Here is a 230,686-nt window from a genome sequence, read left to right as displayed (position 1 = left end):
CACCACCTCAAGCACCCTCGTCAAAGCAAAGGATTTACATGAAACGCCTGCGCGCACTGCGACGCTCAAAGACGTTCCTCTGACCATCAACCTGTACGCCGAGGAGTGGACGAGCGATGAGATACTTTACGCCCTGTTCTTCGGGCTGGTGTGCGGCATTGCGGCAGGGTCGCTTAACTTCTACATCCTCACGACGCGTCTCAATCCGGGCAAAGAAATTCTGAGCGCCATTAAGCGCGGCCAGTTCTACGTGGTTTATCAACCCGTTGTCGATGCCAAATCGCTCAGGATGACCGGGCTTGAAGTTCTGATGCGCTGGAAACACCCGACCATGGGTGAAATCCCGCCGGACGCCTTTATCAATTTTGCCGAAGCGCAGAAGTTGATTGTCCCGCTGACGCTACATCTGTTTGATCTGATTATTCACGATGCGCCAGTGTTACAGACCGTACTGCCGCCGGGGGCGAAAGTGGGCATCAATATCGCGCCGGGGCATTTGCATGCGGAAAGTTTTAAAGACGATATGCGCACCTTCAAGGCTCTGCTTCCGCCCGATTATTTCCAGATCGTACTGGAAATTACCGAGCGCGACATGCTTAATCATCGGGAAGCCAACAGCCTCTTCGAATGGCTGCACAACGAGGGGTTTGAAATTGCCATCGACGATTTCGGCACCGGCCACAGCGCGCTGATCTATCTTGAACATTTCACCATGGACTACCTGAAAATCGACCGTGGTTTTGTCAACGCAATCGGTACAGAAACCGTGACCTCCCCGGTGCTGGATGCCGTACTGACGCTGGCAAGAAGGCTGAATATGTCGACCGTTGCGGAAGGGGTGGAAACGCCGGAACAGGCAACCTGGCTGCGCGAACATGGGGTTAATTTCCTGCAGGGATACTGGATTAGCCGCCCGATGCCGCTGGAGCAGTTCCGCGCGTGGCAAAATACGCTGTCGCCTGACGGTGAATAATTTCACATTGCCCGTGGCGTCACTTATTATTCAGCTTAACTGAGCCGGTCTGTAAAAGAGGGAGCCGCCGCGAGATGTTAATGCGCTTTATGTTGCTTTGGTTGGCAGTCGTGAGCCTGTCCAGCCAGGCGCAAACCATCAAGGAGAACATCGCGTTCGCCGTGATTGGCGAGCCCAAATATGCGGTCAACTTCACGCACTTTGATTACGTCAATCCTGCCGCGCCGAAAGGCGGAAAGGTCACGCTCTCCGCGACGGGAACGTTCGACAACTTTAACCGCTTCGCCCTGCGCGGCGTGGCTGCGGCACGAACGGAATCACTTTACGATACGCTTTTTGTCACGTCGGATGATGAACCTGGCAGCTACTATCCGCTGATTGCCGACAACGTGCGCTACGCGGATAATTTTTCCTGGGCCGAAATCACGCTTAACCCTCGGGCCCGATTTCATGACGGCACACCGGTCAAGGCCAGCGACGTGGCCTTTACGTTTCACAAATTCATGACCGAAGGCGTACCTCAGTTCCGTATTGTGTATAAAGGCACGACGGTACGCGCCATTGCGCCCCTCACCGTACGCATTGAACTGAGCGAACCGAACAAAGAGAATATGCTCAGCCTGTTCTCGCTGCCGGTTATGCCTGAATCGTTCTGGAAGAACCATAAGTTAAGCGACCCGCTCTCCACGCCGCCGCTGGCCGGTGGCCCTTACCGCATTACCGACTGGCGCATGGGGCAGTATGTGGTCTATTCCCGCGTGAAAGACTATTGGGCGGCAAACCTGCCGGTCAACCGCGGGCGCTGGAATTTCGACACCCTTCGCTATGACTACTACCTTGACGATAACGTGGCGTTTGAAGCGTTCAAAGCTGGCGCCTTTGATTTGCGCGTGGAGAACAGCGCCAAAAACTGGGCGACCCGCTATATCGGTAAAAATTTCGCTAAAGGCTACATCGTTAAAGACGAGCACAAAAACGAATCCGCCCAGGACACGCGCTGGCTGGCGTTTAACATTCAGCGTCCGGTATTTACCGACCGCCGCGTTCGGGAAGCAATTTCCCTCGCTTTTGATTTTGAATGGATGAACAAAGCGCTGTTTTACGGGGCGTACAGCCGCGCGAACAGCTATTTTCAGAACACCGAATATGCCGCGCGCGATTACCCGAAAGCCGACGAACTGATCCTGCTGGCGCCGCTGAAAGCGGAAGTGCCGCCAGAAGTGTTTACCACGGTGTTTCAACCTCCTGCCTCAAAGGGTGACGGCTACGACCGGGACAACCTGCTGAAGGCCAGCAAGCTGCTGGATGAGGCGGGCTGGCAGCTGAAAAATCAAAAGCGTGTGGATGCCAAAACGGGCAAGCCTCTCAGTTTTGAACTGCTGCTCTCCTCCGGCGGCAACGATCAGTGGGTGCTCCCGTTTAAGCACAACCTTGCGCGGCTGGGGATCACCATGAACATTCGTCAGGTCGATAACGCGCAGATCACCAACCGCATGCGCAGCCGCGATTACGACATGATGCAGCGCCTGTGGCCCGCGCAGCCGTGGCCCAGTTCGGACCTGCAAATCTCCTGGGCCTCCAGCTACATCGACTCTTCGTACAATGCGCCAGGCGTAAAAAGCCCGGCGATTGATACGTTGATTGCGAAAATTGTGGCGGCGCAGGGCGATAAAGAAAAACTCCTGCCGCTCGGTCGCGCTCTCGACAGGGTGTTAACCTGGAACTACTACATGCTGCCCATGTGGTATATGGGCGAAGACCGCCTTGCTCGCTGGGATAAATTCTCCGTGCCAACGGTGCGCCCTGTCTATTCGCTGGGCTTTGACACCTGGTGGTATGACGTTAATAAAGCCGCCAGACTTCCCGCTGAGCGGCGATAAGGAATTATCATGGGTGCCTATCTGATCCGCCGGCTCCTGCTGGTCATCCCCACGCTGTGGGCCATTATCACCATTAACTTTTTTATCGTGCAAATTGCCCCCGGCGGTCCGGTCGATCAGGCGATTGCCGCCATCGAGTTTGGCAACAGCGGCGGCATGCCCGGCGGCGGCGGAGAAGGCATGGGCGCGAGCCACGCGCGCACCGGCGTGGGGAATATCAGTGAAAGCCATTACCGCGGCGGGCGCGGGCTGGATCCGGAGGTGATCGCCGAGATCACCCACCGCTACGGTTTTGATAAGCCGATACACGAGCGCTATTTCAAAATGCTCTGGGATTACATTCGCTTTGATTTTGGCGATAGCCTGTTTCGCAGTGCGTCAGTATTAACGTTGATCAAGCAAAGCCTGCCGGTTTCGGTCACGCTGGGGCTGTGGGGGACGCTGATTATCTATCTGGTCTCTATTCCGCTCGGGATCCGCAAGGCGGTTTATAACGGCAGCCGCTTCGATATGTGGAGCAGCACCTTCATCATCATCGGCTATGCTATTCCGGCGTTCCTGTTTGCCGTTCTGCTGATCGTCTTCTTTGCCGGAGGCAGTTATTTCGACCTCTTCCCGCTGCGGGGGCTGGTCTCCGCCGATTTCAGCACGCTGCCGTGGTACCAGAAAATCACCGACTATCTCTGGCATATCACGCTGCCGGTTCTGGCAACGGTGATCGGCGGGTTCGCCGCCCTGACCATGTTGACCAAAAACGCCTTTCTCGATGAAATCCGCAAGCAGTATGTCGTCACCGCCCGCGCCAAAGGGGTCAGCGAAAAGCAAATCATGTGGAAACACGTTTTCCGCAACGCCATGCTGCTGGTGATTGCCGGATTTCCGGCCACGTTCATCAGTATGTTTTTTACCGGCTCGCTGCTGATTGAGGTGATGTTCTCGCTCAACGGTCTGGGCCTGCTGGGCTACGAAGCCACCGTGTCGCGCGATTATCCGGTGATGTTTGGCACGCTCTATATTTTCACCCTGATTGGCCTGCTGCTGAATATCATCAGCGATATCAGCTATACGCTGGTCGATCCCCGAATTGATTTTGAGGGCCGCTGATGCCGCGTTTAAGCCCCGTTAACCAGGCCCGCTGGGCCCGTTTTCGTCACAACCGCCGCGGTTACTGGTCGCTGTGGATTTTTGCCGTTCTGTTTGTCCTGAGCATGTGTTCGGAGCTGATCGCCAACGACAAACCGTTGCTGGTGCACTTTAACGACCGCTGGTACGTGCCGGTGCTGGCTAACTACAGTGAAAGCGACTTCGGCGGCCCGTTTGCCACACCGGCGGAGTATCAGGATCCGTGGCTGCGCCAGCAGATCGAACAGCACGGCTGGGCCCTCTGGGCACCGGTGCGCTTTGGCGCAAACAGCATTAATTTCGCCACCACAACCCCCTTCCCTTCCCCGCCCTCTGCGCAAAACTGGCTGGGGACGGATGCCAACGGCGGCGACGTGCTGGCGCGCATCCTTTACGGCACACGAATTTCGATTCTTTTTGGGCTGATGCTGACCCTCTTTTCCAGCGTGATGGGCGTGGTGGCTGGCGCCGTTCAGGGCTACTACGGCGGAAAAATTGACCTGTGGGGGCAGCGTATCATCGAAGTCTGGTCCGGTATGCCAACGCTGTTTCTGATCATTTTGCTTTCCAGCGTGGTGCAGCCGGGCTTCTGGTGGCTGCTGGGCATCACCGTTCTGTTCGGCTGGATGGCGCTGGTGGGCGTGGTGCGCGCGGAGTTTCTGCGCACCCGTAATTTCGACTACATACGCGCCGCACAGGCGCTTGGGGTGAGCGACCGGGGGATCATCTTCCGCCATATGCTGCCAAACGCCGTGGTAGCGACCCTCACCTTCCTGCCGTTTATTCTGTGCAGCTCCATCACCACCCTCACCTCGCTGGACTTTCTGGGCTTCGGCCTGCCGCTGGGCTCACCCTCGCTCGGCGAACTGCTGCTACAGGGCAAGAATAACCTGCAGGTGCCGTGGCTGGGTATCACCGCCTTCCTTTCCGTGGCGGTGCTGCTTTCGCTGCTGATTTTTATTGGCGAAGCCGTGCGCGATGCCTTCGATCCCAACAAGGCGGTATAAGATGACGCAGCCTCTTCTCAGTATTGATAACCTGTCGATTACCTTCTCGAAGCAGGGTGAGTCGCGGACCGTAGTCACCGACCTGTCGCTGCAGATCCAGCGCGGTGAAACGCTGGCGCTGGTGGGAGAATCCGGCTCAGGCAAGAGCGTCTCGGCGCTCTCCATCCTGCGTCTGCTGCCCTCTCCGCCCGTGAGTTATCCGCAAGGGGATATTCTGTTCCACGGTCGTTCGCTGCTACACGCTGACGAACATACCCTGCGCGGTATTCGCGGCAATAAGATTGCTATGATCTTCCAGGAGCCCATGGTTTCCCTTAACCCGCTTCATACCCTGGAAAAGCAGCTTTATGAAGTGCTCTCTCTGCACCGCGGTATGCGCAAAGAGGCCGCGCGGGGCGAAATTCTGGATTGTCTGGAACGAACAGGCATACGCAACGCGGCCAAACGGCTGAACGATTTTCCGCATCAGCTTTCCGGCGGTGAACGTCAGCGGGTGATGATTGCCATGGTCCTGCTCACGCGCCCCGAACTGTTAATTGCCGACGAACCGACGACGGCGCTGGACGTGACGGTGCAGGCGCAAATTCTGACGCTATTGCGTGAGCTGCGTGACGAGCTGAACATGAGCCTGCTGTTTATCACGCACAACCTGAGCATCGTGAAAAAGCTGGCCGACAGCGTCGCGGTCATGCAAAACGGACGGTGCGTTGAACAGAACACCGCCTCCACGCTGCTGAACGCGCCGCAGCATCCCTATACGCAGCGCCTGCTCGACAGCGAACCTTCCGGCGACCCGGTGCCCCTCACGGCAGACAGCACACCTCTACTGCGCGTCGATGACTTATCCGTCTCGTTCCCGATCCGCAAAGGCATTCTGCGGCGCGTCGTTGACCAGAACCCGGTCCTGAAAAACATCCGCTTCTCGCTGCGCCCGGGTGAATCCCTGGGGCTGGTGGGCGAATCCGGTTCGGGGAAAAGCACCACCGGTCTGGCGCTGCTGCGCTTAATTGCCTCTCAGGGCGAGATCCTGTTTGACGATATGCCGCTGCACCGCTGGAACCGCCGCCAGATGCTGCCCGTCCGCCCGCGCATGCAGGTGGTGTTTCAGGATCCCAACTCCTCGCTTAACCCGCGCCTCAGCGTGTTGCAGATTATCGAAGAGGGTCTGCGCGTTCACCAGTCTGAGCTGAGCGCGCAACAGCGGGAACAGGAGGTGATGCGGGTGATGGCGGAAGTAGGCTTAGATCCCGAGACCCGCCACCGCTACCCTGCGGAATTTTCCGGCGGCCAGCGCCAGCGTATCGCCATCGCCCGCGCGCTGATCCTGAAGCCGGAGCTGATTATTCTGGATGAACCGACCTCGTCGCTGGACAGAACCGTCCAGGCGCAGATCCTGGCGCTGCTGAAAGGGCTACAGGAAAAGCACCGGCTGGCCTATATCTTTATCAGCCACGATCTTCAGGTGGTTCGGGCGCTATGCCATCAGGTGATTGTGTTGCGGCAGGGTGAGGTTGTCGAACAGGGTGATTGCCAGCGCGTCTTTACTGCGCCAACGCAGAACTATACGCGCCAGCTGCTGGCAGCAGACTAGCGCTTAAAACGGGTACTGGCCGGAGAAAGGCTCAGCAATCGCAACGCCGAAGTTTTTCAGGCGGCAGGTTGCGGCAAACTCGTCCTGGCTTTTGACAAACAGGCACGGCTCCCCTTCACACTCCAGTACGGAGCTGTCCACTTCGATATCCGTCAGGGCCTGGCTGAGACGCTCCATCACCCGCCACGCATTTTCGTCGCTCGGGCTCAATAGCTTAAGCGCCACCAGGCAATTCTCGCAGCCCGCGACGCTTTGCGGAATCGGTTCAACTTTCGAACCTGCAAAACCCGCCGACCAGCGATAGCTCTGGGGCAAGCGATGGACAATGGAGAGTTGTAATGTATTCACGTTCGTTCCCCGGAAGCAAAATTTACTTCACAATTTATTTACATTTATAGTAACACATCATCGCCAGCCTGCACTATTCAGCGCTTTTTTATCGGTATTCAGGCTCGCGTCGGCGCTATATGTACCCGTTTCTGCGATCTAACTCAACCTTTTTGAATACAATGATGTGACTTTTTACATAAATAGATTTTACATAAAATAAACAAACACGGGGTAAACGAACGGGGTTTGGTTGATATGCGTCAACAAAAAAGGCCCTGCCGGGCCTTCTCTGCGTTTTAGTGGGCCGCTTTTCGCGGTCGACTGGCGTAAAGACAGAAGAGTACAGAGCTGGTTGCGCAAAAAGCCATCGCCCACAGCATAGGCCAGGCCGTGCTGAAGGTCGCCATAGAGAGCAACGCCCCGACGATGGCACCAATCCCGAAGCGGAAGGTTCCCGCCAGTGACGAAGCGGTCCCCGCCATGTGCGGGAACTCATCGAGGATCACCGCCATCGCATTGGATGAGATCATCGACACGCAGCCGACAAAAGCCGCCACGCCGATCACCAGCGCCCAGAAACCCACGTCCAGAAACGCGCTCACCACCAGCCAGACCGCCATCACAAACTGGATCCACAGCCCGGCGCGGAACATGTTCAGCGCCCCCACCCGCCGGACAAAGCGGCTGTTAATGATGGTCAGCACAAACAGGAAGACAATATTGAGCGCAAAGTAATAGCCAAAGTGCTGCGGCGAAACGTGGTTCAGTTCGATATAGACAAACGGCCCGGCGCTCAGGAAAGAGAACATTCCGGCGAAGCTGAACCCGCTCGCCAGCATGTAGCTCAACACCCGCTTGTGGCGAAACAGCGAGGCGAAGTTGCCTATCGTGGTTCGAATATGAAATTTCTGGCGGCGCTCGACGGGCAGGGTTTCATCAATAAAGAAGAAAATCATTGCCGAGGCCAGCAGCGCTGCCAGCGCCAGGATCCAGAAAATCGCGTGCCAGCTAAACCACACCAGCACCGCACCACCGGCCATCGGTGCCACCAGCGGCGCAATTGTCGTCACCAGCATGACGAACGACATCATGCGGGAGAACTCTTCTTTCGGGTAGATATCACGCATCAGCGCGTTGATCACCACGCTCGCGGCAGCGGCGGCCAGCCCGTGCAAGAAACGCATGGCGATCAGCTGATCGATACTCTGCGCCAGCGCACAGGCGACTGCTGCAGCCGCAAAGACCAGCGTCCCGCCCAGAATCACCGGTTTGCGCCCCAGGCTGTCGGCCATTGGGCCATACAGCAGCTGTCCGAGGGCGAAACCGAGAATATAGGTGCTGAGCGTCATCTGCGCGCTGCCTGCCGGTACGCCGAACTGCGCGGAAATCACCGGCAGCGCAGGCAGATACATGTCAATAGACAGCGGCATCAACATCGCCAGCAGGCCAAGAATAAAGACGATTTTGAACGACGAGTGTGGCCTGGTGGTCACTGGGTTCTCCTGAAACTAGTGCGAAGGCAGACCGACGCTGGCGATCTCTTCTTCCGTCAGCGGGCGATATTCGCCGGGCGCCAGGTCGGGATCGAGGGCGATTGCGCCGATGCGTTCACGGTGCAGGCCCACAACGTGGTTCCCCACGGCGGCAAACATCCGTTTGACCTGGTGGTAACGCCCTTCGCTGATGGTCAGACGGACCTCCGTCGGCGCGATCACTTCAAGCACCGCCGGTTTGGTTAGATCTTTCTCATTATGCAGCTGAACGCCTTTGGCGAATTGCTCTGCCGTGTCATCCGCAACCGGTGACTCCAGCGTGACCAGATAGGTTTTCTCGCAGTGGTGACGCGGGGAAGTGATGCGATGAGACCACTGTCCGTCGTCGGTCATCAGCACCAGCCCGGTGGTGTCGATATCGAGGCGCCCCGCAGCGTGCAGCTTGTGCGCCACCGGCTCGTCGAGAAAATAGAGTACCGTCGGGTGATCCGGATCGTCCGTTGAGCAGACATAGCCTTCCGGCTTATTAAGCATGAAGTAGCGCGGACCGTGCTGCTGGGTCAGCGGATTACCGTCGTACTCAACCTGATGATCAGGCAGGAGTTTGAACGCGCTGTCTCTCACAATCTCGCCGTCCACGGTAACGCGGTTGGCGCGAATTTCACGCCCGGCAATAGCGCGGCTTACGCCGAGTTGCTGAGCGATAAACTTATCAAGTCGCATGAAATCTTTTTAGCCTTAATGGTGCTGGAAGTCGGACCGTGTGTCCGAAAAAAGAAGCAGTCAGGAACGGTTCAGTATAATGGTCTGGTTGCGCCACTCAAGGGAAAAAGTTTCGTGGCATACTATACGCGGAATAACGAAACCGAGACCCCATGACTTTTACACTTCGTCCCTATCAGCAGGAAGCCGTCGACGCCACCCTCGCCTGGTTCCGTAAACACCGGGAACCAGCGGCGATTGTGCTGCCGACCGGTGCAGGCAAAAGCCTGGTCATCGCCGAGCTGGCCCGCCTGGCGCGCGGTCGCGTGCTGGTGCTGGCCCACGTTAAAGAGCTGGTGGCGCAAAACCATGCCAAATATTGCGCGCTTGGGCTCGAGGCTGACATTTTCGCCGCCGGGCTAAAGCGTAAAGAGAGCCACGGCAAAGTGGTCTTCGGCAGCGTGCAGTCGGTCGCGCGTAATCTGGACCTGTTTCGCAGCGAGTTTTCGCTGCTAATTGTCGATGAGTGCCACCGCATCAGCGATGACGATGACAGCCAGTATCAGCAAATCCTCACTCACCTGAAAGAGGTGAACCCTCACTTACGCCTGCTCGGCCTGACGGCCACCCCGTTTCGTCTGGGTAAAGGCTGGATCTACCGCTTTCATTATCACGGCATGGTGCGCGGCGATGAGAAGGCGCTGTTCAGCGACTGTATCTATGAACTTCCGCTGCGCTACATGATTAAGCACGGCTACCTGACCCCGCCGGAGCGGCTGGATATGCCGGTCGTGCAGTACGACTTCAGCCGCTTACAGGCGCAGAGCAACGGATTATTCAGCGAGGCCGATCTTAATCAGGAGCTGAAAAAACAAAAGCGTATTACCCCGCATATCATCAGCCAGATTGAGGAATTCGCGCAGACGCGCAAAGGGGTGATGATCTTTGCGGCCACGGTTGAACACGCGCGCGAAATCACCGGATTGCTACCCGCTGACGACGCGGCGCTGATCACCGGCGAAACGCCCGGCCCGGAACGCGATAGCCTGATTGAAGAGTTCAAAGCGCAGCAGTTTCGCTATCTGGTCAACGTCTCGGTCTTAACCACCGGCTTTGACGCCCCGCATGTCGACCTGATTGCGATTTTGCGCCCGACGGAATCCGTCAGCCTGTATCAGCAGATTGTCGGACGTGGGCTGCGCCTGGCGCCGGGCAAAACCGACTGCCTGATACTGGATTACGCCGGTAACCCGCACGATCTCTACTCCCCGGAAGTGGGCGCGCCAAAAGGCAAAAGTGACAACGTGCCGGTGCAGGTTTTCTGCCCGGCCTGCGGGTTTGCCAACACCTTCTGGGGAAAAACCACCGCCGACGGCACGCTGATTGAACACTTTGGCCGCCGCTGCCAGGGCTGGTTTGAAGATGATGAGGGGCATCGCGAGCAGTGCGATTTCCGCTTCCGCTTCAAAAACTGTCCGCAGTGCAACGCCGAAAACGACATTGCCGCCCGCCGTTGCCGTGAGTGCGACACGGTGCTGGTCGACCCGGACGACATGCTGAAAGCGGCGCTGAAGCTGAAGGATGCGCTGGTGCTGCGCTGTTCCGGCATGACGCTGCAGCCCGGTGCGGATGAAAAAGGCGAGTGGCTGAAAATTACCTATTACGACGAAGATGGCGCTGACGTCAGCGAACGGTTCCGGATCCAGACGCCTGCCCAGCGCACGGCTTTTGAACAGCTGTTTATCCGCCCGCATACCCGCACGCCGGGCGTACCACTGCGCTGGATAACCGTCGCGGATATCGTGCATCAGCAGGCGCTCCTGCGCCATCCGGATTTTGTTGTCGCCCGCAAAAAAGGCCAGTTCTGGCAGGTTCGCGAGAAGGTCTTTGACTATGAAGGACGCTTCCGCCGGGCAAATGAATTGCGCGGTTAGCGGACTTTTCATTGATGTGAGGGGCATTTGAGTATAAAATGCCGCCCGCTTCACATCCGTGAGGCAGAACACTCACCTGCTGCTGGGTCGCCTGTAGTAGGGTTTTAAATACAGAGAGAAATCAATGTTCACTATCGAAGCAGAAGTACGTAACGTGCAGGGTAAGGGTGCGAGCCGCCGCCTGCGTAACGCTAACAAGTTCCCGGCTATCGTTTACGGTGGCGAAGCTGCTCCAGTTTCTATCGAACTGGATCACGACAAAGTGTGGAACCTGCAGACCAAAGCTGAATTCTACAGCGAAGTTCTGACCATCGTTGTTGGCGGTAAAGAAGAAAAAGTGAAGGTTCAGGCTGTTCAGCGTCACGCGTTCAAGCCAAAACTGACTCACATCGACTTCGTTCGCGCGTAATCGCAAACCTGTCGAGAAAAACCCCGCTTCGGCGGGGTTTTTTTATGGCTGCTATTTACCGCCAGACGTGCGACGCTGAAGCTGATCGCGCAGGTTCGGCGGCGTGCCTTTGATGGTTAGCGTATCGGTAGCCGGATCCCAGAAGATGCGTTCCCCCAGCAGCATGGCGTCGAAGTTGATGGTTAACCCACCGCCGCTACCGGCAAACTTAGTGAGCTGGCGCAGCGTACTGCGATCCGCCGGGAAGCTCTCCTCAAGCTCATAGCCCTTCTCCGCGGTGAATTCCTGGAAGCTGACCTCGCTGACGCCCGCCAGCTCTTTTGACAGCGACTCCAGCTCAATCTCTTCACCCGCCTGCAGCTGCTCGTTACAGTAGCTGTAAACCTGCTGACGCACGGTCTGACGCTCGGATTTATCGAGCTGCGCTTCCGCCGTGAAGTCATCAACGGCCTGCAGCAGCCCTTTGTTCTGCGCTTTGGCGTTCAGGCCTTCGCTGGCACCGAGGAAGTCCATAAAGAAATCCGCCACTTTACGGCCCACGCGCCCCTTCAGGAAAGTCAGGTAGCGGGTCGACTCCGGGTTGGTTTCCCACTCGGTTAAATCAATACGTGCCACGATATCCGCATGGTTGATATCCAGATAGTGCGTTGAGCTGATGTCCAGCTGCTCGTTCACGCGCATGCTGCTTAAGTTATTCAGCACGGTAACCAGCAGGTACTCGACCGCCAGGTAGCGATAGTGGCAGAACAGGACGATACCGCCGTCGGCGAACGGATATTTCGCCAGCTCGTCGCGCAGACGCCCGGTTGCCGCGCGGCTAAACGCCAGGAAATCCTCTTCGCCCTGACGCTGCAGGCGCAGGCTATCGGCCAGCTCACTCTCTTCGCTGAACAGACCATAGGCTTTGTTTTTGGCGCTGTAGACGCGATGCAGCTCTGCCATCATTTCCACAACGGTTGCCGTGGGTTCCAGTAACGAATCGCGTAGCACCACTTCAAGGGTTTGCTCATCACGCTTGATAAGCTGGTGCAAGGCAATCTGGTTGATTTCCAGACTCATGATAAACTCTCCTTTTAGACCGGGCGGTATTCAACCACCACCAGGACATGTGTGCAACAACAGATAAAAAAGGGGAAAAAAAGCTGTTGCTACGGTAATATGTTGCCCTTTCATCAACAAACTGATTTTGATTTATGCCACAACATTCCCGCTACAGTGATGAACACGTTGAACAACTGCTCAGTGAGCTGGTCAACGTACTGGAAAAACATAAAACGCCGACCGATCTCTCCCTGATGGTTTTGGGAAATATGGTCACCAACCTTATCAATACCAGCGTTGCTCCGGCTCAGCGTCAGGCGATCGCAAAATCTTTCGCCCAGGCCTTACAGTCATCCGTCAGCAACGACCAGGCCCATTAAGGGAAACGAACAACAGTTTATGGTGACGAATCGTCAGCGCTACCGTGAAAAAGTCTCCCAGATGGTCAGCTGGGGACACTGGTTTGCCCTGTTTAACATTCTGTTAGCGACGGTGATTGGCTGTCGTTATCTGTTTGTCGCAGACTGGCCAACAACGCTAACCGGGCGTATCTACTCCTGGATGAGCGTTGTGGGTCACTTTAGCTTTTTGGTATTCGCCACCTATTTGCTGATCCTTTTCCCTCTGACGTTTATCGTCATGTCGCAGCGTCTGATGCGGTTCCTTTCCGCTATTCTTGCGACGACAGGGATGACGCTGCTGCTTATCGACAGTGAAGTGTTCACCCGCTTCCACCTGCACCTTAATCCCATCGTCTGGGAACTGGTGATTAACCCGGACCAGAACGAAACGGCCCGCGACTGGCAGCTCATGTTCATCAGCGTCCCGGTGATCCTGTTGATTGAGATGCTGTTTGCCACCTGGAGCTGGCAAAAGCTCCGCAGCCTGACCCGGCGCCGCCATTACGCGAAGCCCGTCGCCGCGCTCTTTTTTGTCTCTTTTATCAGTTCGCACATCATGTATATCTGGGCGGATGCGAACTTCTATCGCCCAATCACCATGCAGCGCGCGAACCTGCCGCTCTCTTACCCGATGACGGCCCGTCGTTTCCTGGAGAAACACGGTCTGCTTGATGCGCAGGAGTTTCAGCGCCGTCTGGTGGAACAGGGGAATCCGGAAGCGGTCAGCGTTCAGTATCCGCTGAGCGATCTGCGCTATCGCGATATGGGTCGCGGACAAAACGTCCTGCTAATCACCGTTGATGGCCTCAACTATTCTCGTTATGAGAAGCAGATGCCTGCGCTGGCTGATTTCGCCAGCAAGAACGTGTCGTTTACCCAGCATATGAGTTCCGGTAACTCAACGGATGCAGGTATCTTTGGCCTGTTCTATGGAATTTCTGCCGGTTACATGGATGGCGTACTGTCAGCCCGTATTCCTGCGGCGCTGATCACCGGGCTTAATCAGCAGGGCTACCAGTTAGGGCTGTTCTCATCGGACGGTTTCAACAGTTCACTGTACCGCCAGGCGCTGCTCTCTGATTTCTCACTGCCTGCCGCGCAGAGCCAGTCTGATACCCAGACCGCAAACCAGTGGATTAACTGGCTGCAGCGCTACGCGCAGGAAGATAACCGCTGGTTCTCGTGGGTGGCCTTTAACGGCACAACGCTCAGCGACAGCAACCAGGCTGGCTTTACGCGCCGCTACAGCCGCGCGGCCGGTGATGTCGACGCGCAGATTGGCCGCGTGCTTGATGCACTACGCGAATCAGGCAAGCTTGATAACACCGTCGTGATTGTGACCGCGGGCCATGGCGTGCCGCTAGGCGACGAGACGAAGAGCATGAGCTGGTCACGTCCGAACCTGCACGTTCCGCTGGTGATCCACTGGCCGGGCACCCCAGCGCAGCGCGTTAACATGCTTACCGAGCATAAAGACGTGATGACGACCCTGATGCAACGCCTGCTGCATGTCAGCACGCCAGCAAACGAGTATTCGCAGGGGCAGGATCTCTTCAGCGCCACGCGCCGCCACAACTGGGTAACGGCAGCGGGCGGTAACACGCTGGTGGTGACCACGCCGAAGCTGACGCTGGTGCTGAACAGCAACGGGAACTATCAGACCTATAATCTGCAGGGTGAGCGGTTGAAAGACCAGAAACCACAGCTGAGCCTGCTGCTGCAGGTCCTGACGGATGAGAAGCGTTTTATCGCTAACTGATTAATTATAAACCAGTTAGCGACAGATTCCCTTGCATTCAAAACGGAATCGAGTAGTATTCTTTTTATGCGTCGGCACGTAGCGCAGCCTGGTAGCGCACCGTCATGGGGTGTCGGGGGTCGGAGGTTCAAATCCTCTCGTGCCGACCAAAATCACATTGAAAACCAGCCTCTTATGGCTGGTTTTTTTATAATCGCTACCCTTTGGACATCATCTTCCCTGCGCTTTCCCCCTTCATCCTTATGACCAATATGTAAACACCAGCGCACCAGTATCGATATACATTGGATAGAGGCCGCCGGCACCTTACAACTTTCCTCTGCATTCGTTCGCTGAAATATTTCATTACATATTTATCATCCCCCTTCGCTTTACATTGACACTAGTGTCAATCTTGTAGATTACGACTACAGCGAGGAGAAGAGTATGCGACCATCCGATCTGGCAAAACTCACCGGAGTAAGCAACAGAGTTCTGCGTCATTATGAATCGAAAGGGCTCATCCGTTCACGGCGACTAGATAATGGATATCGTGATTATGATCCGAAGGAAGCAGAAAAAGTGAAGTGGGTAATCTCATTAATTAAATGTGGATTCAGTACCAGGCAGATAGCTGAGCTGGAAAAGTTCTCGCAGATCAGCGATATGGATGATGACCGTTTTATTATGTGCCTGGAACAGCACCGGAATAAGCTACAAGCACTAGATACGCTGATTGAGTTACTCAATGAACGTCGAAACGCACTCGCTGCACGGATACATTCTTACGAATAATGAATATTTTTATCAGAAAGAGATGAAATATGAAACGTTTAGAAAATAAGGTTGCCTTAATTACCGGAGGCAGCAGCGGCATTGGGCTGGCAACAGCAAAAATTTTTATCGATGAAGGTGCCAAAGTCATCATCACCGGAAGAGATGAAAATACGCTGAATCAGGCCATGCGTGAACTGGGGGATAAGAATGCTATTGCAATACAATCAGATATTAGTGATTTAAATAATCAAGAGGCCGTTTTTTCAACCATTGAAAAACGCTTCGGTAAACTGGATATTGTCTTTGCCAATGCAGGGATTATTTTACTTTCTGATTTTCAGGATTCCACCGAAAGTGACTTTGATCGCCAGTTTAATATTAATGTGAAAGGTACATTTTTTACCGTACAAAGGGCTCTACCGCTGATGCCACAAGGCGGGTCGATTATATTGACCTCATCCATTGCTCACTACAAGGGCCTTGACGGACACAATATCTATGCTGCGACAAAAGCTGCGTTACGTTCTTTCGCTCGAAGCTGGACAACGGATCTTAAAAACCGAAGTATCCGTGTTAACTGCATAAGCCCTGGCCCCATCGCCACGCCAATCATCAGCAAAATGGGCATTTCTGAGGCAGACCGTGAATTGTTTGATACGAACGTAGCGAGCCATATTCCTGCCGGGCGATTTGGCAAACCAGAAGAAGTTGCCGCCGCTGCGCTTTTCCTGGCCTCAGATGAAAGCCGTTTTATATCGGGTATTGACCTCAGTGTGGATGGCGGGATGGGGCAGATTTAACCTGGATCAAAAATAATATCAAATTTGATTAAAAGACATCAATTTTGATGAAGTTCTTTTTGCTGAATATCTCTATATTTGTTGCCATGAAGGGCCCATCACTATCCAGTGTTTATTAAAGGTATTTATATGAAAAAACGTATTATTATTGCCGGTGCAGGTTTTGCAGGTATGTGGGCGGCCATCTCTGCGGCCAGACTTATACATTTAAACAACGCTGACAATCAGGTCGATATATTTCTTGTTTCGCCTGAACCAAAATTAACCATACGCCCACGGCTTTATGAGGCCGTTCTTGAAAAGATGGATCCATCGATTCTTGAGGTGCTTGAGGCGGCAAATGTGAAATATATTCGTGGCCGGGTTATTGATATTGATACACAAAATAAAGCGATTACCGTCCAAAAGCCGGATGAAGAAACCCGGGTTAATTTTGATAGTTTTGTGCTGGCTGCGGGAAGTCAGGTCTTCCATCCAGAATTGAAAGGGTTGAAGGAATATAGTTTTGATGTCAACTCGCTGGAAAAAGCCCGCGAACTTGATGCGCATTTACAGTCGCTGGCAGCAGAACCTGATTCGCAGGCACGGAATACCGTCGTGGTTGCAGGAGGAGGATTAACGGGTCTGGAAACCGTAACAGAGATGCCGGAACGTTTGAACACACTGTTTGGCGTGGAAAGCCAGCCACAGGTCATCATCGTTGATAATGCGCCCAAAATTGGACAGGCAATGGGAGAGGAAGCCTGTGAGATTATCAATCAGGCACTGGTCAGCAGCGGAATTGCGGTACGCACAGGCGTAAGGGTTTCATCCATCGAGGCGAATGGCGTCACGCTATCGGACGGTGAGTTTATTCCCAGTAAAACGGTCATCTGGACCGCCGGAATGCGTGCCAATCCATTAACCCGCTTTATCCCCGGAGAACACGATCCGCAGGGACGCGTAATCGGCGATTCCTTTTTACGCGCCCCCGAAGCCAACGGTATCTTTGTTACCGGAGACACGGTGAAGGTGCCTACTGATAATGATGGCAATTACAATGTAATGTCCTGTCAACATGCCATGAGCCTGGGGCGCGTGGCTGGACACAACGCGGCGGCTGAACTGCTGGCGTTGCCATTGCACCCCTACAGCCAGCCTAAATACGTTACCTGCCTCGATCTTGGCAAATGGGGAGCCGTTTATACCGAAGGCTGGGATCATCAGGTGATGTATCAGGGCGAGGAAGCTAAAAAAATTAAGCAGGAAATTAATACCCTGTGGATTTATCCCCCTGAGCCCGATCGGGAGAAAATGTTCTCTGTCGCGAATCCCGATTATATTATTGTGCCGTAAACTACAACGTCCTCGCTGCACTGCATCGAGGTTATTTTTCTAAACCTCATTTTGCAGCATGGCTCTTTTTACGCCACTGACTGGGAGTTAATCCCGTCATTTTTCTGAATGCACTGGTAAATGCATTTTGCGAATTGTAGCCGCTTTCCAGTGCAATTTCAGAAACCTGCTTGTTGGTGGATTGTAATTGTAAAAAAGCACGTTCCATTACGCGCTGTTTGAGCCAGCCATAAGGCGTAAGACCGGTACTGTTTTTAAACGCCCGACAAAAATGTGCGGATGACATGCCCTGCTCTGCCGCCAGAGCCTGAATAGTCACCTCCCCTATCGGGCTGCTATCCAGGATTTCAAGCGAATTTTTAAGAACACGTGGGGACAGAAAATAGTTGGCCTGTTGGACATGTGCCTTAACAGGGGAATGGTTCTGTATCAGTTGAAGTACCAGCGCCAGCATTAAATGTTCGCAAAGGAGATGAGTGATTCGATTGTTATCTGAAAGGGTATCATGAATAGCTGAAATTATTTTTGCGGTTGTATCATCAAAATAAGCAGTACGGAACAGGAGCTCCGTTAGCGGGGCATCAACCTGTAATAACAGATCGTTGAACGTTTGATCGGGAATATAAAAATGAATCACATCAACGGTGCCAGACATATCCCAGCGTGACGAACTGCCACGGGGAATAGTCGTAATGGTGCCTTCTCTGATGGTATCTCTAACTACCTGATGTCCGGTTCTTCGCTCAACGGTTTGCATATTGCCGAAGTGCGCGATGATAACGTGTTGATCCATGGGCGCAATAGTTTCGTGCAACGGCCCGTGTGGCCATCGATAACAGTTTACAGATAAGGGATTGCTGCTGGTAATGCTTAATTCTGGCTGGTTTTTTAATACTCGGGTCATCTCCTTGACGGTATCTTTAAGTATAACCTCATGATTATTCATCATAATGCTCGCAACGCCAGTGTAAATAGTCTCAAGAGTATAGGTGAAGGTTAAAACGTTAACTCAATTGCCATAAATCCGTCCGCGTTATCACCACGATAGCCGGGAGTTTACATCTGTTGTCAGGAGGTATTATGCAATTATCTAAAAATGCGGCAGAGTCAATGCCTGCAAATGATCGCCTGTCCGTCTCTCAATCTGAACCAGAATTAGTCCCATCGCGTTACCCGCTAAAGATCGGCGATATTGAAGTGCTTGTAATCAGTGATGGTGTTCTGTCCTTACCAGGCCCAATGCTGGGCCATAATGCCGATCCCTTCGTAAGATCAGCCTGGTTTAAAGAGATGTTTTTACCCTACGACGAACTCGACTGGGCTCTTAATGTCGTCGTGGTAAAAAGCGGTGACAGAACCATCCTCATCGATGCAGGTATGGGTGCCGCCTTTCCTGACCTGCCACGAGCCGGACGGACAGTCCAGCGGCTGGAATCTGCCGGTATTAATCTCGGCTCCATCACTGACGTGGCGATTACCCATCTGCATATGGACCATATAGGGGGGCTGCTTATCGAAGGAGTAAAAGAGCGTTTGCGTCCTGACCTGCGTATTCATGTGGCAGAAGCTGAAGTTAACTTCTGGGAATCGCCCGATTTTTCCCAGGTATCCATGCCCACAGGTTTCCCGGAAGCACTCAGGAAAACGGCAACACGGTTCTTACAGGAATACAGGGGCCAGTTGAAAACTTTCGAGAACCAGAGTGAGGTAGCCCCTGGCGTTCTCATTATGCGTATTGGTGGTCATACGCCTGGTCATAGCGTCGTCCGTCTGGCATCACATGGTGAACGCTTAACGTTTGCTGGCGATGCGGTATTCCCGGTCGGCTTCCAGCATCCTGACTGGTTCAATGGCTTCGATCATTATCCCGAAGAAGCTGCTCGCGTGCGGATTCAACTCTTGCGGGAACTCGCTGCCAACCGGGAGTCTCTTGTGGCAACACACCTCTCCTTCCCGTCTGTGTGCCATGTCGCCATTGATGGAGATACCTTCCGTTGTGTGCCGGGACACTGGAGGTACTGAAAACCTGACGATTGCAGAGCATACGGTCGTATAGAGTGCAATCAAAAGAGGTTTGAGAAAAAAATAGGCGCCTCCCCCGGCTGAGCTATTGAAAACCAGCCTTTTACGGCTGGTTTTTTTATTTCACCTCATCCGGCGTTTTGCTCAGATACACCAGTGTCGCCAGACAAATCACCGCCCCGGCATAAAACGTATACTGCGCCCCCCACGTTTCCCAGATGGCACCGGCCCCGAGACTGGCGACTAATAACCCCACGCCGCTGACCAGGCTAAAAATACCGTAGGCGGTACCGCGCAGATCCGCAGGAGCCGTTTTAGCAATCATTGCCGCCAGCAACCCTTGCGTCATCCCCATATGAATTCCCCAAAGCGCAACGCCTAAAATAATGCCGGCCCAGTGGGTGCTCAGCGCCAGAACTATGTCCGCACCAATCAGCACCACCAGCCCCCACTGCAGCAGCCGGGTGTGATTCATCGTGTCGGATAGCTTGCCAAACGGATAGGCTGAAAGGAAATAGAGCAGGTTCATGGCAACCATCACCAGCGGGATCAGCGCCAGCGGCACCCCCGACTGCTGCGCGCGAAGGACAAGAAAAGCTTCACTGAAGCGTGCGAGCGTGAAGACGGCGCCGAGGCCAATGACCCACCAGCAGCCTTTCCCGAGGCGCCTGAGGTTCTCTTTTTTGATGGGATTCGTGCGTTTATGTTCGACGGGGGTTTTCGGCTCATGCAGGCCAAAGAAAAGCAGCGCCACGGCGAGCACGCCGGGTATCACCGCGATCCAGAAAATAGTGCGAAAATCATCGTTCCACAGAAGCATTAAGCCTACGGCCAGCAGCGGCCCGAGAAATGCGCCGATGGTGTCCATCGACTGACGCAGACCAAAAGCCGCGCCGCGAAGTTCCGGCGGCGTAACGTCAGCGACCAGCGCATCGCGCGGCGCACCACGGATCCCCTTCCCTACCCGGTCGATTAAGCGTGCCCCCAGAATCATGCCCGACGAAGAGGCGATAGCGAACAGCGGCTTACTCAGCGCGCCAAGACCGTAGCCCAGCACCGCCAGTCCTTTACGTTTGCCCAGGTAGTCACTGATTGCCCCAGAAAAAACTTTGATAAACAGCGCGGTGGCCTCAGCCAGGCCTTCAATCAAGCCAATGAAAATCACGCTGGCTCCCAGCGTCGTGACCATAAACAGCGGCAGCAGGCTGTGAATGATCTCCGAGGAGATATCCATCAGCATACTGACTCCACCTACAACCCAGACGCCTTTCGGGATCCGGCTGAGCGTTGCAAACCGGGAAAACATTGAACATCTCCTGCTTTATGTCGACCAACCTCGTTCGACACAGAATATCCTGGAAATGCGAATAAATATCATCAAACATAAAAAAAGCCAGCCCGCAGGCTGGCTTTTATAGCAGGTGAATGCTTAGTGTTTTTCACGTCCGCCCAGGAAGAAAATGCCCAACGGGATAGCAAGCAGCACGGTGAAAACAAGGCTGTAAACGAAGATCATCGCCGATTGCAGCACATACATGCTGGTGGTCCAGGCGGAGAGAGGAATGTTGTACTGTTCGATGACGCCAACGATGGTGGCCCGCCCGACGCACGCGGCAGCAATCATAAACACGACCAGTAGCGCCAGGAGGAACTTGCGGCCTTCAGGCGTTTTCAGTTTTGCACGAACCATCTCTCTTCCCTTTTACAGATGAATAACATTATATGAGGTCTAAAATAACACGAACGCCCGCCAGACTCCACCTCAGTACAAAAAACCAATAAAACCATCAAAAACAAGTTTATTGTTCTGTATATAATGAAAATGTAAGTAAATACCACCATCCATTCATATGCGTTATGTTAATCTGTGCAGGACCGTTTTGACATAAAGGAATGACAATGAAAAACGCCCCTAAATTTGCCATCGCCCTCATCGCCGCCGCGTGCGTCAGCACCAGCGCTTTCGCCAATGATGCCCAAAAAGCACAACCGCTGGAAAAAGTCGCTCCGTATCCGCAAGCGGAAAAAGGTATGAAGCGTCAGGTGATCCAGCTGCCGGTTCAGCAGGACGAAGCGAATTACAAAGTGGAACTGTTAATTGGCAAAACGCTGGAAGTGGACTGTAACCAGCACCGTCTGGGCGGTCAGCTGGAAAGCAAAACGCTGGAAGGCTGGGGTTACGACTATTACGTCTTTGATAAAGTAACCTCTCCGGTCTCTACCATGATGGCCTGCCCGGACGGCAAGAAAGAAAAGAAATTTGTGACGGCGTATCTCGGCGACAACAGTCTGCTGCGCTACAACAGCAAGTTGCCGATCGTGGTCTATACGCCGGAAAACGTGGAAGTGAAGTATCGCGTATGGAAGGCGGACGAGAACGTCGGACAAGCGGTAGTACGTTAAAAATAAGTCGGGTGGCGGCTTCGCCTTACCCGACCCGGACAGGGTGCGCTCTGGTGCCCTCCCCCCCCTCTCCCACGGGGAGAGGGAGAAAACACTAAAAACGGTAACAGATGTTACCGTTTTGCTTTTACCTTACAGCGCGATATCCGCAACCGGTTTGTTTTCCGGCTGAGGCTTCAGCTCCGCTTTTGGCGCAGCATCCGCAGCCTGCGGCTTCACATACTGCAGTTGCAGTACGCGGCTGGTATATTCCAGCTCTTGTTCCGTCGCATCCACGTTACCGTTCAGCTTTGTGCCGTAGGATGGAATAATGGTTTTCAGCTTCGCCTGCCATTCAGGGCTGGCGACTTTGTCTTTAAACACTTTTTCCATCAGGTGCAGCATGATTGGCGCAGCGGTAGATGCACCCGGTGACGCACCCAGCAGCGCGGCAATCGTGCCATCTTTATCGCTCACCACTTCGGTACCCAGACGCAGCACACCACCCTCTTTCGGATCGCGCTTGATGATCTGCACGCGCTGACCCGCCTGCCACAGACGCCAGTCTTCTTTCTTCGCCTGCGGATAGTACTCTTTCAGCGCCTCGAAGCGTTCTTCATCAGAAAGCATCACCTGGCTAATCAGGTATTTCACCAGATCGAAGTTATCCAGACCCACGTCCATCATCGGTTTGACGTTAGAGGTAGTAGTCGCGCTCAGCAGATCCCACAGGGAGCCGTTTTTCAGGAACTTGGTTGAGAAGGTCGCGAACGGTCCGAACAGCACCACGCGTTTACCGTCAAGCATACGGGTGTCGATGTGCGGAACGGACATCGGTGGCGCGCCCACGGAAGCCTGACCGTACACTTTCGCCAGATGGCGATTCACCACTTCCGGGTTCTCGGACACCAGGAACTGGCCGCCGACCGGGAAGCCCGCGTAGTCGTCAGCTTCAGGAATACCGGACTCCTGCAGCAGCTTCAGCGCCGCGCCGCCCGCACCGATAAAGACAAACTTCGCCTTGATGACGTGCTCAGCTTCGTTGTTTTTCAGATCGGCAACGGTCACGCTCCAGCTGTTATCCGCGTTGCGCTTAAAGCCGCGCACTTCGGTGCTGAGCTGCAGATTGAAGTTCTCTTTCTTCTTCAGGGATGCAACCAACTGACGGGTGATTTCGCCGTAGTTCACGTCGGTACCAATTTCGGTACGGGTCGCCGCCACTTTCTGGTTCGGGTCACGACCTTCCATGACCAGCGGTGCCCACTCTTTGATCTGCGCGTGGTCTTCGGAATATTTCATGCCGCGGAACAGCGTGCTCTGCTGCAATGCAGCGTAACGCGCGCGCAGGAAGTTAACGTTCTGCTCACCCCACACAAAGCTCATGTGTGGCACGGTGTTAATAAAGGAGTGCGGATCGTGCATCACGCCGCTGTTAACCTGGTGAGACCAGAACTGGCGAGAAATCTGGAACGCTTCGTTGATCTCTACCGCCTTCTCGATACTAATGGAACCGTCCTTTTTCTGCGGCGTATAGTTCAGTTCCATGAGTGCCGAATGTCCGGTACCGGCGTTGTTCCAGCCGTTCGAACTCTCCTGCGCCACGCCATCGAGGCGCTCGACCATGGTCATGGACCAGTCCGGCTGCAGTTCTTGCAGATAGGTTCCCAGCGTGGCGCTCATGATGCCGCCACCAATTAAAAGGACGTCCGTTTCCTGCTCTTTTGGTGCGTCTGCTTTCGCTGCCATTGAGACGGCGTTGAGCCCGACGGCCAGAGAAAAGAGCATGGCAGTCATTTTTTTCATAATTTATGCCTTAGTGTAAAAGTGCTTGATGCGTGGAAAGTGCAGGTGAAACAAGCTGCGTGGGCACGGTAACAACTTTTAAATATTGTTTAAAGGTTACGAAATTATTGTAATTGTGAAATTTAATGATGGATTGTTTGTAGGGGATTGCGGCGCGCAACTGGCAATACGGGGAATTTATGGCTACTATGCTGCACTTTGTGATCGCGCGCACGGAAGCTTGCCCTAACCAGCGAACTGTTATGTCATTATCCCATTCTGCTGTTTCCCCTGAAGACCGTGTAGCCAGCGTATTGCGTTCCCCTAAACAACTGACGCGTGAAACGCTGGCGGGGGTGATTACCGCTCTGGCGCTGATCCCCGAAGTCATCTCATTTTCCGTGGTGGCGGGCGTTGACCCGAAGGTCAGCCTGATCGCCTCCGTGGTGCTGTGCCTGGCTCTGTCCGTGCTGGGCGGTCGTCCGGCGATGGTCACGGCAGCGGCCGGTTCCGTGGCGCTGGTGATTGGCCCGATGGTGCATCAGCACGGGGTACAGTACATTCTTCCCGCCGTACTAATGGCTGGCGTGATTCAGATTCTGTTTGGCGTGCTGGGCATGGCAAGACTGATGCGCTTTATTCCCCAGTCGGTGATGACCGGATTTGTTAACGCCCTGGGCATTTTGATCTTCTTCGCTCAGGTGCCGCATTTCTGGAGCCGAAGCCCGCTGATTGTCGGTCTGTTCGTGCTGACGCTGCTGATCGTGCTGTGGGTACCGCGCTATATCAAAAGCATCCCTTCCCCACTGATTGCGATTGTTGTGCTTACCTTGTTTACCGTTTCAACCGGTCAAATCCTGCCGACCGTGGGTGATGAAGGCTCCATGAGCGGTGGTTTGCCGGGGCTTACCGAGCTGCTGGTGCCGCTTAACTTGCAAACGCTGAGCATTATCTGGCCGTGCGCTTTGAGTATCGCCTTCGTCGGCCTGCTGGAGTCCCTGCTGACGGCAAAGCTGGTGGATGAGTTGACCGTAACGCCATCGAGCAAACGCCGTGAGAGCATCGGGCTGGGCGTCGGCAATATTCTGGCCGGTTTTTATGGCGGTATTGCGGGCTGCGCGATGATCGGACAAACCATCGTCAACGTGGAGATGGGGAAAGGACGAAGCCGCGTTTCAACCCTTGCGGCGGGCATTGTGCTGCTGATCCTGGTGACGGCGCTCAGCGAAGTGATGGCAAAAATTCCAATGGCGGTGCTGGCGGGGATTATGGCGATTGTCGCCATCAAAACCTTCAGCTGGCACAGTCTTCAGCCCGCCACGATAAAAAAAGCCCCGATTGCCGAAACGGTGGTGATGCTGGTGACGGTAGCCGCCACGGTATCAACCGGCAACCTGGCCATTGGCGTGCTGGGCGGGATTATCGTCATGGCCCTGCTTCCCGCCCGCATTAAGCGTCGGCTTAAAGCAGAAAAATCGTTGCCAGCCCAAGAAAAATAAAGAAACCGCCGGTATCGGTGATGGCGGTAATCATCACGCTCGACCCCACAGCGGGGTCGCGCCCCAGTTTGGTCATCGTCAGCGGGATAATGACGCCCATCATTGATGCCACCAGTAAATTCAGCACCATCGCCAGCATCATCACGCCGCCTAAAGCCATATCGTCATACAGCCACCAGGTGATGCCGCCCATAATGCCGCCCCATACCAGGCCGTTGATCAGCGCCACCCCCATTTCCCTGAAGATCAGAAAGGCGAAATTACCGGGCTGAATGTTTTCCAGCGCCAGCGCGCGAACGATCATGGTGATGGTCTGGTTTCCGGTGTTACCGCCAATTCCGGCCACAATCGGCATCAGCGAGGCCAGCGCCACCAGCTGCGAAATGGTGTGTTCGAAACCGTCAATCACGCGGGAGGCAATAAAGGCGGTACACAGGTTGATAGCCAGCCAGGCCCAGCGCGTTTTCACCGCCTTGCCCACAGACGCGTGGACATCATCTTCCGCGCTAATCCCGCCGAGTGCGCGCAGGTCGTTATCGGTCTCTTCATAGACCACGTCGACGATCTCATCGATGGTCAGACGGCCCATCAGCTTGCCGACGGAATCAACGACCGCCGCGCTCACCAGGTCATCACGCTCGAAGGTACGCGCCGCTTTTTCCGCATCGTCTTCCGGGGAGAAGACCATCGGCTCGTTTTCCATCACCTCGCTCACCTTCCGCTGGGTGCTGTTGAGCAGGATGGTTTTCAACTCCAGCTCGCCGAGCAGGGTTTTGTCCCGCGAGGTGACAAACAGTTTATCGGTGTTATCCGGCATTCTGCCCAGGCGGCGCAGGTAGCGCTGCACGGTGCCGAGCGTGACGTCAGGACGTACCGTGATAACGCCGAACTCCATGATCGCGCCGACGCTATTTTTCTCGTAGTGCATCACCTGACGCACGCGCGCGCGTTCATCGGCAGGCAGTGACGCCAGCAGGCGACCGGTCAGGTTTCGCGGCAGATGCTGAACCAGATAAATCTGCTCGTCGATATCCAGGGTTTGCACCGCGTCGAGAATATCCCGGTCGCTCATCTCGTCGATCAGGTCATCCCAGACGTTTTCCGACGCCTCAAGCAGGACCTGGCCACGCTCGTGATCCTGCACCAGGCGCCACAGGGCGTGACGCTCTTCCGAGGGAAGTGCTTCCAGGGTATCCGCCAGATCCGGCGGGGGTAAATGAGCAACCAGCGCACCTACCTCAGCAATATCGTCGGCTAAGGTGCCGACATCATATTGCTCAGCCAGGGTCAGTTTGCCTAATAGCGTAGAGGTGACCGCTTTATCAGTCGTGAGAAGCCAGATGAGTCGCGCACGCTCCTGGTCACGCTGCCTGGCGCTGTTTTTCTTTAATACCGACATTAATCATAAATCCATGAAATAAGTTGGCATTAAGCATAGCGCGGGGATATGTAAATAAGAATAAACAACGGGCCGAGGTGGAGAAAAAAACGTCATTACAGCCACGATCTATCCCCTCTCCCTGTGGGAGAGGGTTAGGGTGAGGGCATCAGGCCGTACGCGCCACCGCATCACGCGATGCCGCATCGCGCTCTTCGCCGGTCAGCTCGCTCAGCCTGCCGTCGCGCATCTCCAGCAGGCGGTCAGCATGTATGAAGTAATGATCGTCGTGGCTGATGGCGAAAATGGTTTTGCCCATCTCCTGCATCAGCGGCAGCAGCACCTGATAAAACTCGCGGCGGAAATGCGGATCCTGGTCGGCCGCCCACTCATCCAGCAGGATGATGTCACGCTCTTCCGCCAGCGCCAGCAGCAGCGCCACGCGCTTCTTCTGGCCTTTGGAGAGCCTGAGGTTCAGGATTTTGCCGTCCTGAAGCTCCAGCTTGTGCGCCATCTGCAGCTGCGCAAGCCATTTTTCCACCAGCGCCGGATTGGCCTGCTGCCCTTCCGGCCCCAACAGCTGGTCAAACAGCCAGACATCGGTAAATACCGCAGAGAAAAGCTTGCGATAATCCTCGGGTTTCTCCGCGCTCAGCGCCTTGCCGTCCAGCAGGATCTCGCCCGACTGCGGCTGATAGAGTCCGGTGAGCAACATCGCCAGTGTAGATTTACCGCTGCCGTTGCCGCCGATGAGGAACAGCAGTTCTCCCCGGTGAATGGTCAGATTGACCGGCCCCACGGAGAAGGCGTTGTCCTGATAGCGGAACGTTACGTCGCGCAGCTCCAGCGTCTGCCAGTTGGGGAACGCCTGCGGGCGCGGGAATTCAGCCTTAAATGGTGCCAGGTCGAACTTCTTAAGCTTGTTAAACGCTACCTGCGCGCTGAGTAACGTAGGCAATGCGCCGACGGCCGAGAGCAGCGGCGTACGCAGGAACAGCAGCGTCAGCGAGTAGGTCGCCGCCACGTTAGTGTCGGCCCAGCCCAGGCTGTTCGCCATCCAGAACACCAGGCCAATGGCGCCCAGCATCATAATGTTGGACCAGTTCACCGCGCTCAGGTGGAAGGTATCGGCGCGAATAATGTGGTGCCGGTAGTCGCGCGCGTCCGGGATATAGAGGTTATTGAAGATATGCTCGGCACGCTCGCGGTTGAGGGTCAGCTCTTTGCGCCCTTCCAGCACCGTCTGGTAATCGTTATAGAGCTTATCTTCTGTTTCGCGCAGAACCGCCATGTGTTTATAGACGCGCGACACCAGCACGAAACCGCCCCAGATGGTGATGGCAATCCACACCGCGGTCACCGCCAGCATTTTTGTCGAAAGCCAGGCGAGATAGGCCGCCGAGCCAAAGGTCAGGATGATCCCCTGCACCAGCTCCGGCAGGCGGACAAACGCGATAGTAATCGCACGCACGTCGCTGGTCAGCCCCGCCAGCAGGGAAGCGCTGCCGAGCTGCTCCACGCGCTCAACCTGCGTGTCGAGGATCCGCTTAATGAATTCGCTGCGCAGGCGAAAAACGAAATGGTGGCCGAGCGCGGTCAGCGCCAGCTGGGAACCCAGCGTGACCGCCATCAGCAGCAGCAGCAGGCCGAGAAACTCCGGCAGAACCGAGAGTGAGGTGTCGACCATTTCAATCAGCCGCACGTTAATAAATGCGATCAGACCAATACCCAGCGCGGCGCTGGCGAGGCTTAACGCCATCACGGCGATGAAGGGCCAGCGGTACTGACGCCAGACAAGAAGAAGTAGTTGCATGCAGGCAATCCGGACAATAAAAATCAGCCAGCAGTGTAAACTGCCCTGCGCGGACATCAAGAATAATTCTTATTTTTGTTTGCTCAACCCCGCCTGACGGAAAGTCAGATTAAAACGGTACTCGCCCGTGAGGGGATGCACACCGGGCTTGAGGGGCTGAATTCCGTGATAAAACAGCCGTGATTCCCTGCCCCACACCACCACGTCGCCATGCTCCAGCATAATGCGCCTGAGCGGATCGTTGCGGCGTAAACCGCCAAACTGGAAGACGGCGGGCAGACCCAACGATACCGAGACGATGGGCGCGCGCAGATCGGGTTCATCTTTGTCCTGATGCAGCGAGAGCTTCGCGCCGACGGCGTAGCGGTTAATCAGACAGGCATCCGGCCGGAAGTCAGGGTAATCTGCTGCAACGGCAGCCTCGTGGCAGAGAGCCTGGAAAACCGCAGGCATCGGTGGCCACGGCTGGCCAGTGGAGGGATCGACCGGGGCATAGAGATAGCCCCGCTCGTTCGTGGCCCAACCTAACTCCCCGCAGTTAGCCATGGCAACAGACATGGTGTAGCCGCCCGGCATCACCATATGGCGAAACGGTGAAACGGCCGTCACCTCGTCGATACCGGCAATCAGCGCCGCCGCGCGGGAGAGTGCAAAGCGGCGCAGGATCACCGCTCCCGGCGCAAGCGGCTCCTGCCAGGGTTCGGCATCCGCAAAAAGATCGAGCATTATTCCTCCCGGCGTTTCGCCTCACGTTTCAGTAATTGCGCTTTTCGCGCCGCCCCCCATCGGTAACCCGACAGCGCGCCGTCGTTGCGAACCACGCGATGACAGGGGATTACAATCGCCAGCCTGTTTGCCGCGCAGGCACCGGCGACGGCACGCACCGCGTTGGGCTGGCCAATCGCCTGCGCCACCTGCTGATAGCTGGCCGTTTCCCCGCAGGGGATGTCACGAAGAGCCTGCCAGACCCGCTCCTGGAACGCGGTGCCGCGTATATCCAGCGGCAGCGCCAGCGGCACCGCGTGGTTATCAATACTGGCAATGACCTGACGGATACGCTGCGCAAAGGCATCTTCCCGTGGAGCACATTCCGCGTTTGGAAACAGCGTCGCCAGCTCTTCGGCTAATTCTGCATCGTTGTCACCCAGCAGTATCGCGCAAATCCCCCGCTCGCTTTCAGCGACCAGACAGCGTCCTAACGAACAGTCGTCAATGGCGTACTGCACCGATACCTCACCTTTGCGGTACTGTTTCGCCGTCATCCCCAGCGCGTCGTTGGCCTTGCGGTAATAGGTGCTGCTGTCGGGAAAACCTGCCGCCAGCACGGCATCGGTAATTTTGTTCCCCTGCGCAAGCGCCGTACGCAGACGCTGCCCCCGCGCCGCCTGCTGCCAGGCTTTTGGCGTCATCCCGGTGACGGACTTAAACAGCCGGTGGAAATGGAAAGGACTCATGGCGACCTGCTGCGCCAGACCTTCCAGCGTGAGCGTGGGATCCTGCTCCAGAAGGCGACAGGCGTGCTCCACTTTCGCCAGCTTCTGCTGCTGCGGATCGCGTTGGTCCGGCATACAGCGCTTGCACGGGCGAAATCCGGCCTGAATGGCATGCTGGACATTAGGATAAAAGCAGACATTTTTACGCAGGGCGTGACGGGCACGGCAGGACGGGCGACACACGATCCCCGTCGTCTGCACGGCAAAGACAAACCGGTCGTCAGCGCGCGGATCGCGGGCCAGCACGGCCTGCCAGCGATCCTCATCGGTCATGAAGGTTGGATTTTTCATCATCAGCTCCTCTTACAAGCATACCTTTAGCCTGCCTGAGCGCCAGCGATAAAAAACCCGCAACCTTGCTTTTTAATTTTTGTCGCTTACCAGGAAGCTGTTGAACTGCGGCGAGCTCCAGGTTTTAAACCCGTCGCCCTCTTTGGTGATCATATAAACCGCCAGCCCTTCCTGACGAACCACCTCTTTGGCTTTTTCCGGGCCGAGCACCATTAATCCGGTATCCCAGGCATCCGCTTCCAGCGCGGTGGGGGCTATCACCGTCACCGAGACCAGATTATGCGTGATGGGACGCCCGGTCTGAGGGTCAATCACGTGCGAAACGCGTTTCCCGTCGAGTTCGTAATAGTTACGGTAGCTGCCGGACGTACTGATGCCGTGCCCGTTGATATCCACGATGGCCTGAACGGCATTTTGCCGATCGGTCGGTTTTTGAATCGCTACGCGCCACGGTTTGCCAGTGGCGTTCATGCCCCGGCTGACTAACGCGCCGCCCACGGAGACCAGGTAGCGCGATATCCCTTCCTGCGTCATCAGCGCCGCAAGGTGATCCGCTGCGTAACCTTCGCCTACCGTTGACAGATCGACAAACAGATCGGGGATGTCTTTCTGCAGATACTGCTGGCCGTACTGGTTGATCACCGTCAGATGCTTTAATCCTGTCCGGGCGCGGGCATCATCAATGGCCGCCTGATCGGGGGTGGTATCCGGCTGTTTGTTCGGGCCAAATCCCCACAGGTTCACCAGCGGTCCGACGGTCACGTCCATCGCGCCGTTGGTTTTATATCCCACGCGCATTGACTCGGTAACAATATCAGCCATCGCTTCGCTCACCGGCCACAGGGAGGTACTGGTGGAGAGATTAAAGCGCATCAGCGCCGAGTCATTTTTATAGGTTGAGAGCAGCTGGTCGTCGGCATCCAGCTGAGCCTGGATTTTGCCGCGAAGCTCTTCGGCGCGGGTTTTATCCAGGTTCATCACGCTGACGCGCCAGAAGGTGCCCATCGTTTTGCCTTCGAGCACCGTCGCGGCGGGTGCATCGGTTTTCACCACGGGCGCGGAATCATCACACGCGGTCAGGAAAAACAGCATAGCCAGAAAGCTGGCGCGTAAAAAAGTCATGTCCATTCATTATTATCCTCATGCCAGGGCGGCAAGAGTACACCAAAACGGTGGCATTGTGAGAACCAGAAAGACACAAAAATGGGGCCATCAGGCCCCTTAAGTCACACGATGACGCGATTAGAACTGGTAAACCAGGCCCAGCGCGACGATATCATCAGTACCGATACCGGCCTGACGGGTGAACTCATTTTCATCAACCAGGTTGATTTTGTAATCCACGTAGGTGGACATGTTTTTGTTGAAGTAGTAAGTCGCGCCTACATCAACATATTTCAGCAGATCCTGATCGCCGTAACCTTCGATGTCTTTCCCTTTGGACTGCAGGTAAGCCACGGATGGACGCAGGCCGAAGTCGAACTGGTACTGAGCAACCACTTCGAAGTTCTGCGCTTTGTTAGCAAAACCGTAAGCGGTAGTCGGGCTGTCGCCGTTAGAGGTACCGAAGCGGGTTGCGTTGTAGGTCTGAGAGTACTGCGCTGCCAGGTAGATGTTGTTGGCGTCGTATTTCAGGCCGCCAGAATAGACTTCTGCGTGATCGCCGTTACCGTAAACGCCCGGTGCGTTCTGGTCAGCGGTACGTTTGGAGGAGGACATCGCACCACCCACGCTGAAACCTTCGCCCAGGTTATAGGTTACGGATGCACCGTAGCCGTCGCCGTTCTGTTTCAGCAGGCTACGTCCACCGACGTTCTCGCCGCTTACGCTGCCGTTTTTACCCTGATACTGCAGAGCAAAGTTCAGGCCATCCACCAGACCAAAGAAGTCCTGGTTACGGTAGGTCGCCACGCCGTTAGCACGAGACTGCAGGAAGTTATCTGAACCATAGGTATCACCGCCAAATTCTGGCAGAACGTCAGTCCAGGAGGTTACGTCGTAGATCACACCGTAGTTACGACCGTAATCGAAAGAGCCTGCTTCAGCGAATTTCAGACCGGCAAACGCCACACGCGTCCAGGACTGGTTGTCGCTTTCAGTCGTATTACCCTGAATCTGGTATTCCCACTGGCCGTAACCGGTCAGCTGATCGTTAACCTGAGTTTCGCCTTTGAAGCCAAGACGCATGTAAGTCTGGTCGCCGTCGGCACTCTTGTCGTCAGAGAAATAGTGCAGACCATCTACTTTGCCGTACAGATCTAATTTGTTGCCATCTTTGTTGTAAATTTCAGCCGCATTTGCTGCGCCTGCTACCAGGAGTGCTGGTACCAGGAGGGACAGAACTTTAACTTTCATTTTATTAACCCTCTGTTATATGCCTTATAATTGCCACTGCTTACTGGTTAACCCTCATTAACCAGTCGGCAATTTCATTCTCCGCAAAATTGCAGAATAATCCAATGCGAATATGATACGAAAACTTTGAAGATGTTTCATTTACCCACCAACATGTTTCAAATTGTAAATATCAAGGAACTTTTACAAAGCACAAATAGCTTAGAAATTTAGCACTTATAATCAAAAAGAAAAATTACCGCATACATATCAATAAGTTAAAATAAAAACCTTTACCGCACTGAATGACAAAACAAGATCGCGCCCAATCTCTAAAATAACTCTCGCTATCATCATTAACTTTATTTATTACCGTCATTCAGCTTTGAATGTCTGTTTATCCCTAATTCAACCGGATGCATCGCATTCGGTTTTTTTTTACCCTTCTTTACGTAACTTTTCTTTTTTTTGTGCTACCACCACGTAATTGTAACGACTATTAACTAAATTCGCCGCCACGCCTCGTCATTATGACGAAATTCACTCAAAACTTAATTTCTTGTTAATTCGTGCTATTTACTGACAGGAAGCCCTGATTATTTGTACACGCATCGTGGATTTGTACACCTTTAGCGCGTTCCGCCTCTCTCGTACGGCTTATCGAAAAAGTCGCTTCTTTCCAGGACAGAGGCGCTGGAAATTCAGTTATTACCCTTTATACTGCCCTATCGCCACAGAGCACGACCATAACGGGTTAAAGATATCAATGAGTCAGACTGAAACTACCGCCCCGAGCAAATTCTCCCTCCTCCCCGGGAGCATCACCCGTTTCTTTCTTCTGTTGATCGTTGTGCTGTTAGTCACAATGGGCGTGATGGTACAGAGCGCGGTTAACGCCTGGCTGAAGGATAAGAGCTATCAGGTGGTGGATATAACCCACGCCGTCCACAAGCGCATTGATACCTGGCGCTACGCCACCTGGCAGATTTACGACAACATTGCGGCTGCGCCTGCAAGCTCATCCGGAGATGGGCTTCAGGAGACGCGGCTTAAGCAGGATGTTTACTATCTTGAAAAACCGCAGCGTAAAACTGAGGCGCTAATCTTTGGCTCCCACGACAGCGCGACCCTCGAGATGACGCAGCGTATTTCGACTTATCTGGATACCCTCTGGGGCGCCGAAACGGTGCCGTGGTCGATGTACTATCTGAACGGTCAGGACAACAGCATGATCCTGATCTCAACGCTGCCGTTGAAAGATCTCTCTTCCGGATTTAAAGAGACCACCGTGGGCAGCATTGTCGACTCCCGCCGGGCAGAGATGTTGCAGCAGGCCAACGCCCTTGATGAACGTGAAAGCTTCTCATCGCTGCGCCGGCTGGCCTGGCAAAATGGTCACTATTTTACCCTGCGTACCACCTTTAACCAGCCGGGACATCTGGCGACGGTCGTGGCCTTCGATCTACCCATTAATGATTTGATCCCGCCGGATATGCCGCTCGACAGCTTCCGCCTGGAGCCGGACAGCAGCACCCAGAACATGCGTGCGGCGTCTGATAAAGAGGCCGCAGAGAGCGTCACAATCTCCTTTAACGGCTCAAAAATTGAAATTGCCTCGTCGCTGAACTCAACCGGCATGCGTCTGGTGTGGCAGGTTCCGTTTGGTACGCTGCTGCTCGACACCCTGCAAAATATTCTGCTGCCTCTGCTGCTGAATATTGGCCTGCTGGCGCTGGCGCTGTTTGGCTACAGCACCTTCCGTTTCCAGCCTGGGCGCCAGAGCGATGCCTCTGCGGTCTCCGCGGGCAACACCAATGAGTTGCGCGTATTACGCGCGCTCAATGAAGAGATTGTTTCCGTGCTGCCGCTTGGGGTGTTAGTTCACGATCAGGAAGCAAATCGGACGGTGATGAGCAATAAAATTGCTGACCACCTGCTGCCGCACCTTAACCTACAGAACATCACCACCATGGCGGATCAGCACCAGGGGGTTATTCAGGCCACCATTAACAATGAACTGTACGAGATCCGTCAGTTCCGCAGCCAGGTAGCGCCACGCACGCAAATCTTCATTATCCGCGATCAGGATCGCGAGGTGCTGGTCAATAAGAAGCTCAAGCAGGCGCAAAGGCTGTATGAGAAGAACCAGCAGGGGCGCGCGGCATTCATGCAGAATATCGGCGATGCTTTCAAGCAGCCGTTAAAAACGCTGGCGACCCAGGCGGCGGCGTTAAACACCTCTGAAAGCCACCAGCTTGCCTGCCAGGCCGACTCGCTGGTCCGCATGGTGGATGAGATCCAGCTGGCAAACATGCTGGAGAATGATTTCTGGAAAGGTACCCCTTCTCTCTTCTCCATTCAGGATCTGATCGATGAAGTGGTTCCGGAAGTCCTGCCGGTGATAAAGCGTAAAGGGCTGCAGCTGCTGATCAACAACCATTTACCGGCCAATGACGAACGCCACGGTGATCGCGAGGCGCTGCGCCGCATTTTGCTGATGATTATTCAGTACGCCGTAACCACCACGCAGATCGGCAAGATCACCCTTGAAGTGAGCACCGACGAGTCGGCGGAAGATCGCCTGACGTTCCGCATTCTGGACACCGGGGAAGGCGTGACGACAAGTGAAATTGATAACCTCCACTTCCCGTTCCTGAACGACACGCAGAGCGATCATTACGGCAAGGCCAATGCTCTGACCTTCTGGCTGTGCGATCAGCTGGCGCGCAAGCTCGGCGGCCATCTGAATATTAAGGCCCGTGAATCGCTCGGCACCCGTTACTCTCTGCACGTGAAAATGGCCGCCAATCCGCAGGAAGAAGATGAAGAACGCCTGCTGGATGATGTCGTGGTGATGGTGGATGTGACCTCAAACGAGATCCGCAATATTGTGGTTCGTCAGCTCGAAAACTGGGGCGCGGCCTGCATCACGCCGGATGAAAGGCTGGCAAGTCAAGAATTTGATCTGTTTTTAACTGATAATCCGTCTAATCTTACTGCCTCCGGCTTGCTTTTAAGCGATGATGAGTCAGGCGTGCGGAAAATCGGCCCTGGCCAGCTGCGCGTCAACTTTAATATAAGCAATGCGATGCAGGAAGCTGTACTACAACTAATAGAAGAGCAGCTGGCGCAGGAAGAGATAACGGAATCCCCGTTAGGCGGCAATGAAAATGCCGAGCTTCACGCCAGCGGATACTATTCACTCTTTGTTGATACAGTACCAGATGATGTTAAGCGGTTGTATACTGAGTCCGCTGCGAATGATTTTGCAGCGCTGGCGCAGACAGCACACCGGCTTAAAGGGGTGTTTGCCATGCTTAATCTGGTTCCCGGCAAGCAGTTATGTGAAACGCTGGAACATCTAATTCGTGAGAAAGATGCCTCTGGCATTGAAAAATACATCAGCGACATTGACGCCTACGTCAAAAGCTTGCTGTAGCAAGGTAGCCTTATACATGAACAATATGAACGTAATTATTGCCGATGACCATCCGATTGTACTGTTCGGTATTCGCAAATCGCTTGAACAGATCGAGTGGGTGAATGTAGTCGGTGAATTTGAAGACTCTACAGCACTGATCAATAACCTCCCAAAGCTTGATGCACACGTGCTCATTACCGATCTCTCCATGCCTGGGGACAAATACGGTGATGGGATTACGCTCATCAAATATATTAAACGTCACTTCCCTGACATTTCGATCATTGTTCTGACCATGAACAACAACCCGGCAATTCTGAGCGCCGTGCTGGATCTGGACATCGAAGGGATTGTGCTGAAACAGGGCGCACCGACCGACCTGCCAAAAGCGCTCGCTGCGCTGCAGAAAGGCAAAAAGTTCACGCCTGAGAGCGTCTCTCGCCTGCTGGAAAAAATCAGCGCGGGTGGCTACGGTGACAAACGCCTGTCCCCGAAAGAGAGTGAAGTTCTGCGCCTGTTCGCCGAAGGTTTCCTGGTGACCGAGATTGCCAAGAAACTGAACCGCAGTATTAAAACCATCAGCAGCCAGAAGAAATCAGCAATGATGAAGCTGGGCGTGGACAACGATATTGCTCTGCTGAACTATCTCTCCTCCGTAACGCTGAGCGCAACGGATAAGGATTGATCCCGAACGGGTGTGCGGCCTGATGCCCTCACCCCGCCCCTCTCCCCGTGGGAGAGGGTGAAAAACGTAAAAGGCCCTCGCGGGCCTTTTTTATATTCTGGTTTTTCTCACGCGGTCCGCATAAACCGACAACGTCTGTTTCAGTACGTCCAGCGTCACCGGTTTCGACAGGCAACTGTCCATTCCCGACTCCAGACAGCGCTGTTTCTCTTCCGCCAGCGCGTTCGCCGTTACGCCCACCACCGGCAGCGTCAGGCCAAGCTGTCGGATGCGCTGCGTCAGACGGTAGCCATCCATATTTGGCATGTTGACGTCGCTCAGCACGATATCAATATGATTTTTACTCAGCACGTTCAGCGCATCCACACCGTCATTGGCCGTTTTGCACTGGTAGCCCAGCGAGCCAAGCTGGTCAGCCAGCAGGCGGCGGTTAATCGGATGGTCATCCACCACCAGAATCATCATATCGTCATTCACTGACGCCAGACCTTCCGGTGACGGCAGCGCGCCTGCACCGTCGCTCTCTTCCAGCTCGACTTTGTAGATACGGGCCAGCAGGCTCAACAGCTCATGCGGCGTTGCCACGCTATGCACCCACTCTCCTGGCGCGCGCTCAGCCGGGATGCCGATATGGCGGCGGCAGAAGAGTACCGTCCCTCTTCCCTGCCACGGCTGCTCCGGCATCTCGTCAGCAATCAGCACATCGTCCATGTCCGGCGTCTGGCCTTCATAGCGGCACACCCTGACGCCGCTGTACGTGAGCAGCGCCGTCAGATAATCATTCAGCGAGGCATTGTGGACTGCCAGCCAGCAGCGCTTATCGCTCAGCCCGTCAACCGTCGCTTTTGCCGGATACTGCGCCGAATAGAGCGGAATACGGATGGTGAACTGGCTGCCCATGCCGGGCTCGGTATCCACCGAGATATCACCGTCCATCATGCTGACGAGCTTCTCACAGATCGCCAGCCCCAGGCCTGTGCCCTGGAAGTTACGCTGGACGCCGGTTCCGACCTGGAAGAACGGGTCGAACAGACGAACCACTTCTTTCGCCGGAATGCCCACCCCCGTATCGCGCACGCGAATGCTGAGGTAATCTCCCGCCCGGCAGACGTGCAACACAATACAGCCGATATCGGTGAATTTAATGGCGTTGCTGAGCAGGTTTGAGATGACCTGCTGCAGGCGCATCGGATCGCCGTGCAGCGTCAGCGGCACGTCCGGTTCAATAAAGCAGTAGAGCCCCAGCTGTTTACGCACCACCAGCGGCAGATAGTTGGCGCTGATGTGGTTCATCACCTCACGCGGCGAAAACTCGCGCGGCTCGATTTTCAGCTGCTCAGACTCAATTTTGGAGAAGTCGAGAATATCGCTGATGATCTTCAGCAGCAGACTGGAGGAGTTGTTCATCGCCGTCACCAGCCTGTCGACCCCTTTCGGCAACTCTTTCGTCTGCAGCAGATCGAGGTTACCAATGATGCCGTAAAGCGGCGTACGCAGCTCGTGGCTGACGGTAGCAAGGAACATGGATTTCGACTGGCTGGCCTGCTCCGCGGCCTGCGCCATCTCCTGCAGCGACTCTTCCATCTTCACGCGTGCGGAGACATCCACCAGCACGCAAATCGCCACGTTTTCATTGCGATAGCGGGAATGGACAAAGCTGATCTGCAGGTTGGTGTGTGTGCTGGTGAGCACGTCGACAAAGTTCACCTGCTGGCCACAGATGATTTGCGTCAGCCTTTGCCGATCCTCGTGCGTCAGCATGTTCAGGTAGTTGTGCGCCAGCTCGTTACTCAGGATGTTGGTCCCGTCCTGAGTACGCAGAATGCAGATCCCTACCGGTGCCGAGGCGACAATCTTACGGTTAAACTGCTCGTGCTCCTCCAGACGCTGGGCGTCGTTTTCGGCAGGAATAAAGATTTTCCGCTCATACATGCGCGCCAGCGTAAACAGCGCGCCCCCCACCAGCAGGTTCAGCAGAATCGCATTCATAATAAGGATGCGGATCCGCTCAAGCACCATATCCACCGGCAGCGAGTAGACGATACTCAGCGACGAAGGCGGCAGGCTTTTTTTCAGCACCAGCTCGCGGAAGCCGGAGGTATAGCCAAACCATGAGCGCTCCTGCATCCAGTGCGGCTCAACGTTCAGGCGGTTATCCGGCCCGGCGAGTGAGATCAGCTGATGCCCGTTTTCATCCAGAATGGTCACGCCCATCGGCAGGCTGCCCGGCGTGAAGAAGTTTTCCATACGGATAGTCTGCTCAATCCCCAGCAGCGCCTGCAGGCGATTGCCCAGATAAACAGGAGTGAGAGCGTAGAAATAGCCCACGCCCATGCGCGGCCCCTGGCTTATCCAGAAAATGTTGTTCCCGCGCTCATCCTGCGGCGCATTGCGATATTTCACAATGCGCTCGTGCAGGCTTTTCAGCGCATCATCGCGCTCGACGGGTACATCGCGCAGGCCAAAGTCAGCCATGCAGAGATTTTCGCTGCCGATCAGGAACACGCGGTTGAGATCGTAGGCGGCGGAGAAATTGTCGCGCCAGTAGCGCATAAACCAGGCGAGGGATTCCAGCGACCCGCGCCAGGTGTTGCTCATGGTGGAGCAATCGGAGTCCGGGAACAGCGGCTGGAAGTCCGGCACTTCGGTTTTGTCATTACGCCCGCGCAGGGCAAGGATACCGTTTTCCGCCGTGAGCCGATTTTCGGCGATGTACTTCAGCTCCTTCATCACGTCAGACGTTCGCTGAATGTAGCGCTGGGCCTGATCGGAGCTTAAATTAAACTCCTGACGGATCTCCGCTTCTTTCTGGTGCAGCGCATTGACGATGTAAAACACCGACAGCAAGGCCACCAGCAGCCAAAGCAGGAGCGCCAGCGCCCGGAACAGATAGCGAGAAACTTTCAGCGTAGTACGAAAGGAGACGAGGTATTTCAAAGGGGCGAGGCTCCGCCGTCGGGGTCAAAAGAATGTGGTTAAGGTAGCGGTAAACGCGGCTTGTCGCAACGTTCACGTATCTGCATCTGCAAAAGAAAAGGGCCGGAATCCGGCCCTTTTTTGCATCAGGAGACATTACTCGTCAGCGTCATCCGCTGCGTCGTCGTCGCTCTCCGCTTCCGGTGCGATTTCATCATCACCTTCCGCGACGCTGCCGTCGATAGAGTCGAGCTCTTCATCATCTACCGGCTCAGCAACGCGCTGCAGACCCACCACGTTTTCATCTTCCGCAGTACGGATGAGGATAACGCCCTGGGTGTTACGGCCTACCACGCTGATCTCAGACACGCGGGTACGCACAAGCGTACCGGCATCGGTGATCATCATGATCTGGTCAGCATCGTCCACCTGCACCGCGCCCACAACGGACCCGTTGCGCTCGGTCACTTTGATGGAGATAACGCCCTGGGTGCCACGTGACTTGGTCGGGTATTCGCTTTCCGCCGTACGTTTACCGTAGCCGTTCTGGGTGACGGTCAGGATTGCGCCTTCGCCACGCGGAACGATCAGGGAAACTACAGAGTCTTCACCCGCCAGCTTGATACCGCGTACGCCGGTCGCCGTACGACCCATTGCGCGCACGGCGTTCTCTTTAAAGCGCACCACTTTACCGGCCGCAGAGAACAGCATCACTTCATCCGAACCGGAGGTCAGATCCACACCGATCAGCTCGTCGCCTTCGTTCAGGTTCACTGCAATAATACCGGCGGAACGTGGGCGGCTGAATTCGGTCAGCGCGGTTTTCTTCACGGTACCGCTCGCGGTCGCCATAAAGACGTTCACGCCCTCTTCGTACTCGCGTACCGGCAGGATGGCGGTGATACGTTCGTTCGCTTCCAGCGGCAGCAGGTTGACGATAGGACGACCACGCGCGCCACGGCTCGCTTCCGGCAGCTGATAGACCTTCATCCAGTACAGGCGGCCACGGCTGGAGAAGCAGAGGATCGTGTCATGGGTGTTGGCCACCAGCAGGCGGTCAATAAAGTCTTCTTCTTTAATACGTGCCGCAGATTTGCCCTTACCGCCACGACGCTGTGCTTCGTAGTCGGTCAGCGGCTGATACTTCACATAGCCCTGGTGAGACAGGGTGACCACCACGTCTTCGCGGTTGATCAGATCTTCAATGTTGATATCAGAGCTGTTCGCGGTGATTTCGGTGCGACGCTCGTCGCCGAACTGATCGCGGACCAGCTCCAGCTCTTCGCGGATCACTTCCATCAGGCGCTCGGCGCTACCCAGGATATGCAGCAGCTCAGCAATCTGCTCCAGCAGCTCTTTGTACTCGTCGAGCAGTTTTTCATGCTCAAGGCCGGTCAGCTTCTGCAGGCGCAGATCCAGAATCGCCTGGGCCTGCTGTTCAGTCAGGTAGTACTGACCGTCACGCACGCCGAATTCAGGCTCGAGCCACTCAGGACGCGCGGCGTCATCGCCCGCACGTTCCAGCATCGCCGCCACGTTGCCCAGATCCCACGGACGCGCAACCAGCGACGCTTTCGCTTCAGCCGGGGTTGGTGCACGACGGATCAGCTCAATGATCGGGTCGATGTTGGCCAGCGCAACCGCCAGTGCTTCAAGAATGTGCGCACGGTCGCGCGCTTTGCGCAGTTCGAAGATGGTACGACGGGTCACCACTTCGCGGCGGTGACGCACGAACGCGCTCAGGATCTCTTTCAGGTTCATGATCTTCGGCTGGCCATGGTGCAGCGCAACCATGTTGATACCGAAGGAGACCTGAAGCTGAGTCTGGGAGTACAGATTGTTCAGCACAACCTCACCCACCGCGTCGCGCTTGATTTCAATCACGATGCGCATACCGTCTTTGTCAGACTCGTCGCGCAGCGCGCTGATGCCTTCAACGCGTTTTTCTTTTACCAGCTCGGCGATTTTTTCAATCAGGCGCGCTTTGTTCACCTGATACGGGATCTCGTGAACAATGATGGTTTCACGGCCGGTTTTAGCGTCCGCTTCCACTTCGGCGCGGGCACGGATGTAAATCTTGCCGCGACCGGTACGGTACGCTTCTTCAATACCGCGACGACCGTTGATGATCGCCGCCGTCGGGAAGTCCGGGCCCGGGATGTGCTCCATCAGCCCTTCAATGCTGATGTCTTCATCGTCGATATAGGCCAGGCAGCCGTTGATCACTTCCGTGATGTTGTGTGGCGGAATGTTGGTTGCCATACCGACGGCGATACCGGACGAGCCGTTCACCAGCAGGTTAGGGATCTTCGTTGGCATAACGTCAGGAATTTTTTCCGTGCCGTCGTAGTTATCAACGAAATCAACCGTCTCTTTTTCCAGGTCGGCCATCAGCTCATGGGCAATCTTCGCCAGACGGATTTCCGTATAACGCATTGCCGCGGCGGAGTCGCCGTCGATAGAACCAAAGTTACCCTGACCATCTACCAGCATGTAACGCAGCGAGAATGGCTGCGCCATACGGACGATAGTGTCGTACACCGCGGAATCACCATGGGGATGGTATTTACCGATTACGTCACCAACGACACGGGCAGATTTTTTGTAGGCTTTATTCCAGTCATTGCCCAATACGTTCATGGCGTATAGTACGCGACGGTGTACCGGCTTCAGGCCATCGCGGACGTCCGGCAGCGCACGGCCAACAATGACCGACATCGCATAGTCCAGATAGGAGCTCTTCAGCTCTTCCTCGATGTTAACCGGTGTAATTTCTCTCGCAAGGTCGCTCATCTAACCGCTATCCCTCTACTGTATCCCGGATTCAAAGGTCGCAAATTATAACACAGCCGAGGTGATTGAGGTAAACCTATACGCTTTATTCACAGGGATTGCCTGATATACTCATTCGTCTTGCTAAATAAGGAGTAAAAGCGCCCATGAATGCCGAAAAATCCCCGGTGGCTCACAACGTTGACCACGAAGAGATTGCCAAATTTGAAGCGGTGGCGTCCCGCTGGTGGGATCTCGAAGGTGAGTTCAAACCGCTGCATCGCATTAACCCGCTGCGTCTGGGCTATATCGCGGAGCGTTCCGGCGGTCTGTTCGGTAAGAAGGTTCTCGACGTCGGTTGCGGCGGCGGCATCCTGGCGGAGAGCATGGCGCGCGAAGGAGCCACCGTCACCGGCCTGGACATGGGCTTTGAACCGCTGCAGGTTGCCCGTCTTCATGCGCTGGAGTCAGGTATACAGGTGGAATACGTGCAGGAAACCGTGGAAGAGCATGCGGCAAAACATGCCCACCAGTACGATGTGGTGACCTGCATGGAGATGCTGGAGCATGTTCCCGATCCGCAGTCCGTGGTAAACGCCTGTGCAAAACTGGTGAAGCCGGGCGGCCAGGTTTTCTTCTCGACCATCAACCGCAACGGCAAAGCCTGGCTGATGGCCGTGGTCGGGGCGGAGTATGTGCTGCGCATGGTGCCGAAAGGCACGCACGACGTGAAGAAATTCATCAAGCCAGCCGAGCTGTTAAGCTGGGTTGACCAGACGTGGCTGAAAGAGCAGCACATCACCGGCCTGCACTACAATCCGCTGACAGATAAATTCAAACTCGCACCGGGCGTGGATGTTAACTATATGTTGCACACCACCGCCAAAAACGACTAACGTCATTCGTTATTCTTATAAAGATTGCGCGACATCATGTTGCGCAATTCTGACCTCCCGTTGAAGAAATCAGCACTCGATCAAATTTTGAATTTTTTTTCTAAATTATTGACATCTCTTCCAGGCCTTACGCTACGAGGACTTACGCTTTTTTACCCTTTCACAACCTCAATTTAACGTCAAAATCAACCCTTGTGCTGAAAAGATTCGATACTAGAATACTCACCATATAGCGTTTTTCTTATCGCAAACCCCCTATATGTAGTATTTATCCACAGAGTTAGTCACAAGATGGATCTGTGGATAAGCGGGGGATATTTTTTATTTCACGGACAGGTAAAACCCACATGAATCAGAGTCTGCTGGTGACAAAGCGCGACGGTACAACCGAGCGTATCAATCTGGACAAAATCCATCGAGTTCTCGACTGGGCAGCAGAAGGACTGAACAACGTATCTATATCCCAGGTTGAACTGCGTTCTCATATTCAGTTCTACGACGGCATCAAAACGTCTGATATCCACGAAACGATCATTAAAGCAGCGGCAGACCTCATCTCCCGCGACGCACCGGATTATCAGTACCTCGCTGCGCGTCTGGCGATTTTCCACCTGCGTAAGAAAGCCTACGGCCAGTTTGAGCCGCCGAAGCTGTACGATCACGTAGTGAAAATGGTCGAGCTGGGCAAATACGACACGCATCTGCTGGAAGACTATACGGAAGAAGAGTTCGAGCAGATGAACGGGTTTATCGATCACTGGCGCGACATGAACTTCTCCTACGCGGCGGTGAAGCAGCTCGAAGGCAAATACCTGGTTCAGAACCGTGTAACCGGTGAGATCTACGAAAGCGCCCAGTTCCTCTATATTCTGGTGGCCGCCTGCCTGTTCTCTAACTACCCGCGTGAGACCCGTCTGGACTACGTGAAGCGTTTCTACGATGCGGTATCGACGTTCAAAATTTCTCTGCCAACGCCAATCATGTCTGGCGTGCGCACCCCTACCCGTCAGTTCAGCTCCTGCGTACTGATCGAGTGCGGTGACAGCCTGGATTCCATCAACGCCACCTCCAGCGCCATCGTGAAATACGTCTCCCAGCGTGCCGGTATCGGCATCAACGCCGGTCGCATCCGTGCGCTGGGCAGCCCGATTCGCGGCGGTGAAGCGTTCCACACCGGCTGTATCCCGTTCTACAAGCACTTCCAGACGGCGGTAAAATCCTGCTCTCAGGGCGGCGTGCGCGGCGGTGCTGCGACTCTGTTCTACCCGATGTGGCACCTGGAAGTGGAAAGCCTGCTGGTCCTGAAAAACAACCGCGGCGTGGAAGGCAACCGCGTGCGTCACATGGACTACGGCGTGCAGATCAACAAGCTGATGTACACCCGTCTGCTGAAAGGGGAAGACATCACCCTGTTCAGTCCGTCCGACGTTCCGGGCCTGTACGACGCGTTCTTCGCCGATCAGGACGAATTTGAGCGCCTGTACACCAAATACGAAAAAGACGACAGCATCCGCAAGCAGCGCGTGAAGGCGGTAGACCTGTTCTCCCTGATGATGCAGGAACGTGCCTCTACCGGCCGTATCTACATCCAGAACGTTGACCACTGCAACACCCACAGCCCGTTTGATCCGGTGGTTGCGCCAGTGCGCCAGTCTAACCTGTGCCTGGAGATCGCCCTGCCGACCAAACCGCTGGAAGACGTGAACGACGAAAACGGTGAAATTGCGCTGTGTACGCTGTCCGCGTTCAACCTGGGTGCGATTAAGAGCCTGGACGAACTGGAAGAGCTGGCCGTGCTGGCGGTTCGCGCGCTGGATGCCCTGCTGGACTACCAGGATTACCCAATCCCGGCGGCAAAACGCGGTGCAATGGGCCGTCGCACTTTAGGTATCGGCGTGATCAACTTCGCTTACTGGCTGGCGAAAAACGGCAAGCGTTACTCTGACGGCAGCGCCAACAACCTGACCCACCAGACGTTCGAAGCGATTCAGTACTACCTGATGAAAGCCTCCAACGAGCTGGCGAAAGAGCAAGGCGCGTGCCCGTGGTTCAACGAAACTACCTATGCAAAAGGCATTCTGCCGATCGACACCTATAAGAAAGACCTGGATGCGATCGTCAGCGAGCCGCTGCACCTGGACTGGGAAGGCCTGCGCGAGTCCATCAAAACGCACGGTCTGCGTAACTCCACGCTCTCTGCCCTGATGCCGTCCGAGACCTCTTCGCAGATCTCCAACGCCACCAACGGTATTGAGCCACCGCGCGGCCACGTCAGCATCAAAGCGTCGAAAGACGGCGTGCTGCGTCAGGTGGTGCCGGATTACGAAACGCTGGGCAACAACTACGAGCTGCTGTGGGAAATGCCAAACAACGACGGCTACCTGCAGCTGGTGGGCATCATGCAGAAGTTTATCGACCAGTCGATCTCTGCCAACACCAACTACGACCCGACGCGCTTCCCGTCCGGCAAGGTGCCGATGCAGCAGCTGCTGAAAGACCTGCTGACCGCCTACAAATTTGGCGTGAAAACCCTGTACTATCACAACACCCGTGACGGTGCAGAAGACGCCCAGGACGACATGGTACCGTCAATTCAGGACGATGGCTGCGAAAGCGGCGCATGTAAGATCTAATGAAGGGCGGGGATATCCCCGCCTTTATTTCGTAAGACAGGACACACTCATGGCATATACCACCTTTTCACAGACGAAAAACGACCAGCTCAAAGAGCCAATGTTCTTCGGCCAGCCGGTCAACGTGGCACGCTACGATCAGCAAAAATATGACATCTTCGAAAAGCTGATTGAAAAGCAACTCTCCTTCTTCTGGCGTCCGGAAGAAGTGGACGTCTCCCGCGACCGTATTGATTACCAGTCGCTGCCGGATCACGAAAAGCATATCTTCATCAGCAACCTGAAGTACCAGACGCTGCTGGATTCCATTCAGGGCCGTAGCCCGAACGTGGCGCTGCTGCCGCTGATCTCCATTCCGGAGCTGGAAACCTGGGTGGAAACCTGGGCGTTCTCCGAGACGATCCACTCCCGTTCTTACACCCACATCATCCGCAACATCGTGAACGATCCGGCGGTGGTGTTTGACGATATCGTTACCAACGAGCAGATCCAGAAGCGCGCGGAAGGCATTGCGCACTACTACGACGAGCTGATCGAGATGACCAGCTACTGGCATCTGCTGGGCGAAGGCACCCACAACGTGAACGGCAAAACCGTTACCGTGAACCTGCGCGCGCTGAAAAAGCAGCTGTACCTGTGCCTGATGAGCGTTAACGCGCTGGAAGCGATCCGCTTCTACGTGAGCTTCGCCTGCTCCTTCGCCTTTGCCGAGCGCAAGCTGATGGAAGGTAACGCCAAAATCATTCGCCTGATAGCCCGTGACGAAGCCCTGCACCTGACCGGCACCCAGCACATGCTGAACCTGCTGCGCAGCGGTACGGACGATCCGGAGATGGCGGAAATCGCCGAAGAGTGCAAGCAGGAGTGCTACGACCTGTTCGTGCTGGCGGCCCAGCAGGAGAAAGAGTGGGCAGACTACCTGTTCCGCGACGGCTCCATGATTGGCCTGAACAAAGACATCCTGTGCCAGTACGTTGAGTACATCACCAACATCCGCATGCAGGCGGTTGGTCTGGACCTGCCGTTCCAGACGCGCTCTAACCCGATTCCGTGGATCAACACCTGGCTGGTATCCGATAACGTGCAGGTCGCGCCGCAGGAAGTGGAAGTAAGCTCATACCTGGTCGGTCAGATTGATTCTGAAGTCAACACCGACGACCTGAGCGACTTCCAGCTCTGATGAGCCGCGTAACGCTGAGCCTTTCTGGCACGGAAGTGCTGTGCCAGGAAGAGCACCCTTCCCTGCTGGTGGCGCTTGAGGCGCATCAGGTGGAGGTAGAGTACCAGTGTCGTGAAGGCTATTGCGGCTCCTGCCGCTGCCGTCTGGTCGCAGGCCAGGTGGACTGGCTGACCGAACCGCTGGCCTTTATCAGTGAAGGGGAAATTTTGCCCTGCTGCTGCCGGGCAAAAGGCGATATTGAGATTGAGATGTAAAAAAGGGCCTTACGGCCCTTTTTCTATTTTAAGAACGTCACTGCTTTATCGGGGAAATCCGTAAACAGCCCATCCACGTCCGCCTGCTTATACAACACCTCGTAAAGCTGATTCACGTCTGTGGCGTACGGCGGCAACTGGTCTGCACGCACCGTATAAGGATGCACCTGCATCTTGCTGGCGTGCGCCTCTTTCACCATCGCCGTCAGCTTCACGTGGCCAGGCGTTGAGCCTTCCGCCACCAGCATGTGGTAATCCGGCCCGATGCCGTCGGCGTACTGCGCAATCTGCTTCATCGCGCCCGGCTTAAACATCCAGTCGTAGTTGTAGTTCACCCACTTCCCGTCCGGCTGCTTCTCCTGGGTTTCGTTCCAGTCGGTATAGGCAATCAGCTGTACCAGATTGAGATCCATCCCCATCTTCGGCTCCAGCTCGGTTTTAATACGCTTCAGCTCGGCGGCATCAAAACACTGCAGGTAAACTTTGTCCTTCTTGCTGGTGTAGCCGTACTGTTTCAGCACCTCCAGCGTCTTCGCGGCAATGTCCTTCCCTTCCTGATGGTGGAACCACGGCGCTTTGATCTCCGGGTAGATGCCGATATTTTTCCCGGTCGAGTGGTTCAGCCCCTGAACGAACTCAATCTCCTCCTGGAAGGTATGGATCCGGAAGTCAGATTTGCCCATCGGGAAGCGGCCCGGATAGACCTGCACCTTCTTGCCGTTTTCAATCTCGAAGCCTTCGGTAAACTTCAGGGAGCGGATTTCATCCAGGGTAAAGTCGATGGCGTAGTAACGGCCATCTTTGCGCGCGCGGTCCGGGAAGCGCTCCGCCACGTCCGTCACGCGGTCAAGATAGTGGTCATGCAGGACGACCAGCTGGTCGTCCTTGGTCATCACCAGATCCTGCTCCAGATAATCCGCGCCCTGCGCATAGGCCATCGCTTTCGCCGGCAGCGTATGTTCCGGCAGATAACCGCTCGCGCCGCGGTGGGCGATAACGATTTTATCCGCCGCCAGCGCGGCGCCTGACATCAGGCCTGCCAGCAGCATACCGGTTGCTAATTGAGTTAACTTCATCGCATTGCTCCTTATTGACGACGCGCCAGCACTTCCGCGTGGTGACGTTTCTCGCCGATCATCACAACCACCAGCAGCAGAACCGCCAGCACGCTGCCGCCAATCATCACCATAAAGCCGCCGTCCCAGCCGAAGAAGTCAACGGTGTAGCCCACGATGGCGCTCGCCGCGACCGAACCGCCCAGGTAGCCGAACAGACCGGTAAAGCCTGCTGCCGTGCCCGCCGCTTTTTTCGGCGCCAGCTCCAGCGCGTGCAGACCGATCAGCATCACCGGACCGTAAATCAGGAAGCCGATAACGATCATACAAGCCATATCTACGGACGGGTTGCCCGGCGGGTTGAGCCAGTAAACGACAGTGGCAATGGTCACCAGGGTCATAAAGAACACGCCCGTCGCGCCGCGGTTGCCCTTGAACACTTTGTCCGACATCCAGCCGCAGATCAGCGTGCCCGGGATCCCAGCGTATTCATACAGGAAATAGGCCCAGGAGGATTTATCCAGCGCGAAGTGCTTCACCTCTTTCAGATAGGTCGGGGACCAGTCGAGGATGCCATAGCGCAGCAGGTAAACGAACACGTTCGCCACCGCGATGTACCACAGCAGCTTGTTCGGCAGCACGTACTTCATGAAGATCTGTTTCGCGGTCAGCTCTTCTTCGTGCTTCTCGCTGTAATCATCCGGATAGTCGTTTTTGTACTCTTCAATTGGCGGCAGGCCGCAGGACTGCGGCGTATCGCGCATCAGCGCAAAAGCAATAATCGCCACCAGAATAGCGCCAAAGGCAGGCATGTAGAGTGCCGCGTGCCAGTCGTTGAACCAGGCCATCCCCAACAGGAACAGCAGAGGCGGAAGCCCGCCCCCGACGTTATGCGCGCAGTTCCACACCGACACAATGCCGCCGCGCTCTTTCTGCGACCACCAGTGCACCATGGTACGTCCGCACGGCGGCCACCCCATCCCCTGGAACCAGCCACAGAGGAACAGCAGCACGAACATAATCGCAATACTGGACGTCGCCCACGGCACAAAGCCCATGAACAGCATCACCGCCGCGGCCAGAATCAGACCGGCGGGCAGGAACACGCGCGGATTCGAACGGTCCGACACAGAGCCCATGATGAATTTCGAAAAACCGTAGGCGATAGAGATCCCCGACAGCGCGAACCCCAGATCGCCGCGGGAGAAGCCCTGCTCCACCAGATACGGCATGGCAAGCGCAAAGTTTTTACGTACAAGGTAGTACGCCGCGTACCCGAAGAAGATCCCCAGGAAAATTTGCCAACGCAGACGACGGTATAGCGGATCAATTTCTGCCTCTGGCAGACGCGCCCGATGCGGCGCAGGTTTGAAGATACTGAGCATTACAGCCTCCGTGGCCTTGAATTAAATGGGCAGGTGGCTCGCACCTGAATTCCAGAGGCGGGGATGTTAAGAAATCACGGTGATTGTTACTGTGAATCAACGCACAGATTGTTACAGAAATATGACAGAATGCGCAAAAAAGCGCATGAAATCACGTTTCACTTTCGAATTTCGCGCGTTTATGTTCGAAATCAAACAAACCACACTATTGATATGGCTAAATGATAAAAAAACGAACATAGAGGGTAAACAATGACCATTCACGATCCTCGCTACAGCGATGTGATAATCATTGGCGGTGGCGCAACCGGCGCCGGCATCGCGCGCGACTGCGCCCTTCGCGGCTTAAGCGTCACGCTGCTGGAGCGCCACGATATTGCAACAGGCGCAACCGGACGAAACCACGGCCTGCTGCATAGCGGCGCGCGGTATGCGGTTACAGACGGTGAATCCGCGCGCGAATGTATTGCTGAAAACCAGATCCTCAAGCGTATCGCCCGTCACTGCATAGAGCCGACCGACGGCCTCTTTATTACCCTTCCTGAAGATGACCTCGCCTTTCAGAAGACCTTTATTACCGCCTGTACCGCAGCGGGCATTCAGGCGGAGGCCATGGATCCGGCGCTGGCGCGGCGGCTGGAGCCGTCGGTGAACCCGGCGCTTATTGGCGCGGTGAAAGTCCCCGACGGCACCGTTGACCCCTTCCGCCTGACCGCCGCCAATATGCTCGACGCTCGCGAACATGGCGCGCGCATTCTGACCGGGCATGAAGTGACCGGACTTATTCGCGAAGGGCATCGCATTTGCGGCGTGCGGGTGTTTGATACGCAGTATAACGAGCACGGCGAGCTGCACGCCGCCGTGGTGGTCAACGCGGCGGGGAGCTGGGGGCAGCGTATTGCGGAATACGCCGACCTGTCGGTGCGCATGTTCCCGGCAAAAGGCTCGCTGCTGATCCTCGACCACCGCATTAATAACCACGTCATCAACCGCTGCCGCAAGCCGTCTGACGCCGATATCCTCGTGCCGGGCGACACCATTTCGTTAATCGGCACGACCTCAACCCACGTGGACTACGGCGAGATTGACTACAACCGCGTGACCGCCGAAGAGGTCGACATTCTGCTGCGCGAAGGGGAAAAACTGGCGCCGGTAATGGCGCAGACGCGTATTCTGCGCGCCTACGCGGGCGTGCGTCCCCTTGTCGCCAGCGATAACGATCCGAGCGGACGTAACGTCAGCCGGGGCATCGTGCTGCTCGATCACGCCGAGCGCGACGGCATGGACGGGTTTATTACCATCACCGGCGGTAAGCTGATGACCTACCGCCTGATGGCCGAGTGGGCGACCGATGCCGTCTGCCGCAAGCTGGGGAATACCGAACCGTGCGTCACCGCAGAGCAACCGCTGCCGGGATCGCGCCAGTCTACCGAGAAAACGCTACAGAAAATCATCTCCCTTCCCGCGCCGCTGCGCGGGTCCGCGATTTACCGCCACGGCGACAGAACACCGCAGTGGCTCGGTGAAGGAAGATTGAGCCGCAGCCTGGTCTGCGAGTGCGAAGCCGTTACCGCGGGCGAAGTGCAGTACGCGGTAGAGAACCTGACGGTTAACAGCCTGCTGGATCTCCGCCGCCGCACCCGCGTCGGAATGGGAACCTGCCAGGGCGAGCTGTGCGCCTGTCGTGCTGCCGGGCTGCTGCAGCGTTTTCACACCACCACCGCCACCCAGTCGCTCGATCAGCTCAGCGCGTTTTTAAACGAGCGCTGGAAAGGCATTCAGCCTGTCGCCTGGGGGGATGCCCTGCGCGAAAGCGAATTTACCCGCTGGGTCTATCAGGGGCTTTGCGGTCTGGAGAAGGAGCAACACGATGAAATTTGATACCGTCATCGTCGGCGGCGGGCTGGCAGGCCTGCTCTGCGGCATCAAACTCACGAAGCAGGGACTGCGATGCGTCATTATCACCCGCGGCCAGAGCGCCCTGCATTTTTCGTCAGGCTCGCTGGATCTGGTGGACGAAGCGTACCGCGATACGCTGCCGCCGGAGCACCCCTATCACCTGATTGGCGCGCACAACGTTGACCGCTTTGCGCTGGAAACCGAAGCGCTGCTGGCGGACAGCGGCGCGCGTATGAAGGGGAGCGCCAGGCAAAATCATCAGCGCATTACGCCGCTCGGCACCCTGCGTTCCGCGTGGCTTAGCCCGGAGGAGGTGCCCGTTGCCCCCTTAACTGCCGCGCGCGTGCGGGTGGTGGGCATCAGCGGCTTTCTGGATTTTCAGCCCCATCTCGCGGCAGCCTCGCTCTGTCACCAGGGGGTTAACGCCGACACGGCGGAAATAGAGCTGCCTGAGCTTGATGTCCTGCGCGATAACCCGAGCGAGTTTCGCGCGGTGAATATCGCCCGTTTTCTGGATAATGAGGACAAATGGCCGCTGCTGTATGACGCGCTCAGGCCGATCAGCGACAACTGTGACGCCCTGCTGATGCCCGCCTGCTTTGGTTTAAACGACAACCGGCTCTGGCGCTGGCTCTCGGATCGTCTGCCCTGCTCGCTCGGCCTGCTGCCCACGCTGCCCCCTTCCGTACCCGGCATTCGCCTGCACACCCAGCTCCAGCGTCTGTTTGTGGCGCAGGGCGGCGTGTGGATGGCGGGTGACGAGGTGAAAAAAATCACCCTGACCGACGGCGCGGTGAGCGAAATCTGGACGCGCAACCACGATGATATTCCGCTTCGCGCCCGCTATACGGTGCTGGCAAGCGGGAGCTTCTTCAGCAACGGGCTGCTGAGCAGCCGGGAAGGCATTCGGGAAGCCATTATGGGGCTGGATGTTCGGCAGAGTGCCTCCCGCGCGGACTGGTATCAGAGTGATTTCTTCTCGCCGCAACCCTGGCAACAGTTTGGCGTAATTGTCGATAGCCAGCTACACCCGCAACTTTCCGGTAAACCCGTCGGTAATCTTTTTGCCATTGGCTCGCTGCTGGGCGGTTACGATCCGATCGCTCAGGGGTGCGGCGGTGGGGTTTGCGCCGTCACGGCGCTGTATGTGGCAGAGCAGATTAGCCAGCGCACGGAGGCTGAATAATGAACGACACCCGTTTTGAAAGCTGCATTAAATGCACCGTCTGTACCACCGTCTGCCCGGTCAGCGGCGTGAACCCGCGCTACCCTGGGCCAAAGCAGGCCGGGCCGGACGGCGAGCGCCTGCGTCTGAAGGACGGCAAGCTGTACGACGAGGCGCTGAAATACTGCATCAACTGTAAACGCTGCGAAGTCGCCTGCCCGTCGGATGTGAAAATCGGCGACATCATCCAGCGCGCCCGTGCGCGCTACAGCACGCAAAAGCCGACGCTGCGCGATGCTATCCTGAGCCATACTGACTTGATGGGCAGCGTCTCAACGCCGTTTGCCCCGCTGGTGAATGCCGCGACCTCACTCAAACCGGTGCGTCAGCTGCTGGATGCGACGCTGAAGATAGACCATCACCGCAGCCTGCCGAAATATTCCCACGGCACCTTCCGTCGCTGGTATAAATCCGTCGCGGCGGAGCAGGCGCAGTATGACGATCAGGTCGCCTTTTTCCACGGCTGCTATGTGAATTACAACCATCCGCAGCTGGGAAAAGACCTGCTGAAGGTGCTGAACGCCATGGGAACGGGCGTACAGCTGCTCAGCAAGGAGAAGTGTTGCGGCGTGCCGCTGATTGCCAACGGGTTTACCGATAAAGCGCGCAAGCAGGCTAAAAGCAACGTCACGTCACTGCGCGAAGCGATTGTCGATAAAGGCATGCCGGTGCTGGCGACGTCGTCCACCTGTACCTTCACCCTGCGCGATGAGTATCCGCATCTGCTGGACGTGGATAACACCGGCCTGCGCGAGCACATCGAGCTGGCGACACGCTTCCTGTGGCGCAAGCTCGACAGCGGGCAGACGCTGCCGCTGGGAATATTGCCGCTGAAAGTGGTGTATCACACCCCGTGTCATATGGAGAAAATGGGCTGGTCGCTCTATACGCTGGAACTGCTGCGGTTAATTCCGGGGCTGGAGCTGACGGTGCTGGATTCGCGCTGCTGCGGCATCGCAGGCACCTACGGCTTTAAGCGTGAAAACTACGAAACCTCGCAGGCGATTGGCGCCCCGCTGTTCCGCCAGATTGAAGAGAGCGGCGCGGATATCGTGGTGACGGACTGCGAAACCTGTAAATGGCAGATTGAGATGTCCACCAGCAAGCGCTGCGAACATCCGATCAGCCTGCTGGCGAAAGCGCTGGGGTAAGCATTGCCGGGGCGAGAGACCCCGGCAAACGCATCATTCAATGAACAGCGAGTCCACGACGTTAATCCACCCGTGCTCGCTGGCAACCTCTTTACCGTTCAGCCAGCGGCGCAGCATGTTCAGCGCCATCATTGCACACACCTCCTGACGTACCGCCAGGCTGTGTCGCGTGATGCTCATTTTCACCCGCAGCGCATGCGTGCCCTCCGGCGTTGCCAGCGCAAAATTAAGATGTTCCTCATCCAGCCCGCCGACAAACAGCGCCAGGCCGGCAAAGTGTTTCACCCTTCTCTCGGAAGCCCAGCGCGCGGTCTGCGCCAGCGTCTCCTGCTGGAACGGCACCACCTCACTGGCAAGCAGCGGCGCGTTGACGCGCGACAGCTGCAGCGCCAGCAGGCCGCCGGTAAACTGCTCGCTTAAGGTCACGCTGAGCTGGCGAGTCTGCAGATGCTTTGCAATCTGCGCGGGTAACCCTTCCGTTCCTTCAAAGATCAGGCTTTCGCCCGCCACGCGCTGCACCTCAGGCCACAGAGCCAGCATCGCCTCTTTTTGCGTAGCCGGTCCTGTTAATTTGAGCTCAATGATCGGCATTGAGGAGCGATAGCCCATGGACACACCCGGCGGCAGCGCAAGGTGGTCAAGGCTCTGAGCGAGATCGCTTTCCGAGCGGCCAAAGGTGGTCAGACGCAGGCACAGCGGAGGTTCAGGCAGAGTAAAACGCTGGCGAAGGCGCGGCAGGATCTGCTGCTCGACCATCACTTTAAATTCAGATGGCACGCCCGGCGTGAAGAACATCAGGCAGCGGTTCAGCTGCATGGCAAACCCGCAGGCGGTACCGACCGGGTTATCGACCAGCTCAGCGCTGGCGGGGATCTCAGCCTGTTTGCGGTTGCTGGGAGCCATAACGCGGCCACGTTCGGAGAAAAAGCGCTCCATCTGCGAAAGCCACGCCTCGTGCAGCACCAGCCCTTCGCCTTTTGCGGTCGCGGCGGCCAGCGCACTGAGATCGTCACTGGTGGGGCCGAGCCCGCCGTTCACAATCAGCACGTCGCACTGTTCACTGCGCTCACGCAGGATGCTGACCAGTGACTCAAGATTGTCGCCGACCGTATTGCGGCGCGTTAACGGTAATCCTTGCTCAAAGAAAAGATCGGCAAGCCAGGCTGCATTGGTATCGATAATCTGTCCGTGCAGCACTTCGTCGCCGGTGGATAACATCTCCACGTTAATCATTGTGTTCTCCCGCTTATTTGGTCAAAACACTATAGCGCAAACGCGGGGTGGAGATGAGAGAAACTGGCGCGACGGAACGCCGCGCCGGAACGATTAGAAACCTGCGCTGACGCCCACGTACGGGCCGTCAGCCAGCGCGTTATCGCGGTTGCCGTCTTTGCCGGCCAGGTTCAGGTAACGATAACCCGCTTCGATGGTAATCGGACGCATGATGGTCCAGCGCGCGCCGGCGTTGGCTTCTTCATAGCTGTCGATACCGCTGGAGAGGGAATCAGGCGAGTAGTAGTACTCGCCGAACAGGCCGAAGCTGTCGCCAATTTTCCACTGCAGGCCGCCACCTACTGCCGCCGCGTAACCTTCATCACCGTCGTTCGGGTTGGTATAGATGCCTTTACCGCCGACCGTTGCCAGGAACGGCCCCAGAGGAAGGTTGAGACCGAGGCCGAGGCTTGCCGCGTCGCCGTCGTCATCATTGTGCGTCCAGCCGCCGGTCATCGCCAGGCCGGAGGTCTCCGTACCCATGCCAAAACCGAGGTGGGTATAGTCTTCACCCGCCGAGCCATTAATGCTAATGGCGTTAGCCGCCGCAGATACAACCATCAGGCCGAGGCCCAGTAATGCCACTTTTTTCATTGTCGCGATCCCGCATAATTATAGAGAAGTCCCCAAAACCGCGAGATTTTAACCTGAGTCTCCGGGGGATCAAGCACTCTGCGTGCGACAGACAGGAAGATTGTAACGATTTGAAACCCGCGGCTTTTTTACGTAAGTAGCAGAAAGCGCATTTTGACGCACAGGCCACCCAGCGTTTCGCTGCGGGTCAGCTGCAAATGGCTGCGGTGCAGCCGGGCGATGTCCCCCGCCAGCGCCAGCCCAATCCCGGAACCGGCGGCCTCCCCGACGTTGTCCAGACGGTGGAAAGGCTGCATCGCCTGATGGATCTGATCCTCTTCAATGCCTGGGCCGCTGTCTTCAACGCTCAGCTCAACGGCGCCGCCGTCCACGCGCAGGAAAACGGTCACGGTCCCGCCCGCAGGGGTATATTTAATCGCGTTTTCCAGCAGGTTGGCACACAGCTCGCCCAACAGGACGTCATCGCCTTCGATCGTGACCGGCTGCTGTATACCGTCATACCCCAGATCGATTGCTTTGCTCCGCGCCTGCGCCAGCCGTGAGAAGCAGCAGTTCTGCACCACCTGAACCAGATCCACGGGCGCAAACTGACGATCCCCCTGCTCTTTGCCCTTCACTGTCGAAAGCTGCAACAGCCGTTCGGTGAGCACGATAGTGTCGTCCAGGGTGGCATTCATTGCCCGCAGGCTCTCCTGCCACAGGGCGGGATCCTGACGAGCGAGGGCGACGGAGACCTGGGTTTTAAGCACCGCCAGCGGAGTTTTGAGCTGGTGCGACGCATCCGCGTTAAAGCGTTCCTGACGCGACAGCACGCCGCGCAGCCGGTCAATATAGCGGTTAAAGGCGACAATCAGCAGCCGGGTCTCCGACCAGGGCAGCAGCTCCGGCAGCGGTGCGAGCAGGCCCGGCTCGCGCCGCACCATCAGAGACGAAAGCTGGCGCATCGGGCGCAGCACGCGGCGCAGCAGCCACGCGGTCAGCACCAGCGTCAACAGCACCAGCAGCCCCTGCGAGACCCAGGATGAAAAGAGCAGCTGGCTGGCGAGATAGCGGCGGGACTGGAGCGTCTCCGCGACGTAAATCTCCGCCATGCCGAAAATATTGGCTTCATTAACCGGCTGCAGCAGGCGCGCGACCCGAATGGCCTGGCCGCGATATTCAGTGTGGTAAAACCACGCCAGCGCCGGATAGAGCGTGGTGCGCGACGTCGCAGGCGGCATCTTCGGCAGATCGTCATAGCCGGAGATCACCCGCCCGTCTGGGTCGACCACCTTATAGTAGAGCCGGTCATTCATGTTGAGCTCGAAGCTGTCGAGCACCACCCACGGTACGTCCACCGCCAGCCTGCCGTTGCGCACCTCCAGCCGCTCGGAGATGGTGCGGGCAGAGGATAACAGCGTGCGGTCGTAAGCCTGCGTGGCCGCCTGCAGCGCGCTGACGTAGCTGTTAAAAGCTGACAATCCCCACAGCAGCAGCAGCGGCAGGCCAAGGAAAAGCAGCAGTTGCAGGTAGAGCGACTGCGGCTTAACCCACCTCATCGCCGCACTCCAGCACGTACCCAAGCCCCCGCAGGGTGGTGATCCGCACGCCGCTGCCGGTCAGTTTCTTACGCAGGCGATGAATATAGAGATCGATGCTTTCAGGGCTGACGTCGTCGTTCAGGCTGAACACCTGGTCGAAAAGCTGCTGACGTGAAACCGGACGGGTCCGGCGGTGCATCAGCACTTTCAGCAGGGAGAGCTCGCGCGGTGTCAGGGAAAGCGGCTCGTCGCGCAGCAGGAAAAAGCCCTCGTCGTCATACTCCAGCTCACCAAGACGCTGGCGCTCCTGCGTCCGCCCCTCACTTCGGCGCAACAGGGCGCGCAGACGTGCGTCGAGCTCCTCCAGCTCAAACGGTTTTGGCAGATAGTCGTCAGCCCCGGCGTTCAGTCCCTTCACCCGATCCGCCACGTTGCTGCGGGCGGTGAGGAACAGGACGGGCAGCGTCTGCCCCCGTTTTCTGAGGCGGTGGACCACTTCCAGGCCGTCAAAACCGGGCATGCCGATGTCCAGAATAGCGACCGCGTAGTTTTCCCCCTGCAGCAGATGGTCGGCGGCACGTCCGTCGGAGACGCAGTCCACGGCAAAGCCTTCCTGCACCAGCGCTTTCTCCAGCCAGTGAGCCAAGTCACGATTATCTTCTGCGAGTAAGAGACGCATGTCACATCCTGTAAAGTTGGTGTCCCGTTGAAAGGGAAATGAAAGGTTATTGTTTTAACAATCACGCAACGGAACCGCTACACGGTGGTTCACATAATCAGAAAAAAGACCCATACCCGTACCCCGGCGTGAGGATAAACGATGAAAAAACAATTACTTTCTACCCTTGCTGCAAGCGTATTGCTGTTGAGTACCTCTGTCGTTCAGGCCCAGGACGCTCCGTCCCGTACCGAATGTATCGCCCCGGCCAAACCGGGCGGTGGTTTCGATCTCACCTGTAAACTCATTCAGGTCAGCATGCTGGAGACGAAGGCCATTGAGAAACCGATGCGTGTCACCTACATGCCCGGCGGCGTGGGCGCGGTGGCCTATAACGCCATCGTCGCCCAACGTCCGGCGGAAGCGGGAACGGTGGTGGCCTTCTCCGGCGGCTCGCTGCTGAACCTGTCTCAGGGCAAGTTTGGCCGTTACGGCGTGGACGACGTGCGCTGGCTGGCGACCGTCGGCACCGACTACGGAATGATCGCCGTGCGTGCCGATTCCCCATGGAAATCCCTGAAAGACCTGCTCACCGCCATGGAAAAAGATCCGAACAGCGTGGTGATTGGCGCAGGGGCGTCTATCGGCAGCCAGGACTGGATGAAAGCGGCCCTTCTCGCCCAGCAGGCGAAGGTTGACCCGCACAAGATGCGCTACGTGGCCTTTGAGGGCGGCGGCGAACCGGTCACCGCGCTGATGGGCAACCACGTTCAGGCCGTTTCCGGCGATCTCAGCGAGATGGTGCCGTACCTGAGCGGGGATAAAATCCGCGTGCTGGCGGTCTTCTCCGAAAACCGTCTGCCGGGCCAGCTGGCGAACGTTCCAACCGCCAAAGAGCAGGGCTATGACCTGGTCTGGCCGATCATCCGCGGGTTCTTCGTCGGACCAAAAGTCACCGATGCCGAGTACCAGTGGTGGGTCGATGCGTTCAACAAACTCCAGCAAACCGAGGAATTTAAAAAACAGCGCGATCTGCGCGGGCTGTTTGAGTTCAACCTGACCGGTAAGCCGCTGGATGAGTACGTCAAGAAACAGGTGAATGACTACCGCGAACAGGCGAAAGCCTTTGGCCTGGCGAAATAACCGGAGGCGCTATGAGCGATCGTATTTTTGCCGGGATATGGCTGCTGCTCTGCATTGGCGGGATGTTTGTCGCCTGGCAGATCCACAGCGAATACAGCTATGAACCCGTGGGACCCCGCCCCTTCCCGATGGGCATCGTCGGCCTGATGCTGCTCTGCTCGGTGGCGCTGCTGCTTCGCCACCCGGACACCGTCGAGTGGCCGCCGCGTCGCATTCTGCAGCGTCTGCTGGTGATGGTGATTGTCCTGCTGATGTATGCCTGGGGCTTTGAATGGCTCGGCTTCCCGGTGGCGACCGCCATTCTGACGATGGTCATCGGCATGCTGTTTAACGCCACCCTCCCCGCGGCGGGGATCTCAGGCGTGGTGATGGGGATTTTACTGTGGTACGCCTTTGACCGCCTGCTGGACGTGACGTTACCGCTCGGCGCCTGGCTTAATTAACGGAGCACGCTATGGATACCTGGATTTACCTCTCGCAGGGGTTCGCCGTGGCGATGACCCCGGAAAACCTGGTGATCGCCCTGATCGGCTGTTTCGTGGGCACGATTGTCGGCCTGCTGCCGGGCCTTGGGCCGATCAACGGCGTGGCGATATTACTCCCGCTGGCGTTTGCCCTGCATCTGCCCGCGGAATCAGCGCTGATCCTGCTGGCCACGGTCTATATCGGCTGTGAATACGGCGGGCGCATCTCGTCGATCCTGCTTAACGTACCGGGGGATGCGGCGGCGATCATGACCGCCCTGGACGGCTACCCGATGGCGCGGCAGGGACGCGGCGGCGTGGCGCTCTCCATCTCTGCGGTCAGTTCATTCTTTGGCTCGCTGATTGCCATTGGCGGCATCATTCTGTTTGCCCCTGCGCTGGCCCAGTGGTCTCTGGCGTTTGGTCCGGCAGAATATTTTGCCCTGATGGTGTTCGCCATTGCCTGCCTCGGCAGCATGATGGCGCAGAATCCGCTGAAGTCGTTTTTGTCCGCGCTGATTGGCTTAGGGTTAGCCACCGTCGGCGTGGATGCCAACACCGGGGTCTATCGCTTTACCTTCGACAGCGTTCACCTGTCCGACGGCGTGCAGTTCATTGTCGTCGTGATCGGCCTGTTCTCTGTCTCGGAAATCTTACTGATGCTGGAGCATACCAGCAGCGGGCAGACGCTGGTGCGCAAAACCGGCCGGATGCTCTTTAACGCCAAAGAGGGCGCGCAGTGCATCGGCACCACGCTGCGCTCGTCGGTAATTGGCTTCTTCGTCGGCATTCTGCCGGGTGCCGGGGCGACCATCGCCAGCGCCATCACTTATATGACCGAGAAAAAGCTCAGCGGCAACAGCGACAGCTTTGGTAAAGGCGATATTCGCGGCGTCGCGGCGCCCGAGGCGGCCAATAACGCCTCGGCCTGCGGCTCGTTTATCCCGATGCTGACGCTGGGCGTGCCGGGATCCGGCACCACGGCGGTGATGATGGGCGCGCTGACGCTCTATAACATCACGCCCGGCCCGGCGATGTTCACCGAGCAGCCCGATATTGTCTGGGGGCTGATTGCCGCGCTGCTGATCGCCAACGTCATGCTGTTGGTGATGAATATCCCGCTGATTGGGCTGTTCACCCGGATGCTGACCATTCCGCTGTGGTTCCTGGTGCCCGCCATTGCCGCCGTCTCTGCGGTGGGAGTGTACGCGGTGCACAGCACCACGTTTGACCTGGTGCTGATGGTGGTTCTGGGCGTGTTCGGTTACATCTTACGAAAAATGCACTTCCCGATGTCACCGCTGATTCTGGGCTTTGTGCTGGGTGAGATGCTGGAACAGAACCTGCGCCGCGCCCTCTCCATCAGCAACGGCAATATGTCGATACTGTGGGACAGCAGCGTCGCGAAGGTTCTGTTAGCGCTGGCGGTCATGGTGATTGTGGTGCCGCCGGTATTACGCCTGCTGCGTCGCCGTCAGCGCAAACCGGAGCCGGATATCGGCTAATTATATGGACAGCTGGGCATTGACCCACTGCTTTAACGCCTGGCGGGAGATCTTAATCCCGCCATTTTTTAGCTCAGCCGGCAGCACAAGCCAGTGAACAGGCTGCTCAAAGCGCGCCAGTTTGCCTTGAACCCATTCCGGGAAACGGGTGATATCCGTTCCCGGCTCACACTCCACCACCGCCACCGGACGTTGTCCAAACTCGGCGTCGTCCAGCGGGACGATAAACACCTGGTTAATCTGCGGGTGCGCGGCAATAACGCGCTCCAGCGATTCCGGCTGGACCCCCTCTCCTCCGCTGAAAAAGAGATTGTCCATGCGGCCTAAAATCGTCAGACGGTCCCCATGCCATTCCCCGCGATCGCGGGTGGCAAACCAGCCCTGCGCGTTGGTCAGCGGAATTAGCGCGCCGTCCCGCCAGTAGCCGGAAGCCATGCTCTGCGCTTTGATCCAGACTTCACCGTTAACGACCTGCACCTCTCTGCCCGGCAGCACACGGCCTACATCTGGATCGCCGTCAGCCTCTTTTGCACAGACGGTCGAGGCAAACTCGGTCAGGCCGTAGCCGCAGTACGTCCGAATCCCCTGCTCACGGGCCTTTTGCGTCAGCGTCACGGGAATGGCCGCCCCGCCAAGCAGCACCGCTTTCAGTGCGATGTGGCTTTCGTTATTCAGAAGACGCCAGAGCTGGGTCGGCACCAGCGAGGCGTGAGTGCAGCCGCGCAGCGCCTGCTCCAGCGGCTGCTTTTCGCGCACGGTTAAGCGCGCACCGGCCTGCAGCCAGCGCCATAAAATTCCCTGGCCGGAAACATGAAACAGCGGCAACGAAAGCAGCCAGTCGTCGTTATCCCCGTAGGGCATCAGCGACAGCACGCCGCGGGCGCTGGCAAGATGGGCGGCGCAGGTATGCACCGCCGCTTTCGGCAGCCCGGTGGAGCCGGAGGTGAGCGTCATGGAGGCCAGCCGCGCCGGCTGCCACGCAGCGTAGTACGCATCCTCTGGCTCGCGCAGGCTCAATGCAGTAAGGCCGTCGTAGCGGCCGTCCAGCACCAGCGCAAAGCGCAGCGTCATCTGCGGGAGTAATACGTCCAGCAGCGGACGCGGCAGCTGCGGATTAACGGGAAGAATACGTGCGCCGCACTGAAGCAGCGCCAGCCATGCCAGCAGCGTTTGCGGATGGTTATAGGCCAGCAGCAGTACGCCGTCGCCCTCCTCCACGCCCTGCTGGTGAAACCCTGCCGCAAGGCGGTCGACGCGCGCGCACAGCTGCTGCCAGCTAAGCACCTCGTCGTTCAGCCTGAGGGCCGGTTTTTCAGCATACTGCGCGCACCAGTGCCGCCAGGGCCAGTCGGTAAAACTCATCGCAGCGGCTCCAGCGTCTCTGCGTCGAGACACAGCAGCGCGCTGCCCGGCCACGGGCGAAGAAGCTGCGCCTGCATCAGGTTCAGCGTGTCGAGGCCGGGAACCGTGTCCGGCGTTAGCCAGGCGGCAATGCGCGCCAGCTGGGTCAGCCCCAGGCTGGACTCAATCGACGAACTGATCACCGCCGTCAACCCCAGCGCGTGTGCTGCCGCGACCTGCTCGCGCACTTTCGCCAGGCTGCCGGTCAGCGTCGGCTTAATCACCACCGCGCTGACGCCGGGCTCGGCAACAAATTCAAAATCGTCCTCGCGCAGGCTTTCATCCCAGGCGATGGCAATCCCCGTTTCGCGGGCAAACGCGCGCGAGTCATCGCGGATTTTGCACGGCTCTTCGAGGAAGGCAATGCGGCTGCGGTACGCCGGATTAACGTACTTCGCGAACTGCTGCGCCTTAAGCGGCGTCCATGCGCGGTTGGCATCCAGACGCAGGTGCAGGTCGGGGATCGCTTCCAGCAGCAGGTTAGCGACCATTCCGTCACGCACCGCTTCGTAGAGACCGACTTTAATTTTCGCCACTTTCTCGCCAGGCATGGCGGAGAGCTGTGCGAACAGCTCGTCAGGATCGCCCGTGCAGAGCGGTGCCGCGCGGTAGTCAGCCTCTTCCGGCAGGCTACCGTCGAGCTCCGCCAGCGCGCAGCTGATACCGAAAGCGGCGGAAGGCACGTCCGGTAATGCCGGGTTTGCGCCCTCATGCCACTGTTCTGTCCACGCCAACAGCGCCGCCTGAGCTTCATCCAGCGATTCCAGGCTAAAGCCCGGCAGAGGCGAAACCTCGCCCCAGCCTTCCCTCCCGTCCTGCTGCAGATGCACGAAGAAGCCGTCACGGGTTTTTAACCGCCGTTCACGCAGCACCACGCCCGCGTCCATCGGTATCTGCCAGCGGTAAACCTGCGCGCGACGCATTACGGATTCCGTTTGTATTTGCTGAAGTCCGGCTGGCGTTTTTCGTTAAACGCGTTGCGTCCTTCCTGACCCTCTTCGGTCATGTAGAACAGCATGGTGGCGTTACCCGCCAGCTCCTGCAGACCCGCCTGACCGTCGCAGTCGGCGTTGAGGGCCGCTTTCAGGCAGCGCAGCGCCATCGGGCTGTTTTGCAGCATTTCACGGCACCAGCGAACGGTCTCTTTTTCAAGATCGGCAATCGGCACCACGGTGTTCACCAGGCCCATATCCAGCGCTTCCTGCGCGTTGTACTGACGGCACAGGAACCAGATTTCACGGGCTTTTTTCTGCCCGACGATGCGCGCCATATAGGAGGCACCCCAGCCGCCGTCGAAAGATCCCACTTTCGGGCCAGTCTGGCCGAAGATGGCATTTTCAGCGGCAATGGTCAGATCGCACATCATGTGCAGCACGTGGCCGCCGCCGATGGAGTAGCCCGCCACCATCGCGACAACCGGTTTCGGGCAGGTGCGGATCTGGCGCTGGAAATCGAGGACGTTCAGGTGGTGCGTACCCGCATCGTCCTGGTATCCGCCGTAGTCGCCGCGCACTTTCTGATCGCCGCCGGAGCAGAACGCTTTGTCCCCTTCCCCAGTCAGGACAATTACGCCAATGTTGTCGTCATAGCGCGCATCCGCCAGGGCCTGAATCATCTCTTTGACGGTCAGCGGACGGAAGGCGTTACGTACCTGCGGACGGTTGATGGTGATTTTGGCAATGCCGTCAGCGGATTTATGGTAACGAATGTCGGTGTAACCTTCGGAGCAGTCCTGCCATTCAACCGGGGCGTAAAGCATGTGTTCATCAGGATAGATCATAGAGTGTCCTTTATTCGAAGACGCAGTATCTGAGCCAGACTCGCCGCGACCGCAGCGGGATTTTCCCGGTGGGCGTTGTGTCCGGCGTTGGGAATGACATGGCGAACGGCGTTGAGCTCTGCGGCAAGGGCCGCAAATTTCTCATCACGTTCACCGTAGAGATAATCAAAGGAGAAATTGCGTGCGCAGAGCGCGGCGCGCAAATCGGGCTGCACGGCCAGCGACGTTGCCTCAAGCATCATCGCCAGCGTTGTGCCGTTGTTCTGGCTGCGCAGGGCAACAAGCGCATTACGCTGGGCATCGGTGAGGGAGGCAAACACGGGCTGTTGATACCAGTCGGTAAAGACGTTATTCAGCGGTTCGGTACGAAAACGCGTCGCCCAGCGGTGGTCGGATGCCCACCGCGCGTGACGCTCATCGTCATCCTGCAGGCCCGGATGTCCACCTTCAACAATCACCCCCAGCAGCCCCTTCGGCTGCTGGCTGGCATGAAACATCGCAATGCGGCCGCCGAGGGAGTACCCCACCAGCCAGAATTTCAGTATGTTGTAACTAAGCAGAGTTCGGGTGAGCAATTTGCTCATCTCGTCGAACCCTGTCACGGCAATATCCCCGGACTCACCGTGGCCCGGCAGGTCAAGATAGAGCCGGGAATACTCGCTCAGATCCTTCCCGACGGCCTGCCACTCGCGGCAGTCGCCGGAAAAACCGTGCAAAAAGACCAGCCAGGGATAACCCGGTTTTCCAGCCTGCTGCACGCCTGAGAGGATCACAGCTGGCTCACCTGCGCCAGCAGGCTTTGCAGGGTCTGCGCGCCGTCGGCATCATTCACCACCAGCTCAATCAGCGTCGCGCCCGGCTGCTTCCAGGCGGTGCTTAACGCCGCATCCAGCTGTTCCCAGCTTTCCGGGCGATGGTATTTCAGGCTGAACATCGCCGCGGCGTGTTCGAACTGCACGTTCTGCGGCATCAGATAAAAGCGTTCGCGCTCGCTCTGGGGCGTTGGCAACAGGGAGAAAATCTGCCCGCCGTTGTTGTTCACGACGATCAGCACAAACGGTGCGGACGCCTGACGCAGGAGCGCCAGCGCGTTGAGATCGTAGAGCGCGGAGAGATCGCCCACGATCGCCAGCGTTGATTTCGCGCTGGCGCGCTGCACTCCTGCCGCCGTGGAGAGCAGCCCGTCGATGCCGCTGGCACCGCGATTGCTGTACACCGGATAGCCCGCTGGCAGCTTCGAAAAGGCGTCAATCAGCCGCACAACCAGGCTGTTACCGACAAACAGCTGCCCCTGTTCCGGCAGATACTGGTGAATGCGGTGCGCCAGCCCGGCCTCGCTGAATGCCTCACAGCGCGCTTTGGCGATTTCCCACGCCTGACGCGACAGTTCCGGGATCGCCACCGCCCAGGGCTTGCGCTTTTCCGCCGGATGAAGCGTCAGCCAGGCATCGATACTGCTGACCAGACGACGACCGCGGTGATGCGCCGGGTCAAGTCGCCCTTCCAGCGCATCCACCAGCCAGTACTCTTCCGGGGTGCAGGTTGCCTGCCACTGCAGCAGACGTTTTCCGGTGAGGCTTGCGCCGATCTGGACCACAATCTGCGCCTGCGAAAGCTCAGTAACCGCTTTCGCATTACCCAGCCAGAGGTCTGCACACGGCAGCGGCTGGCCGGTCTGGGAAAGCACGTCGCCAATCAGCGGCCAGCCGAGGGTTTGCGCCCATTCGGCGACCAGCCTGCCTTCGGCGGCGCTCATGCGCCCGGCGATGACCACACCGCGCTTTTGTCGCCAGAAAAACCAGTCGCGCTGTTTCGCGCTCTCAAGATGCGTCAGCTCGCGCAGCCACGGTTTTTCGCTCTGCCACCAGTCGCCAAGCGACTGCTGCCAGTTAAGGCCGGTATCGTCCAGTTCGCCGTACAGCGGTTCGGCAAACGGACAGTTGATATGCAGCGCCCCGCTACGCAATGTCGCCATGGCGTGATCGACGGTGGAGACCAGCCAGCTTGCCGGGATATCCTGGGTGGGACGCGGTAGCGAAACCGTCTGCGAAGGGTGCGAAGAAAAGAGTCCCGGCTGGCGAATGGCCTGATTGGCGCCGCAGTCGATTAGCTCAGGCGGACGGTCGGCCGTGAGCAGGATCAGCTTTTCACCGGTTAACCCGGCTTCAATCAGGGCCGGATAGAGATTCGCCACGGCGGTACCGGAAGTGACAATCACCGCCACGGGTTCTTTGCTGACCTTCGCCAGCCCGAGCGCGAGATGCCCCAGGCCGCGCTCATCAAAGTGGGTGTGGTGAACAAATGCCTGGTTTTCAGCCGCCGCCAGCGTCAGCGGCGTTGAACGAGAACCCGGTGCAATACACACATGCCTGACGCCATGGCGCGTCAGGGCTTCAAGGATCACCGCCGCCCAGCGTCGGTTAAAAGAACTTACTGACATGAGATTGTCCGGTATCAAGAATGCGACACAGTATAAATAATAGAAAAAATTGGAATTTTGATATGAATCGGGATTGCGCGAATCAGTATTAATCCCTTAGGAGCAGAGAACGCAATCCAGCGGCCTTATTTTCTATCTCCTGCCACTCCTGTTCCGGGTCTGACCCGCTGACAATGCCCGCCCCGGCGTAAAGCCGCAGGGCGTCATCCTGTACGCGCGCCGAGCGCAACGCCACGCAGAATTCGCTTTGTTCGGGGGATAAATACCCGGCCGATCCGGCGTACCATTCGCGGTTAAAGGGTTCAACGTGCTGAATAAACTCGCGCGCAGGCTGTCGCGGTAGCCCGGCTACGGCTGCCGTCGGCTGCAGCACGTGCAGGCACAGTTCATCGTCGGCCTGTTTGAGTTCGGTCCAGATACAGCGGCGTAAATGTTGCACTTTACGCAGGCGGACGACCTGAGCGGGCAACACCTCCAGCGCCTGCGTGTGGTGCTGAAGACGCTGGCAGATATCTTCCACAACCAACATATTTTCGCGCTGGTTTTTATCATCATTCAGCAACCAGTCGCCCAGTCGCTGCGCCTGTTTATCGTCAGTATGGCTGGCGACGGTGCCCGCCAGCGCTTCGGTGCGCAGCAGCGTGCCGCGCCGCCGCCAGAGACGCTCGGGCGTGGAGCCGAGAAAGGCATTGCTGGCGTCGAAAATCATGCAGAAATGATAGCAGTTTAAATTCAGGGCGCGGCTGGCGGCCATCAGCGCGACGGGGTTAACGCGCTGCCTGCACTGCAAATCGGTCGCCCTCGCAAGAACCACCTTTTCGAAATCACCATGCGCGATGGTCTCTGTCGCCTTACGGATAAGGCTCAGCCATTGCGGTTTTTCCGGGTAATGGGTTTCACGCTTAACCTGCACGGAGAGCGGGCGGATCGGTCTGGCGGGAAGCAAATACTGTAAGAACGCCCGCGCGGTGTCGGCATCGTCCTCAAGCGAGCTGTCGCTCCACAGCTGCAGGCGCAACGTGGCGTGGCCAGCGGTACGTCGCCACAGCAGGCGCGGTAAAAAGAGGTTGCCCTGCTCAGGGTTAAAGGCGTTCAGGCCGCAGATACGGGTATCATCAGGCGCGTGTTGCGCGCTTAAAAACTGTGAGGCTAACGCCAGAGAGGAGAATTGGGTGACCGCACCCAGCGCGGCCAGCTCTTCATCGCCGTTACGCTGCTGCCAGTAAAACTGTGGATAGCACTGCTGCTCGCCCAGCCAGGCGAGGGGATCGAAGGCATCGTTTAACGGGAAAGAGACGTCGAAATGACGCAGGCCGGATGTCGCAGGCAACGCTTGCGAAAGCTGGGTACGCAGTTGCTCCAGCGCGAGGAAAATCGAATTCACGCGAACCTCTCCCTGTTAAAACCTCATATTATACGGGGTACTGGCGATAAATAGCAGTACCCACGTATAGGGAGTGGTTAAGCGCATTAACGACGAGCTAACAGCAGCCCCAGCACCAGGCCTACGGCAGCACCCACCCCAATGCCCTGCCAGGGTTTTTCATGGACGTAATCATCGGCACGATAAACCGCTTTTTTGGCGCGGTAGTAGTACGTATCAGACGCATGGCTGACGCGGTTTTTAACGTCGTGCAGCGCCTGTTCGGCACGGGCTTTCAGCTCAATATATTTCTGATCGGCAGAGTCACCCGAGGAACGTAACACCTCTTCCAGCGTTTCGCTCAGTAAGGTCAGGTCGTCGTCGATACGGGTATCCCAGGATTGAAATGACATATTTTTCTCCATGTTAGTACACCAGTTCGCTAACTATAGACAACGACGCGCCATTACGCCTGTTTCGCTTCCCGCGCCATGCCGATATGCGGAATACCGTCTTCGTCGTAGATGTCAGTCACCGGCGTAAAACCAAAATGGCCGTAGAAGGATTGCAAATGCGCCTGTGCGCCCAGGTATAACGCCTTGTCCGGCCACTGTTTTTGGCACGCTTCCAGCGTTTTTTCCATCAGCTGGTAGCCCAGCTTTTCGCCGCGCGCCTTACCGCTGATGATGACGCGGCCTATCACAACGGGCTCAAAATCGTCTTCGCTTTTCAGAATCCTCGCATACGCCACCAGCTCGTCATCCTTCCAGCCGAGAATATGGCGGTTCTCGCCAATGAGGTCATCGCCATCGATATCCTGATACGGGCAGGTCTGTTCAACCACAAACACTTCACAGCGCAGTTTAAGCAGCGCGTAAAGGGAATGAACGGTAAGCTCGCTGTGGTGTAAATCTTGCCATTGGATCATGTCAGTCTCCTTCCTGGGGTTCATCACGTTATACTAAACCCCTTCCCGTACGGCAAAGGGCTAATTGCGTTATGGAACTGATTTTTCTGGGTACGTCCGCCGGCGTGCCAACCCGCTCACGAAACGTGACGGCAATTCTGCTGGATCTTAAGCACCCAACCCGCGGCGGGCTGTGGCTGTTTGACTGCGGGGAAGGGACGCAGCATCAGCTGCTGCACACCGCGTATCATCCCGGCAAGCTGGACAAAATTTTTATCACTCACCTGCACGGCGACCATCTGTTTGGCCTTCCCGGCCTGCTGTGCAGCCGCTCGATGGCCGGTAACGCCAACCCGCTGACGATTTACGGGCCTGCGGGAATTCGTGAATTTGTTGAAACCACGCTGCGCCTGAGCGGATCGTGGACCGATTATCCGCTGGAGGTGGTTGAGATCGCCGAAGGTCTGGTATTCGATGACGGGGATTATCAGGTGCGTGCTTACCCGCTTAACCATCCGGTGGAGTGCTACGGCTATCGCGTGGAAGAGCATGATAAACCCGGCGCGCTGAATGCCGGCGCGCTTGTTGCCGACGGCGTAAAGCCAGGGCCGCTGTTCCAGCGACTCAAACAGGGCGAGAGCGTTACGCTGGAGGACGGTCGCACCATCAACGGCCAGGATTATCTCGCCGCCCCCGAGCCGGGCAAGAAGCTGGCGATCTTTGGCGATACAGCGCCGTGCCCTGCCGCCCTGCAGCTTGCCCAGGGCGTGGACGTGATGGTGCACGAAGCCACGCTGGAAACGGCGATGGAAGAGAAAGCCAACGGCCGGGGCCATAGCTCCACGCGTCAGGCGGCGCAGCTTGCCCGCGACGCGGTCGTCGGGAGGCTGATCGTCACTCACGTCAGCTCTCGCTACGACGCACGGGGATGTGAAAGCCTGCTGGCAGAGTGTCTGGCGGTGTTCCCGGCGTGTGAGCTGGCCGAAGATTTCGCTAAGGTCAGCGTTTAGCCCTTCATTTTTCTCTCAGAATGCCGATAACGATTAAAAGGTCAGCATTTCTCTCGAGGGTAGAATGGATAATTTCCAGAAAGATATTGATGACAGGGCGAATCTCACCCTGTCGAACCGTTTTGAACTGTTGCTGTTCCGTCTTGGCACCTCTCTGAACGAAAATAAATCCGAGCTGTTTGGCATTAACGTTTTTAAGCTGCGTGAAATTGTGCCGATGCCGGAATTCACGAAACCCGCCGGGATGAAGTCTCCGCTGATGGGGATGGTAAATATTCGCGATCAGGTCATTCCTGTGATTGACCTGGCCGCCGTGGCAGGCTGTAAGCCCACCACCGGGCTGAACATCCTGCTGATCACCGAATATGCCCGCAGCGTACAGGCCTTTGCCGTGGAATCGGTTGAGAACATCATGCGTCTGGACTGGAAGCAGGTGCACGCGGCGGAAACCGCCGTCAGCGGTCGCTACATCACCAGTATTGCCTGCCTGGATGAGAAAACGGATACCAACGATCTGGCGATGGTACTGGACGTTGAGCAGATCCTGTATGACATCACCCCGGCCAACCACGATCTGCACGCCACCAATCTGAAAACCACCAAGTTCAACATCAAGCCGGGGTCTGTGGCGATTGTGGCGGAAGATTCTAAAGTGGCGCGTTCGATGCTGGAAAAAGGTCTGCAGGCGATGGAGATCCCGGCGCAGCTGCACATCACCGGCAAAGACGCGTGGGAGAAAATTGGCGTGCTGGCCGCACAGGCGCAGGCCGAGGGTGTGCCGATCACCGATAAGATCGCTCTGGTGCTGACCGACCTCGAAATGCCGGAGATGGACGGTTTTACGCTGACGCGCAAAATCAAAACCGACCCGGTTCTGAAGGATATTCCGGTGGTGATCCACTCCTCCCTTTCCGGCAACGCCAACGAAGATCATATTCGCAAAGTGAAGGCGGACGGGTATGTGGCGAAGTTTGAGCTGAACGAGCTGTCGTCGGTGATTGAAGAGGTGCTGGATCGCTCGATGAAGAAGATTGATGGGCCGCTTATAAGCAGGAAGCAGCTGGCTTAGGTCCTGTGCGGGCTGGTGCCCTCACCCCATCCCTCTCCCACAGGGAGAGGGCGCAAACCATAAAAAAACCCGCCGAGGCGGGTTTTTTGTTTTTACATCAGCGGCATCGCTCGCTGCACGATATCAATCAGCGGCTGCGGATAGATACCGAAGATCAGCACCAGCAGCGCAGAGATCAGCACTACGATACCACCGGCGCTGTACTGCCAGTTGGATGGCGCATCGCGGTTGAGCTGCTGAGGCGCGCTCAGGTACAGGCTCACGGCCACACGCAGGTAGTAGTAGAGACCAATCGCGGAGCCAATTACCACGCCCGCAGTCAGCCACCACAGGTGCGCCTGCACACCGACGGCCAGCACGTAGAACTTACCGATAAAGCCCAGCGTCATCGGGATACCCGCAAGAGAGAGCATCATCACGGTCATTACCGCGGACAGGATCGGACGATGCCAGAACAGACCACGGTAGGAGAACAGTGAATCGGCATCCGGACCACGGTACGGGCTGGACATCAGGCTCACCACGCCAAACGCGCCGAGGCTGCTGAACAGGTAACCGGCCAGATACACGCCTACGGCTTCCATCGACATCTCACCGCTCTGCAGCGCAATCAGCGCCACCAGCAGGTAGCCCAGATGAGAGATAGACGAGTAGCCCAGCAGACGCTTGATGTTGGTCTGGCTCAGCGCCATCAGGTTACCGAAGATGATGGAGACGAACGCGATGATGCCCAGCACCACGCGAACCGCTTCGCTGTCACCTACCGGCGCGTACAGGAACAGACGCATGACCACACCGAAGATAGCGATTTTGCTCGCCGTCGCCAGGAAGGTCGACACCGGAGCCGGAGCGCCCTGGTATACGTCTGGCGTCCACAGGTGGAACGGCACCAGAGAGAGTTTGAAGCCAAGGCCAACAATCATCATGCCCAGACCCGCCAGCAGCAGCGGCTCATGCAGCATGCCGTCGCCGAGGCTCTTGCCGAGCGCCATGAAGGAGAGGTTACCGGACTGTGCGTACAGCAGCGCAATACCAAACAGCAGGAACGAGGACGCAGCAGCAGACAGAATGGTGTACTTGATGCTCGCTTCCAGAGAGCGCTTCTGACGGAAGGCGTAACCAATCAGGCCGAACAGCGGCAGAGAGATCAACTCAATACCGAGGAACAGCGCGGCCAGGTGGTTCGCATTCGCCAGCAGAATGCCGCCCAGCGCGGCAATCAGTACCAGCAGGTAAAACTCTTCTTTGTTGTCGTTGTAGCCTTCGAGCCACGGGTACGCAAAGGTACAGGTTGCCAGGCTCGCCAGCAGCACCAGACCGGTGTAAAGCATGGCGTAACCGTCAACGCGCATCAGCGGGGTGACGTCCATCGCCCCGCCCTGGCCAACAAACCAGAGAGAGACTAACGCGGCGTTCAGGCCGATGACCGACAGCGTGGCATTCAGGAAGTGATTGCGTCGCCACGCAATGGAGAGCATCACAACCACCACCGTCAATCCGACGATCAGCAGCGGTAGCAGCGCGATCAGTTGTTGTGGAGTTATTGTCATGGCGAATTACGGCCTTGTAGTAGAAGCAGAATTAACAAACCACTGCTGGATGTTACCCATCGCACTGTGCGAGGTATCCAGAATCGGCTGCGGGAAGAAGCCCAGCAGCACCAGCAGTACGACCAGCAGCAGGATGATGAACAGCTCACGCAGCGACATCCCCGGCAGTTCTTGTGCAGCAATTTCGCTCTTCGCTTTACCGAAGTAAGCGCGGTGCAGCATCGCCAGCGAGTAGACGGAAGCGAACACCAGACCAAAGGTGGAGATCACGGTAATCACCGGTACCACTTTGAAGCTGCCGAACAGAATCATAAATTCGCCGACGAAGTTACCAGTGCCCGGCATCCCCAGGGTAGCCACCGCGAAGAACATGGACAGCGCTGGCAGCCATTTTATTTTGCTCCACAGGCCGCCCATCATACGCATGTCGCGGGTATGCAGACGTTCGTACAGCTGACCACACAGAATGAAGAGACCGGCTGCGGACAGACCGTGCGCAATCATCTGGATCACCGCGCCCTGGTACGCCAGCTGGCTGCCGGTGTAGATAGCAATCAGCACGAAGCCCATGTGGGAAACGGAGGTGTAAGCAATCAGACGCTTGATGTCGTACTGCGTGAAGGCCATCCAGGCGCCGTAGAAGATACCGATCACACCCAGCCACATGGCAATCGGAGCGAACTCTGCGGAGGCGTTCGGGAACAGCGGCAGCGCGAAACGCAGCAGACCGTAGGCCGCCGTTTTCAGCAAGATGCCCGCCAGGTCAACGGAACCCGCCGTTGGTGCCTGAGAGTGCGCGTCTGGCAGCCAGCCGTGCAGCGGAACGACCGGCATTTTCACCGCGAACGCGATGAAGAAGCCCAGCATCAGCAGGTATTCGACGCCGTGCGACATTGGCGTCTTCAGCAGATCTTCGTAGTTGAAGGTCCAGGTGCCGGTTGCGTTGTGGTGAACGAACACCAGCGCCAGTATGGCAATCAACATCACCAGACCGCTCGCCTGGGTATAGATGAAGAACTTGGTTGCCGCCGTGATACGCGTTTTACCGTCGGACGCCTTGTGGCCCCACAGCGCGATCAGGAAGTACATCGGCACCAGCATCATCTCCCAGAAGAAGAAGAACAGGAACATGTCGATGGCAAGGAACACGCCGATCACGCCGCCCAGGATCCACATCAGGTTCAGGTGGAAGAAGCCCTGGTATTTTTCGATTTCTCGCCAGGAGCAGAGTACCGCCAGAACGCCGAGCAGGCCGGTCAGCACCACCATCAGCAGCGACAGACCGTCAATCGCCAGGTGGATCGTAATGCCGAAACGCGGGATCCACGGCAGGATGAACTCAGACTGCCACTGCGGAATGCCCGCAGACTGGGTCAGTGAGTAACCGCCCTGCAACCACAGTTGCAGGCCAAGCGCGAGCGTCAATCCCATGGTGATCAGCGCGATCCAGCGCGGCATCTTCACGCCAAAGCGTTCGGTCTGCCAGCACAGGAAGCCGCCGATGAAGGGAATTAATATTAGCCAGGGTAGTAACATGGCGATTTACATTCCTTTTTAAGGCCCCCAGCAGGGGCCTGATTTTCAACGAATTCGAATAAAATTCACTTAACGATCAACGCAACACCATCAGCAGCGCCAGCACGACAACCGCACCGATGCTCATGGACGCCACATACCAGCGCAGGTAACCGTTCTCGCTGTACAGCAGGCCTTTACCTGCAAAGCGGGAGAGGATCGCCGGGATGTTCATCAGGCTGTTCAGCGGGTCGCGCTTCAGCAGCCACGCGATGCCCAGGAACGGCTTAACGAAGATCATGTCGTACAGCCAGTCGAAGCCCCACGCGTTGTACCACCAGGTGCCCAGCAGACGGCCCGGCGCACTGTTGGCAACGGCAGTCACCAGCGTACGTTTGCCCAGCCACAGCCATGCTGCGATCAGGATGCCCGCGATAGCGACCACACCAGAGGTGATTTCAAGCGTCAGAACGCGACCGTGCTCAAGCTCGGTGGTGTCTGGCAGTACGCCCTGCAGCGGTGGCACAATCATCGCGCCAACGAAGGTGGAGAGTACCAGCAGCACAATCAGCGGCAGGTGGTGGGTAATCCCCTTCCCTGCGTGAGCGTGAATTTGTTCTTTACCGTGGAATACGATGAAAATCATACGGAAGGTATACAGGGAGGTCATGAACGCACCGACCAGACCCGCAACCATCAGATTGATATGACCATTCGCCATGGCACCCGCAAGGATTTCGTCCTTACTGAAGAAGCCCGCGGTGATCAGCGGCAGTGCCGCCAGCGCCGCGCCGCCCACCAGGAAGCAGACATACACCAGCGGGATGGACTTACGCAGTCCGCCCATCTTGAAGATGTTCTGCTCGTGATGGCAGGCCAGGATAACCGAACCGGATGAGAGGAACAGCAGCGCTTTAAAGAACGCGTGCGTCATCAGGTGGAAAATGGCTGCGTCCCATGCCTGAACGCCCAGCGCCAGGAACATGTAGCCAATCTGGCTCATGGTGGAGTACGCGAGAACGCGTTTAATGTCGGTCTGCACCAGCGCGGCAAAGCCTGCCAGCACCAGCGTGACCGCACCGACGATACCCACCAGATGCAGAATTTCCGGGGTCATCAGGAACAGGCCATGAGTACGCGCAATCAGGTAGACACCGGCGGTGACCATGGTCGCGGCGTGGATCAGCGCGGAGACAGGGGTTGGACCCGCCATCGCGTCGGCCAGCCATGTCTGCAGCGGCAGCTGCGCGGATTTACCCACGGCACCACCCAGCAGCATCAGCGTTGCCCACCACAGCATGTTGTTGCCTGCTGCGAAGTGCGCTGGCGCCAGTTCCACCATTTCGCGGAAGTTAAGCGTGCCCAGTTCGTTGTATAGAATGAACAGCGCGAACGCGAGGAAGACGTCACCCACGCGGGTCACGACGAACGCTTTCATGGCCGCTGCGCCATTCTTCGGATCGGTGTAGTAGAAACCGATCAGCAGGTAAGAACACAGACCAACGCCTTCCCAGCCCAGATACATCAGCAGCAGGTTATCGGCCAGCACCAGAACGACCATGCTGGCGATAAACAGGTTGGTGTAGGCGAAGAAGCGGGAGTAACCCTCTTCACCGCGCATATACCAGGAGGCGAACATGTGGATCAGGAAGCCGACGCCGGTGACCACGGAAAGCATGGTCAGCGAGAGGCCGTCCAGCACCAGGTTGAAGCCGATGTTGAAGTCACCGACCGACATCCAGGTCCACAGCGGTACGCTGAAAGGCTGACGCCCGTTGTTAAAGAAGTCGATACCCGCATACGCTGTGACCAGCGCAGCCAGACCGACAGAGCCCATGCCAACGGTGGCAGACAGATTCTCAGACCAGCGGCCGCGAGAAAACGCCAGCAGCACGAAGCCAATCAGCGGAAAAATAATGGTTAAGGCAAGCATGTTCATCCACGCAACTCACTTACTGAATCGATGTTCAGATTCTGGCGGCGACGATGGAGCTGCAGCAACAGCGCCAGGCCAATACTCGCTTCGGCAGCCGCGAGGCTGATGGCGAGAATGTACATCACCTGACCATCGGTCTGGCCCCAGTAGCTTCCGGCGACCACGAAGGCCAGCGCGGAGGCGTTAATCATGATTTCCAGACCGATCAGCATAAACAGCAGATTACGGCGGATAACCAGACCGGTCAGACCCAGAACGAATAAAATCGCAGCGAGGATCAGTCCATGTGTTAAGGGGATCATGCGCGCTCCTCCGTTTTTCTTTTCGCGCGGTCGTCAGTGCGGTTGCTCAGCACCTCGCCAGCACGCTCTTCGCGGCCAACGTGGAAAGCCACAACCAGGCCTGCCAGCAGCAGCATAGAGGCCAGTTCCACCGCCAGAACGTATGGGCCAAAGAGTGTGATACCCACCTCTTTAGCGCCGATTGGCGTGCCGTCGATGCCCTGATCGTTCACGCCCAGAATGGCGTAAACGATCACCACCAGCATGATGGCCGACAAAATTGCCGGGCCAATCCACACCTGCGGTTTTAACCACTGACGTTCCTGCTCAATTTCAGAGCCGCCCAGGTTCAGCATCATCACCACGAACACGAACAGCACCATGATGGCCCCGGCGTAGACGATGATTTCCAGCGCACCGGCAAAGTGCGCGCCCAGTGCGAAGAACACCCCGGAAATGGCCAGCAGCGAGATGATTAAGTACAGCAGCGCATGCACCGGATTGGTGTGCGTGATCACTCGCAGCGTAGCCAGGATGGCGATAAGGCCACAGATATAAAAAGCGAATTCCATTGCCCTCTCCTTACGGTAACAGGCTCTTGACGTCGATAGGCTTGGCTTCGTTCTCTGCTTCGCCCTTATCTTTGCCGTCGATTGCCATACCCGCCATCCGGTAGAAGTTATATTCCGGGTATTTGCCCGGACCGGAAATCAGCAGATCCTCTTTCTCGTACACCAGGTCCTGACGCTTGTACTCACCCAGCTCGAAGTCTGGAGTCAGCTGAATCGCCGTGGTTGGGCACGCTTCTTCACACAGACCGCAGAAGATGCAGCGTGAGAAGTTGATGCGGAAGAACTCAGGGTACCAGCGGCCGTCTACCGTTTCTGCTTTCTGCAGAGAGATACAGCCTACCGGACACGCTACCGCACACAGGTTACAGGCAACGCAGCGCTCGGAGCCGTCCGGGTCGCGCGTCAGCACGATACGGCCACGGTAGCGCGGCGGCAGATATACCGGCTCTTCCGGGTACATCCGGGTTTCGCGTTTGGCAAACGCGTGCAGGCCGATCATCCAGATACTGCGTACCTGGGTACCGAAGCCTACCAGTAATTCTTTTAAGGTCATGGTCTATAGCCCCTTATGGCTGCTGCCAGAGAATGACAGCTGCCGTTACCAACAAGTTGACGAGCGTCAGCGGCAGGCACACTTTCCAGCCGAAGGACATTACCTGGTCATAACGCGGACGCGGTAACGCTGCGCGAATCAAAATGAACATCATCATGAAGAACGCGGTTTTCAGCGCGAACCAGATGAACGGCGGTAAGAACGGGCCATGCCAGCCACCAAAGAACAGCGTTACCATCAACGCGGAAATGGTGACGATACCGATGTACTCGCCCACGAAGAACAGACCGAATTTCATACCGGAATATTCAATGTGGTAACCGTCGGCCAGTTCCTGTTCGGCTTCTGGCTGGTCAAACGGGTGACGGTGACACACGGCCACGCCCGCGATAGCAAAGGTAATAAACCCAAAGAACTGCGGGATAACGTTCCAGATGTCGGCCTGGTTGTTGACGATGTCGGTCATGTTGAATGAACCGGCCTGCGCCACCACGCCCATCAGGGAGAGACCCAGGAACACTTCGTAGCTCAGCGTCTGCGCGGAAGCACGCATCGCACCCAGCAGGGAGTATTTGTTGTTACTGGACCAGCCTGCGAACAGCACCGCGTAAACCGCGAGGCCTGCCATCATCAGGAAGAACAGAATGCCGATGTTCAGGTCAGCAACCACCCAGGTCGGGCTGACCGGAACGATAGCAAACGCCAGCAGCAGCGAGGTGAAGGCGATCATCGGTGCCAGAGTAAAGATCACGCGGTCAGAGAAGCGCGGGATCCAGTCCTCTTTAAAGAACATCTTGATCATGTCCGCGACCAGCTGGAGTGAACCACCCCAGCCCACGCGGTTCGGTCCGTAACGGTTCTGGAACAGACCGAGCAGACGACGTTCACCAAAGCTCATGAACGCGCCGCAGGTGACCACCACCAGCAGGATAACAATCGCTTTCAGAATGCTCAGCAGGATGTCGATAAGATCCGGCGTTAACCAACTCATGCTTTTGCCTCCTGCAGATTATCAAGACGCGCACCCGCCAGAACCGGCGCGATGCCAGGCATACCCATCGGCAGACCCACCTGCCCTGCTGTCAGACTTTCAGAGATAATCAGCGGCAGGCTGATTGTCTGACCGTCATAGCTAAAGGCAATGTTTGCGCCCGCGTTAACGCCAAGCTTCGCGGCATCCGCCGGGTTGAGCTTGATGTACGGCTGCGGCATACGGGTCTGGAAGACCGGTGAACGCTGGGACAGCTCGTCGCTACCGAACAGATGGTAGTACGGCGCGATACGCCAGTTGCCATCCTGCGCCTGGAAGCTCGCCGGTACGGTGGTGAAGAAGTCCAGACCGGTTTCGGAGGCTTCAATCAGACGCACGCCCGGATCGCCGTGGCGCAGGGAGCCACCCACTTCAGCCTGGAACTTGTTCCATGCCTGCGGGGAGTTCCAGCCTGGCGCCCATGCGAATGGGATTTGCGAACGCGGCGCAGACGGCTGGTTGTTCCCTTCCATGGAGAAGGCGAACATGGTGTCTTTATCCTGCGGCTGGCGCGGTTCGTGCACGCTGATATTGGCGCGCATTGCGGTACGGCCGCTGTAGCGGTGCGGTTCACGCGCCAGTTTCTGGCCGCGAATGCGGAAGCTTGCTTCAGGTGCGGCATCTTTAATGCCTGCCAGCTGAGGCAGTTTTTCGACTACCGCGTCGATAACGTGGTCGAGCTGCGTCCAGTCCACTTCACGGCTCTGTACGGTGCTGTGCAGGGAGTGCAGCCAGCGCCAGCTTTCCAGCATCACGGTGTTGCTGTCGTAGTACGCCGGGTCATAAACCTGGAAGAAACGCTGTGCGCGGCCTTCGTTGTTGATAACCGTACCGTCGCTTTCTGCGAAGCTTGCCGCAGAGAGCACCAGGTGCGCTTTGTCCATGATCGCGGTGCGCTGATGGTCAATCACCATCACCAGCGGCGCTTTGGAGAGCGCGGCGTCAACGCGAGCGGCAGACGCGTGGCGATGCAGATCGTTTTCCAGCACCACAACGGCGTCAGCGGAACCGGATTCCAGTTCACTTAACGCTTCTTCCAGCGAGCCGCCGCCGATCATGCCCAGACCAATGCTGTTCACCGCACGGGCAATCATGGTCACACCCACATCAGCACCGCGGCCTTTCAGGGCTTTGGCAACGTTGGCTGCCGCCTGAATGATCTCCGCGCTGCCGGCGTTGGTACCAGAAATAATCAGCGGTTTCTTCGCACCCGCCAGGGCCTGAACAATCACGTCGACCTTGTTTTGCAGGTCGCGATCCAGTTCGACGGCTGGCGAGTTGCTGTCCAGCGCGTGGGCAATCGCAAAGCCAAGACGCGCCTGATCTTCAACCGGCGCGCAGTAGGTCCACGCAGCGATATCGTCCAGACGGGTATTGTCAACGTTGGTCACAAACAGAGGATGCTTCGCGCGCTGGCCGATGTTGAGGATCGCCGCAATCTGCCAGTCGGCCACTTTCTGCGCCGCTGCCATTTCACGTGCTTTACCCTTCACCGCCTGACGAACCGCCAGAGCCGCGCGTGCGCCGGTTTGCGTCAGGTCTTCACCCAGCACCAGAACCGCATCATAAGATTCAATTTCGCGCAGCGCAGGGGTATGAACACCGCCTTCACGCAGCACTTTCAGTACCAGCTGCAGACGTTCCTGCTCGCCCTGGGCGATACCGGTATAGAAGTTTTCCGCACCCACCAGCTCGCGCAGCGCGAAGTTGCTTTCGATGCTGGCGCGCGGGGAGCCGATACCGATCACTTTCTTCGACTGGCGCAGAATATCTGCCGCGCCCTGCATCGCCTGCTCGGCGTTCAGGGTAATGAAATCGTCGCCACGGCGCTGAACCGGCTGACGCGGACGGTCTTTCAGGTTCACATAGCCATAGCCGAAACGACCGCGGTCGCACAGGAAGTAGTGGTTAACGGTACCGTTGTAGCGGTTTTCGATACGACGCAGTTCGCCGTAGCGTTCACCCGGGCTGGTATTACAGCCGAGGGAGCACTGCTGGCAGATGCTTGGTGCAAACTGCATATCCCATTTACGGTTGTAGCGCTCGGAGTGCGTTTTATCCGTGAATACGCCGGTCGGGCAGATTTCTACCAGGTTACCGGAGAATTCGCTCTCCAGAGTTCCGTCTTCCGGACGACCGAAGTAGACGTTATCGTGTGCGCCATATACGCCCAGATCCTGACCGTCCGCGTAGTCTTTGTAGTAACGCACGCAGCGGTAGCAGGCGATGCAGCGGTTCATTTCGTGAGAGATGAACGGCCCCAGGTCCTGGTTACGGTGGGTACGCTTGGTAAAGCGATAGCGACGGAAGCTGTGGCCGGTCATCACGGTCATATCCTGAAGGTGGCAGTTACCGCCCTCTTCACAAACCGGACAGTCGTGCGGGTGGTTGGTCATCAACCATTCCACCACGCTTTCACGGAACTGTTTGGCTTCTTCGTCATCAATCGAAATAAAGGTGCCTTCGGTGGCTGGCGTCATACAGGACATCACCAGGCGACCACGCGTGTCTTCCGCGTTTTGATATTGCTTCACCGCACACTGGCGGCAAGCACCGACGCTGCCCAGCGCCGGATGCCAGCAAAAGTACGGAATATCGAGGCCAAGAGACAGACAAGCTTCCAGCAGGTTGTCCGCCCCGTTGACTTCGTATTCTTTGCCGTCTACATGAATCGTAGCCATTAGCATGCTTCCAGTTGGCTCGGTCGAGACCGAGCGTTAATCAAAATTCTTGTCGTTACCAGCGCGCTTTAAGCAGGTTCGGCTGAATACCATTGATTGAATGGGTATTGCTGAACGGCTGCTTGATGCCTGCTTCGAACTCGTCGCGGAAATATTTGATCGCGCTCTGCAGAGGTTCGACGGCACCCGGTGCGTGGGCACAGAAGGTTTTACCCGGGCCTAAGAATCGACACAGTTGCTCAAGCGTCTCGATATCCCCAGGCTGGCCTTCGCCACGTTCGATAGCACGCAGGATCTTCACGCTCCACGGCAGACCATCACGGCACGGCGTACACCAGCCGCAGGACTCGCGGGCGAAGAACTCTTCCAGGTTACGCACCAGCGACACCATGCCGATCTCGTGGTCGACGGCCATCGCCAGCGCCGTACCCAGACGGCTGCCTGCTTTACCAATGCTTTCGAATTCCATTGGCAGATCAAGGTGGGCTTCGGTCAGGAAGTCTGTCCCTGCCCCACCCGGCTGCCAGGCTTTAAATTTCAGGCCATCGCGCATGCCGCCGGCGTAGTCTTCAAGAATTTCGCGTGCGGTGGTACCGAACGGCAGTTCCCAGACGCCAGGATTTTTAACGCGGCCGGAGAAGCCCATCAGCTTGGTACCGGCATCTTTACTTGAGGAGATGCCCTGATACCACTCCACGCCGTTGGCGAGGATAGCCGGAACGTTGCACAGGGTTTCGACGTTGTTTACGCAGGTCGGTTTACCCCATACGCCGGAGCTTGCCGGGAACGGTGGCTTGGAACGCGGGTTCGCACGGCGACCTTCCAGGGAGTTAATCAGCGCGGTTTCTTCACCGCAGATATAACGCCCGGCACCGGTGTGAACGAACAGTTCGAAGTCAAAGCCGGTACCCAGGATGTTTTTACCCAGCAGGCCCGCTTCGGTCGCTTCGGCAATCGCGCGACGCAGGTTTTCCGCCGCTTCGATGTACTCACCGCGCAGGAAGATGTAGCCACGGTACGCTTTCAGCGCAAACGCGGAGATCAGCATGCCTTCCACCAGCAGATGCGGCAGTTGCTCCATCAGCAGGCGGTCTTTATAGGTGCCCGGCTCCATTTCATCGGCGTTACACAGCAGGTAACGGATGTTCATGGATTCGTCTTTCGGCATCAGGCTCCACTTCAGGCCGGTGGAGAAGCCCGCGCCGCCGCGCCCTTTCAGGCCCGAATCTTTTACCGCGTTAACGATGTCGTCCGGCGCCATGCCGCCAAGGGCTTTACGCGCACCGGCATAGCCGTTTTTGCTCTGGTATTCGTCGAGCCATACCGGCTGTTTGTCATCGCGCAGACGCCAGGTCAGCGGATGCGTCTCAGCAGTACGAATTACAGTTTTCATTTGTACTGCTCCAGCAGGTCAGGAATCGCTTCCGGCGTCAGATGGCTGTGAGTGTCCTCATCAATCATCATGGTCGGCCCCTTGTCGCAGTTACCCAGGCAGCAGGTTGGCAGCAGAGTAAAGCGTCCATCGAACGTGGTCTGGCCCGGCTTGATATTGAGTTTCTTCTCAATCGCAGCCTGAATGCCCTGATAGCCGGTAATGTGGCAGACAACGCTGTCACAGTAGCGGATCACATGGCGGCCAACCGGCTGACGGAAGATCTGGCTGTAGAACGTGGCTACGCCTTCTACGTCACTTGCCGGAATACCCAGCACTTTTGCGATCGCATAGATCGCCCCATCCGGCACCCAACCACGCTGTTTCTGTACGATTTTCAGCGCTTCAATGGACGCCGCACGCGGGTCTTCGTAGTGGTGCATCTCGTGCTCAATGGCGGCACGCTCTGCTTCACTCAGCTCAAAAGCCTCGGTTTGTGGTTGTTGATTCTCGTGCATAATTAGCGGTCCACATCTGACATAACAAAATCGATACTACCCAGATACACAATCAGGTCGGAGACCAGACTGCCGCGGATGGCGGACGGGATCTGCTGCAGGTGCGCAAAGCTCGGCGTACGCACGCGGGTACGGTAGCTCATGGTGCTGCCGTCGCTGGTCAGGTAGTAACTGTTAATACCCTTGGTCGCTTCAATCATCTGGAAGGATTCTTGCGCCGGCATGACCGGACCCCAGGAAACCTGCAGGAAGTGGGTGATCAGGGTTTCGATATGCTGCAGCGTGCGCTCTTTCGGTGGCGGCGTCGTCAGCGGGTGATCCGCCTTGAACGGGCCTTCCGGCATGTTGTTGAGGCACTGCTCAAGGATGCGCAGACTCTGGCGCAGCTCTTCCACTTTCAGCATCACGCGGGTGTAGCAGTCGGAAACGCCGCCGCCCACCGGGACTTCAAAGTCGAAGTTCTCGTAGCCAGAGTAAGGACGGGCTTTACGCACGTCGAAATCAATACCGGTTGCACGCAGACCAGCACCTGTGGTTCCCCACTCCAGCGCTTCTTTCGCGCCGTAGGCAGCAACGCCCTGGGAACGGCCTTTCAGGATGGTGTTGCGCAGCGCGGCTTTCTCGTAGGAGGCCAGACGTTTTGGCATCCAGTCGAGGAATTCACGCAGCAGACGGTCCCAGCCGCGCGGCAGATCGTGCGCCACGCCGCCGATACGGAACCAGGCCGGGTGCATACGGAAACCGGTAATCGCTTCCACCAGATCGTAGATTTTCTGACGGTCGGTAAAGGCGAAGAAGACCGGGGTCATCGCGCCGACGTCCTGAATGAACGTGGAGATGTACAGCAGGTGGCTGTTGATGCGGAACAGTTCTGACAGCATAACGCGAATCACGTTAACGCGATCCGGTACGGTGATGCCTGCCAGTTTCTCAACGGCCAGCACGTATGGCATTTCGTTTACGCAGCCGCCGAGGTACTCGATACGGTCAGTATACGGAATGTAGCTGTGCCAGGACTGACGCTCGCCCATCTTCTCAGCACCACGGTGGTGGTAACCGATGTCAGGGACGCAGTCGACAATCTCTTCGCCATCAAGCTGAAGAATAATACGGAATGCACCGTGCGCAGACGGGTGGTTTGGACCGAGGTTGAGGAACATGAAGTCCTCGTTTTCGGTGCCGCGCTTCATGCCCCAGTCTTCCGGCTTGAAGGTCAGCGCTTCCATTTCCAGATCCTGCTTGGCTTTGGTCAGCTCAAACGGATCGAATTCGGTCGCACGTGCCGGATAGTCTTTACGCAGCGGGTGGCCGGTCCAGGTCTGCGGCATCATGATGCGCGTCAGGTGCGGGTGGCCGTCGAAGGTCATGCCGAACATTTCCCAGGTTTCACGCTCATACCAGTTGGCGTTCGGGAAAAGTTTGGTGATCGTCGGCAGATGCATGTCGTTTTCAGACAATGCCACCTTGAGCATGATATCCGTGTTGCGGTCTATTGAGATCAGATGGTAGAAAACGGAAAAATCCGCAGCAGGGAGACCCTGGCGGTGCGTTCTCAGACGTTCGTCCATGCCGTGTAAGTCAAACAGCATGACGTAAGGTTTTGGCAATTTCTTGAGGAAATCGACAACTTCCAGCAATTGCTCACGCTTCACCCAAACAACGGGTACCCCGGTGCGGGTCGCCTGAACGGTAAAGGCATCCGGCCCAAAACGGTTGCGCAGTTCGCCAATGACCGGGTCATCGAGATGATCCCGGGTCTGCCATGCGGCTTCTTGCGCGGTTAAGTCGGTCATATTGTTCACCATTGCAAATGGTCCGTGGTGACTGTTGAGCCTGGCTTCGCGCTATTTGAGTAGTGATATGCGAAGGTGTTCTCCAGGCCTACAGGCGCAAATTAAATTTCGTCAGGCGTACGCAGGTTGGTGACGGCAATACGTTCACCACGTTTACGCTCGCGCTCAGACTGCATGTTCGCGCGATAAACACCCTGATCGCCAACAACCCATGAGAGTGGGCGGCGTTCTTTACCGATAGATTCCTGCAGCAGCATCAGCGCCTGCATATAGGCCTCTGGACGCGGCGGGCAGCCCGGGATGTAAACATCCACCGGAATGAACTTATCAACGCCCTGCACAACGGAATAAATGTCGTACATACCGCCAGAGTTTGCACATGCGCCCATGGAAATAACCCATTTTGGCTCCAGCATCTGGTCATACAGGCGCTGAATAACAGGTGCCATCTTGGTAAAGCAGGTACCAGCCACCACCATCAGATCAGCCTGACGTGGGGAAGCACGCAGTACCTCTGCCCCAAAACGCGCAACGTCATGCACCGCAGTGAATGACGTCACCATTTCAACGTAGCAGCAAGAAAGGCCAAAGTTGTATGGCCAGATGGAGTTCTTACGACCCCAGTTGACCATATCGTGCATGGCATGTTCGAGTTTGCCCATGTACACGCTTTTATTGACTTCTTGCTCCAGGGGGTCGGTTACGATCTCCTGTTTTTGCAGGGGGTAACGGTCATTCTCACCGTTAGGATCTATGCGGGTGAGCGTATAATCCATCTTATTGCCTCGCTGTTACTGCTGACGATTAGAGATACTGTTTTCCGGGTTGATGTGTTCACGACGTGAACGCGCAGGCGTCCAGTCAAGCGCGCCAATACGCACCAGATAAACCAGACCGGCCAGTAACACTAAAATGAAAATTGCGGCCTCGACAAAGCCCACCCAACCACTTTCGCGGATGGAGGTCGACCATGCGAACAGGTAAAGCGCTTCCACGTCGAAGATGACGAAGAACATCGCTACCAGATAGAACTTGGCAGACAGGCGTAAGCGAGCGGAACCTACTGAATCAATACCTGATTCGAAAGGTGTGTTTTTGTGCCTTGCACGGGCGCGACCGCCCAGGAACCAGCCGCCGACTAACATCAGGCAGCACAGGCCAATGGCTACAATAAGAAAGATTGCGAATGCCCAGTGATGAGCGATGACTTCTGTGGATGTTGACATACTCATTGCTTACTCATCAAAAGTGATACCGATGACACTGCTCTTGCTGGCAGATAGGCATCACATCGATTCATGGGGAGGAACAAATAACCTTACACTAACTGTCAGAAATGAGACGTAGACAGCAAAATGATGGGGTTTTTTACTCCTTTCTATAACCTATTGTCAACTTTAACAAAGGTTTCTTCACATTAAATTACATCGAGCGATTCTCATTAACATTTGGTGCCCTTTAACCCTGGTGGGTACATGACTTTCCGTCAAATGCATGTTGTTGAATCGTGTCCGTTTTGGAAGTAAAAAAAATAACCCTCCTATTTTGACAGGATTTGCCAACGATTCCTCCCCCCAAATAGGAGTATTTTCTTGATCTGAGACACGCTTTTGTTAATTCAACCAAAAAAACGGCAACATATTTGCTGTTTTTTTAACATTGATGGGTTATGGATGAACTTAGAACGGAAAGCGAACAACATTTAAGCAAAAGCATTTATAGCATTGATAAATAGCATGTATTTGTTAATCCCCTTCGCCTCAAGGGGATATCATTGCTAAAAAAAAGCCACTGCGTGCGAAAACGACACGAGTGGCTTTTTTTTACACTTACAATTTGTTACCAGAATTTTGAGCGATTGATCACTCAAAGTCACCTTCAACGATCAGGGAATCATCCCCCCCTTCGGAGGTAACATGCTCGAACTGCCACGGGTTATGGTAGTTTTGCATCGCCTCGAACACCACTTTCGCCAGCTCGTTATGACTGGACGCGTTATGGCAAAGCAGGTACTCGGTATCCGGCAGCGCAGGAAGCCCGTCTGATTTACCGAGAACACGTAGATCCGGGCTCATCATTTCCACCGGACGGGCCGTCACGCCAAGACCGGCTTTCACGGCGGCACGCACCGCTGGCAACGTGGACGCCACATATGCCAGACGCCACGGAATGTTGGCTTCATTTAACGCCGTCAACACCATGTCGCGGAACGGGCTCGGATCGTCCAGTAATACCAGCGGAACGGGTTCCCCTTTTTGCAGCACATATTCAGCCGCGCAATACCAGTGCGTTGGCGATGTGCGCAAGGTCAGACAATCAAATTGTCCGGGACGATGCGTGGTGACCACCAGGTCAACCTTATTCTCATTTAACATCTCAACCATAAAGGCATTGCGTTTAACGCTAACATCCAGCGCAAGCTTCGGATAAACCGAACTAATTCGATTGAGAAGAAACGGCAATATAGTATCCGCTGACTCATCAGATGCCCCTAAAGTTAACACCCCCTGAAGGTTGCTAAACATTAATGACATACATGCTTCATCATTAAAGCGAAGAATTTTCCTGGCATAACCCAGAAGCTGAATACCGTGTTCCGTTAAGAGCTTATTACGCCCATGTCGGGCAAAAAGCTCTTTACCAACCAGTTGCTCCAGCCGCTGCATTTGCTGGCTCACGGCGGACTGAGTTCGGCAGACGGCGGCAGCAGCAGCTGCAAAAGTGTTGAGATCGGCGACCGCAACAAACGTTCTCAGCAGATCGAGGTCGAGATTCATTATCGGACGATTTGCATTTATCATATCTATTCACTTTCAGGTTGCTCGTGCGGAGCTGCCCGGGTTGAAGCTGTGTGTAACAGTTAAGCAATTCCCTCTGAAGATTTTCCCTCGCATCCCGGCCCGGCAGACTGCCTGACAGATAGTTATTGTGCTGCTTTATATCAACAGTCAGAAAGCACGTTTCATGACGTTATTTTTATTCTCTTAAACGTTCAGGATATTTAGATGTTCGCAGGTGTATGTAAATTACATTAAAGGCGTAACACCTTTTCTGCCATCTTTATCGCAGCGTTGTCAACGTAGCAGGAGATGTTTGACACATTCCGGCCAGAGATAACTCCAACAATAACAATCAATTAAATCGGAAAATCAGTTTCAGATATACAAACCCAGTACATCTTTCATCAGCTTTCCCTAAAGACATCTTAACCCAAATCCACTTTATTTATAAGTCTTATTGCAATATTAAGGATTAAAGGGCTTTGTTAAGCTTCTAAACTAATTTTATTAAAATTAACTAAAGTTGCATTTTGTTCGTTAATAATAAATAAATTTTAATTTAGATTAAGGTCATTCATTAATAACACTTAACATTAATTTCACATGAGTAACTTTTAGCCTCCTCAGGCTATTACTGCAAGATCCCGGCAACACTCAGGTTTTACGAAGTGTCACGCAACGTGATTTTTGTTGCCGATCTGCATGTCATTCATTTTACATCAGGACAATATATAACATTCATAGAAATGAACAGCATAATCAACCTAAATATGTGATTTTCGCATTGCGTTAACACACTAAAATAGCGCACAGGCAGCGTAAAAGATTCGCCATAATTTCGCGACATGCACAAAATCTTCTCCTGCACACCCTTCAAAACGAAGCGTGGGGGGAGTACATTATTCCGTGCTGACTTCCACGGCAGGGAGTGGCGATAATAGCGAAAAGGTTAAAGGTTCATGTCCCCTATCGAAAAATCCAGCAAGCTTGATAACGTCTGTTATGACATCCGTGGCCCGGTTCTGAAAGAGGCAAAACGCCTTGAAGAAGAAGGCAATAAGGTTCTTAAACTCAACATTGGTAACCCCGCGCCATTTGGTTTTGAAGCGCCGGATGAGATTCTGGTTGATGTGATCCGCAACCTGCCTACTGCACAAGGCTATTGCGACTCAAAGGGACTTTACTCCGCCCGTAAAGCCATTATGCAGTACTATCAGGCGCGCGGTATGCGTGATGTCACCGTTGAAGATATCTATATCGGCAACGGCGTGTCCGAACTGATCGTTCAGGCCATGCAGGCTCTGTTAAACAGCGGTGATGAAATGCTGGTTCCCGCGCCGGATTATCCGCTGTGGACCGCTGCCGTATCGCTCTCCAGCGGTAAAGCGGTGCACTACCTGTGCGACGAATCCTCTGACTGGTTCCCGGATCTGGACGACATTCGCGCGAAAATCACGCCTCGCACGCGCGGCATCGTGATTATCAACCCGAACAACCCGACGGGCGCGGTCTACTCAAAAGAGCTGCTGATGGAGATCGTAGAGATCGCCCGCCAGAACAACCTGATCATCTTTGCTGACGAAATCTACGACAAGATCCTGTATGACGCGGCGCAGCACCACTCTATTGCCGCGCTGGCGCCGGATCTGCTGACCGTCACCTTCAACGGCCTGTCTAAAACCTACCGCGTGGCCGGTTTCCGTCAGGGCTGGATGGTGCTGAACGGCCCGAAAAAGCACGCGAAAGGCTATATTGAAGGGCTTGAGATGCTGGCATCGATGCGCCTTTGTGCCAACGTACCGGCGCAGCACGCGATCCAGACGGCGCTCGGTGGCTATCAGAGCATTAGCGAGTTTATCGTTCCCGGTGGTCGCCTGTACGAACAGCGCAACCGCGCGTGGGAACTGATCAACGATATCCCGGGCGTCTCCTGCGTTAAGCCGAACGGCGCGCTGTATATGTTCCCGAAAATTGACGCGAAGCGTTTCAATATCCACGACGACCAGAAAATGGTGCTCGATTTCCTGTTACAGGAAAAAGTGCTGCTGGTTCAGGGGACGGCGTTTAACTGGCCGTGGCCGGATCACGTGCGTATCGTGACGCTGCCGCGCGAAGACGATCTCGAAATGGCCATCAGCCGCTTTGGGCGATTCCTCTCTGGATATCATCAGTAATCTTAAAATCAGGCTACTTCGGTAGCCTGATTTGCATCTTCCCTCCCCTCCCCGCACAATGAACGCCTGTCGCAGTGAAGACAAAAGGTAACCTATGAGTCAGAGTCATTTCTTTGCCCACCTCTCCCGCCTGAAACTGATCAACCGCTGGCCGCTGATGCGCAACGTGCGCACCGAGAACGTGTCTGAGCACAGCCTACAGGTTGCCATGGTCGCTCATGCGCTGGCCGCCATTAAGAATCGCAAATTTAACGGGCAGGTGAATGCCGAGCGCATCGCTCTGCTGGCGATGTATCACGATGCCTCGGAAGTACTGACCGGCGATCTGCCTACGCCGGTGAAATATTTCAATTCGCAGATTGCGCAGGAATATAAGGCTATCGAGAAGATTGCCCAGCAAAAGCTTATCGACATGGTGCCCGAAGAGCTGCGCGATATCTTTGAGCCGCTCATCGACGAGCATCAGTATACGGAAGAGGAAAAGTCGCTGGTCAAGCAGGCCGACGCGCTGTGTGCCTATCTGAAGTGTCTGGAAGAGCTGTCTGCGGGCAATAATGAGTTTTTACTGGCGAAAACGCGTCTGGAAAAAACGCTGGAATCCCGCCGCAGCGAAGAGATGGACTATTTCATGCAGGTATTTGTGCCGAGCTTTCATCTGTCGCTGGATGAAATCAGCCAGGATTCACCGTTGTGATTTTTAGCCGGGTGGCGGCTTCGCCTTACCCGGCCTACGTTTCTGCGCTCACGCTAAAACGGGAATAAAACCGGAATTAACACCACGCACACCACCATCACCAGCACGGTGAACGGCACGCCCAGCTTCACGAAATCGCTGAATTTGTAATTCCCCGGCCCCAGCACCAGCGTATTCACCGGCGAAGAAACCGGCGTCATAAACGCCGCGGACGCCGCCATCGCGACCATCATCGCAAACGGATAAGGTGAGACGCCCATGGATTTCGCCATCGCCAGCGCGATAGGCGCCATCAGCACCGCCGTCGCGGTATTGGAGATAAACAACCCAATTGAAGCGCACATGATAAACAGACAGACCATCATCATGTACGGCCCATACCCGCCGCCAACGTCCATTAAGCCTTTGACAATTAAATCCACCCCGCCGGTTTTTTGCAGCGCCAGGGCGAAGGGCATCATTCCGACGATAAGAATAATGCTCGGCCAGTGAATGGCTTTATAGGCGCTTTCAGCATCGATGCAGCGGAATTTCCCCATCAGCAGGCAGGCGATAATGGCCGCAACAGGATTGGGAATTTCATCGGTCAGCATGAGCGCGACCATCAGCACCAGACAAAAAATCGCATGCGGCGCCTGGCTGTGCGCCGGAGAAGCATCACTCTCTTCAACCGGCATGTTGAGCACCACAAAATCGCGCCCCTTTTGCCCGAGCTGGCTAATCAGCTTCCAGTTACCGACAACGAGGAAGATATCGCCCAGCAGGATCGGCTCATCCACTACCGCCCCTTCCATCGCCACGCCATCGCGTTTCAGCCCAACGACGTTCAGGCCATAGCGGGTACGGAACCCCATTTCACGCACGGTTTTACCCAGCAGTTCCGATTCCGGGATCAGAGACACCTCGGCCATGCCAACATCCAGCGCCTGATCGGAAAAATACTCCCCGCGCAGCACCATCGGCTCCAGCAGTTGTTCACTGCAAAACTCACGCAGATCCACTTCGGCGGTAGACATGTCAATCAGCAGGACGTCTCGCGCGCGGAATTCAGACACCCCGTTAACGTTGACGATTACCCGACGGAAACGACGCCAGCGCTCCACCCCGATCACGTTCGCGCCGTAGCGTTCACGCAGTCTGAGATCGTCCAGCCGCTGGCCGACCATCGGCGAACCGGGGCGAATGGCCAGGCGGCGCGCCCGCCCGGTGAGACGGTACTCTTTAATCAGATCGCGGAAGGTGCGTCGTTTCCACCCTTCTTTGCTCTTATCCTGTTTGTCGCCTTTCAGCGCAAAACGGGTCAGCAGCATGTAGACCACGCCCATTGCCAGAATCACCAGCCCAAGCGGGGTAACGCTGAAAAAACTGAAGCCCTGGAATCCTTCCCGGATCAGCTCACTGTTGACGACCAGGTTCGGCGGCGTCGCCACCAGAGTCATCATCCCGCTGATCAAACCGGCAAAGCTCAGGGGCATCATCAGGCGCGACGGCGAGCTCTGCATCCGCATGGAGACGCTCAGCACCACCGGGATAAAGATGGCGACCACGCCCGTTGAGCTCATAAACGCCCCCAGCCCTGCGACCGTCAGCATCAGGTAGATCAACATTTTGGTTTCGCTGTTGCCGGCCACCTTGACCAGCCACGCGCCCATGATGGTCGCCACGCCAGTACGGACAAGACCATCGCCGATGATAAACAGAGCGGCAATCAGGATAACGTTGGGGTCGCTGAACCCGGAGAAAGCTTCCGGAAGCGTGAGCGTGCCGCTCAGCACAAACGCGACGATGACAAACAGGGCGACGGCATCCATGCGCACCTTGCCCGTTGCAAAGAGAATAATGGCGATTAACAGCAGGCTCAGGACCCAGATCAGTTCACCGTTCACAACCTATCCTTGTCAGTGGAAGATGATGAATTTTGCCATAAAAAAGCCCCAGCAACGTGGGGCTATATCATGGGATTACATTTTTAGCGAGACGGTTACAACTCCGTCTGGCGCTTTCGACACCGCCAGCGCCGTCAGGGAATCAATCACAAAATCCGCCTCATCCAGCCGGTGCGATCCCGCCGGAACGTTAACGGCAATGACGTGGCTCCCTGCGTTCAGCCCTGCCAATACGCCAGCCGCCGCGTCTTCCACCACCACACAATCTGCGGGTGCAAAACCCAGCTGTTCAGCGCCGAGCAGGAACGCATCGGGCTCGGGTTTCCCGCGCTTAACGCGCTCCGCCGTGATAAACACTTCCGGCGTCGGTAAACCGGCCGCCTTATGGCGCGCATGGGCTACAGGGATCGAACCGGACGTGACGATAGCCCACGGGATCTGGGCTTCGTTCAGATGCTCAAGCAGTTCGCGCGCGCCGGGCAGCGCGGCGATGCCATCGGTATCGGTGGCTTCAATTTGCTCAAGATATTTGAACTCTGCCTGAATCTCTTCCTCAGAACGCCCCGCTAAGAAGTGCCGCAATGAGGTAATGGCCTGTTTGCCATGGATGAAATTCAATACGTCCTGATGGTCGATGCCGTGCCGGTCGGCCCAATGGCACCACGAGCGCTCAACAACCGGCAGCGAATCCACCAGCGTACCGTCCAGATCAAACAGAAAACCTTTACACTGCACACGCACCTCCGTCAGGCATTAATGATTTGTTGAATTTCGTTGCTGCTTAAATGGTACTGGCGCGGGCAGGCGTGCCACGCGCTCAGCATGCGCTGGTATTTATCCCACATTGGGGTCTGCGCGTTGAAGCCGTGGGTGCCCGCATCAAAGTGGGTATAACGCCCTTCGGTGTTCACCATAAAGCGAACGTAGCTCAGATAGCGCGCTTCCGTCGCAGCATCAAAGCCTAAGAAGGTCACACGACGCTCGTCAATGGTCTGCTGGTCTTTGAGATTAGTCCAGGACACATGCAGGGCGTGGTACATCTCCATAATGTCGATCACGATGCGGCAGGTTTCTTCTTTCAGCTCGCCAAACTCGCGGTCCAGTTCGCGCATTTGCAAACCAAACCCACGTTCGACGATGGTCTGCAGGCGGCTGTAGCGCGCAGCGTTGTCGGGATCAAGCATTGTCATCATCTTGTACTGGTTAGACAAAATCAGACGTTGAGCATGGGTCATTTCCATCTTTCGACTCCTGTAGCGCATTGCACTGTAAAAAAAAGACACGGTAACGGTTTGTTACTGTGCCTTCTTTTGTTAGTCGTTTCGATGATCAATCACAAGTCATCGAGGAATGTTTTATCCAGCTGCTTAAAAGCGCGCTTTAACGTGTCGGCCAGCGCCTGGTAATCCGGCTTGCCTTCAACGGGTGCCAGCGCCTGTCCGGCCTCCTCCAGTTTTCCTCGCACTTCATAAAACCAGTGTAAAATAGAAGGCGGAAGCGGCGTGATGGAACGTTTACCTAACCACCACAATCCCTGCATCGGCAGGCTTAACGCAAACAGCGCCGTGGCAACGGCGGGACCAAGCTGTCCACCCAGGGCGATTTGCCAGCACAGGGTAAAGATAGCGACAGGGGGCATAAAGCGAATCGCATAGCGCGTGGCGCGGATCGTGCGATTCTCAATAAACATCGGCGCGAGGCGCTTTTCCAGTGGCCACGTCTTTGAATAATGCTGCCCCCGGCGAAACAGACTGAAGAAGTTCACGGATGGGATTTCAGGTGTCGACATGGCTGTACCTCAACTTCACATATAAAAATTAAAATTTTCGTGCAAAACCACAACAGGCTATGACAACGTTCAAAATATTTTGTCATCGCTACCCCGTATCGGGTATTCTGTGCCAGCCTGATAGGGCCGTAGACGAGAAGCGGTAACTCGTCAAATTATCGCATATTATGCCATTGTCTGAAAAATGTTCAAAATGGCTTAAAATCATAGGTATTTCTTCCATCCTGCCAGAATGTTCGTTTGGCATGATGTTAATCATAAATGTCTGGGTCAGCATGCGTTACGCTTTTAGACTCACTGACGTTTTTTTAGCCACGTATCAATTATAGGTACTTCCATGTCGAGTAAGTTAGTACTGGTTCTGAACTGCGGTAGCTCTTCACTGAAATTCGCCATCATCGATGCGCTTAACGGTGACGAGTACCTCTCTGGTTTGGCCGAATGTTTCCATCTGCCTGAAGCACGTATCAAGTGGAAGATGGACGGCAGCAAACAAGAAGCGGCTTTAGGTGCAGGCGCCGCTCACAGTGAAGCGCTGAACTTTATCGTTAACACTATTCTGGCACAAAAACCAGAACTGTCTGCTCAGCTGACTGCGATTGGTCACCGTATCGTCCACGGCGGCGAAAAATACACCAGCTCCGTGGTGATCGACGAATCAGTGATTCAGGGCATTAAAGACTCTGCATCCTTCGCACCGCTGCACAACCCGGCTCACCTGATCGGTATCGCTGAAGCACTGAAGTCCTTCCCGAATCTGAAAGAGAAAAACGTGGCTGTGTTCGACACTGCGTTCCATCAGACCATGCCGGAAGAGTCTTACCTGTATGCCCTGCCGTACAGCCTGTATAAAGAGCACGGCGTTCGTCGTTACGGCGCACACGGCACCAGCCACTTCTATGTGACTCAGGAAGCCGCAAAAGTGCTGAACAAGCCGGTTGAAGAAGTGAACATCATCACCTGCCATCTGGGCAACGGTGGTTCTGTTTCCGCTATCCGCAACGGTAAATGTGTTGATACTTCCATGGGTCTGACCCCGCTGGAAGGTCTGGTGATGGGTACGCGTTCCGGTGACATCGACCCGGCGATTATCTTCCACCTGCACGACACCCTGGGCATGAGCGTTGACGACATCAACAAAATGCTGACTAAAGAGTCTGGCCTGCTGGGTCTGACCGAAGTCACCAGCGACTGCCGCTATGTTGAAGACAACTACGCCGAGAAAGCAGACGCTAAACGTGCAATGGACGTTTACTGCCACCGTCTGGCGAAGTACATCGGTTCCTACACTGCACTGATGGACGGTCGTCTGGACGCGGTTATCTTCACCGGTGGTATCGGTGAGAACGCGGCAATGGTTCGTGAACTGTCCCTGGGCAAACTGGGCGTTCTGGGCTTCGAGGTTGATCACGAGCGTAACCTGGCTGCCCGTTTCGGCAAGTCTGGCTTCATCAACAAAGAAGGCACCCGCCCTGCTATCGTTATCCCAACTAACGAAGAGCTGGTCATCGCGCAAGACGCGCACCGCCTGACTGCCTGATTCCACACCGCCAGCAATGCTGGCGGTGCTGTTTTGTAACCCGCCCAATCGCGGCGGTAACGAAAGAGGATAAACCGTGTCCCGTACTATTATGCTGATCCCTACCGGAACCAGCGTCGGCCTGACCAGCGTCAGCCTTGGCGTGATCCGTGCTATGGAACGCAAAGGCGTTCGTCTGAGCGTCTTTAAGCCAATCGCCCAGCCACGTGCCGGTGGCGATGCGCCAGACCAGACCACCACCATCGTTCGTAAGAACTCCAATCTGCCAGCGGCTGAACCGCTGAAGATGAGCCACGTTGAGTCTCTGCTCTCCAGCAACCAGAAAGACGTGCTGATGGAAGAGATCATCGCCAACTACCACGCTAACGCGCAGGACGCGGAAGTGGTGCTGGTTGAAGGTCTGGTCCCAACCCGCAAACACCAGTTTGCCCAGTCTCTGAACTTTGAAATCGCGAAAACCCTGAACGCAGAGATCGTTTTCGTGATGTCTCAGGGCACTGACACCCCGGAACAGCTGAACGAGCGTATCGAACTGACACGCAGCAGCTTCGGCGGGGCGAAAAACACCAGCATCACCGGCGTGATCGTGAACAAACTGAACGCACCGGTTGATGAGCAGGGCCGTACTCGCCCTGACCTGTCCGAAATCTTCGACGACTCTTCCAAAGCGAAAGTCATCAAAGTTGACCCGGCTAAACTGCAGGAATCCAGCCCGCTGCCTGTACTCGGCGCGGTACCATGGAGCTTCGATCTGATTGCCACCCGTGCAATCGATATGGCGCGTCACCTGAACGCTACCATCGTTAACGAAGGCGACATCAACACCCGCCGCGTGAAGTCCGTAACCTTCTGTGCGCGCAGCATTCCGCACATGCTGGAACACTTCCGCGCAGGCTCCCTGCTGGTGACCTCCGCAGACCGTCCGGACGTGCTGGTTGCAGCCTGCCTGGCGGCGATGAACGGCGTGGAAATCGGTGCAATCCTGCTGACCGGTGCCTACGAAATGGACCCACGCGTCAGCAAGCTGTGCGAACGCGCGTTCGCCACCGGCCTGCCGGTGTTCATGGTGAACACCAACACCTGGCAAACCTCCCTGAGCCTGCAGAGTTTCAACCTGGAAGTGCCGGTTGATGACCACGAGCGTATCGAGAAAGTTCAGGAATACGTTGCGGGCTACATCAACGCAGACTGGATCGAATCCCTGACCGCGACCTCCGAGCGCAGCCGTCGTCTCTCTCCTCCAGCCTTCCGTTACCAGCTGACCGAGCTGGCGCGTAAAGCGGGCAAACGCGTTGTTCTGCCAGAAGGCGACGAACCGCGTACCGTTAAAGCGGCTGCTATCTGCGCAGAGCGCGGCATCGCAACCTGCGTGCTGCTGGGTAACCCGGATGAGATCACCCGCGTTGCGGCGTCTCAGGGCGTTGAGCTGGGCGCTGGCATCGAAATCGTTGACCCGGAAGTGGTTCGCGAAAGCTACGTTGCCCGTCTGGTCGAGCTGCGTAAGAGCAAGGGCATGACCGAAGCCGTTGCGCGCGAACAGCTGGAAGACAACGTGGTGCTGGGTACGCTGATGCTGGAGCAGGACGAAGTTGACGGTCTGGTTTCCGGTGCGGTTCACACCACGGCGAACACCATCCGTCCACCGCTGCAGCTGATCAAAACCGCCCCAGGCAGCTCTCTGGTTTCTTCCGTGTTCTTCATGCTGCTGCCTGAACAGGTTTACGTTTACGGCGACTGCGCGATCAACCCGGATCCAACCGCAGAACAGCTGGCTGAAATCGCTATCCAGTCCGCGGACTCCGCGATTGCCTTCGGTATCGAACCGCGCGTGGCAATGCTCTCCTACTCCACCGGTACCTCTGGTGCAGGTAGCGACGTAGAGAAAGTCCGTGAAGCGACCCGTCTGGCGCAGGAAAAACGTCCTGACCTGATGATCGACGGCCCGCTGCAGTACGACGCCGCTGTGATGGCCGACGTTGCGAAATCCAAAGCGCCGAACTCTCCGGTTGCCGGTCGCGCTACCGTGTTCATCTTCCCGGATCTGAACACCGGTAACACCACCTATAAGGCGGTACAGCGTTCTGCAGACCTGATCTCCATCGGGCCAATGCTGCAGGGCATGCGCAAACCTGTGAACGACCTGTCCCGTGGCGCGCTGGTTGACGATATCGTCTACACCATCGCTCTGACGGCGATTCAGTCTTCGCAGCAGCAGTAATTAGGACCGTAGGCCCGGTAAGCGCGAGCGCCACCGGGCAACAAAAAAGGCGACCACCAAGGGTCGCCTTTTTTATTTACAGCAGCTCTCTCGCCGCCGACACAATGTCATGCGCCGTCAGGCCATACTCCTTCTGCAGGAACTCCTGCGTCCCCACCTGGCCGTAGCGCTCCTTCACGCCCACTCGCCGCATCGGCACCGGGCAGGTTTCCACCAGCACTTCCGCCACCGCCGACCCGAGGCCGTTGTGGATGCTGTGGTTTTCGCAGGTGACGATACGCCCGGTTTTCTCGGCGTAGTTTTTTACCAGCATCCGGTCGATGGGCTTCAGGGTAAACATGTCGATGACCGCCGCGCTTACCCCCTCCTGCTCAAGCTGGCGCGCCGCTTCCAGCGCTTCCGCCACCATGATGCCGTTGGCAATCAGCGTGATATCGTTTCCTTCGCGTAGCACGTTGCCTTTGCCAATGGTGAAGGTTGAGCCCGGCGCATAGACGCTCGGCGCCTGCTTGCGGATGGTACGTACCCAGTAGAAGCCTTCGAGATTGATAAGCTGGCGCAGCACGTCCTCGAACATTACCGCGTCGGTCACCTCCAGCACCACCGAGTGCGCCAGACCGCGAACAATGCCCATATCCTCGAACGACATGTGCGTCCCGCCGTTGTGGCAGGCCGTCACGCCCGCGTCTGAGGCAATCACCTTCACGTTGTTGCGCTGGTAGTCCAGGGACATAAACAGCTGGTCGAAGCAGCGGCGGCTGGCAAACGCGGTGAAGGTGTGCACGAACGGCTTACGGCCGGTGAGCGACAGCCCCGCCGCGGTGCCAATGACGTTGGCCTCCATAATGCCGCAGTTAATTACGTGCTGCGGATAATCGCGCGCCACGCCGTCCATCGCCATTGAGCTCATCAGGTCTGCTTCCAGAGCGATAATCTCGCTGCCGGCCTCAATCTGCTTTGCCACAAAGCCCGCGTAGACCTTACGCATCTCAACAGCATCTTTCTGTCCTGCCGGTGCAACCTTAATCATGTGAAGCCTCCAGTTGGCGAATCGTCTCGTTGAGGGCCGCTTTGCTCTCCGCGGTCAATCGCAGGTGGTGCGAATTGCTGAGCTGTTCCAGATACGGCACCCCCTGCCCTTTGATGCTGTCGAGGATGACGACTAACGGACGCGCATCAGCAGCCGGGATCCGTGACGTCACCGCCAGCAGTGCCGGAACGTCATCCCCCTTCACCGTCACCACGTCAAAGCCAAAGGCGCGGAATTTACCTTCCAGATCGAACGCGCTGATAATCTCGTCCAGCTCGCCATCGAGCTGCTGTTTGTTCCAGTCCACGAACACCGCCAGGTTGTTCAGGCGATGGTGGGCGATAAACTGGAACGCTTCCCAGCACTGGCCTTCGTTCAGTTCGCCATCACCGACGATGCAGAAGACCCGATTCGGTCGCCCCGCCAGCTTGTGCGACAGCGCCATGCCGCCCGCAATGGAGATCCCCTGCCCCAGCGAGCCGGTGGTGGCATCCACACCGCGCGTTTTCAGGCGGTCCGGGTGGCTTGGCAGACGCGTACCGTTCTGGTTCAGGGTGCTCAGCTCTTCCATCGGGAAGTAGCCTTTAATCGCCAGGGTGCTGTAGAGCGCCGGGCCTGCATGACCTTTTGACAGCACAAAGTAATCGCGCTCAGGCCAGTCCGGATCCGCCGGGTCGATCTTCATCACTGCACCGTACAGCACCGCCAGGGTTTCGACCACTGACATGCTGCCACCGTAGTGTCCAAAGCCCAGCTGCGTTAGCGATTTCAGCGTCTCAAGGCGGATCTGACGCGCCAGTTCAGTTATCTCGTTCTCATTCATGATTTGGCTCCGGTGTTTTCCTGCGCGTTACCGCCCGCAGGCTTGTTTTTCGCGAATACGTTGTAGGCCACCAGCAGCGCGAACAGCGCCACAACCAGCCCGGTAATGGCAAGCGGTGACAGGAAGCGCGCCAGATTGCCCAGCACAATCCCGACCGCGCCGAAGTCGGCGTCTGAGAAAGTGGTGTTAGCAAAGCCAATTGCGCCCAGCACCGGCAACAGCAGGACTGGCAGGAAGGTGATCAGCAGGCCGTTGGCGAAGGCGCCAATCATCGCCCCGCGGCGTCCGCCGGTGGCGTTACCAAACACGCCTGCCGTTGCGCCAGTGAAGAAGTGCGGCACCACGCCCGGCAGGATCAGCACCCAGTTGAACTGTCCGCAGATGACCAATCCCACAATTCCCCCGAGGAAGCTGAACAGGAAGCCAATCAGCACCGCGTTTGGCGCATACGGGTAGACCACCGGGCAGTCCAGCGCAGGACGCGCGTTCGGCACCAGTTTTTCCGAGAAGCCGGTAAAGGCCGGGACGATTTCCGCCAGAATCAGGCGCACGCCCTGCAGGATGATGAATACGCCCGCCGCGAAGGTGATCGCCATGATGATGGCATAGACGAGGTAGTTCTGACCGCCGCTGAAGGTCGCCTCGACGTACTCGCGTCCGGCGCTCACCGCCATGATCAGATAGATAATCATCATGGTCAGAGAGATGGAGATCGAGCTGTCGCGCAGGAAGCTCAGGTTCTTCGGCAGGTTCATCTCTTCGGTTGAGCGGGAGCCTTTGCCGACCTTGCTGCCAATCCAGCCGGACAGCACGTAGCCCAGCGTGCCGAAGTGGCCGAAGGCAATTTCATCGTTGCCGGTGATGCGCTTCATGTAGCGCTGCGCAATTGCCGGGAAGAAGGCCATGATCAGGCCGAGGATTAGCGAGCCGGTAAACACCAGCCCTACCCCTTCAAAGCCCGCCACCGTCAGGATCACGCCAATCATGCACGCCATGTAGAAGGTGTGGTGCCCGGTCAGGAAGATGTACTTCAGGCGGGTAAAGCGCGCGACGATAATGTTCGCCACCATCCCGAAGGCCATAATAAGCGCGGTCGCTGCACCGTATTTTTCCAGCGCAATTGACACAATCGCTTCATTGTTTGGAATAATGCCCTGGATAGTAAAGGCGTGCTCAAACATACCGCCTAACGGATTTAACGACCCCACCAGCACCGTGGCACCACCGCCCAGCACAATAAAACCGAGAACCGTTTTAATTGTGCCTTTTACGACGTCAGAAAACGCTTTTTTCTGCGCGACCAGACCAATTAACGCAATTAACCCCACCAGAACCGACGGGACTTTTAAAATATCGACAACGAAATTCAGCGTTTCAAGGATAAACATATCCACCTCGCCTTATCAGGGTTATTGTCTGTCGAACCAGGCGCGCAGCTGCGCTTCGAGTTCGTTGATATCAATGATGTTGTTGATCACCACCAGCTGGCTTTCCGGCACGCTGGCGCTGGCCGCAATGTCTTTCGCCATCACGAACAGGTCAGCCGCACCCGGCGTGGCAGAGGAGAGATCGGAGTGTTCAACCTCGGCGTTAATGTCCAGCTTTTTGAGCACCTTTTTAATGTTCATTTCGACCATAAAACTGCTGCCCAGGCCGGAACCGCAAATAGCCATGATTTTCATTGTTGTCCCCTTATTTTGAGTAGAGTACGCCCCATCACGCTGGCGCGTAATGTTGTGAATAACCGGATTAAAAAATTAAATCAGAAGCGGTCAATAATGTCTTTAATGTCCTCCAGGGTATTCGCCTGATGTAATTTCTCCATATCTTCGTCGCTGGAAAATAATTCAGCGAGCGCGGATATCATTTCGATATGGTTATGTTTATCCGGTGCCGCAAGCATAATAATCACATCGACAGGGTCAAACTCTCCGGCACCAAAAGAGACGCCCTGTTTTAGTTTTAATAATGACAATCCCAGTCCTTTGGCTCCCTCCTCCGGCCGCGCATGCGGCATCGCCAGCCCTGGTGCCAGCACATAATAGGGTCCTAACGTATGGTGCTGCTGGATGATGGCCGTGATGTATTCAGGTTCAATCACCTGCAAATCAAGCAGCGGCTTCGCGCACAGCTCCAGCGCCTGTGGCCAGTTTTCCACGCTATCCTGCAGCGTGATGGTTGTATCATATATCCACTTTTTGAGCATTTTTTACTCCCGCGACACGACCAAGATGGGCAAACTTTATTCAACCCATCAATCATTGACTGCGATCGCGATCACAAAGATAGCGCTACCAACGACCAACATGCAGAAGTGTGATAGCGCTATCAAATTATCATCATCGTGTGAAATCACAGCAAAAAAAGGGATTTAAGGCGTATACTGCGTGTCACGTGAAACGAAGGAAAAACGCGTCTGGTCAGCAGGAAGGTGTATGTCTTTAACCCGTAAACGGCGCAGTACCGGAAAAGTAACGCTCGCTGATGTCGCACAGCTTGCCGGCGTAGGCACGATGACCGTCTCCCGTGCCCTTCGCACGCCCGAACAGGTCTCCGATAAGCTGCGTGAAAAAATTGAAGCCGCGGTGCAGGAGCTGGGTTATATGCCCAATCTCGCCGCCAGCGCACTGGCATCCGCGTCCTCATGGACGATTGCGATGGTTGTTCCCAACCTTTCCGAAGCCGGTTGCTCTGAAATGTTTGCTGGCTTACAGCAGGTGCTGCAGCCTGCCGGATACCAGATCATGCTGGCTGAATCCCAGCATCGGCTTGAGCAGGAAGAGAAGCTGCTTGAGACCCTGCTGGCGTCAAATATCGCCGCCGCGATTTTGCTCAGCGTTGAGCACACCGACACCGTTCGCCACTGGCTGAAAAATGCCTCGATTCCGGTGATGGAGATGGGGGCGATGCGCGCCGATCCGATTGATATGAATATCGGCATCGATAACGTCGCCGCCATGTTTGAGCTGACGGAAATGGTGATTAAGCGTGGCTATCAGAATATCGGCCTGCTGTGCGCCAACCAGGAGCAGTGGATTTTCCAGCAGCATCTGCAGGGCTGGTACAAGGCGATGCTGCGCCATCATCTGTCGCCGAACCGGGTTATCAACGCCGCCATGCCGCCGAGCTTCTCGACCGGCGCGGCACAGTTGCCAGAATTCCTGCTGGCGTGGCCGGAGCTGGATGCGCTGGTGTGCGTATCAGACGAGCTGGCCTGCGGCGCGCTGTATGAATGCCAGCGTCGGCGTATTAAAGTCCCGGACGATTTAGCAGTCGTGGGCTTTGGCGACAGTGACGTGAGCCGCGTTTGCCAGCCGCCGCTGACGACGATGGCGGTACCGCATCGCAGAATTGGGATTGAGGCAGGAAAAGCGCTACTGGAACGTCTGAATGATGGAGACTGGCGCGACCATAAACCCATCGCGTCCAGCCTCTGTCTGCGGGAAAGCTGTTAAGACTTACTCAGCCTCTTCCTCTTTTTCCGCTTTGCTTTCCGGCTTAGCGGACTCGTTTTTGGCGTTGCGGGTCATCCACAGCGCCAGCGCTTTTAACGAATCCGGGGTGAATTCGTCGCAACGCGCGGTAATCTCTTCCGGCGTCATCCAGCAAACTTCGCTCACTTCCTCTTCCTGCAGGGCGAAAGGCCCGTGGGATACGCAGCTAAACAGTCCGCCCCAGACGCGGCAGTTTTCGTCTTCGAAATAGAACTGGCCGTGCTCGGCAAACGGCACGCCCGCAATACCTAACTCTTCTTCCGCTTCACGACGCGCGGAATCCAGCAGCACTTCATCGGCCTGCACGACGCCGCCCGCAGTGGCATCCAGCATGCCGGGAAGAAAATCTTTGGTGTCCGTGCGGCGCTGGACCAGAATCTTGCCCATACCGTCATGCACAACGATGTACGTTGCACGGTGGCGCAGACGCTCTGCACGCATTTGTTCGCGGCTCGCCTGCGCGATCACTTCATTTTCTTCGCTGACAATGTCAACCCATTCAGTACTTGCCAAATGATTCTGCTCCACCATCGGGAAACCTTCTCGTCTAAGCGCTCTTTCGGCGCGTTTGCAGTTGTGGTGTAACTTACGGATTAATCGCTACCTGCGCAATAACTTGCTGATCATTAAGTGCGATAACGCTCAGGGTATTTCCATCCAGCAGGCCGTAGCTCGCAGGATATCCGCCTTTCGGGATGCTGACCGACCCCGGGTTAAAGTGATAGATCTCACCGCGATTTTCCGCCACCGGAATATGAGTATGGCCGTAAACCAGGACATCGCCAGCCGCGAGCGCCGGGAGATTATCCGGGCCGAAAAGGTGTCCGTGGGTCAGAAACAGGCGGCTGTTTTCCAGCAGCACCTGTTGCCACGGCGCGGTAAGGGGAAAATGCAGCAGCATCTGGTCGACTTCGCTGTCGCAATTACCGCGAACGGCGATAATGCGCGAGGCAAACGGGTTAAGCTTTTCCGCCACCTGCGCCGGGGCATAGCCTTCCGGCAGCGCATTGCGCGGACCATGATTCAATACATCACCCAGAATAATCAGCCACTGCGCGCCGCTTTGCGCGAAAATGGAGAGAACACGCTCGGTAGCGGGCAGCGATCCATGGATATCCGACGCAAACATCAGTTTCATCAGTCACTCCTCGGGAAAACAGACTGCCCCTATCATACCTGAAGCGTCAGGGCTTATCAGCCCGCGCGCTTAGCGGAGAGTGCCACATAGCGCTGTACGGAGGCCCGCTGCCACTGGAACGCCGCATAATCCACCAGCAGCTGCGGAACGTCGTCGCCGTTGAGGATCAACCGATTTAACATCAGAGCCAGATCGGTATCGGCAATACACCACTCGCCAAACAGATTCGGGTTGCCGTGAGCGAGCAGCGCGGTAGCGGTCTCAATCAGCTTTTGGGCGCTGTCGGCACCTTCTGCGCTGAGCGCGGGCTTTTTCACTCCGGCAAACACGACATCCGTGGAGCGCTCGACGCGAATCGGCACAAGGTCGCTACGCAGCCATGCCTGGATCTGCCGTGCGCGGGCGCGCTTTTGCAGATCGTGAGGATAGATGCGCTCCCACTCAGGCGGCGCAAAACGATCTTCCAGATATTCATCGATCGCCGACGATTCGCTCAGCGCAAAGCCATCGATCTCCAGCACCGGCACGCGACGGGTCAGGTCGTAACCCTGCCACTGGGGTTTGAGGTGTTCACCACCGTCGAGGTCGACGGTCTTCAGGCTAAAAGAGAGCCCCTTTTCGGCCAGCGCAACGTAAACGCTCATAACATAGGGAGAAAAGAAATTCGCATCGGACCACAGTGTGATAACGGGCTGGTTCATAACATCCTCATCGGCTGATCGGTTTTTACTCAACATATAATCTCTTTGCGTCGCTGTCACTTGATGAAAACTCACGATTTACAACAAGCACCTATACTCATTTGTCATGGCACCACTATTCGCATGGACAGGAGTTGAGAATGATTGACCTTTATTACGCCCCTACCCCAAATGGCCATAAGATCACCCTCTTTCTCGAAGAAGCCGAACTGGATTACAGAATCATTCGCGTGGATATCAGTAAAGGCGAACAGTTCAACCCCGTGTTTCTGGCTATCTCGCCGAACAATAAAATTCCGGCCATTATTGATAACCAGCCAGCGGACGGAGGCAGGCCGTTGAGCCTGTTTGAATCCGGTGAAATTTTGCTTTATCTGGCGGAGAAAACCGGCAAGCTGCTGAGCGGTGAATTGCGTGAGCGTAACCACACCCTGCAGTGGCTCTTCTGGCAGGCAAGTGGCCTGGGGCCGATGCTGGGGCAGAACCACCACTTTACCGCCTTTGCGCCGCAGACCATTCCTTACGCCATCGAACGCTATCAGGTTGAAACCCAGCGTCTTTACGGCGTTCTGAACCAGCGGCTGGAGAAAACGCCGTGGCTCGGGGGCGATCATTACAGCATTGCCGATATCGCCTGCTGGCCGTGGGTGAATACGCATGAAAAACATCGGATTGACTTAGCCTCTTACCCGGCGGTGAATAACTGGTTTGAGCGTATCCGGACCCGCCCGGCCACCGAACGCGCGATGCAAAAAATCCAGCAAATTTAACCCTGTAGGAGGCTGGGTGCCTGTGAGGCTCTCATGTATTATGGGCGGGAAATACTGACACGGAGAAGACCTGCAATGTCACAGCCCGACGCTATTATTCGTATAAAAAATTTACGCTTGCGCACGTTCATTGGTATCAAAGAGGAAGAGATTGCCAACCGTCAGGATATTGTCATTAATGTGGTGATTCACTACCCGGCAGACAAAGCGCGGGCCAGCGAAGACATCAATGACGCGCTGAACTATCGCACGATCACTAAAAACATCATTCAGTACGTGGAAAACAACCGCTTCTCTCTGCTGGAGAAATTAACTCAGGATGTGCTCGATATCGCACGCGATCATCACTGGGTCACTTATGCTGAAGTAGAGATCGATAAACTTCACGCCCTGCGCTATGCCGACTCCGTCTCCATGACGTTAAGCTGGCGACGCCAGGCGTAAACCTGGAGGTTGTATGAAGATTCTGCTGACCGGCGGTACAGGCCTGATTGGGCGCCATCTCATTGCGCGTTTGCAGGCGCTGCATCACGACATTACCGTAGTGACCCGCAGCCCGGAGAAAGCGCGCCAGGTGCTGGGCGCTGGGGTCGATATCTGGAAAGGGCTGGCCGATCGGCAGAATCTGGACGGCTTCGACGCCGTCATCAACCTTGCGGGCGAACCCATCGCCGACAAGCGCTGGACCGAAGAGCAGAAACAGCGGTTGTGCAGCAGTCGCTGGAACATCACCGAGAAGCTGGTTGAGCTGATTCGCAACAGCCAGACCCCGCCGTCGGTGCTGATTTCAGGCTCTGCGACGGGCTATTACGGCGATCTTGGCGAGGTGGTGGTCACCGAAGAGGAACCGCCGCACAACGAATTTACCCATAAACTCTGCGCCCAGTGGGAGCGTATCGCCTGCGCGGCGCAGAGCGATCGTACCCGCGTCTGCCTCCTGCGTACCGGCGTGGTGCTTGCGCCGAAAGGCGGCATTCTGGGTAAAATGCTTCCTCCCTTTAAGCTGGGGCTCGGCGGGCCGATCGGCAACGGGCGTCAGTATCTGGCCTGGATCCATATCGACGATATGGTGAACGGCATTATCTGGCTGCTGGATAACGATCTGCGCGGGCCGTTTAACATGGTTGCGCCGTATCCGGTGCGTAATGAACAGTTTGCCCATGCGCTGGGGCATGCCCTGCATCGCCCGGCCATTTTACGCGTGCCTGCGACGGCGATTCGCCTGATGATGGGCGAGGCGTCCGTGCTGGTACTGGGCGGTCAGCGCGCGCTGCCAAAACGGCTGGAAGCGGCCGGGTTTGCGTTTCGCTGGTATGACTTAGAAGAGGCGCTGGGGGATGTGGTGGGCTGAATATGTTACAGTGATACGCCATGTTCCGATGAAATGGCGTAACAATGGCAACCATCACCACTCCCCGGCTTTACCTCACCCCTTTCGAACCCTCTGACTGGGCGTTCTTCCGCTCGCTGCGCGAAAACCGCGACATCATGCGCTACATGGCCGCAATTGCGCCTGAAAAAGAGACCCGACGCGTGTTTGCCGCACGCCTGATGGCGGAGCATGTCTTCGTTATCCGCTTTCGGGATGACGATACGCCGCTGGGCGATATCGGTCTGCAAATCAGCCCTGAGAATCGTGAAGAGGCGGATATCGGCTATACGGTTGTGCCTGCCGCACAGGGGAAAGGCATCGCCAGCGAGGCGCTGCGCGCAGTGTGTGATTACGCGTTTAACCAGACCGGCGTGAGAGCGATAAACGCGTACGTGCTGGCGGACAACGGCGGGTCTGTGCGGGTGCTGGAGAAAGCCGGGTTTGTGCGCACGCAGGTGCTGGAAAAGGCGTATGAGATTGACGGCGTGCGTTATGACGACTGGGTGTATCGCCTGGAGTGTGGTGCGGCCTGAGGCCCTCTCCCAAGGGGAGAGGGAGAAAGGCGAAAGATTACTTCAACGATCCCTTGAGGAACTGCTGCAAACGCGGGCTTTGCGGGTTTGCTAACACCTCGTCAGGGTGCCCCTGCTCTTCAATTTTCCCCTGATGCAGGAAAATCACGTGGTTCGAGACGTTACGGGCGAAGCCCATCTCGTGCGTCACCACGACCATGGTTTTGCCCTCTTCCGCCAGCTTCTGCATGATGCGCAGCACTTCGCCAACGAGTTCCGGGTCCAACGCGGAGGTCGGTTCGTCGAACAGCAGCACCTCGGGCTCCATTGCCAGCGCGCGCGCGATGGAGACGCGCTGCTGCTGGCCGCCGGAGAGATGCACCGGGTACTTCATCTGCTGGAGCTCGTCGATCCCCACTTTCGCCAGATATTTCACCGCACGTTCGCGGGCATCCTGCTTGCTCAGTCCCAGAACCTGAACCGGCGCTTCCATCACGTTCTCCAGCACCGTCATGTGGCTCCAGAGGTTGAAGTGCTGGAACACCATCGTCAGGCGCGTACGCAGCAGGCGCAGCTGATTTTTATCCGCCACCTTCAGCTGGCCGTCTTTATCACGCACCAGATCGATGTTCTGCCCGCTCACCACAATCGAGCCTTCGCTCGGCTTTTCGAGGAAGTTAATGCAGCGCAGGAAGGTACTTTTACCCGAGCCGGATGAGCCGATGATACTGATCACGTCGCCCGCATTCGCCTGCAGCGACACCCCTTTCAGCACTTCATGTTCGCCGTAGCGTTTGTGCAAATCAATAACGTTTAATTTGTTCTCAGCCATCATCTTTCTCAGTGCGTCGAAGAAGGTTTTATATGCTGCAACCAGCGTTTTTCAGCCTTACGGAACAGGCTAATCAGAACATAAGAGATAATTAAATAGAGCACCGCCGCAATGCCAAACGCGGTAAACGGCTGATAGGTCGCGGAGTTGATATCGCGCGCGATTTTGAGCAGGTCCGGCACCGTCGCGGTAAAGGCGAGCGCGGTGGAGTGCAGCATCAAAATCACTTCGTTGCTGTACGCCGGTAGCGCAATGCGCAGCGCCGACGGCAGAATAATGCAGCGGTAAAGCTTCACGGAGGAGAAGCCGTAGGCGCGCGCCGCCTCGATCTCACCGTGCGGCACGGAACGAATGGCCCCGGCGAAAATCTCGGTGGTATAGGCGCAAGTGTTGAGCGTTAGCGCCAGCACCGTACAGTTCAGGCCGCTGCGGAAGAACGCATTCAGCATTTCCGTGCCTTTTACGATCTCAAGCGTATACATCCCCGAATAGAACACCAGCAGCTGCACGTACAGCGGCGTGCCGCGAAACACATAGGTAAACAGCCAGATCGGGAACTGAATAAATTTATTGTTCGACACGCGGCCGATGGCGAGAAACACCGCCAGAATGCCGCCCATCACCACGGAAGAAATCAGCAGCCAGAGCGTAATCGCCACGCCGGTAAAGCGATAGCCATCCGTCCACAGCAGGGATTTCCAGTATTCCTGAATAATCTCAATCACAGGTCAGCCCTCTTCACACCCACGGAGTAGCGACGTTCGAGCAGAAGCAGCACACCATTGGAGACGGTCGTAAAGACCAGATAGATCGCGCCGCAGACCACCGCAAAGTAGAAGGGCTCCCAGGTACTCTTGCCCGCCAGTTGAGTCGCTTTCACGACATCTTCCAGACCGAGCAGCGAGACCAGCGCCGTCGCTTTGAGGATAACCTGCCAGTTGTTACCAATGCCCGGCAGCGCGTAGCGCATCATGGCCGGGAACATGATCCGGCGAAACGTTTGTGAAGAGGTAAACCCGAACGCGGTTGCCGCTTCAATGTGTCCTCTGGGGACCGCCATATAAGCGCCACGGAAGGTTTCCGTGAAGTAGGCACCGTAGATAAAACCGAGGGTGATAATACCGGCCACCATCGGGTCGATATCAATTTGTCCCATGCCCATCGCGTCCGTTACGGCGTTCAGCGCAATCTGCAGACCGTAAAAGATAAGCAGCATCAGCACCAGATCGGGTACGCCGCGAATGAGCGTGGTATAGCCTTCGAAAATGAGCGCCAGCGGTTTGTTAGCCGAAAGCTTCGCCCCTGCGCCCGCCAGACCTATCAACACCGCCAGTACCACGGAGCTGATAGCCAGCTCAAGGGTGACAAGCGCGCCCTGAAAAATAACGCCAGAAAATCCGTACAGCATACCGCGAGCCCTGTCGTATCGTGAGTGGTAAACCGTGTCTTATCCCCTCCCGCAGCGGGAGGGGCCGCACGTTATTTGACGGAGCGATTAGCCGCCGTACACATTAAAATCGAAGTACTTTTTCGCCAGCTTGTCGTAGGTGCCATCAGCGCGCATTTCAGCAAACGCTTTGTTCAGCGCCTCACGCAGTTCGTTGTCTTCTTTACGCAGGCCCATACCGGTGCCCACGCCAAAGAGCTTCTCGTCCTTAATGGACGGACCGCCGAACTTGTAATCTTTGCCTACCGGCTGCTTCAGGAAACCTTCGCTTGCCGCAACTTCATCCTGGAATGCCGCATCAATACGGCCTGCCGTCAGGTCTGCGTAAATATTTTCCTGACCCTGATAGGAGACGATTTCAATCCCCTTCGGTGCCCAGTGTTCGTTACCGTAGGTTTCCTGCGTGGTGCCCTGCAGCACGCCCACGCGTTTCCCTTTCAGCGACTCAAGCGTTGGCTGAATATCAGAAGATTTAGCCACCACCAGACGGGAATCGGCCGCATAGAGTTTGTCGGTGAAGGCAATCTCCTGCTGGCGTTTCTCGGTGATGGAAAGCGAGGACATAATCACGTCGATTTTTTTGGCTTTCAGGGATGGGATCAGCGCATCCAGCGGGTTTTCGACGTAGGTGCACTGCGCTTTGATGCGTTTGCACAGCTCGTTAGCCAGATCGATGTCAAAACCCACCAGTTCACCCTTTGAATTCTTCGATTCAAACGGGGCATAGGTTGGATCGGTACCAATACGGATTTTCTGCGGAATAGCTGCGAATGCCGCGGTGGCGCTGGAAAAGGCCAGTACCAGAGATAGTGACAACACGAGTTTTTTCATATTTGTCCTCAACAAACTGTCTTCATACGGTTTTTACGACGACGGGGTGGCGTTAATGTGCCATTAATCCCCGCTGTCAGGCAAAGAATAATGCCTTCCAGACGGGAATTTTTGCATTATAAATGCTTAAGTATGCACGTGGCGACCCAATATGGTGCACACGTTGCACTATACTGAATCATCCACACCCGCGACGCACCACGTCGGTGCGTTAGTCACCGTAGACGTTGAAGTCGAAGTATTTCTTCGCCAGTTTGTCGTAAGTACCGTCTTTGCGCAGCTCCGTGAACGCTTTGTCAAAGGCGGCTTTCAGCTCTTTATCGTCCTTACGCAAGCCGATACCGGTGCCGTCACCAAAGTATTTTTTGTCTTTCACGGACGGTCCCGCAAAGGCGTAGTCTTTACCCGCAGGCTGCTTCAGGAAGCCTTCGCTCGCGGCGACTTCATCCTGGAACGCGGCATCCAGACGGCCTGCCGCCAGGTCAGAGTAGATCAGATCCTGGTTCTGGTAAGCCACCACGTCGACGCCCTTCTCGCGCCAGTTCGCATTCGCGTAACCTTCCTGGGTCGAACCCTGGAGCACGCCCACATGCTTGCCTTTCAGCGAGTCGATGGTCGGTTGAATCGGGGAGCCCTTGGCGGCAATCAGACGAGAATCCGCAGCGTAGAGCTTGTCAGAGAAGGCAATCTCCTGCTGACGCTTTTCTGTGATGGAGAGAGAAGAGATAATGGCGTCGATTTTCTTGGCTTTCAGCGACGGGATTAACGCGTCGAAGTCGCTGCCCACCCATGTGCATTTCACTTCCATACGTTTGCACATTTCATTTCCCAGATCGATATCAAACCCCACGAAATCGCCTTTCGCATCCTTGGAAGAGAATGGCGCGTAGGTTGCGTCTGTACCGATACGAACCGTCTGTGGAAGCGCTGCGTAGCTACCTGCTGCCGCACTTAACCCCACCAGCAAAGACAGAGCCAGAACCGTCTTCTTCATACATTTACCCTCAAGTACCGTGATTTTATTATGTATTGTGTTGTGTGTTGTGTTGCAGGCTTCTCTTGCAGGTCTTATGCCACATTGCCGTCTGATCAAAACTTCGACGTTAAATATGTTAATAAAACGTTGCGATATTGCCTTAATGGTGAAAGATAGCAGGTCTGCCGAACGAACCGGAGAGAGAAAAAGGGAAAAAACGAATTAAATGTCGAGGATATGATCGCCGTTGCATAATTGCCCTGAAACAGGGCAACGTCTCTTTTCATGCACAGCATTTGTGCACAGTATCAGGCACCCTGCCAGCGGGTGAAGAGATCTTCCGGCAGGTCGATGTCAAACTGATCCAGCACGCGGTTAACGGTCTGGTTAATGACATCGTCCAGCGACTGCGGGCGATGATAGAACGCCGGAACCGGCGGCATGATCACCGCGCCCAGCTCGGCGGCCTGGGTCATCAGGCGCAAATGGCCCAGATGCAGCGGCGTTTCCCGCACGCAGAGCACCAGCGGGCGGCGTTCTTTTAACACCACATCCGCCGCGCGCGTCACCAGGGTGTCGGTATAGCTGTTCACAATACCGGAGAGCGTTTTAATGGAACAGGGCAGGATAACCATACCAGCCGTTTTGAACGAGCCTGAGGAGATGCTGGCGGCGATATCACGCGCATCGTGAACCACGTCCGCCAGTGCCTGAACATCACGCAGGGAGAGATCCGTTTCAAGGGAGAGGGTCTGCCGCGCCGCCTGGCTCATCACCAGATGCGTTTCCACTTCTGCCACGTTACGCAAAACCTGTAGCAGACGTACGCCGTAAATCGCGCCGCTGGCACCGCTGATGCCTATAATGAGTCGTTTCATGATTTCGCCCTTGCTGAATTCTGGGCTGACTGTGCAGGATTTTGCGGGGAGTTGCAAGTGAGGGCGAGCGCCCTCACCTGCAGAGAGATTAACCTTCGTTGTGCATCTCCAGGCTTTCGAGATCGTTTTGCAGCTGAACGGCTTTCGCATCGTCATTGCGCAGCGAATCAAGGTAGTCGAGGTACTGCTGGTCAACGTCTTTCGTCACGTAGACGCCGTTAAACACGGAGCATTCGAACTGCTGAATTTCCGGGTTCTCGGCGCGCACCGCGTCGATGAGATCGTTCAGATCCTGGAAAATCAGGCCGTCGGCACCGATGATCTGGCGAATTTCATCCACTTCACGACCGTGAGCGATCAGCTCGTTGGCGGTTGGCATATCAATGCCGTACACGTTCGGGAAGCGAATCTCCGGTGCGGCAGACGCCAGGTAGACTTTCTTCGCCCCTGCTTCGCGCGCCATCTCAATAATTTGCTCAGAGGTGGTGCCGCGAACAATGGAGTCATCCACCAGCAGAACGTTCTTATCGCGGAATTCCGCGCGGTTGGCGTTCAGCTTACGGCGCACGGACTTACGACGCAGGTGCTGGCCCGGCATGATAAAGGTGCGGCCAACGTAGCGGTTCTTCACGAAGCCCTGACGGTACGGCTTGTCCAGAATACGGGCGATTTCCAGCGCGATATCGCAGGAGGTTTCCGGGATAGGAATAACCACGTCGATGTCGAGATCGTCCCACTCGCGGGCAATCTTCTCGCCAAGCTTCGTGCCCATATTCACGCGCGCGCTGTAGACGGAAATCTTATCGATGAAAGAGTCCGGGCGGGCAAAGTAAACGTATTCGAACAGGCACGGGTTGCTGACCGGGTTATCTGCACACTGGCGGGTAAACAGCTGGCCCTTCTCGGTGATATACACCGCTTCGCCCGGCGCAACGTCGCGCAGGAACTCGAAGCCCAGGGTATCCAGCGCCACGCTCTCAGAGGCAACCATATATTCGGTACGGCCATCGCCGAGGTCGCGCTTGCCCAGCACCAGCGGGCGAATGCCGTTTGGATCGCGGAAAGCGACCATGCCGTGACCGATGATCATCGCCACGCAGGCGTACGCACCGCGGATCTGGCGGTTGGTCGCGGCAATGGCAGCGAAGATATTGTCTGCTTCCAGCGGGTAGTGACGGAAGTTATCCAGCTCGCTGGCGAACACATTGAGCAGGATTTCAGAATCAGAGGTGGTGTTAATGTGGCGACGTTTCTCTTCGAACAGCTTCTTACGCAGCTCATGGGCGTTGGTCAGGTTGCCGTTATGGGCAAGCGTGATGCCATACGGTGAGTTGACGTAGAAAGGCTGTGCCTCAGAGGCGCTGGAACTGCCAGCAGTAGGATAACGAACGTGACCGATCCCCATATTACCTTGCAGACGCTGCATATGGCGGGCTTCAAACACATCGTTTACCAGGCCATTCGCCTTACGTAAACGGAAGCAGTTGTTTGCATCAATGGTGATGATACCCGCAGCATCCTGCCCACGGTGCTGAAGCACCGTTAACGCGTCATAAATCGACTGGTTTACCGGCATGAAACCGGCGATACCGACAATACCGCACATTCGTCTTTTCCTCGTTAAGCCACATCTCAGGGTTTATGCCCTGGGCAAAAAACTCGACGAGCTTTGCAGATAGTCAAAGAACCATCTGATGATGAAGCTGAACTCCGGAATGAGCTGCGATTTCTGCCAGTCTTCACTTTTGGAGAACCCGGTGAAGGTATCCAGGAAGAACAGGATCGCGGCCACAATCAGCACGCCTCGCAACGCCCCGAAACAGATGCCGAGCACCCTGTCCGTTCCTGACAGACCGGTTTTCTCGACCAGCTGACCTATCACGTAATTGACGATAGCGCCGACAATCAGCGTCGCGATAAACAGCACCGCGATGGCGATTCCATTTCGGACCAGTTCATCTTCAAAGCCCGTGAACCAGACAGACAGGTAAGTGTAGTAATGACTGGCAACAAAGAAAGCACAACCCCAGGTTACCAGCGATAACGCTTCACGAACAAAGCCACGGATCAGGCTAACCAGACAGGAAAAACCAATCACCGCAATGATGGCGTAATCAATCCAGACCATATGTGTCCCACGATTAAACGCCCTGTCATCCAGTTCGGGGCGAATTCTAACAGAAAAAGAAAACGTTTGCGTAGGGATTTCCTTCCCGCGCGTAAATAAAAAAGGCGCTGAAAAAATGTTCAACGCCCCTCACCCTAACCCTCTCCCCAAAGGGGAGAGGGGACTGTACGATGCAGTATGATACAAACGCGCTCGATGCGATTTTCACCCTCTCCCCTTTGGGGTGAGGGGGAAATCTTATCAGTTCGCGCTGTAGCTCATCACCACACCGCTCAACCCGGAGATCTGCTTCAGCTCACCCAGCGACCCTTTCAGTTTGTCTTTAGACGCTTCTGGCCCCACGAGGATACGGGTAATTTTACCCTGCACCGGCGTGGAAGGTGAAGTGTAAACACGGTATCCCGCACTGCGCAGTTTACCCACCACCTCATTCACCTTGTCCGCATTTTTCAGCGCACCGAGCTGCACCACGTAGGCTTTGCCCGTTGGGGCAGCAGCGTCCTGCTGCGTCGGTTTTGCTGGCGGAGGCGTCTCTGACGCTGCGGCGAGCTGTTCTGCCGCTTTATCACGCTGCGGTTTCGGCTGCGGTTTCTCTACCGGCTGCGGTTTCTCTACCGGCTTCGGTTTTTCAACAGGCTTAGGCTTCTCTACCGGCACCGGATCAATTTCGATGTTGTTATTCGCCGCCAGACGTGACGGATCGAGCGACGGTGCAGCGGCATCGCCCGCGCGAACTTCTTCCGCCGCCCCTTCAGGCGGCTGAGCAGGCAGCGCCTGCGTCGCCGCAGGCAGCATATCCGGCTCATCGCGGTCGCCCGGCTTCGGTACCAGCGGAATGGCTGCAAACTCGTCCTGATAATGCTTTTTCTGCCCGTCGAGCAGCCCGGGAAGAATAATCACCCCGAGCGCGACCAGCACAATGGTTCCTGTTAAACGGTTCTGAAACTTACTCGCCACCGGTTCTCCCCGCGTCCATCACTTCCATGACATGTGCCACCGTGTGGAAAGAGCCACACACCAGCACGGTATCTTCTGGTTTAGCCTCCGCCATCGCGGCCTGCCAGGCCTGCGCCACGCTACTGTAGATTGCGCCTTTGCCGAGATGTTCCATCAACTGCTCAGCCGTCGCGCCGCGCGGCCCCTCCAGAGGAGCACAATACCAGCTATCGACCACACTCTCCATGCAGGCCAGCGTTCCACCGATATCTTTATCATGAAGCATACCGATAACCGCCAGCACGCGCCCGGTTTTTGGTAATGATTTGAGACGTCCTGCGAGATACGCCGCCGCATGCGGGTTGTGCGCCACGTCGAGAATCAGACGCGGTGACTCGCTGACAATCTGGAAACGACCCGGCAGCAGCGCATTCTGAATGCCGTCGCGGATCGCCTGCTCGCTTATCGTTAATCCGCTGGCGCGCAGTGCCGCGAGCGCGGTTGCCGCATTCGGCTGCGGTACCTGCGGCAGCGGCAGGTTGTCCAGCGCGCCCTGCGCATCGCTGAAGCGCCAGCCGTTGTTCTGCACCTCATACTGCCAGTCAACGCCGCGGCGCAGCAACTGAGCGCCCTTCTCGTTTGCTACATCAGCGATGGTGTGCGGCATGTCTGGCTCGCCGACCACGGCGGGCTTATTCGCGCGGAAAATGCCGGCCTTCTCGCGGCCAATGCTTTCACGATCCGGACCCAGCCAGTCGGTATGATCCAGCGCGATGCTGGTGACCACCGCCACGTCCGCATCCACCATATTGGTGGCATCAAGACGTCCGCCGAGGCCAACCTCAAGAATCACCACGTCCAGCTGCGCCTGTTTGAACAGCCACAACGCCGACAGGGTGCCGTATTCAAAATAGGTTAATGAGGTTTCCCCGCGCGCAGCTTCGATAGCCGCGAACGACGCCGTATGGGCAGATTCCGCCAGCTCGGTGTTCTGCACGCGAACCCGCTCGGTATAGCGGACCAGGTGGGGAGAGCTGTACACGCCAACTTTGTACCCCGCGGCCATCAGGACAGATTCCAGCGTGCGGCAGGTCGTACCTTTACCGTTGGTGCCCGCGACGGTAAACACGAAAGGCGCCGGTTTGAGCACGTCAAGACGCGCGGCGACCTGGCTTACGCGCTCAAGCCCCATATCGATGGTTTTACTGTGCAGGTTTTCCAGATAAGAAAGCCACGCGGCCAGGGGCGACGTGGCTTGGGGAATGCTTTTATTTTCCATAATGCCCGGTTGTCATTAACAGATTAGAAAGCAAAAGGGCAGCGCCAATCGGCCCTGCCCTTTTCAGTTATCAGGCCTCGGGTTCCTGATCCGGTACCACCACGCCTTCGCGCGGCTCATCCGGGTTCGGCGCAGGCAGATTCATCAGCTTCGCCAGAATGCTGGCCAGTTTCAGGCGCATTTCCGGGCGGCGGACGATCATATCGATAGCGCCTTTCTCAATGAGGAACTCACTGCGCTGGAAGCCCGGCGGCAGTTTTTCACGTACGGTCTGCTCGATAACGCGAGGACCGGCAAAGCCGATCAGCGCTTTTGGCTCGGCAATGTTCAGGTCGCCCAGCATCGCGAAGCTTGCAGATACGCCACCCATGGTTGGGTCGGTCAGCACGGAGATATACGGCAGACCGCGCTCCTGCATTTTCGCCAGCGCAGCGGAGGTTTTCGCCATCTGCATCAGGGACATCAGCGCTTCCTGCATACGCGCACCACCGGAGGCGGAGAAGCAGATCAGCGGGCAGTTGTCTTCCAGCGCCTGCTCAACGGCACGCACGAAACGCGCGCCGACCACGGAGCCCATTGAGCCGCCCATAAAGGAGAACTCAAACGCAGCGGCAACCACCGGCATTTCATGCAGGGTGCCCTTCATGACGATCAGCGCGTCTTTCTCGCCGGTCTCTTTCTGTGCAGAGGCCAGACGATCTTTGTATTTTTTGGAGTCGCGGAACTTCAGCACGTCTTTTGGCTCAAGCTCGCTGCCCAGTTCTACCAGAGAACCTTCGTCCAGCAGGCTATGCAGGCGGTTGCGCGCCGACATACGCATATGGTGGTCACACTTCGGACACACCTCAAGATTGCGTTCCAGCTCTGCGCGATACAGAACCTGGCCGCAGCTATCACACTTCGTCCATACCCCTTCAGGAATGCTCGCTTTGCGCGTTGGGGTAATGTTGCTTTTAATTCGTTCAATCCAGCTCATTGATAACCTTTCTGCCTGAACCTGGTCGTATGCCAGTTTTGCTGTAAGAGGCGAATAATGCCATTTTTGCCTCCAACAGACCATGAATGTTGCACATTAAAACATAACAGCCCGAAACTTTGGATAAAAAAGTGGTCGAACCGCCAGGGTGCATTTACTTCGCTTGCTTTGCCGCCGCGCGTTTGTGACGGATGATTTCGATGACGCCAGGCAGTACGGAAAGCACAATAATCGCTACAATCAGTAACTTAAGGTTTTCCTGAACCACCGGCAAATCGCCAAACAGGTAGCCTGCATAGGTGAACAGCAGCACCCACAGCAGTGCGCCTACCACGTTATACATCGCAAAATGACGATAGGACATATGGCCCATACCCGCCACAAACGGTGCAAATGTGCGCACAATAGGCACAAAACGCGCAAGGATAATGGTTTTTCCGCCATGACGTTCATAGAAGGCATGAGTCTTGTCTAAGTAGCTGCGACGGAAAATTTTGGAATCAGGATTACTGAATAATCGTTCTCCAAAAACGCGGCCGATCGTGTAGTTAACCGCGTCACCCACAATCGCCGCCACAATCATCAGCACGACCATCAGATGGACATTCAGGTCATTGGTTGGCAGGGCCGATAGCGCGCCGGCCACGAACAGCAGCGAGTCTCCCGGCAGGAACGGGGTAACGACCAGACCGGTTTCACAGAACAAAATGAGGAACAGAATGGCGTAAACCCAGACGCCGTACTGCGCGACCAGCTCCGCCAGGTGAACATCAATATGCAGAATGAAATCAATCAGAAAACGTATTACATCCATATTGTCTAAGCCTTAATTGCACCTTTGTTTAGTCCGCTAAAAATAGCGGCCCCATTGGCGGCTTTGGCAGGTCAAACCGATCCGGATAGTCTACCGAAACCAGATACAGCCCTTCAGCTTTCGCCGTGGCTGCCGCAAGCGTTCTGTCCTTCGCTGCCAGCAGGTCTGCAATCCAGCTCTCCGGCTGGTGTCCGGCACCCACTTCCATCAGGCTGCCTACAATATTCCGCACCATATGATGTACAAAGGCATTGGCTTTGATATCCACCACCACATACGCGCCAAAACGACTGACGTTAATGTGCATGACGTTACGCCACGGCGTGCGGGACTGACACTGCACCGCACGAAACGACGTGAAGTCATTTTCACCAATCAGACACTGCGCCGCGCGATGCATACGTTCAGCATCGAGCGGTTCATAAAAATGCGTCACACCCTGGCTTAACACCGCCGGACGCAGACGCTGGTTGTAGATGACATAGCGATAGCGACGCGCGGTGGCGCTGAAGCGCGCGTGAAAATCATCCGGCACAGCTTTCACCCAACGCACCGCGATGTCACCAGGCAAATTCGCATTTACACCCAGCGTCCAGGCTGCATCCTTACGCACGGCGGTGGTTTCAAAGTGCACCACCTGCCCCGTGCCGTGAACACCCGCGTCCGTGCGCCCTGCACACAGGACGTTAATCGGCTCGTTTGCCACCTGAGAGAGCGCTTTCTCCAGTTTCTCCTGGACGCTGCGCACCTCATTCTGACGCTGCCAGCCATAGTATTTACTGCCATCGTATTCAATACCGAGGGCAATTTTATGAACCGGCTTTTGTTCCACTTCGGACATCAGTACAGATACTCCTGCACCAGCTTCTCAGCGATCTTGACCGCCATCAGCGCGCCGCCAAAGCGAACGTTGTCCGCAACGGACCAGAACTGAACCTGCTCCGGCATACCGTAGTCGTTACGCACGCAGCCAACGGAGAGATGCGCGCTGCCGGTAGCGTCGCCCACCTGGGTCGGGAATTCGCTCTCTTCGGAAAGGACAATGTCCTCACCGCGGCCAAACGCGTCGCGCGCTTCTTCAGCCGCCAGCGGACGCAGGGCTTCAAAGCCGACCATCTGCGCGTGGCCGTAGAAGACCGGGGACTGCACGACGCTGGCGGAGATCATCAGACCTTCATCCTGCAAAATTTTGCGGGCTTCATCGACGAGACGACGCTCTTCGCGCACGGAACCTTCACGATCCGGCAGCAGCGGCAGCATGTTGAACGCCAGCTGGCGGCCAAAGAAATCATCTTCGTCGATCGGGATGCCGTTCAGCAGCTTCGCACTCTGCCCTGCCAGCGCATCGACCGCTTTTTTACCGTTCGCCGACGCGGACAGCAGGCTGGTCACGGTAATGCGCGACAGGCCGCCGTCGTCGATCAGCGGCTTCAGCGCGGTCAGCAACTGGCTGGTCAGGCTGTTCGGTACCGCAATGACGTTACGGTTGCGGTAGTCAGCCAGCACAAACGGGTTGACGTCCGGGACCACCAGCGGCACGTCCGGCTCAAGGGAGAACAGACCACTCAGGTCGATCACCAGACAGCCTGAATTGGTCGCTTCTTCAATATAAGACGCCGTTGCCTCTGCACCCGCGGCAAAAAACGCCAGCTGCGCCTGGGTCCAGTCAAACGCGGCAGCATCCTGAACCATCACGGATTTACCGCCAAAACGCAGATGTTCGCCCGCACTGTCGGTGCGCGCCAGGGCATAAATTTCTCCCACCGGGAACTGACGCTCGGCAAGGGTTTCGAGCAGGGCTTCACCCACAGCACCCGTGGCACCTAAAATGGCAATGTTCCAGCCTTCAGACATGGTGGTTTACTCCAGAAATAAAAAAGCGTCCCTGCCGGAGTATCCGACAGGGAGCATTAAGAAGACATTAATGCGCCGGGTGATGGACGGCGTTAAAACCCAGTTTTTTCAGCAATGTCGCAGCCGCTGCGTCATCGCACATCACATACAGGGAAGACCATTCGCGACGCTCAACGTAATTCTTACGCAGCTTGTCAAACTCACCCGGGATCCCCGCCACCTTACGCAGCAGTGCATCATCGCGGCGCACATCATACACCAAATGCACCAGCCTTTTCAGCGTTGCCTGATCGAGCGGGCCGTGCAGAGTGATGCGACCAAATTCAGGTGCGGGGAGTAAGGTATCCAGTGCCACCTGCTGCGGATGACCGATAAAGGCGCTGTAAGCTTCAAACACCTGCGTCGTGCCACGCGCTTTGCCTTCAAGCGTGTAACCGGCGATATGCGCGGTGGCTACATCCACCTTGTTCAGCAGCTCAACGTTGAGATCCGGCTCCGGCTCCCAGACATCCAGCACTACGCTGAGATCTTGCCCTTCATTCAGACATTTCAGCAGCGCGGCATTATCCACCACCGGGCCACGGCAGGCATTTATCAGAATAGTGCCAGCCTTCAAACGGCGAATTAGCGTCTCATCGGCCAGATGCAGAGACTTATACGGCCCCTCTTTAAACAGCGGCGTGTGGAACGTCAGCACATCGCACTGCTCAACCAGCTCATCCAGCGCGCGGAAATCCCCTTCCTCACCGTTGTCTTTGCGCGGCGGGTCACAGAGCAGCGTGCGGATCCCCAACGCTTCAAGGCGCTTTTGCAGGCGCCCGCCGACGTTACCCACGCCGACAATCCCCACGGTGCGGTCTTTCAGCGCAAAACCGTCGCGCTCGGCCAGCATCAGCAGGGAAGAGAAGACATATTCCACGACGGCAATGGCGTTACAGCCCGGCGCGGCGGAAAACCCGATCCCCGCCTGCTTCAGCCATGTATCATCCACATGATCGGTCCCTGCCGTTGCGGTTCCGACAAACTTGATCGCTTTACCGGCAAGCAACGCCTCATTTACTTTGGTCACCGAGCGCACCATCAGCGCGTCTGCGTCATCCAGTTCGTTGACCGGGATTGGGCGACCAGGGACAGCCTTAACGTTACCCAGGCGGCTAAACAGCTCACGGGCATAAGGCATATTTTCATCAACGAGGATTTTCACGTCTGAGTACCTGTTTGAGAGGAAGAAAACCTGCCAAGTGTGCCATAATCTGGCCGCCAGGCATATACGTATGCCGGGTTTACGCTGAGTTTTGACTTTAAGGATTTTTGACGATGCAGCCTATTTCAGGTACGCCGCCACGCCCTCCGGGTGAAGGCCCTGTCACGCCAAACGTTGCCGGTGAACAACCGCTATCCACGCAACAGCGCACCGTGCTGGAGCGACTGATCACGCGCCTGATTGCGCTGACTTCACAGCAAAACGCGGAAGTCTGGGCCGGGGTGAAGCATGATTTAGGCGTGAGAAACGATGCACCGCTGCAGTCGCGCCATTTCCCTGCCGCCGAGCAAAACCTGAACCAGCGTATTACTACCGCGCAGCAGAACCACACCACGCGCCAGATTGTCGCACAGCTGACCGAGCTACTGGGCCAGGGAAATAACCGCCAGGCAGTCAGTGATTTTATCCGCCAGCAGTACGGCCAGACCGCCCTGGGCCAGCTGACGCCAGACCAGCTGAAAACCGTGCTGACGCTACTGCAAAACAATCAGCTGACCATCCCGCAGCCGCAGCAGCGTCCGTCAACCGAGCGCCCGCTGCTGCCTGCCGAACACAACACGCTGAATCAGATGGTGACGAAACTGGCTGCCGCTACCGGCGAGTCGACGAAGCTTATCTGGCAATCCATGCTGGAACTCTCGGGCGTGAAGGACGGTGAGCTGATCCCGGCGAAGCAGTTTACCCATCTGGCGACCTGGCTCCAGGCGCGCCAGACGCTCAGCACTCAGAGCGCCCCTACCCTGCATAGCCTCCAGGCGGCGCTGAAACAGCCGCTGGAACCGCACGAGTTCGATATGATTCGGGATTACGCCCAACAGAACTGGCAGGCTACGCCGCAAACGGTGCTGACCACCGCGCAGGTGCAGGATGTGCTCAATCAGATCTTCGTTCGCCGCGCCGAGCGGGAAGGCGGCGCGCCGGAGGTAAGAAACATTCAGCCGATCTACAGTCCGCTGTTTGCGCCCGTTGTGGAGACATTCAGAACGCTCTCTGCCCGTCCGGGGCTGATATTGATTGCGCTACTGATTGCGCTGGCGATTTTCTGGCTGGTTGCCTAAAACTGCCGGGTGGCGGCTACGCCTTACCCGGCCTACGGTTCGTGCGGTTGTAGGCCCGGTAAGCGGAGCGCCACCGGGCATAAAACTACGACCTGCGAAACGCCACCAGCGTCACCACAATCCCCACCACGGCAGAAACCGCACCGGCCAGGAAGACAGACGGGTAGCCAAACGAGGTGGCTAACACCCCGGCCAGCGGCCCGGTAATTCCGTATGAGATATCCTGAAACGCCGCATAGCCGCCCAGCGCCGTACCGCGCACCTGCGGGGCCACGCGTTTCACTACCTCCACGCCCAGCGCCGGGAAGATCAGCGAACAGCCGCAACCGGTAAGCGCCGCACCCAGCAGCGCAACGGAGGCGACCGGTGCCTGCCAGAGCAGCACCAGCCCAATGGTTTCAATCACCAGTGACGCTACCGCCACCTTCACACCGCCAAAGCGATCCGGCATCCAGCCGAACAGGACGCGCATAAGCACAAACGCGCCGCCAAACGCGGTAAGCGTAAAGCCCGCCATCGCCCAGCCGCGGCTCATAAAATAGAGCGAGACGAAGGTGCCAATCACCGCGAAGCCTACGCCCTGCAGCGCCAGCCCGAGTCCCGGCTGCCAGATCTGTCCAACTACACTCCAGAGGGATGGACGCTCGCCTTTGTGAGCGGGCACCTTACGTACCGAACCGTTAAACGCCCACGCCAGCAGCGGCAATACCATCGTCGTTGCGGCCAGCGCCGCAAATCCAAACTGGCTATTGATGAGCAGCCCAAGCGGTGCGCCCGCGGCCAGCGCGCCGTAGATAGCCATGCCGTTCCAGGACATCACTTTGCCGGAACGCGCGGGTCCTACCAGCCCCATCCCCCAGGTCAGGGTGCCGGTCAGAAGCTGGCTTTCACCAAAGCCAAGGATTAAACGCCCCAGCACCAGCAACGCAAATTTATACACGGCATCGACCGGCAGGAGAGCGGCCAGCAGCCACGCGCCGCCCGCCAGCCCGCAGGCAAACATGCCCTGCAACGCCGAGCGTTTTGCACCGTGCTGATCCGCCAGCCGACCAGCGTACCCGCGGGTTAACACCGTGGCTAAAAACTGAATGCCCACCGCAATGCCGACCAGGGTGTTGCCATAGCCCAGCTCCTGATGAACGAACAGCGGGATCACCGGCAGCGGCAGGCCGACGGTCATGTAGGTCAGGAATACCGCAAAGGCGATGCGGAAAAGAGAGAGGTTCCCGGAAGGAGTGCCCTTCTCGGGGGTAACAGCCTTCATGCATAACTCCGTGTTCAGGCATAAAAAAAGGGAGCCTTCCGGCTCCCTTCTATTATACATTCAAACGCTTATGCTTTCAGCTTGCGCATAACCAGCGTGGCGTTAGTGCCGCCGAAGCCGAAGCTGTTGGACATAACGGTGGTCAGCGTCGCGTCCATTGGTTTGGTCACGATGTTCAGGCCAGCCGCCTGCTCGTCCATCTCTTCGATGTTGATGCTTGGGGCGATAAAGCCGTTTTCCAGCATCAGCAGAGAGTAGATCGCTTCCTGCACGCCAGCCGCACCCAGAGAGTGGCCAGTCATCGCTTTGGTTGCGGAGATAGCCGGGCTGTTGTCGCCGAACACTTCACGGATAGCGCCCAGCTCTTTCACGTCGCCTACCGGCGTAGAGGTGCCGTGGGAGTTCAGGTAGTCGATTGGGGTATCAACGCCGTGCATCGCCATCTTCATGCAGCGCACCGCGCCTTCACCGGACGGTGCAACCATGTCGGCGCCGTCGGACGTCGCGCCGTAGCCCACGATCTCAGCGTAGATGTGCGCGCCGCGCGCCAGCGCGTGCTCCAGTTCTTCAACCACAACCATACCGCCGCCGCCCGCGATGACGAAACCGTCACGGTGCGCGTCATAGGTACGGGAGGCTTTGTCTGGGGTTTCGTTGTACTTGGTGGACAGTGCGCCCATCGCGTCAAACTCACAGGCCATTTCCCAGCCCAGCTCTTCGCCGCCGCCAGCAAACACGATGTCCTGTTTACCCAGTTGGATCTGCTCAACCGCATTACCGATGCAGTGTGCGGAAGTTGCACACGCGGAGCTGATGGAGTAGTTCACACCGTGGATTTTGAACGGGGTCGCCAGGCACGCGGAAACCGCAGAACCCATGGCTTTAGTGACCACGTACGGACCTACTGCTTTCAGACCACGCGGGCTACGCATGGCGTCAGCGCCGAATACCTGCGCTTTTGATGAGCCGCCGGAACCGGCAATCAGGCCCACGCGCGGGTTGTTCTGATAAACCTCTTCACTCAGGCCAGAATCTTTGATCGCTTCCTGCATGGAGAGATAAGCATAAATAGAGGCATCGTTCATGAAACGAACCACTTTACGGTCAATCAAACCGGTGGTGTCCAGTTTGACGTTACCCCATACGTGGCTACGCATACCAGAATCTTTAAACTCTTCAGAGAAAGTGATCCCGGAGCGTCCTTCACGCAGAGATGCCAGGACTTCCTGCTGGTTATTACCGATGCTGGAAACGATGCCCAGGCCAGTAATCACTGCACGTTTCATTCAATACCTCTGTAAGTCGCACTATAAAAAGTTTCGAGTCGCACAATAGCGTACACTTGTACGCCGAACAAGTCCGATCAGACATTTTCTGCGGAAATTTGCACCGATGGACTCACATCGTTAAGATCGTGCCACTGCCTGTCAGACGAGTAACTTACGTGAAACAAAACGCTATACAACCCGCCAACCTCGAATTCAACGCTGAGGGTACACCTGTTTCCCGAGATTTTGATGACGTCTATTTTTCTAATGATAACGGACTCGAAGAAACCCGCTATGTTTTCCTCGACGGAAACCAGCTCAGCGCCCGCTTCCCTGCGCACCCGCGCAGCCTGTTCGTTGTCGCGGAAAGCGGATTCGGCACCGGGCTCAATTTTCTGACCCTCTGGCAGGCATTTGATCAGTTCCACGCTGCCCATCCTGAGGCTACGCTCCAAAGATTACATTTCATCAGTTTTGAAAAATTTCCGCTTACCGCACACGATCTGCGGCTCGCCCATCAGCGCTGGCCGGAACTTGCCGCCTGGGCCGAACAGCTTCAGGCGCAATGGCCGCCGCATATCGGCGGCTGCCACCGTCTGATTCTGGACGGCGGACGGGTGACGCTGGATTTATGGCTGGGCGACATCAACGACCTCACCGATAAACTCGACGATTCGATGAACCAGACGGTGGACGCGTGGTTCCTGGACGGCTTTGCCCCCGCCAAAAATCCGGATATGTGGAGCCAGCATCTGTTCAGCGCGATGGCGCGTCTGGCGCGTCCTGGCGCAACGCTCGCCACCTTTACCTCTGCAGGCTTTGTTCGCCGCGGCCTGCAGGACGCGGGTTTTACCATGCAGAAGACCAAAGGCTTTGGCCGCAAGCGCGACATGCTGGTCGGCAGAATGGATCAGACGCTGGATATTCCCGCTCAGGCCCCCTGGTTTGCGCGCAGCGCGAGCACATCTCGCGAAGTGGCAATCATTGGCGGAGGGATCGCCAGCGCCCTGCTCGCGCTCGCGCTTGTGCATCGTGGCTGGGAGGTTACGCTCTATTGTGCTGACGAGATGCCCGCCAGCGGGGCCTCCGGCAACCGTCAGGGCGCGCTTTATCCGCTTTTAAGCGCGCACGACCCGGCACTGTTCCAGTTTTTCCCTGCGGCCTTTACCTTCGCCCGTCGCCTGTACGACGGGCTGCCAGTGGCATTCGACCATGACTGGTGCGGCGTGACGCAGCTCGGCTGGGATGAGAAGAGCCAACAAAAAATCGCGCAGATGCTATCGCTGGGTCTGCCGGAGGAGATTGCCCGCGCGGTAAGCGCGCAGGAAGTGGCAGACACCGCGGGCGTGGACACCGGCTGTGGCGGCATTCAGTATCCGCTCGGCGGCTGGCTGTGCCCGGCTGAACTGACCGCGGCGGCGATTAGCCTGGCGCAGTCACGCGGCCTGACGGTGCACTATGCCCACAAGGTTGAATCGCTCAGCCGAAGAGAGCACTGGAATCTGCGTTTTGCTGATGGCAAAGCGGCACAGCATGCCAGCGTTGTGCTGGCAAACGGACATAACATCAGCCAGTTTATCCAGACAGAGACGTTGCCGGTTTATCCGGTTGGCGGCCAGGTAAGTCATATTCCTTCCGCGCCCGAACTGAGCAAACTGCGTCAGGTGCTGTGCTATGACGGCTATCTGACGCCGCAAAATCCGTCTAACGGCCATCACTGCATCGGCGCCAGCTATCATCGCGGCGAGACGGATATGCGCTACAGCGAAGCGGATCAGGCGCAGAACCGCCAGCGCCTGATTGACTGTTTCCCGAACGCGGCGTGGGCGAAGGAGGTTGACGTCAGCGCGGGGGAAGCGCGCTGCGGCGTGCGCTGTGCCACCCGCGATCATCTGCCGATGGCGGGAAATGTGCCGGACTATGAGGCAACGCTTGAGGCCTATCAGGATCTGGCAGAAAACAGGGATGCGGCGGTGAGTGCCCCGGTTTATCCGGAACTGTTCATGCTGGGCGGATTAGGATCGCGAGGATTGTGTTCCGCACCGCTGCTGGCTGAAACGTTAGCCGCGCAAATGAGTAATGAGCCTGTTCCGCTGGACAGAACCACGCTTGCGGGGCTGAACCCGAATCGTTTGTGGGTACGGAAACTGCTGAAGGGGAAAATGGTTAAGTAGGGTGCGGTCAAATCCCCTCACCCTGGCCCTCTCCCCAAAGGGGAGAGGGAAGAGAAGGCGGCGGCTTAGCGTTTAGCCTGCTGGAACAAATTGTCCCACATGCCCAGTACCAGTGACTGGTCGCGCGGAGAGAGTTCCCCGGCCAGAATGGCTTTTTCCAGGCTGCGAGTGACTTCAGCGTGAACGGCGTCGGCAGAGTGATCGTCACCTGCTTCCAGCTCAGCTACTGCCAGCGTCAGGTGACCACGCAGATAACCGCTGGCGAACAGCTCATCATCACTGGCGTGTTCCACCATGTCATCAATTAACGCCAGAATGCGTGATTCAAATTCTGCGATCATCTTCTTTCCTCTGTTAAAGATCTTCCGGCCAAGGGAAGCATTCCGCCGTGATCTCCGGCGTGTGGTAATAATTCTGTAAAGCCTCGATCAGGCGCGCCGGACGTTCCGGGATGCCTTTCTCAAGATATTCCATCACCTGCGCATGCACGCGGCGCTGGAAGACGATACGGTCTGGCTCGAAGTCGCCTTCGAGGTTGTCACAGCTTACGTTGAACGGGAAACCCGCCGCGACGCAGAATAGCCACTCCAGCGCCTGCGGCTTGACTTCCACATCCTCAAACTGCCCCTGGGTGGCGGCGTCACGCCCGTCCGGGCAGTACCAGTAGCCGAAGTCCACCAGCTCGCGCCGGGCTTTCCCCGCGATGCACCAGTGCGAAATCTCGTGCAAACCACTGGCATAAAAGCCGTGGGCAAAAACGATGCGGTTATACGGAACCTCGGCATCAGCAGGAAGATAGATCGGTTCGTCGTCGCCTTTAATCAGACGGGTATTAAAATCATCAGCAAAACAGCCGTCAAAGATCTCGATCAGCTGTTCGTATTTATACGTACTGTTCATTAGTTCATCCCCAACCAGGTGAGGATCTCCTGTCCATGGCTGTCATAAAGAAGTTTGGCGCTCATCACCGCCGAGACGATAACAATCATCGGGCGGATCAGCTTTTGCCCTTTGCTTAATACCAGACGCGAGCCCGCACGCGCGCCCAAAAACTGCCCTGCCATCATCACAAAGCCGGTTGCCCAGATGACCTTGCCGCCAATGATAAACAGCAGCATGCCGCCGACGTTTGAGGTCGCGTTCAGTACTTTGGCATGGGCGGTGGATTTGGCGAGGTTAAACCCGGCCAGCGTCACGAACGCCAGCGCGTAAAACGAGCCTGCGCCCGGGCCGAAGAAACCGTCGTAAAAACCCACACAGCCCCCGGCAATCAGCGCAAACGGCAGGCCGTGCAGACGACGCTGGCGGTCTTCCTCACCGAGCTTCGGCATCAGTAAAAAATACAGGCCGATGCAGATAACCAGAATCGGCAGGATCTGGCGCAAAATGTCCGACTGCACATGCTGCACCAGCAAGGCGCCCCCCGTCGAGCCAATAAACGTCATCAGGATATTGAGCTTCTGGTCGGCGAGATTCACCACCTTGCGGCGAACAAAATAGAGCGAAGAAGAAAGCGAGCCGCCGCACGCCTGCAGTTTGTTGGTAGCAAGCGCCTGCGCCGGACTCATGCCTGCCGCCAGCAGCGCGGGCACGGTTAACAACCCTCCGCCGCCCGCGAGCGCATCGATAAAACCGGCCAGCATGGCCACGAAGAACAGCACCACCAGCAGCAGCGGTGACACCATAAACAGATCGACGAAATTATCCATTAAAGTACATGCTCATCCAGTAGCGCCTGGCAGGAAGGCGGCAACGGAGGCGGTGTCTTCTTCTCAGGCTTAGAGGTTCCAGGTTTTGCTGGCTCAAACCAGCTTTGCAGTTCGTAACCACAGCCATCGCCTGGCGGAGGTAACGGCTGATCTTCACATTCCAGGCTGTTCGCCGGGCAGCGCAGACGAACGTGCATATGCGCACGATGCTGGAACCACGGGCGTACTTTGCGCAGCCAGTCGCGGTCGGTTCCCGCATCCAGACAGAGCTGCTGCTTAATGGCCGGGTTAACGAAAATCCGCGTGACGTCGTTATCTTCTGCCGCCAGCTTGATCATGCTGGAGACCTCCCGCGTCCAGAGCGAGGGCACCACGCTTTTGCCATCACGCGCCACCAGATCCAGCGCCTGCGGTTTCAGCAGTTGCGCAGACGTCCAGCGCGTTTTCGGCAGCTGCAGGAAGATATCGACATCCAGTCCGGTCTGGTGGCTGGCGTGCCCGCCGTTAAAGCGGCCTCCGGCAGGCATCCCCATATCGCCAATCAGCATCGTCCCCAGCCCCAGGTTATGCACCTGATTTCCCAGTCGCTGGATGAACAGCACCAGATCCCGGTGGCCGAAGTAACGACGCTGGTCGGTACGCATCACCTGGTAAGTGTTCGATTGCAGCGGCAGCTCCTGCGCCCCGACGATACAGCCGTTAGAGAAGGCGCCGATAGATTGCGCACTCCCCGCCACCGGATGGGTGATTTTTTGCCACGGCGTGGCGGCCAGACTGGCTCCACTGGCAAGTAGCGCCAGCAGAGCAATTGCGGTTTTTTTCATGTTTACCAGCGTGGAATGGTGGTCGTCACATCCGCATTCTGCGCGCGCTGGCGCAGGAAGTGATCCATCAGCACGATCGCCAGCATCGCTTCTGCGATCGGCACCGCGCGGATCCCCACGCACGGATCGTGACGTCCTTTGGTGATCATCTCAACTTCTTCACCAGAGCGGTTAATCGTGTGGCCCGGCACGGTAATGCTGGAAGTCGGCTTCAGTGCGATGTTGGCAACAATTTGCTGCCCGCTGCTGATACCGCCGAGGATGCCGCCCGCATGGTTGCTCTGGAAGCCCGCCTTCGTTATTTCATCGCGGTTCTGGCTGCCGCGAAGCGCCACCACGTCGAAACCGTCACCAATTTCGACGCCCTTCACCGCGTTGATGCTCATCAGCGCGTGAGCGATATCAGCGTCAAGACGGTCAAATACCGGCTCGCCCCAGCCCGCCGGAACGCCGTCGGCCACCACGGTGACTTTCGCCCCAATGGAGTCGCCCTCTTTTTTCAGGCCGCGCATCAGTTCGTCCAGCGCGTCAAGCTTGTCGGCATCGGCGCAGAAGAACGGATTTTGCTCGACCTGGTCCCAGTCCTTGATCGCCAGCGGGATGTCGCCCATCTGGGTCAGGCAGCCGCGAATGACGATGCCAAATTTCTGTTGCAGGTATTTCTTAGCAATCGCCCCTGCCGCCACGCGCATCGCGGTTTCACGCGCGGAAGAGCGTCCGCCGCCGCGATAGTCGCGGAAGCCGTACTTTTGCTCGTAAGTGTAATCGGCGTGGCCCGGACGGAAGACGTCTTTAATCGCACCGTAGTCCTGAGAACGCTGATCGGTGTTCTCGATCAGCAGACCAATGCTGGTCCCGGTGGTGCGGCCTTCAAAGACGCCAGAGAGAATTTTAACCTGGTCCGGCTCGCGACGCTGCGTGGTGTAGCGAGAGGTGCCCGGGCGACGACGGTCGAGGTCGTGCTGTAAATCGGCTTCGGTCAGTTCGATGCCTGGCGGTACGCCATCAACGATACAGCCCAGCGCCAGTCCGTGCGACTCGCCAAAGGTGGTCACGCGGAATAACTGTCCAATACTGTTTCCTGCCATCACGGCTCCGATGTTGTTGTTTGTGTTTGAGCGTTGTGAAACGGGCCGAAGCCCGCTGGATTAATCTTTATAGATGCTGAAGTGTTCGCGCGCGTCGAGCAGCTGCGCTTTGGTCAGCATAAAGACGCCGTCACCGCCGTTGTCGAACTCAAGCCAGGTGAACGGCACATCCGGGTACTGCTCTATCAGATGTACCATGCTGTTGCCCACTTCACAAATCAGAACGCCGTCATCGGTCAGGTAATCCGGCGCGCAGGCCAGAATGCGGCGGGTCAGCTTCAGGCCGTCTGAGCCTGACGCCAGACCCAGCTCCGGCTCATGACGGTATTCGTTCGGCAGATCGGACATGTCTTCCGCATCGACATACGGCGGGTTAGTGACGATCAGATCGTACTGCAGCGTCGGCAGGTCGCGGAACAGGTCAGAGCGGATAGGCGTGACGTGATGAATCAGACCGTGCTCTTCAATGTTGTGTTCGGTCACGGCCAGCGCGTCGGTGGAGATGTCGACCGCGTCCACTTCCGCTTCCGGGAAGGCGTACGCGCAGGCAATTGCGATGCAGCCGCTGCCGGTGCACATATCGAGAATATGCTGCGGCTGATGGTTAATCAGACCTTCAAAGTGGTTGTTAATCAGTTCACCAATCGGCGAGCGCGGTACCAGCACGCGTTCATCGACGTAAAACTCGTGGCCGCAGAACCAGGCTTTGTTGGTCAGATAGGCGACCGGAATGCGCTCGTTCACGCGGCGGATCACGCGCTCAACGATGCGGTGTTTTTCGCTGGAGGTCAGGCGCGCGGTACGCATGTCTTCCGGGATATCCAGCGGCAGGTAAAGAGACGGCAGCACCAGCTGAACGGCCTCATCCCACGAGTTATCGGTACCGTGGCCGTACCAGATATTGGCGGCGCTGAAGCGGCTAACCGACCAGCGCAACATGTCCTGTATGGTATGCAGCTCGTTTACTGCTTCATCGACAAATATTTTATCCACTCTTTCCTCCAGGGCATGCTCGCATAATTTTCGGCGGCTAGTTTGCCATGAAGACGGCGATAAATCAGCAATGACGCGTACCGCTTGAGGTTAAAAAATGCGTTTAGTCGGGTACACTATCGGAAATACGAGATGAGAATGACGAATGAAAAAGAAAACATCGCTCAGCGAGGAGGATCAGGCTCTCTTCCGACAGCTAATGACCGGGACGCGTAAAATTACGCAGGACACGATTGTTCACCGTCCGCAGCGTAAAAAAATCAGCGAGGTCCCGGTTAAACGACTGCTCCAGGAGCAGGCCGATAACAGCCACTATTTTTCAGATGAATTTCAGCCACTGCTCAATACGCAGGGAGCTGTGAAGTACGTGCGCGAAGACGTCAGCCATTTCGAGCTGAAAAAGTTACGCCGCGGGGATTATTCGCCGGAGCTGTTTCTCGATCTGCACGGTTTAACGCAGATGCAGGCGAAACAGGAGCTGGGGGCGTTGATTGCCGCCTGTCGCCGCGAACACGTTTTTTGCGCCTGCGTGATGCATGGCCACGGTAAACATATTCTTAAGCAACAGACGCCGCTGTGGCTGGCTCAGCATCCGCACGTGATGGCGTTTCATCAGGCACCGAAAGAGTACGGCGGCGATGCCGCGTTGCTGGTGTTGATTGAAGTTGAGGAGTGGCAGCCGCCAGAGTTGCCCTGACAGAACGGCGGGAAGCACATTGCGCCCCGCCATATCGCACGTCACATCAGATGGCTTTTGCCATCTTCAGGTTGCACGGACTCATTTGCCAGTTAAAGACACCTTTGCCGGTTTCGTCGAGGGTGACGTTGGCAATGGCAGAAGTGGTGAACATAGGCGGCGTTTCGCCCGGGCACAGTTCAGATACCAGATAGCCGACCAGCGGCAGGTGGGAAATGACCAGTGCGGAAGCGACACCTTCATTGCACAGCGCCTGAAGATAAGCACTCACAAGACCAACATCGCCGCATGGCGTCAGTTCAGGGAGAACATCCACACTGGATGGCAGGTTCATACACTCCCCTACCACGTCCAGCGTCTGTTCTGCACGCAGGAACGGACTCACCAGAACGCGTTCAATGTCCACTTTTTGACCTTTAAGCCACGTCGCCATTTGACGGGATTCGTCACAGCCACAGACGGTTAAAGGACGTACTGAGTCACTGGCGGCATCGAGTGCCGCGTCGCCGTGACGCATGATAAAAACTTGCATATTGCACCGCTTTTGTTAACCAGAATCACCGGCGTTAACTACCCGCGATTAATGCTCTGAGGTAGAAAACCCGATGGCCGGGCATTGTGCCTGATCCATTCGGTGAATGAAACGCTGTTTTTTACCTCAATGGCGTAAGTATAGTCAATCTCTGTTTACAAAATCGCCAGAACAGGTTCATTCACCTCAGGATTTACCCTTCTTTGACCTCAGCTTACGAGGACAGTTTCCCTTGCAGGCCAAAATGTCTGGCCCCGCTCCGCCATCTGCAATAATTCGTCACACGGTGTAAACCGCGGACCGTACTGCGAAGCAAGACGTTGCAAAATGGCAACCACTTCACCCGCGCCGAGTGTATCCATGTAACGGAACGGGCCGCCAAGGAACGGCGGGAAACCAATACCAAATACCGCGCCGATGTCGCCATCGCGTGCGCTCTTGATCACCTGTTCACCAAAGCAGCGCGCCGCTTCATTGAGCATCATCATGACGCAGCGTTCAGCGCACTGAACGGCAGACAGTTTCCCCTGGCCGGTAGCCGAAATAAGCCCATAAACCGAAGGGTCGACCTGTTTCTTGCTTTTACGCCCTTTCGCGCCGTAAAGATAGAAACCGCGTTCATTTTTTCTGCCTTTGCGATCGTCCTTCAAAATTGCGGAAACAATATTTGCAGGCGGGGAAAAACGTTCGCCATAAGCCGCTTCCAGCACAGGTATAATTTTAGTGCCGGTGTCGATTCCCACCTCATCCAAAAGTTGGATTGGCCCGACGGGGAAGCCAAACTTCACTAAAGCCTCATCGACGTGCTCAATTTTCTCCCCTTCCGTCAGCAGCCGCATGGCTTCGTTGATATACGGTGCCAGAATACGGTTGACGTAGAAGCCAGCCTTGTCCGCTACCACAATCGGGGTTTTGCCCTGTTTTTTCGCCAGCTTCACCACGGTGGCGATGGTTCGCGGGCTGGTGGTCGCGTGTGGAATAACTTCCACCAGCGGCATTTTTTCGACCGGGCTAAAGAAGTGCAGCCCTATTACCTGCTCCGGTCGCGCGGCTTTCGCCGCAATATCGCCAATCGGTAACGACGAGGTGTTTGAGGCGAAAATGGTGTGCGGTGCGCAGTGTTGCTCCACGTCAGCCACCATCTGCTGCTTAAGCGCCAGATCTTCAAATACGGCTTCAATCACCAGGTCCCGGTGTGCAAAACCGCTGTAATCCGTCGTGCCGGAGATCGTCGCCAGGGTTTTATCACGCTCGCTTGCCTTGATATGGCGGCGTTTGACCTTCTGATCAAGGTTCTGCCAGCTGTACTGCAGCGCGTGATTGATGCCCTTTGCGTTGATATCTTTGATACGCACGGGCAATTTGCCTTTGCTGGCGGTAACAAATGCAATGCCGCCGCCCATCAGCCCCCCGCCCAGTACGCCAACGGCGCGCAGCGGCGCAGGATCTGCGTCGCTGCCGGGATCTTTTTTCACGTCCGTACTTGCGAAGAAGATGCTGCGAAGTGCCTGAGACTGCGGCGTCATCGCCAGTTCACCAAAGGCTTTGGCTTCAGCGGCATAGCCGCTGCTGCTTCCCTGAGACAACCCGGTTTCAATCACTTCCAGAATGCGCTTTGCCGCCGGGTAGTTGCCTTTGGTTTTTTGCTCGGTTTTTTTGCCCACCATGTTGAACAAAAGCGCCCGCCCCAGCGGCCCGGCGAGCACGCGCTCGCGTACAGGGAGAGGACGTTTTGTCTGACGTCCTTTTAGCGCCAGCTCAACGGCAGCGTCCAGTAAAATAGTGTGCGGAACAACGCCGTCAACCAGACCCACTTTCAGCGCCTGACGGGCGCGCAGCTGCTTGCCGGTTAAGATCATCTCCAGCGCGGTGCTGACCCCCACCAGGCGAGGCAAACGCTGTGTTCCACCCGACCCCGGCAGCAGGCCTAATTGCACTTCCGGCAGGCCCAGCACGGTTTTAGCATCATCGGTGCAGATACGGCTGTGACAGGCCAGCGCCAGCTCCAGCCCGCCGCCCAGACAGGCACCGTGGATCGCGGCAATAACCGGGATCGGCAGGGCGTTGATCTCGGCCATCACCTGCTGTCCCTGACGCGCCAGATCTTCAGCTTCCTGCGCGCTTTGCGCACGTGCAATCATGTTGATATCGGCCCCGGCAATAAAGTTATCCGGCTTGGCCGAGATAAAGACCAGGCCGCGGATCGCTTTATTTTCGCGGATCTGCTTGAGCATAGCGCGAACCTGAGTGCCGAATTCAGCCTTCAGGGTATTCATCTTTTCATCAGGCACATCAATAGTGATAACCGCGACGTTATCGAGGCGAACCGTCAGATTAAATGCAGATGGCATATCCATTATTCAGCCTCCAGAACCATTGCTGCGCCAAGGCCCCCCGCCGCACACGCGGTGACAAGGCCAAACCCGCCGCCACGGCGACGGAGTTCGTGTAAAGTTTGGGTGATCATTCGCGCGCCCGTGGCTGCAAACGGATGGCCGTAGGCGATCGAGCCACCCAGCACGTTGAATTTGCTTTGATCCACTTCGCCGGTGGCATGGGCGCGGCCCAGCACGTCGCGCGCAAAACGCTCGCTTGCCAGCAGCTGGACGTTTGCCAGGGTTTGCGCGGCAAAGGCTTCGTGCATATCAATCAGGGTTAAATCGGCCAGCGTCAGCCCCGCGCGATCCAGCGCCAGCGGCGTGGACCACGCCGGACCTAACAGCATGTCCTGCCAGACATCAATAGCGGTAAAGGCATAGCTGCGCAAATAGCCCAGCGGCGTGATGCCCAGCTCTTTTGCACGCGACTCCGTCATCAGGATCACCGCAGCAGCGCCATCGGTCAGCGGTGTGCTGTTGGCCGCCGTCACGGTGCCGTGCTTGCGGTCAAAAGCCGGACGCAGTTTGGCGTAATCCGCCAGCGTCGAGGTACCACGAATATTGTTGTCTTCAGTAAGAGGCTCACGATAGGGAGGCGTGTAGGCGGTCATCACCTCTTCGGTCAGTTTGCCCTCCGACCAGGCTTTCGCTGCCAGCTGATGCGAGCGATGCGCCAGCGCATCCTGCTGTTCGCGGGTAATACCGTAGGTTTTCGCCATCTGCTCTGCGGTATCGCCCATGCGCAGGCCGGTGGAGTATTCCGCTACGGCAGGTGGCACGGGCATGAGGTCACGCAGGCGTAAACGCGAGAAGAGTTTGAGCTTCGCACCAGTGGTGCGGGCTTTATTGGCATCCACCAGAATGCGGGCCAGCTTTTTACTGACGCCAATCGGTAGTACGGAGGAAGAATCCGCGCCACCCGCAATCCCGGCGCGAATGGTGCCCGCCATCAGACTTTCCGCCACGTTTGCGACCGCCTGGAAGCTGGTCGCGCACGCGCGGCTGACGCTGTAGGCATCGGTATGAACGTTCATGCCGGTACCGAGAACAATTTCCCGCGCAATGTTAGGAGCTTCAGGCATCTGTACGACCTGGCCGAAGACCAGCTGTTCGATGACCTCAGGCGGAATTTCGCTGCGAGCCAGCATCTCCCCCACTACCATTTTCCCCAGTTCGACAGCCGGTATACCGTGAAACGCCGTCGCCTGACGCGCAAACGGCGTACGCAGACCGCTGACAATGGCAATGCGGTCACCTTGTCGGGTGATTAGCGGTAATGCCTGACTCATAACCTTCCCCTGTGAAAAATTTTACATGACTATAAAGTGGTCTGACCTGATAACAGTCTTAACCATTTTTTTACATTCAGCCAATCAGGGAAGCATAAAAATGCGAGGTAAAACACAGAGAAGAAAAAGAAAATGCCCAGGGTAAAAGCAAAACGGTAACCCGTAGGTTACCGTTTTTAGTGTTTGCGCCCTCTCCCGTGGGAGAGGGTTGGGATGAGGGTACCAGACCGCAGGAGTTAACGCAGACCCAGCTGGAAAATCAGCGTTTCAGCTTCGCAGGCAAACACAAAATCGATATCCAGCTTCACACCACCGTCCACTTCCGTGAAGGTGGATTTGATTTCACACGGATCGGACTCCACATCACGCGCGCGCTTGCTCAGCGCGGCCAGCGTCTCTTCGGCTTCTGCACGGTTGGTGAATACACGGCTGTAAGACGCGGTGCAATCGGTGTTGTCCATGATGGTGCCAACATCCATACAGCAGCAAACCGGGGTTTCATCAGCACTGCATTTACTCATAGCTCAATTTCCTCTGTATTCGCGCTATGCGCGAGATAAACACGATGCTGCTATTTTACGCCCCGGCGCTGGCTCTCTCCAGCCGTTAATGGCGCAAAATCGGATAAGTGACCGATATCACACTAAAAAATGATCTAAAACAAAAACCACCCTTTTGAGTGAGCCGCGATGGTCACAATTTTGCCAACCAGATCTCGTTTCAAGAAACATGTTTGAAAATATTAATAAACAAACTTGCAACATTCCGGCTGGTCGGACCTATACTCTGGCCACTGGTCTGATTTGTCTGTCATACCTCAGACCCTACACTTCGCGCTCCTGTTACGGTATGTAACAATTATTGAATAAAAATAACTCAATGAGGTTATGGTCATGAGCCAGAAAACCCTGTTCAACAAGACTGCGCTGGCAGTCGCAGTGGCAATCGTCTCTACTTCCGCCTGGTCAGCGGGCTTTCAGCTAAACGAATTTTCTTCCTCTGGCCTTGGCCGTGCGTATTCAGGGGAAGGTGCAATCGCTGATGATGCTGGTAACGCAAGCCGTAACCCTGCATTGATCATGATGTTCGATCGCCCGACCTTCTCTGCTGGTGCGGTGTATATCGATCCTGATGTCAATATTTCCGGCACGTCACCTTCTGGTGCGAGCCTGAAAGCAGATAACATTGCGCCAACAGCGTGGGTACCTAACCTGCACTTCGTTGCACCAATCAATGAACAATTTGGCTGGGGCGCATCCGTCACGTCTAACTATGGCCTTGCTACCGAGTTCAATAACAACTACCCGGCAGGCGAATACGGCGGTAAAACAGACCTGACAACGCTGAACCTGAACCTGAGCGGTGCTTATCGTCTGAACGATAACTGGAGCTTCGGTCTGGGCTTTGATGCCGTCTACGCTGATGCAAAAATTGAGCGTTACTCCGGCGAACAAACGGCTCGCCTGCCGAAAAACAGCAACAAAATTGCCAGCCTGAAGGGCGATGAGTGGGGCTATGGCTGGAACGCCGGTATTCTTTACGAGCTGGACAAAAACAACCGCTGGGGCCTGACCTACCGTTCCGAAGTGAAAATTGACTTCGACGGCGATTACAAGAGCGGCATCCTGACGCCGGTCAACAGCCTGGTCCCTGGTGCGGGCACCACCATCCCGTGGGGAACTTCCGGTCAAACTGTCCCTGGCTCACTGTCACTGCATCTGCCAGAAATGTGGGAAGTCTCCGGTTACAACCGCGTTGCGCCACAGTGGGCTATTCACTATAGCCTGGCCTATACCAGCTGGAGCCAGTTCCAGGAGCTGAAAGCAACCGGCAATAATGGTCAAACGCTGTTCTATAAAGATGAGAGCTTCCACGACGCCTACCGCATTGCGTTGGGTACCACCTATTATATGGATGACAACTGGACATTCCGTACCGGTGTTGCATTCGATGACAGCCCGGTACCGGCTGATAAGCGCTCTATCTCCATTCCGGATCAGGACCGCTTCTGGGTGAGTGCTGGCGCCACCTACGCGTTCAACGAGAATGCGTCTGTCGATGCGGGCGTTTCTTATATGCATGGCCAGAAGGTGACCTTCAAGGAAGGCCCGTACGAATTTACCTCTGAAGGTAAGGCGTGGCTGTTCGGTACTAACTTTAACTACGCGTTCTAATCGCGCAGGGATCAAAAAAGGTGAGCGTTGCTCACCTTTTTTATTTATTCCGAATCAATATCTTTAAGTTCGTTTTCAATAGCCTTCGCGTTTGGATTATCTTCCGGCTTCAGCTTGCCACCGTTGGCAATAAAGTCATGATTCTGGAAGTACGCTTCACGCACCATAATGTACGGATCGGACGACTGGCGCAGCAGGCCATCTGAATCAAGCAGTTGCGCGCGCGTTTCAATCCCTTCCACCGTCCATTTGCCAACCGACAGCGGCCAGGTGAGCCACGACAGGACCGGATACAGCGTATCGACCATATCGCCACCCTCATCACGCACGGTGAAGCTGCCATAGAACGGCAGATGAACGTAAGGCCCGTAACCGACGCCATAATGCCCCAGCGTACTGCCGAAACGGTGCGGCTGTTCACGCTGCAGTTTCGGGTTAGCCATGCCCGCGACATCGATAAAGCCCCCCATCCCCAGAAGGGAGTTCAGGAAGAAGCGCGTAAAGTGCACCATCCCCTGATACGGATCGCCCTGCAGGAAATAGTTGACCATCACCGCAGGCTCTTCCAGGTTACTGGTGAAATTGCTTAATCCGTTACGTGCAGGTTGCGGAACATAATCGCGCCATGCCACAGCCACCGGGCGAACCACATACGGGTCCAGCACGTTGTAGTTGAAGCTGTACATCGAGCGGTTAAATCCTTCGAGAGGATCGGAGCGTCCCGTTTGCTCCCCGGAGCTGGCGCAGCCCACAAGCATCGTCGCGCCCAGCGCAAGCGCCGACAGCCGAAGTTTCATAAATATCTCCCTGTTCAGTATGGCTATCGTTGATTGCCATCCGTAACGGAGCAGGTGGCGCTCCGTCTGAAAACGTGCAAGTGATTGTAACAGCACGCTTCACGATGTCTATGAGTACAATTACGGGCAGTAATCACCGTGACTCTGATCTCAGCATAGCCTGACTTTTAGAATTCGTTTCGCTGGCAATTTTATAATGTCTTTGAACGAGATGTATCACCTTTGTTGTCATTCCCGCCAAATTAAGAGCATCCCCACAGGCATCCCGATAAAAGCCGCTACGCTTAAAAGAAAGATTATCCTGTGGGAGCCGTTATGAAAGATGTGGGTGAAGAAAAAATTGGCGAGAGTAATGAGGAACATGAAATCGAAAGCGAGGAGAAAGCACGCGGCGAGAAGATAGAGATTGATGAAGATCGTCTTCCCTCCCGCGCGATGGCGATCCATGAACATATTCGCCAGGATGGTGAAAAAGAGATGGAGCGCGATGCCATGGCCCTCTTCTGGTCAGCTATCGCGGCTGGACTGTCAATGGGCGCCTCGCTGCTCGCGAAAGGGATATTTCATGTGCAGTTGGAGGGCGTGCCCGGCGGATTTTTACTGGAGAACCTCGGCTACACCTTCGGCTTTATTATCGTCATCATGGCCCGTCAGCAGCTGTTTACTGAGAACACGGTGACCGCCGTACTGCCAGTGATGCAAAACCCTACCCTCGGCAATTTCGGTTTACTGATGAGGCTCTGGAGCGTGGTTCTGCTGGGCAATATCATCGGTACGGGCATTGCGGCCTGGGCGTTCGAATATATGCCGATATTTGATGAGCCCACCCGGGACGCGTTTGTGAAGATCGGTATGGATGTGATGAAAAACACGCCGGTCGAAATGTTCTCTAATGCCATCATCTCCGGCTGGATTATCGCCACAATGGTGTGGATGTTCCCTTCTGCCGGTAGCGCTAAAATCGTGGTGATCATCCTGATGACCTGGCTGATTGCGCTGGCGGATACCACGCATATCGTAGTCGGCACCGTTGAAATACTTTATCTGGTCTTTAACGGCACGCTTCACTGGAGTGATTTCTTCTGGCCGTTCGCCCTTCCGACGCTGGCGGGGAATATCTGCGGCGGAACGTTTATCTTTGCGCTGTTAAGCCATGCCCAAATCCGTAACGACATGTCTAATAAACGCAAAGCCGAGCTTAAGGCGCAGGCAGATAAAGATAAAGCAGCAAAAAAATCAACCTGAATGGTGACTCTTTGAGCAGTCAGGCGGCAATGCGCTTAACGCAAAGTGTAAATAACGCTATACTCGTGCCGCCTCGTCCCCTTAGTTAAATGGATATAACGAGCCCCTCCTAAGGGCTAGTTGCAGGTTCGATTCCTGCAGGGGACACTTTGATCTTCCTTTTATTAGCCTGACAATCATCTGAACTCATTGCGCAGACATATTCTGTTTAATTTGAGCATATCGCGTTGCCAGTTGTTTAAGATGAAGCTCCAGTTGAGTCTTTTCAGCTTCAGGAAGCGCATATCCGGCAGGATATTGCGACAGGCGTCTGAGCTGTTCCTCAGCCGGTATCGTACGGTTAAATGACTGAATTGTCGAAAAAACCACGGATTTAAGCTCACTCACCGTTATATATTTTCCTTTTTGCTCATCCAGACTACTCAGGCGATTACTCAGTTGCTGAAGCTTCATCATTCCCTGATACCAGCTGTTCATGGCGTCTACAGGCAACGCCGTCGCGTTAAACTTTTTTTGCCACTGTATTATCAGCGCCTTAGACTCTTCTGGCCGTAATGTCTCGAGCTGTTCTAACAGCTGAAGACTATAAACAATACTCCAGTCAGGAGGCAGCTTATCCAGTCGTGCAAGCTGCTGCTGCGTATCTGAGATAAACGTACCGCTTCGGTGAGGATGCCGCCCTGGCCGTAGCCAACGTAACCTGGGGGTGAGCCTTTCAGCTGGGAAACAGTGTGAGGTTCCTGGTACTCGGATAGCTACTGTGCGCGTGTCGACATCCACCTGAATCAGCGCATTACCTTGCTGTTCACTTTCCAGTTGCTGCCGAAGCTTCAGGATTTCTGCCTGCTTGCTGACACCCTGACGGCTGGCCATCAGTTGCATAGCAATGGCTTTTTCAGCATCAAAGCGGCATTCTTGCTGCAGAAGGGTGGCTTCAAGCGCATTTTGCTGCTGTTCAATAATGCTCAGACGGTCTTCGTGGTGGCAGCTGCCAGCAGCAATATCCTCCAGCAAAGCCTGCTCTTCGAGTTCAAGAGCCGTCAGTTGTGCTTTCAGACGGACAATGGCTTCCGGTACGGTGTCGAGGCTCATACGCACGCGGGCGGCCGCGGTATCAAGCAGGTCAACCGCTTTGTCCGGCAACTGGCGTCCCGTCAGGTAACGGCGAGACAGGGTGACTGCGGCTTTGATCGCGTCGTCAGTTATCTGCACATTATGATGTTCGGCGTTATCCGTATGACCCGCGACCACAATCAGCCAACCCGGTTTGGCCTTAATGCCAACCAGCGAATTGACCAGCATTTTGGTCGAGTCGGTTTTCAGCACCGCTTTGCCGGAGTCAAACAGTGACATACTGTCGAGACGGACAATTTTCGGTACTGGCTTTGGCTTCGGTTTTGGCAGTGGCGGCGGAGGCACATAGGTATCAATGGCCTGCTGTACCGCCAGCCACAGGCGGTTGCCCGGATACAGCCCGAGCCCGTAGCGATGGGGCTCTCCCTGACGCTGCCAGCGCTCCAGCAGCAATGCATCCTGCTGCAGGGCGTGCAGAGCCTGCGCTTTCGGGTAATAGTGGTTCATCGGGATAGCCTGCCAGCGCTGAAGATCTGCGCTGACCTTGCGGATAAACGACTGGTTATGCCGCACGGACAGGGCAATAGCACCCAGGACGCATAACAGCAAAACCATCACCACCCGACGCCCGGTTTTGCCACCCTGCAACGGGGTGGTGTAGGGGGCCAGCAGCGGTAGTACCGCATCGGCAAAATGCCAGCGTGGTTCATAGGTCGTGATACGACCGGCAGGGGCAATGCGGGTCTGACGGAACAATAACTTTGGCCACAGCGCTGCTGCCGAGGTGGATATCGATCCGAGACGCAGGGTGACAGCAAACGGTCGTATGATCGGACACAGCCTGTGCGCTTTGCCCAGTTCGTCCAATATCACAGAATGAAGCAACGATGTCGCCTGTGTCAGGTACGGCTGAATAAAGGCCGTTTGCGGGCACTGCTGCCATTCGCTAAGGATGACAGCAGGTTCATCTTCAGGACACACCAGGGTCGTATTGTCCCGCACCACTATCCAGGGCGTGTCCGGGCCGCTAAATTCGGTGTTCAGAACCACCGGCACGCTATAGCCGGTCAGGTCACGTAACTGCTTCATCTGCTGACGCAGCGCTGTCAGGGAGGCGCGCAACAACGCCTCATCTTCATGCTGGTCCGGCAGACAGCGGTACATCACAGTTAGCTGGCCTGCCATCGTCGGCGTACGGGCCAGAAGACGCTCTGCAAAAGGCGTAAGTCCGGTAAGTTCCGCTACCCGTAGATACCAGCCCTCCGCCGTGCCCCGGCACGGCCCCCCCGCGAACATGGCATCATCCACATCACCGCATACCAGCACCACCGGTCCGGTATGATTTTCCGGTAGAAAGTGACCAGCGTCATCCGTCTGCTGTGCCGGCCGTTTTTGTCGGTAACGCCGATGGATAAGGACAGTGGAAAGCAGCAGTGCGAGCAGCGTCAGGACCGATTTACCTGCAACCGGCCATGCGAGAAACCCCCAGACCAGCCACAACACCGCGACAATACACGGCAATACCGGCAAGGCAGCCCGAGCAAGTGTTCGTCCACGCATTAGGGCTGCTCCGGCAGTTGCTGGTGCAGCAGATCCTGCAACCACAGATGACCACTCAACCACACAGCACCAGTCAGGATCGCCGCCAGTACGGTCCAGAACCATACGGACCTCAGCAGGTTATAGTGACGACGCCCGGTCTTCTGAACCACCAGCGAGGAGCCGGTTTCAAGCGGTGGCACGCGCTCATTCAGTACTGCAATAACTTCATCACGACGGGCCTGCCCCACGCCGGACAACCGGTACTGCCCCTGAAAACCGAGTGCAAGCACCCGCTGGTAACAGGTCAGTACGGCAGGCTCGGGTGCGGGGTGTCGCAATATCTCCGCGATGCGGTCATACAGCGCTTCACCGGCACGCAGTGAGCCAAAGTACACCGCCTGCAGCGGGGCTGAACGCCAGGCTCTCTGCCCCGCGTCCAGCATGGTCATGTTCAGTGCGTCACGGAACGTATCATCAGTGGAATGATTCTCTGTGGCGTCTGTTCCGTTGATATCCGCTACTGCGGCTTTCGGTTCCTGCCTGCGGTTTAGAACGGTTTCATCAAGTAGGGCGCACTGTGCGTAGGTAATGTGATCGATACTTTCTGCATCAAATCCGACCCTGTCCAGCGCCTCACGCACGCTCTCCACCTGCGCTTTACACGCGGCATACAGTGCCGGGCCATCCGTTATCTGGCCGCCGTGACGCAATTGCGCCACTGTGAGCCAGGTTTCTGCCAACAGGGCATCAATGTCGAAGTCCTTTATCATGAGCGCAGCACCGCAAACAGTTCCAGCTCAAGCTCGCCGAGCACGGACGGAACATAAAAGACGCAGACGCCTTGATCCAGCATTTCGCGGGCCGCATTACTCTCCATATCTAGCACAAAGTACTGGTTCTCCAGACGCACCGGTAGCGCAGCAGGCACGCGACTCAGGGCAATAAGTCCAATACCTTCAACAGCCAGACCGGACACTTCGCCAACATTAGCCGGAGCACCAGCAATACAGACTTCGGCAAAGCGTTCTGCAGTCTGCCAGGCAGGCTGATTTGCCCGAACGGAGAGATAGAAATCGGCTTCATCGCGCAGACGAATATCGTGCAGCACCGCTTTCCAGGTTTCGGGATCCAGGCGATCCATTCGGACAGCCACCACGCGTGACGGCAGGCTGGCTTCCAGCAGTTCGCTGATAAGGTCAAAGAGTGGCGGGAAGGTTTTCTCCGGCGTGAGGTGGTCGTAACCCGGAATAGCATCCAGATCGTGCTCAAGCGAGAAAGTCAGCATACTGCCGGCAAGACTAGCCAGTTCGCGCCAGACTTGCTCAGGATGCCTGTAAGGGAAACGCTCATACTCCGAGAGCACCCGGGCATGCGAATTCAAGGCATTCAGCAGCCAGAAAAGTGAAACATCGGCGACCGCAAAATCAGCCATCCTGTCGTTGCTCTCACGACGCATGGACATCAGCCGCTGACGGCGGGAGCGCAACTGACGATTCAGTAGTGCCAGGCGCTCACACAGATTACGACTTGCCGAAAATAGTGCCATAGGAGGGATAAAGTCCGGATCCTGACGCCACCCCCCTTGCCCGTCCGGCAACAGACGGGCAATGGCACATCTATCCCAGGCGCCGTTATCTTCATGTCCGAAACGGAATGCCAGATTAAAGCGTGCCACCGCCATCGACTCTTCTTCTTGCCCGAAACGATCAGCGATCGTCTCCCAGGCTTCTCGATAGCGCAGAGGGCGCTCTGCAGGTACTGTATCCGTCTGAACGTTGACGATCCCGGCCTGCATTACTGGTAACGCCACAAACACCGTCACAGGGGCATTATTGGCAGGAGCCGGTGCCTCGATTTCACGCGGCTCCGGTGGCATGTCGCAGAACCGTGTATCGATCAACGTGTCATCCGGGAGCCAGAGACGCAGTGATTGCGCCTGGACCCGGCCGAAGGCCAGCATCGCTTCATCCAGCTCAACTAGACCAACGCCCCATGGAAAGGCATTTCCACGGGCGGCGATGCCGGCCCGGGAAAATGCTTCCCATTCGGACTGCTGCTGAAACTGTTGAGGGGCTAAAAGCGCCCCTTCATTCCATAACGGACGATGAATTTTCATCCCTGATTTCCTCTCGCCTTACGATTTCGCTTTCGGCATCTGGGAAACCAGCGACAAATTGACGTCCATGCCTTCCACCTGGAAGTGCGGGATAGCGTACAATTTCACGCGGAAGAAGCCCGGATTATCCTCAATATCTTCCACCACCACTTTCGCATCACGCAGTGGATGAGACGCCTGCAGCTCGTCGCCCGGGTCGGTCATTTCGGTCACAAGGCTACGCACCCAGGTATTCAGCTCCAGCTCCAGCAGTCGGCGATCCTTGGTGGTACCGATGTTTTCGCGCTGAATCAGCTTCAGATAGTGGGCAATGCGCGACAACAGGAAGATGTACGGCAGACGCGCATTGATGCGGCTGTTCGCCGTTGCATCTGCGGTGTCATACAGCGCTGGTTTCTGCGTGGAGTTAGCCGAGAAGAAGCAGGCGTAGTCGCGGTTTTTGTAGTAGGACAAAGGAATGAAGCCCAGATTCGCGAATTCGAATTCACGGGTTTCCGGGATCATCACTTCGCTCGGGATTTTCACCTGGTTGCCGGTACCAAGATCGTACAGATGGATCGGCAGATCCTGGACCGCACCGCCAGCCTGCGGGCCGCGGATTTGTACACACCAGCCATTATTGATAAAGCTGCGCACCATGTTGGACGCGAAGGCAAACGATGCGTTGGTCCACAGGTATTTGTCGTGATCCGGACCTTTGACTTCTTCGACATAATTGAAGCTGCGAACCGGAACGGTATCCGGGCCATACGGCAAACGACCCAATACGCGCGGCATCACCAGGCCAATGTAGCGGGCATCGTCAGTATCGCGGAACGATTTCCACTTGATGTACTCTGCGCGGTCAAAATAGTTACCAATATCTTTAATCGCCGCGACGTCTTCCATTGACTCTTTGAGGAAGAATTTCGGGCCTGCCGAGCCGATAAACGGCATGTGTGCGGCAGCAGAGACTTTGGAGATATTGCGCAGCAGAGCGACATCCTGCGCTGAAGCGTCGAACTCGTAAGCGGAAATCAGCGCCGCAATCGGCTCGCCGCCTGGGGTGTCATATTCATCAATGTAGGTGTGTTTATAAAGACCACTCTGAATGACTTCTGGACAGTCTTCAAAGTCCTGACGCAGGTCTTCTTTAGACATGCTCAGCAACTCAATTTTCACGTTCTGGCGAAAATCGGTTTTATCCACCAACGACTTCACGCCGCGCCACAGGCTCTCAACCGCCTGAAACTCTTCATGGTGCATCACGGCGTCAAGCTGACGGCTGATCTGATAATCAAGCTCAGCGATATGGTGATCAATCAGGCTTTTATCCAGTTTTTCGACTTTTGAGCCTGCTTTGGTCAGACATTCCAGAAAGACCTGCATACCGGCTGTCAGACGTTCATCGGCGGTGGCATCCGACATCGCCTGCGCATCTTGCCAGATATCCAGGGCGCTCAGCTCAGAGACAGGGCTCAGATTGATTTTCTCAAACAGGGAGGCGTAAACACCACCCGCAGCCGGGCGTTCCAGCACCACGCTTTCACCGCCAGAAATATTATTTTGTACAGACATGAGCATTCCTTGATTAATCCGTTAAAACAGCCTGATGGTTACGATTTTTTTGACGCCAGTGCGGATAATTCATTTCGCAACTCAGCGCTAAGCGACTGGTCAAGAACGATTTTTTCCAGCTCTTTTCGGAAAGTCTGGTTATCCAAAAGGTTGGCTTTCAAATCACGGAGCAAGTTGCGCATCGCCAGCATTGCCTTCAGCTGCGGTATCTGGGCCGCCACCTGCTCAGGCGTGAAATCTTTCATGCTCTGGAAAGTCAGCTGAATAGCGTCCTCTCCCCCATCATCAGACAGCATATTTTTAACGGTCAGATTAACTTTTGGGGAATATTCGGAAAGGACACTATCAAAATTATTTTTAGTGATGTTAACTTTTTCACGCTCAGATATTGGCGCAGAATCCTGACCATTGCAGAAATCGCCTGTAACCAGCAATTTCAGCGGTAATTCCATTTTTTTGCTTGCTCCACCTGTATGCAGGTCAAGCTTCAGGTTAATACGTGCCTTCGGCACCTCATTCTGAAAACTGTCAGCCATTTAATCATCCCTCTTTGTTTTGCTAAGCAAACTTCACGGTGTCGTTCTTGATGCGCAATAATAGAATAATGATCGGCACAAAATCAAATGTGCAGATCATTTATCCGTCATGAGAAATTTCTTAAGAATTTTACACTGAAACATTATTATGGAAAGATTGTTCAACCCAGAAAAACACACTGCTCTTTACACATAAATCGAAGATTTATCTCGAATAAACAATCAAAGTCAGCTAAACGCTAACAAAAACATCGCGTATTGATTTGCATCATAACATTAAGCCCAAAAGCAAAGAAAGGAGCCCTTGACGTTATTTCACGCTGATTAAAATGAGATATTAAGAAATAATGAAATCTCTCATTTTTATTGATTGCATGAATAATAAATAAGAAATATCACAGAGAATTTTCTTATTCCTTCACCTGGAACGGTAAATAATTTTCTTAGATAAGTGACCAGGCACAAATTATCTCGCCGCCCGTTTTTACCAACTCCCCTGCTGATCAAATGTTGTTTCCATCACCACCGCATGCAAACTGATGTGCTGTTAGCAAGCGAATATAAAAACTGTGAAATCAAACACCTCCCCGATTGCCGCTTTTTTAATCAAAAACGAGTAATAGCACATAACATATAACGGTGCTACATTACGCCGACCACCCAAATCAGCAGTGATCAGGCAACGCCGTAAAGTTCGGTAAAGCCTGCAACCATCACCTTGAAGAACGGTCTTATTGGCACGTCGTATCGCACTCGCTGCGCTACCTTTACAGGCTCCACATAGGTTTCACTATTTTGTCTCAATCCAAATTTGAACGTGCGTTTTTACACCCGCGTTACTGGTTTACATGGTTTGGTCTTGGCGTTCTCTGGCTACTGGTTCAACTCCCCTATCCTGTGCTGCGTTTGCTAGGGTCGAAACTGGGCAGCGCATCCCGCTATTTCCTGAAACGTCGCGAATCCATCGCGCGCAAAAACATCGAGCTTTGCTTTCCTCAGTACAATGCTGAAGAACGTGAGAAACTCATCTCCGAAAACTTTAAATCTATCGGCATGGCGCTGTTTGAAACGGGCATGGCCTGGTTCTGGCCGGATGAACGCGTCCGCAAGTGGTTTGATGTAGAAGGGCTGGATAACCTTAAACGCGCACAGCTGCAAAAACGCGGCGTGATGGTTGTTGGCGTGCACTTTATGTCACTGGAGCTGGGCGGGCGCGTGATGGGGCTTTGTCAGCCAATGATGGCAACCTACAGACCGCACAACAGTGCGCTGATGGAGTGGGTTCAGACGCGAGGCCGCATGCGATCCAATAAAGCGATGATCAGCCGTAATAATCTGCGCGGTATGGTTGGCGCCCTGAAGAAAGGCGAGGCAGTCTGGTTTGCTCCCGATCAGGATTATGGACGCAAAGGCAGTAGCTTTGCTCCCTTCTTTGCCGTAAAAGACGTTGCGACGACCAACGGTACCTTCGTCATTTCGCGTTTGTCGGGTGCCTCCATGCTGACCGTGACGATGGTGAGAAAAGCGGATAAGTCAGGCTACCGTCTGCACATCTCTCCGGAAATGGCTAACTATCCGGAAAACGAGTGTGAAGCAGCAGTGTTTATCAATAAGGTCATTGAAACTGAAATCATGCGCGCACCGGAGCAATATCTCTGGATGCATCGCCGTTTCAAAACGCGCCCTCTTGGCGAAGCTTCCCTCTATATTTAATCCCTGCATGAAGGTTAGTTTCGCTAAGAAACTAGCCTTTTCAATCACCTGTCAACTCACTGCTAAACCGTCCTTGTTAGCGTCGCCCAAAGTGAATTTATTGCGTTGTGAAATCAAACTGTCGCCGTTCCACGACACTCGTAAGTAGCGGAAATTATTTAAAAAAATCCCTCTTGTCACTCCTCATTTTTAAGCGTACATTAGCGCCGTCTGGCACCAGGAAAGCACAGAATTCTGAGCGGGAGTCATCGGCGTAACGGGAAAATTCTCATTTCTGTTTAGCCGGGATTTCAGTTCTCTATAATCAGTTGGACTCTGTTTTTAAATGCGTACCACAAGATACGCGGAGCGATGAAACGTGAAATATTTCTTTATGGGCATTTCGGTGATCGTTTTAGTCTGGGCCGGAACCTTTGCCCTGATGATCTAGTGAGAACATGCAGTCAAAAAAACAGGAGCCATTTGGCTCCTGTTTTTTTATGTCATGAGGACACGGGGTTTTCAGCAACGCTCTTTGCTGAGAGCAGGCCATCGGCCCGGAACATACTCTTGATGCCCCTCACCGCCTGACGAATACGATCGCTGTTTTCGATTAAAGCAAAGCGCACATGGGTGTCACCATAATCACCAAAGCCGATGCCCGGGGACACACAGACCTTCGCGTCCTGCAGCAGCTTTTTAGCAAACTCCAGCGACCCCATCGCTGCGTACGGCTCCGGGATTTTCGCCCAAACGTACATGGACGCTTTCGGCATCTCTACCATCCAGCCGGCCTCATGTAACCCTTTCACCAGCACGTCGCGGCGACGTTTATACTGAGCAGCAATGTCGTGAACGCACTGCTGATCGCCCTCCAGAGCGGCAATAGCGGCAACCTGCAGCGGGGTGAAGGTACCGTAATCGTGGTAACTCTTGATACGCGCCAGTGCACTTACCAGCGTTTTGTTACCCACCATAAAGCCAATACGCCAGCCCGCCATGTTGTAACTTTTCGACAGGGTGAAGAACTCCACCGCCACGTCACGCGCGCCCGGAACCTGCATTATCGACGGGGCTTTCCAGCCGTCATAGACAATATCGGCGTAGGCTAAATCATGAACCACCAGCACGTCATAACGTTTGGCCAGAGCGACAACCTTCTCGAAGAAATCAAGCTCCACGCACTGCGCCGTTGGGTTCGACGGGAAACCGAGGATCATCATCTTCGGTTTCGGGTAGCTTTCGCGAATAGCACGTTCCAGTTCGTTAAAGAAATCGACACCTTCCACCAGCGGCACAGAGCGCACCTGCGCCCCGGCAATCACCGCGCCGTAGATATGGATTGGGTAACTTGGATTGGGTACCAGCACCGTATCACCGTGATCCAGCGTGGCCAGCATCAGGTGTGCCAGCCCCTCTTTCGAGCCGATGGTGACAATCGCTTCACTTTCCGGATCGATATCAACCTGATAGCGATCCTGATACCAGCGCGAGATCGCGCGACGTAACCTGGGAATACCGCGAGAGGTTGAGTAGCCGTGCGTATCCGGGCGCTGGGCAACCGTGCAGAGCTTTTCGACGATATGCGGTGGCGTTGGGCCGTCAGGGTTACCCATGCTGAAATCAATGATATCTTCGCCGCGCCGACGCGCAGCCATTTTCAGTTCAGCAGTGATATTGAAAACATAAGGGGGGAGACGATCGATACGCGTGAAACGGCGTTCAGGACTGAATTCAGCCATAGATTCCTCAGATTAACGTTAGCGCCCGGACCGTCCGAGCGACGCTGCCACCGATGTGGCGTGCTTAGAAAATAACCTGAAAAAAAACACGCTGTCGAGAGGGAAATGAAAAAAAAGCGCACGCGCGAAAACCGGAACACGGCCCTGACTGATAGCGGAAGCATGGGTTCTGATAACGCCATTCCGTTAGCCGTTATTTAACACAATGATATCAAAACAGTTACCTGGCGAACTAACGCTGAGAAAAAATCAGGGCACATCAATCCTCGGTATATAATCCCCTTTGTAAATTATGGTTTTTCCTCATTTGATAAACCTGACGGATAGCTGGTCAATGCGCCTCAGGTTTTTTATGATGGTTCTTTCCCGTTTTCCCAGGTCTGCTCGTGCACGAAATATTCACTATGCTGCTGGCGGTATTTGACCGTGCGGCATTAATGCTGATTTGCCTGTTCTTCCTCATTCGCATTCGCCTGTTTCGCGAACTGTTGCACAAATCCGCACACTCGCCGAAAGAGCTGCTGGCCGTAACCGCCATCTTTTCGCTGTTCGCCCTGTTCAGTACCTGGTCCGGGGTGCCGGTAGAGGGTTCGCTGGTTAACGTACGTATTATCGCCGTCATGTCCGGCGGGATTTTGTTTGGCCCGTGGGTGGGTATCATCACCGGCGTAATTGCCGGAACGCACCGCTACCTGATTGATATCGGTGGCGTTACGGCGGTGCCGTGCTTTATCACCAGCATTATTGCCGGGGTGCTTTCCGGCTGGATCAGCCGCAAGATCCCGAAAAAGCAGCGCTGGCGCGCCGGGATCGTCGCAGGCATGGTGTGCGAAACGCTGACCATGATCCTGGTCGTCGTCTGGGCTCCCACCACCGCGCTGGGGCTGGATATCGTCTCGAAAATTGGTATTCCAATGATCCTCGGCAGCGTCTGCATCGGTTTTATCGTGCTGCTGGTACAGAGCGTTGAAGGGGAAAAAGAGGCCAGCGCCGCCCGTCAGGCCAAGCTGGCGCTGGATATCGCCAACAAAACGCTGCCGCTTTTCCGCCACGTTAACGCGGAGTCGCTGCGTCAGGTCTGCGAGATCATTCGCCACGACATCCACGCTGACGCCGTTGCCATCACCAATATCGACCACGTTCTGGCCTACGTTGGCGTCGGGGAGCATAACTATCGCGATAATGATGACACCATTAGCCCAACCACCCGACAGGCGATTAACTACGGTAAAATCATTATTAAAAACAACGATGAAGCCCACCGGACGCCGGAAATACACTCGATGCTGGTGATCCCGCTATGGGAAAAAGGCGTGGTGACGGGCACGCTGAAAATTTATTACTGTCACGCGCATCAGATCACCTCTACGCTACAGGAGATGGCCATTGGCCTGTCGCAGATTATCTCCACCCAGCTTGAGGTCTCCCGTGCCGAGCAGCTGCGCGAGATGGCAAATAAGGCAGAGCTGCGCGCGCTGCAGAGCAAAATCAATCCCCATTTCCTGTTTAACGCGCTGAATGCCATCTCTTCCTCCATTCGTCTTAATCCGGACACCGCGCGCCAGCTGATTTTTAACCTGTCGCGCTATCTGCGCTACAACATTGAGCTGAAAGATGACGAGCAGATCGACATCAAAAAAGAGCTGTATCAGATCAAAGACTACATCGCGATCGAGCAGGCGCGCTTTGGCGACAAGCTCACGGTGATTTACGATATTGATGAAGAGGTCAACTGCGTGATACCGAGCCTGCTGATCCAGCCGCTGGTCGAAAACGCGATTGTTCATGGTATTCAGCCCTGCAAAGGCAAAGGGGTGGTCACCATCAGCATCACCGAAAGCGGCAACCGGGTGCGAATTGCCGTGCGCGATACCGGCCACGGGATTAATCCAAAAGTTATTGAACGGGTGGAATCTAACGAGATGCCGGGAAATAAAATCGGGCTGCTGAACGTGCACCATCGGGTCAAGCTTCTCTATGGCGACGGGCTGCATATTCACCGTCTTGAACCAGGCACTGAAATCGCTTTTTACGTCCCGAATGAACGCTCCCCTGTTCATACGACGACATCACTGTTACCTCAGGGTGAGTAATATGAAAGTCATCATCGTAGAAGATGAATTCCTGGCTCAACAGGAGCTCAGCTGGCTTATCAAAACCTACAGCCAGATGGAGATTGTGGGTACCTTTGATGATGGTCTGGATGTACTGAAGTTTTTGCAGCATAACCGGGTCGACGCGATTTTCCTGGATATCAATATTCCCTCCCTGGACGGCGTATTACTGGCGCAAAACATCAATCAGTTTGCCCATAAGCCGTTTATTGTGTTCGTTACCGCCTGGAAAGAGCACGCCGTTGAGGCCTTCGAGCTGGAGGCATTTGACTATATTCTGAAGCCTTACCAGGAGTCGCGAATTGTCAGCATGCTGCAAAAGCTGGAGGCCGCATGGCAGCAGCAGAGCGCTCCCGCTAGCGCCACTCCAACGGTACGCGAAAACGACACCATTAATCTCGTCAAAGACGAGCGCATCATCGTGACGCCGGTCAATGATATTTACTATGCCGAAGCCCATGAAAAGATGACGTTTGTCTATACGCGGCGGGAATCGTACGTGATGGCGATGAACATCACCGAGTTTTGCAGCAAGCTGCCGGCGGCACACTTTTTCCGCTGCCACCGTTCGTTTTGCGTCAATTTAAACAAGATCCGCGAGATCGAACCCTGGTTTAACAACACCTACATTTTGCGTCTGAAGGATCTGGATTTTCAGGTACCGGTAAGCCGCAGCAAGGTGAAAGAGTTCCGCCAGCTGATGCACCTGTAAAGAAAGCACCCTCTCCCGCGGGAGAGGGTTGTGATGCGTCAGAGGATTTGACCGAGAACCTGACGCAGATGGGCACCCGAACCCAGCAGGCCAGGGTTATCGTGCACGATGAGATAAACAGGAATATCCTGCACGTAGCTTCTGAAACGCCCTTTATCTTCAAACCCGCCGCGGAAGCCCGAGGCTTTAAAGAACTCGAGGAAGCGCGGTACGATCCCGCCCGCAATATAGACTCCACCAAAGGTGCCCAGCGTTAGCGCCAGGTTGCCGCCGAAACGCCCCATGATCACACAGAACAGCGACAAAGCACGACGGCAGTCGATGCAGCTGTCCGCCAGCGCGCGTTCAGTGACGTCTTTCGGCTGCAGGTTTTCCGGCAGACGACCGTCCGATTTCACAATCGCGCGGTACAGGTTCACAAGCCCCGGCCCTGACAGGACGCGCTCAGCGGAAACGTGGCCGATCTCCGCGCGTAACTCTTCGAGGATAATGCCCTCCTCTTCACTGTTTGGCGCAAAATCCACGTGGCCGCCTTCACCCGGCAGGCTCACCCAGCGCTGAGCAACATGCACCAGGTGCGAAACGCCCAGACCGGTACCGGCACCGTAGACCGCAATCGGCTTGCCTTCGACCGGCTCCGCGCCGCCAAACTGAATCAGGTGCTCCGGCTTGAGCATCGGGATCGCCATGGACACCGCGGTGAAGTCATTGATAATTTCCAGATGCGCGAACCCGAGGTTCTTTTTCATCTCTGCGATGGAGAATGCCCAGGTATGGTTGGTCATTGCTACCCAGTCGCCGGTGATCGGGCAGGCAATGGCGATGCAGCCGTCTTCGACGCTCACCTGATGCTCGTCCAGATAGACGCGGACAACGGCCTCGAGGCTAGGATAATCCAGCCCGGAGTAGGTTTTCGCCCGGGAAATTTCACCGCTACTTACATCGCATAATGCGAGGCGCGCGTTCGTGCCGCCCACATCGCCTACCAAAGCATACTTTGTCATTCTTCTACTGCTCCGCTAAAGTCAGAATAAATCTTTGGGACACTGTAAATTCAAGGCGTGATAACAACAACGACCGGAAGGTGAATGCCCGTGGATTATCGATCTTCGTCACAGAATAACTTTACCGTTTCAGCACCTTTTGCACTATTGCCATAAAGCTTAATGTGCAAAGTAACGTCATTGCGTTTTGTACAAGGAAATCATCATGCTCCACCCGCGAGCCAGAACCATGCTGTTGCTGGCAATTCCGGCGCTACTCATTGGCGTGGCCTCAAGCCTGGTCCTTATTATCGTGATGAAAGTCGCGTCGGTGCTGCAAAGTCTGTTATGGACGGCGCTACCGGCAAAACTGGGGGTAACCGCGGATTCGTCTGCGTGGATCATCCTGATGCTGACGTTAACCGGTATTGCGGTGGGCCTGGTGATCCGTTTCAGTCCCGGCCACGCCGGACCGGACCCGGCGCTGGAACCCCTGATTGGCGCCCCGGTTCCCCCCTCAGCGCTGCCGGGGCTGATCGTCGCGCTGATCGTGGGCCTGGCGGGTGGCGTCAGTCTGGGCCCCGAGCATCCAATTATGGCGGTGAATATTGGTCTGGCGGTTTACCTTGGCTCACGCATTCTGCCTCGCGTCGGCGCGCTGGACTGGACCATCCTCGCCTCCGCTGGCACCATCGGGGCGCTTTTCGGCACGCCCGTTGCTGCTGCCCTGATCTTTTCTCAGACGCTGACCAGTGATAACGACGTTCCGCTCTGGGATAAGCTGTTTGCTCCGCTGATGGCAGCGGCTGCCGGCGCGCTGACGACAAGCCTGTTTTTCCATCCCCATTTCTCCCTCTCCCTGCCGCACTACGGAGAGATGCAGATTGCAGATATATTCAGCGGCGCCATCGTCGTCGCGATCGCTATCGCGCTGGGAATGGTGGCGGTATGGTGTCTTCCGCGCCTGCACCGACTGGTGCATAAACTCAAACATCCGGTATTGATTCTGGGAACGGGGGGGTTAATCCTCGGTGTTTTAGGGACGATTGGCGGAACGGTGACCATGTTCAAAGGTCTGGACGAGATGCAGCAGCTGGCCTTCAGCCAGGTGTTTAGCGTCTCTGACTATCTGCTGTTTGCCGTCATCAAACTGGCGGCGCTGGTCGTCGCTGCCGCGTGCGGTTTCCGCGGCGGGCGCATCTTCCCGGCGGTGTTTGTCGGCGTGGCGCTGGGGCTGATGCTGCACGAGCACGTCGACGCGGTGCCGGCGGCGATTACCGTTTCCTGCTCAATTCTGGGGCTGGTACTGGTGGTGACGCGGGATGCATGGCTGAGCCTGTTTATGGCGGCGGTGGTAGTGCCGGATTCGACGCTGTTCCCGCTGCTCTGCATCGTGATGTTGCCCGCCTGGCTCCTGCTGGCGGGCAAACCGATGATGATGGCCTGGCGAAACGATAAGTAATCAGACGCTATTGCGCGCTTCCAGCGCTTTGGTAATGGCTCCCAGCAGCGGTGGGATATCGGCTTTTGGCAGCATCACCTCAATCAGCGAGAGCCGCTCGTGGTGCGCCACTTTTTCAAGCACATCCGCCAGCTGCTCCGCTTCACTGACCCGCCAGCACTGGGCCTGAGGATCAAGGCTCAGGGCCTGCGGGATTTGCGTCCAGTTCCATAGCGCAATGTCGTTGTAACGCTGTTCCGGCCCGTGGATCGCCCTTTCCACCGTGTACCCCTCGTTGTTGAGCACCAGAATGACGGGGTGCTGTTTATCACGCAGCATCGAGCCAAGCTCCTGAATGGTCAACTGCGCCGCGCCGTCCCCCGTCAGCACAATCACGCGCCGGTTCGGGCAAGCCGTTTGCGCACCGAACGCCGCGGCCAGGGTGTAGCCAATCGAGCCCCACAGCGGCTGGACGATAAAATTCACGTCGGCAGGCAAACGCAGGTCAATCGCGCCGAAAGCCGAGGTGCCCTGATCGGCCAGGATGATGTCTCCCGGGCGAATAAACGTTTGCAGCGTTTGCCAGAAATTCTCCTGGGTAAGCGAGCCGTCCGGCTGCGGGAAATTCATCGCGCTTTGCGATGCCGGAACAGGCTTATCATGCACATGCTGTTTACATAGCTCCAGCAGCGTTTCAATGGCCTGCACCATCGGGATGCCGGTAAACCAGATATCGCCGACGCGGGCGGCATGAGGCTGGACTTCTATCGTCTGCGCCAGCGTTAACTGATGGGTAAACCCAGCCGTCAGGGTATCGGTAAAACGGGTGCCGATACACAGCACCGTGTCCGCCCCCTCTATCGCCTCTTTTACCGGGCCGGCACTGGCCGAACCGCTGTAGGTACCGTAAAAACCGGCGTTACGTTCGTCGAATATGCCTTTGCCCATCAGCATGGTGGCATGCGCCATCGGCACGTCCTTCACCCACTTCTGCAGCGCGTGCTTCAGCCCGTGGCGCAGGACAAGGAAATCCGCTAACAGCGCGGTACGCTTACTGACTGCCAGCTGACGCTCCGCAGCGTCCCTGAACGCTTTCAGGCAGGCGCTGTCAGCATGCGCATGCCGAAGTGTGAGAGCGTTTACAGGCGGTGTGGCCGCTTTTTTTGCCACATCGGCAGGCAACATCAGGTAGCCAGGACGGCGCTCCCGGAGCATGGTGGTCAGTACCCTGTCGATTTCATAACAGGCGTTTTGTTCGGTCAGGATCGCCTGCGCGACGGTGATCGGCTCGCTCATATGGTAGAAATGACGGAACTCCCCATCGCCCAGCGTATGGTGCAGCAGTTCCCCTCTTTGCTGTGACGCCATCCCCGGCGCGCCAACAATATGCAGCACCGGAACGTGCTCAGCATAGCTGCCCGCAATGCCGTTCATGGCACTTAACTCTCCGACGCCGAATGTTGTCAGCAGCGCGGCGAAGCCCTTGCATCGGGCGTATCCGTCAGCGGCATAAGAGGCGTTTAACTCGTTGGCACAGCCCACCCAGCAGATATCCGGGCTGTCTATCACGTGGTCGAGAAACTGCAGGTTATAGTCGCCCGGCACGCCAAACAGATGATCGGCTCCACAATCTGTAAGACGGTCCAGCAGGTAATCGGCGACGCAGTATGGGGTACGCATAAACAGGTATCCTTCTAATGTTGACCTCACCTTGAGTATTAAATAAGCGTGATGACTGTCCAGAATTGGCGACAAGAAGAGTATGGAAAGAATGCTTTACAAAAAATGCTGGGCTATGCTGCTTTTTTTCACGTTAATGTAAACGCATACACTGTTTTTTATCTTCAGTACGAGAGGTCCTACGAATGGGTTATCAGCCGGACAAAAAGCGTTATCAGACAATGCAGTATCGCCGCTGCGGGCGAAGCGGACTCAGGTTGCCCGCGGTCTCGCTGGGGCTGTGGCATAATTTTGGTGACGCCACGCTTATCGAAAACAGCCGTCAACTTTTACAGCGCGCGTTCGATCTGGGTATTACACATTTCGACCTTGCCAATAACTATGGTCCCCCGCCGGGGTCGGCCGAACGTAATTTCGGCCGTATTTTGCAGGAGGATTTTCTGCCCTGGCGCGACGAGCTGATCGTCTCCACGAAGGCGGGATATACCATGTGGGATGGCCCTTACGGCGACTGGGGCTCACGTAAATACCTGCTGGCGAGCCTCGATCAAAGCCTGAAACGCACGGGTCTGGAGTATGTCGATATCTTCTATCACCACCGTCCTGACCCGGAGACGCCGCTGCAGGAAACCATGAAAGCGCTTGACCATCTGGTGCGTCAGGGAAAAGCCCTGTATGTCGGTTTATCCAACTATCCTGCCGAGCTGGCGCGAAAAGCGATTGATATCCTGAACGATCTGGGCACGCCCTGCCTGATCCACCAGCCGAAATACTCGATGTTCGAACGTGCGCCGGAAGAGGGTTTGCTGGATGTTCTGCAGGAAAAGGGGGTCGGCTGCATACCCTTCTCGCCGCTGGCAGGCGGGCAATTAACCAACCGCTATCTGAACGGTATTCCCGCAGACTCTCGCGCAGCAAGCGGCAGTCAGTTCCTTAACCCGGATCAGATCACCGAGGAGAAACTGGAGAAGGTACGTAAGCTAAACGCCCTGGCGGAAAGTCGTGGTCAGAAGCTGTCGCAGATGGCGCTCGCCTGGGTGTTACGCCATGAGGAAGTCACGTCGGTGCTGATCGGGGCCAGCAAAACGGCTCAGATTGATGATGCCGTGGGTATGCTGGAAAACCGCCAGTTTACCGCGGAAGAACTTTCTCTAATCGATCAGATCCTGAGCAGTTCAAAATAAATCCACTTTTAGCAAAAAGTGCTCTCATTCAGGAATTCGGAGTTGAGGCGATGAAACGAGCCTTTACCAACTCGTAATATTGCGTTAACAGGCCCCACAAAGGCCCCGATCGTGAAGGAGAAAGAGTATGTTCAGGTCACTGATTCTTGCAGCGGTATTACTGGCTTCGGCCCCGCTCGTCGCCACTGCGGGCGAAATCACCCTGTTGCCATCAGTAAAATTACAAATTGGCGATCGTGACGACTACGGCAGATACTGGGACGGTGGCTACTGGCGCGACCGTGACTACTGGAACCGTCATTATGAATGGCGTGGTGACCGCTGGCGCAGGCACGATAACGGCCTGCATCGTGGCTGGTATAAAAACAACGCCTATGAACGCGGCTATCGCGAAGGCTGGAACGATCGTGACGACCGCCGCGGCGGCTGGGGTCACGGCGGAAAAGGACGAGGTGGCCACGGTCACGGCCACGGTCATCATTAATGCAAAAAGGAGCCACCCGGCTCCTTTTTCTTTTATAACCCCAGCGCTGTGCCAATCAACAACCACAGGTTTAGCGCTACGACCACCACCACGATGGCCCACCCGGCCCGTTTTACCAGCGTCGTGTTAACCAGATCGCCCATCAGGTTTTTGTTGCTGGTAAAAATCAGCAGCGGTACCAGCGCCAGCGCGATGCCAAAGCTTAGCAGCACCTGGCTCATCACCAGAATTCGTGTTGGATCGAGCCCCATCAGAATCACGATAAACGACGGAAGCATGGTGACAGAACGACGCACCCACAATGGAATATGGAAGCGAACAAATCCCTGCATCACCACCTGCCCTGCCAGCGTCCCCACCACCGTGGAGGAGAGACCGGCGGCAACCAGGCTCAGACCAAATATCGTGGCGGCAGCATGGCTCAGTAACGGCTCCAGTGTGAGGTAAGCCTGGTCGAGATCGGCGACGCCAGTATGGCCGTTAAAGTGGAAAGCGGCAGCTGCGGTGGCCATCATCGCCAGATTCACGAAACCCGCAATGGTCATGGCGATAGCCACATCCCATTTGGTTGCCGAGTAGCGTTCTTTACGCGTACCGCCGTGAAGGTGCTGGGTCAGTGAAGAGTGGAGATAAATAACATGCGGCATGATGGTCGCCCCAAGCACCCCGGCTGCGAGGAATACCGCTTCCGACGTTGGCAGGCTGGGGATGACCATCCCTTTCCCAAGCTGCGCCAGGTTCGGCTGCGAGAAAACGAGCTCGACAATATAGGCCGCAGCAACAAACAGCAGCAGACCGCCAATAACCTTCTCCAGCGGTTTTTGCCCCCGACGCTGTAACATCAGGATCAGGAATGTGGCAATCCCGGTCAGCACCGCCCCCTGTAACAGCGACACGCCCAGAATCAGCTTAAAGCCGATCGCCGCCCCGATAAATTCAGCGAGATCGGTTGCCATGGCGATGATTTCCGCCTGAACCCAGTAGAGCCACACCGCCGGACGGGGATAATGGTCGCGAATTTGCTCCGCCAGGTTTTTACCCGTGGCAATTCCCAGTTTTGCAGAGAGCATCTGGATCAGCATCGCCATCAGGTTTGCCCAGACGACCACCCACAGCAGCTTATAGCCGAAGCTGGCCCCGGCCTGGATATTGGTCGCAAAATTACCCGGATCGATATAGCCGATGGCAGCAATGAACGCAGGTCCCATTAACGCGAACCGCAACTTGCGCGCTGCTCTGCCACTGCTACCCTCTACGCGACTGTTTGTCATCATCTGCCTCTGGAAATATAGCCTTTGCTATGTTTAATGCTATCAAAATGAGAATGATTATCAAGATCATTTAGAAAGTTTAAAATGATTTCTCTGATAGCTAAGAACAATAGATGGGCAGGTGGCGCGACATCACAGAATGTGAAAATGCGCGGTCATTTGTGAAGCGTAGCACACAAACTTAACTTTTCACTCATTTACCTAACATAACAAAAATGTATTGTGGATCACTAATTTTGAGACTCGTCACAGGATGTAACTATAGTGTGTCCTTGATCTCGTTTTCTTTTCGCTTGTTACATAGAATGTGCACGAAAATTAAACCTGCCTCATATTTGGAGCAAATATGGACCGCGTCCTTCATTTTGTCCTGGCACTTGTTGTCGTTACTGCACTTGCATTGCTGGTCAGCACAGACCGCAAAAAAATTCGTATTCGTTATGTTATCCAGCTGCTGGTCATTGAAGTTTTACTTGCGTGGTTCTTCCTGAACTCCAACGTAGGCCTCGGCTTCGTGAAAGGCTTCTCCGAAATGTTCGAAAAACTGCTCGGATTCGCCAACGAAGGGACCAACTTTGTCTTCGGTAAAATGAACGACGAAGGTCTGGCATTCTTCTTCCTGAAGGTGTTGTGCCCAATCGTCTTCATCTCCGCGCTGATCGGTATTCTGCAGCACATCCGCGTTCTGCCGTTCGTCATTCGTGGCATTGGTTTCCTGTTATCCAAAGTGAACGGCATGGGCAAGCTGGAATCTTTCAACGCCGTAAGCTCCCTGATCCTCGGTCAGTCTGAGAACTTCATCGCGTATAAAGATATTCTCGGCAAAATGTCCCGTAACCGCATGTACACCATGGCGGCAACCGCAATGTCTACCGTATCCATGTCTATCGTGGGCGCGTATATGACCATGCTGGAGCCAAAATATGTCGTTGCTGCGCTGGTTCTGAACATGTTCAGCACCTTTATCGTTCTGTCGCTGATCAACCCGTACCGCGTTGACGCCAGCGAAGAGAATATTCAGATGTCAAACCTGCATGAAGGCCAGAGCTTCTTCGAAATGCTGGGCGAGTACATTCTGGCAGGTTTCAAAGTGGCGATTATTGTTGCCGCGATGCTGATCGGCTTTATCGCCCTGATCTCCGCACTGAACGCCCTGTTCGCCGCTGTGCTGGGCATCTCCTTCCAGGGCATCCTGGGCTACATCTTCTACCCTGTCGCATGGGTGATGGGTGTTCCGGCTCATGAAGCACTGCAGGTAGGCAGTATCATGGCGACCAAACTGGTTTCTAACGAATTCGTTGCGATGATGGATCTGCAGAAAATCGCCAGCACGCTCTCTCCACGTGCGGAAGGCATTCTGTCCGTATTCCTGGTCTCCTTCGCGAACTTCTCGTCCATCGGTATTATCGCCGGTGCGATTAAAGGCCTGAACGAAGAACAGGGTAACGTGGTTTCTCGCTTTGGCCTGAAACTGGTTTACGGCTCCACCCTGGTGAGCGTCCTGTCTGCTTCTATCGCTGCGCTGGTTCTGTAACGTTTACCGTAAAAAAAAACCGGGAGTCTTACTCCCGGTTTTTTTATGCCCGTAATTCTTCCAGCGGTTTGGGTTTGCCTATCAGGTATCCCTGCAGGTAGTCCACGCCGAAGCGTAGCAGCATCTCCCGCTGCGCTGGCGTCTCAACATATTCTGCCACCACACACAGTGATTTCGTCTTCGCCAGATTACATATCGACTGGACGATCATTGCGTCCATATCATCAGTACAAATATCTTTCACGAAACAGCCGTCAATTTTAATGATGTCTGCCTGCAGGCGTCTCAGACGCTCATAGTTGGCGTAGCCGGTTCCAAAATCATCGATGGCAATACGGAAACCGTAATCCCGCAGTTGCTGAATATTGTGGATGCTGCAGCCGGAATTGGAAAAGGCCTGCTCTTCGGTGATCTCAATCACCACAGCCTGAGGCGCAACGCCGTACCGTTCAAAGAGAGAGCAAATCTCGGTCGCCACCTCTTTTTGCATCAGCGTAAGCGGCATCAGATTGACAGAGAAACGGGCGCCAGCCTGCGTCGCTGGGTGATCGCGCAGCCACAACAGCAATTTTTCCATGATGCACATATCAAACCGATGGCTGAGGTTGAACTGGGCAATCAGCGGAATAAAGCGGTCAGGGGTGATGATCTCGCCCTCGCTCTCCATACGCGCCAGAATTTCGTAGTACCCGCTACCGTCAGCTTTCTGGATCGGCTGCGTGTATAAATGGAACTGATCCGCCTCCAGGGCGTGCTTAATCCGCGCCAGCATCAGGACACGCTCCGTTGTTTGTCCTGATGCAGCTTCCAGGCTATTCGTCAGCGCAAGAACGTTGTGCGCTCCGCAGGATTGCTCGGCCAGCCAGCTCAGCTGCCCCAGCGTGTGGTGCAGTCTCTCACCGTTTTCGACCATTCCCCAGGACGCGCCAAATTCGATATCCAGCCCGGTATTGTTCCAGAAAATCTTACGGCTGTTCAGCCGATCAACCATATGCTGGAGGCGCTCAGCCGTTCCCTGCCCAAGTAATACCAGCACCAGCTCGCTTCCCGGCAGCTGGAAAAGCGTCTCATCTTTCTGCAACAGCGGCTGGAGGGAGGTCGTGACCATCCGTTTGCAGTGCACCCGCATGAGAATGCCGTAATGGCGGCTCAAAAACTCCAGATTATCCATGCGAAGGCAACACACTTTGGCATCCGGATGGTCGAGGAGAAAATCTTCCAGCGCACGAATGTTGGGTAATCCGGTCAAAGGATCGGTGAGCGCCCTGTCCTGCCAGCCCTGCTTCAACCATTCGCTACGCTGATAGATCCGCGACATATAAAGCAGGCAGATAGCAAAAGAGATCAGCACCGACAGGATAAAGGAGAGCGAATGGCCCGACTCCACACCGTTAAGAAAGTTGTAGTTGTAGGTCAACAGCAGAAGCGCGGAGGTGGCCCACAGCAGAGAGATAAGCGCGTAGCTCAGACGGCTAATCGCTAATGTAAAGAGAATGAAAATAACCGGCATCAAATAGCCTGCAATAACAGGCGACTCAAAAGGCGCACATAAAATTGCAATAATGGCGATTAACAGCATCAGCCAGACGAATATATATAATGATTTCTTGTGTAAAAACACGGGCTTCACACTTCGCCGCCAGAATTTGACGGCATAACGAGGATTAATAATCATTCTTAACGGATAATAGAACATCATGGTAAAAATCATCGCCGCGCATATCAGACTTTGAATATCAACGACATTATAAATTACCGTTCCTTCGCCAAAGAAAGTGGAGATTGTGACCGGGAAATCAAAGAAATAGCCAGCCAGATACATCGACATTTTAACGCCTATCGGCACCATAAAGCCGAGCCAAAATATGCGTAAACCGATGTATTTGTTGGGCATGCAGTAGCGCCAGCGTCGGCCCAGAAGGAGGCGAAGGACGCCGCAGGCAGCGAATACGGAGAACGTCTGACAGAACAGTAATACTGAATATTGTAGCGGTGCTAAATTAACGTTAAATATATTAGCAACCATAAAACTTATAAGAATAGGCAGAATACCGCGGCGCCCCAATAACAGCATAACCGCCAGCATAACGCTTAACGGGAGCCACGCTAAATAAACGTCATGTTCATTAACAATTGCACGAGGGGAGAGATAACGGGAAACGGGAACCGCAATCAGGCAGATCGCCAGAGCAATTATAAATATCTTTACATTATTATACGTTTTTCTATTCATTAAGCTGGAGAGATTATTATCCGTTCATATCATTGACCGCATGGATAATAGGTTTATTAATTACACGAATCAAGTTGAAGTCTATTTATAGACTGATTTATTGATTTCAGTTGAGGTGAGATATGGGAAAACACCATTTTGGCAACAAAATATGTTTAGGGGTGTTACAAACACATAAAAAAAACCCTCGTCTTTTGACGAGGGTTTAAAATTTTGGTGGAGCTAAGCGGGATCGAACCGCTGACCTCTTGCATGCCATGCAAGCGCTCTCCCAGCTGAGCTATAGCCCCACATTTGACTTTACTGACCGCACTCTGTTGGGTTCAGAGTTTGGTGGAGCTAAGCGGGATCGAACCGCTGACCTCCTGCATGCCATGCAGGCGCTCTCCCAGCTGAGCTATAGCCCCATCGTAAAGCTGTCACGTTGACGGGCGGCATAATATGAATTCCGCTGGGGAGTGTCAACGGCAAAATCAATGACTGCAGTTCAATCGCCGAAAAATCATGCAAATGAATCACTTTGCGAGCCTGCTCGCAGTCATGAGTTAAGCCTGTCACGTTTTCACGTAAAACGGTGCTATAAAATGAGCCGTTAATTACCCACACGAATATTCAGGAAATTGCATGATCAAGGAACGAATGACGCCAGAAGAGTTAGCCCTGCTCACTGGCTATAGCCGACAGACCATCAATAAATGGGTACGTAAAGAGGGTTGGATAACATCACCAAAACCAGGAGTCCAGGGCGGGAAAGCGCGCCTGGTGCATGTGAACGATAAGGTGCGTGAGTTTATCCGCAGCGCACGCCGGGCAACGGAAACATCCGCTATGCCTGACGGCATCAGCCATGATGGTTCGCTTCATACCCTACTCCTGACGCTGGCAAATGAAATGACGCCGGAAGAGCAGAAGCAGATGACATCGCTGTTAATGCGGGAAGGGATTACCGGTTTGCTGCAACGTTTAGGGATTCGCGACCAGAACTAATATGAAAAGATTACGTAGCAAAATGACCACGGAAGAGCTGGCGGAAAGTTTGGGCGTTGCCAGACAAACGGTGAATCGCTGGATACGCCAGCAGGGGTGGAAAACCGAAGGGCTCAACGGCGTGAAAGGTGGTCGGGCGCGGCTTATCCACGTTGATGCACGGGTGAAGGAACACATCATGAGTCTGCCCGCTATCCGTAACCGTCAGGCGGTTTATCATCTGGCTGAAGTGACCTCATCCTACAATGAACAGCCTTCACACCTGCGTCCGGGCATTATTGAAACGCTGGAGAGTATGACCGAGCTTGAACAGCAGCGCCTGGATACCTTACTAAAACGTGAAGGCATACGCGGTTTTCTTACTCGTCTGGATATTGCTGAATAAAAAAAACGGCAGGGTAACCTGCCGTTTTCTTGTATAAGGCGTTGTTACTGCTGATTTTCACGTTCAGCAATAAAGTCCAGCGCCTTGTTAATGCGCGCCACGCTGCGTGACTTACCGATGGCATGAACGGTGACATCCAGAGCCGGAGACTGACCCGCACCGGTCACCGCAACGCGCAGCGGCATGCCGACTTTACCCATACCCACTTCCAGCTCGTCTGCCGTCGCCTGAATGGCGTGATGCACATTCTCAGCGCTCCAGTCGGTGAGCGCAGCCAGCTTGTCGCGCACCACTTCCAGCGGCTGACGCGCAACCGGGCGGAGGTGCTTCTTCGCGGCGTCAGCGTCGAACTCATCAAACTCTTCATAGAAGTAGCGGCAGCTTTCGGCAATTTCTTTCAGCGTTTTGCAGCGCTCGCCGAGCAGTTTCACCAGGTCCGCCAGCTCAGGGCCAGTGCGGGTATCAATGTTTGCCTGCTCAATGTGCCACTGCAGGTAAGTCGCCACATATTCCGGCGGCATGGTATTGATGTAGTGATGGTTCAGCCACAGCAGCTTGTCGGTGTTAAATGCGCTGGCAGATTTGCTCACAGAGCTCAGAGAGAAGAGTTCGATCATCTCTTCGCGGCTGAAGATCTCCTGGTCGCCGTGAGCCCAGCCCAGACGCACAAGATAGTTCAGCAGCGCTTCCGGCAAATAGCCGTCGTCACGATACTGCATAACGCTGACCGCACCGTGACGTTTAGACAGCTTTTTACCGTCGTCGCCATTAATCATGGAGACGTGCGCATAGACCGGAACGGGCGCATTCAGCGCTTTCAGGATGTTGATCTGACGTGGCGTGTTATTGATATGGTCTTCACCACGAACAACGTGGGTAATTTCCATATCCCAGTCGTCAACCACAACGCAGAAGTTGTAAGTTGGGGAACCGTCGGTACGGCGAATGATCAGATCGTCCAGCTCCTGGTTGCTGAATTCAATTGGGCCACGGATCTGATCGTCAAAGATCACCGAACCATCCTGCGGGTTAGCAAAACGCACCACACACGGTTCATCAGCGGCATGCTCGCTGTGGTCGTGGCGGCAGCGGCCGTCATAGCGCGGTTTCTCACCGTTCGCCATCTGCTCTTCACGCAGCGCATCCAGACGCTCTTTGGAGCAGTAGCATTTATAGGCCGTGCCCGCCACCAGCATCTCATCGATGACGGCGTTATAGCGGTCAAAGCGTTTGGTCTGGAAGTAAGGGCCTTCATCCCACTCCAGGTTCAGCCAGTTCATACCATCCATGATGGCTTCAATTGCTTCCGGCGTGGAGCGCTCAAGATCGGTATCTTCTATACGCAGCACGAACTCACCTTTGTTGTGGCGTGCAAAAAGCCAGGAATAGAGAGCAGTACGAGCACCACCGACGTGCAGATAGCCTGTCGGGCTCGGCGCGAAGCGAGTTTTGATTTTCATGAAATGGCCTTACGTTATAAAGATGCCGGCAATCGGCAAATCCCGGGGAAAAAACAATGGGCAATATTCTATCACTGTGGGGGGATTCCTCAATGTCGATCCCTTTATCGGGGTGGAGTTTGCTGTTTTTGTTTAGAAATCATGCGCCACCGCCCGTTTTGCGATCGTTTTGTTTAATTTTACGACGAACGAATAAAAACTTTAGAAAATGCGTTGACTCATTTTCAACTCTCCCTATAATGCGACTCCACACAGCGGGGGTGATTAGCTCAGTTGGTAGAGCATCTCCTTTACACGGAGGGGGTCGGCGGTTCGAGCCCGTCATCACCCACCATCTACTTCGGTAGACTCGCAGTGTAGATAAGAATTGAGATTGGGCGATTAGCTCAGTTGGTAGAGCATCTCCTTTACACGGAGGGGGTCGGCGGTTCGAGCCCGTCATCGCCCACCATTCTCACCTTATCGCAGCAGTTCCGAAATGGGCGATTAGCTCAGTTGGTAGAGCATCTCCTTTACACGGAGGGGGTCGGCGGTTCGAGCCCGTCATCGCCCACCATTTCGGGTCGTTAGCTCAGTTGGTAGAGCAGTTGACTTTTAATCAATTGGTCGCAGGTTCGAATCCTGCACGACCCACCAATGTAAAAAAGCGCCCTAAAGGCGCTTTTTTGCTATCTGCGCTTTACATCTTCAACGTCGCAATCAACGTCTTTACTGCCGGCGTCGCCTGTTTCTCGTCATACACCACATACAAATCAGCCGGTATACGCTCCCGTAACGGACGAAACACCACGCCCGGCCACTGCATTTGCGCGTAGCTGTCGGCAGCAAGCGTAATCCCCATCCCCATGCTGATCATCGCCAGTACCGTTTGCGGTTCAACGGCTTCACGCACAATCATCGGCGAAAAACCGGCCTGCTGGCAGACGCGGTGCAGAAATGCCCAGTCAGAATGGGCTGAAGGCATCGTGACAAAATACTCATCCTGCAGTTCTGCAAGCGCGATGGTAGGCTCCCTGACCAGACGGTGATCTTCCGGCATCGCCACCAGAAAAGCCGCTTCACGCAACCGCAGGCTGGTAAACCCCGCGGCAGGTTCCGTTGCCATTCGCCAGATCCCGACATCCAGCTCCCGGCGCTCAAGCAGCGCCATCTGCATTACCGGCGATTTTTCGCGAAAAACAACATCAACATTCGGATGCTCTTTCAGGAAAGCACGCATCACCGTGCGCACCTCGCTCCACATGGCCGTGCCGACAATGCCCAGCTCAATGCGCCCTGCTTCCCCCCGGCCAATTTGCTCGACGCGAGCCAGCGCCTGGTTTGCACTGGCGAGCAAACGACGTGACTCTTCCATCAGCACTTTACCGGCGTGCGTCAGGGCGACACTCCGCGAGTGGCGAATAAAAAGTAAGGTGCCCAACTGGCTTTCCAGCTCTTTAATATGCAGGCTTAACGGTGGCTGAGACATATTGAGACGGGCCGAAGCCCGTCCAAAATGCAGTTCCTCAGCCACGGCCAGAAAATAGCGCAACAGCTTGAGATCGGTTCGGTAGACACGTTCCATCAAAACATATCCTGGCGATAACACTTATGCGCCTACCTTAAAGCCTTTCAGCGTTCGGAGGGGAAATTTAGTGCGCGACTGTGCGCATCTCGCTGTTTTTACTGGTGTGGCGGTAGTTAAAGCTGAAATAAAACACCACGGCAAGCGCCAGCGCATAGGCCGCAAACACCAGCCAGATCGTCTGCCAGTCTTTCACCCCGTCAACCGAGAAATAATCGACCGCCGCACCGCTCAACACCGATCCGAAATACGCCCCAATACCGTTAACGGTCGTCATAAACAACCCTTGCGCGCTGGCGCGGATATCGGCGCTGACCTCCTGTTCAACAAATACCGAGCCGGAAATGTTGAAGAAGTCGAACGCGCAGCCGTAAACAATCATTGAGAGCATGAGCAGCGCAAAGCCCGTCGCGGACGGGTCGCCAAAGGCAAACAGACCAAACCGCAGCATCCAGGCCACCATGCTCATCAGCATGACGGCTTTAATGCCAAAGCGCCCGAGAAAGTAAGGAATGGTCAGAATGAAGAACACCTCAGACATTTGCGAGACGGAGAGCAAAATGGATGGGTATTTGACGATAAAGCTGTCGGCATACGCCGGATTTCGCGCAAAATCATGCAGGAACGGACTACCGAAGGTATTGGTTATCTGCAGCACGGCGCCGAGCAGCATGGCGAATAAGAAGAACACCGCCATACGGGGCTGCTTAAACAGGATAAACGCATTGAGGCCCAGCTTGCTTGCCAGAGACGGAGACGTTTTCGACTTCATAACCGGAATGGCCGGCAGCGTCAGAGAGTAGAGCGCCAGCAGCAGAGACGCGCCAGCCGCAATGTAGAGCTGCACATTACTTAGCTCCGCTCCCATCAGGCTTATGGCCCACATTGCCGCAATAAAGCCCACGGTGCCGTACACCCGCACGCGCGGAAAATGGCTTACCGTATCAAGTCCAGCCCGTTCAAGACAGGAGTAGGAAATGGTGTTAGACAACGCAATCGTGGGCATAAAGGCCATTGCATTGACCAGCATGACCCAGAACATCAGCCCCGGCTCATTGACCTGTGCGGCATAGCAGAGCGCGACGGCGCAGACGAGGTGGCAAATAACGTAGGCGCGGTCGGCCCGCAGCCACTTGTCGGCAATAATCCCCACCAGCGAAGGCATAACGATCGCGGCAAGGCCTTTGGAGCTATAGACCATGCCCACGTCGGAGCCGGTAAAGTGTAGGGTGTTGATCATGTAAGCGCCGAGGGTAACCAGCCAGCTCCCCCAGATAAAATATTGCATAAAGGACATCAGCTTTAAGCGAGTCGTGATGTTCATAACCCATTCCTTATCGCAGTGTGGCCCTGGCGGGCCACTTTATTGTTTTACTCAGGCAATATGGCGAAGGAAACCACAGATAAGATTGATAAAGTTCTGGCGGGAAAGCTCGGCGGCGGCAAGGGTTTGTTCATGCGAGAGTTTGACCTCTCCCAGACCTTCAGCGAGATTGGTAATTGCTGAAACAGCCACGACCTTCAGGCCGCAGTGGCGCGCGGAAATCACTTCCGGCACCACGGACATGCCCACCACGTCGCCGCCGATAATTTGCATCATGCGGATCTCCGCCGCCGTCTCGAAGTTCGGACCGGGATAAGAGACAAACACCCCTTCATGCAGCGGGAAGCCTTCTTTCGTTGCCACGGTTTGCAGAACGGCGCGGTAATCCGCGTCGTAAGCATTGGCCAGTGAGAAGAAACGCTCGCCGAAGCGCTCATCGTTGAGCCCCACCATCGGCGTGCCCGGCATGGTGTTGATATGGTCGCTCAGGGCAACCAGGCTTCCAGGCTGAACCTCCGGGCGCAGTGAGCCCGCCGCGTTGGTGCTAAACAGCAGCTCGCATCCCAGCAGCGTAAAGGTGCGGATCGCGTCAGTCATGATGGTCATCCCGCGACCTTCATAGAAATGCCCCCGCCCCTTCATGCAGGCAACAGGCACGCCGGCCAGATGTCCCAGCACCAGCTCGCCAGCATGTCCATGCACGGTGCTCACCGGGAAGCCCGGCAGCTTTTCATAGCTCAGGGAAACGGCGTCCTCTATCTGGTCGGCAAGCGCGCCAAGGCCGGAGCCGAGAATAAACGCCACGCGAGGGGTGAAGTTTGGTTTAGCCGCACGGATGATATCGGCACAGTACCACGGGTTATTTGAGAGGGTCATAGAGGCTCCTTGAGAATGAAGGTTGCGATATCACGGATCGCATGACCTTAGTCTTATATCCAAAGCCTGTGCTCTACCTCCAATACACTTTCCTTGCACCACCGATACTGATTGTATATCAATGCAACTCCCTGCCAGATATGGCAGTTTTTCTCAAGCTAATCCCGTTGGTGCCGATACCTCTGTTTTATAGCGCGAGGAAAAAGTATGACGACCATTCAGGCTTCAACCCAACCCATTCAAACCAGCAGCGGCGGAAGCGGCGCTTCCGGCAGTAACGATATCGCTGCGCAAATCAGCCGCATTCTCGACAAGATCAAAAAGCTGACTCAGCAGTTAAAAGAGCTGGCGAACAGCCCCGGCAGTGCTGATGAGAAGAAAAAGCAGCAGGAACTGATTCAGACCCAGATCAAAGTGCTGCAGGCGCAGCTCGCCGCACTGCAGCGCCAGCAGGCGGAAGAGGCCCAGAAGAAGCAGGACCAAAAAATGGGCAACGTGGAGGGGGTAAACACCCCGTCAGAGAATCATCAGATTGATATCTACATTTAATCTTCTGATGCGTTAAACAGTGGGTCGCGTATGCGGGCCTCGGTTAATCGTTGCGCCTGAATACGCACCACTTCCCAGATGGCCTGTGCCGCCCCCGAGAGGGAGCGATTTTTTCGCCGCACCAGCATCAGCTTTCTTTCGACAACGGGCGTTAATCGCTTCACCGCCAGTCGACTCCCCTGCGGCAGGGGAAGCGCCAGGGCGGGCAACACGCTGATGCCAATTCCGGCTTCCACCATCGGAAACAGCGTGGCCGGATGACCAATTTCCTGCACGATCGTTGCCTTAACGCCCTGATTCACCAGCGCGGAATCAATCAGCGGGCGGCTACCTGAGGCATAATCCTGTAAAACCAGGTTAGCGCCCTGCAGAGACTGCCAGCAGACATCCGGCAACGCTGCCAACGGATCGTCATCCCGGCAGAGCAGTAAAAACGGCTCAGACAGGACGCTTTCACACTCCAGATCGCTCACCAGGCCGGGGTCGATCACAATACCAAAATCCACATCCCCCTGGCGGATACTTTCCAGCACCCACTGCTGCGGCCTGTCATGCAGGACAAAATCAATATCAGGGTAGCGTTGGTTTCCCTCGGCGATACACTGCGGGATAAGGTGGGCGGATATCGTCTGGCTGGCCGCAACCCGTACGGTTCCTGAAAGCTGTTGTCCCAGCCGCCCCACATCCCGGAGCGTGCTGTTAAGCTCATCCAGCAGGCGTTCGAGGCGCAGGGCCAGCTGCTGCCCCGCTTCGGTCAGGACCACTTCGCGCGTGGTGCGGTCAAGCAACCGGACGCCGGTCTGATTCTCCAGCTCTTTCACGCTGTGGCTGACCGCCGACTGGCTCAGGCCAATCATCTCCCCTGCCCGACTGAAGCTGCGGGCATGGGCGACGGTGACGAAAATGCGAAGCTGGCGTAGGGAGTAATTCATCTGTTTAATTCATAAATGGATGCAATAAATCAATTTTATTTCTCAAATGGAAAAAAGCACAATAGCGACATCTGTTTTCAGGAGTCATTATGAAACTATTTCGTATTCTTGATCCGTTTACACTCACCCTGGTAGCTACCGTTTTACTGGCCTCGTTCTTCCCCGCCCGCGGCGGTTTCGTCCCGTTTTTTGAGGGTCTGACGACGGCCGCCATCGCGCTGCTGTTCTTTATGCACGGTGCAAAACTCTCCCGTGAAGCGATTATTGCTGGCGGTAGCCACTGGCGACTGCATCTTTGGGTGATGTGCAGTACCTTCATCCTGTTCCCGATCCTCGGGGTGCTGTTTGCCTGGTGGGCGCCGGTTAACGTCGATCCTGCGCTCTACACTGGTTTCCTGTACCTCTGCATTCTGCCAGCCACCGTGCAGTCCGCCATTGCCTTTACCTCTCTGGCGGGCGGGAACGTTGCGGCCGCGGTCTGTTCGGCGTCGGCATCCAGCCTGTTAGGGATTTTCGTCTCCCCGCTGCTGGTGGGCCTGCTGATGAACATGCACGGCGCGGAAGGTAACCTTGAGCAGGTTGGCAAAATCTGCCTGCAGCTGCTACTGCCGTTTGTCCTGGGCCATCTCTCGCGCCCGTGGACCGGGGCGTTCGTGGCGAAGCACAAGAAATGGATCTCCAAAACCGACCAGTCGTCGATTCTGCTGGTGGTCTATTCCGCCTTCAGCGAAGCGGTTGTGAATGGGCTCTGGCACAAGGTGGGGGCAGGATCGCTGCTGTTTATCGTGGTGGTCAGCATCGTCCTGCTGGCGATTGTCATTGCGGTAAACGTCTTCGTGGCGCGCAAGTGCGGCTTCAGCAAAGCCGATGAAATCACCATTGTCTTCTGCGGCTCCAAAAAGAGCCTGGCGAACGGTATCCCAATGGCGAACATTTTGTTCCCCACCTCGGTGATTGGGATGATGGTGCTGCCGCTGATGATTTTCCATCAGATCCAGCTGATGGTCTGCGCGGTGCTGGCGCGTCGCTACAAGCGCCAGACGGAAAAGCTGGCGCAGGAAGAGACCCGCGCCGCGAAGGCTTAAGGACGTTTCAGGGGCTGCACCAGTTGGGTCAGCCCCTCGGTTTTAATCAGTAACGTGATAGCCATCAGCTCGCCCAGTCGCCCGGCAGGAAATTCGTCCTTGCGCGCGAACCACAGCAGGTACTCCTCCGGCAAATCGATCAGCCTGCGGCCCTTATATTTACCGAACGGCATCTCCGTATTAGCGATCTCAACGAGCTGCTCTTTCTCCACGTTACTCTCCTAACAGACGCATCATTTCCGCTTCGTCGATAACCTCAATGCCGAGTTCCTGAGCTTTCGCCAGCTTAGAACCCGCCGCTTCCCCGGCAATCACCAGGTCGGTTTTCTTCGACACGCTGCCCGCCACTTTGGCCCCCAGCGCCACCAGGCGCGCTTTTGCATCATCGCGTGAAAGCTGACTGAGGCTACCAGTTAGCACCACGGTTTTACCGGCAAATGGACTGTCGATCTCTTCGGCGTTGACCACCACCGGCGCGGGCCATTTAATGCCCTCTTCCAGCAGCTTGCCGATGACCTCGCGGTTGCTCTCTTCGGCAAAGAAGTTAAAGACGTGCGTGGCGACGACGATGCCGACGTCCGGCACTTTCTGCAGCTCGTCGATGCTTGCCTCTTCCAGCGCCTCCAGCGTGCCAAAGTACGCGGCTAAACCTGCCGCCGTCGCTTCGCCCACTTCACGAATGCCCAGCGCGTACAGGAAGCGGGCGAAGGTCGTCTCTTTCGCCGCCTCCAGCGCATTAACCACGTTCTGGGCTGACTTCGGACCCATGCGATCCAGGCCGGTCAGTTTACCTGCCGTCAGCCTGAAGAGATCTGCTGGCGTATGGACATACTCTTTCTCAACCAGCTGATCGATAATCTTGTCGCCCATGCCATCGACGTCCATCGCCCGACGGGAGACAAAGTGCTTCAGGGACTCTTTACGCTGCGCGCCGCAGATCAGGCCGCCCGTACAGCGGGCCACCGCTTCGCCTTCCACACGCTCAACGTCAGAGCCGCACACCGGGCAGTGGGTCGGGAAAACAACCTCGCGCGTATCATCAGGACGTTCTGACTCTACGACGTTGACCACCTGCGGGATAACATCGCCCGCGCGGCGAATCACCACTTTGTCGCCAATGCGCAGGCCAAGACGTTCGATTTCATCGGCGTTATGCAGCGTAGCGTTGCTCACCAGCACGCCCGCGACCTGCACCGGCTCCAGACGTGCGACCGGCGTAATGGCCCCCGTACGTCCTACCTGGAACTCCACGTCGCGAACAAAAGTCATCTGCTCCTGAGCAGGGAACTTAAACGCCACCGCCCAGCGCGGCGCGCGCGCCACAAAGCCAAGCTGCTCCTGCAGCGCCAGCGAATTGACCTTGATGACAACGCCATCAATATCAAAGCCGAGCGTCGGGCGGTCCTCTTCCACTTTGTGGTAGAACGCCAGCACCGCTTCCGGCGAGTCGCAGAGCTGAACGCGGTTGCTCACCGGCAGGCCCCAGGCTTTAAACTGCAGCAGACGCCCGAGGTGCGTATCCGGCAGATCGCCACCCTCCAGAATACCGACACCGTAGCAGAAGAAAGTAAGCGGTCGCTTCGCGGTGATACGCGGGTCAAGCTGGCGCAGAGAGCCTGCCGCCGCGTTACGCGGGTTAGCAAACACTTTCCCACCGGTGCGACGCGCTTCTTCATTGATTTTTTCGAAGCCCGCCTGCGGGAGAAACACCTCGCCGCGCACTTCCAGACGCGCAGGAATGTTGTCACCCTGCAGCTTCAGCGGGATAGCACGGATGGTTCGCACGTTGGTGGTGATATCTTCCCCCGTCGTACCGTCGCCACGCGTGGCGGCCCGTACCAGCACGCCGTTTTCGTAAAGAAGGCTGACCGCCAGGCCGTCGAGCTTCAGCTCGCAGCACCAGGTGAGGGAGTCGCTGCTCTTCAGACGGTCCTGCACGCGCTTGTTAAACGCGAGGAAGCTCTCTTCATCAAAGACGTTGTCCAGCGACAGCATTGGCACTTCGTGGCGCACCTGGCTGAATGCCCCCAGCGGCTCAGCACCGACGCGCTGGGTGGGAGAATCAGGTGTGATAAGCTCCGGGTGCTGCGCTTCTAATTCGCGCAGCTCACGCATCAGGCGGTCATACTCCGCATCCGGCACTTCCGGCGCGTCCATAACATGATAGAGATATTCATGATGGCGAAGCGTGGTTCGCAGTTCAGTGAGTTGTTGTTCGATTGAGTCCATATCGCACCATCAATGAGAAAAAACCCCCGACAGGCGGGGGTTGAGGAGGAGTTGAAGTAAACGCGACGATTACGCGTTGGCTTCCTTAACTTCGCGGATGCGGTCCTGATACTCGCGCAGCTTTTGCGGCGTCATCATACGACGCTGATCGTCAAGCACGACGCCGCCCACTTCGTCAGCGATATGCTGAGCGGACTGCAGCATCAGCTTGAAGTTTTGCAGCTCGTCGCCGTAGGACGGCACCTGCATAAAGATAGTGACACCCGGCGTCACGAAATCACCGGTCATTTCCGGGTCAAAGGTACCCGGGTTGACCATATTGGCCAGGCTGAACAGCGCCGGGCCGCTACCGTCAGGGCTCAGGTGGCGATGGAAAATATTCATGTCGCCAAATTTAAACCCTGCCTGTTGAATACTGTTAAGCAGCACGTCACCGTTGAGATGGCTGCCATGATGCGCGGCCACGTTCATGATGATCACCGCTTCTTTACGCTGCGGTTTTTCAACAACCGGTTCAGGCTCGACGACCGGCTCTGGCTCAACGTGCGGAGCCGGAGCGGGCTGTGGCGCAGGCTGTACATGCACAGGTTGCTGTGGCTGTTGTACAGGCTGCGCAGGCTGCTGTTGCACGGGCTGCTGCACAGGTTGCTGTTGCACAGGCTGTTGCGGCGGCTGACGCACCGGTTCTTCCGCCGGCTGCGGCGCTGGCTGGCGCGGCTGGGCAGAGGCATACGGCGGTTGATACTGGTGCTGCGGAGCGCGGGGGGCTTCATGCTCCCCATGAGCCGCGCCGGGCGCAGTATTGACCCGATGAACACGAACTTCACCCACGCCGTCGTCGTCACGATCTACGATGTCATCTTCACTGTCATCGTCATCACGACTGGACTTCATGCGCTTCAGTGGGCGATCGCGAAACATCGAGGAACGCTCTTTACGGCTGGTCCAGAAACCATGTACCAGTAAAGCGATTATGGCGATCGCGCCAACAATGATTAATATCAGACGCAAATCCTGCATCATTATATTCTCTGTTGTTCTAACACCTTGCCACCACGGCAAACATTTACTCACTAAGAGTATTTGCCGTTTACGTCAAGTGCAAGTGTGTGCAGAGCATTCACAGCATAAAGATGAAGTAAATTGTGCTTTTTGCTGGTTTTTCGAACATTTCCGAACTGGTCATTGGTCCGCAAGTGGATAATATAGGCGGGCAATTCCACTGGTTGTGAAAAAAGGAGTACAGCCTGGTTATGGTTTCAACATCATCTTCTCCCCCATGCAGCGGCGTCTGGTATTTTTCTCAGGGCTGGAAACTGGTCTCACTGCCGGGTATTCGACGCTTCGTCATTCTTCCGCTGGTAATCAATATTATTCTGATGGGCGGCGCGTTCTGGTGGCTGTTCACAAAGCTCGAAAGCTGGATCCCATCGCTGATGAGCTACGTGCCGGACTGGCTGCAGTGGCTTAACTACCTGCTCTGGCCGGTGGCGGTGATCTCCGTGCTGCTGGTCTTTGGGTACTTCTTTTCGACGATTGCGAACTGGATAGCCGCACCGTTTAACGGACTGCTGGCGGAACAGCTTGAAGCGCGGCTTACTGGTGCAACACCGCCGGATACGGGCGTACTGGGGATCATGAAAGATCTCCCGCGCATCATGAAGCGCGAATGGCAGAAGTTTGCCTGGTACCTTCCCCGTGCGGTTGTGCTGCTTGCTCTCTACTTTGTACCCGGCATCGGGCAGACGGTCGCACCGGTGCTATGGTTCCTGTTCAGCGCCTGGATGCTGGCCATTCAGTACTGCGACTACCCGTTCGATAACCACAAGGTGCCGTTTAAAGCGATGCGTACCGCCCTGCGCACACGTAAGGTTGCCAATATGCAGTTTGGCGCGCTGACCAGCCTGTTCACCATGATTCCCTTCCTGAACCTGTTCATTATGCCCGTCGCGGTCTGCGGTGCGACGGCGATGTGGGTCGACTGCTACCGTGCTAAGCACGCGTTATGGAAGTAATGCAAAAATGTGTAAAACAGGGGTGGCTTATGCCGCCCCTTATTCCATACTGATACCCATTATTTCCTTGCAGTATATAGATATGCGAATTCCTTACTTCCCCCTACCTGCTTAGCAGGTATGCTGGGTCGGTATCCCAATTTCATACAGTTAAGGACAGGCCATGAGTAAGATTTATGAAGACAACTCGCTGACTATCGGTCATACGCCCCTGGTTCGACTGAACCGTATCGGTAATGGACGCATTCTGGCGAAGGTCGAATCACGTAACCCGAGCTTCAGCGTAAAATGCCGTATCGGTGCAAACATGATTTGGGATGCGGAAAAACGTGGCGTTCTGAAGCCTGGCGTTGAGCTGGTGGAACCGACCAGCGGCAACACCGGTATCGCACTGGCCTATGTGGCTGCCGCACGCGGCTACAAACTGACGCTGACCATGCCTGAAACCATGAGCATTGAACGACGCAAACTGCTCAAAGCGCTGGGCGCGAACCTGGTGCTAACCGAAGGCGCGAAAGGCATGAAAGGTGCCATTCAGAAAGCTGAAGAAATTGTCGCCAGCGATCCGGCAAAATATCTGCTGCTTCAGCAGTTCAGCAACCCGGCTAACCCGGAAATTCACGAGAAGACCACCGGCCCGGAAATCTGGGAAGATACTGACGGCCAGGTTGACGTATTTATCTCCGGCGTAGGTACCGGCGGTACGCTGACAGGCGTGTCTCGCTATATTAAAGGCACAAAAGGTAAAAAAGAGTTGATTACCGTTGCCGTTGAACCTACCGACTCACCGGTTATCGCTCAGGCGCTGGCGGGGGAAGAGCTTAAACCTGGCCCGCATAAAATTCAGGGCATCGGCGCAGGCTTCATTCCGGGTAACCTGGATCTGAAGCTGATCGATAAAGTCGTTGCCATCACTAACGAAGAAGCCATCTCTACCGCGCGTCGTCTGATGGATGAAGAAGGTATCCTGGCGGGAATCTCTTCCGGTGCGGCCGTTGCGGCAGCGCTCAAACTTCAGGAAGATGAAGCCTTTACCAATAAGAATATTGTGGTTATCCTTCCTTCCTCGGGTGAGCGTTACTTGAGCACCGCACTGTTTGCCGATCTGTTCACTGAAAAAGAGCTGCAACAGTAGTGCCAGTATGTTAATAACGCGTAAAAAAGCACCTTTTCAGGTGCTTTTTTGTGGCCTGCTTCAAATTTTTGCCCCTCCTGGCATTGCTTCACCCCGTTGTGTCTGGTATTTAAACCAGCAATTATTTTGAAGCGTGAAATTAATCAGTGAACGAAATAGCCTTGCTGAATCGATTTTATGATTTGGTTCAAGTCTTCCTTTCGCTGCATAATGTTTAATGGCGAATGAAACGTCAGCGCTAACAATACAGGCTAAAGTTAAGCCGCCAGGCTAGACTTTAGTTCCACAACACTAAACCTATAAGTTGGGGAAATACAATGTTCCAGCAAGAAGTTACCATTACCGCTCCGAACGGTCTGCACACCCGCCCTGCTGCTCAGTTTGTTAAAGAAGCGAAAGGCTTCACTTCTGAAATCACTGTAACTTCCAACGGCAAAAGCGCTAGCGCAAAAAGCCTGTTCAAACTGCAGACTCTCGGCCTGACTCAGGGCACCGTTGTTACCATCTCTGCTGAAGGTGAAGACGAGCAGAAAGCAGTTGAGCATCTGGTAAAACTGATGGCTGAGCTCGAGTAAGTTTCCGGGTTCTTTTAAATATCAGTCACAAGTAAGGTAGGGTTATGATTTCAGGCATTTTAGCATCCCCGGGTATCGCTTTCGGCAAAGCACTGCTGCTGAAAGAAGACGAGATCGTCATCGACCGGAAAAAAATTTCTGCCGACAAGGTTGATCAGGAAGTTGAACGTTTTCTGAGCGGTCGTGCCAAGGCATCTGCGCAACTGGAAGCGATCAAAACTAAAGCTGGCGAAACTTTCGGTGAAGAAAAAGAAGCCATCTTCGAAGGGCACATCATGCTGCTCGAAGATGAGGAGCTGGAGCAGGAAATCATAGCCCTGATTAAAGATAAAGGCATGACGGCCGACGCGGCTGCGCATGAAGTTATCGAAGGTCAGGCAACTGCCCTGGAAGAACTGGATGATGAATACCTGAAAGAGCGTGCGGCTGACGTGCGTGACATCGGTAAGCGCCTGCTGCGCAACATCCTGGGCCTGGCCATTATCGACCTGAGCGCGATTCAGGATGAAGTTATCCTGGTTGCCGCTGACCTGACCCCGTCAGAAACCGCACAGCTGAACCTGAAAAAGGTCCTCGGTTTCATCACCGACGCGGGCGGCCGTACCTCCCACACCTCAATCATGGCGCGTTCTCTGGAACTGCCTGCCATCGTGGGTACCGGTAGCGTCACCTCTCAGGTGAAAAACGGCGACTATCTGATTCTGGATGCCGTAAACAATCTGGTTTACGTCAACCCAACTAACGAAGAGATCGAAAAACTGCGCGCGGTTCAGGAGCAGGTTGCGACTGAAAAAGCGGAACTCGCTAAGCTGAAAGACCTGCCAGCCATCACGCTGGACGGCCATCAGGTAGAAGTGTGCGCAAACATCGGTACCGTACGCGACGTTGATGGCGCTGAGCGCAACGGTGCGGAAGGTGTTGGTCTCTATCGTACAGAATTCCTGTTCATGGACCGCGACGCGCTGCCAACTGAAGAAGAGCAGTTTGCTGCGTACAAAGCCGTCGCAGAAGCGTGTGGCTCACAGGCGGTTATCGTCCGTACTATGGACATCGGTGGCGACAAAGAGCTGCCGTACATGAACTTCCCGAAAGAAGAGAACCCGTTCCTGGGCTGGCGTGCCGTGCGTATCGCAATGGATCGTAAAGAGATCCTGCGTGATCAGGTTCGCGCTATCCTGCGTGCCTCCGCTTTCGGTAAGCTGCGCATCATGTTCCCGATGATCATCTCTGTTGAAGAAGTGCGTGCACTGAAGAAAGAGATCGAAATCTACAAACAGGAACTGCGCGACGAAGGTAAAGCATTTGACGAGTCAATCGAGATCGGCGTGATGGTGGAAACACCAGCAGCGGCGACCATTGCGCGTCATTTAGCCAAAGAAGTTGATTTCTTTAGTATCGGCACCAATGATTTAACGCAGTACACCCTGGCAGTTGACCGTGGTAATGATATGATTTCACATCTCTACCAGCCAATGTCACCGTCCGTACTGAACTTGATCAAGCAAGTTATTGATGCTTCTCATGCAGAAGGTAAATGGACTGGCATGTGTGGTGAGCTTGCAGGCGACGAACGTGCTACACTTCTGTTGCTGGGTATGGGTCTGGACGAATTCTCTATGAGCGCCATTTCCATCCCGCGCATTAAGAAGATTATCCGTAACACGAACTTCGAAGATGCGAAGGTGTTAGCAGAGCAGGCTCTTGCTCAACCGACAACGGACGAGTTAATGACGCTGGTTAACAAGTTCATTGAAGAAAAAACAATCTGCTAATCCACGAGATGCGGCCCAAATTACTGCTTAGGAGAAGATCATGGGTTTGTTCGATAAACTGAAATCTCTGGTTTCTGATGATAAGAAAGACTCCGGAACTATTGAGATTGTTGCTCCGCTCTCCGGCGAGATCGTCAACATCGAAGACGTGCCGGATGTAGTGTTTGCTGAGAAAATCGTTGGTGATGGCATTGCTATCAAACCAACTGGCAACAAAATGGTTGCTCCAGTTGACGGCACCATCGGTAAAATTTTTGAAACCAACCATGCGTTCTCTATCGAATCTGATAGCGGTATCGAACTGTTCGTTCACTTCGGTATCGACACCGTTGAACTGAAAGGCGAAGGCTTCAAACGTATCGCGGAAGAAGGCCAGCGTGTTAAAGTTGGCGACCCGGTGATTGAATTCGATCTGCCACTGCTGGAAGAAAAAGCCAAGTCTACCCTGACGCCGGTTGTTATCTCCAACATGGACGAAATCAAAGAACTGATCAAACTGTCTGGCAGCGTCACCGTGGGCGAAACCCCGGTTATCCGCATCAAGAAGTAATTCTTGCCGCACAGAAAAATGGCGCCTTCGGGCGCCATTTTTGTTTATGCGGGGAGGATAAGCTCGTCGTAGCCTTTCGACTGGGTATAAAGCATCACGTCAGTCACCCGATCGCCGGCCATGCGAATGGCATCAGCAACGGTTTTCCCCTCAACAATTCCGCTCACCAGTTCTGAACAGAACAGGTCGCCCGTCCCTTTCAGATCGGTTTCTACGCGCGGATGCGCGCTGACGGTCACGCCCTCACGCGTCACCAGTACCACGTGGATGTTTTCCGGGTCATCGGCCACCGGCGCGCTGGTGATGGCCACCCATTTCAGGCTGTCAGAGAGCAACCCCTGCGCCGCCGCGATGGCGCTTTCCGGCGTACGGCACGGTTTGCCGCTCAATACTTCCAGCTCATAGACGTTTGGCGTAATCCCCTGCGCCAGCGGCAGCAGGTGCTCCCGATACGCTTCCGGGATATCCGGCTTCACGTACATTCCGCTGTCAATATCGCCGATAACCGGGTCGACCAGCACCAGCAGGTCAGGATGCTGGGCTTTGACCGCCCTCAGCCACTGTGCCAGTAGCGCGATCTGGCTGGCGCTGCCCATGTAACCGGTAGTGACCGCTTTAAGCTCGCGCAGGATCTCACGCTCTTCCAGCGCCTTAAGGTAGCCGCTGAACCACTCGTCGGGGATCACCCCGCCGTAGAAGGTGTCGTAGTGCGGCGTGTTGCTGAACAGCACCGTCGGCACGGCGGTGACGTTCAGCCGGTGGGTACGAATGTTCGGCACCGCAATGCTGTTCCCCACGCTGCCGTACACCACCTGCGACTGCACCGCGACAACGTCGGTTTGCTGCGCCCGGGTGTTATCCCGGAATAGAATCATCTCCATGACGCTTAAATCCCCGCCCCCTGCGAATAACTCTCTTCACCAAAGACGCCGGTAGACAGATAGCGATCGCCGCGATCGCAAATAATCGCCACCACCACCGCCCCCGGGTTTGCCTTCGCCACCCGAATCGCGCCCGCTACCGCGCCGCCCGAGCTGACGCCGCAGAAGATACCTTCACGCACGGCCAGCTCACGCATGGTATTTTCCGCCTCGCGCTGATGAATATCCAGCACCTGGTCCACAAGCTGCGCATTAAAAATGCCCGGCATATACTCCGCCGGCCAGCGGCGAATGCCCGGAATGCTACTCCCCTCTTCCGGCTGCAGGCCAACGATGGTGACAGCTTTCTCCTGCTCGCGCAGAAACCGCGACACGCCGGTAATGGTGCCGGTAGTCCCCATGCTGGAGACAAAATGGGTGATGCGCCCGCCGGTCTGCTGCCAGATCTCCGGCCCGGTGGTGGTGTAGTGTGCGTACGGGTTGTCCGGGTTGTTGAACTGATCGAGCAGCTTACCTTCGCCGCGCTCGGCCATCGCTAACGCTAAGTCGCGTGCCCCTTCCATCCCCTGCTCTTTGGTGACCAGAATCAACTCGGCCCCGTAGGCGCGCATCGCGGCGCGGCGCTCCTGGCTCATGTTGTCCGGCATCAGCAGCTTCATGCGGTAGCCTTTCAGCGCGGCGATCATCGCCAGCGCAATACCGGTGTTGCCGCTGGTGGCCTCAATCAGCACGTCGCCTGGCTTAATTTCGCCGCGTTTTTCGGCCTGGACAATCATCGACAGCGCCGCACGGTCTTTCACCGACCCCGCCGGGTTATTGCCTTCGAGTTTGACCCAGATTTCGCTGCCGTTGTTCGGCCCCATGCGCTGAAGCTTGACCAGAGGAGTGTTGCCGATGGTGTGTTCGAGTGTATTCACGATTTTTACTCAATAAAAAGCCCGGTAAGCATCACGCCACCGGGCGAAAAACATACTCAATAACCTATCAGGCTGACTCAGCCAGAGCAATATCCTCGCGCGCCTCAATCCGCTCGTTACCGTGATAAATACGGGCATGCTGCAGCCCGACAAACAGGCGCTCACCCCGGTGCGGCGGGACGTCGTCGCGCATGACCACGGTCAGCGGCTCGGTATACCATCCCAGCGGCTGTACCACCAATTGGGTGTAGTGCCCTTTAGGGCTAGCTTCCAGTACCTGTACTGGCAGCGGAGAGTCCAGGCTGGTGCGGCGGCTGACGTCCACCTCCCACGGGCGCAGGAACAGATCGACCGGCCCCTGGTGCGCAGAAGTGTAGCCCAGCGGCCAGCGGTGCGCACCGACGTGGAACTGCCCACCGCGAATGGTGCCCTGCAGACGGTTCACCTCGCCCATAAACTCCAGCACGAAGCGGGTCGCCGGCTCGCGCCAGAGCTGCTCCGGCTCGTCAACCTGCTCAATGTTGCCCTGGCTCATGACCACTACGCGGTCCGCGACCTCCATGGCCTCTTCCTGGTCGTGAGTCACGAAGACGCTGGTGAATTTCAGCTCTTCATGCAGCTGACGCAGCCAGCGGCGCAGCTCTTTGCGCACCTGCGCGTCCAGCGCGCCGAAGGGTTCATCCAGCAGCAAAATTTGTGGCTCAACGGCCAGCGCGCGCGCCAGCGCCACGCGCTGCTTCTGCCCGCCGGAAAGCTGGGCCGGGAAGCGGTCCGCCAGGTGAGCCAGCTGTACCATCTCCAGCAGTTTGGTCACTTTCGCCTTAATGGTTGCCGCATCCGGGCGTTCACGACGCGGCAGCACGGTCAGGCCAAAGGCGATATTGTCGAAAACGGTCATGTGGCGGAACAGCGCGTAATGCTGGAATACAAAACCCACTTTACGATCGCGGGCGTGCAGGCGGCTTACATCGGTGCCGTGGAAGCGGATGTGCCCGCTGGTCTGATGCTCAAGCCCGGCGATAATCCGCAGCAGCGTGGTTTTGCCCGAGCCAGACGGCCCCAGCAGCGCTACCATTTGTCCGGAAGGGATATCCAGTGAGATATCATTCAGCACCTGGGTGCGACCAAAAGACTTCTTAATATTGGCAATCTCAATGCTCATGATTTCCCTCCTGATGCTGACGTTTTTCCTGATTCTCTAAACGCCACTGCACCACACTCTTCAAAAACAGGGTCAAAATGGCCATCAGCGTCAGCAACGCTGCGGCAGTAAAGGAACCGACGGTGTTGTAGTCCTGTTCCAGTAACTCAATCTGTAACGGCAGCGACAGCGTTTCACCACGAATCGAGCCGGAAACCACCGACACCGCACCAAACTCACCGATGGCGCGGGCGTTGGTCAGCACCACGCCGTAAAGCAGCGCCCAGCGAATGTTCGGCAACGTCACGCGGCGGAACATCTGCCAGCCGGATGCGCCCAGCAGCACAGCCGCTTCGTCCTCGTTGCTGCCCTGGCTTAACATCACCGGCACCAGTTCGCGTACCACAAACGGACAGGTCACGAAGATGGTCACCAGCACCATGCCCGGCCAGGCGAACATGATCTGCAGGTTATGTTCATCCAGCCAGCCGCCCAGCGGGCCGTTGGAGCCGTAAAAGAGCAGGTAAACCAGACCGGCAACAACAGGCGACACGGCAAACGGGATATCCAGCAGGGTCAGCAGCAGCTGACGTCCCGGGAAGTTAAAGCGCGTCACCAGCCAGGCCAGCAGCGTACCGAAGACCAGGTTCACCGGTACGGTGATTAACGCAATCAGCACCGTCAGCCAGATGGCGTGCAGCATGTCCGGGTTCGCCAGGTTTTCCAGCGCGGGCATCAGCCCCTTGCTGAACGCCTGGACGAAGATATAAATCGTCGGTACGACGAGGATGAGGGCGGAAACCAGCACGCCCACGCCAATCAGAAACCATTTACCCCAGTTGATGCGGGGCGCATCGTATCGCTTCAATTGCGTAACTTCCGCCATCAGTGACCTACCACACGTCGACCAAAGCGACTTTGCAGAGTGTTAATCGAGTACAGCAGCAGCAGCGAGGCCGCCAGGATCACCGAGGCAATCGCGCTCGCCGCCGGATAATCAAACTCCTGCAGACGGATAAAAATCATCAGCGAGGTAACTTCCGTTTTCCAGGCGATGTTCCCGGCGATGAAAATCACCGCGCCGAACTCACCGAGGCTGCGGGTAAACGACAGCGCAACACCCGCCATCAGCGCCGGAGAGAGCTCCGGCAGAACCACCTTGCGGAAGCTCTGCCAGCGGGTGGCGCCCAGCGTTTCCGCCGCTTCTTCGTATTCCGGGCCCAACTCTTCCAGCACCGGCTGCACGGTACGGACCACAAACGGGATGCTGGTGAAGGCCATCGCCACCGCGATCCCAAGCCAGGTATAGGTCACTTTGATATCAAGCTTTGCCAGCCACTCGCCGTACAGCCCGTTCACGGAGAAGAGCGACGCGAGGGTCAAGCCCGCAACCGCCGTCGGCAGCGCAAACGGCAGATCCATCAGTGCATCAAGCAGCGTACGGCCCGGGAAGCGATAGCGGGTTAAGATCCACGCCATCAGCAGGCCAAACACGCCGTTAAAAATCGAGGCGACAAACGCCGACAGCAGCGTCACCTTGTAGGCCGCTACCACCTGCGGGTTGGTGACCACATCCCAGTACTGCGCCCAGCTCATCTGAGCAAGCTGCATCACCAGCGCGCTGAGCGGCAACAGCAGGATCAGGCAGACGAACAGCAGGCTGGTCCCGAGACTTAAGGTAAAGCCCGGCAGCACGCGTTTTGTCGAAACTGCAAACATTACTTACGCCCCGCCGCCAGCAATTTGTCTAACTCACCGCCGCTGGCAAAATGCGTCTTCATCACCTCAGGCCAGGAGCCGAAATGATCTTCCACGCGGAACAGCGCGGTCTGCGGGAATTTGTCTTTCAGTTTGTTCATGACGTCCGGGTTGTTCACGCGGTAGTAATAATCGGTGATGATGGTCTGCGCCTGCGGGCTGTACAGGTAGTTGAGATAAGCTTTTGCCGCTTTCTCGGTCCCGTTTGCCTGCACGTTTTTATCCACCCACGCCACCGGGAACTCGGCCAGGATGTTGGTTTTCGGGATAACCACTTCGAAGCCCTGCGCTTCGTACTGTTTACGAATGTTATTCACTTCGGATTCAAAGCTGATCAGCACGTCGCCCAGCCCACGCTCGGCGAAGGTCGTGGTCGCCCCACGTCCGCCGGTATCAAACACTTCGACGTTTTTCAGGAACTGGGTCATGAACTGCTCGGTTTTGGCTTTGTCGTTGCCGTCAGCCTTGTCCGCCGCGCCCCACGCGGCTAAATAGGTGTAGCGCGCGTTACCGGAGGTTTTTGGGTTCGGGAAAATCAGCTTCACGTCAGAACGCACCAGGTCGCTCCAGTCGTGGATATTCTTCGGATTACCCTTGCGCACCAGGAAGCCCATGGTGGAATAGAACGGCGAGCTGTTGTTCGGTAGACGGCTCTGCCAGTCCGCCGGGATCAGCTTGCCCTTGTCGTGCAGGATCTGCACGTCAGTCACCTGGTTGTAGGTCACCACGTCCGCTTTCAGCCCCTGCAGGATCGCCAGCGCCTGTTTGGATGAACCGGCGTGAGACTGCTTGATGGTCAGCTTATCGCCGTTATTGTCTTTCGCCCACTGCTGTTCAAACGGCGGGTTAAGGGCGGCAAACAGCTCGCGGGAGACGTCATACGAACTGTTTAACAGTTCAGTCGCCTGCGCCTGGGCCACCAGCAGTAAACCTGCCAGCGCCAGAGTTCCTTTTTTCAGTACAGTAACGGCCATTGCGCACCCTTATAAATGTGATGACTATCTTATAGTCATAATATTTATAACGAGGTCGAAAGGAGTAACGGTTTTATATACCGTTTGGTGATTTAGAAGCAGAAAAGGGAATAAGGCACTTTTCCCCTCTCCCCTGTTGGGAGAGGGAAGGGTGAGGGGTGTTACAGCGCCAGCAGGCGCTCAACGGACGGCGCAAAGTAGTAGCCGCCGGTCACCGGTTTGGTGAAGCGCAGCATGGCGTCGCGCTTGCCGTCGGTGTCACCGAACATGCTCAGCAGCTGCTGCTCAATGTTGTACAGGCGCGCGCAGTAGGCGCAGAAGTAGAGGCCGTGCGTGCCGCTTGCCGTGCCGTACGGCAGGCTCTGACGAACAATCTTCAGCCCTTTACCGTTCTCTTTGAGGTCAACGCGGGACAGGTGAGAGGTCACCGGACGCTCATCGCCGTCAATCTCTTCGTTGGCTTCTTTGGTGCGGCCAATCATCATCTCTTGGTCATGCACGCTCATGCGGTTAAGCTGCTTGAGGTTGTGCTCCCAGCGCTGGACGAACACGTAGCTGCCGCCCGCGTCCACACCGCCTTTGATCACCGCCACGTCGCGACGAATCTCCTCACCCGCCGGGTTTTCGGTGCCGTCAACGAAGCCGCTCAGATCGCGTTCTTCCACCCAGCGGAAGCCGTGAACCTCTTCCTGCACGTCGATGCTGTCGCCAAAAGCCTCTACCGCCGCCTGTGCAACGGAAAAGTTCACGTCGTGGCGCAGGGAGAGGATGTGGATAAGTACGTCGTACTGGGTGGCCGGCGCCAGGCCTTTGCCGTAAGGGATGAAGTCTTTCAGCTCTTCCGCCCCTTCGCCGCCGCTCAGCTGACGCCAGACGTTATTGCCGAAGGCAACAACGGCACCCAGATGGGCTTCCGGGAATTTGGCCTGGAAGGTGGCCAGTTTATCAACGAAAACTTTGCTGGCCGCGCGCAGGGCATCCACGTCCCCTTTGACATTGGCTTCAATCCAAATCGCCGCGCGGCAATGTTCTGGCAAAATGCCACTCTGAACCTGAGACATCGCTCCTCCTGAAATAAAGATGCCACGTCAGCGTGGCATTGATGGCGGCTATTATACCCGGATTTCAGCGAGGCGGTTTGTTCAGGCGCAAATTACTGCTTCCAGACTATTTTGCTCACTTTCCAGCTCTTCAGCGTGTCGTCAGAGGGCATCAATCCTTCCGGGCCGCTCCAGGTTCCGGTGAAGATATAGCTGATGTGCTGGCTGCCTTCCGCCTTACATTCCACCGCTACCTTGTCGTCTGATGGTACGCTGGTGCAGTTGCCAAAGGCCTGCTTATAAAGTTCGCTAAAAGGCGTACCCACTTTCACACCGCTCGCCGTCGGAATATCGTCATCCATCACGGCAATTCGGTTTACCGTGCCTTTGTCACCGTTGATCACCAGCGCCAGCTTGTCGCCCTTCAGCGCTTCAAAGTAACGCACAATGTTGCCATTCTCGGTTTTCATGCCGCTGCGCAGGCGATAGTCACTGCTCAGGGCATCCTGAATGGCGTCCTGCTCCAGCGCCGTTGACGCGGTAATTTTTCCTACGCCCTGCTCGGTAACTTCGGTGGACGAACCAAACCAGTTCCACGGATAGGCCGCAGACCAGTTAATGGAGGAGAGCGTCGAACAGCCGGTCAACGCCAGCGGGAGAGCGCATAAAAGTAAACGCAGCGATTTCATTGAAACGTCCTTTCTAATTAAATCAACGCTTGTTGGAGTGCGACTTCGGCAAAAAGTGCCGCATTAATCATCCTGATGCCTAAAACAGGCGCGAAGACGCGGGTTGGTCAGCAGCCACAGCAGCGCCACGATATCCGCCACCACCAGCGCAATGCCAATACCCGTCAGCGGTTCACCGTACCACCAGAGCACCGGCTGCCAGAAGAGCAGCGCAATCTGGGCGAGGATCAGCAGCCAGCGAAGCCCGCCCCACAAGCGTGGCATCAGGTGCCGCCGCCCGCTGACCAAAAACGCCAGCACGGCAGGAATGCCCGGCAGTAATCCGATCCAGAAGGCATCGTGATCGGGATAGAAGAGATTCAGCAGCGTATCGCCCTGCCCGCGCGACGCGCCGGCCATCACAAACAGCACCCAGGTGCGGGCCTGGAGGAGCAAAACGCACCAGAATAAGAAAGGCAGCCTGACGCGGCCCTGCGCGTCATAGTCAGCCGGGTGGATCTCAGTACTCTTCATCTTCAATCAAACGCTTACCTAGCGTCAGCACGTCGGCGTGCTCGTAGCCCAGACGCTCATACATGCCCAACACCACGTCGTTATCTTCCCGCACCATGATCTGGATTTTCGGGCAGCCTCGGGCGATGAGTTTCTTTTCCAGACGATTAAGCAGCGCATTGGCGATGCCGCGCGCCCGGTATTCCGGGTGCACGCCCAGATAATAGGCCGAGCCTCGGTGGCCATCGTAGCCGCCCATGACGGTGCCGACGACCTCGCCGTTCACTTCCGCGACCAGAAACAGGCTGACGTCGTGGTTTACCTTACGCTCGATGTCCATTTCCGGGTCGTTCCACGGACGCAGCAAATCGCAGCGCTCCCAAAGGGTGATCACCTCTTCGAAATCTTCCTGGCGAAAAACGCGTATCTCCATGGTATTAACTGCCTTTTCGGGTTTAAAAACAGTGATTATGGCGTGAACGGGACGTTTAGCCAATAACCGGGGAAAATCTCGCCAAAATTTGGCATAATGTCACTTTGTCACGTATTGAAATGAAAAGTAAAACAATTCTCAATAAGGACTGTCGTAACGGGAAACACGATACGATATAACACCAGGACCCCATTTTTTAGTATTCAGGCCGCATGAGCACATTCAAACCATTAAAAGCACTCACATCGCGTCGTCAGGTTCTCAAAGCGGGGCTGGCGGCCTTAACGTTAACGGGCATCGCTAAGCAGGCTCAGGCAAAAGACGAGAGCACGCTCAAAACCAGTAACGGACACAGCAAGCCGAAAACCAAAAAGCCGGGCGCAAAGCGTCTGGTGATGCTCGACCCGGGCCACGGCGGGATTGATACCGGCGCCATTGGCAAAAACGGGTCGAAAGAAAAACACGTCGTGCTGGCGATTGCAAAAAATGTGCGATCGATTTTACGCAGCAACGGCATTGACGCCCGCCTGACGCGCTCCGGCGACACGTTTATTCCGCTGTATGACCGCGTTGAGATCGCCCACCAGCACGGTGCGGATCTGTTTATGTCGATCCACGCGGACGGCTTTACCAACCCGTCAGCCGCAGGCGCTTCGGTGTTTGCTCTCTCCAACCGCGGCGCCAGTAGCGCCATGGCGAAGTACCTCTCCGACCGAGAAAACCGGGCGGATGAAGTGGCCGGGAAGAAAGCCACCGATAAAGATCATCTCTTACAGCAGGTGCTGTTTGACCTCGTGCAGACGGACACCATTAAAAACAGCCTGACGCTCGGCTCGCATATTCTCAAACGGATTAAGCCGGTGCATCGTCTGCACAGTAAAAGCACCGAACAGGCGGCGTTTGTGGTGCTGAAGTCACCGTCCATCCCGTCCGTGCTGGTGGAAACGTCCTTTATTACCAACCCGGAAGAAGAGCGCCTGCTCGGCACTGCGGCGTTTCGCCAGAAGATCGCCAACGCCATCGCCTCCGGCATTATCAGTTACTTCAACTGGTTCGATAATCAGAAAGCACACTCCAGGAAACGCTGATGAAACCCAATGCACAGCTGGTCAAAACGTTCCTGCTGCAGCTGCAGGATGAGATTTGCCGGAAACTGGCCGCCGCAGACGGCGGTGAATTTCAGGAAGATAGCTGGCAGCGCGAAGCGGGCGGCGGCGGGCGAAGCCGGGTGCTGCGTAACGGCGGCATCTTCGAACAGGCGGGCGTGAATTTCTCCCACGTTCACGGCGATGCCATGCCCGCGTCTGCGACGGCGCATCGCCCTGAGCTGGCGGGCCGCAGCTTCGAAGCGATGGGCGTCTCGCTGGTGATCCACCCGCATAACCCGTTCGTGCCGACCAGCCACGCCAACGTGCGCTTTTTCATTGCAGAAAAACCGGGGGCCGAACCGGTCTGGTGGTTTGGCGGCGGTTTCGACCTCACGCCCTACTACGGCTTTGAAGAGGATGCCGTGCACTGGCACACCACCGCGCGCGACCTCTGCCAGCCGTTTGGCGAAGACGTCTACCCGAAATTTAAAAAGTGGTGCGACGACTACTTTTACCTGAAGCACCGCGACGAGCAGCGCGGCATCGGCGGATTGTTCTTTGACGATCTCAACACGCCGGATTTTGACACCGCGTTCAGCTTTATGCGCGCGGTGGGCGAAGGCTTTACCGACGCGTACCTGCCGATTGTGGAACGCCGTAAAAACACCGACTACGGCGTGCGCGAGCGCGAGTTCCAGCTTTATCGTCGCGGGCGCTACGTGGAGTTCAACCTGGTGTGGGATCGCGGGACGCTGTTCGGCCTGCAGACCGGCGGACGCACGGAATCGATTTTAATGTCGATGCCGCCGCTGGTGCGCTGGGAGTACTGCTACGAACCAAAAGAAGGCAGCCCGGAGGCTGCCTTGAGTGAGTTTCTTAAAGTACGCGACTGGATTTAACTGCCGGATGGCGCTGCGCTTATCCGGCCTACTCAATCCGTAGGTCGGGTAAGCGAACGCGCCACCCGACAAAACGCCCTTACAGCGGCTGCGTCTGCGCCTCAACTACCGCCAGCGCCACCATGTTCACGATGCGGCGCACGGAGGCAATCGGCGTTAATACATGCACGGGTTTCGCCACGCCCATCAGCACCGGCCCCACGGTCACCCCTTCAGAGCTGGAGACACGCAGCAGGTTATAGCTGATACGCGCCGCTTCCACGTTCGGCATAATCAGTATGTTCGCCGATCCCTTCAGCGGGCTGTCCGGCATGCGTTCGTTACGGATGCTCTCCACCAGCGCGGCATCGCCGTGCATTTCCCCGTCAATCATCAGCTCTGGCGCACGCTCGCGCACCAACTCCAGGGTCTGGCGCATTTTGCACGCCGCCGCGGATTTAGACGAACCAAAGTTAGAGTGCGACAGCAGCGCCACCTTCGGCTCGATACCAAAGCGACGCACGGTCTCGGCGGCCATTACGGTGATCTCCGCCAGCTCGTCCGGAGTCGGATCGTCATTCACGTAGGTATCCGCAATAAAGGTGTTGCCGCTCGGCAGCAGCAGCGCGTTCATCGCCCCGGCGGTGTGAACGCCGTCGCGATAGCCGAAGATCTCCTGCACCACGCTGAAGTGCTCGTGGTAATCGCCGATGGTGCCGCAGATCAGCGCATCCGCTTCGCCGCGATGCACCATAATCGCGCCGATCACCGTGGTATTGCTGATCACCGCCCGCTGCGCCTGCTCCTGGGTGATCCCGCGACGCTTCATGATCGCGTAGTATTCGTTCCAGTACTCCTTAAAGCGCGGATCGGATTCGTTGTTAACGATCTCGAAGTCGACGCCCGGCTTAATCTGCAGGCCCAGCTTTTGAATACGCATCTCGATCACGCTCGGACGACCAATCAGGATCGGCTTCGCCAGCCCTAAGGTGATCAGCTCCTGCGTGGCGTGCAGCACGCGCGCCTCTTCCCCTTCCGCCAGCACCACGCGCTTCGCGTCTGCGCGAGCCTGAGAGAAGATCGGCTTCATAAACAGGTTGGTTTTGTAGACAAACTCGGTGAGCTTATCGACGTACGCGTCGAAATCCTGAATCGGACGCGTCGCCACGCCGGAGTCCATCGCCGCTTTGGCCACCGCTGGCGCAATTTTGACAATCAGGCGCGGATCGAACGGTTTTGGAATGATGTAGTCCGGGCCAAAGCTCAGATCCTGATCCCCGTACGCGGAGGCGACCACTTCGCTCTGCTCGGCATGCGCCAGCTCGGCGATGGCGTGAACGGCGGCCAGCTTCATCTCTTCGTTGATCGCCGTTGCGCCCACGTCCAGCGCACCGCGGAAGATGAACGGGAAGCAGAGCACGTTGTTGACCTGGTTCGGGTAATCCGAACGGCCGGTACAGATAATGGCGTCTTCGCGCACCGCTTTCGCCAGCGGCGGCAGAATTTCCGGCTCAGGGTTCGCCAGCGCCAGAATCATTGGCGCGCGCGCCATTTTCTTCACCATCTCCTGGGTCAGCACTTTCGGGCCTGAACAACCAAGGAAGATATCCGCGCCGTCAATCACGTCCTCAAGCGTACGCTTGCCGTCGTCTTCCACCGCGTACGCCGCTTTTGTTTCCGCCATGTTCGGCTCGCGGTCCTTATAGATCACGCCTTTGGAATCGCAGACTACAATGTTGTGTTTCTGCATCCCCAGCGCCACCAGCAGGTTCATACAGGCGATGGCAGCAGCCCCCGCACCGGAGACCACCATGCGCACGTCCGAGAGATTTTTCTCCACCACGCGCAGGCCGTTGAGAATGGCAGCGGTGCTGATGATCGCCGTACCGTGCTGGTCGTCATGGAACACGGGAATGTTCATACGCTCGCGCAGCTTCTGCTCGATATAGAAACATTCCGGCGCTTTGATGTCTTCCAGGTTGATGCCGCCGAAGGTCGGCTCCAGCGCGGCCACCACATTGATGAATTTATCGGGATCGAGTTCGTCCACTTCGATATCGAACACGTCAATACCGGCGAATTTCTTGAACAGAACGCCCTTCCCTTCCATCACCGGCTTACCGGCCAGCGCGCCGATGTTACCGAGACCCAGTACCGCCGTGCCGTTAGAGATCACGGCGACAAGGTTGCCGCGCGCGGTGTATTTGTAGGCCGCCAGCGGGTCTTTTTCGATCTCCAGACACGGCGCAGCAACGCCCGGCGAGTAGGCCAGCGCCAGATCGCGCTGCGTCGCCAGAGGCTTGGTGGGTGAGACCTGAATTTTACCGGGGACAGGGAACTCGTGAAAATCGAGGGCACTCTGTTTCAACTGCTCATCCATCTTATTTTTCCTTTCACGTATCGATCAAAAGGGTGACGTAAGCGATCCTGATGCACACCCTGGTGTGTCGCCTAGTATCGCCTCAGGACAGCGCATAAACTTTGAAGGCTGCCAAACTCTCACCATCACACATTAAAAAATGTTATCAATTTATATCAGCCATGTTACCCGTCTCAAAAGCAATGCCTCCCCCGTCTGCTATGCTTTTTTGTTAAGTCCATCATGATTTTCTCAGAAGTGTGAACTAACGCACTCATCTAACTCTTTTATTTCCAAGGAGTAATTATTTATGAACCAGCTAGACGGCATCAAACAATTCACCACCGTGGTTGCAGACAGCGGCGATATCGAGTCGATTCGCCACTATCAGCCGGAGGATGCGACCACCAACCCTTCGCTGCTGCTCAAAGCGGCGGGGCTTGCCCATTTTAGTCATCTGATTGATGACGCGATTGCCTACGGCAAACAGCGCGGGAAAACGCAGGAGCAGCAGGTTGCCGAAGCCAGCGACAAGCTGGCGGTTAATTTTGGTGCGGAAATTCTGAAAAGCATTCCGGGGCGCGTCTCTACCGAAGTGGATGCCCGCCTCTCATTCGACCAGGAGAAGAGTATTAACAAGGCGCGTCGTCTGGTGGAGCTCTACCAGGAGCAGGGGATCGATAAATCACGCATTCTAATCAAGCTCGCGTCGACGTGGGAAGGCATCCGCGCGGCGGAGGTGCTGGAAAAAGAGGGTATCCACTGCAACCTGACGCTGCTGTTCTCCTTTGCGCAGGCGCGCGCCTGTGCCGAGGCGGGCGTGTTCCTGATCTCGCCGTTTGTCGGGCGTATTTACGACTGGTACCAGGCGAAGCAGCCGATGGATCCGTACGTGGTAGAGGAAGACCCTGGCGTGAAGTCGGTGCGTAATATCTACGATTATTACAAACAGCACCGCTACGAAACCATCGTGATGGGGGCCAGCTTCCGCCGCACCGAGCAGATCCTGGCGCTCGCGGGCTGCGACCGCCTGACCATCTCCCCTGATCTGCTGAAAAAGCTGCAGGAGAGCGACGAAACGGTGATGCGTAAGCTGGTACCGACCTCTACCGTCCTGCCGAAACCAAAAGCCATGACCGAAGCAGAGTTCCGCTGGGAGCATAACCAGGATCCTATGGCCGTGGAAAAACTGGCGGACGGCATTCGCCAGTTCGCCGTCGACCAGCGCAAACTTGAAGATCTTCTCGCCGCCAAACTTTAACCTTGCCACGGAGTGAACTATGTCCCGTAAAGAGCTCGCCAACGCCATTCGCGCCCTCAGCATGGATGCCGTGCAAAAAGCCAATTCCGGCCACCCTGGCGCCCCGATGGGGATGGCCGATATTGCCGAAGTGCTGTGGAACGACTTCCTGAAGCACAACCCTAACGACCCGACCTGGTACGACCGCGACCGTTTTATTCTTTCCAACGGCCACGCCTCAATGCTGCTCTACAGCCTGCTGCACCTTTCCGGCTACGATCTGCCGCTGGAAGAGCTTAAAAACTTCCGCCAGTTGCACTCCAAAACGCCGGGCCACCCGGAGATTGGCTATACGCCGGGCGTTGAAACCACCACCGGGCCGCTGGGCCAGGGACTGGCCAATGCCGTCGGGCTGGCGATTGCCGAGCGCACGCTGGCCGCGCAGTTTAACCAGCCGGACCACGAGATTGTCGACCACTACACCTACGTCTTTATGGGTGACGGCTGCCTGATGGAGGGGATCTCCCACGAGGTCTGCTCGCTGGCCGGCACGCTGGGGCTCGGCAAGCTGATTGGCTTCTACGACCACAACGGCATCTCCATCGACGGGGAAACCGAGGGCTGGTTTACCGACGACACGGCAAAACGCTTTGAAGCCTATCACTGGCACGTGGTGCACGAAATCGACGGCCACGATCCTGAGGCGGTAAAGAAAGCAATTCAGGAAGCGCAGAGCGTGACGGACAAACCGTCCCTGATTATCTGCCGCACCACCATTGGCTTCGGCTCACCGAACAAAGCGGGCAAAGAAGAGGCGCACGGCGCGGCGCTGGGCGAGGAGGAAGTGGCGTTAACCCGGCAGAAGCTGGGCTGGAAATACCCGCCCTTTGAGATCCCAAAAGAGATCTACCGAGCCTGGGATGCGCGTGAGGACGGTGAGAAAGCGCAGCAGGCCTGGAACGAAAAATTTGCCGCCTACAAAAAAGCGCACCCGGAGCTGGCCGCCGAGTTTTCCCGCCGCATGAGCGGTGGCCTGCCGGAGGACTGGGACGATAAAACCCAGGCGCTGATTGAAAACCTGCAGTCTAACCCGGCGAAAATCGCCACCCGTAAGGCGTCGCAAAATACCCTGAACGCGATTGGCCCAATCCTGCCCGAACTGCTGGGCGGCTCGGCGGATCTGGCGCCAAGTAACCTGACGATCTGGTCCGGCTCGAAATCGCTCAAAGAGGACATCGCCGGGAACTACATCCACTACGGCGTACGCGAGTTCGGGATGACCGCCATCGCCAACGGCATTGCCCACCACGGCGGCTTCGTGCCGTATACCGCCACCTTCCTGATGTTCGTCGAGTACGCCCGTAACGCGGCGCGCATGGCGGCGCTGATGAAGGCCCGGCAGATCATGGTTTACACCCACGACTCCATCGGGCTGGGTGAAGATGGCCCGACGCACCAGGCGGTGGAACAGCTCGCGAGCCTGCGCTTAACGCCGAACTTCAGCACCTGGCGTCCGTGCGATCAGGTCGAGGCCGCGGTGGGCTGGAAGCTGGCGGTTGAGCGCCATAACGGGCCCACGGCGCTGATTCTGTCACGCCAGAACCTGGCGCAGATTGAGCGCACGCCGGAGCAGGTAAAAAACATCGCCCGCGGCGGTTACATCCTGAAAGACAGCGGTGGCAAGCCGGACGTTATCCTGATTGCCACCGGCTCTGAGGTGGAAATTACGGTGAAAGCGGCGGAGAAACTGACCGCCGAAGGTCACGCGGTGCGCGTGGTATCCCTGCCCTCAACGGATATCTTTGACGCCCAGGATGAGGCGTACCGGGAATCGGTACTGCCGTCCAGCGTCGCGGCACGCGTGGCGGTGGAGGCCGGTATTGCCGATTACTGGTACAAATATGTGGGACTGAAAGGAGCGATTGTTGGCATGCGGGGTTACGGTGAATCCGCCCCTGCCGACAAGCTGTTCCCGTATTTCGGCTTTACCGTTGAGAACGTGGTGGAGAAGGCGCTGAGCGTGATCTAGTGCGGTCTGCGTTGCCGGGTAAGCGACAGCGCCACCCGGCAAAACTAGCGTGTGATCCACAGCGTGGGCCAGGCATCTGGCCCATTCCAGTTATCACATCTCGGCTCCTCGGCGTAGCGCACCAGGCGGAAACGCTGGCCGTCAAAACGCCAGCGCGTCTGGATCCCACAGTCTCCGATCCCGCGCCCCAGCGCCAGCGTCGTCAGCTCGCGCGTCTTCTCATCAAAGCGGGTATTCATGAGCTCCATGTCACTGCTCTGGCTGGAGGGGGTAAACGGCAGACGCAGCCTGACGCTTCTGGCAGCAAACGGTTTTTTACGCGACACCAGCCACGCGAGGTCGACGGTATTGTACGCGCCCGCTTCACAGCTGATGATCATCAGCGCTTTGTCATCGGTCAACGCGGTCACGCGCACTTCCCGACGGTTTGGGTCGAGGGAGCACTGGCTGTGGTTCATGCGCCAGTTACCGTAATCCAGCAGATCGTTCAGTTCGCCATGCGTCAGCGGCGTCGGCGTCGGGTTCACGACGGCTACCTTTTTTAACGCTGGTGCCGGCGGCACGCTCAGCGGCGGGCTATCCCCTTTTCTAATCCATGCCGTTTCGCTGCCAACGCGCTTCTGCTGGGCGTCGATAAACAGCAGCGCCGCTTTCAGGCCGACCAGCGAGATCGTCTGCTTTCCTCCGCGCAGGGTCAGCGCCTGCCCTTCCTGAATGGTTTTCAGAAACGTGGTAATGGTGCCCGTATCGTCAGTCTTGAGATGCCAGGACGTTAACTGCCAGTGCGGTGCAGTGAGTTTTAACGGAACATTGTCGAGCAGCAGGCGCGGGGCGATGTCAGGCTCTTTTACCGGTGGGGACGAAAGTCCGCCGAGATCGATGCGCAGGCTGGCGTCCGTTTTCGCACCAGCGCTACGGCTCAGGGTCATAACCAGGCCATGATGCTCGCCGGTATTGCGCGCTACGCAAAAATTCTGGTTGTTGCAGGTAACCTGCCAGTCTGAGAAGGACTGCTGCGCAGGCGCGGCCCACACCTGCGGTGCAGGTAGCACGCAAAAAACGAAGAGAAGAAAAACGCAGTAGCGCATGAATGGCACAGCCCCGGAAACGAATAGGTCAATCTGGGGCGTATCTTCGTGCCCAGGGCGGGCGGGCTCAATCGGATTTATCGGATAGATTTATCTGAAATACAACTTATCACGATACCTGAGCGCCGTTCATCAGTCCGCTGGTTTGCAGATACTGCAGCAGGATCACCGCTTTACCGTCGCGGATTTCGCCGCGTTTGACCATCTCAACGGCCTGAGCGAAAGGCATTTCCAGCACTTCAATATCTTCATCCTCTACGCCGCCGCCGCGGTGAGTGCGCTGGGCATCGGTGTATTCCGCAATGAAGAAGTGGACCAACTCGGTGACGCCGCCAGGGGACATGAAAAGCTCAAAGACTTTTTGCACCTCTCCCACTTCAAAACCTGTCTCCTCGACGGCCTCCTTGCGGATGCAGACTTCCGGCTCATCGTCATCAAGCAGACCGGCGCAGGTTTCAATCAGACGCCCATCCTCGTTGCCGTTGACCCAGGTCGCGACCCGAAACTGGCGAATCAGCACTACGCTCTGCTTTTCACGGTTATACAGCAGAATGGTTGCGCCATTGCCCCGGTCGTAGACTTCGCGTTTGTGGCGAATCACGTCACCGTTCTTACGGGTTAAATCGTAAGTGATGTTACGCAGGACAAAGTAATTTTCAGAAAGGATTTTGTCTTTGATAACGGTAATGTTCAGGGACATACGGGCTCCACGGCTAAATGAGTCTGTTTATACTACCCCGTGAAGCCCGCTTTGTCGTCCGTCGGCTCAGGCAGCGCGTCTCTTCCCGCCAGATTTCAGGTTAATGCCCAAAGCGGTATTCGGATCAATAACCTTATCTTTAGTACGAATAAGCTATTTGCTCGCTACCCCGTTATCAGGCAATGTACAACTGCCCGTGACCTGTGGCTGAGCCATTTTATGCAGAGATCCGTTCCGTGACCGTTAAACGCCCCGTTTCAGGGAGCCTTGCCTGGGCTTTCTTTTCGATCATTGCCTTTTCCGTGCTGACCAGCACCGTCGCGCTGCTGACGCTTGCCAGCAGCCAGCGTGACGCTGAAGCCATCAATATTGCGGGTTCACTGCGCATGCAGAGCTACCGTATCGGCTATGAAATGCAGCGCAACAGCCCTTCTCTCATCGCGCATCGCGAGAGCTGGCAGCGGACGTTAAGCGCCCCCTCCCTGCAGAAGCTGAACCGCTGGTACGTCCCGGACAACGTTAAAGCGCGCTATCAGCAGCTGCACGTGGCCTGGCTGGAAATGGATAAGCACATCGCCCGCGGCGACAGCGCCTGGTATGACGCGCATATTGAGGATTTTGTCGGCCGCATTGATGCCTTTGTGCTCGCTCTCCAGCACTACACCGAAAATAAAATCCAGACGGTGACCCTACTCTCTCTGGCTGGCGCGCTCGGGATCCTGCTGCTGACGCTGTTTACCCTGCGGCGCATTCGTCGCCAGGTGGTGTTGCCGCTGAACAATCTGGTGGCGGCCAGCGAACGCATTGAGCGAGGCGAATTTACGACCCCAGCGCCGGACACCGCCCTGCCCAACGAGCTGGGTCAGCTCTCCCGCGCCTTTAACCATATGTCGGGCGAACTGCATACTCTGTATCGTTCGCTTGAAGCCTCCGTCGCGGAAAAGACGCGGCATTTACATGAGGCCCACCAGCAGCTCGACATGCTGTTCAAATGCTCCCAGGCGCTGAATACCGGGCAGATAGACAGCCTGTGCTTCCGGCACATTTTGCAGATTGTCCATGAATACACGCAGATGAATTACCTGGAATTACGCACCAGCGACGACTGGCGGCTGTGTGAAGGCACGGAGTCGGACGCTCTCCCTCTGCAAAACCTGCCGGTTCTGATGCAGGACACCCTCTACGGCGAGCTGCGCTGGCAAAGCGAGGCGGGCAGCGTTCCCCTCCCGCTGATGAGAAGCGTGGCGACCATGCTCGGGCGCGGGCTGTACTTTAACCAGGCGCAGAAGCATTACCAGCAGCTGCTGCTGATGGAGGAGCGCGCCACCATCGCCCGCGAGCTGCATGATTCGCTGGCGCAGGTGCTCTCCTATCTGCGGATCCAGCTCACGCTGCTTAAACACGCCGTACCGGAGGATAATGCCCCCGCGCAGGCGATCATCACCGACTTCTCCCGCGAGCTGAACAACGCCTGGCAGCAGCTGCGCGAGCTGCTGACCACCTTCCGCCTGACGCTGAATCATGCGAATTTACCCGCGGCGCTGCAGGAGTCCCTCGATGCCCTGCAGAGCCAGACGCAGGCGAAGCTGCATCTCGACTGCCGTCTCTCCTCGCTGGCGCTGGATGCGCAGAAGCAGGTGCATTTGCTGCAGATCGTGCGGGAGGCCGTGCTCAATGCGATCAAGCACGCTCAGGCCAGCGAGATCACCGTCAGCTGCGTGACCGCCGTAGACGGTACGCACAGCGTCAGCATTCGCGATAACGGCATCGGGATTGGCGAGGCCAGCGAGCCGCCGGGACACTACGGGTTGAACATTATGCGAGAACGCGCGCAACGGCTCGGCGGAACGCTGCACTTTTCGCAGCCGCAAAGCGGCGGCACGCAGGTCAGCGTGACGTTCCCGGTGCCCGCGCCGTTAACCGGTAAATAACGGTAAAGGAGGAAGCGCGGAGAAAAGCGCATGATAATTTACACTATCTCCTTTATTTCTCCACGTTTGGTCTTCGTCTTGCCGCTACAGTGATGCGGGCAATAAACAATAATGACGTGCAGCAAAACGAGGTCACTTTTTCATGGCGAATTTTTTCATCGATCGCCCCATTTTTGCCTGGGTACTTGCCATTCTGTTATGTCTGACGGGTGTCCTGGCCATTACTTCACTTCCTGTTGAGCAATATCCCGATCTGGCGCCGCCTAACGTGCGGGTCACGGCAAACTACCCCGGCGCTTCCGCGCAGACGCTGGAAAATACCGTGACGCAGGTTATTGAGCAGAACATGACGGGCCTCGATAACCTGATGTACATGTCGTCGCAAAGCAGCGCGACGGGTCAGGCGACGGTCACCCTGAGCTTTAAGGCAGGCACTGACCCGGACGAAGCGGTACAGCAGGTACAAAACCAGCTGCAGTCGGCCATGCGTAAGCTGCCCCAGGCCGTGCAGAACCAGGGCGTCACCGTGCGTAAAACCGGTGATACCAACATTCTGACCATCGCGTTTGTCTCCACCGATGGCTCGATGGATAAACAGGATATTGCGGACTACGTCGCCAGTAATATTCAGGATCCGCTCAGCCGCATTAACGGCGTCGGGGATATCGACGCCTATGGCTCTCAGTACTCAATGCGCATCTGGCTCGATCCCAACAAGCTGAACAGCTTCCAGATGACGGCGACCGACGTAACGGATGCCATCAGAGCTCAGAACGCGCAAATTGCCGTGGGGCAGTTGGGCGGAACGCCTTCCGTCGATAAACAAGCGCTGAATGCCACCATTAACTCACAGTCCCTGCTGCAGACCCCGGACCAGTTCCGCAACATCACCCTGCGCGTGAATCAGGATGGCTCGGAAGTGCGTCTGGGCGATGTCGCCACGGTGGAAATGGGCGCTGAAAAATACGACTACCTGAGCCGCTTTAACGGCAACCCGGCCTCCGGCCTGGGGATCAAGCTGGCCTCCGGCGCGAACGAAATGGCGACGGCGAAACTGGTGTTAGACCGTCTGGATGAGCTGTCGCAATATTTCCCGCACGGGCTGGAGTACAAAGTCGCCTATGAAACCACCTCCTTCGTTAAAGCGTCGATTGAGGACGTGGTGAAGACCCTGCTGGAAGCGATCGCCCTGGTATTCCTGGTGATGTACCTGTTCCTGCAAAACTTCCGCGCGACGCTGATCCCCACCATTGCCGTCCCGGTGGTGCTGCTGGGTACCTTCGCGGTGCTCTATGCGTTCGGGTACAGCATTAATACCCTGACGATGTTTGCGATGGTGCTGGCGATTGGCCTGCTGGTGGATGATGCCATCGTGGTGGTCGAAAACGTCGAGCGCATCATGAGCGAAGAGGGGCTAACCCCGCGACAGGCAACGCGCAAATCGATGGGACAAATCCAGGGGGCGTTAGTCGGTATCGCGATGGTGCTGTCGGCAGTCTTTATTCCGATGGCCTTCTTTGGCGGTACAACCGGGGCGATTTATCGTCAGTTCTCGATAACCATCGTCTCGGCGATGGTGCTCTCCGTATTGGTGGCGCTGATCCTCACCCCCGCGCTCTGTGCCACCCTCCTTAAGCCGCTGCACAAAGGGGAACATCACGGCCAGAAAGGGTTCTTCGGCTGGTTTAACCGCATGTTCAACCGCAATGCCGAGCGGTATGAATCTGCCGTCGGCAAGGTGCTGCACCGCAGCCTGCGCTGGATGATGATTTACGTTGTGCTGCTGGGCGGTATGGTGTGGCTGTTCCTGCATCTTCCTACTTCGTTCCTGCCGCAGGAAGACCGGGGAATGTTCATTACCTCAGTGCAGCTCCCGAGCGGATCCACGCAGCAGCAGACACTGAAGGTGGTTCAGAACGTAGAGCAGTACTTCTTTACTAAAGAGAAAGATAACGTAGTGTCGGTCTTCTCCACCGTCGGCTCCGGTCCGGGCGGGAACGGGCAGAACGTCGCCCGCATGTTTGTCCGTCTGAAAGACTGGGACGAACGCGACACCAAAACGGGCACCTCGTTTGCCATTATTGAGCGCGCGACCAAAGCGTTTGCGCATATTAAAGAAGCGCGCGTCTTTGCCAGCAGCCCGCCGGCCATCAGCGGTCTCGGCAGTTCTGCCGGGTTTGATATGGAGCTGCAGGACCACGCCGGTGCGGGCCACACGGCGCTGATGGCCGCGCGCGACAAGCTGTTAGAACTTGCAGGGAAAGATCCCGGCCTGACCCGCGTCCGTCACAACGGTCTGGATGACAGCCCGCAGCTGCAGGTGGATATTGATCAACGTAAGGCGCAGGCGCTGGGCGTTTCCATCGACGACATCAACGACACGCTACAAACGGCGTGGGGTTCAAGCTATGTGAATGACTTTATGGATCGCGGTCGCGTTAAAAAAGTGTATGTGCAATCCGCCGCGCCATACCGCATGCTGCCGGACGATATTAACCGCTGGTATGTACGCAATAATGCGGGCGGAATGGTGCCGTTCTCGGCCTTTGCCACCTCGCGCTGGGAGAGCGGTTCACCGCGTCTGGAGCGCTATAACGGCTATTCCGCGGTTGAGATCGTCGGTGAAGCCGCGCCGGGCGTCAGCACCGGTACGGCGATGGACACCATGGAAAAGCTGGTGCAACAGCTGCCCGCAGGGTTTGGTCTGGAATGGACGGCGATGTCTTACCAGGAGCGTCTCTCCGGGGCGCAGGCTCCTGCCCTGTATGCGCTTTCTCTGCTGGTGGTCTTCCTCTGCCTTGCCGCGCTGTATGAGAGCTGGTCGGTTCCATTCTCCGTGATGCTGGTAGTGCCGCTTGGGGTTATCGGTGCGCTGCTGGCAACCTGGATGCGCGGCCTGGAGAACGACGTTTACTTCCAGGTGGGGTTACTCACGGTGATCGGCTTGTCGGCGAAAAACGCCATCCTGATCGTAGAGTTTGCCAACGAGATGAATGCCAAAGGTCACGAGCTGATGGCAGCCACGCTGCGCGCCTGCCGCCAGCGCTTACGTCCGATCCTGATGACCTCGCTGGCGTTCATTTTTGGTGTGCTGCCGATGGCAACCAGCACGGGTGCAGGCTCAAGCAGCCAGCATGCGGTGGGTACCGGTGTGATGGGGGGCATGATTTCAGCCACCATTCTGGCGATTTATTTTGTGCCGCTGTTCTTTGTGCTGGTGCGTCGTCGCTTCCCGCTCCGGGAACGACAGGAATAACCCGCAGCCATAAAAAAAGGCGGCTTTATCGGCCGCCTTTTTATTGTGTGATTAATTCACACTATGGTTATTTTACTTATTTTAGTGCTCTTGCAATTCTTACTGAATGTCATTTACGAAGCATGCCTTCGATAAAATCTTTCCAGTTCCCCAGTTCACGTTCAATCATAACAACCTCTCTTATTATTATGCGCATTCTACGAAAACGTATCATCATTGTGAAGACTATTTAACCAATTGCTGTGATTGTACCCCGCCACCGCTGGAGATTTATGATAAATATGAACGGAGAAGCTTAAATTTTGTGTGACGGCCAGCAATATTTTGAAATAACCCTACGAACGGGTGAGTTTTATTTTTCCCGTTGAGTTTAATAGCAATTTAACCCTGATGGACTTCTATGCTTAAATGGTGAAAGAATATTCAGCGTACAGCTGTGAGTTGAATTAAGAAGAAGTATAAATTCAGAGCATTCCTGAATGTGTTATATTCCGCTTAAGGATATATCATCGAATTTATTGAACATTTTATCGCCATAAGAGCAAAAGGATTCAACATGGTTGTGATGTACGGCATTAAAAATTGCGACACCATCAAAAAAGCGCGCCGCTGGCTGGAAACCAATAACGTCGAGTACCGCTTCCACGATTACCGTGCCGACGGGCTTGATGCAGAATTTCTGCATACTGCCATTAACGAACTGGGCTGGGAAGCGCTGCTGAACACCCGCGGCACCACCTGGCGCAAGCTGGACGAATCCGTGCGCGCCAGCATCGTTGACGCCGACAGCGCGGCAAAGCTGATGCTCGATATGCCGGCAATTATCAAACGCCCATTGCTCTGCAAGCCAGGTCAGCCTATGCTGCTGGGTTTCAGTGAAACCCTTTATTCTGACTTTTTCGTTGAGGTGTAGTGTATGTCATGCCCGGTCATTGAGCTGACTCAACAGCTTATTCGCCGTCCCTCCCTTAGCCCGGACGACGCAGGTTGTCAGGCATTAATGATTGAGCGCCTGCGCGCCATCGGTTTTACCGTTGAGCGCATGGATTTTGGCGACACCCAGAACTTCTGGGCGTGGCGCGGCCAGGGCGAAACGCTGGCCTTTGCCGGGCACACTGACGTCGTTCCCGCAGGTGACGCGGATCGCTGGATTAACCCGCCATTTGAACCGACCATTCGCGATGGCATGCTCTTTGGTCGCGGCGCGGCAGACATGAAAGGCTCGCTGGCGGCGATGGTGGTGGCGGCAGAGCGTTTTGTGGCTCAGCACCCGAACCACAAAAACCGTCTCGCGTTTTTGATCACCTCCGATGAAGAAGCCAGCGCCCATAACGGTACCGTAAAAGTCGTTGAAGCGCTGATGGCGCGCAACGAGCGTCTCGACTACTGCCTGGTCGGGGAGCCGTCCAGTACCGAAGTGGTGGGTGATGTCGTCAAAAACGGGCGCCGCGGCTCGCTGACCTGTAACCTGACCATACACGGCGTTCAGGGGCACGTGGCCTATCCGCATCTGGCCGATAACCCGGTTCATCGCGCTGCGCCAATGCTGAGCGAACTGGTGGGCATTGAGTGGGATAAAGGCAACGAGTTCTTCCCGCCGACCAGCATGCAGATCGCCAACGTCAAGGCCGGGACCGGTAGCAACAATGTCATCCCGGGGGACTTCTTCGTCCAGTTCAACTTCCGCTTCAGCACCGAACTGACCGATGAGACGATCAAAGCGCGCGTTGTCGCTCTGCTGGAAAAATACAACCTGCGCTACACCGTTGACTGGTGGCTTTCCGGCCAGCCGTTCCTGACGCAGCGCGGCAAGCTGGTGGATGCGGTGGTGAACGCCATTGAGCACTATAATGAAATTAAGCCACAGCTGCTGACGACCGGCGGCACCTCAGACGGGCGCTTTATCGCCCGCATGGGTGCACAGGTTGTCGAACTGGGTCCGGTTAACGCGACGATTCACAAAATCAACGAGTGTGTGAACGCAGCTGATTTACAACTGCTGGCCCGCATGTATCAACGTATTATGGAGCAACTCGTCGCCTGACGAACGCTCAGAGAGGAATAGCGAATGGATTGGCTTTCAAAGTACTGGTGGATTCTGGTGCTGGTGTTTCTGGTCGGCGTACTGCTGAACGTGATTAAAGACCTTAAGCGCGTTGACCACAAAAAATTTCTCGCGAATAAGCCGGATCTTCCGCCGCACCGTGATTTTAACGACAAGTGGGACGACGACGACGACTGGCCGAACAAAGACCAGAAGAAGTAATTGTGCCCCCTCCTCACCCTGACCCTCTCCCCAAAGGGGAGAGGGAACAAATCCCCTCTCGCCTCTCTGGGGAGAGGGGCTGGGGTGAGGGGCAACTCACATAAACTCTACAATATCATCATCATTCGGCTTACCGCCGCTGAGCGCTTCATCAAAGTAGTGCTTCGGCACGGTATAGCGCAGATGGTCGAGCGCAAACTGCATGCTGCGGTCGTCAATCGCGTGGCCCAGATCGTCCACAATATCCAGCGTCACATCCCCGCCTTCGCGCATCAGCGCTTCCTGGGCCGCCACCGCATGTGAAAGCTCAATCACCCGGTCTTCGCCACCGTGAATAAGATGGATGGTGGTCTGCGTGGTCGCGCTTGTCGGCAGCGTCGCATAACGCCCGTTAAACGCGATGACGCGTGAAGCCAGACCCGGCTGCGCTTTTACGCTTTCCAGCGACATGATAGACCCCTGAGAGAAGCCAATCAGCGCCGTTGCGTCAGCGCCAACGCCGCTCTGCTGCTGCCAGTAGCGCACAATGTCGATGAAGGTGGGCATGATGGCATCAATGCGCGCCTGACGGTTCTCCTCCGTCACGCCCTGGACAGAGAACCACTGCCGTCCGTCAGGGCCGCACGGCTCCACGCCACCGATGCTGACAATTAGCGCTTCCGGGAAAATGGGGGCAAACCAGCTGCCAATCTGTCCCATGTTGACGGCATTATCGCCCACGCCATGAAACAGGAGCAGTAACTGTTTAGCCGGTTTGTCAGGGCTTTGAACAACAAAATGGTCGTGTTTCATGGCGGTCTCCTTAATTGATGAGCAGGATTTTACGCCTCTGCGGGGTAATGACCATGCCACTTTACTGAAGAAGTCATTGAAAAAATTGCCATTGCAAAATGTCGGCCTTCAGCTGCTGACAGCGGGAAGCGTCGAGATGCTCAAGCGCCTGCGCGGTTTCATCACGCAGCTTTGCCAGCAACGCTTTTCGTCCGCTCTCGTCCGTTCGTCCCGCCATTTTCCCACGCAGCGCCGGGATCGGCATATCTGTGGTTAACACCAGCCGCGTCAGGGCGGCAACCGAGGTTGAAAACGCCCGGTGCGCAAAGGCAAACCCCGCCAGCTCCAGCCAGTCGTCACTATTAAGGGTAGCTTCCCATGCATCCGTCACCGGGATCTTTTCGCCGTTCCGGGCCGACAGTACGCGCATATCGCGACACAGGCGCTGGTGCTCCTTCGCGCACAGGCGGTGCCCGGCCTCGCTCAGCGGCAGTAAGGCCATCGCCGTGTAACACCCGCTGCTGGCTTCCCGATGGCTACCCATTCGCACCAGCACAAAGCCGCACTGCCGCCAGAAACGCCACAGCTCGTCGGTATAGCCAAAGCTGACCGAGAGATAATCTTCACCGCTGGTGCTGCGAATAAGCCGCTGGCCGATGCCCTCCCGTTGACGGTGGGGATGCACCGCAATGCGGCTAATCCGTCGCCCCTTAAGCGTCGCCGCAAGTGGCGATCCGCCGTGCGCCGCCAGCGACTGCGCCACAAGGTTCCCGCGTGGACGGCGAGAGCCCGACCACACCGCACGGCTAAGCTCGGGGGACAGACCGCCCTCCTCCACCAGCCAGAGTGCGCCTGCGATATCCGCCCCCACCTGTGCAACCGCAAAGTGTTGGCCGGGGGCGTCCATCATCCGGCGTAAATCGAGGGGTGAGGTGCGGTAATGCGCGGCACACAGCAGTTCATACACGCTTGCCACGCGCGCCGGGTCGCTCTCCCACATCTGCGGCTCTAGCGACCGTAAACGCACGTCACCTTCCGGTTTGCGGTCAATAAGCGCATCGTTAAACAGCAGCGTATTCGCCACTATCCGCTCAAGCGGGCACCCGGCCGCCCAGCGAATGGGGGTGGATAAGGTATAACGCCGCAGCCCGCTGAACCGGGCGCAGAACTTGAGCAGAAACCCCCTGCCCGTGCCTTCATAACCCTGGACCGTCGTGGTTAACAACACGCGGGGAAAGCGCGCCACCAGCTTTTCGAGTAGCGGTCCGGGGATGGCGGCGGCCTCATCAACAATCAGCCAGTCGGCCTGCAGCGTGGAAGCCACCAGCGCATCCGGGGCCATAAAGTGGAAACGCTCACCAGCGAAGCGCGCAATGACATCAGCTGCCCCTTTAGCCGGTGCCGTCACCACTGCATTTCCGGGGGTGACGTTGAGCAGCATCCCCGCCAGGGCTGACTTTCCGCGTCCGCGCGGCGCCGTCACGGCAGCGACGCCCGCGGGCATGGTCAGAAGCGCGTCGAGGATCTCAGCCTGTTCACGCTGCGGCTCGCCGCTGGCAGGCTGCCAGGCAGGTGAATCCGACGCCGCGGGAAGAGAGAGAGGACGATGCTGTTGCCAGACGATCGCATCCGCATCGGCGGCAAGCGTCCGGCAAAAATGGTGAACGAAGTGCGGGGTGACAATCGCCTCCGCGCTGTCGCTCCAGCGAACGGAATCGCCGTCGGGCTTCGCGGCCCAGTCGGCGAGCGGCGGAACCAGCAGCACCAGCAGGCTTCCGGCGCGCAGCGTCCCGCTGAGCGCGGCAAAGGCTGAGACGTCAAACCCGGCGCGCGCGTCAAAAACGGCGTGCAGGAATTCGCGTCCCAGCAGCCCGCTGATGGCTTTAGAAGGATTCTCATCCAGCCACAGCCAGTCTCCTGATAAGGACTCACGCAGGCCGGTCGCCCGGCTTAACGTCCATTGTTCATCGCCGCTGAGCACCACCAGACGGCGGTACCCGGAACGCTGAAGCTGTGTAATCAGCTGTTCAAACCCCAGCATCACATAGCTTTGCCGAAGGTATTACACTGTGACGGGTTGCCGCTGTCGAAGCCACGCTTAAACCAGCTGTAGCGCTGCTCTGAAGTGCCGTGCGTGAAGCTGTCCGGCACGACGCGCCCCTGGCTCTGCTGCTGTAAACGATCGTCACCAATGGCCTGCGCGGCGTTCAGTGCCTCTTCGAGATCGCCTGCCTCAAGCACGCCCTGCTGCTGCATGCTATGCCCCCAGACGCCTGCGAAGCAGTCTGCCTGCAGCTCCATTTTAACGGAAAGGCGGTTCACTTCGGCCTGAGACGCATTTTGCTGGAGCTGCCGCACTTTGGGCTCAATTCCCAACAGCTTTTGCACGTGATGGCCGACTTCATGCGCAATCACATAGCCCTGGGCAAAATCGCCGTCAGCGCCAAGCTTGCGTTTCATGTCATCGTAAAAAGAGAGATCGATATAGACGGTGCCGTCCGCCGGGCAGTAGAACGGCCCCATGACCGATTGACCCGTACCGCAGCCGGTGCGGGTTGCGCCCCGGTACATCACCAGTTTCGGCTGCTGATAGGTGCGCCCCATCTTCTCGAACTGCTGACTCCAGGTGTCTTCAGTTGTGGCGAGAATAACGGAGGTAAATTTGGCCGCTTCATCTTCATTCGGGCTGATGGAGCGCTGAGAATGCTGTTGCTGTTGCAGCGGTTGACCGGTCATCAGACCGGTGAGATCGACGCCATAATAGCCCGCGACCAGCACCACAATTAGCAGGATGATACCGCCCTTGCCGCTGGGTAAGCGGAAGCCGGGCCCGCCCATTGAAGGGCCGCCGCCACCATCACTGCGTCTGTCTTCTACATTGTCACTTTCACGACGCCCTTGCCAGCGCATATCTACCTCGAACTATTCCATTAATAATAGCTATGATCGTAGGCGGTTAACGGCAAGATTACCATAGGAAACAAAGGTAAGACGCCAAAGGATGCGAACATCCTTTGGCAACTGAGGGACTTAGTCGAGCTTAACGCCTAAACGGTGAGCAACCGCTTCGTATGCTTCAATCAGGCCACCCAGGCTCTGACGGAAACGATCTTTGTCCATTTTATCCAGGGTTTCTTTATCCCACAGGCGGCTACCGTCCGGCGAGAACTCATCGCCCAGCACCACTTCGCCTTTGAACAGACCAAACTCCAGCTTGAAGTCAACGAGGATCAGGCCCGCGTCATCAAACAGCTTTTTCAGCACGTCGTTGGCTTTGTAGGTCAGCTCCTGCATACGCGCCAGGTTCTCTTTGCTCACCCAGCCGAAGGTTTCGCAGTAGGATTCGTTGACCATCGGGTCGTGCATGGCATCGTTTTTCAGGAACAGGTCGAACAGCGGTGGATTCAGTTCAATACCTTCTTCAATGCCCAGACGCTTCACCAGGGAGCCCGCCGCACGGTTACGAATAACGCATTCGACCGGAACCATATCCAGTTTTTTCACCAGACATTCCGTATCGGACAGCAACGCTTCCATCTGGGTCGGGATACCCGCTTCGGCCAGTTTGGTCATAATGAAGTGGTTGAACTTGTTGTTCACCATGCCTTTACGATCAAACTGCTCAATGCGTGCGCCATCCCCTGCTGACGTATCATTGCGGAACTCGAGCACCAACAGATCCGGGTTCTCCGTGCTGTATACGGTCTTCGCTTTGCCACGATACAACTCAGCTTGCTTCTGCATCTTCATTACTCCTGGTGTGATAATTTGTGTTCAAAACGGGGTATATTATGCCACGCACACGTTTGCGTAGCACGAAAATAAAAAGGGCGGGATTAACCCGCCCTCGTATTTATTTGCTGAATGCTGCCTGGAAGACAGCGACCAGCGCATCGTTCTGCGCCTGGGTCAGCGTGTGACCTTTCGGATCGATAAACTGCAGACTGCTGCGGTTATCGAGGTCACCTACCTGAATCTTATAGTCACCGGAGGCAAGCTGAGGATCTTTGGCACCCAGTTCCTGCCACGCGCTGTCGGACAGCGGCTTATAGGTCGCCGTCATGCTGCCAGTTGAGCGGGTGCTGTCGGTCACTTTCATGCCCACTTTTTCCAGCGTCGCCGGCAGACGCTGCCAGGTCTGGTTAAACGGTGCACGCACCACCAGCATCGGCAGGCCGGTATCATCCGCACCGCTCTGAACGTCGTAAGTGACGCCGTTGCGGTTCTGCGCGGCATTCGCGGCATCGGTAGCGGTCTTATCCAGACCTGCGGCAATCACGTTCAGCATTTCAGTGCTGTAACGCTGCATAGAGGCGGCATCCGCAACCGGTTTACCCGCCTGCTCCAGGTTCAACAGCTTAACGTTAACCGCCTGCTGGTAACCCTGTGGTTTCACGGAGACTTGATAACGACCACGGTACTGCTGGTCTTCATCCAGACGGTTCCACTCGATCCAGTCGGTGGTTAATGTCTGGCTGGCGTCATCGCGTTTATCGATGGTGTAGTTCTTCGCCTGAATAACGCTCACGACCTGTGGCCACAGAGTGCTTCCACGGGCGCTTTCAACCAGCAGAGACGCCGTATCACCGGTGAACTGGGTACGCGCCCCGCTCACCAGTGCCAGAGGCTGTGCTGGCGGACGAATATCAAGCGCCTTACCGACCAGGCCGCTGCCGTTGGTCACGGGGATATTATAATCGCCGTTCTGAATCGGCAGGATCATACCAGCCGGTGCATGAAGTTCAGCAAGCGGGGTCGCATCCAGATAGGATTCATCACCGCTCACCTGGCGCTTGTAGCGCGAGTCTGAACTACAGGCAGCGAGCAGCATAACAAGCGAAACACTCGCAACCTTCGCCAGGCGCGACTTCTGTACTGAATAAGCCATCAAATCTCCCTAAACTTTACAGCAAACCGGCATGCTTCAGCGCTGCCCTGACGATGTCGCGACCGTGGTCGGTAATCGGTGTCATTGGCAAACGCAGCGTATCGGATGCTACAAGCCCCAACTCCTTACACGCCCATTTCACTGGGATCGGATTGGGTTCGACAAATAATTTATTGTGCAACGGCATCAAACGCTGATTAACGACACGCGCTTCATCAAAGTGACCGGCTGCGGCCAGTTTGCACATTTCAGCCATATCGCGCGCCGCAACGTTTGCCGTTACGGAGATCACGCCATGACCACCGAGCTGCATAAAGTCCAGCGCGGTCGCATCATCACCACTCAACAGGATAAAGTCGTCTGAAACCAGCTCTTTGATCTGATGAACGCGGCTTAAGTTCCCTGTCGCCTCTTTAATACCGATAATATTTTTTACTTCCGAGAGACGACCAACGGTTTCCGGCAGCATATCGCAGCCGGTACGGGACGGCACATTATACAGAATTTGTGGCAAGTCAGTATGTTCAGCGATGGCTTTGAAGTGCTGGAACAACCCTTCCTGAGTAGGACGGTTGTAGTAAGGGGTCACCGTCAGGCAGCCCACGATGCCGCTGTCGTTAAAACGTTGGGTCAGACTGATAGCTTCTGCGGTTGCGTTTGCCCCTGTTCCCGCGATAACCGGGATACGCCCGTCCGCCAGTTCCAGGGTCAGCATCACCACATCGCCGTGCTCTTCGTGGCTCAGCGTTGCGGATTCACCGGTAGTCCCTACCGAAACGATCGCCGAGGTTCCGTTGGCGACATGGTAATCAATGAGCTTCTTCATGCTTGACCGGCAGACATTACCTTTTTCATCCATCGGTGTAACAAGCGCGACAATACTTCCCGTGAACATGAGCCATCCTCTGTGCGAACAAGAGCCTCAATGTTACGTTTGGAACTGTAATAAAAGCAAGCGACCTGAGGCGCTCAGGCGGTTGTATGCATGTTTTTTTTATGCTTTCCTTAGGAAGACTTAACCATGCAAAGGAAGAACAGGTTTGACAACCTCATCACAACATTACCTGGTTATCACTGCGCTGGGTGCCGACAGGCCGGGTATCGTGAACACCATCACCCGTCACGTGAGCAGCTGCGGCTGTAATATCGAAGACAGCCGCCTGGCGATGCTCGGCGAAGAGTTCACGTTTATCATGCTGCTGTCCGGAACATGGAATGCCATTACCCTGATCGAATCCACCCTGCCGCTGAAAGGCGCGGAGCTGGATTTGCTGATCGTGATGAAACGCACCACCGCGCGCCCGCGTCCGGCCCTGCCCGCGACCGTCTGGGTGCAGGTTGAAGTCCCTGATTCCCCGCATCTGATTGAGCGCTTTACCGCGCTGTTCGACAGCCATCAGATGAACATTGCCGAGCTCGTCTCCCGCACGCAGCCGGGCGACGAGAGCGCCGTTCCTACGCTGTTTATTCAAATTACCGCGCACAGCCCTGCCTCACAGGATGCGTCAAATATCGAGCAAGCGTTCAAAGCCCTCTGTACAGAATTAAACGCGCAGGGCAGTATAAGCGTCGTCAATTATTCGCAGCACGAACAGGATGGAGTTGAGTAATGAATCCACTGAAAGCCGGTGACATCGCACCGAAATTTAGCTTACCGGATCAAGACGGCGAGCAAGTAAATTTGACCGACTTCCAGGGACAGCGTGTTCTGGTCTATTTCTACCCGAAAGCCATGACCCCCGGCTGCACCGTACAGGCCTGCGGCTTACGCGACAACATGGATGAGTTGAAGAAAGTCGGCGTGGAAGTGCTGGGTATCAGCACCGATAAACCAGAAAAGCTGTCACGATTTGCGGAAAAAGAGCTGCTGAACTTCACGCTGCTTTCCGACGAAGACCACCAGGTCTGCGAGCAGTTCGGCGTCTGGGGTGAAAAGACCTTTATGGGTAAAACCTATGACGGGATTCACCGCATCAGCTTCCTGATCGACGCTGACGGCAAAGTTGAGCATGTGTTTGACGACTTTAAAACCAGTAACCACCACGACGTGGTGTTGAACTGGCTGAAAGCAAGCGCGTGATAAACAGCAAAACGGCAACCCAGTTGCCGTTTTTAGTGTTTTCCCCCTCTCCTCGTGGGAGAGGGTCGGGGTGAGAGCATCAGGCCGCACAAAAACTACTTCTCTTCCACCGCCGGGACATCCGGCCACGCATGCACCACCGCTTTAATCAGCGTCGCTAGCGGAATGGCAAAGAACACGCCCCAGAATCCCCACAGCCCGCCGAAAATCACCACTGACAGGATAATCACCAGCGGATGTAGGTTCACCGCCTCGGAGAACAGCACCGGTACCAGCAGGTTACCGTCCAGCCCCTGAATAATCAGGTATACCGCAAAGCAGCTCCAGAACTCGGTGCCCAGACCAAACTGGAATAGCGCGACGCCCACCACCGGAATGGTCACTACAAACGCGCCGATGTACGGGATCAGAACCGAGAATCCAACCAACACCGCCAGCAGCAGCGAGTAGTTCAGGCCGAAGATCAGGAAACCGATCCAGGTCGCGACCCCGACCACAATCATCTCCAGCACTTTGCCGCGAATGTAGTTGGTGATCTGCTGGTTCATCTCCTGCCAGACCTGCCCGGCCAGCCCGCGATTGCGCGGCAGCACGCGGCGTACCGCATTCAGCATCTGCTCTTTGTCTTTGACCAGGAAGAACACCATTAACGGCACGAGGACAAGATAAACCGCCAGCGTCAGCAGGCCGACCAGCGAGGCCAGTGAGTATTTCACCACCGAGTCGCCCATCGTCATGATGCGGGCGCGCATGTTTTCGGCCATCGCATCAATGATCCCCGCATCCATCAGCGCAGGATAACGGCGCGGCAGCGTGGCGGCAAAATCTGACAGCTTATTTAGCATGCCGGGCATATCGCGGATCAGGTTGATCCCCTGCTGCCAGGCAACGGGCATCACCACGAAGGACATCAGCAGCAGAATGCCGACAAACAGCACCAGCACAATGCTGGTCGCCCAGCGACGGGAACAGCCGATATGTTCCAGGCGCGCCGTCGGCCACTCCAGCAGGTACGCCAGCACAATCGCCACCAGCAGCGGGGCGAGCAGGCCGCTAAAGAAAAACAGAATACCGAACCCGGCGACCAGAATAACCAGCAAAGCAATGGCTTCCGGGTCGCTAAACCGACGCCGGTACCACTGCATTAACATTTCGAGCATACAACCCTTCCCTGAATCGAATGGCGGGAGTGAGACGGTGAATTGTATCTAACTGTCACAAAAAAGACTTTCCTTTTTGTATCTCCATCACGTTTCGCAAAACCCTGATCAATGGGATTTTCTTCATGACTTAACACGGCTACACTCCCAGAGCAGCAGAGATGAACGATATGCCGGTTCATCGGTCAAATTAGCACATCCAACATACAGGACAGTGGTTATGTTCAGGCAGTTGAAAAAAACACTGGTTGCGACACTGATTGCCGCAGTGACGGTCGGTCAGGTGTTGCCCGCTTTCGCTGACTCGTCCGATTCATTGCCGGACATGGGCACCACGGCAGGAAGCACGCTCTCTATTGGGCAAGAGATGCAAATGGGTGATTACTATGTGCGTCAGCTGCGCGGTAGTGCTCCGCTGATCAACGACCCTTTGCTGGTACAGTACATTAACGGGCTGGGGATGCGTCTGGTGGCGCACGCCGACTCGGTAAAAACACCCTTCCATTTCTATTTAATCAATAATGACGAAATCAACGCCTTCGCCTTCTTTGGCGGGAACGTGGTACTGCATTCAGCGTTATTCCGCTATTCAGACAACGAAAGCCAGCTGGCATCGGTGATGGCGCACGAAATTTCGCACGTTACCCAGCGTCACCTGGCGCGTGCCATGGAAGACCAGAAACGTAACGCCCCGCTGACCTGGGTAGGGGCGCTGGGCTCTATTCTGCTGGCGATGGCCAGCCCGCAGGCCGGGATGGCTGCGCTGACCGGTACGCTGGCGGGAACACGTCAGGGAATGATCAGCTTCACCCAGCAAAATGAGCAGGAAGCAGACCGCATCGGCATTCAGGTTTTACAGCGCTCCGGCTTTGACCCGCAGGCAATGCCAAGTTTCCTCGAAAAACTGCTCGACCAGGCCCGCTACTCGTCGCGTCCCCCGGAAATTCTGTTAACCCACCCGCTGCCGGAAAGCCGTCTGTCGGACGCGCGTAACCGAGCCAACCAGATGCGTCCGGTGGTCGTGCAGTCATCGCAGGATTTCTACATGGCGAAAGTGAGAACGCTCGGCATGTACAATTCCGGACGTAACCAGCTCACCAGCGACCTGCTGGATACTCTGTCGAAAGGCAACGTGCGGGAGAAGAACGCCGCGCAGTATGGCCAGGCGTTACAGGCGATGGAAGCCAGCAAATACGACGAGGCGCGTAAAGCGCTGCAGCCGCTGCTGGCAGCCGACCCGAACAATCCGTGGTATCTCGATCTCTCGACGGATATCGATCTGGGGCAGAAAAAAACCACCGATGCGATTAACCGCCTGAATGGGGCAAAAGAGATCCGAACCAACCCGGTGCTGCAGCTTAACCTGGCGAACGCTTACTTACAGGGCGGTCAGCCTGCGCAGGCCGTGACCATTCTGAACCGCTACACCTTTAACAATAAAGACGACCAGAACGGCTGGGAGCTGCTCGCCCAGGCCCAGGGTCAGCTGGGTAACCGCGATCAGGAGCTGGCGGCGCGGGCGGAAGGGCTGGCCCTGGCGGGTCGTCTCGATCAGGCAATTTCCCTGCTCAGCAGCGCCAGCTCGCAGGTGAAGCTCGGCAGCCTGCAACAGGCCCGCTACGATGCGCGCATCGACCAGCTGCGCGGTCTGCAACAGCGCTTTAAGCCGTACGAAAAGATGTAATCAAGGAGAAGTCATGACAGACGCGGTAAAAATTTACCATAACCCCCGCTGCTCCAAGAGCCGCGACACGCTCAGCCTGCTGAAATCTAACGGCGTCGACCCGGACGTGGTGCTGTATCTCGAGACGCCGCCGGACGCGCAGACGATCCGCCATCTGCTAAACATGCTGGAGATGGGCAGCGCGCGCGAACTGATGCGTCAGAAAGAAGATCTGTATAAATCACTGAATCTGGACGACGCGCATCTTACCGAAGAGCAACTGATTCAGGCTATGGTCAACAATCCAAAGTTGATTGAACGCCCGATTGTGGTGGCGAACGGCAAGGCGCGCATTGGCCGTCCGCCGGAAGATGTGCTCGACATCCTCTAGTCCTTACGCCGCAGCGCTTCCAGAAACGCCTGCGGCGTCCTTTCCCCCAGCTTTTTCTGCGTTTTTCCCCGGTTATAAAACTCACACAGCGTGACTAACACCTCTCCTGCTGGCACAGCATTCACGCGCGGAATAACGTCGCGTAATGGCACCGCCACCTGAAGCGCATTGTGTTTTTGAGGATGCGTTTTTACAGCCACATCTTTTGCAGGCTCCGTCAACTCAAATCCAAAAGTCTCAACAGATTGTATATCAGCGGGACAGGCATTCAGCAGCGCCTGCGTCCAGGTATTGAGCAACTGGGGCGAAAGACCCGCATAGAGCCGGGCATAACACCAGCCGCTTACCGGTTCGCGCGCCCAGAGCAGATGTTGTTCACCCCCATCGTCCATATGCAGGGACAAAGGTAAATGATGGAGCATCAGCATATGTGGCCGCATGCCAGCCTTCAGCGCTTTTATTCCCTGCAACGGCCTCCCTTTGAACTTCGCGGAGGCCGGTTTGAGATAGCGATTCAGCGTTGCCCTTGAAACGGGGATCCCCAGAACGTCGTTAACCATCTGCAGCAGTTCATCCAGCGGGGCACCCGTGATATCCCGCAGGGCATTGACCAGCGCAGACTGCTCCTGTCTCAATGCTTTGTGTATCACTTTTGGCGTCGTGTGGTTATCCGAAACCTGTTCACGGTTGCGCCAGCGCCTGACGGTGGTAACGGAGATCCCCAGCTCAACGGCCAGCTCTCTGTCGCTTTTATCTGACTGTTGAAGGTAGCGGCGGATGCGCGGCGTGGTGGTCGCATTGGCATGAAGTTTAATTTCCATCGCAACAACTCCGTTAACTAATCATATGAGATTTATATATCACAGGCGATTGCTTTGTGACCGATTTCACCTTTCGCTCGCCGCGCTTCACTGATAATCCACAGACATAACATAAACCATGCCACTCAATCTTGTACGGAGTTCACAATGAACAATGTTCTGGGATTTCTTGAAGCAAAACTGATGCCCCTGGCGGCCAAAACGGCCCAGCAGCGTCATCTCGGGGCCATTCGCGGTGCCTATGTTTCATTCATGCCGTTTATTATCGTCGGCTCCATCCTGCTGGTGATCTCCTCTTTCCCGAACCAAACCTATCAGCAGTTTATGTCTCAGGCCTTTGGTGAGAGCTGGAGCGCGATTATTGAAATCCCGTTCAACGCGGTGTTTTCCACTATGTCGCTGTTCATTAGCTTCCTGGTCGCCTTCCGCCTGGCGGAACACTACGGCGAGGACCGCATCTCCTGCGGCATCCTGGCGCTGGTCGCGTTTCTGATCCTGACCCCGTTTATTAAGGTGGCGGAAAACGGCGGTATTACCGTTATTCCGGTGGAATGGATTGGCAGCAAAGGATTGTTCGTGGCGATGATCGGCTCGCTGCTCTGGACGGAGCTGTTCTGCTGGCTGAAGCGCAAAAATCTGGTCATTAAAATGCCGGACGGCGTGCCGCCTGCGGTGCAGGAGTCCTTCGCGGCGCTGATCCCGGCCCTGCTGGTGATGATTCTGGTACTGGGTATCCGCATCGTCTTCGAAAACACCCACTACAACACCATCCATCAGTTTATTTATGAAGTGGTTGCCACGCCGGTGCGCCACTACGGCACCTCATACTTTGGTGCGCTGATGACCGTTTTCAGCATCACCATTCTCTGGTCAGTGGGCATTAACTCCGGCTCGATGATTAACGGCATTATTCGTCCGCTGTGGATGGAAAACCAGACCGACAACATCGCCGCGATTCAGGCGGGCACGACGCCGCCGCACATCATTACCGAACAGTTTTTTGACATGATCTGGATGGGCGGCGCGGGCGCCACGCTGTCGCTGGTGATAGCGATGCTGATTTTCGCGCGCAGTAAAAACATGCGTGAAGTGGCGCGCCTCGGCGCCGGGGCGTCGGTGTTTAACATCAACGAGCCAATTCTGTTTGGCCTGCCGGTGATCATGAACCCGATCATGCTCATCCCGTTCAACCTGGTGCCGCTGGTGCTGGTCACCGTGCAGTACGTGGCGATGAAGGTTGGCGCTGTCGCCGTCACCACCGGGGTGTTTATCCCCTGGACGCTGCCGCCGGTCATCAGCGGCTTTATCGTCACCGGGCACCTGAGCGGCAGCGTGATGCAGCTGATTAACCTGCTGATCGGCGCCATGCTATACCTGCCTTTTATGCGTATCGTGGATAAACAGTACCGCGCGGCGGAAACTGCCACCGTAACGCAAACCGACACCACCCTTGCAAAACAGGAGTAAAGCATGTGGGGAGTTATCGCCACCTGGCGAATGGCGCTTGAAGGCGTAACGGAATCTGCGTCTGCCCTCGCGGCGGGAAAACCGGTCGCTTCGGCAGTAGTCGATGCCGTCGCGGCCGTGGAAGACTTTCCGCTGTATAAATCCGTCGGCTACGGCGGACTGCCCACCGAAAACGGCGAGGTCGAGCTGGACGCGGCGTATATGGACGGCGACACGCTGGCCTTTGGCGCGGTGGGTAATCTGGTGGATATCGCCAACCCGGTGCGCGTGGCGCACGCGTTAAGTCGCCAGCGCTATAACAGCCTGCTGGTCGGCGAGGGCGCGCGGGAATGGGCGCTAAGCCAGGGTTTTGCCGACAAAACTATGCTCACCGACCGCGCGATGCAGCACTACCGCAAGCGCTGCCGCGAGACGCTGGATAAGGGCTTAAGCCCCTACGACGGGCACGACACCGTCGGCATTATCGGTCTCGACAAGCAGGGCTCGATGAGCGTCGCCACCTCCACCAGCGGCCTGTTTATGAAAAAGCGCGGCCGCATTGGGGATTCGCCGATTATTGGTTCCGGCTTTTACTGCGACAGCGAAACCGGCGCGGCCACCGCTACGGGCGTCGGAGAAGATCTGATGAAAGGCTGTACCAGCTATGAAATCGTTCGCCAGATGGCGCAAGGGATGTCGCCGCAGCAGGCGGCGGATTCCGTGGTGTTCGAACTGGAGGACAAGCTGATGTCGCGGTTTGGCCGCGCGGGCGATCTCTCCGTGGTGTGCATGAACAACAGGGGCGAATTCGGGGCCGCGACCAATATCAAAACCTTCTCGTTTGTGGTGGCGACGGCTCGTCAGCCCCTGACCGTGTTTCGCACGGAACGCCTGCGGGAGAAAACGCACTATCACGCCGTGGACGAGGAGTGGATGCAGGCCTATGCCGCGCGGATCCGCGCGCCGATTGAGGAGTCATGATGATCACGTATCAGTTTATCAGCGCGCTTTCTGACGCGAAGCCGCAAAGCCATTTCATCGCGTCCACCTCCTGTACGCTTTTGCCCGAAACGGCGCTGGTCGCGGAAATGCGCGAGTCTGACGGCATCGCAGACACGCACTTTGGCTGCGCGCCGTTTGCCCGTATCACTCTGCTGCCCGATGCGCTCTGGCATGACGCACTCACAGAAGGCCTGCTTGCCGCCCTGCGACCGCTAATTGCCTCCCCCGCCAGCGCAGATATCGTGCTGGACGTTACAAATATCGACGACGTCGTGCTGGCACAGGTGCTGCGTTTTCTCTTTAATCAGGCGCACAGGCTGAGCGACCTGAAGTTGAAGAAAACCGATGAATCGTCGGTACGCCTTACGCGCATCACCGCCCTCTGTCTGCCGGAGCAGCAGGAAAAGCTGGAAACAATTTTCCGCCAGCAGCAGGCTATCGCCCACGGCATGGTCGCGGCGCGACGCCTGGCGGATATCCCTTCCGACCGCTGCACGCCGCAGTTTATGGTCGAAGAGGCGCAAAAACTGTGTGCCGCCTTCCCCGCCCTGCGGTGTGACGTGTTGGATGAAGAGCAAATCATTGAGCAAGGGCTTGGACTGCTGCACGCCGTCGGCAAAGGGGCGACCTGTCCGCCACGTCTGCTGGCGATTCATTTTGACGGCGTTTCTGACGGCCCGGTGCGCTGCTACGTAGGTAAAGGCATTACCTTCGATACCGGCGGACTGTGGCTGAAGGAAGGCGCGGGCATGTACACCATGAAATACGATATGTGCGGTGCGGCTAACGTGCTGGGACTGATGCTGACCGTGGCAGAGCTGGCGTTGCCCGTGCGCGTGATGGGCGTGCTGGCGCTGGCGGAAAACGCCATCGGTCCGGATGCCATGCAGCCCGGTTCGGTAGCAACGGCCTGTAACGGCATCACGGTAGAAATCAACAACACCGATGCCGAAGGCCGACTGGTACTGGCGGATGCCATCGCCTGGGCCAGCCAGCGCCACCCGCAGGCACGCTATATCATTGATATGGCGACCTTAACCGGTGCGGTGGTGAAAGCGCTGGGGTATGAGCTGAGCGGGTTAATGACGCAGGACGAACTGCTGCGCGCCGCGCTGACGCAGGCGGGTAAACGGAGCGGCGATGAAGTATGGCCCCTGCCGCTGGATGCGCGGCTGAAAAAGCAGACCGACAGCGCCATCGCCGATCTGTGCAACACGCCGGCAAACAACGCGGCAATCAGCGCCTCGGCGGCGTGGCTGCTACACCACTTTTGCCCGCCGACAATCCCGTGGGCGCATCTGGATATCAGCGGTACGGCGCTGTGGCGAGAGAGTGGCAGGAGCGTGGCGTCGGGCAGACCGATTCCGCTGCTGGTTGAGCACCTGATGAGGGATCTTTAGCCGCCACCGGGCAAAAAATCAAAGCTTGAGAATATCTTTCACAAACGGAATGGTCAGCTTGCGCTGGGCGGTAATAGAGGCGCGATCGAGCTGATCGAGGGTATCAAACAGCGTGCGCATTTCGCGATCGAGACGCTTGAGCAGGAAACGGCCCACGTCCTCCGGCAGCTCAAAGCCGCGCTGCTTTGCGCGCAGCTGTAACGCCTGCAGCTTATCTTCATCGGATAACGGCTGGAGCTTGTAGATTTGCCCCCAGTCCAGACGGGACGCCAGATCCGGCAGCCCCAGATTGAGCTGGCGCGGCGGACGATCGCCGGTGATCAGCAGCCGGGTTTTACCCGATTCCAGGATGCGGTTGTAGAGGTTAAAGATCGCCATTTCCCACGGTTCGTCCCCCGCCACGCATTCGATATTATCGATGCAGACCAGCGAGAGATGTTCCATTCCCTCCAGCACCTCAGGCACGAACCAGGTACGTTTATCCAGCGGCACATAGCCTACCGCGTCACCGCGCGCCGAAAGCTCCGCGCAGGCGGCATGCAGCAGGTGGCTGCGCCCCGCGCCTTCGCGTGACCAGATATAGATGTATCCGCTGTGATCCTGGCGCAGCACGTTTTGCAGTGCAGCCAGTAAAGAGGGGTTATCACCCGGCCAGAAACTCGCGAAAGTTTCGTCGTCAGGGAGATAAAGTGGCAGAGAGAGCTGTGCCGGTCCGTTCAGAAATACCTCAACCAGAGATCTTACATAAAATCGGCGATGAGTTTATCACGGAACCAGCCGGGAGAGAACCGGGCGATCCTTCGCCCGATTAAAGGATCAATGTGGCGCTTTTTCGCTTTCGTCCGCGTCCAGTACCACTTCTTCCGGGCGGATCACCGAGATCAGCTTGAAAATCAGGCTCAGGCCCACGCCGACGATGGTTGCCAGCGCCATGCCCTTCAGCTCGGCCGCACCGATGTGCACCTTCGCGCCGCTCACGCCGATGATCAGGATAACGGAGGTCAGGATCAGGTTCTGCGCTTTGCTGTAATCCACTTTGGATTCAATCAGCACGCGAATACCGGACGCCCCAATCACCCCGTACAGCAGCAGGGAAACGCCGCCCATCACCGGCACCGGGATAATCTGGATCGCTGCCGCCAGCTTGCCCACGCAGGAGAGCAGAATGGCGATGATCGCCGCGCCGCCGATAACCCAGGTACTGTAGACGCGGGTGATCGCCATTACGCCGATGTTTTCACCGTAGGTGGTGTTTGGCGTGGAGCCGAAGAATCCGGAGATAATGGTGGAGAAACCGTTGGCAAACATGGAGCGGTGCAGGCCCGGGTCGCGGATCAGGTCGCGCTTCACGATGTTCGCCGTCACCACCAGGTGGCCGACGTGCTCGGCAATCACCACCAGCGCGGCAGGCAGAATGGTGAAGATCGCAAACCATTCGAAGCGCGGGGTGTAGAAGGTTGGCAGCGCGAACCAGTGCGCCTGAGCGATTGGGGTAGTATCCACAACGCCCATCACGAAGGAGAGCGCGTAGCCCGCCAGCACGCCGATCAGGATCGGGATAATCGCCATAAAGCCACGGAACAGCACGGAGCCAAACACCGTCACGCCCAGGGTTACCAGCGAGATAATGATGGTTTTGGAATCCGGTGACTGACCGTCCGCAGGCAGCAGGCCGGCCATGTTCGCCGCCACGCCCGCCAGCTCCAGGCCGATAACGGCAACGATGGCCCCCATCGCCGCAGGCGGGAACATCACGTCCAGCCAGCCGGTACCGGCTTTCTTCACGATGAAGGAAACCAGGCAGAACAGCACGCCACACATGATAAAGCCACCCAGCGCGACCTCATAACCCAGCGGCAGCAACAATAACACCGGCGAGATAAAGGCAAAGCTCGACCCAAGATACGCCGGGATTTTGCCTTTACAGATAAAGAGGTACAGCAGCGTACCGATGCCGTTGAACAGCAGCACGGTAGCCGGGTTAATGTGGAACAGGATTGGCACCAGCACGGTTGCGCCAAACATGGCGAACAGGTGCTGCAAACTAAGCGGGATAGTCTGTAAAAGCGGCGGTCTTTCACTCACCCCGATAGCACGGCGCGTCATAGTGTTTTCCTCTGAGATGGTTAGTTATGTGTGTTTTATTCAAAAAAAAGCCGACTATCAAAGTCGGCTTAGTTATCGTTATTCGATTATTTCGTACCAAAGATCTTATCGCCGGCATCGCCGAGCCCCGGGATGATGTACCCGTGCTCGTTCAGCCCCTGGTCAACAGACGCGGTGTACAGCTCAACGTCCGGATGCGCTTTTTCCAGCGCCGCGATACCTTCCGGTGCCGCCACCAGAACCAGCACCTTAATGCTGCTGCAGCCCGCTTTTTTCAGCAGGTCGATGGTGGCGATCATAGAACCGCCGGTTGCCAGCATCGGGTCAACCACCAGCGCCATACGCTCGTCGATGTTAGAGACCAGCTTCTGGAAGTAAGGCACCGGCTCCAGCGTCTCTTCATTACGGTAGATACCCACCACGCTGATGCGCGCGCTTGGCACGTGCTCCAGCACGCCTTCCATCATACCGAGACCGGCGCGCAGGATTGGCACCACGGTAATTTTCTTACCTTTGATCTGCTCAACCTGCACCGGGCCGTTCCAGCCTTCGATGGTCACTTTTTCTGTTTCCAGATCAGAGGTCGCTTCGTAGGTCAGCAGGCTGCCCACTTCAGAAGCCAGTTCGCGAAAACGCTTCGTGCTGATGTCATGCTCACGCATCAGGCCCAACTTGTGTTTAACGAGTGGGTGTTTCACTTCCACAATCTTCATTCTCTTTCTCCTCTGAGGTGGCATCCGCAAAAAAATCGCGGGATTATACCGCTTTTTTCGGATTAGGCCATACCCATCTTGCTTGACGTACATCAATCAAAAACAAAAAAGCCGGAGGCTGGGCTCCGGCTTGGGTGCGGGGTCTTGCCCGATGGCGCTGCGCTTACGCGGGCCTACGTGTAGTGTAGGTCGGGTAAGCGTTAGCGCCACCCGACAATTAGAGGTTGTCGCCGTTGCTCGCAATCACCTGCTTATACCAGTCGAACGATTTCTTCTTGCTGCGGTTCAGGGTGCCGTTTCCTTCGTTGTCTTTATCCACAAAGATAAAGCCGTAGCGTTTTTTCATTTCGCCGGTTCCGGCAGACACCAGGTCGATACAGCCCCACGGGGTGTAGCCCATCAAATCCACGCCGTCTTCCACCACCGCTTTTTTCATTTCGCGGATGTGCGCGGAAAGGTAGTCGATGCGGTACTGGTCATTCACCGTGCCGTCGCTCTCCTGCACGTCAATCGCGCCAAAACCGTTTTCCACAATAAACAGCGGCAGCTGATAGTGATCCCAGAACCAGTTCAGGGAGTAGCGCAGCCCGACCGGATCAATCTGCCAGCCCCAGTCGGATTTCTGCACGTAAGGGTTGGAGACCAGGCTCTTGCTCTCGTCGTAATCCAGCTGCGGGTTGTCCGCCGTCGCTTTGGTGGCGAAAGACATATAGTAGCTGAAGCCGATGTAATCCACGCAGCCCTGCTTCAGCGCGGCTTTATCTTCTTCGGTGATATCCAGCGCGAAGCCGCGACGCTCGAAGTAGTTGAGCAGATGCTGCGGATATTTGCCGCGCACGTGCACGTCGGTAAACCAGTAGCGACGGTGCATAGCATTCATCGCCATCATCATGTCGTCCGGCGCGCAGGTCAGCGGGTAGATAGGACACATGGCAATCATGCAGCCGATCTGCAGCGACGGGTTAATCTCACGCCCCGCCTTCACCGCCAGGGCGCTGGCCACCAGCTCGTAGTGCGCCGCCTGGAACATCACCGGCTCGCGGTCTTCACCCGGCGCGTACTTCAACCCGGAGTTGGTAAACGGCGCAAAGTCTTCGTGGAAGTTGGCCTGGTTGTTGATCTCGTTAAAGGTCATCCAGTACTTCACTTTATGCTGGTAGCGCTCAAAAACGACCTTCGCAAAGCGCACAAAGAAGTCGATCAGCTTACGGTTGCGCCAGCCGCCGTATTCCGTCACCAGGTGGAACGGCATCTCAAAGTGGGAAAGCGTAATAACCGGTTCGATACCGTACTTCAGACATTCGTCGAACAGATCGTCATAGAATTTCAGGCCCGCCTCGTTCGGCTCAAGCTCGTCGCCTTTCGGGAAGATACGCGTCCAGGCGATGGAGGTACGGAAGCACTTGAAGCCCATCTCGGCAAACAGTTTGATGTCTTCTTTATAGCGGTGGTAGAAGTCGATGGCCTCATGGTTAGGGTAGTTTTTCCCCTCCAGCACGCCGTTGGTGATTTCACGCGGCACGCCGTGCGCCCCCGCGGTCATGACATCGGCCACGCTCACACCCTTGCCACCCTCTTTCCAGCCGCCCTCAAGCTGGTGTGCCGCAACAGCGCCACCCCACAGAAAACCTGCTTTGAATCCTGACATTCGCTTTCCCTCATTCTGCGTTATTTTCTGCAAAAACAATTACAGAAACCGGTTTCAGTTCGATGATGTGCAAAGAGGATATTCGTTGCAAGCAGATCACCGAAACCGGTTTCATTTTCGTGAACGGAGTCAAGTTTGGCTGCATTTACAGATCCCGAAGAAAAAAAGATCCCCGCGCCGAGAATAGGCTCGCAAACGTTTGCCTGGACTGTTAGAATTGCGCCGATTTTTCTTACTAGCTATGCAATCGCGTGGGGATTTAAGCCGTGACCAACAAAACTTCTCTCAGCTACAAAGATGCCGGTGTTGATATTGACGCAGGTAATGCGCTGGTTGACCGAATCAAAGGTGTGGTGAAGAAAACCCGCCGCCCGGAAGTGATGGGTGGTCTGGGTGGCTTCGGCGCACTGTGCGCGCTGCCGCAAAAATATCGTGAACCTGTTCTGGTCTCGGGTACTGACGGTGTAGGCACCAAGCTGCGCCTGGCGATGGATTTAAAACGTCACGACACGATCGGTATCGACCTGGTCGCGATGTGTGTGAATGACCTGGTGGTTCAGGGCGCAGAGCCGCTGTTCTTCCTCGATTACTACGCGACCGGCAAACTGGATGTGGATACCGCAGCCAGCGTCATTAACGGTATCGCCGAAGGCTGTCTGCAGTCCGGCTGTGCGCTGGTGGGCGGTGAAACCGCGGAAATGCCGGGCATGTACCACGGCGAAGATTATGACGTCGCGGGCTTCTGCGTCGGCGTAGTAGAAAAATCAGAAATTATCGACGGCAGCAAAGTGGCCGATGGCGATGTGCTGATCGCCCTGGCCTCCAGCGGCCCGCACTCTAACGGCTACTCTCTGGTGCGTAAAATCCTCGACGTGAGCGGCTGTGACCCGCTGACCACCGAGCTGGACGGCAAGCCGCTGGCCGACCACCTGCTGGCCCCAACCCGCATCTACGTGAAAAACGTGCTGGAGTTGATCGAGAACGTTGACGTTCACGCTATCGCTCACCTGACCGGCGGCGGCTTCTGGGAAAACATTCCGCGCGTTCTGCCGGACAACACCCAGGCGGTGATCGACGAATCCTCATGGCAGTGGCCAGCCGTCTTCAACTGGCTGCAGACCGCAGGCAACGTGAGCTCTCACGAAATGTACCGTACCTTTAACTGCGGCGTGGGCATGGTTATCGCCCTGCCGGCAAGCGAAGCGGATAAAGCGGTTAAGCTGCTGACCGAGAAAGGTGAAAACGCGTGGAAAATCGGTACGATTAAAGCTTCCGACTCCGAACAGCGTGTGGTCATTGAATGAAAAACATCGTGGTGCTCATTTCCGGCAACGGAAGCAATTTGCAGGCCATCATAGACGCCTGCAAACAGAAGAAAATTAATGGCACCATTCGGGCAGTTTTCAGCAACAAGGCCGACGCGTTCGGCCTTGAGCGCGCGCGGGAAGCGAACATTCCGGCGCACGCGCTGGAAGCCAGTCAGTTCGCAGGGCGTGAGGCCTTTGACCGCGAGCTGGTGCAGGAGATTGACGCTTACGCGCCGGACGTGGTGGTGCTGGCGGGCTATATGCGAATCCTCAGCCCGGCCTTCGTCGAACACTACGCCGGTCGACTGCTGAATATTCACCCTTCCCTGCTGCCAAAATATCCCGGCCTGCATACCCATCGTCAGGTGCTGGAAAACGGCGACGAGGAGCACGGTACCTCTGTCCACTTCGTGACCGACGAGCTGGACGGTGGTCCGGTGATCCTGCAGGCGAAAGTGCCGGTCTTTGACGGCGACAACGAAGACGACGTGACCGAACGCGTGCAGACCCAGGAACACGCCATTTACCCGCTGGTGGTAAGCTGGTTTGTTGACGGGCGTCTGGCGATGCGCGACGGTGCAGCCTGGCTGGACGGCGTGAAGTTACCCCCGCAGGGTTATGCGGCCGAAGAGTAGTTTGCTATATCGGGTGGCGCTGTGCTTACCCGATATTCCCTCCCCCAACCTGCTAAATTCCCCAACAAAAAAAATAACTGTCATACTTTTCTGGCACTGTTGGACATATCGTGGAAATGCTCGCCATAATAAGGACGAGACGGATTTACCACGTCCTGTGATTGAACTGGAGTGTGAGCTGTAATGGGTCAGGAAAAGTTATATATCGAGAAAGAGCTAAGCTGGTTAGCATTTAACGAACGTGTACTCCAGGAAGCGGCAGACAAAAGTAACCCGCTGATCGAACGCATGCGTTTTTTAGGCATTTATTCCAACAACCTGGATGAGTTCTACAAGGTTCGCTTTGCCGAGCTGAAAAGACGGATCATCATCAGCGAAGAACAGGGCTTAAACTCTCACTCGCGGCATCTGCTGGGCAAAATCCAGTCCCGCGTGTTGAAAGCCGATCAGGAATTTGACGGCCTGTATAACGAACTGCTGCTGGAGATGGCGCGCAATCAAATCTTCCTGATTAACGAACGTCAGCTTTCCGTTAACCAACAAAACTGGCTGCGCCATTACTTTAAACAGTACCTGCGCCAGCACATTACCCCGATTCTCATCAACCGCG

Annotated in this window: 206 protein-coding genes, 8 tRNA genes and 2 pseudogenes (2 of these 216 only partly in view); 85 read left to right on the top strand and 131 right to left on the bottom strand. The window is 56.1% G+C overall.

Going from position 1 to position 230,686, the window contains the following annotated elements; all coding sequences use genetic code 11:
- The 5 genes from pdeN to yejF form a co-directional block, all read left to right on the top strand.
- A protein-coding gene (gene pdeN / locus D5066_RS07235) for a cyclic di-3',5'-guanosine monophosphate phosphodiesterase PdeN (protein WP_119915476.1) crosses the window boundary here: on the top strand, positions 1-973 show its 3' portion. The gene continues 584 nt to the left of window position 1, outside the view; the window shows 973 of its 1,557 coding nt (coding positions 585-1,557); its start codon lies off the left edge, out of view; the stop codon is at positions 971-973.
- A gap of 74 nt (positions 974-1,047) precedes the next feature.
- Entirely contained in the window at positions 1,048-2,853 is a 1,806-nt protein-coding gene (locus D5066_RS07230; RefSeq protein WP_119915475.1) for an extracellular solute-binding protein, read from the top strand.
- A gap of 9 nt (positions 2,854-2,862) precedes the next feature.
- On the top strand, positions 2,863-3,957 hold the full coding sequence (locus tag D5066_RS07225) for a microcin C ABC transporter permease YejB (protein ID WP_119915474.1): 1,095 nt from the start codon (positions 2,863-2,865) through the stop codon (positions 3,955-3,957).
- Complete coding sequence (locus D5066_RS07220; protein WP_119915473.1) at positions 3,957-4,982, top strand: ABC transporter permease; 1,026 nt, start codon at positions 3,957-3,959, stop codon at positions 4,980-4,982. The genes D5066_RS07225 and D5066_RS07220 overlap by 1 nt, the downstream gene beginning before the upstream one ends.
- A 1-nt stretch (position 4,983) precedes the next feature.
- Positions 4,984-6,573 carry a microcin C ABC transporter ATP-binding protein YejF gene (yejF, locus tag D5066_RS07215; RefSeq protein ID WP_119915472.1) on the top strand — a complete coding sequence of 530 codons (1,590 nt, stop codon included), beginning with the start codon at positions 4,984-4,986 and terminating at the stop codon, positions 6,571-6,573.
- Between the two features lie 3 nt (positions 6,574-6,576).
- Here yejF and D5066_RS07210 read toward each other — a convergent pair whose 3' ends face one another.
- From D5066_RS07210 to rsuA, 3 genes are all read right to left on the bottom strand, one after another.
- Positions 6,577-6,921: a YejG family protein gene (locus tag D5066_RS07210; protein ID WP_028013883.1), complete on the bottom strand. Its 345-nt coding sequence runs from the start codon at positions 6,919-6,921 to the stop codon at positions 6,577-6,579.
- A 278-nt stretch (positions 6,922-7,199) separates the two neighbouring features.
- Positions 7,200-8,396 (bottom strand): Bcr/CflA family multidrug efflux MFS transporter, encoded by a 1,197-nt coding sequence (locus tag D5066_RS07205; RefSeq protein ID WP_080328593.1) that lies wholly within the window; start codon positions 8,394-8,396, stop codon positions 7,200-7,202.
- 15 nt (positions 8,397-8,411) lie between these two features.
- The gene (rsuA, locus tag D5066_RS07200; RefSeq protein WP_119915471.1) at positions 8,412-9,119 is read right to left on the bottom strand and encodes a 16S rRNA pseudouridine(516) synthase RsuA; all 708 of its coding nucleotides are present in this window, start codon (positions 9,117-9,119) and stop codon (positions 8,412-8,414) included.
- 152 nt (positions 9,120-9,271) lie between these two features.
- Here rsuA and radD point away from each other — a divergent pair, with 152 nt between their 5' ends.
- Positions 9,272-11,032: a DNA repair helicase RadD gene (gene radD, locus D5066_RS07195; protein WP_119915470.1), complete on the top strand. Its 1,761-nt coding sequence runs from the start codon at positions 9,272-9,274 to the stop codon at positions 11,030-11,032.
- Between the two features lie 124 nt (positions 11,033-11,156).
- A complete protein-coding gene (gene rplY / locus D5066_RS07190) occupies positions 11,157-11,441 on the top strand; it encodes a 50S ribosomal protein L25 (RefSeq protein WP_080328590.1) in 285 nt (94 codons plus the stop codon).
- Positions 11,442-11,492: 51 nt separating this feature from the next.
- Here the strand turns inward: rplY and yejK are convergent, their stop codons facing one another.
- Positions 11,493-12,500 (bottom strand): nucleoid-associated protein YejK, encoded by a 1,008-nt coding sequence (gene yejK, locus D5066_RS07185; RefSeq protein ID WP_008500957.1) that lies wholly within the window; start codon positions 12,498-12,500, stop codon positions 11,493-11,495.
- A 134-nt stretch (positions 12,501-12,634) separates the two neighbouring features.
- Between yejK and D5066_RS07180 the strand changes: the two genes are divergently transcribed.
- The 6 genes from D5066_RS07180 (at position 12,635) to D5066_RS07155 (ending at position 17,533) form a co-directional block, all read left to right on the top strand.
- The gene (locus tag D5066_RS07180) at positions 12,635-12,862 is read left to right on the top strand and encodes a YejL family protein (RefSeq protein WP_014884596.1); all 228 of its coding nucleotides are present in this window, start codon (positions 12,635-12,637) and stop codon (positions 12,860-12,862) included.
- Positions 12,863-12,881: 19 nt separating this feature from the next.
- Positions 12,882-14,642 (top strand): LPS biosynthesis-modulating metalloenzyme YejM, encoded by a 1,761-nt coding sequence (yejM, locus tag D5066_RS07175; protein ID WP_119915469.1) that lies wholly within the window; start codon positions 12,882-12,884, stop codon positions 14,640-14,642.
- A 72-nt stretch (positions 14,643-14,714) separates the two neighbouring features.
- Positions 14,715-14,791: transfer RNA gene (locus tag D5066_RS07170), tRNA-Pro, on the top strand.
- 277 nt (positions 14,792-15,068) lie between these two features.
- Positions 15,069-15,416: a MerR family transcriptional regulator gene (locus D5066_RS07165; protein WP_119915468.1), complete on the top strand. Its 348-nt coding sequence runs from the start codon at positions 15,069-15,071 to the stop codon at positions 15,414-15,416.
- 29 nt (positions 15,417-15,445) lie between these two features.
- Positions 15,446-16,198, top strand: a complete 753-nt coding sequence (locus tag D5066_RS07160) for a glucose 1-dehydrogenase (protein WP_119915467.1) — start codon at positions 15,446-15,448, stop codon at positions 16,196-16,198.
- Positions 16,199-16,327: 129 nt separating this feature from the next.
- Complete coding sequence (locus D5066_RS07155) at positions 16,328-17,533, top strand: NAD(P)/FAD-dependent oxidoreductase (RefSeq protein WP_119915466.1); 1,206 nt, start codon at positions 16,328-16,330, stop codon at positions 17,531-17,533.
- A gap of 46 nt (positions 17,534-17,579) precedes the next feature.
- On the opposite strand, the gene D5066_RS07150 is transcribed toward D5066_RS07155, so the two are convergent.
- Positions 17,580-18,482, bottom strand: coding sequence for a helix-turn-helix domain-containing protein (locus D5066_RS07150; RefSeq protein WP_244288130.1), 903 nt, complete (start codon positions 18,480-18,482; stop codon positions 17,580-17,582).
- A gap of 131 nt (positions 18,483-18,613) precedes the next feature.
- On the opposite strand from D5066_RS07150, the gene D5066_RS07145 reads away from it, so the two are divergent.
- The gene (locus tag D5066_RS07145; protein ID WP_119915465.1) at positions 18,614-19,555 is read left to right on the top strand and encodes an MBL fold metallo-hydrolase; all 942 of its coding nucleotides are present in this window, start codon (positions 18,614-18,616) and stop codon (positions 19,553-19,555) included.
- Between the two features lie 118 nt (positions 19,556-19,673).
- Here D5066_RS07145 and D5066_RS07140 read toward each other — a convergent pair whose 3' ends face one another.
- On the bottom strand, positions 19,674-20,861 hold the full coding sequence (locus D5066_RS07140) for an MFS transporter (RefSeq protein WP_119915464.1): 1,188 nt from the start codon (positions 20,859-20,861) through the stop codon (positions 19,674-19,676).
- A 123-nt stretch (positions 20,862-20,984) separates the two neighbouring features.
- The gene (locus D5066_RS07135) at positions 20,985-21,245 is read right to left on the bottom strand and encodes a DUF2534 family protein (protein WP_008500962.1); all 261 of its coding nucleotides are present in this window, start codon (positions 21,243-21,245) and stop codon (positions 20,985-20,987) included.
- 209 nt (positions 21,246-21,454) lie between these two features.
- Between D5066_RS07135 and eco the strand changes: the two genes are divergently transcribed.
- A complete protein-coding gene (gene eco, locus D5066_RS07130) occupies positions 21,455-21,958 on the top strand; it encodes a serine protease inhibitor ecotin (protein ID WP_119915463.1) in 504 nt (167 codons plus the stop codon).
- 132 nt (positions 21,959-22,090) lie between these two features.
- On the opposite strand, the gene mqo is transcribed toward eco, so the two are convergent.
- A complete protein-coding gene (gene mqo / locus D5066_RS07125; RefSeq protein WP_119915462.1) occupies positions 22,091-23,740 on the bottom strand; it encodes a malate dehydrogenase (quinone) in 1,650 nt (549 codons plus the stop codon).
- A gap of 188 nt (positions 23,741-23,928) precedes the next feature.
- Here mqo and D5066_RS07120 point away from each other — a divergent pair, with 188 nt between their 5' ends.
- Positions 23,929-25,218, top strand: a complete 1,290-nt coding sequence (locus D5066_RS07120; protein ID WP_119915519.1) for a SulP family inorganic anion transporter — start codon at positions 23,929-23,931, stop codon at positions 25,216-25,218.
- Here D5066_RS07120 and mgtE read toward each other — a convergent pair.
- The 6 genes from mgtE to D5066_RS07090 form a co-directional block, all read right to left on the bottom strand.
- Positions 25,181-26,617 carry a magnesium transporter gene (mgtE, locus tag D5066_RS07115; protein ID WP_080328585.1) on the bottom strand — a complete coding sequence of 479 codons (1,437 nt, stop codon included), beginning with the start codon at positions 26,615-26,617 and terminating at the stop codon, positions 25,181-25,183. The two genes, D5066_RS07120 and mgtE, sit on opposite strands and share 38 nt — an antisense overlap.
- 148 nt (positions 26,618-26,765) lie before the next feature.
- Positions 26,766-28,409 carry a multidrug ABC transporter permease/ATP-binding protein gene (locus D5066_RS07110; protein WP_119915518.1) on the bottom strand — a complete coding sequence of 548 codons (1,644 nt, stop codon included), beginning with the start codon at positions 28,407-28,409 and terminating at the stop codon, positions 26,766-26,768.
- Between the two features lie 69 nt (positions 28,410-28,478).
- On the bottom strand, positions 28,479-29,135 hold the full coding sequence (gene alkB, locus D5066_RS07105) for a DNA oxidative demethylase AlkB (RefSeq protein ID WP_119915461.1): 657 nt from the start codon (positions 29,133-29,135) through the stop codon (positions 28,479-28,481).
- Positions 29,135-30,193, bottom strand: coding sequence for a bifunctional DNA-binding transcriptional regulator/O6-methylguanine-DNA methyltransferase Ada (gene ada / locus D5066_RS07100; RefSeq protein WP_119915460.1), 1,059 nt, complete (start codon positions 30,191-30,193; stop codon positions 29,135-29,137). Before ada ends, alkB begins: the two co-directional genes overlap by 1 nt.
- Before the next feature lie 72 nt (positions 30,194-30,265).
- Positions 30,266-31,321 carry an FAD:protein FMN transferase ApbE gene (apbE, locus tag D5066_RS07095; protein WP_119915459.1) on the bottom strand — a complete coding sequence of 352 codons (1,056 nt, stop codon included), beginning with the start codon at positions 31,319-31,321 and terminating at the stop codon, positions 30,266-30,268.
- Between the two features lie 114 nt (positions 31,322-31,435).
- A complete protein-coding gene (locus D5066_RS07090; protein ID WP_080328581.1) occupies positions 31,436-32,548 on the bottom strand; it encodes a porin OmpC in 1,113 nt (370 codons plus the stop codon).
- A 745-nt stretch (positions 32,549-33,293) separates the two neighbouring features.
- On the opposite strand from D5066_RS07090, the gene rcsD reads away from it, so the two are divergent.
- A complete protein-coding gene (gene rcsD / locus D5066_RS07085; RefSeq protein WP_119915458.1) occupies positions 33,294-35,966 on the top strand; it encodes a phosphotransferase RcsD in 2,673 nt (890 codons plus the stop codon).
- A gap of 16 nt (positions 35,967-35,982) precedes the next feature.
- The gene (rcsB, locus tag D5066_RS07080; protein ID WP_003859405.1) at positions 35,983-36,633 is read left to right on the top strand and encodes a response regulator transcription factor RcsB; all 651 of its coding nucleotides are present in this window, start codon (positions 35,983-35,985) and stop codon (positions 36,631-36,633) included.
- Positions 36,634-36,723: 90 nt separating this feature from the next.
- Here the strand turns inward: rcsB and rcsC are convergent, their stop codons facing one another.
- Positions 36,724-39,570 carry a two-component system sensor histidine kinase RcsC gene (gene rcsC / locus D5066_RS07075; RefSeq protein WP_119915457.1) on the bottom strand — a complete coding sequence of 949 codons (2,847 nt, stop codon included), beginning with the start codon at positions 39,568-39,570 and terminating at the stop codon, positions 36,724-36,726.
- Between the two features lie 135 nt (positions 39,571-39,705).
- Positions 39,706-42,342, bottom strand: coding sequence for a DNA topoisomerase (ATP-hydrolyzing) subunit A (gene gyrA / locus D5066_RS07070; protein ID WP_028013903.1), 2,637 nt, complete (start codon positions 42,340-42,342; stop codon positions 39,706-39,708).
- A gap of 146 nt (positions 42,343-42,488) precedes the next feature.
- On the opposite strand from gyrA, the gene ubiG reads away from it, so the two are divergent.
- From ubiG to yfaE, 4 genes are all read left to right on the top strand, one after another.
- A complete protein-coding gene (gene ubiG, locus D5066_RS07065; protein WP_046888293.1) occupies positions 42,489-43,217 on the top strand; it encodes a bifunctional 2-polyprenyl-6-hydroxyphenol methylase/3-demethylubiquinol 3-O-methyltransferase UbiG in 729 nt (242 codons plus the stop codon).
- Between the two features lie 347 nt (positions 43,218-43,564).
- Positions 43,565-45,850, top strand: a complete 2,286-nt coding sequence (gene nrdA / locus D5066_RS07060) for a class 1a ribonucleoside-diphosphate reductase subunit alpha (RefSeq protein ID WP_080328578.1) — start codon at positions 43,565-43,567, stop codon at positions 45,848-45,850.
- A 49-nt stretch (positions 45,851-45,899) separates the two neighbouring features.
- Positions 45,900-47,030: a class Ia ribonucleoside-diphosphate reductase subunit beta gene (gene nrdB, locus D5066_RS07055; protein ID WP_014884611.1), complete on the top strand. Its 1,131-nt coding sequence runs from the start codon at positions 45,900-45,902 to the stop codon at positions 47,028-47,030.
- On the top strand, positions 47,030-47,284 hold the full coding sequence (gene yfaE, locus D5066_RS07050) for a class I ribonucleotide reductase maintenance protein YfaE (RefSeq protein ID WP_003859419.1): 255 nt from the start codon (positions 47,030-47,032) through the stop codon (positions 47,282-47,284). The genes nrdB and yfaE overlap by 1 nt, the downstream gene beginning before the upstream one ends.
- Before the next feature lie 23 nt (positions 47,285-47,307).
- On the opposite strand, the gene glpQ is transcribed toward yfaE, so the two are convergent.
- Both glpQ and glpT read right to left on the bottom strand, forming a co-directional pair.
- A complete protein-coding gene (gene glpQ, locus D5066_RS07045) occupies positions 47,308-48,360 on the bottom strand; it encodes a glycerophosphodiester phosphodiesterase (protein WP_119915456.1) in 1,053 nt (350 codons plus the stop codon).
- Positions 48,361-48,371: 11 nt separating this feature from the next.
- On the bottom strand, positions 48,372-49,724 hold the full coding sequence (glpT, locus tag D5066_RS07040; protein WP_028013908.1) for a glycerol-3-phosphate transporter: 1,353 nt from the start codon (positions 49,722-49,724) through the stop codon (positions 48,372-48,374).
- A gap of 252 nt (positions 49,725-49,976) precedes the next feature.
- Between glpT and glpA the strand changes: the two genes are divergently transcribed.
- Genes glpA through glpC form a run of 3 tightly spaced genes read left to right on the top strand, consistent with a single transcriptional unit; the run spans position 49,977 to position 53,999 of the window.
- A complete protein-coding gene (glpA, locus tag D5066_RS07035; RefSeq protein WP_119915455.1) occupies positions 49,977-51,605 on the top strand; it encodes an anaerobic glycerol-3-phosphate dehydrogenase subunit A in 1,629 nt (542 codons plus the stop codon).
- The gene (glpB, locus tag D5066_RS07030; protein ID WP_119915454.1) at positions 51,595-52,809 is read left to right on the top strand and encodes a glycerol-3-phosphate dehydrogenase subunit GlpB; all 1,215 of its coding nucleotides are present in this window, start codon (positions 51,595-51,597) and stop codon (positions 52,807-52,809) included. The genes glpA and glpB overlap by 11 nt, the downstream gene beginning before the upstream one ends.
- Entirely contained in the window at positions 52,809-53,999 is a 1,191-nt protein-coding gene (gene glpC, locus D5066_RS07025; protein WP_119915453.1) for an anaerobic glycerol-3-phosphate dehydrogenase subunit GlpC, read from the top strand. The genes glpB and glpC overlap by 1 nt, the downstream gene beginning before the upstream one ends.
- A gap of 33 nt (positions 54,000-54,032) precedes the next feature.
- Here glpC and D5066_RS07020 read toward each other — a convergent pair whose 3' ends face one another.
- From D5066_RS07020 to tctD, 4 genes are all read right to left on the bottom strand, one after another.
- Positions 54,033-55,232, bottom strand: a complete 1,200-nt coding sequence (locus D5066_RS07020; RefSeq protein ID WP_119915452.1) for a nicotinamide mononucleotide deamidase-related protein YfaY — start codon at positions 55,230-55,232, stop codon at positions 54,033-54,035.
- Positions 55,233-55,325: 93 nt separating this feature from the next.
- Positions 55,326-55,865: a YfaZ family outer membrane protein gene (locus D5066_RS07015; RefSeq protein WP_080328571.1), complete on the bottom strand. Its 540-nt coding sequence runs from the start codon at positions 55,863-55,865 to the stop codon at positions 55,326-55,328.
- 128 nt (positions 55,866-55,993) lie between these two features.
- Positions 55,994-57,403: a sensor histidine kinase gene (locus D5066_RS07010; protein ID WP_080328570.1), complete on the bottom strand. Its 1,410-nt coding sequence runs from the start codon at positions 57,401-57,403 to the stop codon at positions 55,994-55,996.
- Positions 57,390-58,064 (bottom strand): transcriptional regulator TctD, encoded by a 675-nt coding sequence (gene tctD / locus D5066_RS07005; RefSeq protein ID WP_119915451.1) that lies wholly within the window; start codon positions 58,062-58,064, stop codon positions 57,390-57,392. Before tctD ends, D5066_RS07010 begins: the two co-directional genes overlap by 14 nt.
- Positions 58,065-58,205: 141 nt before the next feature.
- On the opposite strand from tctD, the gene D5066_RS07000 reads away from it, so the two are divergent.
- Genes D5066_RS07000 through D5066_RS06990 form a run of 3 tightly spaced genes read left to right on the top strand, consistent with a single transcriptional unit; the run spans position 58,206 to position 61,155 of the window.
- On the top strand, positions 58,206-59,186 hold the full coding sequence (locus tag D5066_RS07000) for a Bug family tripartite tricarboxylate transporter substrate binding protein (RefSeq protein WP_080328569.1): 981 nt from the start codon (positions 58,206-58,208) through the stop codon (positions 59,184-59,186).
- 11 nt (positions 59,187-59,197) lie between these two features.
- Entirely contained in the window at positions 59,198-59,629 is a 432-nt protein-coding gene (locus D5066_RS06995) for a tripartite tricarboxylate transporter TctB family protein (protein WP_080328568.1), read from the top strand.
- Positions 59,630-59,640: 11 nt separating this feature from the next.
- Entirely contained in the window at positions 59,641-61,155 is a 1,515-nt protein-coding gene (locus D5066_RS06990; protein WP_119915450.1) for a tripartite tricarboxylate transporter permease, read from the top strand.
- Here D5066_RS06990 and menE read toward each other — a convergent pair whose 3' ends face one another.
- The 8 genes from menE to D5066_RS06950 form a co-directional block, all read right to left on the bottom strand.
- Positions 61,156-62,517: an o-succinylbenzoate--CoA ligase gene (gene menE / locus D5066_RS06985; RefSeq protein ID WP_119915449.1), complete on the bottom strand. Its 1,362-nt coding sequence runs from the start codon at positions 62,515-62,517 to the stop codon at positions 61,156-61,158.
- Entirely contained in the window at positions 62,514-63,479 is a 966-nt protein-coding gene (menC, locus tag D5066_RS06980; protein WP_119915448.1) for an o-succinylbenzoate synthase, read from the bottom strand. Before menC ends, menE begins: the two co-directional genes overlap by 4 nt.
- Complete coding sequence (gene menB / locus D5066_RS06975; protein ID WP_080328564.1) at positions 63,479-64,336, bottom strand: 1,4-dihydroxy-2-naphthoyl-CoA synthase; 858 nt, start codon at positions 64,334-64,336, stop codon at positions 63,479-63,481. The genes menC and menB overlap by 1 nt, the downstream gene beginning before the upstream one ends.
- Entirely contained in the window at positions 64,333-65,109 is a 777-nt protein-coding gene (gene menH, locus D5066_RS06970; RefSeq protein ID WP_119915447.1) for a 2-succinyl-6-hydroxy-2,4-cyclohexadiene-1-carboxylate synthase, read from the bottom strand. Before menH ends, menB begins: the two co-directional genes overlap by 4 nt.
- Complete coding sequence (menD, locus tag D5066_RS06965) at positions 65,106-66,776, bottom strand: 2-succinyl-5-enolpyruvyl-6-hydroxy-3-cyclohexene-1-carboxylic-acid synthase (RefSeq protein WP_119915446.1); 1,671 nt, start codon at positions 66,774-66,776, stop codon at positions 65,106-65,108. Before menD ends, menH begins: the two co-directional genes overlap by 4 nt.
- Before the next feature lie 88 nt (positions 66,777-66,864).
- Positions 66,865-68,160 carry an isochorismate synthase MenF gene (gene menF / locus D5066_RS06960; protein WP_119915445.1) on the bottom strand — a complete coding sequence of 432 codons (1,296 nt, stop codon included), beginning with the start codon at positions 68,158-68,160 and terminating at the stop codon, positions 66,865-66,867.
- A gap of 86 nt (positions 68,161-68,246) precedes the next feature.
- Entirely contained in the window at positions 68,247-68,552 is a 306-nt protein-coding gene (elaB, locus tag D5066_RS06955) for a stress response protein ElaB (protein ID WP_119915444.1), read from the bottom strand.
- Positions 68,553-68,605: 53 nt separating this feature from the next.
- Positions 68,606-69,067, bottom strand: a complete 462-nt coding sequence (locus D5066_RS06950; protein WP_119915443.1) for a GNAT family N-acetyltransferase — start codon at positions 69,065-69,067, stop codon at positions 68,606-68,608.
- A 71-nt stretch (positions 69,068-69,138) separates the two neighbouring features.
- Between D5066_RS06950 and rbn the strand changes: the two genes are divergently transcribed.
- Together rbn and D5066_RS06940 are read left to right on the top strand one after the other, a co-directional pair.
- Positions 69,139-70,056 (top strand): ribonuclease BN, encoded by a 918-nt coding sequence (gene rbn / locus D5066_RS06945; RefSeq protein ID WP_119915442.1) that lies wholly within the window; start codon positions 69,139-69,141, stop codon positions 70,054-70,056.
- A 64-nt stretch (positions 70,057-70,120) separates the two neighbouring features.
- Positions 70,121-71,125: a chemotaxis protein gene (locus D5066_RS06940; protein WP_116338576.1), complete on the top strand. Its 1,005-nt coding sequence runs from the start codon at positions 70,121-70,123 to the stop codon at positions 71,123-71,125.
- Between the two features lie 92 nt (positions 71,126-71,217).
- Here D5066_RS06940 and nuoN read toward each other — a convergent pair whose 3' ends face one another.
- From nuoN to lrhA, 14 genes are all read right to left on the bottom strand, one after another.
- Complete coding sequence (gene nuoN, locus D5066_RS06935; protein ID WP_061097547.1) at positions 71,218-72,675, bottom strand: NADH-quinone oxidoreductase subunit NuoN; 1,458 nt, start codon at positions 72,673-72,675, stop codon at positions 71,218-71,220.
- Positions 72,676-72,681: 6 nt separating this feature from the next.
- A complete protein-coding gene (gene nuoM / locus D5066_RS06930; protein WP_023312532.1) occupies positions 72,682-74,211 on the bottom strand; it encodes an NADH-quinone oxidoreductase subunit M in 1,530 nt (509 codons plus the stop codon).
- A 76-nt stretch (positions 74,212-74,287) separates the two neighbouring features.
- Positions 74,288-76,129 (bottom strand): NADH-quinone oxidoreductase subunit L, encoded by a 1,842-nt coding sequence (gene nuoL, locus D5066_RS06925; protein ID WP_023325763.1) that lies wholly within the window; start codon positions 76,127-76,129, stop codon positions 74,288-74,290.
- Entirely contained in the window at positions 76,126-76,428 is a 303-nt protein-coding gene (gene nuoK / locus D5066_RS06920) for an NADH-quinone oxidoreductase subunit NuoK (RefSeq protein ID WP_003861496.1), read from the bottom strand. The genes nuoL and nuoK overlap by 4 nt, the downstream gene beginning before the upstream one ends.
- Positions 76,425-76,979, bottom strand: a complete 555-nt coding sequence (gene nuoJ / locus D5066_RS06915; protein ID WP_008500212.1) for an NADH-quinone oxidoreductase subunit J — start codon at positions 76,977-76,979, stop codon at positions 76,425-76,427. The genes nuoK and nuoJ overlap by 4 nt, the downstream gene beginning before the upstream one ends.
- Positions 76,980-76,989: 10 nt before the next feature.
- Positions 76,990-77,532 (bottom strand): NADH-quinone oxidoreductase subunit NuoI, encoded by a 543-nt coding sequence (gene nuoI, locus D5066_RS06910; RefSeq protein WP_003861491.1) that lies wholly within the window; start codon positions 77,530-77,532, stop codon positions 76,990-76,992.
- Positions 77,533-77,545: 13 nt separating this feature from the next.
- Positions 77,546-78,523 carry an NADH-quinone oxidoreductase subunit NuoH gene (gene nuoH, locus D5066_RS06905; protein ID WP_008500211.1) on the bottom strand — a complete coding sequence of 326 codons (978 nt, stop codon included), beginning with the start codon at positions 78,521-78,523 and terminating at the stop codon, positions 77,546-77,548.
- Positions 78,520-81,243 carry an NADH-quinone oxidoreductase subunit NuoG gene (gene nuoG / locus D5066_RS06900; protein WP_080328556.1) on the bottom strand — a complete coding sequence of 908 codons (2,724 nt, stop codon included), beginning with the start codon at positions 81,241-81,243 and terminating at the stop codon, positions 78,520-78,522. Before nuoG ends, nuoH begins: the two co-directional genes overlap by 4 nt.
- Before the next feature lie 55 nt (positions 81,244-81,298).
- Entirely contained in the window at positions 81,299-82,636 is a 1,338-nt protein-coding gene (gene nuoF / locus D5066_RS06895) for an NADH-quinone oxidoreductase subunit NuoF (RefSeq protein WP_006811381.1), read from the bottom strand.
- Positions 82,633-83,133, bottom strand: a complete 501-nt coding sequence (nuoE, locus tag D5066_RS06890; protein ID WP_008500208.1) for an NADH-quinone oxidoreductase subunit NuoE — start codon at positions 83,131-83,133, stop codon at positions 82,633-82,635. The genes nuoF and nuoE overlap by 4 nt, the downstream gene beginning before the upstream one ends.
- A 2-nt stretch (positions 83,134-83,135) precedes the next feature.
- Complete coding sequence (gene nuoC, locus D5066_RS06885; RefSeq protein WP_028013933.1) at positions 83,136-84,938, bottom strand: NADH-quinone oxidoreductase subunit C/D; 1,803 nt, start codon at positions 84,936-84,938, stop codon at positions 83,136-83,138.
- 89 nt (positions 84,939-85,027) lie between these two features.
- Complete coding sequence (gene nuoB / locus D5066_RS06880; RefSeq protein WP_003861482.1) at positions 85,028-85,702, bottom strand: NADH-quinone oxidoreductase subunit NuoB; 675 nt, start codon at positions 85,700-85,702, stop codon at positions 85,028-85,030.
- A gap of 15 nt (positions 85,703-85,717) precedes the next feature.
- Entirely contained in the window at positions 85,718-86,158 is a 441-nt protein-coding gene (gene nuoA / locus D5066_RS06875; protein ID WP_014171000.1) for an NADH-quinone oxidoreductase subunit NuoA, read from the bottom strand.
- A 630-nt stretch (positions 86,159-86,788) separates the two neighbouring features.
- On the bottom strand, positions 86,789-87,727 hold the full coding sequence (gene lrhA, locus D5066_RS06870; protein WP_080328555.1) for a transcriptional regulator LrhA: 939 nt from the start codon (positions 87,725-87,727) through the stop codon (positions 86,789-86,791).
- A 938-nt stretch (positions 87,728-88,665) separates the two neighbouring features.
- Here lrhA and alaA point away from each other — a divergent pair.
- Both alaA and yfbR read left to right on the top strand, forming a co-directional pair.
- Positions 88,666-89,880: an alanine transaminase AlaA gene (alaA, locus tag D5066_RS06865; RefSeq protein WP_119915440.1), complete on the top strand. Its 1,215-nt coding sequence runs from the start codon at positions 88,666-88,668 to the stop codon at positions 89,878-89,880.
- Positions 89,881-89,974: 94 nt separating this feature from the next.
- Positions 89,975-90,574, top strand: coding sequence for a 5'-deoxynucleotidase (gene yfbR, locus D5066_RS06860; RefSeq protein ID WP_032641963.1), 600 nt, complete (start codon positions 89,975-89,977; stop codon positions 90,572-90,574).
- Positions 90,575-90,627: 53 nt separating this feature from the next.
- Here the strand turns inward: yfbR and D5066_RS06855 are convergent, their stop codons facing one another.
- The 4 genes from D5066_RS06855 to yfbV all read right to left on the bottom strand — a co-directional run bounded on the left by D5066_RS06855 (position 90,628) and on the right by yfbV (position 94,249).
- Entirely contained in the window at positions 90,628-92,460 is a 1,833-nt protein-coding gene (locus D5066_RS06855) for an SLC13 family permease (RefSeq protein WP_080328554.1), read from the bottom strand.
- Between the two features lie 75 nt (positions 92,461-92,535).
- Positions 92,536-93,195, bottom strand: coding sequence for a sugar phosphatase (locus tag D5066_RS06850; RefSeq protein WP_119915439.1), 660 nt, complete (start codon positions 93,193-93,195; stop codon positions 92,536-92,538).
- 11 nt (positions 93,196-93,206) lie between these two features.
- On the bottom strand, positions 93,207-93,701 hold the full coding sequence (locus tag D5066_RS06845; protein WP_003861461.1) for a YfbU family protein: 495 nt from the start codon (positions 93,699-93,701) through the stop codon (positions 93,207-93,209).
- Between the two features lie 92 nt (positions 93,702-93,793).
- Complete coding sequence (gene yfbV, locus D5066_RS06840; protein WP_045339250.1) at positions 93,794-94,249, bottom strand: terminus macrodomain insulation protein YfbV; 456 nt, start codon at positions 94,247-94,249, stop codon at positions 93,794-93,796.
- A gap of 337 nt (positions 94,250-94,586) precedes the next feature.
- On the opposite strand from yfbV, the gene ackA reads away from it, so the two are divergent.
- Together ackA and pta are read left to right on the top strand one after the other, a co-directional pair.
- On the top strand, positions 94,587-95,789 hold the full coding sequence (gene ackA, locus D5066_RS06830; RefSeq protein ID WP_080328551.1) for an acetate kinase: 1,203 nt from the start codon (positions 94,587-94,589) through the stop codon (positions 95,787-95,789).
- A gap of 76 nt (positions 95,790-95,865) precedes the next feature.
- Positions 95,866-98,007, top strand: coding sequence for a phosphate acetyltransferase (pta, locus tag D5066_RS06825; RefSeq protein WP_080328550.1), 2,142 nt, complete (start codon positions 95,866-95,868; stop codon positions 98,005-98,007).
- 76 nt (positions 98,008-98,083) lie between these two features.
- Here the strand turns inward: pta and D5066_RS06820 are convergent, their stop codons facing one another.
- The 5 genes from D5066_RS06820 to D5066_RS06800 form a co-directional block, all read right to left on the bottom strand.
- The gene (locus D5066_RS06820) at positions 98,084-99,037 is read right to left on the bottom strand and encodes a transketolase family protein (protein ID WP_119915438.1); all 954 of its coding nucleotides are present in this window, start codon (positions 99,035-99,037) and stop codon (positions 98,084-98,086) included.
- Positions 99,030-99,860, bottom strand: coding sequence for a transketolase (locus D5066_RS06815; RefSeq protein WP_080328548.1), 831 nt, complete (start codon positions 99,858-99,860; stop codon positions 99,030-99,032). The genes D5066_RS06820 and D5066_RS06815 overlap by 8 nt, the downstream gene beginning before the upstream one ends.
- Positions 99,857-101,248 carry a PTS ascorbate transporter subunit IIC gene (locus D5066_RS06810; protein ID WP_119915437.1) on the bottom strand — a complete coding sequence of 464 codons (1,392 nt, stop codon included), beginning with the start codon at positions 101,246-101,248 and terminating at the stop codon, positions 99,857-99,859. Before D5066_RS06810 ends, D5066_RS06815 begins: the two co-directional genes overlap by 4 nt.
- 21 nt (positions 101,249-101,269) lie before the next feature.
- A complete protein-coding gene (locus D5066_RS06805) occupies positions 101,270-101,542 on the bottom strand; it encodes a PTS sugar transporter subunit IIB (protein ID WP_080328546.1) in 273 nt (90 codons plus the stop codon).
- An 80-nt stretch (positions 101,543-101,622) separates the two neighbouring features.
- Entirely contained in the window at positions 101,623-102,066 is a 444-nt protein-coding gene (locus D5066_RS06800; protein WP_119915436.1) for a PTS sugar transporter subunit IIA, read from the bottom strand.
- A 229-nt stretch (positions 102,067-102,295) separates the two neighbouring features.
- Here D5066_RS06800 and D5066_RS06795 point away from each other — a divergent pair, with 229 nt between their 5' ends.
- Positions 102,296-103,315: a LacI family DNA-binding transcriptional regulator gene (locus D5066_RS06795; protein WP_080328544.1), complete on the top strand. Its 1,020-nt coding sequence runs from the start codon at positions 102,296-102,298 to the stop codon at positions 103,313-103,315.
- 3 nt (positions 103,316-103,318) lie between these two features.
- On the opposite strand, the gene yfcD is transcribed toward D5066_RS06795, so the two are convergent.
- From yfcD to yfcF, 3 genes are read right to left on the bottom strand one after another with little or no spacing between them, the layout of a single operon-like run.
- Positions 103,319-103,885, bottom strand: coding sequence for an NUDIX hydrolase YfcD (gene yfcD, locus D5066_RS06790; protein ID WP_010433290.1), 567 nt, complete (start codon positions 103,883-103,885; stop codon positions 103,319-103,321).
- A 55-nt stretch (positions 103,886-103,940) separates the two neighbouring features.
- Entirely contained in the window at positions 103,941-104,492 is a 552-nt protein-coding gene (gene yfcE / locus D5066_RS06785; RefSeq protein WP_133300902.1) for a phosphodiesterase, read from the bottom strand.
- A 56-nt stretch (positions 104,493-104,548) separates the two neighbouring features.
- Positions 104,549-105,193, bottom strand: coding sequence for a glutathione transferase (yfcF, locus tag D5066_RS06780; protein ID WP_119915434.1), 645 nt, complete (start codon positions 105,191-105,193; stop codon positions 104,549-104,551).
- Positions 105,194-105,333: 140 nt separating this feature from the next.
- Between yfcF and yfcG the strand changes: the two genes are divergently transcribed.
- From yfcG to D5066_RS06760, 4 genes are all read left to right on the top strand, one after another.
- On the top strand, positions 105,334-105,963 hold the full coding sequence (yfcG, locus tag D5066_RS06775) for a GSH-dependent disulfide bond oxidoreductase (RefSeq protein ID WP_119915433.1): 630 nt from the start codon (positions 105,334-105,336) through the stop codon (positions 105,961-105,963).
- Positions 105,964-106,038: 75 nt separating this feature from the next.
- Positions 106,039-106,407, top strand: a complete 369-nt coding sequence (gene folX / locus D5066_RS06770; protein ID WP_028013950.1) for a dihydroneopterin triphosphate 2'-epimerase — start codon at positions 106,039-106,041, stop codon at positions 106,405-106,407.
- A 13-nt stretch (positions 106,408-106,420) separates the two neighbouring features.
- A complete protein-coding gene (locus D5066_RS06765; protein WP_119915432.1) occupies positions 106,421-107,314 on the top strand; it encodes a TIGR01777 family oxidoreductase in 894 nt (297 codons plus the stop codon).
- A gap of 44 nt (positions 107,315-107,358) precedes the next feature.
- The gene (locus tag D5066_RS06760) at positions 107,359-107,868 is read left to right on the top strand and encodes a GNAT family N-acetyltransferase (protein ID WP_119915431.1); all 510 of its coding nucleotides are present in this window, start codon (positions 107,359-107,361) and stop codon (positions 107,866-107,868) included.
- Positions 107,869-107,905: 37 nt separating this feature from the next.
- Here D5066_RS06760 and hisP read toward each other — a convergent pair whose 3' ends face one another.
- The 15 genes from hisP to pdxB form a co-directional block, all read right to left on the bottom strand.
- Positions 107,906-108,679, bottom strand: a complete 774-nt coding sequence (hisP, locus tag D5066_RS06755) for a histidine ABC transporter ATP-binding protein HisP (protein ID WP_119915430.1) — start codon at positions 108,677-108,679, stop codon at positions 107,906-107,908.
- A gap of 8 nt (positions 108,680-108,687) precedes the next feature.
- Positions 108,688-109,404 (bottom strand): ABC transporter permease, encoded by a 717-nt coding sequence (locus D5066_RS06750; RefSeq protein ID WP_028013953.1) that lies wholly within the window; start codon positions 109,402-109,404, stop codon positions 108,688-108,690.
- On the bottom strand, positions 109,401-110,087 hold the full coding sequence (locus D5066_RS06745; RefSeq protein ID WP_119915429.1) for a histidine ABC transporter permease HisQ: 687 nt from the start codon (positions 110,085-110,087) through the stop codon (positions 109,401-109,403). The genes D5066_RS06750 and D5066_RS06745 overlap by 4 nt, the downstream gene beginning before the upstream one ends.
- An 87-nt stretch (positions 110,088-110,174) precedes the next feature.
- The gene (gene hisJ, locus D5066_RS06740) at positions 110,175-110,957 is read right to left on the bottom strand and encodes a histidine ABC transporter substrate-binding protein HisJ (protein ID WP_047367997.1); all 783 of its coding nucleotides are present in this window, start codon (positions 110,955-110,957) and stop codon (positions 110,175-110,177) included.
- Positions 110,958-111,168: 211 nt separating this feature from the next.
- Positions 111,169-111,951, bottom strand: a complete 783-nt coding sequence (argT, locus tag D5066_RS06735) for a lysine/arginine/ornithine ABC transporter substrate-binding protein ArgT (protein WP_028013956.1) — start codon at positions 111,949-111,951, stop codon at positions 111,169-111,171.
- Between the two features lie 290 nt (positions 111,952-112,241).
- The gene (locus tag D5066_RS06725) at positions 112,242-112,811 is read right to left on the bottom strand and encodes a UbiX family flavin prenyltransferase (protein ID WP_048958028.1); all 570 of its coding nucleotides are present in this window, start codon (positions 112,809-112,811) and stop codon (positions 112,242-112,244) included.
- Positions 112,812-112,899: 88 nt separating this feature from the next.
- Positions 112,900-114,417: an amidophosphoribosyltransferase gene (purF, locus tag D5066_RS06720; protein ID WP_014884664.1), complete on the bottom strand. Its 1,518-nt coding sequence runs from the start codon at positions 114,415-114,417 to the stop codon at positions 112,900-112,902.
- Between the two features lie 33 nt (positions 114,418-114,450).
- A complete protein-coding gene (cvpA, locus tag D5066_RS06715) occupies positions 114,451-114,939 on the bottom strand; it encodes a colicin V production protein (protein ID WP_000262116.1) in 489 nt (162 codons plus the stop codon).
- Between the two features lie 240 nt (positions 114,940-115,179).
- Positions 115,180-115,896, bottom strand: a complete 717-nt coding sequence (dedD, locus tag D5066_RS06710; RefSeq protein ID WP_119915428.1) for a cell division protein DedD — start codon at positions 115,894-115,896, stop codon at positions 115,180-115,182.
- Positions 115,886-117,154 (bottom strand): bifunctional tetrahydrofolate synthase/dihydrofolate synthase, encoded by a 1,269-nt coding sequence (gene folC, locus D5066_RS06705; RefSeq protein ID WP_119915427.1) that lies wholly within the window; start codon positions 117,152-117,154, stop codon positions 115,886-115,888. The genes dedD and folC overlap by 11 nt, the downstream gene beginning before the upstream one ends.
- A 70-nt stretch (positions 117,155-117,224) precedes the next feature.
- Positions 117,225-118,130, bottom strand: a complete 906-nt coding sequence (gene accD, locus D5066_RS06700) for an acetyl-CoA carboxylase, carboxyltransferase subunit beta (protein ID WP_003861408.1) — start codon at positions 118,128-118,130, stop codon at positions 117,225-117,227.
- 154 nt (positions 118,131-118,284) lie between these two features.
- On the bottom strand, positions 118,285-118,944 hold the full coding sequence (locus D5066_RS06695; protein ID WP_063450414.1) for a DedA family protein: 660 nt from the start codon (positions 118,942-118,944) through the stop codon (positions 118,285-118,287).
- A gap of 28 nt (positions 118,945-118,972) precedes the next feature.
- A complete protein-coding gene (truA, locus tag D5066_RS06690) occupies positions 118,973-119,785 on the bottom strand; it encodes a tRNA pseudouridine(38-40) synthase TruA (RefSeq protein ID WP_119915426.1) in 813 nt (270 codons plus the stop codon).
- A complete protein-coding gene (locus D5066_RS06685; protein ID WP_080328533.1) occupies positions 119,785-120,798 on the bottom strand; it encodes an aspartate-semialdehyde dehydrogenase in 1,014 nt (337 codons plus the stop codon). Before D5066_RS06685 ends, truA begins: the two co-directional genes overlap by 1 nt.
- A gap of 67 nt (positions 120,799-120,865) precedes the next feature.
- Positions 120,866-122,002 (bottom strand): 4-phosphoerythronate dehydrogenase PdxB, encoded by a 1,137-nt coding sequence (gene pdxB, locus D5066_RS06680; protein WP_119915425.1) that lies wholly within the window; start codon positions 122,000-122,002, stop codon positions 120,866-120,868.
- Positions 122,003-122,115: 113 nt separating this feature from the next.
- On the opposite strand from pdxB, the gene flk reads away from it, so the two are divergent.
- Positions 122,116-123,120 (top strand): flagella biosynthesis regulator Flk, encoded by a 1,005-nt coding sequence (gene flk / locus D5066_RS06675; RefSeq protein WP_119915424.1) that lies wholly within the window; start codon positions 122,116-122,118, stop codon positions 123,118-123,120.
- A gap of 85 nt (positions 123,121-123,205) precedes the next feature.
- On the opposite strand, the gene D5066_RS06665 is transcribed toward flk, so the two are convergent.
- Both D5066_RS06665 and fabB read right to left on the bottom strand, forming a co-directional pair.
- Positions 123,206-124,384, bottom strand: coding sequence for an MFS transporter (locus D5066_RS06665; RefSeq protein WP_080328530.1), 1,179 nt, complete (start codon positions 124,382-124,384; stop codon positions 123,206-123,208).
- 68 nt (positions 124,385-124,452) lie between these two features.
- On the bottom strand, positions 124,453-125,670 hold the full coding sequence (gene fabB / locus D5066_RS06660) for a beta-ketoacyl-ACP synthase I (protein WP_028016207.1): 1,218 nt from the start codon (positions 125,668-125,670) through the stop codon (positions 124,453-124,455).
- A gap of 158 nt (positions 125,671-125,828) precedes the next feature.
- Here fabB and mnmC point away from each other — a divergent pair, with 158 nt between their 5' ends.
- Positions 125,829-127,826, top strand: a complete 1,998-nt coding sequence (mnmC, locus tag D5066_RS06655; RefSeq protein ID WP_119915423.1) for a bifunctional tRNA (5-methylaminomethyl-2-thiouridine)(34)-methyltransferase MnmC2/FAD-dependent 5-carboxymethylaminomethyl-2-thiouridine(34) oxidoreductase MnmC1 — start codon at positions 125,829-125,831, stop codon at positions 127,824-127,826.
- A gap of 65 nt (positions 127,827-127,891) precedes the next feature.
- On the opposite strand, the gene D5066_RS06650 is transcribed toward mnmC, so the two are convergent.
- From D5066_RS06650 to prmB, 6 genes are read right to left on the bottom strand one after another with little or no spacing between them, the layout of a single operon-like run.
- A complete protein-coding gene (locus tag D5066_RS06650; RefSeq protein ID WP_028013966.1) occupies positions 127,892-128,167 on the bottom strand; it encodes a YfcL family protein in 276 nt (91 codons plus the stop codon).
- A 13-nt stretch (positions 128,168-128,180) separates the two neighbouring features.
- A complete protein-coding gene (locus D5066_RS06645) occupies positions 128,181-128,726 on the bottom strand; it encodes an elongation factor P hydroxylase (RefSeq protein ID WP_119915422.1) in 546 nt (181 codons plus the stop codon).
- Positions 128,726-129,535, bottom strand: coding sequence for a sulfite exporter TauE/SafE family protein (locus tag D5066_RS06640; protein WP_119915421.1), 810 nt, complete (start codon positions 129,533-129,535; stop codon positions 128,726-128,728). The genes D5066_RS06645 and D5066_RS06640 overlap by 1 nt, the downstream gene beginning before the upstream one ends.
- On the bottom strand, positions 129,535-130,359 hold the full coding sequence (gene mepA, locus D5066_RS06635; RefSeq protein ID WP_119915420.1) for a penicillin-insensitive murein endopeptidase: 825 nt from the start codon (positions 130,357-130,359) through the stop codon (positions 129,535-129,537). The genes D5066_RS06640 and mepA overlap by 1 nt, the downstream gene beginning before the upstream one ends.
- A 2-nt stretch (positions 130,360-130,361) precedes the next feature.
- Positions 130,362-131,447 (bottom strand): chorismate synthase, encoded by a 1,086-nt coding sequence (gene aroC, locus D5066_RS06630; RefSeq protein WP_119915419.1) that lies wholly within the window; start codon positions 131,445-131,447, stop codon positions 130,362-130,364.
- 60 nt (positions 131,448-131,507) lie between these two features.
- Positions 131,508-132,440 carry a 50S ribosomal protein L3 N(5)-glutamine methyltransferase gene (prmB, locus tag D5066_RS06625; RefSeq protein ID WP_119915418.1) on the bottom strand — a complete coding sequence of 311 codons (933 nt, stop codon included), beginning with the start codon at positions 132,438-132,440 and terminating at the stop codon, positions 131,508-131,510.
- A 145-nt stretch (positions 132,441-132,585) separates the two neighbouring features.
- Between prmB and smrB the strand changes: the two genes are divergently transcribed.
- Positions 132,586-133,137: an endonuclease SmrB gene (gene smrB, locus D5066_RS06620; RefSeq protein ID WP_032646638.1), complete on the top strand. Its 552-nt coding sequence runs from the start codon at positions 132,586-132,588 to the stop codon at positions 133,135-133,137.
- Between the two features lie 46 nt (positions 133,138-133,183).
- On the opposite strand, the gene sixA is transcribed toward smrB, so the two are convergent.
- From sixA to D5066_RS06600, 4 genes are all read right to left on the bottom strand, one after another.
- Positions 133,184-133,669 carry a phosphohistidine phosphatase SixA gene (gene sixA / locus D5066_RS06615; RefSeq protein WP_003861375.1) on the bottom strand — a complete coding sequence of 162 codons (486 nt, stop codon included), beginning with the start codon at positions 133,667-133,669 and terminating at the stop codon, positions 133,184-133,186.
- Positions 133,670-133,878: 209 nt separating this feature from the next.
- A complete protein-coding gene (fadJ, locus tag D5066_RS06610) occupies positions 133,879-136,026 on the bottom strand; it encodes a fatty acid oxidation complex subunit alpha FadJ (RefSeq protein ID WP_119915417.1) in 2,148 nt (715 codons plus the stop codon).
- Positions 136,026-137,336: an acetyl-CoA C-acyltransferase FadI gene (gene fadI, locus D5066_RS06605; RefSeq protein WP_080328525.1), complete on the bottom strand. Its 1,311-nt coding sequence runs from the start codon at positions 137,334-137,336 to the stop codon at positions 136,026-136,028. Before fadI ends, fadJ begins: the two co-directional genes overlap by 1 nt.
- A 236-nt stretch (positions 137,337-137,572) precedes the next feature.
- Positions 137,573-137,857 (bottom strand): YfcZ/YiiS family protein, encoded by a 285-nt coding sequence (locus D5066_RS06600; RefSeq protein WP_028013973.1) that lies wholly within the window; start codon positions 137,855-137,857, stop codon positions 137,573-137,575.
- A gap of 372 nt (positions 137,858-138,229) precedes the next feature.
- Between D5066_RS06600 and fadL the strand changes: the two genes are divergently transcribed.
- A complete protein-coding gene (gene fadL, locus D5066_RS06595; protein WP_119915416.1) occupies positions 138,230-139,510 on the top strand; it encodes a long-chain fatty acid transporter FadL in 1,281 nt (426 codons plus the stop codon).
- 44 nt (positions 139,511-139,554) lie between these two features.
- Here fadL and mlaA read toward each other — a convergent pair whose 3' ends face one another.
- A complete protein-coding gene (mlaA, locus tag D5066_RS06590) occupies positions 139,555-140,307 on the bottom strand; it encodes a phospholipid-binding lipoprotein MlaA (protein WP_119915415.1) in 753 nt (250 codons plus the stop codon).
- Between the two features lie 315 nt (positions 140,308-140,622).
- On the opposite strand from mlaA, the gene D5066_RS06585 reads away from it, so the two are divergent.
- Both D5066_RS06585 and D5066_RS06580 read left to right on the top strand, forming a co-directional pair.
- Positions 140,623-141,552 (top strand): formate/nitrite transporter family protein, encoded by a 930-nt coding sequence (locus D5066_RS06585; protein WP_080328522.1) that lies wholly within the window; start codon positions 140,623-140,625, stop codon positions 141,550-141,552.
- Positions 141,553-141,627: 75 nt separating this feature from the next.
- Positions 141,628-141,699 (top strand) — tRNA-Arg (locus tag D5066_RS06580).
- A gap of 39 nt (positions 141,700-141,738) precedes the next feature.
- On the opposite strand, the pseudogene D5066_RS06575 reads toward D5066_RS06580, so the two are convergent.
- From D5066_RS06575 to tssB, 6 genes and pseudogenes are all read right to left on the bottom strand, one after another.
- Positions 141,739-142,182: pseudogene (locus D5066_RS06575) on the bottom strand (VasL domain-containing protein); the annotation flags it as partial.
- Between the two features lie 23 nt (positions 142,183-142,205).
- Positions 142,206-142,779 (bottom strand): annotated as a pseudogene (locus tag D5066_RS06570) (AAA family ATPase); the annotation flags it as partial.
- Between the two features lie 1,406 nt (positions 142,780-144,185).
- Positions 144,186-144,938, bottom strand: coding sequence for a type VI secretion system protein TssL, short form (gene tssL, locus D5066_RS06560; RefSeq protein WP_119915414.1), 753 nt, complete (start codon positions 144,936-144,938; stop codon positions 144,186-144,188).
- A complete protein-coding gene (gene tssK, locus D5066_RS06555) occupies positions 144,935-146,284 on the bottom strand; it encodes a type VI secretion system baseplate subunit TssK (protein WP_119915413.1) in 1,350 nt (449 codons plus the stop codon). The genes tssL and tssK overlap by 4 nt, the downstream gene beginning before the upstream one ends.
- A gap of 18 nt (positions 146,285-146,302) precedes the next feature.
- Entirely contained in the window at positions 146,303-147,847 is a 1,545-nt protein-coding gene (gene tssC, locus D5066_RS06550) for a type VI secretion system contractile sheath large subunit (protein WP_080328504.1), read from the bottom strand.
- Between the two features lie 32 nt (positions 147,848-147,879).
- Positions 147,880-148,377: a type VI secretion system contractile sheath small subunit gene (gene tssB, locus D5066_RS06545; protein WP_119915412.1), complete on the bottom strand. Its 498-nt coding sequence runs from the start codon at positions 148,375-148,377 to the stop codon at positions 147,880-147,882.
- Between the two features lie 792 nt (positions 148,378-149,169).
- Here tssB and lpxP point away from each other — a divergent pair.
- Complete coding sequence (gene lpxP, locus D5066_RS06540; protein WP_119915411.1) at positions 149,170-150,090, top strand: kdo(2)-lipid IV(A) palmitoleoyltransferase; 921 nt, start codon at positions 149,170-149,172, stop codon at positions 150,088-150,090.
- A gap of 358 nt (positions 150,091-150,448) precedes the next feature.
- The gene (gene ypdK, locus D5066_RS06535; protein ID WP_099458937.1) at positions 150,449-150,520 is read left to right on the top strand and encodes a membrane protein YpdK; all 72 of its coding nucleotides are present in this window, start codon (positions 150,449-150,451) and stop codon (positions 150,518-150,520) included.
- Positions 150,521-150,572: 52 nt separating this feature from the next.
- On the opposite strand, the gene alaC is transcribed toward ypdK, so the two are convergent.
- Positions 150,573-151,811, bottom strand: coding sequence for an alanine transaminase (alaC, locus tag D5066_RS06530; RefSeq protein ID WP_028013978.1), 1,239 nt, complete (start codon positions 151,809-151,811; stop codon positions 150,573-150,575).
- 386 nt (positions 151,812-152,197) lie between these two features.
- On the opposite strand from alaC, the gene D5066_RS06525 reads away from it, so the two are divergent.
- Positions 152,198-153,904 carry a sensor histidine kinase gene (locus D5066_RS06525; protein ID WP_119915410.1) on the top strand — a complete coding sequence of 569 codons (1,707 nt, stop codon included), beginning with the start codon at positions 152,198-152,200 and terminating at the stop codon, positions 153,902-153,904.
- A gap of 1 nt (position 153,905) precedes the next feature.
- Positions 153,906-154,637, top strand: coding sequence for a LytR/AlgR family response regulator transcription factor (locus D5066_RS06520; protein WP_119915409.1), 732 nt, complete (start codon positions 153,906-153,908; stop codon positions 154,635-154,637).
- A gap of 38 nt (positions 154,638-154,675) precedes the next feature.
- On the opposite strand, the gene glk is transcribed toward D5066_RS06520, so the two are convergent.
- On the bottom strand, positions 154,676-155,641 hold the full coding sequence (gene glk / locus D5066_RS06515; RefSeq protein WP_119915408.1) for a glucokinase: 966 nt from the start codon (positions 155,639-155,641) through the stop codon (positions 154,676-154,678).
- A 205-nt stretch (positions 155,642-155,846) separates the two neighbouring features.
- Here glk and D5066_RS06510 point away from each other — a divergent pair, with 205 nt between their 5' ends.
- Complete coding sequence (locus D5066_RS06510) at positions 155,847-157,082, top strand: ion channel protein (RefSeq protein ID WP_119915407.1); 1,236 nt, start codon at positions 155,847-155,849, stop codon at positions 157,080-157,082.
- Here D5066_RS06510 and ipdC read toward each other — a convergent pair whose 3' ends face one another.
- On the bottom strand, positions 157,083-158,741 hold the full coding sequence (gene ipdC / locus D5066_RS06505) for an indolepyruvate decarboxylase (protein ID WP_119915406.1): 1,659 nt from the start codon (positions 158,739-158,741) through the stop codon (positions 157,083-157,085).
- A 185-nt stretch (positions 158,742-158,926) separates the two neighbouring features.
- On the opposite strand from ipdC, the gene mgrA reads away from it, so the two are divergent.
- Positions 158,927-159,925, top strand: a complete 999-nt coding sequence (gene mgrA / locus D5066_RS06500; RefSeq protein ID WP_119915405.1) for an L-glyceraldehyde 3-phosphate reductase — start codon at positions 158,927-158,929, stop codon at positions 159,923-159,925.
- A gap of 127 nt (positions 159,926-160,052) precedes the next feature.
- Positions 160,053-160,409: a DUF2502 domain-containing protein gene (locus tag D5066_RS06495; RefSeq protein WP_059354071.1), complete on the top strand. Its 357-nt coding sequence runs from the start codon at positions 160,053-160,055 to the stop codon at positions 160,407-160,409.
- A 32-nt stretch (positions 160,410-160,441) separates the two neighbouring features.
- Here the strand turns inward: D5066_RS06495 and D5066_RS06490 are convergent, their stop codons facing one another.
- Complete coding sequence (locus D5066_RS06490; protein WP_080328495.1) at positions 160,442-161,680, bottom strand: Nramp family divalent metal transporter; 1,239 nt, start codon at positions 161,678-161,680, stop codon at positions 160,442-160,444.
- 346 nt (positions 161,681-162,026) lie between these two features.
- On the opposite strand from D5066_RS06490, the gene nupC reads away from it, so the two are divergent.
- Positions 162,027-163,214, top strand: coding sequence for a nucleoside permease NupC (gene nupC, locus D5066_RS06485; protein WP_119915404.1), 1,188 nt, complete (start codon positions 162,027-162,029; stop codon positions 163,212-163,214).
- Positions 163,215-163,257: 43 nt separating this feature from the next.
- Here nupC and D5066_RS06480 read toward each other — a convergent pair whose 3' ends face one another.
- The 3 genes from D5066_RS06480 to D5066_RS06470 all read right to left on the bottom strand — a co-directional run bounded on the left by D5066_RS06480 (position 163,258) and on the right by D5066_RS06470 (position 165,854).
- Positions 163,258-165,447: a sensor domain-containing phosphodiesterase gene (locus D5066_RS06480; protein ID WP_119915403.1), complete on the bottom strand. Its 2,190-nt coding sequence runs from the start codon at positions 165,445-165,447 to the stop codon at positions 163,258-163,260.
- A 214-nt stretch (positions 165,448-165,661) separates the two neighbouring features.
- Positions 165,662-165,737 (bottom strand) — tRNA-Ala (locus tag D5066_RS06475).
- Between the two features lie 41 nt (positions 165,738-165,778).
- Positions 165,779-165,854 (bottom strand) — tRNA-Ala (locus D5066_RS06470).
- 217 nt (positions 165,855-166,071) lie between these two features.
- Here D5066_RS06470 and D5066_RS06465 point away from each other — a divergent pair.
- Both D5066_RS06465 and D5066_RS06460 read left to right on the top strand, forming a co-directional pair.
- The gene (locus D5066_RS06465; RefSeq protein WP_080328493.1) at positions 166,072-166,434 is read left to right on the top strand and encodes a YfeC-like transcriptional regulator; all 363 of its coding nucleotides are present in this window, start codon (positions 166,072-166,074) and stop codon (positions 166,432-166,434) included.
- A 1-nt stretch (position 166,435) separates the two neighbouring features.
- A complete protein-coding gene (locus D5066_RS06460) occupies positions 166,436-166,819 on the top strand; it encodes a YfeC-like transcriptional regulator (protein WP_119915402.1) in 384 nt (127 codons plus the stop codon).
- Between the two features lie 44 nt (positions 166,820-166,863).
- Here the strand turns inward: D5066_RS06460 and gltX are convergent, their stop codons facing one another.
- Positions 166,864-168,279 carry a glutamate--tRNA ligase gene (gene gltX, locus D5066_RS06455; RefSeq protein WP_119915401.1) on the bottom strand — a complete coding sequence of 472 codons (1,416 nt, stop codon included), beginning with the start codon at positions 168,277-168,279 and terminating at the stop codon, positions 166,864-166,866.
- Positions 168,280-168,537: 258 nt separating this feature from the next.
- On the opposite strand from gltX, the gene D5066_RS06450 reads away from it, so the two are divergent.
- From D5066_RS06450 to D5066_RS06435, 4 genes are all read left to right on the top strand, one after another.
- A tRNA-Val gene (locus D5066_RS06450) sits at positions 168,538-168,613 on the top strand.
- 41 nt (positions 168,614-168,654) lie between these two features.
- Positions 168,655-168,730, top strand: a tRNA-Val gene (locus D5066_RS06445).
- 29 nt (positions 168,731-168,759) lie between these two features.
- Positions 168,760-168,835: transfer RNA gene (locus D5066_RS06440), tRNA-Val, on the top strand.
- Positions 168,836-168,839: 4 nt separating this feature from the next.
- Positions 168,840-168,915 (top strand) — tRNA-Lys (locus D5066_RS06435).
- 43 nt (positions 168,916-168,958) lie between these two features.
- Here D5066_RS06435 and D5066_RS06430 read toward each other — a convergent pair.
- The 3 genes from D5066_RS06430 to xapA all read right to left on the bottom strand — a co-directional run bounded on the left by D5066_RS06430 (position 168,959) and on the right by xapA (position 172,043).
- Complete coding sequence (locus D5066_RS06430) at positions 168,959-169,843, bottom strand: LysR family transcriptional regulator (protein ID WP_119915400.1); 885 nt, start codon at positions 169,841-169,843, stop codon at positions 168,959-168,961.
- 67 nt (positions 169,844-169,910) lie between these two features.
- Positions 169,911-171,167 (bottom strand): nucleoside permease, encoded by a 1,257-nt coding sequence (locus tag D5066_RS06425; protein WP_119915399.1) that lies wholly within the window; start codon positions 171,165-171,167, stop codon positions 169,911-169,913.
- Positions 171,168-171,218: 51 nt separating this feature from the next.
- Positions 171,219-172,043 carry a xanthosine phosphorylase gene (gene xapA / locus D5066_RS06420; RefSeq protein ID WP_080328488.1) on the bottom strand — a complete coding sequence of 275 codons (825 nt, stop codon included), beginning with the start codon at positions 172,041-172,043 and terminating at the stop codon, positions 171,219-171,221.
- Positions 172,044-172,250: 207 nt separating this feature from the next.
- Between xapA and D5066_RS06415 the strand changes: the two genes are divergently transcribed.
- A complete protein-coding gene (locus tag D5066_RS06415) occupies positions 172,251-172,592 on the top strand; it encodes a FlxA-like family protein (RefSeq protein ID WP_080328487.1) in 342 nt (113 codons plus the stop codon).
- On the opposite strand, the gene D5066_RS06410 is transcribed toward D5066_RS06415, so the two are convergent.
- Positions 172,589-173,524, bottom strand: a complete 936-nt coding sequence (locus D5066_RS06410) for a LysR family transcriptional regulator (RefSeq protein ID WP_080328486.1) — start codon at positions 173,522-173,524, stop codon at positions 172,589-172,591. The two genes, D5066_RS06415 and D5066_RS06410, sit on opposite strands and share 4 nt — an antisense overlap.
- 89 nt (positions 173,525-173,613) lie before the next feature.
- Between D5066_RS06410 and D5066_RS06405 the strand changes: the two genes are divergently transcribed.
- Entirely contained in the window at positions 173,614-174,609 is a 996-nt protein-coding gene (locus D5066_RS06405; RefSeq protein ID WP_119915398.1) for a bile acid:sodium symporter family protein, read from the top strand.
- Here the strand turns inward: D5066_RS06405 and D5066_RS06400 are convergent.
- From D5066_RS06400 to zipA, 3 genes are all read right to left on the bottom strand, one after another.
- A complete protein-coding gene (locus tag D5066_RS06400) occupies positions 174,606-174,821 on the bottom strand; it encodes a DUF3820 family protein (RefSeq protein WP_003861328.1) in 216 nt (71 codons plus the stop codon). The genes D5066_RS06405 and D5066_RS06400 overlap by 4 nt on opposite strands.
- 1 nt (position 174,822) lies before the next feature.
- On the bottom strand, positions 174,823-176,838 hold the full coding sequence (gene ligA / locus D5066_RS06395) for an NAD-dependent DNA ligase LigA (protein WP_119915397.1): 2,016 nt from the start codon (positions 176,836-176,838) through the stop codon (positions 174,823-174,825).
- A 69-nt stretch (positions 176,839-176,907) separates the two neighbouring features.
- Complete coding sequence (gene zipA, locus D5066_RS06390; protein WP_119915396.1) at positions 176,908-177,861, bottom strand: cell division protein ZipA; 954 nt, start codon at positions 177,859-177,861, stop codon at positions 176,908-176,910.
- A 230-nt stretch (positions 177,862-178,091) separates the two neighbouring features.
- Between zipA and cysZ the strand changes: the two genes are divergently transcribed.
- The 5 genes from cysZ to crr all read left to right on the top strand — a co-directional run bounded on the left by cysZ (position 178,092) and on the right by crr (position 182,885).
- Entirely contained in the window at positions 178,092-178,853 is a 762-nt protein-coding gene (cysZ, locus tag D5066_RS06385) for a sulfate transporter CysZ (protein ID WP_119915395.1), read from the top strand.
- A 163-nt stretch (positions 178,854-179,016) separates the two neighbouring features.
- Positions 179,017-179,988, top strand: a complete 972-nt coding sequence (gene cysK / locus D5066_RS06380; RefSeq protein ID WP_028013996.1) for a cysteine synthase A — start codon at positions 179,017-179,019, stop codon at positions 179,986-179,988.
- A gap of 317 nt (positions 179,989-180,305) precedes the next feature.
- Positions 180,306-180,563 carry a phosphocarrier protein Hpr gene (gene ptsH, locus D5066_RS06365; RefSeq protein ID WP_000487600.1) on the top strand — a complete coding sequence of 86 codons (258 nt, stop codon included), beginning with the start codon at positions 180,306-180,308 and terminating at the stop codon, positions 180,561-180,563.
- 44 nt (positions 180,564-180,607) lie between these two features.
- Entirely contained in the window at positions 180,608-182,335 is a 1,728-nt protein-coding gene (ptsI, locus tag D5066_RS06360; protein ID WP_008501604.1) for a phosphoenolpyruvate-protein phosphotransferase PtsI, read from the top strand.
- Between the two features lie 40 nt (positions 182,336-182,375).
- On the top strand, positions 182,376-182,885 hold the full coding sequence (gene crr, locus D5066_RS06355; protein WP_003861316.1) for a PTS glucose transporter subunit IIA: 510 nt from the start codon (positions 182,376-182,378) through the stop codon (positions 182,883-182,885).
- Positions 182,886-182,929: 44 nt separating this feature from the next.
- Here crr and pdxK read toward each other — a convergent pair whose 3' ends face one another.
- The 10 genes from pdxK to D5066_RS06305 form a co-directional block, all read right to left on the bottom strand.
- Positions 182,930-183,766 carry a pyridoxine/pyridoxal/pyridoxamine kinase gene (pdxK, locus tag D5066_RS06350; protein ID WP_119915393.1) on the bottom strand — a complete coding sequence of 279 codons (837 nt, stop codon included), beginning with the start codon at positions 183,764-183,766 and terminating at the stop codon, positions 182,930-182,932.
- A gap of 5 nt (positions 183,767-183,771) precedes the next feature.
- Complete coding sequence (gene cysM / locus D5066_RS06345) at positions 183,772-184,683, bottom strand: cysteine synthase CysM (protein ID WP_119915392.1); 912 nt, start codon at positions 184,681-184,683, stop codon at positions 183,772-183,774.
- 67 nt (positions 184,684-184,750) lie between these two features.
- Positions 184,751-185,845 (bottom strand): sulfate/thiosulfate ABC transporter ATP-binding protein CysA, encoded by a 1,095-nt coding sequence (gene cysA, locus D5066_RS06340; protein WP_061097451.1) that lies wholly within the window; start codon positions 185,843-185,845, stop codon positions 184,751-184,753.
- Positions 185,835-186,710 carry a sulfate/thiosulfate ABC transporter permease CysW gene (gene cysW, locus D5066_RS06335; protein ID WP_028014000.1) on the bottom strand — a complete coding sequence of 292 codons (876 nt, stop codon included), beginning with the start codon at positions 186,708-186,710 and terminating at the stop codon, positions 185,835-185,837. Before cysW ends, cysA begins: the two co-directional genes overlap by 11 nt.
- A complete protein-coding gene (cysT, locus tag D5066_RS06330; RefSeq protein WP_014884745.1) occupies positions 186,710-187,543 on the bottom strand; it encodes a sulfate/thiosulfate ABC transporter permease CysT in 834 nt (277 codons plus the stop codon). The genes cysW and cysT overlap by 1 nt, the downstream gene beginning before the upstream one ends.
- Positions 187,543-188,556: a thiosulfate/sulfate ABC transporter substrate-binding protein CysP gene (gene cysP, locus D5066_RS06325; protein WP_080328479.1), complete on the bottom strand. Its 1,014-nt coding sequence runs from the start codon at positions 188,554-188,556 to the stop codon at positions 187,543-187,545. The genes cysT and cysP overlap by 1 nt, the downstream gene beginning before the upstream one ends.
- 161 nt (positions 188,557-188,717) lie before the next feature.
- Positions 188,718-189,617, bottom strand: coding sequence for a Dyp-type peroxidase (locus D5066_RS06320; RefSeq protein ID WP_119915391.1), 900 nt, complete (start codon positions 189,615-189,617; stop codon positions 188,718-188,720).
- A 92-nt stretch (positions 189,618-189,709) separates the two neighbouring features.
- Positions 189,710-190,285 (bottom strand): RpoE-regulated lipoprotein, encoded by a 576-nt coding sequence (locus D5066_RS06315; RefSeq protein ID WP_119915390.1) that lies wholly within the window; start codon positions 190,283-190,285, stop codon positions 189,710-189,712.
- Between the two features lie 63 nt (positions 190,286-190,348).
- The gene (locus D5066_RS06310) at positions 190,349-190,798 is read right to left on the bottom strand and encodes a DUF2919 domain-containing protein (RefSeq protein ID WP_080328476.1); all 450 of its coding nucleotides are present in this window, start codon (positions 190,796-190,798) and stop codon (positions 190,349-190,351) included.
- A complete protein-coding gene (locus tag D5066_RS06305; protein ID WP_003861292.1) occupies positions 190,785-191,210 on the bottom strand; it encodes a GNAT family acetyltransferase in 426 nt (141 codons plus the stop codon). The genes D5066_RS06310 and D5066_RS06305 overlap by 14 nt, the downstream gene beginning before the upstream one ends.
- 212 nt (positions 191,211-191,422) lie before the next feature.
- Between D5066_RS06305 and amiA the strand changes: the two genes are divergently transcribed.
- Both amiA and hemF read left to right on the top strand, forming a co-directional pair.
- Complete coding sequence (gene amiA, locus D5066_RS06295; RefSeq protein ID WP_119915389.1) at positions 191,423-192,298, top strand: N-acetylmuramoyl-L-alanine amidase AmiA; 876 nt, start codon at positions 191,423-191,425, stop codon at positions 192,296-192,298.
- Positions 192,298-193,197, top strand: a complete 900-nt coding sequence (hemF, locus tag D5066_RS06290; protein ID WP_119915388.1) for an oxygen-dependent coproporphyrinogen oxidase — start codon at positions 192,298-192,300, stop codon at positions 193,195-193,197. The genes amiA and hemF overlap by 1 nt, the downstream gene beginning before the upstream one ends.
- A 79-nt stretch (positions 193,198-193,276) precedes the next feature.
- On the opposite strand, the gene maeB is transcribed toward hemF, so the two are convergent.
- Positions 193,277-195,556 carry an NADP-dependent oxaloacetate-decarboxylating malate dehydrogenase gene (gene maeB, locus D5066_RS06285; RefSeq protein ID WP_119915387.1) on the bottom strand — a complete coding sequence of 760 codons (2,280 nt, stop codon included), beginning with the start codon at positions 195,554-195,556 and terminating at the stop codon, positions 193,277-193,279.
- A gap of 289 nt (positions 195,557-195,845) precedes the next feature.
- Here maeB and tal point away from each other — a divergent pair, with 289 nt between their 5' ends.
- A complete protein-coding gene (gene tal, locus D5066_RS06280; protein ID WP_080328472.1) occupies positions 195,846-196,796 on the top strand; it encodes a transaldolase in 951 nt (316 codons plus the stop codon).
- A 19-nt stretch (positions 196,797-196,815) separates the two neighbouring features.
- The gene (gene tkt / locus D5066_RS06275) at positions 196,816-198,804 is read left to right on the top strand and encodes a transketolase (protein WP_119915386.1); all 1,989 of its coding nucleotides are present in this window, start codon (positions 196,816-196,818) and stop codon (positions 198,802-198,804) included.
- Between the two features lie 44 nt (positions 198,805-198,848).
- Here tkt and D5066_RS06270 read toward each other — a convergent pair whose 3' ends face one another.
- On the bottom strand, positions 198,849-199,892 hold the full coding sequence (locus D5066_RS06270) for a DUF1176 domain-containing protein (protein WP_119915385.1): 1,044 nt from the start codon (positions 199,890-199,892) through the stop codon (positions 198,849-198,851).
- A 109-nt stretch (positions 199,893-200,001) separates the two neighbouring features.
- The gene (gene nudK / locus D5066_RS06265; RefSeq protein ID WP_080328469.1) at positions 200,002-200,592 is read right to left on the bottom strand and encodes a GDP-mannose pyrophosphatase NudK; all 591 of its coding nucleotides are present in this window, start codon (positions 200,590-200,592) and stop codon (positions 200,002-200,004) included.
- A gap of 236 nt (positions 200,593-200,828) precedes the next feature.
- Between nudK and narQ the strand changes: the two genes are divergently transcribed.
- A complete protein-coding gene (gene narQ / locus D5066_RS06260) occupies positions 200,829-202,523 on the top strand; it encodes a nitrate/nitrite two-component system sensor histidine kinase NarQ (RefSeq protein ID WP_119915516.1) in 1,695 nt (564 codons plus the stop codon).
- Positions 202,524-202,665: 142 nt separating this feature from the next.
- Positions 202,666-205,779 (top strand): multidrug efflux RND transporter permease AcrD, encoded by a 3,114-nt coding sequence (gene acrD, locus D5066_RS06255; RefSeq protein ID WP_119915384.1) that lies wholly within the window; start codon positions 202,666-202,668, stop codon positions 205,777-205,779.
- A 109-nt stretch (positions 205,780-205,888) separates the two neighbouring features.
- On the opposite strand, the gene ypfM is transcribed toward acrD, so the two are convergent.
- Complete coding sequence (gene ypfM / locus D5066_RS06250) at positions 205,889-205,948, bottom strand: protein YpfM (protein WP_015572204.1); 60 nt, start codon at positions 205,946-205,948, stop codon at positions 205,889-205,891.
- 387 nt (positions 205,949-206,335) lie between these two features.
- Between ypfM and D5066_RS06245 the strand changes: the two genes are divergently transcribed.
- Genes D5066_RS06245 through D5066_RS06235 form a run of 3 tightly spaced genes read left to right on the top strand, consistent with a single transcriptional unit; the run spans position 206,336 to position 208,045 of the window.
- Entirely contained in the window at positions 206,336-206,692 is a 357-nt protein-coding gene (locus D5066_RS06245) for an ArsC family reductase (protein ID WP_045261161.1), read from the top strand.
- 3 nt (positions 206,693-206,695) lie between these two features.
- A complete protein-coding gene (dapE, locus tag D5066_RS06240; RefSeq protein WP_080328466.1) occupies positions 206,696-207,823 on the top strand; it encodes a succinyl-diaminopimelate desuccinylase in 1,128 nt (375 codons plus the stop codon).
- A gap of 24 nt (positions 207,824-207,847) precedes the next feature.
- Positions 207,848-208,045 (top strand): hypothetical protein, encoded by a 198-nt coding sequence (locus tag D5066_RS06235; RefSeq protein WP_023308751.1) that lies wholly within the window; start codon positions 207,848-207,850, stop codon positions 208,043-208,045.
- Positions 208,046-208,141: 96 nt separating this feature from the next.
- Here the strand turns inward: D5066_RS06235 and ypfH are convergent, their stop codons facing one another.
- From ypfH to dapA, 6 genes are all read right to left on the bottom strand, one after another.
- A complete protein-coding gene (gene ypfH / locus D5066_RS06230; RefSeq protein WP_080328465.1) occupies positions 208,142-208,837 on the bottom strand; it encodes an esterase in 696 nt (231 codons plus the stop codon).
- A 73-nt stretch (positions 208,838-208,910) separates the two neighbouring features.
- Complete coding sequence (locus D5066_RS06225) at positions 208,911-210,857, bottom strand: tRNA(Met) cytidine acetyltransferase TmcA (RefSeq protein WP_119915383.1); 1,947 nt, start codon at positions 210,855-210,857, stop codon at positions 208,911-208,913.
- A complete protein-coding gene (gene ypfJ / locus D5066_RS06220) occupies positions 210,857-211,726 on the bottom strand; it encodes a KPN_02809 family neutral zinc metallopeptidase (protein WP_080328463.1) in 870 nt (289 codons plus the stop codon). Before ypfJ ends, D5066_RS06225 begins: the two co-directional genes overlap by 1 nt.
- Positions 211,727-211,846: 120 nt before the next feature.
- Complete coding sequence (purC, locus tag D5066_RS06215) at positions 211,847-212,560, bottom strand: phosphoribosylaminoimidazolesuccinocarboxamide synthase (protein WP_023332985.1); 714 nt, start codon at positions 212,558-212,560, stop codon at positions 211,847-211,849.
- Between the two features lie 109 nt (positions 212,561-212,669).
- A complete protein-coding gene (gene bamC, locus D5066_RS06210; protein ID WP_080328462.1) occupies positions 212,670-213,704 on the bottom strand; it encodes an outer membrane protein assembly factor BamC in 1,035 nt (344 codons plus the stop codon).
- Positions 213,705-213,720: 16 nt separating this feature from the next.
- Positions 213,721-214,599 (bottom strand): 4-hydroxy-tetrahydrodipicolinate synthase, encoded by an 879-nt coding sequence (gene dapA / locus D5066_RS06205; protein ID WP_080328461.1) that lies wholly within the window; start codon positions 214,597-214,599, stop codon positions 213,721-213,723.
- Positions 214,600-214,744: 145 nt separating this feature from the next.
- On the opposite strand from dapA, the gene D5066_RS06200 reads away from it, so the two are divergent.
- Together D5066_RS06200 and bcp are read left to right on the top strand one after the other, a co-directional pair.
- Positions 214,745-215,314 (top strand): glycine cleavage system transcriptional repressor, encoded by a 570-nt coding sequence (locus tag D5066_RS06200; RefSeq protein WP_080328460.1) that lies wholly within the window; start codon positions 214,745-214,747, stop codon positions 215,312-215,314.
- Positions 215,314-215,784: a thioredoxin-dependent thiol peroxidase gene (gene bcp, locus D5066_RS06195; protein ID WP_032659360.1), complete on the top strand. Its 471-nt coding sequence runs from the start codon at positions 215,314-215,316 to the stop codon at positions 215,782-215,784. The genes D5066_RS06200 and bcp overlap by 1 nt, the downstream gene beginning before the upstream one ends.
- Positions 215,785-215,879: 95 nt before the next feature.
- On the opposite strand, the gene D5066_RS06190 is transcribed toward bcp, so the two are convergent.
- Complete coding sequence (locus D5066_RS06190) at positions 215,880-216,944, bottom strand: AI-2E family transporter (RefSeq protein WP_119915382.1); 1,065 nt, start codon at positions 216,942-216,944, stop codon at positions 215,880-215,882.
- A 220-nt stretch (positions 216,945-217,164) separates the two neighbouring features.
- On the opposite strand from D5066_RS06190, the gene bepA reads away from it, so the two are divergent.
- Entirely contained in the window at positions 217,165-218,628 is a 1,464-nt protein-coding gene (gene bepA / locus D5066_RS06185; protein WP_080328458.1) for a beta-barrel assembly-enhancing protease, read from the top strand.
- Positions 218,629-218,641: 13 nt separating this feature from the next.
- Positions 218,642-218,998 (top strand): arsenate reductase (glutaredoxin), encoded by a 357-nt coding sequence (arsC, locus tag D5066_RS06180; protein ID WP_119915381.1) that lies wholly within the window; start codon positions 218,642-218,644, stop codon positions 218,996-218,998.
- Here the strand turns inward: arsC and D5066_RS06175 are convergent.
- Positions 218,995-219,819, bottom strand: a complete 825-nt coding sequence (locus D5066_RS06175; RefSeq protein ID WP_119915380.1) for a helix-turn-helix transcriptional regulator — start codon at positions 219,817-219,819, stop codon at positions 218,995-218,997. The two genes, arsC and D5066_RS06175, sit on opposite strands and share 4 nt — an antisense overlap.
- A gap of 147 nt (positions 219,820-219,966) precedes the next feature.
- Between D5066_RS06175 and celB the strand changes: the two genes are divergently transcribed.
- The 3 genes from celB to D5066_RS06160 are packed head-to-tail and all read left to right on the top strand — an operon-like array spanning position 219,967 to position 223,667.
- Positions 219,967-221,286, top strand: a complete 1,320-nt coding sequence (gene celB, locus D5066_RS06170; protein ID WP_119915379.1) for a PTS cellobiose transporter subunit IIC — start codon at positions 219,967-219,969, stop codon at positions 221,284-221,286.
- 3 nt (positions 221,287-221,289) lie between these two features.
- A complete protein-coding gene (locus tag D5066_RS06165) occupies positions 221,290-222,246 on the top strand; it encodes a glycosylasparaginase (RefSeq protein ID WP_119915378.1) in 957 nt (318 codons plus the stop codon).
- The gene (locus D5066_RS06160; protein ID WP_119915377.1) at positions 222,246-223,667 is read left to right on the top strand and encodes a leucyl aminopeptidase family protein; all 1,422 of its coding nucleotides are present in this window, start codon (positions 222,246-222,248) and stop codon (positions 223,665-223,667) included. Before D5066_RS06165 ends, D5066_RS06160 begins: the two co-directional genes overlap by 1 nt.
- A gap of 18 nt (positions 223,668-223,685) precedes the next feature.
- Here D5066_RS06160 and D5066_RS06155 read toward each other — a convergent pair whose 3' ends face one another.
- The 4 genes from D5066_RS06155 to D5066_RS06140 form a co-directional block, all read right to left on the bottom strand.
- Entirely contained in the window at positions 223,686-224,387 is a 702-nt protein-coding gene (locus D5066_RS06155; protein ID WP_211438414.1) for a DnaA inactivator Hda, read from the bottom strand.
- Between the two features lie 96 nt (positions 224,388-224,483).
- Positions 224,484-225,773, bottom strand: coding sequence for a uracil permease (gene uraA / locus D5066_RS06150; RefSeq protein ID WP_080328452.1), 1,290 nt, complete (start codon positions 225,771-225,773; stop codon positions 224,484-224,486).
- An 86-nt stretch (positions 225,774-225,859) separates the two neighbouring features.
- Entirely contained in the window at positions 225,860-226,486 is a 627-nt protein-coding gene (gene upp / locus D5066_RS06145; RefSeq protein WP_003860560.1) for a uracil phosphoribosyltransferase, read from the bottom strand.
- Between the two features lie 217 nt (positions 226,487-226,703).
- Positions 226,704-228,134, bottom strand: coding sequence for a 6-phospho-beta-glucosidase (locus D5066_RS06140; protein ID WP_080328451.1), 1,431 nt, complete (start codon positions 228,132-228,134; stop codon positions 226,704-226,706).
- 266 nt (positions 228,135-228,400) lie between these two features.
- Here D5066_RS06140 and purM point away from each other — a divergent pair, with 266 nt between their 5' ends.
- From purM to ppk1, 3 genes are all read left to right on the top strand, one after another.
- A complete protein-coding gene (purM, locus tag D5066_RS06135) occupies positions 228,401-229,438 on the top strand; it encodes a phosphoribosylformylglycinamidine cyclo-ligase (RefSeq protein WP_119915376.1) in 1,038 nt (345 codons plus the stop codon).
- Positions 229,435-230,076, top strand: coding sequence for a phosphoribosylglycinamide formyltransferase (gene purN, locus D5066_RS06130; RefSeq protein ID WP_119915375.1), 642 nt, complete (start codon positions 229,435-229,437; stop codon positions 230,074-230,076). Before purM ends, purN begins: the two co-directional genes overlap by 4 nt.
- A 183-nt stretch (positions 230,077-230,259) precedes the next feature.
- Positions 230,260-230,686 carry the 5' end (the start) of a polyphosphate kinase 1 gene (ppk1, locus tag D5066_RS06125; RefSeq protein ID WP_080328448.1) on the top strand. It continues 1,634 nt past the right edge of the window, so the window shows 427 of its 2,061 coding nt (coding positions 1-427); it begins with the start codon at positions 230,260-230,262; its stop codon lies beyond the right edge, outside the window.

The sequence above is a fragment of the Enterobacter chuandaensis genome, assembly GCF_003594915.1.
GTDB classification, from domain to species: Bacteria; Pseudomonadota; Gammaproteobacteria; order Enterobacterales; family Enterobacteriaceae; genus Enterobacter; species Enterobacter chuandaensis.
The sequence above is the reverse complement of the archived record's forward strand: the minus strand, read 5'-3'. Positions and strand labels throughout refer to the sequence as shown.

Coding starts and splice junctions, on each gene's coding strand:
- alaC (WP_028013978.1), bottom strand. CDS start 151,811: ATGGCTGAATTCAGTCCTGAACGCCGTTTCACGCGTATCGATCGTCTC.
- fabB (WP_028016207.1), bottom strand. CDS start 125,670: ATGAAACGTGCAGTGATTACTGGCCTGGGCATCGTTTCCAGCATCGGT.
- glpT (WP_028013908.1), bottom strand. CDS start 49,724: ATGCTCAGTATCTTCAAACCTGCGCCGCATCGGGCGCGTCTGCCAGAG.
- yfbV (WP_045339250.1), bottom strand. CDS start 94,249: ATGTCGACACCTGAAATCCCATCCGTGAACTTCTTCAGTCTGTTTCGC.
- acrD (WP_119915384.1), top strand. CDS start 202,666: ATGGCGAATTTTTTCATCGATCGCCCCATTTTTGCCTGGGTACTTGCC.
- ypfH (WP_080328465.1), bottom strand. CDS start 208,837: ATGAAACACGACCATTTTGTTGTTCAAAGCCCTGACAAACCGGCTAAA.
- D5066_RS07110 (WP_119915518.1), bottom strand. CDS start 28,409: ATGCAACTACTTCTTCTTGTCTGGCGTCAGTACCGCTGGCCCTTCATC.
- gyrA (WP_028013903.1), bottom strand. CDS start 42,342: ATGAGCGACCTTGCGAGAGAAATTACACCGGTTAACATCGAGGAAGAG.
- ada (WP_119915460.1), bottom strand. CDS start 30,193: ATGAAAAATCCAACCTTCATGACCGATGAGGATCGCTGGCAGGCCGTG.
- maeB (WP_119915387.1), bottom strand. CDS start 195,556: ATGGATGAGCAGTTGAAACAGAGTGCCCTCGATTTTCACGAGTTCCCT.
- nuoF (WP_006811381.1), bottom strand. CDS start 82,636: ATGAAAACTGTAATTCGTACTGCTGAGACGCATCCGCTGACCTGGCGT.
- D5066_RS07000 (WP_080328569.1), top strand. CDS start 58,206: ATGAAAAAACAATTACTTTCTACCCTTGCTGCAAGCGTATTGCTGTTG.
- tssC (WP_080328504.1), bottom strand. CDS start 147,847: ATGCTCATGTCTGTACAAAATAATATTTCTGGCGGTGAAAGCGTGGTG.
- nuoJ (WP_008500212.1), bottom strand. CDS start 76,979: ATGGAATTCGCTTTTTATATCTGTGGCCTTATCGCCATCCTGGCTACG.
- D5066_RS07015 (WP_080328571.1), bottom strand. CDS start 55,865: ATGAAAAAAGTGGCATTACTGGGCCTCGGCCTGATGGTTGTATCTGCG.
- D5066_RS07155 (WP_119915466.1), top strand. CDS start 16,328: ATGAAAAAACGTATTATTATTGCCGGTGCAGGTTTTGCAGGTATGTGG.
- tssB (WP_119915412.1), bottom strand. CDS start 148,377: ATGGCTGACAGTTTTCAGAATGAGGTGCCGAAGGCACGTATTAACCTG.
- eco (WP_119915463.1), top strand. CDS start 21,455: ATGAAAAACGCCCCTAAATTTGCCATCGCCCTCATCGCCGCCGCGTGC.
- dapE (WP_080328466.1), top strand. CDS start 206,696: ATGTCATGCCCGGTCATTGAGCTGACTCAACAGCTTATTCGCCGTCCC.
- ubiG (WP_046888293.1), top strand. CDS start 42,489: ATGAATGCCGAAAAATCCCCGGTGGCTCACAACGTTGACCACGAAGAG.
- D5066_RS07230 (WP_119915475.1), top strand. CDS start 1,048: ATGTTAATGCGCTTTATGTTGCTTTGGTTGGCAGTCGTGAGCCTGTCC.
- gltX (WP_119915401.1), bottom strand. CDS start 168,279: ATGAAAATCAAAACTCGCTTCGCGCCGAGCCCGACAGGCTATCTGCAC.
- fadL (WP_119915416.1), top strand. CDS start 138,230: ATGAGCCAGAAAACCCTGTTCAACAAGACTGCGCTGGCAGTCGCAGTG.
- yfcF (WP_119915434.1), bottom strand. CDS start 105,193: ATGAACCAGCCCGTTATCACACTGTGGTCCGATGCGAATTTCTTTTCT.
- D5066_RS06190 (WP_119915382.1), bottom strand. CDS start 216,944: ATGCTCGAAATGTTAATGCAGTGGTACCGGCGTCGGTTTAGCGACCCG.
- ptsI (WP_008501604.1), top strand. CDS start 180,608: ATGATTTCAGGCATTTTAGCATCCCCGGGTATCGCTTTCGGCAAAGCA.
- crr (WP_003861316.1), top strand. CDS start 182,376: ATGGGTTTGTTCGATAAACTGAAATCTCTGGTTTCTGATGATAAGAAA.
- D5066_RS07220 (WP_119915473.1), top strand. CDS start 3,957: ATGCCGCGTTTAAGCCCCGTTAACCAGGCCCGCTGGGCCCGTTTTCGT.
- zipA (WP_119915396.1), bottom strand. CDS start 177,861: ATGATGCAGGATTTGCGTCTGATATTAATCATTGTTGGCGCGATCGCC.
- yejM (WP_119915469.1), top strand. CDS start 12,882: ATGGTGACGAATCGTCAGCGCTACCGTGAAAAAGTCTCCCAGATGGTC.
- D5066_RS06490 (WP_080328495.1), bottom strand. CDS start 161,680: ATGACAAACAGTCGCGTAGAGGGTAGCAGTGGCAGAGCAGCGCGCAAG.
- D5066_RS06650 (WP_028013966.1), bottom strand. CDS start 128,167: ATGATCGCAGAATTTGAATCACGCATTCTGGCGTTAATTGATGACATG.
- D5066_RS06460 (WP_119915402.1), top strand. CDS start 166,436: ATGAAAAGATTACGTAGCAAAATGACCACGGAAGAGCTGGCGGAAAGT.
- pdxK (WP_119915393.1), bottom strand. CDS start 183,766: ATGGAGATGATTCTATTCCGGGATAACACCCGGGCGCAGCAAACCGAC.
- D5066_RS07090 (WP_080328581.1), bottom strand. CDS start 32,548: ATGAAAGTTAAAGTTCTGTCCCTCCTGGTACCAGCACTCCTGGTAGCA.
- D5066_RS07120 (WP_119915519.1), top strand. CDS start 23,929: ATGCTGCACTTTGTGATCGCGCGCACGGAAGCTTGCCCTAACCAGCGA.
- D5066_RS07160 (WP_119915467.1), top strand. CDS start 15,446: ATGAAACGTTTAGAAAATAAGGTTGCCTTAATTACCGGAGGCAGCAGC.
- folX (WP_028013950.1), top strand. CDS start 106,039: ATGTCACAGCCCGACGCTATTATTCGTATAAAAAATTTACGCTTGCGC.
- tkt (WP_119915386.1), top strand. CDS start 196,816: ATGTCCCGTAAAGAGCTCGCCAACGCCATTCGCGCCCTCAGCATGGAT.
- D5066_RS06160 (WP_119915377.1), top strand. CDS start 222,246: ATGATCACGTATCAGTTTATCAGCGCGCTTTCTGACGCGAAGCCGCAA.
- tctD (WP_119915451.1), bottom strand. CDS start 58,064: ATGCGTCTCTTACTCGCAGAAGATAATCGTGACTTGGCTCACTGGCTG.
- nrdB (WP_014884611.1), top strand. CDS start 45,900: ATGGCATATACCACCTTTTCACAGACGAAAAACGACCAGCTCAAAGAG.
- D5066_RS06425 (WP_119915399.1), bottom strand. CDS start 171,167: ATGAACATCACGACTCGCTTAAAGCTGATGTCCTTTATGCAATATTTT.
- yejK (WP_008500957.1), bottom strand. CDS start 12,500: ATGAGTCTGGAAATCAACCAGATTGCCTTGCACCAGCTTATCAAGCGT.
- alkB (WP_119915461.1), bottom strand. CDS start 29,135: ATGCTCGATCTTTTTGCGGATGCCGAACCCTGGCAGGAGCCGCTTGCG.
- purF (WP_014884664.1), bottom strand. CDS start 114,417: ATGTGCGGTATTGTCGGTATCGCCGGTTTCATGCCGGTAAACCAGTCG.
- cysP (WP_080328479.1), bottom strand. CDS start 188,556: ATGGCCGTTACTGTACTGAAAAAAGGAACTCTGGCGCTGGCAGGTTTA.
- D5066_RS06140 (WP_080328451.1), bottom strand. CDS start 228,134: ATGTCAGGATTCAAAGCAGGTTTTCTGTGGGGTGGCGCTGTTGCGGCA.
- D5066_RS06645 (WP_119915422.1), bottom strand. CDS start 128,726: ATGAACAGTACGTATAAATACGAACAGCTGATCGAGATCTTTGACGGC.
- argT (WP_028013956.1), bottom strand. CDS start 111,951: ATGAAGAAGACGGTTCTGGCTCTGTCTTTGCTGGTGGGGTTAAGTGCG.
- smrB (WP_032646638.1), top strand. CDS start 132,586: ATGAAAAAGAAAACATCGCTCAGCGAGGAGGATCAGGCTCTCTTCCGA.
- D5066_RS06510 (WP_119915407.1), top strand. CDS start 155,847: ATGCTCCACCCGCGAGCCAGAACCATGCTGTTGCTGGCAATTCCGGCG.
- nuoE (WP_008500208.1), bottom strand. CDS start 83,133: ATGCACGAGAATCAACAACCACAAACCGAGGCTTTTGAGCTGAGTGAA.
- menB (WP_080328564.1), bottom strand. CDS start 64,336: ATGATCTATCCTGATGAACACATGCTTTACGCCCCGGTTGAATGGCAG.
- yfbR (WP_032641963.1), top strand. CDS start 89,975: ATGAGTCAGAGTCATTTCTTTGCCCACCTCTCCCGCCTGAAACTGATC.
- cysW (WP_028014000.1), bottom strand. CDS start 186,710: ATGGCGGAAGTTACGCAATTGAAGCGATACGATGCGCCCCGCATCAAC.
- cvpA (WP_000262116.1), bottom strand. CDS start 114,939: ATGGTCTGGATTGATTACGCCATCATTGCGGTGATTGGTTTTTCCTGT.
- mepA (WP_119915420.1), bottom strand. CDS start 130,359: ATGAAAAAAACCGCAATTGCTCTGCTGGCGCTACTTGCCAGTGGAGCC.
- D5066_RS06415 (WP_080328487.1), top strand. CDS start 172,251: ATGACGACCATTCAGGCTTCAACCCAACCCATTCAAACCAGCAGCGGC.
- nrdA (WP_080328578.1), top strand. CDS start 43,565: ATGAATCAGAGTCTGCTGGTGACAAAGCGCGACGGTACAACCGAGCGT.
- ligA (WP_119915397.1), bottom strand. CDS start 176,838: ATGGACTCAATCGAACAACAACTCACTGAACTGCGAACCACGCTTCGC.
- nuoM (WP_023312532.1), bottom strand. CDS start 74,211: ATGTTACTACCCTGGCTAATATTAATTCCCTTCATCGGCGGCTTCCTG.
- D5066_RS06990 (WP_119915450.1), top strand. CDS start 59,641: ATGGATACCTGGATTTACCTCTCGCAGGGGTTCGCCGTGGCGATGACC.
- yfcD (WP_010433290.1), bottom strand. CDS start 103,885: ATGGTGGAGCAGAATCATTTGGCAAGTACTGAATGGGTTGACATTGTC.
- D5066_RS06235 (WP_023308751.1), top strand. CDS start 207,848: ATGGATTGGCTTTCAAAGTACTGGTGGATTCTGGTGCTGGTGTTTCTG.
- cysA (WP_061097451.1), bottom strand. CDS start 185,845: ATGAGCATTGAGATTGCCAATATTAAGAAGTCTTTTGGTCGCACCCAG.
- D5066_RS06245 (WP_045261161.1), top strand. CDS start 206,336: ATGGTTGTGATGTACGGCATTAAAAATTGCGACACCATCAAAAAAGCG.
- D5066_RS07180 (WP_014884596.1), top strand. CDS start 12,635: ATGCCACAACATTCCCGCTACAGTGATGAACACGTTGAACAACTGCTC.
- D5066_RS06410 (WP_080328486.1), bottom strand. CDS start 173,524: ATGAATTACTCCCTACGCCAGCTTCGCATTTTCGTCACCGTCGCCCAT.
- menD (WP_119915446.1), bottom strand. CDS start 66,776: ATGTCAGTAAGTTCTTTTAACCGACGCTGGGCGGCGGTGATCCTTGAA.
- D5066_RS06845 (WP_003861461.1), bottom strand. CDS start 93,701: ATGGAAATGACCCATGCTCAACGTCTGATTTTGTCTAACCAGTACAAG.
- D5066_RS06810 (WP_119915437.1), bottom strand. CDS start 101,248: ATGTTTATCCTTGAAACGCTGAATTTCGTTGTCGATATTTTAAAAGTC.
- tssK (WP_119915413.1), bottom strand. CDS start 146,284: ATGAAAATTCATCGTCCGTTATGGAATGAAGGGGCGCTTTTAGCCCCT.
- D5066_RS06765 (WP_119915432.1), top strand. CDS start 106,421: ATGAAGATTCTGCTGACCGGCGGTACAGGCCTGATTGGGCGCCATCTC.
- D5066_RS06270 (WP_119915385.1), bottom strand. CDS start 199,892: ATGCGCTACTGCGTTTTTCTTCTCTTCGTTTTTTGCGTGCTACCTGCA.
- D5066_RS06940 (WP_116338576.1), top strand. CDS start 70,121: ATGGATAATTTCCAGAAAGATATTGATGACAGGGCGAATCTCACCCTG.
- nuoI (WP_003861491.1), bottom strand. CDS start 77,532: ATGACCTTAAAAGAATTACTGGTAGGCTTCGGTACCCAGGTACGCAGT.
- D5066_RS06745 (WP_119915429.1), bottom strand. CDS start 110,087: ATGCTGTACGGATTTTCTGGCGTTATTTTTCAGGGCGCGCTTGTCACC.
- D5066_RS06795 (WP_080328544.1), top strand. CDS start 102,296: ATGTCTTTAACCCGTAAACGGCGCAGTACCGGAAAAGTAACGCTCGCT.
- elaB (WP_119915444.1), bottom strand. CDS start 68,552: ATGTCATTTCAATCCTGGGATACCCGTATCGACGACGACCTGACCTTA.
- D5066_RS06305 (WP_003861292.1), bottom strand. CDS start 191,210: ATGGAGATACGCGTTTTTCGCCAGGAAGATTTCGAAGAGGTGATCACC.
- purC (WP_023332985.1), bottom strand. CDS start 212,560: ATGCAGAAGCAAGCTGAGTTGTATCGTGGCAAAGCGAAGACCGTATAC.
- celB (WP_119915379.1), top strand. CDS start 219,967: ATGAACAATGTTCTGGGATTTCTTGAAGCAAAACTGATGCCCCTGGCG.
- dapA (WP_080328461.1), bottom strand. CDS start 214,599: ATGTTCACGGGAAGTATTGTCGCGCTTGTTACACCGATGGATGAAAAA.
- mgtE (WP_080328585.1), bottom strand. CDS start 26,617: ATGTCGGTATTAAAGAAAAACAGCGCCAGGCAGCGTGACCAGGAGCGT.
- D5066_RS07010 (WP_080328570.1), bottom strand. CDS start 57,403: ATGAGGTGGGTTAAGCCGCAGTCGCTCTACCTGCAACTGCTGCTTTTC.
- alaA (WP_119915440.1), top strand. CDS start 88,666: ATGTCCCCTATCGAAAAATCCAGCAAGCTTGATAACGTCTGTTATGAC.
- hisP (WP_119915430.1), bottom strand. CDS start 108,679: ATGGCTGAGAACAAATTAAACGTTATTGATTTGCACAAACGCTACGGC.
- nuoH (WP_008500211.1), bottom strand. CDS start 78,523: ATGAGTTGGTTAACGCCGGATCTTATCGACATCCTGCTGAGCATTCTG.
- nuoB (WP_003861482.1), bottom strand. CDS start 85,702: ATGGATTATACGCTCACCCGCATAGATCCTAACGGTGAGAATGACCGT.
- D5066_RS06800 (WP_119915436.1), bottom strand. CDS start 102,066: ATGCTCAAAAAGTGGATATATGATACAACCATCACGCTGCAGGATAGC.
- folC (WP_119915427.1), bottom strand. CDS start 117,154: ATGGAAAATAAAAGCATTCCCCAAGCCACGTCGCCCCTGGCCGCGTGG.
- nuoL (WP_023325763.1), bottom strand. CDS start 76,129: ATGAACATGCTTGCCTTAACCATTATTTTTCCGCTGATTGGCTTCGTG.
- rcsB (WP_003859405.1), top strand. CDS start 35,983: ATGAACAATATGAACGTAATTATTGCCGATGACCATCCGATTGTACTG.
- sixA (WP_003861375.1), bottom strand. CDS start 133,669: ATGCAAGTTTTTATCATGCGTCACGGCGACGCGGCACTCGATGCCGCC.
- D5066_RS06950 (WP_119915443.1), bottom strand. CDS start 69,067: ATGATCCAATGGCAAGATTTACACCACAGCGAGCTTACCGTTCATTCC.
- nudK (WP_080328469.1), bottom strand. CDS start 200,592: ATGTCCCTGAACATTACCGTTATCAAAGACAAAATCCTTTCTGAAAAT.
- lrhA (WP_080328555.1), bottom strand. CDS start 87,727: ATGATAAATGCAAATCGTCCGATAATGAATCTCGACCTCGATCTGCTG.
- cysZ (WP_119915395.1), top strand. CDS start 178,092: ATGGTTTCAACATCATCTTCTCCCCCATGCAGCGGCGTCTGGTATTTT.
- mlaA (WP_119915415.1), bottom strand. CDS start 140,307: ATGAAACTTCGGCTGTCGGCGCTTGCGCTGGGCGCGACGATGCTTGTG.
- nuoN (WP_061097547.1), bottom strand. CDS start 72,675: ATGACAATAACTCCACAACAACTGATCGCGCTGCTACCGCTGCTGATC.
- glpB (WP_119915454.1), top strand. CDS start 51,595: ATGAAATTTGATACCGTCATCGTCGGCGGCGGGCTGGCAGGCCTGCTC.
- D5066_RS06685 (WP_080328533.1), bottom strand. CDS start 120,798: ATGTCTGAAGGCTGGAACATTGCCATTTTAGGTGCCACGGGTGCTGTG.
- D5066_RS07150 (WP_244288130.1), bottom strand. CDS start 18,482: ATGATGAATAATCATGAGGTTATACTTAAAGATACCGTCAAGGAGATG.
- bamC (WP_080328462.1), bottom strand. CDS start 213,704: ATGGCTTATTCAGTACAGAAGTCGCGCCTGGCGAAGGTTGCGAGTGTT.
- D5066_RS07020 (WP_119915452.1), bottom strand. CDS start 55,232: ATGATTAACGTGGAGATGTTATCCACCGGCGACGAAGTGCTGCACGGA.
- nuoA (WP_014171000.1), bottom strand. CDS start 86,158: ATGAGTATGTCAACATCCACAGAAGTCATCGCTCATCACTGGGCATTC.
- nupC (WP_119915404.1), top strand. CDS start 162,027: ATGGACCGCGTCCTTCATTTTGTCCTGGCACTTGTTGTCGTTACTGCA.
- hemF (WP_119915388.1), top strand. CDS start 192,298: ATGAAACCCAATGCACAGCTGGTCAAAACGTTCCTGCTGCAGCTGCAG.
- D5066_RS06165 (WP_119915378.1), top strand. CDS start 221,290: ATGTGGGGAGTTATCGCCACCTGGCGAATGGCGCTTGAAGGCGTAACG.
- rsuA (WP_119915471.1), bottom strand. CDS start 9,119: ATGCGACTTGATAAGTTTATCGCTCAGCAACTCGGCGTAAGCCGCGCT.
- D5066_RS06640 (WP_119915421.1), bottom strand. CDS start 129,535: ATGGATAATTTCGTCGATCTGTTTATGGTGTCACCGCTGCTGCTGGTG.
- D5066_RS06520 (WP_119915409.1), top strand. CDS start 153,906: ATGAAAGTCATCATCGTAGAAGATGAATTCCTGGCTCAACAGGAGCTC.
- rplY (WP_080328590.1), top strand. CDS start 11,157: ATGTTCACTATCGAAGCAGAAGTACGTAACGTGCAGGGTAAGGGTGCG.
- nuoC (WP_028013933.1), bottom strand. CDS start 84,938: ATGGTGAACAATATGACCGACTTAACCGCGCAAGAAGCCGCATGGCAG.
- rcsD (WP_119915458.1), top strand. CDS start 33,294: ATGAGTCAGACTGAAACTACCGCCCCGAGCAAATTCTCCCTCCTCCCC.
- fadJ (WP_119915417.1), bottom strand. CDS start 136,026: ATGGATATGCCATCTGCATTTAATCTGACGGTTCGCCTCGATAACGTC.
- glk (WP_119915408.1), bottom strand. CDS start 155,641: ATGACAAAGTATGCTTTGGTAGGCGATGTGGGCGGCACGAACGCGCGC.
- D5066_RS06815 (WP_080328548.1), bottom strand. CDS start 99,860: ATGAATGAGAACGAGATAACTGAACTGGCGCGTCAGATCCGCCTTGAG.
- fadI (WP_080328525.1), bottom strand. CDS start 137,336: ATGAGTCAGGCATTACCGCTAATCACCCGACAAGGTGACCGCATTGCC.
- upp (WP_003860560.1), bottom strand. CDS start 226,486: ATGAAGATTGTGGAAGTGAAACACCCACTCGTTAAACACAAGTTGGGC.
- D5066_RS06320 (WP_119915391.1), bottom strand. CDS start 189,617: ATGTCTCAGGTTCAGAGTGGCATTTTGCCAGAACATTGCCGCGCGGCG.
- cysT (WP_014884745.1), bottom strand. CDS start 187,543: ATGTTTGCAGTTTCGACAAAACGCGTGCTGCCGGGCTTTACCTTAAGT.
- ypfJ (WP_080328463.1), bottom strand. CDS start 211,726: ATGCGCTGGCAAGGGCGTCGTGAAAGTGACAATGTAGAAGACAGACGC.
- uraA (WP_080328452.1), bottom strand. CDS start 225,773: ATGACGCGCCGTGCTATCGGGGTGAGTGAAAGACCGCCGCTTTTACAG.
- xapA (WP_080328488.1), bottom strand. CDS start 172,043: ATGACCCTCTCAAATAACCCGTGGTACTGTGCCGATATCATCCGTGCG.
- menC (WP_119915448.1), bottom strand. CDS start 63,479: ATGCGTCGCGCGCAGGTTTACCGCTGGCAGATACCGATGGACGCGGGC.
- D5066_RS07225 (WP_119915474.1), top strand. CDS start 2,863: ATGGGTGCCTATCTGATCCGCCGGCTCCTGCTGGTCATCCCCACGCTG.
- D5066_RS06725 (WP_048958028.1), bottom strand. CDS start 112,811: ATGAAACGACTCATTATAGGCATCAGCGGTGCCAGCGGCGCGATTTAC.
- D5066_RS06805 (WP_080328546.1), bottom strand. CDS start 101,542: ATGAAAATCATGGCTATTTGCGGTTCCGGCCTGGGCAGCAGTTTTATG.
- bepA (WP_080328458.1), top strand. CDS start 217,165: ATGTTCAGGCAGTTGAAAAAAACACTGGTTGCGACACTGATTGCCGCA.
- nuoK (WP_003861496.1), bottom strand. CDS start 76,428: ATGATCCCCTTAACACATGGACTGATCCTCGCTGCGATTTTATTCGTT.
- D5066_RS06600 (WP_028013973.1), bottom strand. CDS start 137,857: ATGAGTAAATGCAGTGCTGATGAAACCCCGGTTTGCTGCTGTATGGAT.
- D5066_RS07140 (WP_119915464.1), bottom strand. CDS start 20,861: ATGTTTTCCCGGTTTGCAACGCTCAGCCGGATCCCGAAAGGCGTCTGG.
- ackA (WP_080328551.1), top strand. CDS start 94,587: ATGTCGAGTAAGTTAGTACTGGTTCTGAACTGCGGTAGCTCTTCACTG.
- cysK (WP_028013996.1), top strand. CDS start 179,017: ATGAGTAAGATTTATGAAGACAACTCGCTGACTATCGGTCATACGCCC.
- flk (WP_119915424.1), top strand. CDS start 122,116: ATGCAGCCTATTTCAGGTACGCCGCCACGCCCTCCGGGTGAAGGCCCT.
- menE (WP_119915449.1), bottom strand. CDS start 62,517: ATGAGTTTTACCGACTGGCCCTGGCGGCACTGGTGCGCGCAGTATGCT.
- D5066_RS06175 (WP_119915380.1), bottom strand. CDS start 219,819: ATGGAAATTAAACTTCATGCCAATGCGACCACCACGCCGCGCATCCGC.
- D5066_RS07145 (WP_119915465.1), top strand. CDS start 18,614: ATGCAATTATCTAAAAATGCGGCAGAGTCAATGCCTGCAAATGATCGC.
- arsC (WP_119915381.1), top strand. CDS start 218,642: ATGACAGACGCGGTAAAAATTTACCATAACCCCCGCTGCTCCAAGAGC.
- yfcE (WP_133300902.1), bottom strand. CDS start 104,492: ATGAAACTGATGTTTGCGTCGGATATCCATGGATCGCTGCCCGCTACC.
- D5066_RS06665 (WP_080328530.1), bottom strand. CDS start 124,384: ATGAAGGCTGTTACCCCCGAGAAGGGCACTCCTTCCGGGAACCTCTCT.
- nuoG (WP_080328556.1), bottom strand. CDS start 81,243: ATGGCTACGATTCATGTAGACGGCAAAGAATACGAAGTCAACGGGGCG.
- rbn (WP_119915442.1), top strand. CDS start 69,139: ATGGAACTGATTTTTCTGGGTACGTCCGCCGGCGTGCCAACCCGCTCA.
- D5066_RS06225 (WP_119915383.1), bottom strand. CDS start 210,857: ATGCTGGGGTTTGAACAGCTGATTACACAGCTTCAGCGTTCCGGGTAC.
- D5066_RS07135 (WP_008500962.1), bottom strand. CDS start 21,245: ATGGTTCGTGCAAAACTGAAAACGCCTGAAGGCCGCAAGTTCCTCCTG.
- ptsH (WP_000487600.1), top strand. CDS start 180,306: ATGTTCCAGCAAGAAGTTACCATTACCGCTCCGAACGGTCTGCACACC.
- D5066_RS06995 (WP_080328568.1), top strand. CDS start 59,198: ATGAGCGATCGTATTTTTGCCGGGATATGGCTGCTGCTCTGCATTGGC.
- D5066_RS06315 (WP_119915390.1), bottom strand. CDS start 190,285: ATGAAATCGCTGCGTTTACTTTTATGCGCTCTCCCGCTGGCGTTGACC.
- yejF (WP_119915472.1), top strand. CDS start 4,984: ATGACGCAGCCTCTTCTCAGTATTGATAACCTGTCGATTACCTTCTCG.
- aroC (WP_119915419.1), bottom strand. CDS start 131,447: ATGGCAGGAAACAGTATTGGACAGTTATTCCGCGTGACCACCTTTGGC.
- D5066_RS06820 (WP_119915438.1), bottom strand. CDS start 99,037: ATGATTAAGGTTGCACCGGCAGGACAGAAAGATGCTGTTGAGATGCGT.
- tssL (WP_119915414.1), bottom strand. CDS start 144,938: ATGATAAAGGACTTCGACATTGATGCCCTGTTGGCAGAAACCTGGCTC.
- D5066_RS06480 (WP_119915403.1), bottom strand. CDS start 165,447: ATGAATAGAAAAACGTATAATAATGTAAAGATATTTATAATTGCTCTG.
- amiA (WP_119915389.1), top strand. CDS start 191,423: ATGAGCACATTCAAACCATTAAAAGCACTCACATCGCGTCGTCAGGTT.
- hisJ (WP_047367997.1), bottom strand. CDS start 110,957: ATGAAAAAACTCGTGTTGTCACTATCTCTGGTACTGGCCTTTTCCAGC.
- ipdC (WP_119915406.1), bottom strand. CDS start 158,741: ATGCGTACCCCATACTGCGTCGCCGATTACCTGCTGGACCGTCTTACA.
- D5066_RS06695 (WP_063450414.1), bottom strand. CDS start 118,944: ATGGATGTAATACGTTTTCTGATTGATTTCATTCTGCATATTGATGTT.
- truA (WP_119915426.1), bottom strand. CDS start 119,785: ATGTCCGAAGTGGAACAAAAGCCGGTTCATAAAATTGCCCTCGGTATT.
- D5066_RS06760 (WP_119915431.1), top strand. CDS start 107,359: ATGGCAACCATCACCACTCCCCGGCTTTACCTCACCCCTTTCGAACCC.
- D5066_RS06495 (WP_059354071.1), top strand. CDS start 160,053: ATGTTCAGGTCACTGATTCTTGCAGCGGTATTACTGGCTTCGGCCCCG.
- D5066_RS06405 (WP_119915398.1), top strand. CDS start 173,614: ATGAAACTATTTCGTATTCTTGATCCGTTTACACTCACCCTGGTAGCT.
- bcp (WP_032659360.1), top strand. CDS start 215,314: ATGAATCCACTGAAAGCCGGTGACATCGCACCGAAATTTAGCTTACCG.
- yfaE (WP_003859419.1), top strand. CDS start 47,030: ATGAGCCGCGTAACGCTGAGCCTTTCTGGCACGGAAGTGCTGTGCCAG.
- D5066_RS06465 (WP_080328493.1), top strand. CDS start 166,072: ATGATCAAGGAACGAATGACGCCAGAAGAGTTAGCCCTGCTCACTGGC.
- purN (WP_119915375.1), top strand. CDS start 229,435: ATGAAAAACATCGTGGTGCTCATTTCCGGCAACGGAAGCAATTTGCAG.
- apbE (WP_119915459.1), bottom strand. CDS start 31,321: ATGGACATGACTTTTTTACGCGCCAGCTTTCTGGCTATGCTGTTTTTC.
- D5066_RS07165 (WP_119915468.1), top strand. CDS start 15,069: ATGCGACCATCCGATCTGGCAAAACTCACCGGAGTAAGCAACAGAGTT.
- mgrA (WP_119915405.1), top strand. CDS start 158,927: ATGGGTTATCAGCCGGACAAAAAGCGTTATCAGACAATGCAGTATCGC.
- accD (WP_003861408.1), bottom strand. CDS start 118,130: ATGAGCTGGATTGAACGAATTAAAAGCAACATTACCCCAACGCGCAAA.
- D5066_RS06430 (WP_119915400.1), bottom strand. CDS start 169,843: ATGGAACGTGTCTACCGAACCGATCTCAAGCTGTTGCGCTATTTTCTG.
- mqo (WP_119915462.1), bottom strand. CDS start 23,740: ATGAAAAAAATGACTGCCATGCTCTTTTCTCTGGCCGTCGGGCTCAAC.
- radD (WP_119915470.1), top strand. CDS start 9,272: ATGACTTTTACACTTCGTCCCTATCAGCAGGAAGCCGTCGACGCCACC.
- glpA (WP_119915455.1), top strand. CDS start 49,977: ATGACCATTCACGATCCTCGCTACAGCGATGTGATAATCATTGGCGGT.
- glpC (WP_119915453.1), top strand. CDS start 52,809: ATGAACGACACCCGTTTTGAAAGCTGCATTAAATGCACCGTCTGTACC.
- D5066_RS06310 (WP_080328476.1), bottom strand. CDS start 190,798: ATGAAGAGTACTGAGATCCACCCGGCTGACTATGACGCGCAGGGCCGC.
- yfcG (WP_119915433.1), top strand. CDS start 105,334: ATGATTGACCTTTATTACGCCCCTACCCCAAATGGCCATAAGATCACC.
- tal (WP_080328472.1), top strand. CDS start 195,846: ATGAACCAGCTAGACGGCATCAAACAATTCACCACCGTGGTTGCAGAC.
- D5066_RS06585 (WP_080328522.1), top strand. CDS start 140,623: ATGAAAGATGTGGGTGAAGAAAAAATTGGCGAGAGTAATGAGGAACAT.
- glpQ (WP_119915456.1), bottom strand. CDS start 48,360: ATGAAGTTAACTCAATTAGCAACCGGTATGCTGCTGGCAGGCCTGATG.